223 protein-coding genes, 20 tRNA genes, 3 rRNA genes, 4 pseudogenes, 5 riboswitches and 4 other annotated features (2 of these 259 cut by a window edge) are annotated in these 230,686 nt (G+C 36.8%); of the genes and pseudogenes, 190 read left to right on the forward strand and 60 right to left on the reverse strand.

What is annotated here, in order from left to right; genetic code table 11:
- On the forward strand, positions 1–261 hold the 3' portion of the coding sequence (locus D0S48_RS18700) for a YutD family protein (RefSeq protein ID WP_144538640.1). The gene continues 81 nt to the left of window position 1, outside the view; only the last 261 of its 342 coding nucleotides appear in the window; the start codon falls outside the window, past its left edge; the stop codon is at positions 259–261.
- Positions 262–308: 47 nt separating this feature from the next.
- On the opposite strand, the gene D0S48_RS18705 is transcribed toward D0S48_RS18700, so the two are convergent.
- Positions 309–575, reverse strand: coding sequence for a DUF3055 domain-containing protein (locus D0S48_RS18705; protein WP_144538639.1), 267 nt, complete (start codon positions 573–575; stop codon positions 309–311).
- Positions 576–660: 85 nt separating this feature from the next.
- Between D0S48_RS18705 and D0S48_RS18710 the strand changes: the two genes are divergently transcribed.
- Positions 661–1,122, forward strand: coding sequence for a DUF86 domain-containing protein (locus tag D0S48_RS18710; RefSeq protein ID WP_151113323.1), 462 nt, complete (start codon positions 661–663; stop codon positions 1,120–1,122).
- Entirely contained in the window at positions 1,109–1,873 is a 765-nt protein-coding gene (locus D0S48_RS18715) for a TIGR01457 family HAD-type hydrolase (protein ID WP_151113325.1), read from the forward strand. Before D0S48_RS18710 ends, D0S48_RS18715 begins: the two co-directional genes overlap by 14 nt.
- A 198-nt stretch (positions 1,874–2,071) precedes the next feature.
- On the opposite strand, the gene D0S48_RS18720 is transcribed toward D0S48_RS18715, so the two are convergent.
- Positions 2,072–2,308 carry a YuzB family protein gene (locus D0S48_RS18720; RefSeq protein ID WP_144538636.1) on the reverse strand — a complete coding sequence of 79 codons (237 nt, stop codon included), beginning with the start codon at positions 2,306–2,308 and terminating at the stop codon, positions 2,072–2,074.
- A gap of 128 nt (positions 2,309–2,436) precedes the next feature.
- On the opposite strand from D0S48_RS18720, the gene D0S48_RS18725 reads away from it, so the two are divergent.
- On the forward strand, positions 2,437–3,504 hold the full coding sequence (locus D0S48_RS18725; RefSeq protein WP_144538635.1) for an NAD(P)/FAD-dependent oxidoreductase: 1,068 nt from the start codon (positions 2,437–2,439) through the stop codon (positions 3,502–3,504).
- Positions 3,505–3,635: 131 nt separating this feature from the next.
- On the opposite strand, the gene D0S48_RS18730 is transcribed toward D0S48_RS18725, so the two are convergent.
- Entirely contained in the window at positions 3,636–3,962 is a 327-nt protein-coding gene (locus D0S48_RS18730) for a YuzD family protein (protein WP_144538634.1), read from the reverse strand.
- A gap of 258 nt (positions 3,963–4,220) precedes the next feature.
- A riboswitch (FMN riboswitch) is annotated at positions 4,221–4,358 on the forward strand.
- Between the two features lie 103 nt (positions 4,359–4,461).
- Positions 4,462–4,599, forward strand: a riboswitch (FMN riboswitch).
- Positions 4,600–4,722: 123 nt separating this feature from the next.
- On the opposite strand from D0S48_RS18730, the gene ribE (D0S48_RS18735) reads away from it, so the two are divergent.
- The 3 genes and pseudogenes from ribE (D0S48_RS18735) to ribE (D0S48_RS18745) all read left to right on the forward strand — a co-directional run bounded on the left by ribE (D0S48_RS18735) (position 4,723) and on the right by ribE (D0S48_RS18745) (position 6,463).
- Complete coding sequence (gene ribE, locus D0S48_RS18735; RefSeq protein WP_151113327.1) at positions 4,723–5,358, forward strand: riboflavin synthase; 636 nt, start codon at positions 4,723–4,725, stop codon at positions 5,356–5,358.
- Positions 5,359–5,372: 14 nt separating this feature from the next.
- Positions 5,373–5,957: pseudogene (gene ribB, locus D0S48_RS18740) on the forward strand (3,4-dihydroxy-2-butanone-4-phosphate synthase); the annotation flags it as partial.
- A 41-nt stretch (positions 5,958–5,998) separates the two neighbouring features.
- Positions 5,999–6,463, forward strand: a complete 465-nt coding sequence (gene ribE / locus D0S48_RS18745) for a 6,7-dimethyl-8-ribityllumazine synthase (RefSeq protein WP_151113331.1) — start codon at positions 5,999–6,001, stop codon at positions 6,461–6,463.
- A 287-nt stretch (positions 6,464–6,750) separates the two neighbouring features.
- Here the strand turns inward: ribE (D0S48_RS18745) and D0S48_RS18750 are convergent, their stop codons facing one another.
- Entirely contained in the window at positions 6,751–7,290 is a 540-nt protein-coding gene (locus D0S48_RS18750) for a hypothetical protein (protein WP_151113333.1), read from the reverse strand.
- A gap of 355 nt (positions 7,291–7,645) precedes the next feature.
- On the opposite strand from D0S48_RS18750, the gene D0S48_RS18755 reads away from it, so the two are divergent.
- Positions 7,646–7,879, forward strand: a complete 234-nt coding sequence (locus D0S48_RS18755) for a NifU family protein (protein WP_144538629.1) — start codon at positions 7,646–7,648, stop codon at positions 7,877–7,879.
- A 44-nt stretch (positions 7,880–7,923) separates the two neighbouring features.
- Here the strand turns inward: D0S48_RS18755 and D0S48_RS18760 are convergent, their stop codons facing one another.
- A complete protein-coding gene (locus D0S48_RS18760) occupies positions 7,924–8,595 on the reverse strand; it encodes a DUF2225 domain-containing protein (protein WP_151113335.1) in 672 nt (223 codons plus the stop codon).
- A 137-nt stretch (positions 8,596–8,732) separates the two neighbouring features.
- Between D0S48_RS18760 and D0S48_RS18765 the strand changes: the two genes are divergently transcribed.
- The 6 genes from D0S48_RS18765 to D0S48_RS18785 all read left to right on the forward strand — a co-directional run bounded on the left by D0S48_RS18765 (position 8,733) and on the right by D0S48_RS18785 (position 12,608).
- Positions 8,733–9,095, forward strand: a complete 363-nt coding sequence (locus D0S48_RS18765) for a HesB/IscA family protein (protein WP_151113337.1) — start codon at positions 8,733–8,735, stop codon at positions 9,093–9,095.
- Positions 9,096–9,434: 339 nt separating this feature from the next.
- Positions 9,435–10,646 (forward strand): NAD(P)/FAD-dependent oxidoreductase, encoded by a 1,212-nt coding sequence (locus D0S48_RS18770; protein WP_144538626.1) that lies wholly within the window; start codon positions 9,435–9,437, stop codon positions 10,644–10,646.
- A gap of 95 nt (positions 10,647–10,741) precedes the next feature.
- Positions 10,742–11,236: an NUDIX domain-containing protein gene (locus D0S48_RS18775; RefSeq protein ID WP_151113339.1), complete on the forward strand. Its 495-nt coding sequence runs from the start codon at positions 10,742–10,744 to the stop codon at positions 11,234–11,236.
- Positions 11,237–11,487: 251 nt separating this feature from the next.
- Complete coding sequence (locus D0S48_RS20760) at positions 11,488–11,625, forward strand: YuiA family protein (protein ID WP_186318169.1); 138 nt, start codon at positions 11,488–11,490, stop codon at positions 11,623–11,625.
- Positions 11,626–11,703: 78 nt separating this feature from the next.
- On the forward strand, positions 11,704–12,033 hold the full coding sequence (locus D0S48_RS18780; protein ID WP_144538624.1) for a YuiB family protein: 330 nt from the start codon (positions 11,704–11,706) through the stop codon (positions 12,031–12,033).
- A gap of 164 nt (positions 12,034–12,197) precedes the next feature.
- A complete protein-coding gene (locus D0S48_RS18785) occupies positions 12,198–12,608 on the forward strand; it encodes a hypothetical protein (protein WP_144538623.1) in 411 nt (136 codons plus the stop codon).
- Between the two features lie 190 nt (positions 12,609–12,798).
- Here the strand turns inward: D0S48_RS18785 and D0S48_RS18790 are convergent, their stop codons facing one another.
- Positions 12,799–13,275 carry a divergent PAP2 family protein gene (locus D0S48_RS18790; protein WP_144539156.1) on the reverse strand — a complete coding sequence of 159 codons (477 nt, stop codon included), beginning with the start codon at positions 13,273–13,275 and terminating at the stop codon, positions 12,799–12,801.
- 123 nt (positions 13,276–13,398) lie between these two features.
- Here D0S48_RS18790 and D0S48_RS18795 point away from each other — a divergent pair, with 123 nt between their 5' ends.
- Together D0S48_RS18795 and D0S48_RS18800 are read left to right on the forward strand one after the other, a co-directional pair.
- The gene (locus D0S48_RS18795) at positions 13,399–14,901 is read left to right on the forward strand and encodes a leucyl aminopeptidase (protein WP_151113341.1); all 1,503 of its coding nucleotides are present in this window, start codon (positions 13,399–13,401) and stop codon (positions 14,899–14,901) included.
- Positions 14,902–14,960: 59 nt separating this feature from the next.
- Complete coding sequence (locus D0S48_RS18800) at positions 14,961–15,200, forward strand: hypothetical protein (RefSeq protein WP_151113343.1); 240 nt, start codon at positions 14,961–14,963, stop codon at positions 15,198–15,200.
- 599 nt (positions 15,201–15,799) lie between these two features.
- Here the strand turns inward: D0S48_RS18800 and mnhG are convergent.
- Genes mnhG through D0S48_RS18835 form a run of 7 tightly spaced genes read right to left on the reverse strand, consistent with a single transcriptional unit; the run spans position 15,800 to position 21,579 of the window.
- Positions 15,800–16,171 (reverse strand): monovalent cation/H(+) antiporter subunit G, encoded by a 372-nt coding sequence (gene mnhG, locus D0S48_RS18805; RefSeq protein WP_151113345.1) that lies wholly within the window; start codon positions 16,169–16,171, stop codon positions 15,800–15,802.
- Positions 16,155–16,436, reverse strand: coding sequence for a Na(+)/H(+) antiporter subunit F1 (locus D0S48_RS18810; RefSeq protein ID WP_144538619.1), 282 nt, complete (start codon positions 16,434–16,436; stop codon positions 16,155–16,157). The genes mnhG and D0S48_RS18810 overlap by 17 nt, the downstream gene beginning before the upstream one ends.
- Positions 16,433–16,912, reverse strand: a complete 480-nt coding sequence (locus D0S48_RS18815) for a Na+/H+ antiporter subunit E (RefSeq protein WP_144538618.1) — start codon at positions 16,910–16,912, stop codon at positions 16,433–16,435. The genes D0S48_RS18810 and D0S48_RS18815 overlap by 4 nt, the downstream gene beginning before the upstream one ends.
- Before the next feature lies 1 nt (position 16,913).
- Positions 16,914–18,374 (reverse strand): Na+/H+ antiporter subunit D, encoded by a 1,461-nt coding sequence (locus tag D0S48_RS18820; RefSeq protein ID WP_370455764.1) that lies wholly within the window; start codon positions 18,372–18,374, stop codon positions 16,914–16,916.
- Positions 18,375–18,396: 22 nt separating this feature from the next.
- On the reverse strand, positions 18,397–18,738 hold the full coding sequence (locus D0S48_RS18825; protein WP_144538616.1) for a Na(+)/H(+) antiporter subunit C: 342 nt from the start codon (positions 18,736–18,738) through the stop codon (positions 18,397–18,399).
- A complete protein-coding gene (locus D0S48_RS18830) occupies positions 18,738–19,160 on the reverse strand; it encodes a Na(+)/H(+) antiporter subunit B (protein ID WP_144538615.1) in 423 nt (140 codons plus the stop codon). The genes D0S48_RS18825 and D0S48_RS18830 overlap by 1 nt, the downstream gene beginning before the upstream one ends.
- On the reverse strand, positions 19,147–21,579 hold the full coding sequence (locus D0S48_RS18835) for a Na+/H+ antiporter subunit A (protein WP_151113349.1): 2,433 nt from the start codon (positions 21,577–21,579) through the stop codon (positions 19,147–19,149). The genes D0S48_RS18830 and D0S48_RS18835 overlap by 14 nt, the downstream gene beginning before the upstream one ends.
- A gap of 300 nt (positions 21,580–21,879) precedes the next feature.
- Between D0S48_RS18835 and D0S48_RS18840 the strand changes: the two genes are divergently transcribed.
- Positions 21,880–22,440 carry a DUF5366 family protein gene (locus D0S48_RS18840; protein WP_151113351.1) on the forward strand — a complete coding sequence of 187 codons (561 nt, stop codon included), beginning with the start codon at positions 21,880–21,882 and terminating at the stop codon, positions 22,438–22,440.
- Positions 22,441–22,574: 134 nt separating this feature from the next.
- Positions 22,575–23,162, forward strand: a complete 588-nt coding sequence (locus D0S48_RS18845; protein ID WP_151113353.1) for a TetR/AcrR family transcriptional regulator — start codon at positions 22,575–22,577, stop codon at positions 23,160–23,162.
- A 172-nt stretch (positions 23,163–23,334) separates the two neighbouring features.
- Here D0S48_RS18845 and D0S48_RS18850 read toward each other — a convergent pair whose 3' ends face one another.
- A complete protein-coding gene (locus D0S48_RS18850) occupies positions 23,335–25,194 on the reverse strand; it encodes a transglycosylase domain-containing protein (protein WP_144538611.1) in 1,860 nt (619 codons plus the stop codon).
- A gap of 154 nt (positions 25,195–25,348) precedes the next feature.
- Positions 25,349–26,584, reverse strand: a complete 1,236-nt coding sequence (locus D0S48_RS18855) for an MFS transporter (RefSeq protein ID WP_151113355.1) — start codon at positions 26,582–26,584, stop codon at positions 25,349–25,351.
- Between the two features lie 135 nt (positions 26,585–26,719).
- On the opposite strand from D0S48_RS18855, the gene D0S48_RS18860 reads away from it, so the two are divergent.
- Complete coding sequence (locus tag D0S48_RS18860; RefSeq protein ID WP_151113357.1) at positions 26,720–27,466, forward strand: peptidylprolyl isomerase; 747 nt, start codon at positions 26,720–26,722, stop codon at positions 27,464–27,466.
- 18 nt (positions 27,467–27,484) lie between these two features.
- The gene (locus D0S48_RS18865; RefSeq protein ID WP_144538608.1) at positions 27,485–27,712 is read left to right on the forward strand and encodes a hypothetical protein; all 228 of its coding nucleotides are present in this window, start codon (positions 27,485–27,487) and stop codon (positions 27,710–27,712) included.
- A 48-nt stretch (positions 27,713–27,760) separates the two neighbouring features.
- Here the strand turns inward: D0S48_RS18865 and D0S48_RS18870 are convergent, their stop codons facing one another.
- A complete protein-coding gene (locus tag D0S48_RS18870) occupies positions 27,761–28,927 on the reverse strand; it encodes a MalY/PatB family protein (RefSeq protein ID WP_225216135.1) in 1,167 nt (388 codons plus the stop codon).
- 76 nt (positions 28,928–29,003) lie between these two features.
- Here D0S48_RS18870 and D0S48_RS18875 point away from each other — a divergent pair, with 76 nt between their 5' ends.
- Positions 29,004–29,264, forward strand: coding sequence for a DUF1871 family protein (locus D0S48_RS18875; RefSeq protein WP_144538606.1), 261 nt, complete (start codon positions 29,004–29,006; stop codon positions 29,262–29,264).
- An 81-nt stretch (positions 29,265–29,345) separates the two neighbouring features.
- Here D0S48_RS18875 and D0S48_RS18880 read toward each other — a convergent pair whose 3' ends face one another.
- Positions 29,346–29,558, reverse strand: a complete 213-nt coding sequence (locus D0S48_RS18880) for a helix-turn-helix domain-containing protein (protein ID WP_144538605.1) — start codon at positions 29,556–29,558, stop codon at positions 29,346–29,348.
- Positions 29,559–29,690: 132 nt separating this feature from the next.
- Complete coding sequence (locus tag D0S48_RS18885; RefSeq protein WP_151113361.1) at positions 29,691–31,028, reverse strand: sodium-dependent transporter; 1,338 nt, start codon at positions 31,026–31,028, stop codon at positions 29,691–29,693.
- 192 nt (positions 31,029–31,220) lie between these two features.
- On the opposite strand from D0S48_RS18885, the gene D0S48_RS18890 reads away from it, so the two are divergent.
- From D0S48_RS18890 to yugI, 3 genes are all read left to right on the forward strand, one after another.
- Positions 31,221–31,778, forward strand: coding sequence for an RNA polymerase sigma factor (locus D0S48_RS18890; protein WP_144538603.1), 558 nt, complete (start codon positions 31,221–31,223; stop codon positions 31,776–31,778).
- Positions 31,768–33,480: a hypothetical protein gene (locus D0S48_RS18895; RefSeq protein ID WP_151113363.1), complete on the forward strand. Its 1,713-nt coding sequence runs from the start codon at positions 31,768–31,770 to the stop codon at positions 33,478–33,480. The genes D0S48_RS18890 and D0S48_RS18895 overlap by 11 nt, the downstream gene beginning before the upstream one ends.
- Before the next feature lie 141 nt (positions 33,481–33,621).
- Positions 33,622–33,996: a S1 domain-containing post-transcriptional regulator GSP13 gene (gene yugI / locus D0S48_RS18900; RefSeq protein ID WP_151113365.1), complete on the forward strand. Its 375-nt coding sequence runs from the start codon at positions 33,622–33,624 to the stop codon at positions 33,994–33,996.
- A 57-nt stretch (positions 33,997–34,053) separates the two neighbouring features.
- Here the strand turns inward: yugI and D0S48_RS18905 are convergent, their stop codons facing one another.
- The gene (locus D0S48_RS18905) at positions 34,054–35,364 is read right to left on the reverse strand and encodes an AAA-type ATPase lid domain-containing protein (protein WP_144538600.1); all 1,311 of its coding nucleotides are present in this window, start codon (positions 35,362–35,364) and stop codon (positions 34,054–34,056) included.
- 136 nt (positions 35,365–35,500) lie between these two features.
- Here D0S48_RS18905 and pruA point away from each other — a divergent pair, with 136 nt between their 5' ends.
- The 4 genes from pruA (at position 35,501) to D0S48_RS18925 (ending at position 40,882) form a co-directional block, all read left to right on the forward strand.
- Positions 35,501–37,045 carry an L-glutamate gamma-semialdehyde dehydrogenase gene (pruA, locus tag D0S48_RS18910; protein ID WP_144538599.1) on the forward strand — a complete coding sequence of 515 codons (1,545 nt, stop codon included), beginning with the start codon at positions 35,501–35,503 and terminating at the stop codon, positions 37,043–37,045.
- Between the two features lie 76 nt (positions 37,046–37,121).
- Positions 37,122–38,315, forward strand: coding sequence for an ornithine--oxo-acid transaminase (locus tag D0S48_RS18915; RefSeq protein WP_144538598.1), 1,194 nt, complete (start codon positions 37,122–37,124; stop codon positions 38,313–38,315).
- A gap of 83 nt (positions 38,316–38,398) precedes the next feature.
- Entirely contained in the window at positions 38,399–39,643 is a 1,245-nt protein-coding gene (locus D0S48_RS18920) for a Glu/Leu/Phe/Val family dehydrogenase (protein WP_151113367.1), read from the forward strand.
- 75 nt (positions 39,644–39,718) lie between these two features.
- Complete coding sequence (locus tag D0S48_RS18925) at positions 39,719–40,882, forward strand: iron-containing alcohol dehydrogenase (protein WP_151113369.1); 1,164 nt, start codon at positions 39,719–39,721, stop codon at positions 40,880–40,882.
- A 152-nt stretch (positions 40,883–41,034) separates the two neighbouring features.
- Here the strand turns inward: D0S48_RS18925 and D0S48_RS18930 are convergent, their stop codons facing one another.
- Both D0S48_RS18930 and D0S48_RS18935 read right to left on the reverse strand, forming a co-directional pair.
- On the reverse strand, positions 41,035–42,030 hold the full coding sequence (locus D0S48_RS18930; protein ID WP_151113371.1) for a cation diffusion facilitator family transporter: 996 nt from the start codon (positions 42,028–42,030) through the stop codon (positions 41,035–41,037).
- 16 nt (positions 42,031–42,046) lie between these two features.
- Complete coding sequence (locus D0S48_RS18935; protein WP_144538594.1) at positions 42,047–42,769, reverse strand: MgtC/SapB family protein; 723 nt, start codon at positions 42,767–42,769, stop codon at positions 42,047–42,049.
- Between the two features lie 609 nt (positions 42,770–43,378).
- Between D0S48_RS18935 and D0S48_RS18940 the strand changes: the two genes are divergently transcribed.
- The 23 genes from D0S48_RS18940 to D0S48_RS19050 all read left to right on the forward strand — a co-directional run bounded on the left by D0S48_RS18940 (position 43,379) and on the right by D0S48_RS19050 (position 50,375).
- A 16S ribosomal RNA gene (locus tag D0S48_RS18940) occupies positions 43,379–44,932 on the forward strand.
- A 235-nt stretch (positions 44,933–45,167) separates the two neighbouring features.
- Positions 45,168–48,094, forward strand: a 23S ribosomal RNA gene (locus D0S48_RS18945).
- Between the two features lie 122 nt (positions 48,095–48,216).
- A 5S ribosomal RNA gene (rrf, locus tag D0S48_RS18950) occupies positions 48,217–48,332 on the forward strand.
- The 16S, 23S and 5S rRNA genes sit together here with 20 tRNA genes alongside, the layout of an rRNA operon.
- Before the next feature lie 38 nt (positions 48,333–48,370).
- Positions 48,371–48,446: transfer RNA gene (locus D0S48_RS18955), tRNA-Val, on the forward strand.
- A 13-nt stretch (positions 48,447–48,459) separates the two neighbouring features.
- A tRNA-Thr gene (locus tag D0S48_RS18960) sits at positions 48,460–48,535 on the forward strand.
- A 6-nt stretch (positions 48,536–48,541) separates the two neighbouring features.
- Positions 48,542–48,614, forward strand: a tRNA-Lys gene (locus D0S48_RS18965).
- A gap of 23 nt (positions 48,615–48,637) precedes the next feature.
- Positions 48,638–48,722: transfer RNA gene (locus tag D0S48_RS18970), tRNA-Leu, on the forward strand.
- A gap of 17 nt (positions 48,723–48,739) precedes the next feature.
- Positions 48,740–48,814: transfer RNA gene (locus D0S48_RS18975), tRNA-Gly, on the forward strand.
- A 15-nt stretch (positions 48,815–48,829) separates the two neighbouring features.
- A tRNA-Leu gene (locus D0S48_RS18980) sits at positions 48,830–48,918 on the forward strand.
- A 16-nt stretch (positions 48,919–48,934) separates the two neighbouring features.
- Positions 48,935–49,011 (forward strand) — tRNA-Arg (locus tag D0S48_RS18985).
- Positions 49,012–49,017: 6 nt separating this feature from the next.
- Positions 49,018–49,094 (forward strand) — tRNA-Pro (locus D0S48_RS18990).
- Between the two features lie 16 nt (positions 49,095–49,110).
- Positions 49,111–49,186 (forward strand) — tRNA-Ala (locus D0S48_RS18995).
- Positions 49,187–49,205: 19 nt separating this feature from the next.
- Positions 49,206–49,279 (forward strand) — tRNA-Met (locus D0S48_RS19000).
- A gap of 6 nt (positions 49,280–49,285) precedes the next feature.
- A tRNA-Ile gene (locus D0S48_RS19005) sits at positions 49,286–49,362 on the forward strand.
- Between the two features lie 12 nt (positions 49,363–49,374).
- A tRNA-Ser gene (locus tag D0S48_RS19010) sits at positions 49,375–49,467 on the forward strand.
- A 111-nt stretch (positions 49,468–49,578) separates the two neighbouring features.
- Positions 49,579–49,655, forward strand: a tRNA-Met gene (locus D0S48_RS19015).
- Positions 49,656–49,658: 3 nt separating this feature from the next.
- Positions 49,659–49,734: transfer RNA gene (locus D0S48_RS19020), tRNA-Asp, on the forward strand.
- Positions 49,735–49,877: 143 nt separating this feature from the next.
- A tRNA-Phe gene (locus tag D0S48_RS19025) sits at positions 49,878–49,953 on the forward strand.
- Between the two features lie 9 nt (positions 49,954–49,962).
- Positions 49,963–50,036, forward strand: a tRNA-Gly gene (locus D0S48_RS19030).
- Between the two features lie 6 nt (positions 50,037–50,042).
- A tRNA-Ile gene (locus tag D0S48_RS19035) sits at positions 50,043–50,119 on the forward strand.
- Positions 50,120–50,123: 4 nt separating this feature from the next.
- Positions 50,124–50,198 (forward strand) — tRNA-Asn (locus tag D0S48_RS19040).
- Positions 50,199–50,205: 7 nt separating this feature from the next.
- A tRNA-Ser gene (locus D0S48_RS19045) sits at positions 50,206–50,296 on the forward strand.
- A gap of 7 nt (positions 50,297–50,303) precedes the next feature.
- A tRNA-Glu gene (locus D0S48_RS19050) sits at positions 50,304–50,375 on the forward strand.
- Between the two features lie 525 nt (positions 50,376–50,900).
- Here D0S48_RS19050 and D0S48_RS19055 read toward each other — a convergent pair.
- The gene (locus D0S48_RS19055) at positions 50,901–51,812 is read right to left on the reverse strand and encodes a 1,4-dihydroxy-2-naphthoate polyprenyltransferase (protein WP_151113373.1); all 912 of its coding nucleotides are present in this window, start codon (positions 51,810–51,812) and stop codon (positions 50,901–50,903) included.
- A 151-nt stretch (positions 51,813–51,963) separates the two neighbouring features.
- Here D0S48_RS19055 and D0S48_RS19060 point away from each other — a divergent pair, with 151 nt between their 5' ends.
- From D0S48_RS19060 to D0S48_RS20765, 8 genes are all read left to right on the forward strand, one after another.
- A complete protein-coding gene (locus D0S48_RS19060) occupies positions 51,964–53,325 on the forward strand; it encodes an isochorismate synthase (RefSeq protein WP_151113375.1) in 1,362 nt (453 codons plus the stop codon).
- Positions 53,318–55,030 (forward strand): 2-succinyl-5-enolpyruvyl-6-hydroxy-3-cyclohexene-1-carboxylic-acid synthase, encoded by a 1,713-nt coding sequence (gene menD, locus D0S48_RS19065; protein ID WP_151113377.1) that lies wholly within the window; start codon positions 53,318–53,320, stop codon positions 55,028–55,030. The genes D0S48_RS19060 and menD overlap by 8 nt, the downstream gene beginning before the upstream one ends.
- A complete protein-coding gene (gene menH / locus D0S48_RS19070) occupies positions 55,018–55,845 on the forward strand; it encodes a 2-succinyl-6-hydroxy-2,4-cyclohexadiene-1-carboxylate synthase (RefSeq protein ID WP_151113379.1) in 828 nt (275 codons plus the stop codon). Before menD ends, menH begins: the two co-directional genes overlap by 13 nt.
- Positions 55,842–56,660, forward strand: coding sequence for a 1,4-dihydroxy-2-naphthoyl-CoA synthase (gene menB / locus D0S48_RS19075; protein ID WP_144535134.1), 819 nt, complete (start codon positions 55,842–55,844; stop codon positions 56,658–56,660). Before menH ends, menB begins: the two co-directional genes overlap by 4 nt.
- A 155-nt stretch (positions 56,661–56,815) precedes the next feature.
- Positions 56,816–58,234, forward strand: a complete 1,419-nt coding sequence (locus tag D0S48_RS19080) for an o-succinylbenzoate--CoA ligase (RefSeq protein ID WP_144535136.1) — start codon at positions 56,816–56,818, stop codon at positions 58,232–58,234.
- A gap of 200 nt (positions 58,235–58,434) precedes the next feature.
- Complete coding sequence (locus tag D0S48_RS19085; protein ID WP_151113381.1) at positions 58,435–58,983, forward strand: AAA family ATPase; 549 nt, start codon at positions 58,435–58,437, stop codon at positions 58,981–58,983.
- A gap of 95 nt (positions 58,984–59,078) precedes the next feature.
- Positions 59,079–59,270, forward strand: a complete 192-nt coding sequence (locus tag D0S48_RS19090; RefSeq protein ID WP_151113383.1) for a hypothetical protein — start codon at positions 59,079–59,081, stop codon at positions 59,268–59,270.
- 87 nt (positions 59,271–59,357) lie between these two features.
- Positions 59,358–59,534 carry a hypothetical protein gene (locus D0S48_RS20765; protein ID WP_186318028.1) on the forward strand — a complete coding sequence of 59 codons (177 nt, stop codon included), beginning with the start codon at positions 59,358–59,360 and terminating at the stop codon, positions 59,532–59,534.
- 108 nt (positions 59,535–59,642) lie between these two features.
- On the opposite strand, the gene D0S48_RS19095 is transcribed toward D0S48_RS20765, so the two are convergent.
- The 3 genes from D0S48_RS19095 to D0S48_RS21160 all read right to left on the reverse strand — a co-directional run bounded on the left by D0S48_RS19095 (position 59,643) and on the right by D0S48_RS21160 (position 61,114).
- Positions 59,643–60,650: a metal ABC transporter solute-binding protein, Zn/Mn family gene (locus tag D0S48_RS19095; protein WP_151113385.1), complete on the reverse strand. Its 1,008-nt coding sequence runs from the start codon at positions 60,648–60,650 to the stop codon at positions 59,643–59,645.
- Positions 60,651–60,753: 103 nt separating this feature from the next.
- Entirely contained in the window at positions 60,754–60,987 is a 234-nt protein-coding gene (gene yidD, locus D0S48_RS19100; protein WP_144535143.1) for a membrane protein insertion efficiency factor YidD, read from the reverse strand.
- Position 60,988: 1 nt separating this feature from the next.
- A complete protein-coding gene (locus tag D0S48_RS21160) occupies positions 60,989–61,114 on the reverse strand; it encodes a hypothetical protein (protein ID WP_255475367.1) in 126 nt (41 codons plus the stop codon).
- A gap of 101 nt (positions 61,115–61,215) precedes the next feature.
- Between D0S48_RS21160 and D0S48_RS19105 the strand changes: the two genes are divergently transcribed.
- From D0S48_RS19105 to D0S48_RS19135, 8 genes are all read left to right on the forward strand, one after another.
- Positions 61,216–61,665, forward strand: a complete 450-nt coding sequence (locus D0S48_RS19105; protein ID WP_144535145.1) for a Dps family protein — start codon at positions 61,216–61,218, stop codon at positions 61,663–61,665.
- Positions 61,666–61,715: 50 nt separating this feature from the next.
- Positions 61,716–61,892, forward strand: coding sequence for a putative motility protein (locus D0S48_RS19110; protein ID WP_151113387.1), 177 nt, complete (start codon positions 61,716–61,718; stop codon positions 61,890–61,892).
- Positions 61,893–61,964: 72 nt separating this feature from the next.
- Positions 61,965–62,288 (forward strand): transposase, encoded by a 324-nt coding sequence (locus tag D0S48_RS19115; protein WP_144535149.1) that lies wholly within the window; start codon positions 61,965–61,967, stop codon positions 62,286–62,288.
- Positions 62,288–62,461: a hypothetical protein gene (locus tag D0S48_RS20770; protein ID WP_154310252.1), complete on the forward strand. Its 174-nt coding sequence runs from the start codon at positions 62,288–62,290 to the stop codon at positions 62,459–62,461. Before D0S48_RS19115 ends, D0S48_RS20770 begins: the two co-directional genes overlap by 1 nt.
- A 60-nt stretch (positions 62,462–62,521) precedes the next feature.
- A complete protein-coding gene (locus D0S48_RS19120; RefSeq protein WP_151113389.1) occupies positions 62,522–63,169 on the forward strand; it encodes a CPBP family intramembrane glutamic endopeptidase in 648 nt (215 codons plus the stop codon).
- A gap of 114 nt (positions 63,170–63,283) precedes the next feature.
- A complete protein-coding gene (locus D0S48_RS19125; RefSeq protein WP_151113391.1) occupies positions 63,284–63,760 on the forward strand; it encodes an NUDIX domain-containing protein in 477 nt (158 codons plus the stop codon).
- Complete coding sequence (locus tag D0S48_RS19130) at positions 63,735–64,526, forward strand: alpha/beta hydrolase family protein (protein ID WP_151113393.1); 792 nt, start codon at positions 63,735–63,737, stop codon at positions 64,524–64,526. Before D0S48_RS19125 ends, D0S48_RS19130 begins: the two co-directional genes overlap by 26 nt.
- 1 nt (position 64,527) lies before the next feature.
- Entirely contained in the window at positions 64,528–64,977 is a 450-nt protein-coding gene (locus D0S48_RS19135) for a hypothetical protein (protein WP_144535157.1), read from the forward strand.
- Positions 64,978–65,253: 276 nt separating this feature from the next.
- Here D0S48_RS19135 and pckA read toward each other — a convergent pair whose 3' ends face one another.
- On the reverse strand, positions 65,254–66,840 hold the full coding sequence (gene pckA, locus D0S48_RS19140) for a phosphoenolpyruvate carboxykinase (ATP) (RefSeq protein WP_151113395.1): 1,587 nt from the start codon (positions 66,838–66,840) through the stop codon (positions 65,254–65,256).
- 218 nt (positions 66,841–67,058) lie between these two features.
- Positions 67,059–67,175: riboswitch (SAM riboswitch) on the forward strand.
- 190 nt (positions 67,176–67,365) lie between these two features.
- Here pckA and metK point away from each other — a divergent pair.
- Positions 67,366–68,562, forward strand: coding sequence for a methionine adenosyltransferase (metK, locus tag D0S48_RS19145; protein WP_151113397.1), 1,197 nt, complete (start codon positions 67,366–67,368; stop codon positions 68,560–68,562).
- A 247-nt stretch (positions 68,563–68,809) separates the two neighbouring features.
- On the opposite strand, the gene D0S48_RS19150 is transcribed toward metK, so the two are convergent.
- Positions 68,810–69,325, reverse strand: a complete 516-nt coding sequence (locus tag D0S48_RS19150) for a gamma carbonic anhydrase (protein WP_151113399.1) — start codon at positions 69,323–69,325, stop codon at positions 68,810–68,812.
- 108 nt (positions 69,326–69,433) lie between these two features.
- On the opposite strand from D0S48_RS19150, the gene D0S48_RS19155 reads away from it, so the two are divergent.
- Together D0S48_RS19155 and D0S48_RS19160 are read left to right on the forward strand one after the other, a co-directional pair.
- The gene (locus D0S48_RS19155; RefSeq protein WP_151113401.1) at positions 69,434–70,225 is read left to right on the forward strand and encodes an alpha/beta hydrolase; all 792 of its coding nucleotides are present in this window, start codon (positions 69,434–69,436) and stop codon (positions 70,223–70,225) included.
- 119 nt (positions 70,226–70,344) lie between these two features.
- The gene (locus D0S48_RS19160; protein WP_151113403.1) at positions 70,345–71,661 is read left to right on the forward strand and encodes an NAD-dependent malic enzyme; all 1,317 of its coding nucleotides are present in this window, start codon (positions 70,345–70,347) and stop codon (positions 71,659–71,661) included.
- A 58-nt stretch (positions 71,662–71,719) separates the two neighbouring features.
- Here D0S48_RS19160 and D0S48_RS19165 read toward each other — a convergent pair whose 3' ends face one another.
- From D0S48_RS19165 to D0S48_RS19180, 4 genes are read right to left on the reverse strand one after another with little or no spacing between them, the layout of a single operon-like run.
- Positions 71,720–72,262 carry an isoprenylcysteine carboxyl methyltransferase family protein gene (locus tag D0S48_RS19165; RefSeq protein ID WP_144535169.1) on the reverse strand — a complete coding sequence of 181 codons (543 nt, stop codon included), beginning with the start codon at positions 72,260–72,262 and terminating at the stop codon, positions 71,720–71,722.
- Between the two features lies 1 nt (position 72,263).
- The gene (locus D0S48_RS19170) at positions 72,264–73,346 is read right to left on the reverse strand and encodes a type III polyketide synthase (protein ID WP_151113405.1); all 1,083 of its coding nucleotides are present in this window, start codon (positions 73,344–73,346) and stop codon (positions 72,264–72,266) included.
- Between the two features lie 46 nt (positions 73,347–73,392).
- Positions 73,393–73,962: a tRNA 5-(aminomethyl)-2-thiouridylate-methyltransferase MnmM gene (locus tag D0S48_RS19175; RefSeq protein WP_151113407.1), complete on the reverse strand. Its 570-nt coding sequence runs from the start codon at positions 73,960–73,962 to the stop codon at positions 73,393–73,395.
- A complete protein-coding gene (locus D0S48_RS19180) occupies positions 73,959–74,915 on the reverse strand; it encodes a tRNA modification radical SAM protein MnmL/YtqA (RefSeq protein WP_151113409.1) in 957 nt (318 codons plus the stop codon). The genes D0S48_RS19175 and D0S48_RS19180 overlap by 4 nt, the downstream gene beginning before the upstream one ends.
- Positions 74,916–75,038: 123 nt before the next feature.
- On the opposite strand from D0S48_RS19180, the gene D0S48_RS19185 reads away from it, so the two are divergent.
- From D0S48_RS19185 to D0S48_RS19220, 8 genes are all read left to right on the forward strand, one after another.
- Positions 75,039–76,217 (forward strand): MDR family MFS transporter, encoded by a 1,179-nt coding sequence (locus D0S48_RS19185; protein ID WP_144535177.1) that lies wholly within the window; start codon positions 75,039–75,041, stop codon positions 76,215–76,217.
- A 372-nt stretch (positions 76,218–76,589) separates the two neighbouring features.
- A complete protein-coding gene (locus D0S48_RS19190; RefSeq protein ID WP_151113411.1) occupies positions 76,590–77,042 on the forward strand; it encodes a GNAT family N-acetyltransferase in 453 nt (150 codons plus the stop codon).
- A 175-nt stretch (positions 77,043–77,217) separates the two neighbouring features.
- Positions 77,218–77,433 (forward strand): DUF6366 family protein, encoded by a 216-nt coding sequence (locus tag D0S48_RS19195; protein WP_151113412.1) that lies wholly within the window; start codon positions 77,218–77,220, stop codon positions 77,431–77,433.
- Positions 77,434–77,655: 222 nt separating this feature from the next.
- Complete coding sequence (locus tag D0S48_RS19200; protein ID WP_151113414.1) at positions 77,656–78,165, forward strand: YfiT family bacillithiol transferase; 510 nt, start codon at positions 77,656–77,658, stop codon at positions 78,163–78,165.
- 121 nt (positions 78,166–78,286) lie between these two features.
- A complete protein-coding gene (locus D0S48_RS19205; protein WP_151113416.1) occupies positions 78,287–78,805 on the forward strand; it encodes a spermidine/spermine N(1)-acetyltransferase in 519 nt (172 codons plus the stop codon).
- A 118-nt stretch (positions 78,806–78,923) separates the two neighbouring features.
- Entirely contained in the window at positions 78,924–79,214 is a 291-nt protein-coding gene (locus D0S48_RS19210) for an RNA polymerase alpha subunit C-terminal domain-containing protein (protein WP_144535182.1), read from the forward strand.
- Positions 79,215–79,321: 107 nt separating this feature from the next.
- Positions 79,322–79,729, forward strand: coding sequence for a DUF6843 domain-containing protein (locus D0S48_RS19215; protein ID WP_151113418.1), 408 nt, complete (start codon positions 79,322–79,324; stop codon positions 79,727–79,729).
- A 100-nt stretch (positions 79,730–79,829) separates the two neighbouring features.
- Entirely contained in the window at positions 79,830–80,270 is a 441-nt protein-coding gene (locus D0S48_RS19220) for a HEAT repeat domain-containing protein (RefSeq protein ID WP_151113420.1), read from the forward strand.
- A 249-nt stretch (positions 80,271–80,519) separates the two neighbouring features.
- Here D0S48_RS19220 and D0S48_RS19225 read toward each other — a convergent pair.
- Positions 80,520–80,961 (reverse strand): annotated as a pseudogene (locus tag D0S48_RS19225) (Lrp/AsnC family transcriptional regulator).
- A 121-nt stretch (positions 80,962–81,082) separates the two neighbouring features.
- On the opposite strand from D0S48_RS19225, the gene D0S48_RS19230 reads away from it, so the two are divergent.
- From D0S48_RS19230 to D0S48_RS19285, 12 genes are all read left to right on the forward strand, one after another.
- Entirely contained in the window at positions 81,083–81,505 is a 423-nt protein-coding gene (locus D0S48_RS19230) for a carboxymuconolactone decarboxylase family protein (RefSeq protein WP_151113422.1), read from the forward strand.
- Between the two features lie 74 nt (positions 81,506–81,579).
- Positions 81,580–82,140, forward strand: coding sequence for a cysteine hydrolase family protein (locus tag D0S48_RS19235; RefSeq protein ID WP_151113424.1), 561 nt, complete (start codon positions 81,580–81,582; stop codon positions 82,138–82,140).
- Between the two features lie 61 nt (positions 82,141–82,201).
- Positions 82,202–82,840 (forward strand): hypothetical protein, encoded by a 639-nt coding sequence (locus D0S48_RS19240; RefSeq protein ID WP_151113426.1) that lies wholly within the window; start codon positions 82,202–82,204, stop codon positions 82,838–82,840.
- Between the two features lie 238 nt (positions 82,841–83,078).
- Positions 83,079–83,585 carry a hypothetical protein gene (locus D0S48_RS19245; RefSeq protein WP_151113427.1) on the forward strand — a complete coding sequence of 169 codons (507 nt, stop codon included), beginning with the start codon at positions 83,079–83,081 and terminating at the stop codon, positions 83,583–83,585.
- Positions 83,586–83,662: 77 nt separating this feature from the next.
- Positions 83,663–84,097, forward strand: a complete 435-nt coding sequence (locus D0S48_RS19250; protein ID WP_151113429.1) for an SMI1/KNR4 family protein — start codon at positions 83,663–83,665, stop codon at positions 84,095–84,097.
- A gap of 113 nt (positions 84,098–84,210) precedes the next feature.
- The gene (locus tag D0S48_RS19255; protein WP_225321651.1) at positions 84,211–84,669 is read left to right on the forward strand and encodes a flavoprotein; all 459 of its coding nucleotides are present in this window, start codon (positions 84,211–84,213) and stop codon (positions 84,667–84,669) included.
- Entirely contained in the window at positions 84,659–85,219 is a 561-nt protein-coding gene (locus D0S48_RS19260; protein WP_151113431.1) for a DUF4256 domain-containing protein, read from the forward strand. Before D0S48_RS19255 ends, D0S48_RS19260 begins: the two co-directional genes overlap by 11 nt.
- 415 nt (positions 85,220–85,634) lie before the next feature.
- The gene (locus D0S48_RS19265) at positions 85,635–87,599 is read left to right on the forward strand and encodes a lipoteichoic acid synthase (protein WP_151113433.1); all 1,965 of its coding nucleotides are present in this window, start codon (positions 85,635–85,637) and stop codon (positions 87,597–87,599) included.
- Between the two features lie 238 nt (positions 87,600–87,837).
- Positions 87,838–88,527, forward strand: coding sequence for a CoA transferase subunit A (locus D0S48_RS19270; protein WP_144535204.1), 690 nt, complete (start codon positions 87,838–87,840; stop codon positions 88,525–88,527).
- A 13-nt stretch (positions 88,528–88,540) separates the two neighbouring features.
- Complete coding sequence (locus tag D0S48_RS19275) at positions 88,541–89,194, forward strand: 3-oxoacid CoA-transferase subunit B (RefSeq protein WP_144535206.1); 654 nt, start codon at positions 88,541–88,543, stop codon at positions 89,192–89,194.
- Positions 89,195–89,279: 85 nt separating this feature from the next.
- Positions 89,280–89,495 (forward strand) — a binding site (T-box leader).
- A 98-nt stretch (positions 89,496–89,593) separates the two neighbouring features.
- On the forward strand, positions 89,594–92,005 hold the full coding sequence (leuS, locus tag D0S48_RS19280; RefSeq protein WP_144535208.1) for a leucine--tRNA ligase: 2,412 nt from the start codon (positions 89,594–89,596) through the stop codon (positions 92,003–92,005).
- Positions 92,006–92,100: 95 nt separating this feature from the next.
- Positions 92,101–92,310, forward strand: a complete 210-nt coding sequence (locus D0S48_RS19285) for a hypothetical protein (protein WP_151113435.1) — start codon at positions 92,101–92,103, stop codon at positions 92,308–92,310.
- A 347-nt stretch (positions 92,311–92,657) separates the two neighbouring features.
- Here the strand turns inward: D0S48_RS19285 and D0S48_RS19290 are convergent, their stop codons facing one another.
- The 3 genes from D0S48_RS19290 to D0S48_RS19300 form a co-directional block, all read right to left on the reverse strand.
- Positions 92,658–93,230 carry an anthranilate synthase component II gene (locus tag D0S48_RS19290; protein WP_151113437.1) on the reverse strand — a complete coding sequence of 191 codons (573 nt, stop codon included), beginning with the start codon at positions 93,228–93,230 and terminating at the stop codon, positions 92,658–92,660.
- Positions 93,227–94,615 (reverse strand): anthranilate synthase component I, encoded by a 1,389-nt coding sequence (trpE, locus tag D0S48_RS19295; protein ID WP_151113439.1) that lies wholly within the window; start codon positions 94,613–94,615, stop codon positions 93,227–93,229. The genes D0S48_RS19290 and trpE overlap by 4 nt, the downstream gene beginning before the upstream one ends.
- A gap of 65 nt (positions 94,616–94,680) precedes the next feature.
- Positions 94,681–94,906, reverse strand: a binding site (T-box leader).
- Positions 94,907–94,975: 69 nt separating this feature from the next.
- Entirely contained in the window at positions 94,976–96,235 is a 1,260-nt protein-coding gene (locus D0S48_RS19300) for a BaiN/RdsA family NAD(P)/FAD-dependent oxidoreductase (RefSeq protein WP_151113441.1), read from the reverse strand.
- A 103-nt stretch (positions 96,236–96,338) separates the two neighbouring features.
- On the opposite strand from D0S48_RS19300, the gene D0S48_RS19305 reads away from it, so the two are divergent.
- Positions 96,339–97,964 (forward strand): putative polysaccharide biosynthesis protein, encoded by a 1,626-nt coding sequence (locus D0S48_RS19305; protein WP_144535218.1) that lies wholly within the window; start codon positions 96,339–96,341, stop codon positions 97,962–97,964.
- The gene (locus tag D0S48_RS19310; RefSeq protein WP_144535220.1) at positions 97,965–98,687 is read left to right on the forward strand and encodes a pseudouridine synthase; all 723 of its coding nucleotides are present in this window, start codon (positions 97,965–97,967) and stop codon (positions 98,685–98,687) included.
- Positions 98,688–98,716: 29 nt separating this feature from the next.
- On the opposite strand, the gene D0S48_RS19315 is transcribed toward D0S48_RS19310, so the two are convergent.
- Positions 98,717–98,938: a DeoR family transcriptional regulator gene (locus D0S48_RS19315; protein ID WP_144537096.1), complete on the reverse strand. Its 222-nt coding sequence runs from the start codon at positions 98,936–98,938 to the stop codon at positions 98,717–98,719.
- A 531-nt stretch (positions 98,939–99,469) separates the two neighbouring features.
- Between D0S48_RS19315 and pepV the strand changes: the two genes are divergently transcribed.
- The 10 genes from pepV to D0S48_RS19365 all read left to right on the forward strand — a co-directional run bounded on the left by pepV (position 99,470) and on the right by D0S48_RS19365 (position 107,747).
- Positions 99,470–100,861: a dipeptidase PepV gene (gene pepV, locus D0S48_RS19320; protein WP_151113443.1), complete on the forward strand. Its 1,392-nt coding sequence runs from the start codon at positions 99,470–99,472 to the stop codon at positions 100,859–100,861.
- 17 nt (positions 100,862–100,878) lie between these two features.
- Positions 100,879–101,730, forward strand: a complete 852-nt coding sequence (gene dat, locus D0S48_RS19325) for a D-amino-acid transaminase (RefSeq protein ID WP_144535223.1) — start codon at positions 100,879–100,881, stop codon at positions 101,728–101,730.
- Entirely contained in the window at positions 101,727–102,260 is a 534-nt protein-coding gene (gene thpR, locus D0S48_RS19330; RefSeq protein WP_144535225.1) for an RNA 2',3'-cyclic phosphodiesterase, read from the forward strand. Before dat ends, thpR begins: the two co-directional genes overlap by 4 nt.
- Positions 102,261–102,275: 15 nt before the next feature.
- Complete coding sequence (locus D0S48_RS19335; protein ID WP_151113445.1) at positions 102,276–103,259, forward strand: nuclease-related domain-containing protein; 984 nt, start codon at positions 102,276–102,278, stop codon at positions 103,257–103,259.
- Positions 103,252–104,190, forward strand: a complete 939-nt coding sequence (locus D0S48_RS19340; RefSeq protein WP_151113447.1) for a diacylglycerol/lipid kinase family protein — start codon at positions 103,252–103,254, stop codon at positions 104,188–104,190. The genes D0S48_RS19335 and D0S48_RS19340 overlap by 8 nt, the downstream gene beginning before the upstream one ends.
- Positions 104,191–104,194: 4 nt before the next feature.
- Positions 104,195–104,845: a tRNA (guanosine(46)-N7)-methyltransferase TrmB gene (gene trmB / locus D0S48_RS19345; protein ID WP_144535231.1), complete on the forward strand. Its 651-nt coding sequence runs from the start codon at positions 104,195–104,197 to the stop codon at positions 104,843–104,845.
- 31 nt (positions 104,846–104,876) lie between these two features.
- Positions 104,877–105,725: a YtnP family quorum-quenching lactonase gene (locus D0S48_RS19350; RefSeq protein ID WP_151113449.1), complete on the forward strand. Its 849-nt coding sequence runs from the start codon at positions 104,877–104,879 to the stop codon at positions 105,723–105,725.
- A 96-nt stretch (positions 105,726–105,821) separates the two neighbouring features.
- A complete protein-coding gene (locus tag D0S48_RS19355; RefSeq protein ID WP_151113451.1) occupies positions 105,822–106,781 on the forward strand; it encodes an alpha/beta fold hydrolase in 960 nt (319 codons plus the stop codon).
- Entirely contained in the window at positions 106,765–107,418 is a 654-nt protein-coding gene (locus D0S48_RS19360; protein WP_151113453.1) for an HAD family hydrolase, read from the forward strand. Before D0S48_RS19355 ends, D0S48_RS19360 begins: the two co-directional genes overlap by 17 nt.
- Positions 107,403–107,747 (forward strand): hypothetical protein, encoded by a 345-nt coding sequence (locus tag D0S48_RS19365; protein WP_151113455.1) that lies wholly within the window; start codon positions 107,403–107,405, stop codon positions 107,745–107,747. The genes D0S48_RS19360 and D0S48_RS19365 overlap by 16 nt, the downstream gene beginning before the upstream one ends.
- 35 nt (positions 107,748–107,782) lie before the next feature.
- Here D0S48_RS19365 and D0S48_RS20775 read toward each other — a convergent pair whose 3' ends face one another.
- Both D0S48_RS20775 and D0S48_RS19370 read right to left on the reverse strand, forming a co-directional pair.
- Positions 107,783–107,953 (reverse strand): hypothetical protein, encoded by a 171-nt coding sequence (locus D0S48_RS20775; protein ID WP_186318030.1) that lies wholly within the window; start codon positions 107,951–107,953, stop codon positions 107,783–107,785.
- Positions 107,954–108,029: 76 nt separating this feature from the next.
- Positions 108,030–108,344, reverse strand: a complete 315-nt coding sequence (locus D0S48_RS19370; RefSeq protein WP_144535237.1) for a hypothetical protein — start codon at positions 108,342–108,344, stop codon at positions 108,030–108,032.
- A gap of 173 nt (positions 108,345–108,517) precedes the next feature.
- Between D0S48_RS19370 and D0S48_RS19375 the strand changes: the two genes are divergently transcribed.
- From D0S48_RS19375 to D0S48_RS19420, 10 genes are all read left to right on the forward strand, one after another.
- Positions 108,518–109,591 (forward strand): M42 family metallopeptidase, encoded by a 1,074-nt coding sequence (locus D0S48_RS19375; protein WP_151113457.1) that lies wholly within the window; start codon positions 108,518–108,520, stop codon positions 109,589–109,591.
- A 187-nt stretch (positions 109,592–109,778) separates the two neighbouring features.
- Positions 109,779–110,321, forward strand: a complete 543-nt coding sequence (locus tag D0S48_RS19380) for a DUF84 family protein (protein ID WP_151113459.1) — start codon at positions 109,779–109,781, stop codon at positions 110,319–110,321.
- Between the two features lie 99 nt (positions 110,322–110,420).
- A complete protein-coding gene (locus D0S48_RS19385) occupies positions 110,421–110,933 on the forward strand; it encodes a hypothetical protein (protein WP_144535243.1) in 513 nt (170 codons plus the stop codon).
- Between the two features lie 11 nt (positions 110,934–110,944).
- Positions 110,945–111,256 (forward strand): thioredoxin family protein, encoded by a 312-nt coding sequence (locus D0S48_RS19390; protein ID WP_144535245.1) that lies wholly within the window; start codon positions 110,945–110,947, stop codon positions 111,254–111,256.
- A gap of 131 nt (positions 111,257–111,387) precedes the next feature.
- Positions 111,388–112,203 (forward strand): DUF1444 family protein, encoded by an 816-nt coding sequence (locus D0S48_RS19395; RefSeq protein ID WP_144535247.1) that lies wholly within the window; start codon positions 111,388–111,390, stop codon positions 112,201–112,203.
- A complete protein-coding gene (gene ytpR / locus D0S48_RS19400) occupies positions 112,200–112,805 on the forward strand; it encodes a YtpR family tRNA-binding protein (RefSeq protein ID WP_151113461.1) in 606 nt (201 codons plus the stop codon). The genes D0S48_RS19395 and ytpR overlap by 4 nt, the downstream gene beginning before the upstream one ends.
- 127 nt (positions 112,806–112,932) lie before the next feature.
- The gene (locus D0S48_RS19405) at positions 112,933–115,698 is read left to right on the forward strand and encodes a DNA translocase FtsK (RefSeq protein WP_151113463.1); all 2,766 of its coding nucleotides are present in this window, start codon (positions 112,933–112,935) and stop codon (positions 115,696–115,698) included.
- Positions 115,699–115,810: 112 nt separating this feature from the next.
- Positions 115,811–117,112, forward strand: a complete 1,302-nt coding sequence (gene murC, locus D0S48_RS19410; protein WP_151113465.1) for a UDP-N-acetylmuramate--L-alanine ligase — start codon at positions 115,811–115,813, stop codon at positions 117,110–117,112.
- Positions 117,113–117,256: 144 nt separating this feature from the next.
- Complete coding sequence (locus tag D0S48_RS19415) at positions 117,257–117,715, forward strand: DUF948 domain-containing protein (RefSeq protein ID WP_144535255.1); 459 nt, start codon at positions 117,257–117,259, stop codon at positions 117,713–117,715.
- Positions 117,716–117,734: 19 nt separating this feature from the next.
- Positions 117,735–118,343, forward strand: a complete 609-nt coding sequence (locus D0S48_RS19420; RefSeq protein WP_151113467.1) for a YtxH domain-containing protein — start codon at positions 117,735–117,737, stop codon at positions 118,341–118,343.
- Positions 118,344–118,832: 489 nt separating this feature from the next.
- On the opposite strand, the gene pilM is transcribed toward D0S48_RS19420, so the two are convergent.
- Positions 118,833–120,968 (reverse strand): pilus assembly protein PilM, encoded by a 2,136-nt coding sequence (pilM, locus tag D0S48_RS19425; protein WP_151113469.1) that lies wholly within the window; start codon positions 120,966–120,968, stop codon positions 118,833–118,835.
- A 166-nt stretch (positions 120,969–121,134) separates the two neighbouring features.
- Here pilM and D0S48_RS19430 point away from each other — a divergent pair, with 166 nt between their 5' ends.
- The 7 genes from D0S48_RS19430 to D0S48_RS19460 all read left to right on the forward strand — a co-directional run bounded on the left by D0S48_RS19430 (position 121,135) and on the right by D0S48_RS19460 (position 133,335).
- On the forward strand, positions 121,135–122,220 hold the full coding sequence (locus D0S48_RS19430) for a bifunctional 3-deoxy-7-phosphoheptulonate synthase/chorismate mutase (RefSeq protein ID WP_144535261.1): 1,086 nt from the start codon (positions 121,135–121,137) through the stop codon (positions 122,218–122,220).
- A gap of 127 nt (positions 122,221–122,347) precedes the next feature.
- Complete coding sequence (ccpA, locus tag D0S48_RS19435; protein ID WP_144535263.1) at positions 122,348–123,346, forward strand: catabolite control protein A; 999 nt, start codon at positions 122,348–122,350, stop codon at positions 123,344–123,346.
- A gap of 587 nt (positions 123,347–123,933) precedes the next feature.
- Complete coding sequence (gene lepB, locus D0S48_RS19440; RefSeq protein WP_225321652.1) at positions 123,934–124,500, forward strand: signal peptidase I; 567 nt, start codon at positions 123,934–123,936, stop codon at positions 124,498–124,500.
- Between the two features lie 141 nt (positions 124,501–124,641).
- The gene (locus tag D0S48_RS19445) at positions 124,642–125,184 is read left to right on the forward strand and encodes a ClbS/DfsB family four-helix bundle protein (RefSeq protein WP_151113473.1); all 543 of its coding nucleotides are present in this window, start codon (positions 124,642–124,644) and stop codon (positions 125,182–125,184) included.
- Positions 125,185–125,328: 144 nt separating this feature from the next.
- A complete protein-coding gene (locus tag D0S48_RS19450) occupies positions 125,329–125,709 on the forward strand; it encodes a VOC family protein (RefSeq protein WP_144535269.1) in 381 nt (126 codons plus the stop codon).
- Between the two features lie 379 nt (positions 125,710–126,088).
- Positions 126,089–126,796, forward strand: coding sequence for a DNA alkylation repair protein (locus tag D0S48_RS19455; protein ID WP_151113475.1), 708 nt, complete (start codon positions 126,089–126,091; stop codon positions 126,794–126,796).
- 749 nt (positions 126,797–127,545) lie between these two features.
- Entirely contained in the window at positions 127,546–133,335 is a 5,790-nt protein-coding gene (locus tag D0S48_RS19460; RefSeq protein ID WP_151113477.1) for an NPCBM/NEW2 domain-containing protein, read from the forward strand.
- Positions 133,336–133,452: 117 nt separating this feature from the next.
- Here D0S48_RS19460 and D0S48_RS19465 read toward each other — a convergent pair whose 3' ends face one another.
- The 3 genes from D0S48_RS19465 to D0S48_RS19475 are packed head-to-tail and all read right to left on the reverse strand — an operon-like array spanning position 133,453 to position 135,944.
- Positions 133,453–134,628, reverse strand: coding sequence for an acetoin utilization protein AcuC (locus tag D0S48_RS19465; protein ID WP_225321653.1), 1,176 nt, complete (start codon positions 134,626–134,628; stop codon positions 133,453–133,455).
- A complete protein-coding gene (locus tag D0S48_RS19470; RefSeq protein WP_144535279.1) occupies positions 134,625–135,272 on the reverse strand; it encodes an acetoin utilization AcuB family protein in 648 nt (215 codons plus the stop codon). The genes D0S48_RS19465 and D0S48_RS19470 overlap by 4 nt, the downstream gene beginning before the upstream one ends.
- A 39-nt stretch (positions 135,273–135,311) precedes the next feature.
- Complete coding sequence (locus tag D0S48_RS19475) at positions 135,312–135,944, reverse strand: GNAT family N-acetyltransferase (protein WP_151113481.1); 633 nt, start codon at positions 135,942–135,944, stop codon at positions 135,312–135,314.
- A gap of 173 nt (positions 135,945–136,117) precedes the next feature.
- Here D0S48_RS19475 and acsA point away from each other — a divergent pair, with 173 nt between their 5' ends.
- Both acsA and D0S48_RS19485 read left to right on the forward strand, forming a co-directional pair.
- A complete protein-coding gene (acsA, locus tag D0S48_RS19480) occupies positions 136,118–137,836 on the forward strand; it encodes an acetate--CoA ligase (protein WP_144535283.1) in 1,719 nt (572 codons plus the stop codon).
- 214 nt (positions 137,837–138,050) lie between these two features.
- The gene (locus D0S48_RS19485; RefSeq protein ID WP_151113483.1) at positions 138,051–138,257 is read left to right on the forward strand and encodes a hypothetical protein; all 207 of its coding nucleotides are present in this window, start codon (positions 138,051–138,053) and stop codon (positions 138,255–138,257) included.
- 331 nt (positions 138,258–138,588) lie between these two features.
- Here D0S48_RS19485 and D0S48_RS19490 read toward each other — a convergent pair whose 3' ends face one another.
- Complete coding sequence (locus D0S48_RS19490) at positions 138,589–139,983, reverse strand: amino acid permease (protein WP_151113485.1); 1,395 nt, start codon at positions 139,981–139,983, stop codon at positions 138,589–138,591.
- An 83-nt stretch (positions 139,984–140,066) separates the two neighbouring features.
- Positions 140,067–140,318: a binding site (T-box leader), on the reverse strand.
- Between the two features lie 395 nt (positions 140,319–140,713).
- On the opposite strand from D0S48_RS19490, the gene D0S48_RS19495 reads away from it, so the two are divergent.
- The 6 genes from D0S48_RS19495 to D0S48_RS19520 all read left to right on the forward strand — a co-directional run bounded on the left by D0S48_RS19495 (position 140,714) and on the right by D0S48_RS19520 (position 147,028).
- Positions 140,714–141,124 (forward strand): VOC family protein, encoded by a 411-nt coding sequence (locus D0S48_RS19495; protein ID WP_151113892.1) that lies wholly within the window; start codon positions 140,714–140,716, stop codon positions 141,122–141,124.
- Positions 141,125–141,331: 207 nt separating this feature from the next.
- Positions 141,332–141,757 carry a hypothetical protein gene (locus D0S48_RS19500; protein WP_151113487.1) on the forward strand — a complete coding sequence of 142 codons (426 nt, stop codon included), beginning with the start codon at positions 141,332–141,334 and terminating at the stop codon, positions 141,755–141,757.
- 526 nt (positions 141,758–142,283) lie between these two features.
- The gene (gene ltrA / locus D0S48_RS19505) at positions 142,284–143,612 is read left to right on the forward strand and encodes a group II intron reverse transcriptase/maturase (protein ID WP_151113488.1); all 1,329 of its coding nucleotides are present in this window, start codon (positions 142,284–142,286) and stop codon (positions 143,610–143,612) included.
- Positions 143,613–144,750: 1,138 nt separating this feature from the next.
- A complete protein-coding gene (locus D0S48_RS19510) occupies positions 144,751–145,581 on the forward strand; it encodes an amino acid ABC transporter substrate-binding protein (protein WP_151113490.1) in 831 nt (276 codons plus the stop codon).
- On the forward strand, positions 145,568–146,257 hold the full coding sequence (locus tag D0S48_RS19515; protein ID WP_144535296.1) for an amino acid ABC transporter permease: 690 nt from the start codon (positions 145,568–145,570) through the stop codon (positions 146,255–146,257). Before D0S48_RS19510 ends, D0S48_RS19515 begins: the two co-directional genes overlap by 14 nt.
- 36 nt (positions 146,258–146,293) lie before the next feature.
- On the forward strand, positions 146,294–147,028 hold the full coding sequence (locus tag D0S48_RS19520) for an amino acid ABC transporter ATP-binding protein (RefSeq protein ID WP_151113492.1): 735 nt from the start codon (positions 146,294–146,296) through the stop codon (positions 147,026–147,028).
- Between the two features lie 374 nt (positions 147,029–147,402).
- On the opposite strand, the gene D0S48_RS19525 is transcribed toward D0S48_RS19520, so the two are convergent.
- The gene (locus D0S48_RS19525; RefSeq protein WP_151113494.1) at positions 147,403–150,321 is read right to left on the reverse strand and encodes a transglycosylase domain-containing protein; all 2,919 of its coding nucleotides are present in this window, start codon (positions 150,319–150,321) and stop codon (positions 147,403–147,405) included.
- A gap of 98 nt (positions 150,322–150,419) precedes the next feature.
- Positions 150,420–150,615 (forward strand) — a binding site (T-box leader).
- A gap of 81 nt (positions 150,616–150,696) precedes the next feature.
- Here D0S48_RS19525 and tyrS point away from each other — a divergent pair.
- From tyrS to D0S48_RS19555, 6 genes are all read left to right on the forward strand, one after another.
- Positions 150,697–151,962, forward strand: a complete 1,266-nt coding sequence (gene tyrS / locus D0S48_RS19530; protein WP_144535302.1) for a tyrosine--tRNA ligase — start codon at positions 150,697–150,699, stop codon at positions 151,960–151,962.
- 311 nt (positions 151,963–152,273) lie between these two features.
- Entirely contained in the window at positions 152,274–152,522 is a 249-nt protein-coding gene (locus D0S48_RS19535; protein WP_144535304.1) for a DUF3006 family protein, read from the forward strand.
- A gap of 170 nt (positions 152,523–152,692) precedes the next feature.
- Positions 152,693–153,070: a VOC family protein gene (locus D0S48_RS19540; protein WP_151113496.1), complete on the forward strand. Its 378-nt coding sequence runs from the start codon at positions 152,693–152,695 to the stop codon at positions 153,068–153,070.
- A 17-nt stretch (positions 153,071–153,087) separates the two neighbouring features.
- Positions 153,088–153,903 (forward strand): alpha/beta fold hydrolase, encoded by an 816-nt coding sequence (locus tag D0S48_RS19545; protein WP_151113498.1) that lies wholly within the window; start codon positions 153,088–153,090, stop codon positions 153,901–153,903.
- A gap of 45 nt (positions 153,904–153,948) precedes the next feature.
- Entirely contained in the window at positions 153,949–154,257 is a 309-nt protein-coding gene (locus tag D0S48_RS19550) for a hypothetical protein (RefSeq protein ID WP_225215930.1), read from the forward strand.
- Positions 154,258–154,353: 96 nt separating this feature from the next.
- Entirely contained in the window at positions 154,354–154,947 is a 594-nt protein-coding gene (locus tag D0S48_RS19555; RefSeq protein ID WP_151113501.1) for a hypothetical protein, read from the forward strand.
- Between the two features lie 106 nt (positions 154,948–155,053).
- On the opposite strand, the gene D0S48_RS19560 is transcribed toward D0S48_RS19555, so the two are convergent.
- The gene (locus tag D0S48_RS19560) at positions 155,054–156,028 is read right to left on the reverse strand and encodes an ABC transporter substrate-binding protein (RefSeq protein WP_191963838.1); all 975 of its coding nucleotides are present in this window, start codon (positions 156,026–156,028) and stop codon (positions 155,054–155,056) included.
- Positions 156,029–156,215: 187 nt separating this feature from the next.
- Here D0S48_RS19560 and D0S48_RS19565 point away from each other — a divergent pair, with 187 nt between their 5' ends.
- Genes D0S48_RS19565 through D0S48_RS19575 form a run of 3 tightly spaced genes read left to right on the forward strand, consistent with a single transcriptional unit; the run spans position 156,216 to position 159,105 of the window.
- Positions 156,216–157,220, forward strand: a complete 1,005-nt coding sequence (locus D0S48_RS19565) for a FecCD family ABC transporter permease (RefSeq protein WP_151113502.1) — start codon at positions 156,216–156,218, stop codon at positions 157,218–157,220.
- Complete coding sequence (locus tag D0S48_RS19570; protein ID WP_151113504.1) at positions 157,217–158,272, forward strand: FecCD family ABC transporter permease; 1,056 nt, start codon at positions 157,217–157,219, stop codon at positions 158,270–158,272. The genes D0S48_RS19565 and D0S48_RS19570 overlap by 4 nt, the downstream gene beginning before the upstream one ends.
- 20 nt (positions 158,273–158,292) lie before the next feature.
- A complete protein-coding gene (locus D0S48_RS19575) occupies positions 158,293–159,105 on the forward strand; it encodes an ABC transporter ATP-binding protein (RefSeq protein ID WP_151113506.1) in 813 nt (270 codons plus the stop codon).
- A 313-nt stretch (positions 159,106–159,418) separates the two neighbouring features.
- Here D0S48_RS19575 and D0S48_RS19580 read toward each other — a convergent pair whose 3' ends face one another.
- The gene (locus D0S48_RS19580) at positions 159,419–159,700 is read right to left on the reverse strand and encodes a hypothetical protein (protein ID WP_151113508.1); all 282 of its coding nucleotides are present in this window, start codon (positions 159,698–159,700) and stop codon (positions 159,419–159,421) included.
- A 220-nt stretch (positions 159,701–159,920) separates the two neighbouring features.
- Here D0S48_RS19580 and D0S48_RS19585 point away from each other — a divergent pair, with 220 nt between their 5' ends.
- The 4 genes from D0S48_RS19585 (at position 159,921) to D0S48_RS19600 (ending at position 163,618) form a co-directional block, all read left to right on the forward strand.
- Entirely contained in the window at positions 159,921–161,045 is a 1,125-nt protein-coding gene (locus D0S48_RS19585; RefSeq protein WP_191963839.1) for a DUF418 domain-containing protein, read from the forward strand.
- Between the two features lie 59 nt (positions 161,046–161,104).
- Positions 161,105–162,145, forward strand: coding sequence for a sensor histidine kinase (locus D0S48_RS19590; protein WP_225321654.1), 1,041 nt, complete (start codon positions 161,105–161,107; stop codon positions 162,143–162,145).
- A 12-nt stretch (positions 162,146–162,157) separates the two neighbouring features.
- Positions 162,158–162,766, forward strand: coding sequence for a response regulator transcription factor (locus tag D0S48_RS19595; protein WP_151113512.1), 609 nt, complete (start codon positions 162,158–162,160; stop codon positions 162,764–162,766).
- Positions 162,767–162,871: 105 nt separating this feature from the next.
- Positions 162,872–163,618 (forward strand): alpha/beta hydrolase, encoded by a 747-nt coding sequence (locus D0S48_RS19600; protein ID WP_151113514.1) that lies wholly within the window; start codon positions 162,872–162,874, stop codon positions 163,616–163,618.
- 266 nt (positions 163,619–163,884) lie between these two features.
- Here D0S48_RS19600 and D0S48_RS19605 read toward each other — a convergent pair whose 3' ends face one another.
- The gene (locus tag D0S48_RS19605) at positions 163,885–164,253 is read right to left on the reverse strand and encodes a Na-translocating system protein MpsC family protein (RefSeq protein WP_151113516.1); all 369 of its coding nucleotides are present in this window, start codon (positions 164,251–164,253) and stop codon (positions 163,885–163,887) included.
- 247 nt (positions 164,254–164,500) lie between these two features.
- Positions 164,501–164,642: riboswitch (cyclic di-AMP (ydaO/yuaA leader) on the reverse strand.
- Positions 164,643–164,894: 252 nt separating this feature from the next.
- A riboswitch (cyclic di-AMP (ydaO/yuaA leader) is annotated at positions 164,895–165,036 on the forward strand.
- Between the two features lie 544 nt (positions 165,037–165,580).
- Between D0S48_RS19605 and D0S48_RS21370 the strand changes: the two genes are divergently transcribed.
- The 5 genes from D0S48_RS21370 (at position 165,581) to D0S48_RS19630 (ending at position 170,546) form a co-directional block, all read left to right on the forward strand.
- Entirely contained in the window at positions 165,581–165,658 is a 78-nt protein-coding gene (locus D0S48_RS21370) for a potassium-transporting ATPase subunit F (protein WP_144537104.1), read from the forward strand.
- 26 nt (positions 165,659–165,684) lie between these two features.
- Positions 165,685–167,355, forward strand: a complete 1,671-nt coding sequence (gene kdpA, locus D0S48_RS19615) for a potassium-transporting ATPase subunit KdpA (RefSeq protein WP_151113518.1) — start codon at positions 165,685–165,687, stop codon at positions 167,353–167,355.
- Positions 167,356–167,391: 36 nt separating this feature from the next.
- The gene (kdpB, locus tag D0S48_RS19620) at positions 167,392–169,431 is read left to right on the forward strand and encodes a potassium-transporting ATPase subunit KdpB (RefSeq protein ID WP_151113520.1); all 2,040 of its coding nucleotides are present in this window, start codon (positions 167,392–167,394) and stop codon (positions 169,429–169,431) included.
- 25 nt (positions 169,432–169,456) lie between these two features.
- Positions 169,457–170,011: a potassium-transporting ATPase subunit KdpC gene (gene kdpC / locus D0S48_RS19625; RefSeq protein ID WP_151113522.1), complete on the forward strand. Its 555-nt coding sequence runs from the start codon at positions 169,457–169,459 to the stop codon at positions 170,009–170,011.
- 304 nt (positions 170,012–170,315) lie between these two features.
- The gene (locus D0S48_RS19630) at positions 170,316–170,546 is read left to right on the forward strand and encodes a hypothetical protein (RefSeq protein ID WP_144535334.1); all 231 of its coding nucleotides are present in this window, start codon (positions 170,316–170,318) and stop codon (positions 170,544–170,546) included.
- Between the two features lie 284 nt (positions 170,547–170,830).
- Here the strand turns inward: D0S48_RS19630 and D0S48_RS19635 are convergent, their stop codons facing one another.
- The 5 genes from D0S48_RS19635 to rpsD form a co-directional block, all read right to left on the reverse strand.
- Positions 170,831–171,505, reverse strand: coding sequence for an ABC transporter ATP-binding protein (locus D0S48_RS19635; protein ID WP_151113524.1), 675 nt, complete (start codon positions 171,503–171,505; stop codon positions 170,831–170,833).
- Position 171,506: 1 nt separating this feature from the next.
- A complete protein-coding gene (locus D0S48_RS19640) occupies positions 171,507–172,541 on the reverse strand; it encodes an ABC transporter permease (protein WP_151113526.1) in 1,035 nt (344 codons plus the stop codon).
- A gap of 283 nt (positions 172,542–172,824) precedes the next feature.
- Positions 172,825–174,195 (reverse strand): sensor histidine kinase, encoded by a 1,371-nt coding sequence (locus D0S48_RS19645; protein WP_151113528.1) that lies wholly within the window; start codon positions 174,193–174,195, stop codon positions 172,825–172,827.
- A complete protein-coding gene (locus D0S48_RS19650) occupies positions 174,192–174,866 on the reverse strand; it encodes a response regulator transcription factor (protein WP_151113530.1) in 675 nt (224 codons plus the stop codon). The genes D0S48_RS19645 and D0S48_RS19650 overlap by 4 nt, the downstream gene beginning before the upstream one ends.
- A 296-nt stretch (positions 174,867–175,162) precedes the next feature.
- Positions 175,163–175,765 carry a 30S ribosomal protein S4 gene (gene rpsD, locus D0S48_RS19655; RefSeq protein ID WP_144535344.1) on the reverse strand — a complete coding sequence of 201 codons (603 nt, stop codon included), beginning with the start codon at positions 175,763–175,765 and terminating at the stop codon, positions 175,163–175,165.
- 146 nt (positions 175,766–175,911) lie between these two features.
- Between rpsD and D0S48_RS20780 the strand changes: the two genes are divergently transcribed.
- The 3 genes from D0S48_RS20780 to megL all read left to right on the forward strand — a co-directional run bounded on the left by D0S48_RS20780 (position 175,912) and on the right by megL (position 179,263).
- Positions 175,912–176,064: a hypothetical protein gene (locus tag D0S48_RS20780; protein ID WP_154310360.1), complete on the forward strand. Its 153-nt coding sequence runs from the start codon at positions 175,912–175,914 to the stop codon at positions 176,062–176,064.
- A gap of 70 nt (positions 176,065–176,134) precedes the next feature.
- A complete protein-coding gene (locus tag D0S48_RS19660) occupies positions 176,135–177,994 on the forward strand; it encodes a sensor domain-containing diguanylate cyclase (protein ID WP_151113531.1) in 1,860 nt (619 codons plus the stop codon).
- 75 nt (positions 177,995–178,069) lie between these two features.
- Complete coding sequence (gene megL / locus D0S48_RS19665; protein ID WP_370455707.1) at positions 178,070–179,263, forward strand: methionine gamma-lyase; 1,194 nt, start codon at positions 178,070–178,072, stop codon at positions 179,261–179,263.
- A gap of 68 nt (positions 179,264–179,331) precedes the next feature.
- Here megL and D0S48_RS19670 read toward each other — a convergent pair whose 3' ends face one another.
- A complete protein-coding gene (locus D0S48_RS19670; protein ID WP_144535348.1) occupies positions 179,332–179,811 on the reverse strand; it encodes a GAF domain-containing protein in 480 nt (159 codons plus the stop codon).
- A gap of 14 nt (positions 179,812–179,825) precedes the next feature.
- Positions 179,826–180,623 (reverse strand): histidinol-phosphatase HisJ, encoded by a 798-nt coding sequence (gene hisJ, locus D0S48_RS19675; RefSeq protein ID WP_151113533.1) that lies wholly within the window; start codon positions 180,621–180,623, stop codon positions 179,826–179,828.
- 147 nt (positions 180,624–180,770) lie between these two features.
- Here hisJ and ezrA point away from each other — a divergent pair, with 147 nt between their 5' ends.
- From ezrA to mbcS, 5 genes are all read left to right on the forward strand, one after another.
- Entirely contained in the window at positions 180,771–182,471 is a 1,701-nt protein-coding gene (gene ezrA / locus D0S48_RS19680) for a septation ring formation regulator EzrA (RefSeq protein WP_151113535.1), read from the forward strand.
- Between the two features lie 107 nt (positions 182,472–182,578).
- Positions 182,579–183,712, forward strand: a complete 1,134-nt coding sequence (locus tag D0S48_RS19685) for a cysteine desulfurase family protein (RefSeq protein WP_151113537.1) — start codon at positions 182,579–182,581, stop codon at positions 183,710–183,712.
- A gap of 5 nt (positions 183,713–183,717) precedes the next feature.
- Positions 183,718–184,920 carry a tRNA uracil 4-sulfurtransferase ThiI gene (thiI, locus tag D0S48_RS19690; protein ID WP_151113539.1) on the forward strand — a complete coding sequence of 401 codons (1,203 nt, stop codon included), beginning with the start codon at positions 183,718–183,720 and terminating at the stop codon, positions 184,918–184,920.
- Between the two features lie 81 nt (positions 184,921–185,001).
- Positions 185,002–185,202: an alpha/beta-type small acid-soluble spore protein gene (locus tag D0S48_RS19695; RefSeq protein WP_144535358.1), complete on the forward strand. Its 201-nt coding sequence runs from the start codon at positions 185,002–185,004 to the stop codon at positions 185,200–185,202.
- A 185-nt stretch (positions 185,203–185,387) separates the two neighbouring features.
- Positions 185,388–186,968: an acyl-CoA synthetase MbcS gene (mbcS, locus tag D0S48_RS19700; protein ID WP_151113541.1), complete on the forward strand. Its 1,581-nt coding sequence runs from the start codon at positions 185,388–185,390 to the stop codon at positions 186,966–186,968.
- Positions 186,969–187,116: 148 nt separating this feature from the next.
- On the opposite strand, the gene D0S48_RS19705 is transcribed toward mbcS, so the two are convergent.
- A complete protein-coding gene (locus tag D0S48_RS19705) occupies positions 187,117–187,704 on the reverse strand; it encodes a hypothetical protein (protein ID WP_151113543.1) in 588 nt (195 codons plus the stop codon).
- Between the two features lie 158 nt (positions 187,705–187,862).
- Here D0S48_RS19705 and rarD point away from each other — a divergent pair, with 158 nt between their 5' ends.
- Positions 187,863–188,771 carry an EamA family transporter RarD gene (gene rarD, locus D0S48_RS19710; RefSeq protein ID WP_225321655.1) on the forward strand — a complete coding sequence of 303 codons (909 nt, stop codon included), beginning with the start codon at positions 187,863–187,865 and terminating at the stop codon, positions 188,769–188,771.
- A gap of 7 nt (positions 188,772–188,778) precedes the next feature.
- Here the strand turns inward: rarD and D0S48_RS19715 are convergent, their stop codons facing one another.
- Positions 188,779–189,579 carry an NAD kinase gene (locus D0S48_RS19715; RefSeq protein WP_144535367.1) on the reverse strand — a complete coding sequence of 267 codons (801 nt, stop codon included), beginning with the start codon at positions 189,577–189,579 and terminating at the stop codon, positions 188,779–188,781.
- Positions 189,580–189,734: 155 nt separating this feature from the next.
- Here D0S48_RS19715 and sppA point away from each other — a divergent pair, with 155 nt between their 5' ends.
- The 5 genes from sppA to D0S48_RS19740 all read left to right on the forward strand — a co-directional run bounded on the left by sppA (position 189,735) and on the right by D0S48_RS19740 (position 194,142).
- Positions 189,735–190,748: a signal peptide peptidase SppA gene (gene sppA, locus D0S48_RS19720; protein WP_144535369.1), complete on the forward strand. Its 1,014-nt coding sequence runs from the start codon at positions 189,735–189,737 to the stop codon at positions 190,746–190,748.
- Positions 190,749–190,760: 12 nt separating this feature from the next.
- Positions 190,761–191,345 carry an RDD family protein gene (locus D0S48_RS19725; RefSeq protein ID WP_151113545.1) on the forward strand — a complete coding sequence of 195 codons (585 nt, stop codon included), beginning with the start codon at positions 190,761–190,763 and terminating at the stop codon, positions 191,343–191,345.
- A 34-nt stretch (positions 191,346–191,379) separates the two neighbouring features.
- Positions 191,380–191,883, forward strand: coding sequence for a thiol peroxidase (tpx, locus tag D0S48_RS19730; protein WP_144535373.1), 504 nt, complete (start codon positions 191,380–191,382; stop codon positions 191,881–191,883).
- A 73-nt stretch (positions 191,884–191,956) separates the two neighbouring features.
- Entirely contained in the window at positions 191,957–192,886 is a 930-nt protein-coding gene (locus D0S48_RS19735) for a class I SAM-dependent methyltransferase (protein WP_151113547.1), read from the forward strand.
- A gap of 65 nt (positions 192,887–192,951) precedes the next feature.
- Entirely contained in the window at positions 192,952–194,142 is a 1,191-nt protein-coding gene (locus D0S48_RS19740) for an acetate kinase (RefSeq protein WP_151113549.1), read from the forward strand.
- A gap of 272 nt (positions 194,143–194,414) precedes the next feature.
- Here D0S48_RS19740 and D0S48_RS19745 read toward each other — a convergent pair whose 3' ends face one another.
- Positions 194,415–194,867: a universal stress protein gene (locus tag D0S48_RS19745; protein WP_144535378.1), complete on the reverse strand. Its 453-nt coding sequence runs from the start codon at positions 194,865–194,867 to the stop codon at positions 194,415–194,417.
- 199 nt (positions 194,868–195,066) lie between these two features.
- Between D0S48_RS19745 and ald the strand changes: the two genes are divergently transcribed.
- The 3 genes from ald to D0S48_RS19760 all read left to right on the forward strand — a co-directional run bounded on the left by ald (position 195,067) and on the right by D0S48_RS19760 (position 196,959).
- Positions 195,067–196,182, forward strand: a complete 1,116-nt coding sequence (gene ald, locus D0S48_RS19750; RefSeq protein ID WP_144535380.1) for an alanine dehydrogenase — start codon at positions 195,067–195,069, stop codon at positions 196,180–196,182.
- Positions 196,183–196,252: 70 nt separating this feature from the next.
- Complete coding sequence (gene crcB / locus D0S48_RS19755) at positions 196,253–196,609, forward strand: fluoride efflux transporter CrcB (RefSeq protein WP_144535382.1); 357 nt, start codon at positions 196,253–196,255, stop codon at positions 196,607–196,609.
- On the forward strand, positions 196,606–196,959 hold the full coding sequence (locus D0S48_RS19760; RefSeq protein WP_144535384.1) for a fluoride efflux transporter FluC: 354 nt from the start codon (positions 196,606–196,608) through the stop codon (positions 196,957–196,959). Before crcB ends, D0S48_RS19760 begins: the two co-directional genes overlap by 4 nt.
- Positions 196,960–197,416: 457 nt before the next feature.
- Here the strand turns inward: D0S48_RS19760 and D0S48_RS19765 are convergent, their stop codons facing one another.
- Complete coding sequence (locus D0S48_RS19765; RefSeq protein WP_144535386.1) at positions 197,417–198,508, reverse strand: M24 family metallopeptidase; 1,092 nt, start codon at positions 198,506–198,508, stop codon at positions 197,417–197,419.
- A gap of 114 nt (positions 198,509–198,622) precedes the next feature.
- Here D0S48_RS19765 and D0S48_RS19770 point away from each other — a divergent pair, with 114 nt between their 5' ends.
- Positions 198,623–199,306: a metal-dependent hydrolase gene (locus tag D0S48_RS19770; RefSeq protein ID WP_144535388.1), complete on the forward strand. Its 684-nt coding sequence runs from the start codon at positions 198,623–198,625 to the stop codon at positions 199,304–199,306.
- Positions 199,307–199,367: 61 nt separating this feature from the next.
- Positions 199,368–200,675, forward strand: a complete 1,308-nt coding sequence (locus tag D0S48_RS19775) for a DRTGG domain-containing protein (RefSeq protein ID WP_144535390.1) — start codon at positions 199,368–199,370, stop codon at positions 200,673–200,675.
- 60 nt (positions 200,676–200,735) lie between these two features.
- On the opposite strand, the gene D0S48_RS19780 is transcribed toward D0S48_RS19775, so the two are convergent.
- Positions 200,736–201,044 (reverse strand): YtpI family protein, encoded by a 309-nt coding sequence (locus tag D0S48_RS19780; RefSeq protein WP_144535392.1) that lies wholly within the window; start codon positions 201,042–201,044, stop codon positions 200,736–200,738.
- Between the two features lie 92 nt (positions 201,045–201,136).
- Between D0S48_RS19780 and D0S48_RS19785 the strand changes: the two genes are divergently transcribed.
- From D0S48_RS19785 to D0S48_RS19820, 8 genes and pseudogenes are all read left to right on the forward strand, one after another.
- Positions 201,137–202,069 carry a DHH family phosphoesterase gene (locus D0S48_RS19785; RefSeq protein WP_144535394.1) on the forward strand — a complete coding sequence of 311 codons (933 nt, stop codon included), beginning with the start codon at positions 201,137–201,139 and terminating at the stop codon, positions 202,067–202,069.
- Positions 202,070–202,079: 10 nt separating this feature from the next.
- Entirely contained in the window at positions 202,080–205,133 is a 3,054-nt protein-coding gene (gene dnaE / locus D0S48_RS19790) for a DNA polymerase III subunit alpha (protein ID WP_144535396.1), read from the forward strand.
- Positions 205,134–205,528: 395 nt separating this feature from the next.
- Positions 205,529–206,173: a FadR/GntR family transcriptional regulator gene (locus D0S48_RS19795; protein WP_144535398.1), complete on the forward strand. Its 645-nt coding sequence runs from the start codon at positions 205,529–205,531 to the stop codon at positions 206,171–206,173.
- Positions 206,174–207,045 (forward strand): annotated as a pseudogene (gene accD / locus D0S48_RS19800) (acetyl-CoA carboxylase, carboxyltransferase subunit beta). It abuts the gene before it with no gap.
- Complete coding sequence (gene accA / locus D0S48_RS19805) at positions 207,039–208,004, forward strand: acetyl-CoA carboxylase carboxyl transferase subunit alpha (RefSeq protein WP_144535402.1); 966 nt, start codon at positions 207,039–207,041, stop codon at positions 208,002–208,004. Before accD ends, accA begins: the two are co-directional and overlap by 7 nt.
- A 67-nt stretch (positions 208,005–208,071) precedes the next feature.
- Entirely contained in the window at positions 208,072–209,031 is a 960-nt protein-coding gene (gene pfkA / locus D0S48_RS19810) for a 6-phosphofructokinase (RefSeq protein WP_144535403.1), read from the forward strand.
- A 38-nt stretch (positions 209,032–209,069) separates the two neighbouring features.
- Positions 209,070–210,830, forward strand: coding sequence for a pyruvate kinase (gene pyk / locus D0S48_RS19815; RefSeq protein WP_151113551.1), 1,761 nt, complete (start codon positions 209,070–209,072; stop codon positions 210,828–210,830).
- Positions 210,831–210,900: 70 nt separating this feature from the next.
- The gene (locus D0S48_RS19820; protein ID WP_144535407.1) at positions 210,901–211,293 is read left to right on the forward strand and encodes an FxsA family protein; all 393 of its coding nucleotides are present in this window, start codon (positions 210,901–210,903) and stop codon (positions 211,291–211,293) included.
- Here the strand turns inward: D0S48_RS19820 and D0S48_RS19825 are convergent.
- Positions 211,271–212,245: an AI-2E family transporter gene (locus tag D0S48_RS19825; RefSeq protein ID WP_151113553.1), complete on the reverse strand. Its 975-nt coding sequence runs from the start codon at positions 212,243–212,245 to the stop codon at positions 211,271–211,273. The genes D0S48_RS19820 and D0S48_RS19825 overlap by 23 nt on opposite strands.
- Positions 212,246–212,437: 192 nt before the next feature.
- Between D0S48_RS19825 and citZ the strand changes: the two genes are divergently transcribed.
- From citZ to D0S48_RS19915, 18 genes and pseudogenes are all read left to right on the forward strand, one after another.
- A complete protein-coding gene (gene citZ, locus D0S48_RS19830; protein ID WP_144535411.1) occupies positions 212,438–213,553 on the forward strand; it encodes a citrate synthase in 1,116 nt (371 codons plus the stop codon).
- A gap of 80 nt (positions 213,554–213,633) precedes the next feature.
- Positions 213,634–214,899: an NADP-dependent isocitrate dehydrogenase gene (gene icd, locus D0S48_RS19835; RefSeq protein WP_144535413.1), complete on the forward strand. Its 1,266-nt coding sequence runs from the start codon at positions 213,634–213,636 to the stop codon at positions 214,897–214,899.
- A gap of 81 nt (positions 214,900–214,980) precedes the next feature.
- Positions 214,981–215,922, forward strand: coding sequence for a malate dehydrogenase (gene mdh / locus D0S48_RS19840; RefSeq protein WP_144535415.1), 942 nt, complete (start codon positions 214,981–214,983; stop codon positions 215,920–215,922).
- A gap of 205 nt (positions 215,923–216,127) precedes the next feature.
- Entirely contained in the window at positions 216,128–216,571 is a 444-nt protein-coding gene (locus D0S48_RS19845) for a MaoC/PaaZ C-terminal domain-containing protein (RefSeq protein WP_225215933.1), read from the forward strand.
- Positions 216,572–216,641: 70 nt separating this feature from the next.
- Positions 216,642–217,352, forward strand: a complete 711-nt coding sequence (locus D0S48_RS19850) for a response regulator transcription factor (protein WP_144537110.1) — start codon at positions 216,642–216,644, stop codon at positions 217,350–217,352.
- A complete protein-coding gene (gene pnpS / locus D0S48_RS19855) occupies positions 217,349–218,881 on the forward strand; it encodes a two-component system histidine kinase PnpS (protein WP_151113555.1) in 1,533 nt (510 codons plus the stop codon). The genes D0S48_RS19850 and pnpS overlap by 4 nt, the downstream gene beginning before the upstream one ends.
- Before the next feature lie 11 nt (positions 218,882–218,892).
- A complete protein-coding gene (locus tag D0S48_RS19860; RefSeq protein ID WP_151113557.1) occupies positions 218,893–220,107 on the forward strand; it encodes a carboxylate--amine ligase in 1,215 nt (404 codons plus the stop codon).
- Between the two features lie 934 nt (positions 220,108–221,041).
- Positions 221,042–221,404, forward strand: a pseudogene (locus D0S48_RS19865) (hypothetical protein).
- Positions 221,405–221,732: 328 nt separating this feature from the next.
- Positions 221,733–222,230, forward strand: coding sequence for an HIT family protein (locus tag D0S48_RS19870; RefSeq protein WP_151113560.1), 498 nt, complete (start codon positions 221,733–221,735; stop codon positions 222,228–222,230).
- A 99-nt stretch (positions 222,231–222,329) separates the two neighbouring features.
- The gene (locus D0S48_RS19875) at positions 222,330–222,536 is read left to right on the forward strand and encodes a hypothetical protein (RefSeq protein WP_144535425.1); all 207 of its coding nucleotides are present in this window, start codon (positions 222,330–222,332) and stop codon (positions 222,534–222,536) included.
- A gap of 38 nt (positions 222,537–222,574) precedes the next feature.
- Positions 222,575–223,390 carry an SDR family NAD(P)-dependent oxidoreductase gene (locus D0S48_RS19880; protein WP_151113562.1) on the forward strand — a complete coding sequence of 272 codons (816 nt, stop codon included), beginning with the start codon at positions 222,575–222,577 and terminating at the stop codon, positions 223,388–223,390.
- Positions 223,391–223,614: 224 nt separating this feature from the next.
- Positions 223,615–223,797, forward strand: a complete 183-nt coding sequence (locus D0S48_RS19885) for a hypothetical protein (RefSeq protein WP_151113564.1) — start codon at positions 223,615–223,617, stop codon at positions 223,795–223,797.
- 202 nt (positions 223,798–223,999) lie between these two features.
- Positions 224,000–224,989, forward strand: coding sequence for an FtsH protease activity modulator HflK (hflK, locus tag D0S48_RS19890; RefSeq protein ID WP_151113566.1), 990 nt, complete (start codon positions 224,000–224,002; stop codon positions 224,987–224,989).
- Positions 224,989–225,960 (forward strand): protease modulator HflC, encoded by a 972-nt coding sequence (gene hflC, locus D0S48_RS19895; protein ID WP_144535434.1) that lies wholly within the window; start codon positions 224,989–224,991, stop codon positions 225,958–225,960. The genes hflK and hflC overlap by 1 nt, the downstream gene beginning before the upstream one ends.
- 148 nt (positions 225,961–226,108) lie before the next feature.
- Positions 226,109–228,736, forward strand: a complete 2,628-nt coding sequence (gene polA, locus D0S48_RS19900) for a DNA polymerase I (protein WP_151113568.1) — start codon at positions 226,109–226,111, stop codon at positions 228,734–228,736.
- A 12-nt stretch (positions 228,737–228,748) separates the two neighbouring features.
- On the forward strand, positions 228,749–229,624 hold the full coding sequence (mutM, locus tag D0S48_RS19905; protein WP_151113570.1) for a bifunctional DNA-formamidopyrimidine glycosylase/DNA-(apurinic or apyrimidinic site) lyase: 876 nt from the start codon (positions 228,749–228,751) through the stop codon (positions 229,622–229,624).
- A gap of 13 nt (positions 229,625–229,637) precedes the next feature.
- Entirely contained in the window at positions 229,638–230,228 is a 591-nt protein-coding gene (gene coaE / locus D0S48_RS19910) for a dephospho-CoA kinase (protein ID WP_151113572.1), read from the forward strand.
- Between the two features lie 121 nt (positions 230,229–230,349).
- A protein-coding gene (locus tag D0S48_RS19915; protein WP_144535441.1) for a glyceraldehyde-3-phosphate dehydrogenase crosses the window boundary here: on the forward strand, positions 230,350–230,686 show its beginning. It continues 668 nt past the right edge of the window; 337 of the gene's 1,005 nt are visible here — the first part of the coding sequence; its start codon is at positions 230,350–230,352; the stop codon falls past the right edge of the window.

A 230,686-nucleotide genomic window follows, 5' to 3' on the forward strand; every position in this document is an offset into this window, starting at 1 on the left:
TATAGTGAGATTTTAACGAAGTATGATTATATAATGGGCGACTGGGGCTACGGTCAGCTTCGTCTAAAGGGCTTTTTCGAGGATCGAAATCATAAAGCAACATTTGATACGAAAATTAGCACTATGAAGGATTACTTATACGAGTATTGTAACTTTGGTTGTGCTTACTTTATTGTTAAAAAAACAGGGGTAGCACCAAAAACAGTTCCACTCGAATTAGTAAAAGATAAGAAAGAAAACCTTGAGCAAGATCAGTTATGATCTGCTCAAGGTTTTTCTTTTTGTAAAAATCTATACACTATTCTACTTTAGCTCAGTAATTCTCTTAGATAATCTCTTAGCTCCGTTGCTTCAGCTTCAGATCTATTAAAAACATGCTCTAAGTAGCCTGGTTCTTCCACATCATCCGACCCAATAATAGCTGATCGATTGTATTGAATGTCCATCACAAGTACCTTACCGAAAAATCGAGAACTCTGGACAATTGCTAAATCATATCGCTGGCTTTCTCCAGTAAATCCAACGAATCTTGTTTTTGTATCTTCGACGTCATCATACAAGAAAAATCGTTCCACCCTTGACACTCCTTCCTTACCTATGAATTATGGTACTATAGAATAGAACTATATATCAACTGACCAAGAATTAGGAGGCTGTACAATGTATTTTGTGGACCGTAAAAGTATTGCAATGACATTGAAGCATATGAGAGAATTGCTTGACTTAATAGATAGTAAAAAAGATTGGAATGAAAATAGTATAACGAAGCTTGCATTAGAGCGAGTGGGACAAAATATGATTGAGTCCATTATAGATGTAGGTAACTCAATGATTGATGGCTTCATCATGAGAGATCCAGGTGGCTATGATGACATAATTGATATTTTGACTGATGAGAAAGTAATTACAGCAGAAATGGATGCGCCTTTAAAAGCTGTTATTGAAATGAGAAAAGAGCTTGTGAGACATTTCTTTTCCGTAGACCATAAGCAATTAGAAAGTGTTCTAGTGAAAAATCTCCCTTATTTACAACAGTTCCCAGAAAGAGTAGAAAATTATTTAATCAATGAGCTTGGGCCAGTTTCAGCATTTTTACCGGAGGACTCCGATGTCCGCCTATAAAGGATACTTTTTAGATTTAGATGGAACTGTATATAAGGGGCTAACGCCAATTCAGGAATCTGTAGATTTTGTACATTATTTGCAAAACAATGGAATCGAACCTTTTTTCGTTACTAACAACTCTTCTATGACTCAAAAGCAGCTACAAGCGAAGCTAGCGAAGATGGACATACATACTACTGAGGAGCAAATTATCTCTTCATCGATTGCAGCTGCTAATTACATTGCCGAGCATTATCCTGCAAAAAGCGTTTTTATGATCGGAGAGAAGGGCTTGGAGGATGCATTATGTTCTGTAGGAATTGAGCCAACGGATGACTTGGCAGAGGTTGTTGTCATGGGAATAGACCATAAAGTCAATTACGAAAAGCTCGCACAAGCTTGTTTGTCAATTAGGGCTGGAGCGGCGTTTATCTCTACAAATAGCGACCACGCTTTCCCAAGTGAAAGAGGCTATCTTCCAGGGAATGGAGCGTTCACCAAATTAGTAGAGCATTCTACAGGTGTTGAACCTATTTTTACTGGAAAGCCGCAACCGTTTATGCTTGAGTTTATTCAAAAAAAGTATGGGTTTAAAAAAGCAGAGATGGTGATGATTGGAGACAATTATCAAACAGACATATTAACCGGGATTCACATGGGAATTGATACTGCTCACGTCAATACTGGAGTTAATAGAACGGAAGAAGTTCAAATGTTCCTTCAAAAACCGACTCATTTTTTAGAAACTTTACATGACTGGATAAAATAAAACACCATTCATTGTTTGGAAGAACAATATAATAACTGTATTAAATAAGGTATTCCTGTTGAGCTTAGAACAGAGAATACCTTATTTCTTTTTCTCACTCATAAATGGAGTAATGCTATTTATGGAATGAATGTATGAAATTGATTTAATAGATTAAAATATATAAAAGGTATCGAGAGAATATCTTCTCGATACCTTTTAAAATAATGGATTTTCTTCAATGTATTTATATATTTTGGCTACAAGATCTTCGGAAGATTCACCCTCTACCACATCACCGTTCACTATGGCGAAAAGTGTTTCGGAACATAGGGAACAATAGCTAAGACAGCCATATTCTAGCACATCTAAATCAGGATCCTGTTCTAATATATCAAAAGCTTCTTGTGAACCATTTGCAAGGTTGCTTATACAAAATTCAACCATTGGATTCATAGCTGTCACCTCACTACATCGTCATGCTACTCTATTTTTTTATAAAGGTCAATTGTGAAGTTTTATTGTGAAATGTGTCACAATCATTTATAATTTGAGGAGACATTGAAACAAAAGGGAGAATATTTATGCGAAAATTAGTATTGTTAGGTGGAGGATATGGGAATATGCGCGTATTACTACGCCTATTACCAAATAATTTGCCAGATGATGTAGAACTCACATTAATAGACCGTACACCATTTCATAGTTTAAAAACAGAATTTTACGCGTTGGCAGCAGGCACATCATCTGATCATGAAATTAGAGTGGCTTTTCCAGAGAGTGACAAGTTAAAAATTACTTATGGAGAAATTGAGAAAATTGATGTAGAAAATAAACAAGTAATTCTACAAGATGAAAAAATAATTCCATACGATGATTTAGTAATTGGACTTGGCTGCGAAGATAAGTATCATAATGTTCCAGGAGCGGATGAATTTACTTATAGCATTCAAACAATTGGGCGCTCTAGAGACACATACAATAAGATTGGTGGATTACCAGCAGGTTCTGTTGTAGGAATCGTGGGGGCAGGTCTAAGTGGAATCGAGCTTGCGAGTGAGCTTCGTGAAAGTAGACCAGATTTAAAAATTAAATTATTTGACCGTAGCCCTCGAGTATTAAGAGACTTTCCAGAACGCTTAAGTAATTTTGTACAAAAATGGTTTGATACAAATGATGTAGACGTGATAAGCAATTCGAATATCACAAAAGTGGAACCAAACAAATTATATAATCATGATGAAATAATTCCGGTAGATGTTGTAGTTTGGACAGCCGGTATTCAGCCAGCTGCTCCTGTTCGTGCTTTACCTGGAGAGAAAGACAAAACTGGTCGCATCATCCTTACTCAATATCATGATCTACCAAGTTACGATAATGTCTTTGTAGTTGGTGATTGTGCATCCTTGCCGTTTGCTCCAAGTGCACAGCTAGCAGAGGAACAGGCAGAGCAGATTGTGAAAGTACTGCAAGCACGCTGGAAGGGTCAGCCACTACCAGAAAAAATGCCAGATATTAAGCTTAAAGGCTTTATGGGATCTCTAGGTAAAAAGCAAGGCTTTGCTTATTTGGCAGATATCTCTGTTACTGGACGTATTGCAAGATTGATGAAATCAGGTTTACTTTGGATGTATAAACGCCATAACGGATAAATTAAAAAAGCTTGGAAACGTGGAGTTAAACGCGTTCCCAAGCTTTTTATTTTTTTATAAAATGCTTTCTCTGGGAAAAAGCATTTTACTTAATAAGCTTATTTGAGTACTTTTTGAAATGATACTTAACGTTATTCTGCTATATAACCGTACTTTTCGAGGGCAGAGAATACAGGCTTTAACTGAATATAACCTTCCCCTATAACTTCCTCGTTTATCATTATTAATGGGTAGAAAAACTCATCATTTGCAATTTGATTGGCAATTGACAGTTGTTTTTCGTCTTCTATTGGCTTTTCTATATCAATATATAAAAATGTTATTTGATGTCCAGGAAATTTTCTGGTAATTGCAGCTTCTAACCATTCATACGTGTCCTTAGAAGAAGGAGCATTCACACAGCTTGCACATACTATATCGGCACCGTAAATTTCAACAGTGAGTTTTTCTTGTGCCATAAAATACTTGTCCCCTTTAACTTATATATTATTTTACCCATCTATATTATAAAGGGGATACGGAAATACTGTCAAAAAGCGAATATCCTTTAAATGATAGAGTTTTAATATGATAGCTTTAGTCATGATTGTTTCATGCACTAACGGTTGTTGATTTAGTTAGTCTGAAAGTCCAGGAATGCAAATCAACTAAAAGGTGGTAATACGAAGAAAGCCTCTACGTCGAATTTTTATGATACAATACTAATCAAATAGAATAATTTCCTTCGGGGTAGGGTGAAATTCCCAATCGACGGTGTTGAGATTATATCTCTAAGCCCGTGAGCCGCTTTTAGTGTGCAGGATTTGGTGCGAGTCCAAAGCCGACAGTTATAGTCTGGATGGGAGAAGGAGTAAGCAAAACATTTTAAAATGGCAATTTTAAAATGTATTTTTTGCTATGCACTTTCATCCCATCACAACCGTGTTGGGAATTTTTTTATTTTATAACAATTTTATATTATTCCTTCGGGGTCGGGTGAAATTCCCAATCGACGGTGTTGAGATTGTATCTCTAAGCCCGTGAGCCACTTTTAGTGTGCAGGATTTGGTGCAAGTCCAAAGCCGACAGTTATAGTCTGGATGGGAGAAGGAAGCAACGCAAGTAGACTTTTGAAAATACATATTCACTAGTCTTATTTGACGAAGCCAAATTTACCTCTCATCGAAACTCCGACAAAAAATGTTCGGGGTTTTTTATTTTGAGAAAGAGGTGACGAAGATGTTTACAGGGATTGTTGAGGAGCTAGGGACAGTTCAGCAGATGAATATGTCTACTCAATCGATGGAAATTTCCATTGGAGCTAGCAAAATTTTAGAAGATGTACAGCTTGGCGATAGCATTGCTGTAAATGGTGTGTGTCTAACTGTTAAAAAGTTTGCGAATGATCTGTTTGTGGCAGATGTGATGCCTGAAACGGTTAAATCGACAAGCTTACAGCAACTTAAAAAAGGTTCAACAGTGAATTTAGAAAGAGCAATATCCGCGAATGGCAGATTCGGAGGTCATATTGTTTCTGGACATGTCGATGGTGTTGCAACGATTCTTCGAAAGAGACCAGCTTCCAATGCAGTATATATAGACTTAGCAATGCCAAAAGAATTGCTTTTTAACTGTTTAATGAAGGGCTCAATCACCATTGATGGTACAAGCCTGACGATTTTTAATGTAACAGATTCTATAATTACTGTTTCTTTAATACCACATACATTCAAGGAAACGGTGCTTGGCTTAAAACAGACTGGAGAAATTGTCAATATTGAAACGGATTTAATTGGCAAGTATGTAGTAAAGCATCTAGCCAATCAAAATACAGGAAAAGTGACTGTTGATTTCTTACAAAAAGCCGGATTCTAAAGGAGTGGAATGAAATGAATACTATAGACGAAGCAATCGTTGCATTAAAGCAAGGTGAAATCATCATTGTAGTCGATGATGAAAATCGAGAAAATGAAGGTGATTTTGTCGTAATAGGTGAGTATGCAACACCTGAAAACATTAATTTTATGGCAGTGCATGGTCGTGGCTTAATATGCACACCCATTTCGAATGAAATTGCAGAAAGATTGTCATTAGACCCAATGGTAAATAAGAGCACGGATTCACATCAAACAGCCTTTACCATTAGTATTGATCATAAATCAACAACAACAGGCATTAGTGCATTTGAACGATCTTATACAATTCTTGCACTATTAAATAATCAAGCTGTAGCAACAGATTTCAACCGTCCAGGACATGTATTCCCTCTTATCGCAAAAAAAGGGGGAGTTATAGAGCGTCGTGGTCATACAGAAGCAGGTGTAGAACTAGCTAAATTATGTGGTTCAAAAGAAGTCGCTGTTATTTGTGAGATTATGAACGAGGACGGTACGATGGCACGCATGCCACAACTTGAAAAAATTGCAGAAAAATTTCAAATGAAGTTTATTACGATAGAAGATTTAGTGAAATACACAGAAGCGAATTATAAAGCTTACGTAAAAGGAGAATGAGCATGGGACAAATTCTTGAGGCACAGCTAGTCGGTACAGATTTAAAAATAGGAATTGTAGTAGGAAGATTTAATGAGTTTATTAATGACAAATTATTAAGCGGTGCACTAGACGGTTTAAAACGTCACGGAGTTGAGGAAGGAAATATTGATATCGCTTGGGTGCCAGGAGCATTTGAAGTACCATTTATCGCAAAGAAAATGGCAAGTACGAAAAACTACGATGCAATAATCGGCTTAGGTACTGTAATACGTGGATCTACTACGCACTATGACTATGTATGTAATGAAGCAGCAAAAGGCATTGCAAAAGCAGGCCTAGATACGGGTATACCTGTTATTTTTGGTATAGTGACAACGGAAAATATTGAACAAGCAATTGAACGTGCAGGAACAAAAGCTGGAAACAAAGGCTATGACAGTGCGGTTTCTGCAATTGAAATGGCGAATTTAAATCGTTTATTTTAAGAAAAGAGAATCGATACACATGACATTGAATATAATATAATTGGTTGGCTGTGAATACTGGCAAAGTGCTATTTATGAAATTAACCGACAAATCTTTAAGCAATTCTTATTGAGAATTACCTATTCTCACTTTTCCAATAGTATATTTAAAGCACCTCTGAAACATGTACTGGTTTATTTGTACATGTACAGAGATGCTTACGTTTTCAGTGAATTAGCCTAAGTTATTTACTAGATTGAGGGAAACTTGTAAATTGTATAGACGCCATCCTTAAGAGGAGCTGCTGTTAAACAGCTATAAGACTACGAACGGTAAGTTGTCCAAGATATCTGCCGGGATTTGCAGAATATCCTATTACTGTTGGGGAAGTAACAGTAGCATTGATGACAATACGACCTGTATTTCCTAATAAACCAACTGCTAAAAGAGCATCTCCTGATGCAATTGCTACGTCCTGAGAGCTACCAGAGTTAGCATCGGTAAATAAAGGAATAGTTGCTATAACAATTCCTAAAAGATTTACTACCTCTAAAGTTGCAGTTACTGAGACAGTCTCGTTACCTGCATACGCATAAAACGTGCTAAGTGGCAAAGCAAGTCCTAGAATTGGTAAAGTTCCAATGTCGAAAATGCTTTGGAATGTAACCGTTTGGTTGGATGCTGTATTCGGTGACCAGATATAAGCGCTGCTGCCATCAATTAAAGGAGACAACATAGCTGGTGCGGTTGGTACTGCTGGTGTTGGAAGAGTACCTGGTAAAGCAGCTGTATCAGCAATGACTTGAGTATTTGCTGGAGTTGTAAATGCTTGTAAGGTTAAAACCATAAAAAAACACCTCCTCGAAGTTTATTGCCAACAAATGGCATACTGTAACATATGAACTTTTAGTAGAGGAAGCTAGTCTAATAGACTAGAATTGAAAATAAATTTATTTTGGAAAGATATATTGGGGAATAAAAGCCTGAAATAACACGATTCTCGCTTTTTATTATTAATATTAAGTAAATAGTCTATATACAAATCATCTTAAAAATGATTTTTATCTTAAAATAAAACAGGGTAAATAATATTTTAGGAATCTTAGGGAATACTCTTATCACGGTGTGTTTTGTGGGGAGTAAACACTTCCATTTAACCAACAATTATTCTATAATGATTATAGCGAAAGGAGTCGACATATATGACTGATACAATTAACGAACAAGTACAAGAAGTTTTAGATAAATTGCGTCCATTCTTACTACGTGACGGCGGAGACTGCGAGCTTGTTGACGTTGAAGATGGTATTGTAAAATTACGCCTTTTAGGAGCATGCGGGAGCTGCCCAAGTTCTACTATCACGTTAAAAGCTGGTATTGAACGCGCTTTATTAGAGGAAGTACCTGGAATAGTAGAAGTAGAACAAGTATTTTAATACTAACAGATATAAAAAAGAAGCCTGAATGAGGCTTCTTTTTTTCACCCTCGCATTTCCTGCCAACGCTCTTTTGCCATTTCAATTAGCTTGGGTTCTATAGAGGTACTTTGTTTTTCGATTACTTTGGAAAAATAACGCGTTGCTAATTCTCGGTCACCTATTCTTCTAGAAAGCTCTGCTATCATATATATAATTCGTGTCTCGGACATTTGAGTTCCATTGTAATCTTCGCTAGAATAGGAGTCTGAGTAACGATCTCTGGCTATTTCTAGAAATCTATTTTCATCTTCTTTGTTTTCCATCATGCGGTAGAGCCAAGCAGTACGAAGTGCTAAGCCAGCAATAGAGACAAATTTTTCTTTTTTTAACGTTCCACACAGTATGCCTAATTTATATGTAGTGATCCCGTCTTGTGTCGTTCGGACGTCGCCATAGGAACGTGGTATCCAATTAGTCGATATTTTCTCTTTAATGATTTCTTTAAGTCCAGGTGCAAAATACTTAGTAAAGTCATCGGTAAAAGAAAAGCCACAATGCTCACATACAAATACATTATATAATAACGGGTTTATTTCTTTATTTTGATATATTGGTTGAAAGTCTGTTTCATGAGATTCGACTTTTATAAATTTTGAACGTATCTTGGTTGATTTAAATTTGTTTTTACAATGTAAGCATTCGATATCTTTTTGGTAATATGGAGGTATTTCCATTTTATCTTCTCCTTATTCTCGTTCTTGGTTTTATTATACTGTAAAAATATTTCGAAAGCGAGGTAACTTAAGTAGTTTTCCTTGTATAGATTGTGATTAAATTGATATTATATAAATAAGGAAGGAATGTGATTCAGATGACAGAAGTAGTTAATTTGTCTGAAGCGGCAGCTTACCGCGTCAAAGAGATGATGGTTCACAACGAGGAAGAAGGTTCACTTCTCCGTGTATCTGTTAACGGTGGCGGATGTAGCGGTCTTTCTTACGGTATGGGATTTGAAAAAGAGAAAAATGAAGACGATATAGTTTTACATCAGCATGATTTAGAAATAATTATATCTAGTGAAGATGCTTCTATTCTCCAAGGTACAGTCATCGATTACAAAGAATCGTTGATGGGTGGAGGCTTTACCATCGATAACCCTAATGCAATTGCATCCTGTGGCTGTGGTTCATCATTTAGAACTGCTAAAAAAGAAGGCACACCGGAAAGCTGCTAAATATTCGAAAGAACATTTTCTTACTTAAGAAAATGTTCTTTTTTAAAGGATAAGAAAGTAAATTACGTTTGGAAGTCAATGAGGATCTAACTGGTTGCTCTCGCTTTCCCCCATTTGCTTGTCGGGACAGATCTAGGCGCTTGCGCTTTTCTCATGGGCTAATTGTCTGTATATTCCCACCTTTGCAATGTTGTTAAATAGTGTTGAAATCCTATTCTAAAAGGTCTAAAATAGGATGTAGTGAAAAATTTGTCGGAAAAATGACAAAGTCCATTTCTAATTGTGAATTATTCGTATCATTAGATTCATAAAAAATATAAAAAGGTGGTTGCGATCTTCGTGAAAAGACCAACAATTCTAGTATTAGGTGCAGGTTATGGTGGATTATCTACTGTAGTGAACCTTCAAAAATTAGTAGGTACCGATGAAGCAGATATTATTTTAGTAAATAAAAATGACTATCACTACGAGTCTACTTGGTTACATGAGGCTTCAGCTGGAACTTTACGTCCAGACCAAGTGCGTTATGATATTCAAGGAGTTATAAATAAAAGCAAGGTACAATTTGTAAAAGCAACTGTCGAAGGCATTGATGTTAATACTAAGAAGGTAGCAACAAGTGCTGGAGAATACACATATGATTATTTAGTAATCGGTTTAGGCTTTGAAGGTGAAACATTTGGAATCACTGGTTTAGATAAATATGCACTATCAATTGCAAATGTAAATGCTGCTCGTCAAATCCGTGATCATATCGAATACCAATTTGCTACATGGTCTACAGAAGAAAACAGAGACGATGCTCGTTTAACTATTGTAGTAGGAGGAGCTGGCTTCTCTGGTATTGAATTTTTAGGTGAATTAGGTAATCGTATTCCTGAGCTTTGTGAAGAATACGATGTACCAAAAGAAAAAGTACGCGTTGTCTGCGTAGAAGCTGCTCCTATGGTATTACCTGGTTTTGATCCTGAGCTAGTTGAATATGCTGTTCGTCAATTAGAAGCAAAAGGAATCGAGTTCTCTATAGGTACACCAGTAGTAGAAGCTACTCCTGAAGGCGTTAAAATTAAAAAAGGCGAAGAAGAATTTGAATTCATCAAAGCTGGTACTGTAGTATGGGCTGCTGGAGTTCGTGGAAACCGCTTAATCGAAACTTCTGGTATCGAAAATATGCGTGCTCGCGTTAAAGTTGAAAAAGATATGCGTGCACCTGGATTCCCAGACGTATTCATCGTTGGTGATTGTGCTCTAATGATTAATGAAGAAACAAATCGTCCATACCCACCTACTGCTCAAATTGCTATGCAACAAGCTGTAACAGTTGCTAAAAATATCGTAGCCCTAATGAAAGGCGAAAATACAAAGGAATTTGTTCCTGAACTAAAAGGAACAGTTTGTTCTCTTGGTGAGCATGATGCAATTGGAGATGTAATGGGTAGAAAACTTACTGGTACTAAAGCATCCATCATGAAAAAGGTTATTGATAACCGTGCTCTTTTCATGATCGGTGGAGTTCCATTAGTGCTTAAAAAAGGTAAATTTAAATTATAAAAGAAAAACAATAAATGGCTCCCACTGTAACTCTCAGTGGGAGCTTTTTTAAAGTATAAAAGGTAAGTATGTTTTTGTTAAAGGAGATGGATTATTTGTCGAAGGATAAACGAGGAAATGTCTGGTTGGGAGCTGCAGGATTAGTTTTAAACAACAAGGGTGAATGGCTAGTTGTTAAAAAACGATATGGTGGCTTAGAAGGAAGATGGTCTTTACCTGCAGGCTTTGTAAATGGTGATGAAACAATTGAACAGGCTGCCGTACGTGAAGTTAAGGAAGAAACTGCGGTAGATTGTACAGTTAAAAATATGATCGGTTTTAGAAGTGGGGTCTTACAGGGAAAAATCAGTGATAATATGGCCATTTTTCTTCTTAAACCAATTGAAGAGGAACCGATTATTCAAGTGCAGCTTTCTGAGCTATATGAGGCCAAATGGATACTTCCAAGTGATTTACTGGAAGATGAGAACGCTTCTGTAATGCTGCATGAATTAGCAGCTGCGTCTTTAGAAATTGGCTTTCCAACTATCGAAGGGATAAATCCTGGAGACATATTTGGGTATACTAGCTATAAATTATTCATAAAATAATCCGAACATAAATAGACTAAATTCATGTCATTAAAAATTCAACTGTGACTAGCTCTACTAATAGTGGTTAGCTTATAGAACTTCGATAAAAAGTCTTATGAAACAAAGCATTTTTCATAAGACAGTCTATTTTTCTATACTTAAGCACTTTTAAAACACGTATCAAATATATTTTGTTTTTTATTTACAAATATATTAATCCGTGATATATTATCTGAATATTAAAATAAATATTCAAGGAGGCGTATTATATGATTAAATTTAAAACAGAAACTGCAAAGTCTTGTCCTTATTGTAAAGGTGAAGGATATTTCCAACTTAGACTTGGTGGATCAGAAACGTGTGGCTGCTGTAATGGCTCTGGAAAAAGTAATAAGAAGATTATTTGACAAAAATGTGAAAAGAAACAAGTACATTGAATCCATGCCTCCGTTAAGGTAAACTATTTAGAGATACTACGGAGGTATATGATTATGAATTTTACAATTACACAGATGATTCTTTCAGTACTAATTTTTCTAGTTATGTTTTTTGGAATCGCCTTCTTATTAAATATGTTACTAAGAATGTCCTGGTTTGTGGCTATTTTATATCCACTAATTGTGGTATTTATCATTGATGAGGTAGGGTTCTTTGATTATTTCACTAACCCGGGTTCTTCATTCTCTGCTCTTGGAGATAAGTTTGTTTCTTTGCATATGGCAGATATCGTAATTTTAACAAGTGGTTTTGTAGGAGCAATTATTGCGGGGATCGTTATTAAAATGCTTCGGAAAAGTGGATATCAAATGTTCTAAAAAGGGATGGCCTTATAGCCATCTTTTTTTTATTGGTAAGAAAAAGCATATGCATAATTCCGAAGTACATACTTAGCCTCACGGTAACTGTATAGAAAGGTATGGGAAAAAGAAACGAATATTAAGTATCAATCGACTAATGTATTAGAAAAGGAGGGGTGGTATTGAAAAAGTATGTGATTATAACAGTAATGATGCTAGGGAATCTATTGTTATGGGGATGCTCGGATGAATCAAGCAACAGTTCAATAGACCAAAACACTACAACAGAAGTAACCATTGGTAATCCTACTGCACAAGAAATTCTGGAAATTGATTCAAAAGCTGATATTTTTCAGTGGGATAGTATAATCTATAGTACGAATATTGAGTGGGTTAACGAACTTGTCTTAACAGAAGGTGATTTAGTAGGGAAAATTGAGTATAACACTTCTAATCCAATGGATTTTAAAGATTCTACAGCAAATATTCTGCCCATTGGTACTGAAATATTTAAAGCTAAAGAACGTAATGATGTACTTATTACTAAGTACAATGATGAATTAAAATACTATTATCAATTAGTTGAAGGATAAACAACAAATAGAGTCCAATTAGGAAAAAACAAGAAGCGCATTCGATTTAAGGCGAATACGCTTCTAGAGATAATAAAATACTAAACAAGTTTAACAGTACCTGTTATTTAGAGAATAATGCACAGTAGTTGTGGGCAAGAGGAATGTATATTTAAACTACATTTGATTTAACTCTTAATTTGTAAAAAAGCTATAAAATCACGGTGTAAATAATGATAGATATCATAATCCCAGTTAGGGCACCCATAAATACCTCTATTGGTTTATGACCAAGCAACGTTTTTAATTCTTCTAGCTTTTCTTCACTTTTCTTTTGTCCCCAACCTTTTGTCTGATCCACAAATGCCTGAAAATCTACACGCATTTGATTGATAATAATGGCTTGCTGGCCAGCCTGGAATCTGACACCAGTTGCATCGAACATCACTATAACTGCAAATACAGTAGCAACTGCAAAGAGAGGTGAGTCTAAACCTGTCTCAAAAGCAATAGCTGTGCAAAGAGAAGTTACAGCCGCAGAGTGGGAACTAGGCATTCCACCAGTAGAAGTAAATAACTTCCAATCAACCTTTTTGGTGACCAAAAAATGAATAGGTATTTTCACGAACTGAGCAAAGAAAATAGAAAATAGAGCAGCTAGTAATGGAGTATTTTGGAGGATTGTCAGAGTAGACACAGCCTTTCAAGGAAAACTTTAGTTACTACTAGTATAACATATTACTACTATTCGAAAAATCAAACTTGTTGCTATATAATGATAATGTATCCAAATTATCTAGGGGGAAAAATAATGATTATAAATACTAATGAAGTATTATTCGAAGAAGTGCAATCAGAAACACTAGTGGTGGGCATTCCAAAGCATCCTGAAAACACAGAGAAGTGGGATGCATTGTTAAATGCTTTTGGAGACCACATCCTAGAATGGGTAAAAAGCGGAGACATTTCATCAGATTTAAAAAAACTAGTAAAAGTACCAGTTGCTAATCAGGAAACTGTAAAAAGAATTCTTTTTGTCGGGCTTGGTGACCGCAAAAAGTTAACTCAAGAGAACATTCGTGAGGCATTTGGCTTAGTAGGCAAAGAACTTCTTTCGAGTAAGCCAGAGTCTTTAGCAGTTTGGATACCATCATTTACATCAGAAACAGCTACAGAAGCCGATGTAGCGTATTTAGCAGCCGAAGGAATTGGAATGGGTGCATTCGTTTATGAAGGCTACAAAACATCCTCTAATGTCCCTGATTACTATTTACCTGCCATCGAGCTATTAACTGACACTGATCCGGACGAAGCTGCTACTTATTTTGAGGTAGGAAGTATTTATGCAGATGCAGTAAATGAAGCAAGAATTTTAGTAAACACACCAGGAAACGTATTAACTTCTACACAGCTAGGTGAGTATGCAAGAGAGCTTGGAGAAACATATGGCTTTGAAACAGAAATTTTAGGTAAGAAAGAAATAGAAGAACTTGGGATGGGAACATTACTTGCAGTAAATCAAGGATCTGTTGAAGAACCGCGATTAATCGCTTTGAAATATCAGGCAACAGAAAACTGGGATGATGTAGTGGCACTTGTTGGTAAAGGAATTACTTTTGATACAGGTGGTTACTCTCTCAAAACGAAGGCAGGTATCGTTGGGATGAAGGGCGATATGGGAGGTGCTGCAGCAGTATTAGGAGCAATGCAAATTATTGGAGAGCTTCGTCCAAATAAAAATGTTATTGCAGTTATACCTTCCACAGACAATATGATTTCTGGTAATGCCTTCAAGCCTGATGACGTCATCACTTCGATGAGTGGAAAAACAATTGAAATTTTAAACACGGATGCAGAAGGCCGTCTTGTTCTAGCAGATGCGGTTACTTATGCAAAACAACAAGGAGCTAACTATATCGTAGACGTTGCTACTTTAACAGGTGGCGTTATTACAGCTCTTGGATATGACAAGACAGGTGCACTTACAAATGACGAGGAGTTTTTTGAAACCTTTATGGAATCCTCTTTAGAAACTGGCGAGTTTGTATGGAGATTGCCTTTAACAGAAAACGATAAAAAACGTATCCGCAAGAGTGATGTGGCTGACTTGAATAATTCTCCTGGAGGAGATGGTCATATGATATTTGGAGGCGGTTTTGTTGGAGAGTTCGTGGAGGAAACACCATGGATTCACTTAGACATAGCTGGAACATCTGACTCTAAATCTGCCTATGATTTTGGACCAAAAGGTGGTACCGGTGTAATGGTACGAACATTGGCTACTCTTATCGAAAGAATGGCTGAAGAAGAGTAGGGTATACGCACAGGACACTTATCCCATATAGCATACACTGTGTTGAAAGGAGGAACATTATGCCTAGATATCAACGCGGTGGTTATGGAGGTAGAGGTCCGGGTGGCCCAGGAGGCTATGGTGGATTTGGTGGAGGTTTCGGTGGTTTTGGAGCGCCATTATTAGGAGGCTTTGTAGGAGGTCTTTTAGGTTCTTCCATTGTTGGCTTTGGTGCCAGACAACCTTATCCTTATCAGCCATATCCATACCAACCGTATCCTTACTACAACAATTTTACACCGTATTACCCGTACTACTAAAAAAGAGCTATTGCCATTCCTTGATATATCAGGGAAGGTAATAGCTTTTTTAAAATTTGGTTCTGTTAAATTTTGATATTGATTTTCCTTCTGAAGAATATCGAATGCATTTTTTTTGGCATTCCCCGTTTGATTTATTCACCGATATTGTATTAATTATCTTATAAGTAAATCTATATATATTTGGCTGTCTAAAACATAATATCCATTCAGCATTTATAATTTCTTTTTCATTGAGTTCTATTTTTACAGCTTTGTTATCTAGCACTTCATTATAAATTTTCGTTATTAATTAAATGGTAAATATCTCTTGATTTTTATATTCGTCAAAATGACTGCTTCTTTTGTAATTTAGAATTTTCACTTTGCGATTATTAATTTTTATATTGAGATGTTTACCTAATTTTTTATTTGACCTAATCGTACTTCATTCCTTTCATTGTAAGTGAAGAAAACTAACCATTTACTTTTGAAAAACGCAATCCTGTCTAATGTGTCAGTTATTTTAAGTACGAATGACATTTGATATTAGTTTTTCCAATAAAAAAGTGTAGACAAAGTGATAAAACACTTTGCCTACACACTAAAGTAAATTAGCATCAAACTTTGATTTTCATGTTCTTTCTTTTTTCTTCCACTACCTCTTCTAAATCATCTCGAACTGTGAGGTCGCAGCATTCCACACCAGAGTAATAGGCAGCTCTTCCCATCATGTGTCCACCTACAGGTCCAGTGATGAAAAGAAACAGAATGCCAAGCAAAATACGAGAATTAAACGTCCCCTCGATTAACCAAAAGTGAAGAAACACACCTATTAAAATGCTCATAACCCCAAGTGTAGCACTCTTGGAAGCTGCATGTGCTCTTGTATAGACGTCTGGTAGTCGGAACAAGCCAATTGCAGTAACCAAGATAAAAATAGTTCCAAAGGAAATAGTACCTACGATAAATATATTAGCTATTACGGTCACGTTGAATGATTTCTCCCTTCTCCGTGAATTTAGAAAACGCTACTGTTCCTATAAAGGAAAGAACAGCTAACAATAGAATGACCTCTAAGAAGAATGGAGTGTCAAACAGAATTGATATTAGACCAATTAAAGAGATTAGACCCACTCCAATTGCATCTAAGGCTATTACGCGATCGGGAGTAGTCGGACCCTTTACAAGTCGGTATAAGAAGCCTAGTAAAGCGGCGCTTATTAACACGACAATCACCCATAAAAAAGTTATCATGATCTACTCACCTCCAAAATTGCTTTCTCAAAAGTATCGCGTATGGAGTTAACCGCTTCGTCAATATTACTAAACTCAATAGAATGAATATATAACGTTTTATTGTCATCCGAAACATCAATAACTACCGTACCAGGTGTTAATGTTATAAGGCTGGATAACAACGTTATTTCCCAGTCCTCGGTTAAAACCGTTTCCAAGGCAAATATGGCAGGACGGATGGGCATTTCAGGCTTTACGATTAACTTTAATACCGAGAAGTTAGAAAGTATTAGCTCCTTTAAAAATAAGACAGCCAATTTTATAACCGCCCATACTCGATCCATATAAAACCGTGATTTAAAGGATTTTCTTAGTATGAAAAGCATTAGTAAGCCTAGCAGATATCCCACGATGAAGGTAGTAGGCTTAAAGGATACCGATAAAAACATCCAGGTCAGGGCAATGAAAACATTTAACAAAATTTGAAACGCCATATTATTTCACCCCTTCAAATACAGCATCGACGTAAATAGAAGGATCTAGCAACAAATCAGAAGCATCCGTCATAAATGGGACTAAGAATTCTGCTCCAACACCATAGAATACTGTTATGGCTACCAAAACGATAGTAGGTGTTAACAGTCGTCGATATGATTTAGGTCCTAAAAGAGTAGATTCACCTTTTGGCTCACCCCAGAAAGCATAGATGAAAATTCGAATTGCCGAAAGTAGGACAATTAGACTCGAAGCTAATATAAAAACACTCTGCCAGAGTAATTCACCTTCAAAGCCCCCTTGTACGATTAGCATTTTACCGATGAAGCCACTTAAGGGTGGAATACCAGCTAATCCAAATGCTGCAATCAAATAACTCCAGGCTAAAACAGGATACTTTTTCATCAGACCTCCCATTTTACGTAAATCGGAGGTGCCTGTAATTTTAATGACAATACCGAGAAGTAAGAACAATGCTCCCTTTATCAAAATATCATGAATCAAATAAAATACAGAACCCATCATTCCATTTTCATTCATTACAGAAGCACCGAATAATATAACTCCTACTGCAATGACGATGTTATAAATAATAATTTGTTTTAAATCAAAGTAAGCCAACGCGCCAATACACCCAACGACGATGGTAATAATCGCGAGAATCATAAGCAACTCATGCGTGAAACCTACATCTGTCGTAAAGAATAACGTGTATGTCCGCATAATCGCATACACTCCAACTTTAGTGAGAAGTGCACCGAACAGGGCTAGTATTGGAACTGGGGGTGCTGCATAAGAACCTGGTAACCAGAAGAAGAGAGGAAAAATACCACCCTTAATACCAAAAACAATTAAAAACAACACAGCAATTACAGTTACAATTCCTACCTCACCAAGCTCGGCCAATTTAACTGAGATATCGGCCATATTTAATGTTCCAACTACTGAATACAAGTATCCTACTGTAATTACAAATAGGGATGAAGAGACAATATTGACTATTATGTATTTAATAGATTCTTTTAATTGTATTCTTTCTCCACCTAAAACAATCAATACATAGGAAGACATTAATAATACTTCAAAAAATACAAATAAGTTAAATATATCTCCCGTTGTAAAAGCACCATTGACTCCTGTTAACATAAATAGAATAGCTGGATAGTAAAATGATTTTTCTCTAGCTTCATCCATGTAAGAAAAGCTATACCATACAACAAATAGAGCAATGATTAGAGATGAAGTTACTAGTAACGCTGAGAACATATCTGAAACCATTGTGATTCCAAATGGAGGTGCCCAGCTCCCGAGTGTAAGGGTTTGTACACCATCTATCTTTACTTTGTACAGCAATGTAAAGGCAGATGCTAGTGCTAACAACAATCCAATAATAGTAACTATTCGCTGTGCTTTTAATTTCTTGGGAAATAATAAAAGAACCGCAGCGAATAAGAAAGGGATGAGGACTGGGAATAATAATAAGTTAATCATTGTCTTCAGTTCCTTTCATAAGTTCCATATTATCTGTACCGACTTCTTTATAGGTACGATAGGCAAGTACAAGTGAAAATGCCGTTACGCCAAAGCTAATAACGATGGCGGTTAAAATTAGAGCCTGTGGTAGTGGATCGACATAATCTGTCACTCCGTCAGCTAATACGGGAGCAGATTTTCCCCCAAGTCCACCCATGGTTAGTAGGAGCAAATGTGTCCCATGACTCAGTAAGCCCGTTCCAATAATAATCCTAAGCAAGCTGCGAGAGAGGATTAAATAGACTGCAGCCATAAATAGAAAGCCGATTAAAATGGACATCATAATTTCCATTATTCATCTCCTCCTATCATTTGAATAATTGTCATTGTTACTCCCACTACAACAAGATATACGCCGGTATCAAAAAACATTGCAGTATGGATAGACGTTTTCCCTAACAAGGGAAGATTGAAATAATCATATACGTGGGTAAAGAAAGGAACATTAAAAAAGATAGACCCGGCTGCAGTTGCTAAAGATATTATAAGCCCGATTGCTGTTACAACCGTATAGTTTATAGGTAGCATATCTTGTACTGTTTTTAAATCGAATGCAAGTAAAAGAAGGACGATTGCACTTGACATTAATAGGCCACCAACAAATCCTCCTCCTGGTGTATAATGACCTGCGAAAAAAATATGAATGGAGAATAGAAAGATGATGAAAAATACTACTTTCGTTGTCGTTTGAATAATTAAATCATTTGTTTTCAACTTTTCTATCTCCTTTCTTTTTAGCAAGTCGTAGTGTGATCATTCCTATGATGCCTAGAGAAGCAATAGTTAGTACACTGATTTCAAATAAAGTATCAAATCCACGATAATCAACTAAGATAACGTTTACAATATTTCCACCGCCAGCTTCTGTGTATACAGTATCTTTATAGTATTGAGAGATAGATGTTACTAATTTTTGAGAGTGGGAGGAAATAGCTATTAATGTAACCATCACTCCAACACCTAGTGCAATGATAAAGTTAGTTAAACGGAATTTACGGTCTTCCTTGCCTTTTTCGTGCTTATTTAGTTTTGGCAGGTGATAAAAAGCTCCAAGGAATAGAGCAACCGAAACTGTTTCTATTACTAACTGAGTTAAAGCTAGATCAGGCGCTTTAAAAATGATGTAGAACAAAGCCACAGTATATCCTACAGCTCCTAAAGCAATGATTGCTGTAAGGCGGGATTTTGTAACTAGGATCGTAATCGTCCCAATAATAACAATGAGTGATAAAAGTATTTCAAAGAACTTGATAGGTGCTAAATTATCAAAGTCTATTACAAAGGCATCCTTAACCCACATGGTGCTAGCAAGCAGGAAGATAATAGCTGAGAACATGTAGATTAAGTAAGAACGAATAGAACCCTTCATGTAAAGAGAAGAAACGCTATTAGCTCCACCTTCTGAAAGCATCATTAACCAATCATAAATACCGTTCAATGAAACTTTAGCTGGCATCTTCTCATAACCTACACTCCATTTTGGCAATGTTTTATATAGAAGATAGCCGACTAGGAAAATTCCTAACGTCATATATAGAGCGGGCGAATCAAATCCATGCCATGCTTTTATCTTGACTCCTATCTCAGAAGGAAGTGCATAGGCTCCTGGATGAATAGCAGCTACTGCCGGCTTTATAAAAGTACTACCAAAAACATTTGGTATAAAGAAAATAACTATGACTAATGTTGCTAATATACCTGGTGAAACGAGCATTCCAATTGGAGCTTCATGTGCTTTTTTAGGAAGCAGCTCGGGTTTGTGCTTTCCTCGGAATGTATGTAAGACAAAGTACAAGCTATATACAAATGTAAATACGCTTGCAATCCATGCAACTACTGGTATTAAAATCCACCAAGTATCCATTGCATAGAGGTTAAAATGCTGTAAGGAAAGTGTGGCTTCTAAAAACATTTCTTTGCTCAAAAAGCCATTGAATAGCGGTACGCCAGCCATCGATAAACTGCCGATCATTGCGATTGTAAAGCTAATAGGCATTAAACTCATTAACCCACCGAGCTTGCGGATATCTCGTGTACCAGTTTCATGATCAACTATCCCAGCAATCATAAACAAACTACCTTTAAAGGTTGCATGGTTTAGGAGATGGAATATTGCCGCAAAAGTTGCAATTGTATATGTTGACACTAAATCGCCTGTAACATGATAGGCGATAGAACCAATTCCAAGCAGTGACATGATCAAACCAAGCTGGCTGACCGTTGAAAAGGCTAAAATTGCTTTCAAATCTGTTTGTTTTACTGCGAAGAAAGATCCCCAGAACAAAGTGAGAATACCGACTCCTGTTACTAGCCACACCCAGACCTCGGATAATGCAAAGATTGGTGTAAATCTTGCGACTAAATATAGGCCTGCTTTAACCATAGTTGCTGAATGTAAATATGCGCTAACAGGTGTTGGAGCTTCCATCGCATCGGGTAGCCAAATGTAGAAGGGAAACTGAGCAGATTTTGTAAAGGCTCCTAGAAGTACCAATACTAACGCCCATATGAACAAGTCGTGCTCTGCAATAGAGGATGCTTGTGCGATTAACTCACGAATGGAGAAGCTTTCCCCCATAATTCCTAATAATAAGAATCCACCAAGCATCATTAAGCCACCAAAGACGGTAATCATCATTGACTTCAATGCACCAAAACGCGAACGATCTCGCGTATACCAGTAACCAATGAGCAAGAATGATGAAATGGAAGTTAACTCCCAAAAGAAATACAGTCCGATTAAGTGGTCAGATTGTACAACTCCCAACATGGCAGTCATAAAAATTAATAAGTATACGTAAAAGTTACCTAGCTTTTCTTTATCCTTATCTAAATAGAAGATAGAGTAAAGAACGACTAGAGATCCTATCCCGGTTATTAATAACGAAAAAAGTAAGCTAAGGCCATCTATGTACGAGACGAGTGAAATATCAAGTGATGGAATCCAAGGCATTTCGTTAATAAAAGTTTCTCCATCCATTACCGATGGGATATACATTGCATAAAAGATTACCAAAAGAACAGGGGCAATCAAGACAAACCATCCAGTATGGATACTTTTTGCTCTTTTATACAAAAAAGGTATAAAAACAGCTAAAATAATAGGCAAGAATATTGCAAAAACCATGGACATAGGGATCCTCCTTCCGACAATATATTTAAGTATATAATAAAATTATACCCCAAATAATATGTGTTTGCATGGCTTATCACTTCCTTCCTATATATAAGTAAATGTATTTTTAATCAAATAAAGGGGTGCTTAAATTTGTCCTCCAAAAAGTAAAAGTTAGGCTTATTTATGCCAAGATTTATAAATCAATTATTAGTAACTAGCGTTAAAAGTTAAATCTATATGATAGACTCTTGTAAAAGGCCAATTTACTCCGATATGAACTATAGAATCAAATTTATCAAGATTAGAGGAACGATCATGAAAAACCCTTATGTATTTGGCTTTTTGCCATTGATAACCATTATTTTATTTAGCTTGAGCTTTTCCACGTATACAATGTTTAAAGCAATCGATCTGTTTAAAGTCATTGGCGTGTATAGCGGGATGAAAGAGTTTCTTTCTGATTTTGAGATAAGATTATTTGTGCTAATTATTTTTGCCCTTATTTATTTCATGCTCTTTTCTGCATTAAAATTGATTGCAGAAACTATTCACGAATTAGGAATGCTATTCTTTTCTAAGGATTTTGAAGGAAAAACAATGGCACAAGCGCGCGGTGGGTATGTCATTTTTTTTGCAGGTGCTATCATTTCAGCAGTAGGCTTCCAATCAATTAAAATTCTTCTTCTTATATTTTTAGCTACTGCTTTTATTTATTTTATTTATGTTGTATTCAAACTAAGCAACTCTATGTCCATGATAGGAACATTAGGACTAATCATGTTTGAAATTATCGTATGGAGCTTATTCTTAGCTTTAGTCATATATGTAGTCATCAAACTGTATAACGGAATTATCGCGAGTCTGCCTTTCCTATAGCCTATTAACTCACAGGAGATTACAAGATGTGCAAGCTATAGACAGTCATTTAGCTAGTAGAAGCTTAATATTAGCTTTCGGGGTGCAGTATATTAGAGAAATCCTAGAAAATATATGAGAGGGGTGAATGGAAGGTGGGAAACGTTTTTGATGAGATGAATTCTCGTACAAAGAAGAAAATTCAAGATGTATTTCTCAAGTTACTTAAAGAGAAAGAATTTGTGAAAATATCGATTAAAGACATAACAGTTAATGCTTCCATTAACCGTGGAACCTTCTATCTACATTATCTCGATAAATATGATTTATTAGAAAAAGTCGAGATTGAGCTTCTTGATGGGCTTCGAGTACATATTGCGAATATTAATAAAAAAGACAGCCTGGAGAAGGAACAACTAATAGAGGTCGCTGGTTTTTCTATGGAGGTATTTAGATACATTGAAATGTACAAAGAACAATTTATTGTTCTATTATCTAAAAACAATACGTCGGGCTTTCATCTTCGCTTAAAAAGCTTCTTTATCGAACAGTTTGAAGATAACTATTACGCTACTGATTTATCCTCCATAGATTCTTCTATTCCAACAGATTATCTTTCGGCGTTTGCTTCATCATCCATTTTAGGACTGGTTGAGCATTGGCTCTCTCAAAACGAACGTGAAACGCCTGAAGAACTCGCACATTTATACAGGAAAATATTGAAGTTTATCAAAATGATCTGACTAGGCAGGGACAACAAAACTCCCTTAGAGAATTCAAGGCTTCGTTTTTCGTAAGCTATTTCCTAGCCGTTGTACGGAGCGATGGCGATGAATTCAAAAATAACACGCAAAAAGTGAAATTGCATGTCGCAATTTTTCTTTTTACGTGTTACGAAACTACTTAAATCCCAGCTCAATCTGTTTTCATAATTTGATTAAAAATACGATGATGGATTTTGTTAGACTCTATAGATTTCATGTTTTTAGGTTTATCGTATCCAATCCATACTGCAGAGGTATAAGTGTCTGTAAGGCCGGCTAGCCAATAATCATAATATTCATTTGTAGTGCCTGTCTTAGCTCCCACGTACGAAGAGTTAATATGAATTCCTTTTCCAGTCCCGTTTGTGACCACCTGTTGAAGTAAACCTCTCATCGTTTGGGCTGTCTTATACGACCAAGCTTCTTGAAAATCCTCATCCCATCGATACAGAACATTTCCTTGCTTGTCTTCAACTTTTCTTATTGAATGCACTGGTTTATATGTTCCGTTGATGAAGCTTGTATAAGCATCTGCCATTTCTGCTATCGTAACGCCATGTGTTAATCCTCCTAGTGCGGCAGAATACGTATAATCCTCTTTTTGTATATATTCAAATTGAAAAGGAGATAACCTTGCAAAAGCATTTTCAATACCGACCTTATCCAATAATCTTACAGCAGGGGTATTATGGCTTAAACGAAATGCATCTTGAATCGTCACATCTCCATATACTACTCCTCCGTAATTTTGTGGGCAATAGGATCCAATACATAACTTACCTGCATTAACAGAGTTGGCAGGAGTATAAGTAGTTGTCTCAAATAATGGAGCGTATACTAGCAAGGGCTTAAAGGCAGAGCCAGGTTGTCGAACTGCCTGATAGGCGCGATGAAAATCCATTTTCCTATAATCCTTACCTCCATATACACTTACAATTTCTCTAGATTCATTGTTAATCACTACAGACGCAGCTTGTAATTCTGGAGTTTTGCTTAAAAGGCTATTAATGTAACGTTCATCATAATCTTGTTTAGATTGATCCAAAGCTGTAGAGATAGTTATCCCTCCAGCGATTACTTCATTGACACGGGTTTTTAATTCACTTTCTAGGAATTGCCTTTGCTGTTCATTTTGTGAGTTAGCGATTCTTTCTTTAAATCCCTCGTTGTGTGCTATAAGGTTTTCAAGCTCATGTAAAACAAACGTGCTATAGGCAGGGTATAGTTGTTTTTTTAACTTCGTCGAAAGAACAATTGATTCCTTCTTTATTTTTTCTCCATTCTCGGCAGTGAGCCGTCCATTTTTGACCATGACATCTATTAGAAGCTCTTGTCTCTTTTTAGTAGCTTCAAAGTTAGTGAGTGGATTATAAATGGTTGGATTATTCGGGATAGCACTGATAAAGGCAAGCTCTGATTCCCTCAATTCTTCTATTGGGCGGCCGAAGTAGAAGGTGGCAGCTGCCCCAATTCCATATACCTGGTTGCTGAAGTAAATCTCATTTAAATAATTAGTTAGTATTTCTTCTTTAGTAGTTTGTTTTTCCATTTCATGTGCATATAGCAACTCTGTTAGCTTTCTTTCATATGTTTTTTCAGTAGACAAGTAGCGTAGGCGGACTAGCTGCTGAGTGATGGTGCTAGCTCCTTGTTCTCGTTCCTGAGAAGAAGCATTTGCAAAAACTGCTCGGAAGATTGCGGTAAAATTAAAGCCAATATGATTATAAAATTCTACATCCTCACTCTGTATAAATAGCTCCTGAACAAATAGAGGAATAGTTTCTAACTCTATCGGTTCTCTCCATTCCACATAGTCCTCAGAAAATATTTCACCTTGTTTATCTAAGAGGACAACTGGAGAAGTTATTGTAGGGTTAGAAAGCTGAATAGAATGTTCTAAGTCATCATTAAAAGAAGCAGCTGAAAGCACCTCAGTATGGATAAAGGAATATAAAATCCAAAGGAGAGGAAAGCATAATAATATGATAATAAATCCAGTACCTTGTCGCATAATTTGCACTCCAGTTCAAGTTATCTCCATAAAAGAATAGCACATATCTCGCTGGAAAAGTGTGCTAATTTTTCTAAGTAAACACCTAGTGAATATCTACAGGAAGCTACAAAAAAAGACTTTCGAATCGATTAATTCGAAAGTCTTTTGGTAATCAGTGTGCTTTTGCATGGAGTTCCTCTTCATGGAGCACTTCTTCAAAATCTTGAACTGGTTTCTTACTTGCGAAATAGATGATGAAGAATGCCAATAGGAAGAGGGCACCAGTAACGTAAAATACCGAAGAAATACCGATAAAACCACTAATAAAGCCCCCAAACATTGGACCAATGATATTACCGAGGAATCGGAAGCTTGTATTGTAGCCCATTAACTCGCCTTGTACTTCAATTGGCGCCTCCCGACGTATTAAGGCAGTGGTAATCGGTATTAGACCACCGGATGCAATACCAAATAGGAAGCGGAGCACCATCAGTTGCCACAGCTCTGTAACAAAAGCTTGTGGAACGATAAATATAAAAGCAATTAGTAAGAGAGTAGACAAAACTTTTTCGTATCCAATGGAATCTCCTAGCTTACCCCATATTCTCGCAAATAACAGACTTCCTACACCTGTCGCACTGAAGGTAATTCCTGCCAATAATGCAACTTCATTTGAATCGGTTAAGTGAGAGACGTATAAAGAAAGAAGAGGCTGAATACTAAAAAGCCCAATTTGAATAAGGGAACTAATCATCAGCACGTTCAACATCAATCGGTGATGAAAAATCCCGGATACAACAATCTTTCTTGAATATTCATGCTCATCCTTGGGTTTTACTCGTCGCATCTCTCTAATTCCTAAAATAACCATGAATGCGGCTATAGATACAGCAGTTGCTGTAATGACGAACGTATATTGAAATCCAAACGTATCAGCCATAAACCCACCTATTACAGGACCGAATAACGTACCAGACACACTTCCCATTTGTAACGTCCCCATTGTTTTACCAGCAACTTCTTTTGGTGTTTGAGAGCTGATAAATGCTAAAGAGGTAGGGATAAAGCCGGTAACTACTCCCATGAATAAACGTAGGACAAAAAATGCCTCGACTGAGTTGATAAAGCCCATTAAAAAGACACTTATGGCAATACCAAAACCATTTATGACAAGGATTGGTTTGTAGCCATACTTGTCTGCGATTCTTCCCCAAATAGGCGACATAATAAGTGCTGATACAAAGGTTGCTCCAAAAACAAGGCCTGCCCATTTTTGGACATAGGCGTCTGTAAAGTCACCCATTGTATTAATATACAATGAAAGGAAAGGCATGATCATTGTCATCGTACTGGATACAAGAAAAATAGAAAACCACATGATTATAAAATTTCTTTTTTGTATGCTCATCGGAATCCCTTCTTTCTCTTGTCGCATACTACTGTCTTTTAGTATAAAACATTTCGGGTGACTAAGAAAGTTGATTGTTAGAAACTTTGTCACTGAAAACTACTTTTAGTTATGTTAAACTGTTTTAGGGTGATTATGTTGAAAAAAATAATTTTATTGAATTTATTTACACTACTTTTTATAACAGCTTGTGGAAGCGACTCATCCGATAAAGAAAAAGACGCTACTAAAGAGACAGCAGAACAAGAAACTGCTGTTACTACTGATACCCAACAAGAGGGAGAAATAATCACATATCCGCAACTTTCAACAGAAGTGGCTGAAAATGAAGCTTTAGTCCAAATGAACACTTCTTTAGGAACGATAAAAATCAAACTATTCCCAGAAGAAGCACCAAAAACAGTGGAAAACTTTTTAACTAAAGCAGAAGAAGGATATTATGAAGGCGTTATTTTCCATCGGGTCATCGAAAACTTTATGATTCAAACCGGAGATCCTACTGGGACAGGAGCAGGAGGAGAAAGCATTTATGGTGAATCATTCGAGGATGAATTTGCTAATAATCTATTCAATTTAAAAGGTGCACTTTCTATGGCGAACACGGGTCAGCCGAACACTAACGGAAGTCAGTTTTTTATCGTCCAAGCTCCTCTACAAGAAGGAATCGTTGAACAGCTTAGAAAAGGCGGATGGCCGGAGGAAATTATTAAGGCTTACGAACAAAATGGCGGAACACCGCATTTAGATCAAAAACATACGGTGTTTGGACAGGTTATTGAAGGTATGGATGTAGTCGATGAAATAGCTAAAGTAGAAACTGGTGCAAACGATAAACCAGTAGAAGATGTCCTTATTCAGTCTATAGAAGTTATCCAAAAATAAAGTTAGGAAGTGTAGACTATGTTAAACTTTCTTTCATTAGGCTTTTTGTATTTATACTTTCCAGAGGATAAAACCGAATATATACCAGTAGTATTAGAGTTTATAATAGTATTTATTCTATGTGTGCTATTATTCCGTTGGTTTAAAAAGAAATCCGCTAGAGACGCTGCAAAAGCGAAAGAAATAGAAGAACGAGTATTACAAGCAAGAAAAGAAGAAATGGAAAAGAAGGTACCTTCTGAGTGAAGGCACCTTCTTTTTATATATTAGTACATAGCTTATTTTGCTCTAGTGCTAGGACAATGCATGTTTGAATCTCGAAACTCCTTCTTCTACTGTTGCTCTAGGACATGCCACGTTCATTCGAAGGAATCCATCTCCGCCTTCTCCATATTTAGTTCCAGGCTCTAATGCAAGTTTTCCCTTAGTTAATAATAGATTCATCATATCTTTCTCATTCAAGCCTGTCCCACGATAATCAATCCATAGTAAATAACTACCTTCTGGTTTAGAAATCTTAATGCCTTCTATAATTGATAATTGTTTAATGACATACTCCATATTACCTTCTATAACATCTATTAACTCTTCAAGCCATGGAGCTCCGTGTTCATATGCCGCTTGCATAGCAGTTAAGGAGAAGACATTCAGTCCCATGTCTCCACGTCTTGCAGCACTATTTTCTAATGCTTTTCGCAATTCATCATTAGGTACGATGGTAGCAGCACCTTGAATTCCAGCTAAGTTAAACGTTTTAGTTGGTGCAAAGAAAGTAATAATATGATCGATTTCTTCTGCTGCAACAAGTAGAGGAACATGTTTATTTGGTTTAAAGACAAGATCTGAGTGTATCTCGTCTGAAAGTATTAATACATTATGCATTTTACATAGTGAAGCCATCTTAGTTAAATCTTCCTTGCTCCACACTTTTCCTCCTGGGTTATGTGGGTTGCAAAGTATAAATATTTTTATATCCTGCTGTAAGCATTCTTCAAAAGCATCCCAATCCAATTCAAAGGAGTTACCTTTTTCCTTTAAGCGACAAGTAACAACCTCTCTTTCTAAAGTATTCGGTATACCTTTAAAGGGAGGATAAATTGGAGTGTGTACAAGTACTTTATCTCCTATTTCTGAGAAAGCCTCAACCACTTCGGCCATTCCTGGAATAACCCCATGACGTAAGAGAATCCATTCGTTTTCTATTTCTAGTTGGTGTTTAGTATATACCCAAGAAGATAATGCATCCTTCACTGCTTCAGGGGTAATTGAGTATCCAAAAACAGGATGCTCTAGACGCTTATGTATGGCTTGCTGTATTACTGGTGCTAAACTAAAATCCATATCTGCTACCCACATTGGAAGTACATCCGCATCATCCTCAATAGCATATACTTGTTTTAACATATCCCATTTCACGGAAAAAGTGTTACGACGATTAAAAATAGTAGAAAAATCTGACAAAATAAAATCCCCTTTCATTTTTAACTTATTGTGTTATTATAACCCTAACTAATAAAAGTAGTAAGGTGAAAAAATAATGGATACTATAGAGATGAATAGAAAAGCAGTTTGGTTACTTCAAGAGTGGGATCCTTTCAAGTTCGGAATTGATGCTTACGAAACAGAGATCGCCGATGTTGTAGCTTCTCTGCACGATATCGACCATCCTTCAGAGCTTGCTAGAAAAATTCAAGAAGTTTACGAGCATTCCTTTGAACAATGGATTCCACTAGAAAAATGCGTGGAGATCTCTTACAAACTTATTGCTTTAAAATATGAAATGAAGTGTATTATTTAATTACTCACTTCCTATAATGCTAGATAAAAAGAGTAATAACAAGAAAAAGCTTTCGATTCCAATGAATCGAAAGCTTTTATTTTACACTTCTTGCAGGCCGTCCATTAAGTTGGATGCAGGTACTTCTAATGCGTTAGATAGCTTTAAAATAGTTTGTGTTGAAGGAATTTCACTACCAGACTCGTACGCTTCCAATTTTCCAGCGCCGATTCTTGTTTTTAAGGAAAGTGTTTCTAAAGAAATATTGCGTTCTTCTCTTAGTTGTCGCAACTGCTTATGCAATTCTTTTTTCATGATTTCTGTCCACCTCTTTAAAAATTCTTCACATCTTATATCATATTATAGCACATTTTTTTTTGGAACTTGTTTTAATGTATTGTCAGAAAAAGTACAATTTTTAATTTACTAGCCTAAAGGATATTTGTCCTATTTAAGAACATTCATAACCCCTTGAATAAATACAATTAAAATTGCTACTGGTGCAGCATAGCGTACAATAATTCTCCAACCGTTTAAAAGAACAGCTCTAGAACCAATCTCCTTGGAAATGTCATCTTTAGAGAAGTGGAATCCAGCAAAAATTGATATAAAAAGTGCCCCTAAAGGTAAACCAATGCTACTAGTCAGGAAATCAGTAAAATCAAAAATCGACAAGTCTAGGATTTTAATATCTTGAAGAACACCAAAAGAAAGAGCACTTGGAATTCCAACAAGGAAAATTAAAAAGCCCGAGATCCAAGCAGCACGTTTTCTTCGATCATAATTCGACTTAATACCAATGGACACAACGATCTCTAACATACTGATGGAAGACGTTAACGTGGCAAATAATAACAGGATAAAGAATATTATTAAAAAGAATTGCCCGAAAATAATTTGTTCAAACACTGCTGGTAGAATGATGAATACTAATCCAGGACCAGCGTCTGGAGAAAAACCCAAAGCGAAAACTGCAGGGAATATTACGAGACCTGCCATGATAGAAATACCTATATTCAGTAAGGAAACACTAAGAGCCGAATTTCCTAAATTAGTTCCCTTTGGTAAGTAGGATGCATAGGTAATCATCCCAGAAACACCGACACTGAGAGAAAAGAATGCCTGACCCAATGCAAGCAGGGCAGTTTCCCACGTAAAATAAGACCAATCCGGTATTAATAAAAACTTAACTCCTTCAATAGCTCCATCAAGAGTCAGTGAACGTATGGCTAGAACCACAAAGAAGATGAGAAGCAAGGGCATCATCCACTTACTAGCTTTTTCAATTCCTCCCTTGATGCCTCCTGAAACAATCCACAAAGTTAACAATATAAATACTCCTTGTCCAATTAACACTTCCCAAGGATTTGATATGACCGTATTAAATAAGTCCTCATAGAAATTATCTGCACTCCCGTTTAAGCTAAGAGTAATAGAACGGAACAAGTAAGATAAAATCCAACCACCAACTACACTATAAAATGAGAGTATTATAAACGAAAAGAAGAAGCCAGACCATCCGATTAAAAACCATGGCTTTTTAGGTGCCAATTTTTTAAATCCAGTTACTGCATCTGCCTGTCCCTTTCTTCCTATGATAAATTCAGCTAGTAAAATTGGTAATCCAATAAGAAGTGTACATAGGATGAAGAGCAATACAAAGACGCCACCACCATTAGTTCCTGCCATATAGGGAAACTTCCAAATCGCCCCTAATCCAATGGCACTTCCGGCCGCAGCCAATATAAATCCAATTTTCGACCCGAAGTGATCTCGAGTTTTCATATGTATTCCTCCTTCAACGCTTTAACGCTTTAAAGGGATAGTATACTATTTTGTTAATGAAAAATAAACGCTAAATCTATAAATGTGAATTGTTAATATGTGCAAGTAAGATAAAAGTATACAGATAGATGTAACATTTAGCTGGCATCTTTCGTATCACTTATAGCAAAAGAGAGAGAGCGGGGTGGAGCAATGGTTGAGAACGAATTGATCGAACTTGCACAACAGGGCGATCAGCAAGCATACGGGGAACTCATTCGCTTACATCATCGAACAGTAGAAAAATTTGCCTTTCAATGTGGAGTGCGAGTTCAAGATATACCAGATGTGACACAGGAAGTGTTTGTAAAATTGTATCGTTTCCTTCATCAATTTCAAAAGGAGCGTTTCACAACCTGGTTATATAAAATTACATTAAATGCAACAAGAGACTATTACCGCAAGGAAACGAAGGAAGCGCAAAAAGAGGTAAGGCTTCAAGGAGTATCGCCTGACCACTATATAATGAAGTCTGCCGAGGAAAAGGTCCTTGTTTTTGAGGAGGATCGAGAGCTCCATGTAGCAATACAATTATTAGATGAAAAATATCGCCATCCCATTATACTTTTCTATTTTCATGACATGTCTTATGAACAAATGGCAGATGTACTGAATGTTCCAATGTCTACCATTAAAATTCGATTATTACGAGCAAAGGGACATTTGAAATCGGCTCTACAAATTAGTGGAGGTGAAAACCATGGACGATAAAAAACTGGAAGTACGTTTGGAATTATTGAAAGATTCATATGAAAGAGTGCCTTCTTCAATAAATCCGGATGAAATACTAAAGAAAATGGTGAAAGAAAAAGAAACTAACCTAGATCATTCTAAAAAGAAGAAAACGAATTGGCAACGAATAGCAGTGTGGACTGTTAGCCTAGCAAGTGTTTTTGTTATAGGAATCCTTAGTGCTACACTTTTAAACGATAACCAAACAGGTAGTAAAATAAAAGAAACGACCATACTGGGAGATATTGAAGAATATGAAAAGAAATACGCAGAGGAGCGATTGAAGAGACAGAAAATACTAGAGATGGATGAGGATGATTTTAATGGCCTCGATTTTGTCATTTATGCAGATAATATTTTTGCTACTCAGATTAGTCCAGGCTCCCTCGAAGGTAAGAACGATGATATTACTATTGAAGAAGCTTACCATCAAGCAATACAAGGGTTAAAGCTTCCTTCTGAAATGATAGAAGAGGTTAAAAAAGGAAAAGTAATGAATTCTAACGAAAGCATGAAGTTTGTTGATGAATTCGTGACAAAAGCAAATATACTAATCACTCATTATAACCACATTTTATACAAAGACAGAGAAGCATTGAGATCTGCTGTTTTTGATGGGAAATTAAATAAGAATATGCTTCAGGCTAAAAGAGAAGAAATGCCGAAAAAAATTCAAACAATGTTGAAGGTATTACCTAAACAAGGACTAAATATTGAAGTAAATCAATCTGGTACAGAATTTTTTGTTCTTTATAATAGTTTAGCATTTAATCAGGATTTTAATGAAAAGTTAAATGATTATGCTTCAGGATATATTTTCTTACAAAACGTTATGCTAAATCAATACTCAGACAACAACTCCATGGGGGATGGTAATAATCTAGTAAGTAATTTAGTAAGTAATTTAAGAGGAATAGAGATTGTTCTCTTGAATACTGATCCATCTTTTAGCGTTCATACTAATCTTGAGACATTTTACTTTACTGGAGTAGAGAGCATGCTTTTAGGAGAGTACAATAGTGCACTTTTGGATGAAAACCAAAAAGTTAGGCAGGAATATCAACTAGCTTGGAGTTATTTAGCTGATACACCGGGAGAATCTCCAATTGCTACATTTATGAGAAAATTTTTGGACGTAATGGAGGAGAATAATTGGAAGTATACTTTCAACTATAAGGATTTAAATTTAGGGCAATTTAGAGATCTTTATAACCAAGCCTTAGAGGGTAATTTAGATTATGTGAAGCTGGATTGGGAAGCGATGTTATCTGAGAAAATATCGGCGAGTATGGAAGTGGCAAAAGAAGGAGATGTAGCTTATCTTTATAAAAGGTTTGGGGAAAGCTTCGACACAAAGCATTTACATGGGATTGGGCCTATAGAAATTGCTGTTTTATATGATTACGCTGAGGACCAACACAACCTAGACATGATGTGGAAGCTATTAAGTGATGATGTCAGATTAGAGTCAAGCAAAGGTTCCTTCTTTAAAAGTCCTGTAAGTTTAATTGCGGAATCATCTACTATGCTCTATTATCAGCAGTCAAAAAACCAGGTAGAGAACAGCGTACTAACTACTGTATTAGATCAAGGAGATGAAGAAAAAATAAAATCCAATATACCCATGAGATTAGATGAGGATAACATTTGGCGTATTAATATCCCTCTGAGTGTAAAATAAGAAAGTTCGTGAAAGCTATTATTACACATTGATTTACAAAGGAAGTTGTCTTCATACACCTCAGTGATTTTTGGTCATATACTTTCTGATATGTTATAATTTAACATGACTATATCGTAGATAAGAAAGTAGGACGGCAATATGACAAAAACATTTAAGGTAGGAGATGTGGTTACTGGTAAAGTGACGGGTATTCAACCATATGGTGCGTTCGTTAGTCTGGATGAACAAACACAAGGTCTAGTGCACATATCAGAAATAACATATGGCTATGTTAAGGAAGTAGGAGAGTTTTTGACTGTTGGTCAGGAAGTAGAAGTGAAAATTCTAGAAATTGATGAGGAAGCAAGCAAAATAAGCCTTTCTATTCGAGAACTTCAAGAAAAACCAACCTCTTCGAAACGTGATGATAAGCCACGTAAATCACTTCAAGCTCGTGTCGATGAGCATGATGAAGAAGGCTTTAATACATTGAAGGAAAAGCTAGCAGGGTGGATTAAACAATCCATCCAATAATAAAGGAAAGGTGAAGAAGGATCATATCCTTCTCCACCTTTTTTTATCATGTAAAATTTAAACTTTTCTTATTTTACGTAATCGGTACTGTAGATTCTGCCTACTCATTCCCAATGCCTCCGCAGCTTTAGTGACATTGTTATTGTATTTTTCTAAAGCCTTTTGTAAATAATACGTTTCCGCTTCTCTTAAGTATTCGTCTAGAGGAAGGATATCTCTCTCTGGAGAGATGACAAAGTCCTCGGCATTTTTCATTGATCCATCCATATCCTGAATTTTTAATTTGAAATGGAGTGGCAGCATATCGAAACTTAATGTTCTCTCTGTTGTAATCATAGAAGTGATTTCGTCCAATAAAAGCTCCAATTCCTTTAAGTTACCTGGCCAGTCATAGGTTTTAAAAGCTTTTATTACCTGTGGATCTATGTCTTCAAGAGTAGACGCGTACCGATTCAAATGTCGCTGGAAGTAATCATGTATAAAGGGCATAATATCCTCTGTTCGTTCACGAAGCGGCGGAATATTAATAGTAATAGACGCAAAGTAATAATATAGCTCTTTAACCAACTGGTTATTATAAACTAGGTCAATCGGATCTTCTCCAATACTAGCGATATACAGATTGTGGTTAGAGCTATTTTCTTTTAAAATTTCAAATAATTTATTTTGTAAATCGATGGATAATAAATCTATTCTTTCACAAAATATAGTGCAGTTATGCAGGCTTTTTATTTCTTGTTCGAATTTATAAATTATTTGATCGTCCGCACTATAACAATAAAGCGTTATAAATTGCTCGTTTTGTGGAGAAAGCTGATGATGTATTGCTTCCGCTATTAAATCCTTTCCTGTCCCAGCTTCTCCAATAAGCAGGATAGGCATTCGTACATTGGCTGCTTTTATTGAGCGTTCCTTTACGTCCTTCATGATTTTAGATTCTGCTGTGATAGAGGAAAGTGTGATTGCCTCGTTATATCTCTTTAAAGGCTGAAATAATAGCTTTTCCAGAGCCGTGATATCTCGTGAAAATTCAATCGCCCCTATTAAGACACCATCTTCAAAAACAGGATATGTATCGTTAATAGTGGTGATTTCTTGACCATTCCTACTCCAATAGGTCTGTTTTACTCTTAGGACTGGCTTTTCGCTATGTAGAACTTTTAATAAAGTACTTTCATGTTGTTCGAATTGAAAAAGTTCTAGGATAGAACGATCTTCTACATCCATCGAATTCAAACCTTCGATTTCTTTCATTTTTTCATTGTATATAATCGTTTTTCCCATTAAATCTATTGCATGAATGCCTACAGTGACTTGCTCTGTAGCGAATTTGTAAAAGGGGAGCAACTTACTAAAAGTACTGGTCAAATTAATCACCTCAAAAAAATATTTAACATTTTAGTTAATTATACTTGAAAAACGCAACAATCTTTTGCATTATTATAAGTGAAGTAGTATTAGTAGTGCAAATTTTTTTTGCGCTAACATTTAAAGGAGGATTTACATGATACCTTATAAACACGAAGCATTTACAGATTTTTCAAAAGAAGAAAATAAAAAAGCAATAAAAGAAGGATATAAAATTGTTGACGCATATTTAGGTCAAGATTTCCCATTAATCGTTGGTGGAGAAAGAATTACTACTGAAAGCAAAATTGTTTCTTATAATCCAGCAAAAAAAGAAGAGGTAATTGGTAAAGTATCAAAAGCTTCTCAAGAAATCGCAGAAAAAGCACTTAAAATTGCTGATGAAACATTCAACACATGGAAAAAAGTAAAACCAGAAGTACGCGCAGATGTACTTTTCAAAGCAGCGGCAATCATTCGTCGCCGTAAATTTGAATTCTCCGCTTTATTATCAAGAGAAGCAGGGAAAACATGGGTGGAAGCTGATGTAGAGGTTGCTGAAGGAATTGACTTCTTAGAATATTATGGACGTCAAATGCTACGTCTTAAAGAAGGCCAACCTGTGGAAAGCCGTCCAGGTGAATACAATCGTTATGACTATATTCCATTAGGAGTTTCTGTTGTTATCTCTCCTTGGAACTTCCCATTTGCTATCATGGCTGGTACTACTGTAGCAGCTATGGTTGCTGGTAATACAGTATTATTAAAACCAGCTTCTACTACTCCTGTTGTTGCTTATAAGTTTGTAGAAGTTCTAGAAGAAGCTGGAATGCCAGCGGGCGTTGTTAACTTCATCCCTGGTTCAGGTGCTGAAATTGGTGATTTCTTAGTTGAACACCCACGTACTCGTTTAATCAGCTTTACAGGATCTCGTGACGTTGGTTTAGGAATTGTAGAAAAATCAGCTAAATTAGCTGAAAAGCAAATCTGGATTAAACGTACAATTCTTGAAATGGGCGGTAAAGACACAATCGTTGTAGATAAAGATGCTGATTTAGAATTAGCTGCTCAATCAATCGTACGATCAGCATTTGGTTTTAGCGGACAAAAATGCTCGGCTGGTTCACGTGCTGTAATCCTTGAAGATGTATATGACCAAGTAGTGGATCGTGTAAAAGAGTTAACGAATGAGTTAACTGTAGGTATTCCAGACGAAGATGAGCATTTTGTAGGTCCAGTAATCGATGCTTCTGCATTCAAAAAAATCATGAGCTATATCCCAGTTGGTAAAGAAGAAGGTCGCTTAATCACTGGTGGAGAAGGTGACGATTCAAAAGGTTACTTCATTCAACCTACTGTATTTGCAGATCTATCTCCAACTTCTCGCATTATGCAAGAAGAAATTTTTGGACCAATCCTTGGTATTTCTAAAGCAAAAGATTTTGATGAAGCGATTGAAATTGCTAACAACACGGAATATGGTTTAACGGGTGCCGTTATTACTAATAACCGCATGAACTTAGAAAAAGCGCGTGAAGACTTCCACGTAGGTAACTTATACTTCAACCGTGGATGTACTGGAGCTATCGTTGGATACCAACCATTTGGTGGATTCAACATGTCTGGAACTGACTCTAAAGCTGGTGGACCAGACTACATTCAACTTCATATGCAAGCTAAAACAACTTCTGAAATGCTTTAATATTTTTTAAACAAATCTTATGAAATGGCCAAACAACTGGTTTGTCTGGCCATTTCATTTAATAGGGGGAAAATGAATGTCAGTATCTAGTAAAGTAATTGAACAAACAGAAAAATACGGTGCACACAATTACAATCCACTACCAATCGTTGTGTCTGAAGCTGAAGGTGTTTGGGTAAAGGATCCAGAGGGTAATAAATACATGGATATGCTATCTGCATACTCAGCTGTAAACCAAGGACATCGTCATCCTAAAATTATTCAAGCGTTAAAAGACCAAGCAGATCGTGTTACTTTAACTTCTCGTGCGTTCCATAACGACCAGTTAGGTCCATGGTATGAAAAAGTAAGTCAATTAACGAAAAAAGAAATGGTTTTACCGATGAATACAGGAGCTGAAGCTGTAGAAACAGCATTTAAGGCTGCTCGCAGATGGGCGTATGATGTAAAAGGTGTTGCTGATGATCAAGCAGAAATCATTGCTTGTAACGGTAACTTCCACGGCAGAACTATGGGAGCGGTTTCTTTATCGTCAGACCCAGAATACAAACGTGGATTCGGACCAATGCTTCCAGGGATTAAACTAATTCCTTACGGGGATATTGAAGCACTTAAGCAAGCAATTACTCCAAACACAGCTGCATTCTTAATCGAACCTATCCAAGGCGAAGCTGGAATCATTATTCCTCCAGAAGGATTTATGAAGGCTGCACGTGAATTATGTCGAGAAAATAATGTATTATTTATCGCAGATGAAATTCAAGCTGGATTATGCCGCACAGGTAAAATGTTTGCATGTGAATGGGAAGATATCGATCCGGATATGTACATCTTAGGTAAAGCACTAGGCGGAGGAGTATTCCCTATCTCATGTATAGTAGCTAACCGTGATGTTCTAGAAGTATTTAATCCAGGTTCACATGGCTCTACTTTCGGTGGTAACCCTATGGCTTGTGCTGTTTCTCTTGCTGCACTTGATGTATTGATTGACGAGAAGCTTGCTGATCGTTCATTAGAATTAGGAAATTATTTTATGGATGCTTTAAGAGATATTAATCATCCTTCTATTAAAGAAGTACGTGGTCGTGGTTTGTTTATCGGTATGGAATTGACTGAAGCAGCAAGACCTTATTGTGAAGAACTAAAAGAACTAGGATTATTATGTAAAGAAACTCACGATACAGTTATCCGTTTCGCACCACCTTTAATCATTACAAAAGAGGAACTTGACTGGTCAATTGAGAAAATTAAAAAAGTATTTACAATTTAACTAATTGTTTCCCAATTTGTAAATGAATTGTGTTACAATAATCTCCGATGAAATCATTATGAATTAAAGAGGCGAAATAATAAATGGCTGAAAATCTAAACCTGTTCACATCAACGCAGGCTGTCATTAAAGAGGCTTTGCAAAAATTAGGCTACGACGATGCAATGTATGACTTGTTAAAAGAACCACTTCGTATGTTAGAGGTAAGAATTCCAGTAAGAATGGATGACAATACTGTTAAAGTATTTACTGGTTACCGTTCACAACATAACGATGCAGTCGGACCAACAAAAGGTGGAGTTCGTTTTCACCCAGGCGTAACTCCTGAAGAAATGAAAGCACTTTCTATGTGGATGACATTAAAAGCTGGAATTGTTGACCTTCCGTATGGCGGAGGTAAAGGTGGGGTTGCTTGTGACCCACGTGAGATGTCTATGGGAGAAATCGAACGCCTAAGTCGTGGATATGTTCGTGCAATTAGTCAAATTGTCGGGCCAACAAAAGATATCCCTGCTCCAGACGTTTTCACAAATGCGCAAATTATGGCATGGATGATGGATGAATATAGTCGTATGGACCAATTCAACTCACCAGGATTTATCACGGGTAAACCTTTAGTTCTTGGTGGATCTCAAGGTCGTGACCGTGCAACTGCACAAGGTGTTACTATTATTATTAATGAAGCAGCGAAGAAACGCGGCATTGATATGATGGGTGCTAGAGTGGTTATCCAAGGTTTCGGAAACGCAGGAAGCTTCCTTGCTAAGTTCTTGAGCGATCAAGGTGCAAAAGTAATTGGTATTTCTGATGCTTACGGTGCTTTACATGACCCTAATGGCTTAGATATAGATTATTTATTAGATCGCCGTGATAGCTTTGGAACTGTAACGACTTTGTTTGAAAATACTATTTCTAATGAAGAATTATTAGAATTAGATTGTGATATTTTAGTACCTGCTGCTATCGAAAACCAAATTACTTCTGATAATGCTCACAACATCAAAGCTAATATAGTAGTAGAAGCAGCAAATGGTCCAACTACTACAGAAGCTACTAGAATTCTATATGAAAGAGGAATCCTATTAGTCCCTGACGTATTAGCTAGTGCTGGTGGGGTAACTGTATCTTACTTTGAGTGGGTACAAAATAACCAAGGCTACTACTGGACAGAAGAAGAAGTTAACGACAAGTTAGTGAAGAAAATGGTAGATGCATTTGAGAATATTTATGAAGTAGCTACTACTCGTAATATCGATATGCGTTTAGCTGCATATATGGTTGGTGTACGCAGAACTGCTGAAGCTTCACGCTTCCGTGGATGGGTATAACCGATAAGTTGAACCGCTTGTATTTTACAAGCGGTTTTTTATATGATGAAAAGGTAAAGAAAGGGGATTAAACATATGAATGCATTTTCTTTTTATAATCCGGTCAAACTGATTTTTGGTAAAGGTCAACTAGCAAAGCTTCCAACTGAGCTTTCTGTATTCGGTAAAAAGGTATTGGTAGTATACGGCGGCGGAAGCATTAAAAAAAATGGTTTATACGACGAAGTAATGAATTATTTGAATGAGGCTGGTATGGAAATCTTTGAACTGTCAGGAGTAGAGCCAAATCCAAGACTATCTACTGCAAAACGAGGAGCAGATCTTTGTAAGGCAGAAGGAATTGAAGTAGTACTTGCAGTCGGAGGTGGGTCTGTAATAGACTGCACGAAGCTTATTGTTGCTGCTGCTAAGTATGATGGGGATCCATGGGACTTAGTTACACGTAAAGCCTTCCCTAAAGAAGCACTACCTTTTGGTACTGTTTTAACTTTAGCCGCAACTGGCTCGGAAATGAACTCAGGTTCGGTAATTACAAATGAAGAAACGTTAGAAAAATACGGCTGGGGGAGCCCGCTTGTTTTTCCTAAATTCTCTATATTAGACCCAGTGAACACTTTCACAGTTCCTCTAGACCAAACGGTTTATGGGATTGTTGATATGATGTCTCATATGTTTGAGCAATATTATCATAACGCGACTAACACACCTCTTCAAGATGAAATGATTGAAGGCGCTCTACGTACAGTTATAGATGCTGCTCCTAAACTAATTACCGACCTAGATAACTATGAATTAAGAGAAACTATCTTATTTGCGGGAACTCTAGGCTTAAATGGTTTTCTACAAATGGGTTATAACGGTGATTGGGCGAGCCATAACATTGAACATGCTGTCTCAGCTGTGTATGACATTCCCCATGCAGGCGGATTGGCAATCATTTTCCCGAGATGGATGAGACATAATCTTAAAGTAAATCCAGAGCGTTTTGCTAAGCTTGCTACTAAAGTCTTCCATGTGGATCCTTCAGGTAAGACGCCGGAGGAAATTGGTTTAGAGGGTATTGAAAGATTATCTTCTTTTTGGGCTTCGTTAGGGGCACCTGTGAACCTCTCTGATTATAAAATTGATGACTCACAAATCGACTTAATGGTAGAAAAAGCAATGGCACGTGGCGAGTATGGCAATTTTAATAAGTTAAATGCAGAAGATACAAAAGCTATATTAACAGCTTGTCTGTAAAACTGCGGTTGAGTTTTTATCTTTTTTCATCAATAAAAAAGTGAATTTTAAAGGCAAGAATGCTGTTAACCCAACATTCTTGCCTTTATTATGTTCAGACTATACAACGCCATTCAACCTCTTAATTAAAAGAGTAATTCTTAATGGAGGATTTATTTTTTGTCATTTGTTTTTAAAACTGTTTTTGTATCTTTATGATGATTCCACGTTTTAACTCCGTCGTCCTCGTCAAAGGAGATAGTCACATCGGATACTCCTTGCTGGCTTAGTATTAAATCCTTTAAAACATCATGAATATCATCTACTGTTGCAAAGGATAGCGAAGCGTCTATTTCAGCTACTAGAGTAACATGAAGAAACTCTCCTTCTTTTATTACCTCTAGCTCTTGAATATCTTTTACTTCCGTTACATCAGAAACAAGATGTGCAATATGAACGAGCATTTGTTCATCGGTTTCCCCAAGAGCGCCTCGTGCATTATCTAAGAATACTTTACCTACTACGTAAAACATCATTAGTCCGATAAGGATAGAAGCAATACCTTCTGCTTGTAAAAATCCTGTGAAATGAGAGATTAGAACTGCTACAAAAGCTAAAATACCACCTGAGGTAGCAACTAAATCCTCCATAAATACAAGTTTTGTAGCTGGTTTTGCTCTTTTTAAATGTGCAAAGCTCGTAGTAAGCGGAGCTAAAACAGATCCTTTTATGCCAACTTCATGCAAGATTTCTTTTCCTGCTTTGTATAAAACCGCAAATTCAAGGATTATCGCAATCCCAAGAACGGTTAAACTAATTGCAAGCCCTCCAGATGCTACAGGATGTTGGATATGATGCCATCCTTCTTTGATCGTTTCATATGAGAGGATTCCTACAAGTATTACTGCACCTAAACAAACAAGATTGACCAATCGTCCAAAGCCATTTGGAAACTTAGGAGTTGGCGCCTTTTTAGAAAGTGCTGATCCTATAAACACAAAAAACTGGTTAGCTGCATCCCCGATGGAATGCATCATTTCTGCAAACATAGCTACGTTTCCAGTTAGAAAAAATGCTCCGCCTTTTAATGCTGCTATTATTGTATTTACAATTGCTGCAATCAAGGATGGTTTGTTACCACCCTTTAATAAAGTAAAAAACTGTCCCATATAATTACTCCTTTTGTTAAATAGATTCTAATTCAAGAGTTTCGATAAATTCTAAATTTGCTATCGAATGATAAAATTCTACCGTATTCTTTTTAGTAAGTATAGACAAACGAATATGAAGCTCATGCTTGATTTCATCATTCTCTAATGGAATGTCTTTTATTCGAATGCTATCAATATAAAAGCCTTGGTCTTTTAAGTGATAATACATTTTAGAAATGTTTTCTTGCTCTGAAACAATTACCTTCAATGATAACTCTTTCGATCTTAATCGCTTTGGACCTATTTTAGATAAGAGGGGAGGGATTACTTCTATACCTATTAGTACAATCACAACAGATAAGGATGCCTCCAAATAAAATCCTGCTCCCACAGCAATCCCAATTCCCCCAGCTCCCCAAATCATGGCTGCTGTTGTTAGACCACTTATGCTATCATTTCCTTTACGAAGGATAACCCCGGCCCCTAAAAAACCGATTCCGCTAACAATTTGAGCTGCTAACCGTAAAGGATCCATGGTTATATTGACTCCGTCGTGTCCAGTATGAGCCTTATATGCCGATTCGATAGATATGTATGTGAGCAAGCAACTAAATGTAGCTATAACGATACTTGTTTTTAGACCAATGGGTTTTTTCTTCAGTTCTCTTTCAATCCCAATAACTAAACTTAGGATTGCCGCGAAACTTAATTTTATTAATATCTCGCCATATCCGTTTAAATAGGGAACCCAGTCCAAGGATGTTCCTCCTTTCTATTAAGTTAGTAAAGAATATGTGGAAATTTAAATCTTATACTTACATACCCATTTTTCTATTTAATATCACCCCTGTTCTGAATTAATGAAGAATATTATAGTAAGTAAGGCTAAAGCTATTAAAAACTATCCTTTATTAAATAATTTAATAAAAATCATATTAAAATATAAAAAAGGTATTGCTTTTTATTTCTCAACGTTGTATATTAATACTTGTCCTTCGGAACAAGCGACAAACTACTTGAAAGAAAATAAAAAAAGTGTTTGACAGCAAATCTGAAATGAGTTACACTAATAAAGTCGTCAAAAACAAAACGACGCGATGAACATTGAAAACTGAACATGCAAAACGTTAAGAAATACAGCGTTCAACAAACTTCGGTTTGATTGACGCAAAAACAATTTTGACATCATTTAATGATGATGCCAGCAAAACAAAATGAGCTTTTAAACTAGTTCTATTTTTTCTGGCTGACGAGACGTAGTGCAGTGCTAGGAAGCAAGTGAGCGAAGGAAGGAGCGTACTAACGTACGTGACTGACCGAGTAAGCGAAGCTGACAACGCAATGCGCTGTGTATCGCCAGCCAGCTATTATGGAGAGTTTGATCCTGGCTCAGGACGAACGCTGGCGGCGTGCCTAATACATGCAAGTCGAGCGAATGATGAAGAAGCTTGCTTCTTCTGATTTAGCGGCGGACGGGTGAGTAACACGTGGGCAACCTGCCTTGTAGATTGGGATAACTCCGGGAAACCGGGGCTAATACCGAATAATCCATTACCTCACATGAGGAAATGTTAAAAGACGGTCTTGGCTGTCACTACAGGATGGGCCCGCGGCGCATTAGCTAGTTGGTGAGGTAACGGCTCACCAAGGCGACGATGCGTAGCCGACCTGAGAGGGTGATCGGCCACACTGGGACTGAGACACGGCCCAGACTCCTACGGGAGGCAGCAGTAGGGAATCTTCCACAATGGACGAAAGTCTGATGGAGCAACGCCGCGTGAGTGAAGAAGGTTTTCGGATCGTAAAACTCTGTTGTGAGGGAAGAACAAGTACGAGAGTAACTGCTCGTACCTTGACGGTACCTCATTAGAAAGCCACGGCTAACTACGTGCCAGCAGCCGCGGTAATACGTAGGTGGCAAGCGTTGTCCGGAATTATTGGGCGTAAAGCGCGCGCAGGCGGTCCTTTAAGTCTGATGTGAAAGCCCACGGCTCAACCGTGGAGGGTCATTGGAAACTGGGGGACTTGAGTGCAGAAGAGGAAAGCGGAATTCCAAGTGTAGCGGTGAAATGCGTAGAGATTTGGAGGAACACCAGTGGCGAAGGCGGCTTTCTGGTCTGTAACTGACGCTGAGGCGCGAAAGCGTGGGGAGCAAACAGGATTAGATACCCTGGTAGTCCACGCCGTAAACGATGAGTGCTAAGTGTTAGGGGGTTTCCGCCCCTTAGTGCTGCAGCTAACGCATTAAGCACTCCGCCTGGGGAGTACGGTCGCAAGACTGAAACTCAAAGGAATTGACGGGGGCCCGCACAAGCGGTGGAGCATGTGGTTTAATTCGAAGCAACGCGAAGAACCTTACCAGGTCTTGACATCCCGCTGACCGACCTAGAGATAGGCTTTTCCCTTCGGGGACAGCGGTGACAGGTGGTGCATGGTTGTCGTCAGCTCGTGTCGTGAGATGTTGGGTTAAGTCCCGCAACGAGCGCAACCCTTGATCTTAGTTGCCAGCATTTAGTTGGGCACTCTAAGGTGACTGCCGGTGATAAACCGGAGGAAGGTGGGGATGACGTCAAATCATCATGCCCCTTATGACCTGGGCTACACACGTGCTACAATGGACGGTACAGAGGGTCGCAACCCCGCGAGGGTGAGCTAATCCCATAAAACCGTTCTCAGTTCGGATTGTAGGCTGCAACTCGCCTACATGAAGCCGGAATCGCTAGTAATCGTGGATCAGCATGCCACGGTGAATACGTTCCCGGGCCTTGTACACACCGCCCGTCACACCACGAGAGTTTGTAACACCCGAAGTCGGTGGGGTAACCCTTTTGGGAGCCAGCCGCCGAAGGTGGGACAGATGATTGGGGTGAAGTCGTAACAAGGTAGCCGTATCGGAAGGTGCGGCTGGATCACCTCCTTTCTAAGGATATATTCGGAATACAGATCTTTATCTGTATCTTAACGTTTTGCAGTTCAGTTTTGAGTGTTCATTTTTATGATGAGCATTTATACTTGCTCCTGCGATTACTCGTCGCAAAGGAACAAGCCCTTTGTTCTTTGAAAACTGGATAAAACGACATCAAAAAAGAAACAAACGCAAGATATTCAAATTGTGATCACTTACGTGATTGCAAGTGTAGTACTTTTAACTTTTAGGTTAAGTTAATAAGGGCGCACGGTGGATGCCTTGGCACTAGGAGTCGACGAAGGACGGCACTAACACCGATATGCTTCGGGGAGCTGTAAGTGAGCTTCGATCCGGAGATTTCCGAATGGGGAAACCCACTGCCCGTAATGGGGCAGTACATTTGCGTGAATACATAGCGCATCTGAGACACACCCAGGGAACTGAAACATCTAAGTACCTGGAGGAAGAGAAAGAAAATTCGATTCCCTGAGTAGCGGCGAGCGAAACGGGAAGAGCCCAAACCAAGAGGCTTGCCTCTTGGGGTTGTAGGACACTCTATACGGAGTTACAAAAGAATGAGTTAGATGAAGCGACCTGGAAAGGTCCGCAGGATAGGGTAAAAGCCCCGTAGTCCAAAATTCATTCCCTCCAGAGTGTATCCTGAGTACGGCGGAACACGTGAAATTCCGTCGGAATCCGGGAGGACCATCTCCCAAGGCTAAATACTACCTAGTGACCGATAGTGAACCAGTACCGTGAGGGAAAGGTGAAAAGCACCCCGGAAGGGGAGTGAAATAGACCCTGAAACCGTGTGCCTACAAATAGTCAAAGCCCGTTAACGGGTGATGGCGTGCCTTTTGTAGAATGAACCGGCGAGTTACGATTACATGCGAGGTTAAGTTGAGAAGACGGAGCCGCAGCGAAAGCGAGTCTGAATAGGGCGAATGAGTATGTGGTCGTAGACCCGAAACCAGGTGATCTACCCATGTCCAGGATGAAGGTAAGGTAACACTTACTGGAGGTCCGAACCCACGCACGTTGAAAAGTGCGGGGATGAGGTGTGGGTAGCGGAGAAATTCCAATCGAACCTGGAGATAGCTGGTTCTCTCCGAAATAGCTTTAGGGCTAGCCTCAAACGTTAGAATCTTGGAGGTAGAGCACTGTTTGGACTAGGGGCCCATCCCGGGTTACCGAATTCAGACAAACTCCGAATGCCAATGATTTATGTTTGGGAGTCAGACTGCGAGTGATAAGATCCGTAGTCAAGAGGGAAACAGCCCAGACCACCAGCTAAGGTCCCAAAGTATTTGTTAAGTGGAAAAGGATGTGGCGTTGCTTAGACAACCAGGATGTTGGCTTAGAAGCAGCCATCATTTAAAGAGTGCGTAATAGCTCACTGGTCGAGTGACGCTGCGCCGAAAATGTATCGGGGCTAAACAAATCACCGAAGCTGTGGATTGATACCTTTGGTATCAGTGGTAGGAGAGCGTTCTAAGGGCGTTGAAGTCAGACCGGAAGGACTGGTGGAGCGCTTAGAAGTGAGAATGCCGGTATGAGTAGCGAAAGATGGGTGAGAATCCCATCCACCGTATGACTAAGGTTTCCTGAGGAAGGCTCGTCCGCTCAGGGTTAGTCGGGACCTAAGTCGAGGCCGATAGGCGTAGACGATGGACAACAGGTTGATATTCCTGTACCACCACCCCACCGTTTGAGTGATGGGGGGACGCAGTAGGATAGGGTAAGCGTGCTGTTGGTTATGCACGTCCAAGCAGTGAGGTGTGAGTGTAGGCAAATCCGCACTCTGTAACATTGAGCTGTGATGGCGAGGACTTAGTCCGAAGTTCCTGATTTCACACTGCCAAGAAAAGCCTCTAACGAGGTGGGAGGTGCCCGTACCGCAAACCGACACAGGTAGTCGAGGAGAGAATCCTAAGGTGAGCGAGAGAACTCTCGTTAAGGAACTCGGCAAAATGACCCCGTAACTTCGGGAGAAGGGGTGCTCTTTTGGGTGTATAGCCTAGAAGAGCCGCAGTGAATAGGCCCAGGCGACTGTTTAGCAAAAACACAGGTCTCTGCAAAACCGTAAGGTGAAGTATAGGGGCTGACGCCTGCCCGGTGCTGGAAGGTTAAGAGGAGTGCTTAGCGCAAGCGAAGGTGCGAATTGAAGCCCCAGTAAACGGCGGCCGTAACTATAACGGTCCTAAGGTAGCGAAATTCCTTGTCGGGTAAGTTCCGACCCGCACGAAAGGCGTAACGATCTGGGCACTGTCTCAACGAGAGACTCGGTGAAATTATAGTACCTGTGAAGATGCAGGTTACCCGCGACAGGACGGAAAGACCCCGTGGAGCTTTACTGTAGCTTGATATTGAATTTTGGTGCAACTTGTACAGGATAGGTAGGAGCCTTAGAGCCCGGAGCGCCAGCTTCGGAGGAGGCGTCGGTGGGATACTACCCTGGTTGTATTGAAATTCTAACCCATACCCGTAACCCGGGTAGGAGACAGTGTCAGGCGGGCAGTTTGACTGGGGCGGTCGCCTCCTAAAGTGTAACGGAGGCGCCCAAAGGTTCCCTCAGAATGGTTGGAAATCATTCGAAGAGTGTAAAGGCAGAAGGGAGCTTGACTGCGAGACCTACAAGTCGAGCAGGGTCGAAAGACGGGCTTAGTGATCCGGTGGTTCCGCATGGAAGGGCCATCGCTCAACGGATAAAAGCTACCCCGGGATAACAGGCTTATCTCCCCCAAGAGTCCACATCGACGGGGAGGTTTGGCACCTCGATGTCGGCTCATCGCATCCTGGGGCTGTAGTCGGTCCCAAGGGTTGGGCTGTTCGCCCATTAAAGCGGTACGCGAGCTGGGTTCAGAACGTCGTGAGACAGTTCGGTCCCTATCCGTCGTGGGCGTAGGAAATTTGAGAGGAGCTGTCCTTAGTACGAGAGGACCGGGATGGACACACCGCTGGTGTACCAGTTGTTCTGCCAAGGGCATCGCTGGGTAGCTATGTGTGGACGGGATAAGTGCTGAAAGCATCTAAGCACGAAGCCCCCCTCAAGATGAGATTTCCCATTACGCAAGTAAGTAAGATCCCTCAAAGACGATGAGGTAGATAGGTTCGGGGTGGAAGCGTGGCGACACGTGCAGCTGACGAATACTAATCGATCGAGGACTTAACCAAATTGTTTGTTTCTAAGATGTCAGTTTATTCAGTTTTGAAAGAATAAATTTTTATTAAAAAAACACTTGTAATAATCTACATAGTTGATATAATAGAACTTGTCTTTCAAATAATTATTCAAGTCTAGTGATGATGGCGAAGAGGTCACACCCGTTCCCATACCGAACACGGAAGTTAAGCTCTTCAGCGCCAATGGTAGTTGGGGGTCTCCCCCTGCAAGAGTAGGACGTCGCTGGGCTTGCAATAAAAATACATAGAAATACATTTTAATACCCAGGAGGATTAGCTCAGCTGGGAGAGCATCTGCCTTACAAGCAGAGGGTCGGCGGTTCGAGCCCGTCATCCTCCACCATAACTTTACTCCTGCCGGAGTAGCTCAACTGGTAGAGCAACTGACTTGTAATCAGTAGGTTGAGGGTTCAAGTCCTTTCTCCGGCACCATTTTTTGAGCCATTAGCTCAGTTGGTAGAGCATCTGACTTTTAATCAGAGGGTCGTAGGTTCGAATCCTACATGGCTCATTCACTTTTTGTGATATAAATATGCGGGTGTGGCGGAACTGGCAGACGCACTAGACTTAGGATCTAGCGCCGCAAGGCGTGGGGGTTCGACTCCCTTCACCCGCACCATTTAATTTAATAACCGAGCGGAAGTAGTTCAGTGGTAGAACACCACCTTGCCAAGGTGGGGGTCGCGAGTTCGAACCTCGTCTTCCGCTCCAAAGATTCATCAAAGTGCCGGGGTGGCGGAACTGGCAGACGCACAGGACTTAAAATCCTGCGGTAGGTGACTACCGTACCGGTTCGATTCCGGTCCTCGGCACCACTTTTATGAAACATTAGCGCCCGTAGCTCAATTGGATAGAGCGTCTGACTACGGATCAGAAGGTTGTGGGTTCGACTCCTGCCGGGCGCGCCATATATACGGGAAGTAGCTCAGCTTGGTAGAGCACTTGGTTTGGGACCAAGGGGTCGCAGGTTCGAATCCTGTCTTCCCGACCAGTTAATTAATAAATTTGGGGCCTTAGCTCAGCTGGGAGAGCGCCTGCCTTGCACGCAGGAGGTCAGCGGTTCGATCCCGCTAGGCTCCACCAATTTAAATTTAAATTTCCTGGCGGCGTAGCTCAGCTGGCTAGAGCATTCGGTTCATACCCGAAAGGTCGTGGGTTCGACTCCCTCTGCCGCCATCTTAAGGACCTTTAGCTCAGTTGGTTAGAGCAGACGGCTCATAACCGTCCGGTCGCAGGTTCGAGTCCTGCAAGGTCCACCAACATAATATTTAGGAGGAATACCCAAGTCTGGCTGAAGGGATCGGTCTTGAAAACCGACAGGCGGGTCATACCGCGCGGGGGTTCGAATCCCTCTTCCTCCTCCATCTTATTGTTAGTGGAAAAATATTATACATAACGTCGACGCAAGCGAAGCGTGGAGGACGTAAAACTCACTAAATGCACAGTTGATTTAAATTTCAACACTTTCTTATTGTCGCGGGGTGGAGCAGTTCGGTAGCTCGTCGGGCTCATAACCCGAAGGTCACAGGTTCAAATCCTGTCCCCGCAACCAAATGGTCCCGTGGTGTAGCGGTTAACATGCCTGCCTGTCACGCAGGAGATCGCCGGTTCGATCCCGGTCGGGACCGCCATTTATTTTTCAACAACTTAGAGATTTAGGATAAGCAAGCAAATCTAGGAAGCAATCGAACGAACGAAGGAGCATACTAAAGTATGTGACTTAATGAGTGAGTGAAGCTGACAAAGAGAAGCGCAGCTTAGTGTAAATCGAAGAGGCTCAGTAGCTCAGTCGGTAGAGCAAAGGACTGAAAATCCTTGTGTCGGCGGTTCGATTCCGTCCTGAGCCACCATTTTATCAAGCGGGTGTAGTTTAGTGGTAAAACCTCAGCCTTCCAAGCTGATGATGAGAGTTCGATTCTCTTCACCCGCTCCAATTAATGGGCCTATAGCTCAGCTGGTTAGAGCGCACGCCTGATAAGCGTGAGGTCGATGGTTCGAGTCCATTTAGGCCCACCATTATTCCGAAGTAGCTCAGTGGTAGAGCAATCGGCTGTTAACCGATCGGTCGTAGGTTCGAGTCCTACCTTCGGAGCCATATATATGGGGAAGTACTCAAGTGGCTGAAGAGGCGCCCCTGCTAAGGGTGTAGGTCGGGCAACCGGCGCGAGGGTTCAAATCCCTCCTTCTCCGCCATATATAAGGCCCCTTGGTCAAGCGGTTAAGACACCGCCCTTTCACGGCGGTAACACGGGTTCGAATCCCGTAGGGGTCATAACTTTAAAAAAGACAATCACTTAGGTGGTTGTCTTTTTTGTTTTGAAAAGATAGAGTTGCGCATGTGCTTTTAGAGGATTAATTCTTCCGAGAGTACTTTACCGGTTTGTCCTTTGTACTGTCAATGCTACTTATTAATACGGAGTGAAAGGACCGATTTCATAAAACAATTCCATTTCTAAGTTTTACTTATTGGTATCAAATCATGAGTTATGTATTTATACACTTTCTTCTTTGTTCTTTTGTCCATCTATAATTCCCACTCCTCTATAACCTCATCACACTTTGTTCATTAATATTCACAAGAACATTTCTTAACAGGTTTCTACAAACTGAATTCTGCTTACATTATCCTGCTTCGCTAGGTAACTCTTTTCAAGCCTTAATCATCAAATAAATAGCTAATTCATACTAACCAATTTTAGTGGCTGGCCATGTGTTCCAAATTATAATAAATCATTTTTTCCATTCACATAGCAAAAAATAAAAAAGCCAGGAAGCTTTTAAACTTCCTGACTGACTGTTAAATTATAAAGCCGAGCAATAACCCTATACCTAAAAGAAATACAAAAATCGTGTTGGTGAGTGCAGTATTCTTCATTGCTAATCCAACTTCAAGATGATTTTCTTTTGCTTTAAATAGTTTTATAGCATCTAAAGGTTTCTTAGCACTTAATAGGACTAGTAGTGCCCAAGGGGTGATAATCTGTAGAATTACCAATAGAATGATCCATACATAAGAAACGATGAAAAATAAGGCTAACACATTAATAGCACTTTCTCTACCAATGAGAATGGCCATCGTCTTTCTACCACCTTTTGTATCCTCAACTATATCGCGAATATTATTGGAAAGCATAATAGCAGCAACAAGTAGAGTACTAGGGATGGATAGGAATAAGGCAAAGTTTGGTATTGAACCAACCTGAATGTATGTAGCAATTAATACGATAAACATTCCCATGACAACACCGCTAAATAGTTCACCGAATGGTGTATACGCTATTGGGTAAGGTCCACCAGTATAAAGGTAACCAATAAGCATACAAACAGCTCCAACGATCAATAATAACCAAGACGATTGGGAGCAAATATATATACCTAATATCGCTGCAAGGATATATAATGCTAAGGCTAATTGAAGTACTGTTTTTGGTTTAACCCCATTACGAACAATAGCACCACCGATACCAATTGATTCTTCGCTATCGAGCCCCCTAACAAAGTCATAGTACTCGTTAAACATATTTGTAGCTGCCTGGATAAACAAACATGCAATTAGCATTGCTAAGAATAATAGCCAATCAATATTTACGTAGTAAAGTGCAATCATTGTACCTAAAAATACTGGGGCAAAGGAGGCAGTTAATGTATGTGGTCTTGTCAACTTCCACCATATACGCCAGCCTTTATCAGCTTGTAGTTCCTGTGACATATAAATTTCTCTCCTTTAAAAGACTCAACATCAATTTTAGCATACATTTGTAGCGAAATGTGTGCCGAAACGCGGAGAAAGTTGTATGATAAAGGGTAGAGTAATAAAACAAGAAATTTAACAGCAGGTAATTTATACGGAGGTCATATATATGCCGAACACCACCGGGCAAAATAAAACAACATTACGTTTTTATACGGAAACAATAGAAGTATCTAGAATGTCCGCTCACGCCTTTTTTGAAGCCGGAGAGGATTGCTATAAAGGGAAACGTTTCTTTTGGCAAAACAAAGAGAAAACCTTCACACTGGTTGGACTTGGACATGCTTATGTACTGGCTAATGATTTAGAAAAAAATAGATATCAGGATATAGCACAAAAATGGGAAGAGTTGTGTGCATGCTCTTTAATAGAAAAAGCGGACGTATCTCCAATCCTATTTGGTGGATTCTCATTCGATCCTGCCAACAAGATATCCTCGGAGTGGAATAGCTTTCCTTCCAGTTTTTTTGCTGTGGCTACATTCCAATTAGTCATTCGAGATGACCAGGCGTTTGTGAGCATCCATCTTATTACGGAAGAGCAAGACAGCTCGGCGGCTTTTGAACACTTGAGAATAGAAAGAGATACATTAATTCATACAGCTCAAGTAAAAGAGCTAAAAGTCCATGAAAAGCCACAGCTTCTTCAAAGAGAAGATAGATTAAAGGATGAATACTTATCTGCGGTTGAAGCCGTTACAAACCGTATTCGCAATAAGGAAGTAAATAAGGTGGTCATTGGACGCTCCTTGAAATTGACCTTTGAGAATAGTTTTTCATCTTCTACAGCTATTTATAATGCATCTATGGAACAACCAGAGAGTTATTTGTTTGGCTTAGAAAAAGAAGACAAAATTTTCTTTGGAGCAACACCCGAGAGATTAGTAAAGCTAGAAAAAGGCAAGGTTGAATCTGCAGGGTTAGCTGGATCGGTTCGTAGAGGTACAAATCTAGAGGAAGACAAAAAGCTAGGGGATGCGCTATTAGCGGACAATAAAAACTTAATGGAGCATCAGTACGTAGTTAGTATGATCCGAAAAGTATTTGATCAATATTGTGAACAGGTTAAAATTCCATCTAGACCAAAGCTAATGAAAATAAGAGATATTCAGCATTTGTTTACCCCTATTGAAGGAAAAATTAAAGGAAGCTCTTCTCTTTTCGAATTTGTAGAGGCAATGCACCCAACCCCAGCACTTGGGGGAGAACCTAGACAAGAGGCAATTGAAATTATTAGAGAATCTGAGCAAATGAACCGTGGCTATTACGCAGCACCAATCGGCTGGGTCAATGCCGAGGGAGAGGGAGAGTTTGCCGTAGGAATCCGCTCAGCACTTATAGAGAACCAATACGCTTATCTATATGCCGGAGGCGGACTAGTTTCAGAATCCACTTCGTTAGAAGAGTTTGAAGAAACACGAGTAAAATTCCGACCAATGCTTCGCACACTTGGAGGAAATATGAATGACTAATACAAGCTTTTTGACATCTTATGTAAATCAATTTGTGGAAACAATTAAAAAGGCGGGCATTGAAGATGTTGTTTTATGTCCAGGATCTAGATCTACTCCCTTAGCTTATGGGTTTGCCAAAACAAAAGGATTTAACTTCTATCGTCAAATTGATGAGCGATCTGCAGGGTACTTTGCTTTAGGAATTGCTAAAGCAAAGAAAAATCCTGTAGTTCTTTTATGTACTTCTGGCACTGCTGCAGCTAACTTTTTCCCAGCAATTGTAGAAGCATATTATGCAAGAATCCCTTTGCTTGTTGTTACAGCAGATAGACCTCATGAACTAAGAGAGGTTGGAGCTCCTCAAGCGATTGACCAAATTCATATGTACGGTAAGCATGTGAAGTGGTCTGTTGATTTTCCTTTACCGGAAGCTAGAGAAGAAAGTCTAGCTTTTGTAGAGAGACATATCCACCGTGCAGTATCTTCTTCTAAAGCAGCTCCGATGGGTCCGGTTCATATTAACGTGCCTTTCCGGGAACCACTTTTATTAGAAATGGATAAGCCTTCTACTACACCGCAAATGCATCTTGCTGATTTAGGAAAGCTTGGACCAAGTGAAGAATTTGTAAAATGGTATACGCATTTAATTAGTAACACAGAAAAGGGACTTATCATTGTTGGGGATTCCTTAGCAACAACTGATGGATTTTGGGAATTTGCTAAAACCATTCAATGGCCAGTGTTAGCTGATCCATTATCTAATCTTCGTAGCAATGTCCCAGCAGATTGTATGCATTTGTGTGTAGACCAATACGATGCTATTTTAAAAAGTGAAATTTTTAAAGAGGTAGCTGTCCCAGAAGTAGTTATTCGTTTTGGTGCTCAGCCTGTTTCTAAACCGCTAGTAAAGTTTCTAGAAGCTCACCAGCCTGAGACTTTTATAGCAGTTGACGAAAGCCCATTATTTAGAGACTCTATTCATATTGTGACTCATCATATTCAAGTAGATGCCTCTTCTCTATGGATGCCGATAGAAGAAAAGCAACCATCGGAGTATCTAAAGCATTGGTCGAAGGCTAATGATATAGCAACAGCGCATATTAAATCCTATATTTCCGAGGAATTGGATGAAGGAGCATTAGCCGGAATTTTGTTTGAGAGTTTATCCGAAAATACAGATTTAGTTGCTAGCAGTAGTATGCCTATACGTGATGTAGACACATTTTTCAATAAAACCTCTAAGGATATTCAAGTATATGCAAATAGAGGAACTAACGGGATTGATGGTGTAGTATCTACTGCGTTAGGTATACAAGCAGCTACTAAAAGACCAGGTTTTCTATTAATCGGGGATTTAGCATTTTTACATGATATAAACGGATTAGTAGTTACACGTTTTAATGAGACAGATTTGACGATTGTTATTATGAATAATGATGGGGGAGGCATATTCTCTTACTTGCCTCAATCAACGGAGACTAACTACTTTGAGCATTTGTTTGGTACACCTACAGGTCTTGAATTTTCAGCTATTGCAACTATGTACGATGCTCAGTACGATGTAGTACATACAAAAGAGGATTTTCAAACCGTGTTGAGTAAGAATAAAACTAAAAATATTCGTATAATTGAAGTTCGTACTGATCGAAAAATCAACACTGAAACTCATCGAAAACTTTGGGCCGCTATAACAGAGGAGCTGGATGCTACTTGGAACGCTTAAATATATCTGTTAGAGACATTCAGATGAATGTAAAAAGGTACAATAGTGAAAGCGATAAAAAGGTCGTTTTGCTTCATGGCTTCACTGGCTCCACAAACACATGGGAGGAAGTTATTTCTTCTATAGATCCATCTATTGAAATACTTACTATAGATTTGATCGGGCATGGGGAGACTGATAAACCTAAAGAGGCAAGACGGTACCATGTAGAGGAGCAGGTGGCAGATTTACACGAACTGTTCCAGCAGATTGGGTGGGAACATTTTACGCTTGTAGGGTATTCTATGGGCGGTAGATTAGCACTCGCTTATTCAAGTAAGCATGGAGTGGACCGTTTAATACTAGAAAGCAGCTCTCCAGGCTTGAATGACCAGGATGCTCGTATTGAAAGGAAATTTGCGGATGAGCAGCTTGCTCAAAGAATTATAGAAGAAGGAGTTCCAGCATTCATTGACTACTGGGAACAGATTCCTTTATTTGATTCGCAAAAGAGATTATCTCACAAAAAGAAAAAAATGATTCGAGAAGAACGATTATCCCAAACAGCAGTAGGGCTATCGAATAGTTTGAAGGGCTTTAGTACTGGAGAACAGCCCTCTTTATGGGGGAACCTAAATTCGCTCCACATTCCCGTGACCTTATTAACAGGGGAATTAGATGTAAAGTTCTGTGAAATAGCCAAAAAAATGTTGGCATTATTACCGAATGCTGACTGGAAAATAATAAACAATGTTGGGCATGCAATTCATGTGGAAAATCCTAAATTGTTTGCTACAATAGTAGAGGATATAATTTTAAAGGAGGATATAAGATGACTCGTGAATGGACAACATTACATACATACGAAGACATTAAGTATGAATTTTATAATGGAATTGCGAAAGTAACTATTAATCGCCCTGAAGTGCGAAATGCTTTCCGCCCAAAAACAGTTATGGAAATGATCGATGCATTTTCTCGTGCACGCGATGACAAAAACGTTGGGGCAATCATTTTAACTGGAGAAGGCGAAAAAGCTTTCTGTTCAGGTGGAGACCAAAAAGTTCGCGGACATGGCGGATATGTGGGAGAGGATGAAATTCCTCGTCTAAATGTTTTAGACCTACAACGTTTAATCCGTGTAATTCCTAAACCGGTTGTAGCTATGGTAGCTGGATATGCTATTGGTGGTGGTCATGTATTACATGTAGTTTGTGACTTAACAATTGCTGCTGATAATGCAATCTTTGGACAAACTGGACCTAAGGTAGGTTCATTTGACGCTGGCTACGGTTCCGGCTATTTAGCTCGTATCGTCGGTCATAAGAAAGCACGTGAAATTTGGTTCTTATGCCGCCAATATGATGCACAACAAGCATTGGATATGGGCTTAGTTAACACAGTAGTTCCTTATGAGCAATTAGAGGACGAGACTGTTCAATGGTGTGAGGAAATGTTAGAAATGAGTCCAACAGCTCTTCGTTTCTTAAAAGCTGCTATGAATGCTGATACAGATGGATTAGCTGGTCTTCAACAAATGGCTGGAGATGCAACTCTTCTTTATTACACTACTGATGAAGCAAAAGAAGGTCGCGATGCGTTTAAGGAAAAACGTAAACCAGACTTTGGTCAATTCCCACGTTTCCCGTGATTTAGTAAGATACTTTATGATGTTCTCAGGCTGTCCTAATAAGGGCAGCTTTTTTTAAAGATTAGAAAAGTAATTGTTTAGCTCCAGCTCCAGCGACTTGCCCAATGAGGAAATATAGATCGCTTACACTTTTCTTAAAAAAGGAGTTGTTTTATATGTACCCTAATCTCTTAGTTAAACGAGCAAGTCTTACGCCAAATAGATCGGCTATAATATTTGAAGATCGTCGATGGACATTTTTACAATTAAAGCAAGAGGCAATAGATTTTGCCGAAAAACTGCATATGTTAGGTATTAACAAAGGTATGAGAATTGCTATTTTAGCTTCATCTAATCCTCAGCTGGTGACAGTTTTACACGGATGTATGCAGTTAGGTTGCGAACTTGTCATGCTCAATGAGCGCTTAACTGAGGAAGAATTATTATTTCAATTGAACGATAGTCAGCCTGACGTATTATTGGTAGATAGTTTAAATAGAAGTCTTATGTATGTTAATAGACTTTCCTTCGATGAGATTATAGCAGCTTCCAATAAACAGTTTAAAATAGATTCCGAGTGGCCAAAGGATAGAACCATTACGATAATGTACACGTCAGGTACAACTGGTAATCCAAAGGGAGTGAGACAAACACTTGAGAATCATGTGATGAGTGCTACAGGGTCTGCTTTAAATTTGGGTGTTCATCCTAACGATTGCTGGCTATGTGCAATGCCATTATTTCATATTAGTGGTTTTTCTATTTTGATGCGCTCCGTTTTATATGGCATGACAGTAAGTCTCCATACGAAATTTAATGCTGAAAAGGCAGCAGAGGAAATTTTAAATGGAACGGTTACTAGAATGTCAGTAGTCGCTGTAACATTAGAAAGAATAATAAGCGTGTTAGAAGAACGAAATCTTGCATTTCCCGACACTTTTCAATCTATGTTAGTCGGAGGAGGGCCAGTTCCTCTTAATTACCTTGAAAGGGCGATAGCACGTAATATACCTGTTTTACAGACATATGGTATGACGGAAACTTCCTCTCAAACAACGACTTTGTCTAGTGAGGATGCCATTCGAAAGCTTGGGTCAGCAGGTAAACCGCTTTTCTTCGCAGATATCCGTATTTCAGGGGAAAAGGAAAAAGGGGAAATCTGTATTAAGGGACCCCATGTTACTAAAGGTTATGTTGGAGCAGCATCCTCCAAAAATCCTCAAGTTGATGGATGGCTCCATACTGGAGATATTGGCTATATCGATGATGAAGGTTATTTATACGTAGTTGATCGTAGATCTGATTTAATCATTTCCGGTGGTGAAAATATTTATCCCGCAGAGGTGGAGCAGGCCATTGTTAAGCATAAGGCTGTAAAAGAAGCTGGAGTAACTGGTATAAAGGATGATACATGGGGACAAGTACCAATTGCCTTTGTAGTATTAAAGGGGCAAGTAACAGAAGAAGAATTGAAATCCTTTATGAAAACTCAGCTTGCTACATATAAACAGCCTGTGGATTACTATTTTATCGACGAGCTACCTAGAAATGCTTCAAACAAAATTCTAAGAAGAAAGCTACATGAATATTTGTAGGGTCGAGAGAAACACTTCTCTCGGCTTTTTTTTAAAAGGCGCTTGCGTTTTTAAATTGTCTAGCGCAAGCAGCCTTGCCCTTCGAGGTCAAATGGAAAAAAGCTGCGGTGGCTGAGGAACTGCCTCCTCGCTTTTCTCCATTTGCTTGTCAGGGTAGACATAGGCGCTTGCGCTTTTCTAGCTATAGGAGGGGAAATCTTATGAGAGTACAAATTATTGGTGGTTCTGGAACAGGGAAGAGCACACTAGGTAAATATATTGGTCAGCAAGAGAATATTAAATGGATTGATACGGATTCTTATCTTTGGAAGGACAATTCATTTCTAGAGAATAATCCAATTGAAAAAAGAATAGAAATGTACGAGGAAGATATAATTTCAAATACATCTTATGTAGTTTCAGGCTCTATTTTTTCTTGGCTACCAGAAGGTTTTTCAAATCGAGACCTGTTAATCTTTTTAACTTTAGATGAGGAAGAAAGGATGGAACGCGTAAGAAAAAGAGAAGTATTACGTAAATCTTTAAAAGAGTCATGGCTTGATGAGCATGGAGACTTTACGAATGAATTCATCGAATGGTGCAAAACGTATTTAACCGAGTCGGATAAAAGCCAAGGAGGAACATTTGTGGCTCAGAGCTATGAAATGGAGTTATCCGAGAGTCCTATACTTAGGTTAGATAGCTCAAAAAGTGTAGAAGAGCTGTACAATGAAATCAAACAATACTTAGTAAAAATACATTTAATCTAGACATGGCAAATGACTTTCAATTATCGGAAGGTTTTTTAAACGTACCTAACGAATATTAGGACGAGGAAGAGATAGAGCAAAGGGGGAATATCATCGTGGAAGGTATTTTTAGCTTAATCATTTTATTTATTGGTTTTTATATACTTTATATTGTTATTCATTCAGCAGTTACTAAAGGAATTAACAATTCAATCGTTGGTAAATTACTAGAAGGTGAAAATAGAAGCGCTGATATAAATGAGATACTTGCTAAATACGGAAAAATAGATGAGAACCAAAAGAATTAACACCTCAAATTTTGTCATAATTGGAGTCTAAGGGGCGTACAAATGATTTTCTGTAGTAGATTATTACAAACCAAAGGATGATTTAAAATGCTATGGGTTATATTATTACTTTTATTTATGGTATATGTGATATATACTCTATCATCTATAAAATATCAACTTAAATTGATTTCTAAGCATCTTAAAGTTAATGAAAAAATAGAGACAGTTAAAATTAGCAATGAAGAAATTGAAAAAATTTTAGAAGATGAAGGGAAACAGTAATGATTATAAAGCAAATAAAAACTCAGAGCTTTTATATAGGCTGCTGAGTTTTTTGTGCTTATTTCAAAATGTCCTTCGTTTCCGTATAGGAAAGGAGCTGCATCATTTCTAATTTAATGCAGTTTTTAATGTTTCTAGATTTTTCTTCATTAAAGTAAAGTAGGTTTCTTTATTTTTTATATCCTCTTTGGATAGGACGCCTAGATTATGGAGCACAAGACTTTCAGCACCAATTTCTTTTTGAATGACTTCTGTCAGCTTAGAGCTAACATTTTGTTCAAATAGAATATACTCTACATTTTTCTCTTTTGCCAAATCAATGATTTTTGTTAGCTCTTTTTGAGAGGGCTCTTCCTGAGAATTTAAGCCGGCAATAGCAATTTGTTCTAGATTATATGTGTTTGCAAGATAACCAAATGCAGCATGTGATACAAAAAATGTTTTAGTTGATGCACTATTCGCCATTTCTTCAAAGTCTGTGTCTAGTTGTTGAAGCTCACTGACAAGTGTTTGATAGTTTTCTTCAAATAATTCTTTGTTTTCTGGTGAAGCTTCTACTAGTGAATCTTTAATCTTTAAGGCTAAGCTCTGACTAATTTTTGGAGAAATCCAAACATGTGGATCAGTGTCTCCATGATCATGTCCCTCATGTCCTAATTCCTCAGCTTCTGAACCATGATCATGTTCATCTGCCGCTTCATTATCTTCGTCATGTCCGTCATGATCGTGGTCATGTCCATCGTTAACTTCTAAGGCAGTATCTGGCACCCCATCAATAACGGCTACCATCGAGACGTTTTCTTCTGCTAAAGTCTTTTTAGCATTTTCAACAAAACCCTCTAGACCTAAACCTATGTAAAAAAATAAATCAGCATCAGCAAGTGCAATCATATCCTTTTGAGTAGGCTCAAATGTATGCTCGTTTGCTCCTGGAGGATAAATCGATTGAACGTTAACATGCTCTTCTCCAATTCTCTCCGCAAAATACTGCAATGGATAAACGGTTGTATATACTTCTAATTGGTCGCTATCTGTAGTAGTGGATTCTTTTTCATTTCCACAAGCAGCGATGAATAAAACAAATGATACTATGCATAATAGGAAAAGACGTTTCAAATTTATCAACCTTTCTAAATAGTAATGATTACGCTTTAAATCATAAGAACTTTATTAGCTTACAGTATTTTGTTCAAAAAGGCAAGAAAAAATAGCCTTTGAATTATTTTTTCTTCAAAGGCCATTCTTCTGGCACTGGGTCAAATCCTCCTTCATGAAAGGGATGACACTTAGATATGCGTTTGACAGTTAGGTAGCTACCTTTTATAGCACCATGTTTCTCCACAGCTTCCACCCCGTAGTGAGAGCATGTGGGATAGAAGCGACAGCTAGGGGGAGACAATGGCGATATAAACTTTTGATAAAAGCGGAATATACTTAATATGATTCGTTTCATCTTACAGTTCCGTATCCTTAGGTTTAGGGTCTATAGCTGAAATATTTTCTTTTGTTGCTAATTTATATAGGAAGGTAAATCCAACAATACTAAATATAATTGCTATACCTAAGATCCAAAATACCATGTGAGTTCACTCCAGTTAATTGTCGTTATGTTTATTGTAAGAAAATAAGAGGTATATGAAAAGAGAAAGCAACTATAATTCTAGAGGAGAGTGTCAATATTATGTCAGCAGCATTAAACAAGGAACTAAATAATCTAGTAGCAACCTTTTCGGTAATGTATACAAAATTACATAATTTTCATTGGTATGTAAAGGGACCACAGTTTTTTACATTACACGCTAAATTTGAAGAATTATACAATGAAACAACATTAAACATGGATGAAATCGCAGAACGCTTATTAACTTTAGGCGGAAAACCAACAGCTACCTTAAAAGAGCATTTAGAGCTTTCAGCTGTGAAGGAAGCTACAAATAAAGAAACAGCTGAGGAAATGGTAGAAACAGTAGTGAAGGATTTTGACAAAATTATGAAATCCCTAAAAAAAGGTATGGACGAGGCAGCGAAGGATGAAGATGATATGACAGAAGACATTCTGAATGCCATCTATCAAAAAACAGAGAAACACCAATGGATGTTAAATGCATTCCTAGGAGATTCCAATAAGTAATGAAATAAACAAATTTTATACCGATAATAAGCTTGTAAGGGGGAATTATTTTGGATATTAACTCCATAATGTCTTCTCAGCTAGCGCAGTTACAACAAACAGTTCAAATGAGTGTATTGAAAAATGCACTCAATATGGAAACGGTAGCTGCAGTAACAATGCTAGAAGATATGCCTCAACCTGCTTCGCATCCTTTTAAAGGAACGGTAGTAGACGTACAAGCATAAGAAAAAACATGTACCGTAATTGGTGCATGTTTTTTTGTTTTGAGTACATACTACACAAAAAGGATGTGTGATATGACAGAAATAAAAGCTTACATTTCATTGAGTCAAAGGAGAGTTTATTTATATCCAGATGAATCGCCGTGGGAATATGAAATAACTGCAAGACAGGACATTATACCAGTTTTTGAAACACTTTTTTATCAGCTCTATCACAAAGACATGAATACATTTTGGAGGGCGCATGTACCGATAAAGCTTTATAGTAATGATTTTTCTAATGAGGAATATGATAATCGGATTAAAAAATTGTATGCCCTCATTCACGAGTTTAGTGACAAGGATTCTCAAATGTTTATTGAACAGCTTCCATTTTTTAAAGAAAGTAGGCATCTATAATGACAAAAAATATTAATAATAATGGTAAAGGTAATGACACTACTACCTATCGTAATGCAAGCTCCCTTCTAAATCTTTCTCCTCAAGACAAAGCTAAGATTAACGCTGGTCAAAATAGTCAAGAGGGCGGTAAAAACTTTAAACAACAAGAGCAAGAAAAGTGGGAAAATTAAGACTTGGCACATTGCCAAGTCTTTTACCGTGTGATAAATTAGAAATAATTAGGAGGTTATATGGTTAAACAGCTTGTTTTATTATTCGGACCTACAATTATGATTATTCTGGGTCTTCCTATCTTACAGAATGTCCCGATTACTTTTCTGCTTTTCTATGGTTGGTTGCTTCTAATACCTATTGTAGTCAGCTTTAGAAGAAAAAATCGTAACCGTTTTTTTGTACCACAGCCAAAATCCTCACTGACAGTGGGAATTATAAGTGGAATCATATGTTTAATAGCTATTTATGGCTTTTTCTATTTGTTTCAATCACTGGTTATTGACCGAGAAAACTTGTCTACTCTACTGGTTCAATGGGATTTTACAGGATCAAAAGTAATTCTTCTAGTATTTTTCTTGATTCTTGTTAACCCCATTCTAGAGGAATTTTATTGGAGAAGGTTTATGTATGATCGATTATATCCAAGATTAGGTTCTACTTTTACGATTCTGATTACTTCTTTTTTCTATAGTCTTTATCATTTGGTAGTAGTAATGCCTATTTTTAATTCTCCCTTTCATATTCTAGCAGCTATGATAGTTTTTCTGGCGGGCATTATGTGGGGAATTTTTCGTTCGAAATTTCACACAATCGTACCATCTATTGTTAGCCATAGCTTAGCTGACTTAGGAATTATGCTTGTTTATTTATTCATTATTCTTTAAGCTTAACCAGGTTTAGTATAACTACTAAGCCTTTTTTTGTTGCGTATGCTAAACTTTTAAGTAAATATCTCAAAAGAATCTAAGGCAATAGGGATTAAAAGGGAGAAGACTAATATGATTTCTTTCTATGATTTAAATGGCTATAAGGTGGATCTTTCCTTTGAAAAAGATAGATTTACAATAAAACCACAGCATGTACTCGTTTTAGCAAAAAAAGAACATAAATGGTTATTAACAAACCATCCTAAAAGAGGAATAGAGTTTCCTGGAGGGAAAAAAGAGGTATATGAAACTATAGAGGAGGCTGCCGTACGAGAAACACTAGAAGAGACGAATGTAGTAGTTTCTAACTTAAGATGGCTTGCAGAATATGTAGTTCATGATGTCAGCCCCTTTTGTAAGGCGGTATATATCGCAGAGGTCGAGGATATACATACAGGGTCAACCATATATGAAACAGATGGAGCACTCTGGCTTACTCAGGAGGAGCTGGAAGCTTGTACAAATCTAAGTTTTCATATGAAGGATAAAGGTATGATAGCTATTCTTAAAGAGGTGAGGGTTCATGAAGAAAAATGGAACGATCGATAGGATTCGAGTCTATCCATCTCCAAATCCTAATGTTCATTTAAAGGAAATCACTTACTGGTCTTGTGGATTGCGCATAAAAGGAATGCTAGCATTCCCTGTTAAAAAGGGGAATTATGATGGGATGCTTTATTGTAGGGGTGGTATTCAAGGGATAGGCATGGTTCGTCCTGCACGAATAGCCCAATTTGCTTCGCAGGGCCTTGTTGTCTTTGCTCCCTATTATCGAGGAAATCGTGGTGGAGAGGGGCGTGATGAATTTGGTGGAGAGGATCGATGGGATGCCGTCTATGCAGTGGATGTCTTAAAGCAATTTTGCAATCCTGACAAAATTCATCTATTTGCCTTTTCTAGGGGCGGTATGATGGCATTATGGACAGCCGTCATAAGAGAAGACATAAGTTCTCTTGTTTCCTGGGCAGGAGTAACTGATATTTTTCTTACATATGAGGAAAGACTGGATATGCGGAGAATGATGAAGCGTGTAATTGGTGGCACTCCTTCAAGCCGTGAGGAAGAATATGAGGATAGAAATGTATTAGAGCGAGTAGAAGAAATCAGTGCTCCTATTTTAATAATTCATGGTAGAAAAGACGTCAATGTTTCTATTGAGCATGCAAAAGTATTAGAGCAGGCATTAATAGGGTATAACAAAATTGTAGAGACATGGTATTATCCGGATTACACACATTACTTTCCTTCTAAGGTAAATCGACAAGTAGTGAGAGACGTGTGTATTTGGATGAAAAAACATGGAGGAGGAAAATAATTTGGGTCAGTTAGTTATTCAAGTAGAGTCAATGAGTCTAGAGGAAAAAACGTTATTCCCAATAGATTTAAGCTTTTGGGAAGACTTATGGGATCAGTATACAACACAGTATTCTGAAGTAGTTATACATTGCTGGGCTGAAGAAGAGGATGCAGTCAATGAGCTTTCTGAAAAAAGCTTTGAAGTGATGAATGAGGGATTGATGAAGGTAATTACTGTTAATTTAAACGATGAAAATAGATTGTTTTTCCGGAATTACTCCATTGACCCAGTCGGAGGACTTAAATGGTTCACGATGTTTTTCAATGCAGAGGGCGAAGAAGAGTTAGAAATTGGACATTATGGCTCTGAGATTATTTTTTCTAATGTAGATGAAGAAAAAGCAGAAGAGATAAAAGGAATCTTCCCCATTTCTACTGACATGGAATATCACGACGACTTTGAGGAGTAATATTCTTTTAAATTTATAGGAGAGGAGGTGATAGACTATTGTCTATGGCCTCCTTCTTTTATGCGACGATAGCTGGATGATTATTATTTGTTTTCCACATAAGCGTCATTTGTGGAGGAGAAGTGAACTTTACAATTACTATGGTAACTAAGGAAATATATCCTAGCTTCAATAATTGCTTGTCTGTACAAATAAGACGACTTAGCTATTATTATCACTAAGCAAATAAACAAAAAAGGGCCGTGAAAAGTTTCACGGCCATTTAAAGTATATAGATTAAGCAGTTGGACCGCCTTTAAGAGATATCTCTTCTGATACGGTACCAAACTTTTTGAAGTTCTCATGGAAAGATTGAGCAAGCTCAGCAGCTTTTTTATCATAAGCAGTTTTGTCTGCCCATGCGTTACGAGGAACTAATACCTCAGAAGGAACTCCATCGATGCTTGTAGGAATATCTAAACCGAATACTGCATCTTTTGTTGTTTCCACTTCGTTTAATTTTCCTTCAATCGCTGCACGGACCATTGTACGAGTGTAAGAAAGCTTCATACGACTTCCAACGCCATATTCTCCACCAGTCCAGCCAGTGTTCACTAGGAATACTTGTGCTCCATGCTCGTCAATTTTCTTACCAAGCATTTCTGCATAAACTGTTGCATGCAATGGAAGGAATGGAGACCCGAAGCATGTTGAGAATGCAGGCTGAGGAGAAGTAACTCCACGTTCTGTACCAGCTAATTTAGACGTAAATCCACTTAAGAAGTGATACATTGCTTGCTCTTTAGTAAGTTTGCTGATAGGAGGTAGCACGCCAAATGCATCTGCAGTTAAGAAGATGATTGTATTTGGATGACCCGCTACAGATGGATCTACAATATTATCGATATATTGAATTGGGTAAGCTGCACGTGTATTTTCTGTTAAAGAGTTATCTGCATAATCTGCAACTCGTGTTGTATGGTCAACAACAACGTTTTCTAAAACAGTACCAAATTTAATAGCGTCAAAGATTTGTGGTTCATTTTCTCTTGTTAGGTCGATACATTTTGCGTAGCAGCCACCTTCAATATTAAATACACCGTTATCTGACCAACCATGTTCATCATCACCGATTAGCTTTCTTCCAGCATCAGCAGATAATGTAGTTTTACCTGTACCTGAAAGGCCGAAGAATAATGTTACATCGCCTTTTTCACCAACGTTAGCAGAGCAGTGCATAGGCAAAATATTTTGTTCTGGCAATAAATAGTTCATAATAGAGAAGATAGATTTTTTCATTTCTCCTGCGTATTCTGTTCCACCAATTAAAACAATACGTTTTTCCATAGAAACAATGATAAAAGTCTCTGAATTTGTTCCATCAATAGCAGGATCTGCTTTGAAGTTTGGTGCGCTGATTACAGTAAAGTCTGCTTTATGAGCTACTAATTCTTCTTCAGAAGGACGAATAAATAGTTGGTGAGCAAAAAGATTATGCCAAGCATATTCGTTTATTACTTGAATGCTTAGACGTGAATCCTTATCAGCACCAGCAAATCCTTTGAATACAAATAGTTCATTTTGTTCTTTTAAATAGTTCATAACTTTTGTATATAATGCTTCAAAATGAGAAGATGAGATAGGTTGGTTTACAGAGCCCCAATCGATTTTGTCTTTTGAGATAGGTTCATCAACAATATACTTGTCTTGTGGAGAACGTCCTGTATATTTGCCTGTCTCTGCTTTAACAGCTCCAGTTGAAGTTAGTACTGCTTCTCCTCTAGAAGTAGCTTTTTCCACCAATTGTGGTACTGATAATTGAAGGCTAATGTTGTTACCAGCTAACAATTCGTTCAGTTCGCTCACAGTATCGATTGAATTCATTTAGTATTACCATCCTTTTTTAATTTTTATCTCTTCACGTAAATAGTCAACATAAAGAGGATTTTTCATTGATATGTGAAATAGTATAACACATTACACTAAATAGTCTACACTAATAGAAGCCCATTATTGGAATAATTTTTGTTTTTGAGAAAAAATTACATTTAATCGGTTGACTTATAACTAATTTTTACGTATGATGGTGAATTGAACGGATACTCTTATTCCGAGCTGGTGGAGGGGTCAGGCCCTGTGAAACCCGGCAACCTGTAATTGAAAAATCATTACAAAGGTGCCCAACCTGAGACAAGGTGAAATCCCTTGATTGATAAGAGTGAAAGGTGTTTATGATATTAATCCCTTTCCTCATGTAATTACGTGAGTGAAAGGTTTTTTTATTTTACATCGCCCTAAATCCTTGTGTGCCAAGTCCGAAGCAGCTTCAAGTTTACTATTGGCTTGACATGGGAATGAGTACCGTATCAATTCCTGAGAGAAATCTCGCAGGATATAGGAGGGAATCTTTTGACACAACGTCGATTATTTACATCGGAGTCAGTAACAGAAGGGCATCCAGATAAAATTTGTGACCAAATTTCTGATGCTATATTAGATGCAATTTTAACGGAAGACCCTAATGCACGAGTTGCTTGTGAAACAACCGTTACTACAGGTTTAGTGTTAGTTGCAGGAGAAATAACAACTTCTACATATGTAGACATACCTAAAGTTGTACGTTCGACTATCCAAGAAATTGGTTATACACGTGCTAAATACGGCTTTGACTCTGAAACTTCAGCAGTTTTAACTGCGATTGATGAGCAATCCGCTGATATTGCAATGGGTGTAGACCAAGCGCTAGAGGCTAGAGAAGGTGCGATGACTGATTCAGATATCGAGGCTATTGGAGCAGGAGACCAAGGGTTAATGTTTGGTTACGCATGTAATGAAACTCCAGAGCTAATGCCACTACCAATCAGTCTAGCTCACAAACTTGCCCGTCGCTTAGCACAGGTTCGCAAGGATGAAACTTTAGACTACTTACGACCAGACGGTAAAACACAGGTAACAGTTGAATATGATGAAAATAACAACCCTGTTCATATTGATACGATTGTTATTTCTACACAACATCACCCAGAAATAACTTTAGAACAAATCCAAAGAGATTTAAAAGAGCATGTTATAAAACCGGTAGTACCTACTGATTTAATAACAGAGGAAACGAAATACTTTATTAACCCGACGGGACGATTTGTTATTGGTGGTCCTCAAGGTGATGCTGGACTAACTGGACGTAAAATTATTGTTGATACATACGGAGGTTATGCTCGCCATGGAGGAGGAGCTTTCTCGGGTAAAGATCCAACAAAAGTAGACCGTTCTGCAGCTTATGCCGCTCGTTATGTAGCAAAAAATATTGTTGCTGCTGGTCTTGCAGATCGCTGTGAGGTACAACTAGCGTATGCAATCGGTGTAGCACAACCAGTTTCTATCGCAATCGATACATTTGGTACAGGAAAAGTAGCAGAGTCGGATTTAGTGTCATATATCCGTGATCTATTTGACCTTCGTCCAGCTGGAATTATTAAAATGCTAGACCTTCGTCGCCCAATTTACAAGCAAACGGCAGCTTACGGACATTTCGGACGTACTGACATCGATGCTCCATGGGAAAAAACCGACAAGGCAGAGCAATTAAAGCAAAAAGCGGGTATTTAAGAATTCAGAGACTTCCTTCTATTGGAATGCCTCGCCTAAAGAAAGAAGGTATTAAGAGGCTAGCCTCTTAATACCTTTTGTTTTTTTCAAACAATTATACAGCTTAACGGTAAATAGGCTGACCAAATAAATGGATCTATTTACTCTTAATGGATTATTGTATAAAAATAACCGGAGTCAAATTTATAAAAATTTTAAAATTAGGTGTTTGTTAATTCTAATTTATTCTATTTTAAATTCGATCTTTCTATAAGGGTTTGATGGATTTATAGTACTGTCCTTTTTCAGCATATTCATGAATAATTCGTTGGACATCTTTTTTATCTTCGTCATTCAATTCACGTATAATCTTAGCTGGACTACCGAATGCTAAAGTATTAGGCGGGATTTTTTTCCCTTGAGGGACAAGACTACCAGCTCCAATAAATGCTCCTTCGCCTATTTCTGCACCATCTAAAATAATGGACCCCATGCCTATTAATGCGCCTTTACGTATAGTACAGCTATGTAATGTAACCTGATGGCCAACAGTTACCTCATCTTCAATTATGAGTGGATTATTTGGGCTTTGATGAAGGCAACTTAAATCTTGAATACTAACTCTGCTTCCTATTATAGTAGGGGCAACGTCCCCTCTTATTACCGTATTAAACCAAATTGTAGTCTCTGGACCGATTGTAACATCACCTGTGATTGTGACATAATCAGCAATATAGGCAGATGCATCAATCGAAGGTTTCTTATCTTTGTATGGATAAATCAAAATAGACACGCTCCTTTGTTTTTCGAGTATAATTAATCCTATCAAACAAATCGAAAGAAAGAAATAAATAGGACGTAGAGAGTGTTACAGAAATGAGGTATGTTGAACATGTGGAAGTGGGAGTCAGATGAAAAGGCTAAAGCGGTTGTAATTATTGTTCATAGTGCCTATGAGCATCACAGACGTTATGCTTGGCTAATCGAAAAATTGCGAAGCTCAAATTGCCATATAGTGATGGGAGATTTGCCAGGTCACGGGGAGTTAGTGAGAACCAAGACCATTCACGATGAATCCTTTGATCTTTATAAAGACTACATAAAGCAAGCAGTGCAGGTTGCTGTTTCATATGACCTTCCTATTTTTATAGTAGGACATGGGCTTGGAGCAACCTTAGTTATGAAGATGTTACATAAGATAGAGGTGGAATATGCTGGTGTTATCTTAACATCTCCGTGGCTTTTGTTAAAAAAACTTCCTTCCAAGTGGACAAAGGCATTAGCTAAAATCTCTGTGCAGCAGAAGATCAATCATGACATTGAACTAAAGGAACTAACTAGAAACTACAGCGCCTATCAAGATCTAGTAAACGATCCGTATTATCGAACGATTATTTCACATGATTGGTATAAAGAGCTTGAAAATGAGATGAAAACTGTAAGCCAATATCCCGAATCTATTCCTAATGTCCCTGTTTTATTAATGACGGGAGAAAGAGATAAGATTACGGACACAGCAGCAGCCAAAGCATGGTTGAAAAAACAGGAGCTATCGGATTATCAATTCAAGGAATGGAAGAATTGTTTTCATGATCTGTATTTAGAGCCAGAAAGAGAAGAAATTTTTACATATTCTCACTCCTTCATTAATAATGTACTGAGATCTATCGGTTATATCGTTTAAAATGCATCTTTTTTTCAAACAAACATATTGAGCAACAATTAATCTTCATTTTTATAAATGGGGATTTTTTGTGTTATAATCATATAATTGAAAATAGAGTAAGAGATTAGGAGAGAGATATGGAAAACCAACATATTATTCGTAATATTATCGTCGAAACACCTTCAAAACCTGGTAACTTTGCTAAGGTAGCGACTGCCATAGGCATGGGAGAAGGAGATATAGGAGATATCACTACTTTAAAGAGTGGTGCATTGACAACTATTCGAGATATATCCGTTACGAGCAAGTCTAAAAAAGACTTCGAGCTAATTATAAAAAACATTGAAGCAATTGGAAACGGTGTGAAAATCCAAGCTATCAGTGATGATGTGTTAAAAGCCCATGAAGGTGGGAAAATTGCAATGAAGAGCAGATATGATGTCCGCTCATTAGGAGATTTGCAAAGAATTTATACACCTGGAGTGGCAAGTGTATGTATGGAAATTGTTAACGAACCAGATAAGGCCCAATATTTCACTTCCATCGGAAACTCCGTTGCTATTGTAACCGATGGTACCGCTATTTTGGGTTTAGGTAACATTGGTTCCGTGGCAGGTATGCCAGTAATGGAAGGGAAATCTGTACTATTAGATCAGTTCGTTGGATTGAGCGGAATACCAATTCTATTAGATACTAGTGATCCCGATGAGATTGTAGAAACTATAAAGCATATTCACCAAGGATTTGGTGCAATTCTATTAGAAGATATTGGTTCACCGCATTGCTTTGAAATAGAAGAAAGACTGAAAGCAGAGCTTCCAATACCTGTGATGCATGATGACCAGCACGGCACTGCTGTAGTGGCTTTAGCGGCTATACTTTCTGCTTGCCGAGCTACTGAGGTAGACATAAAAACTGCGAGAATTGGTCAGATTGGCTTAGGAGCAGCGGGATTAGCTATTTGTCGTATGTTAATGGCTTACGGTGTGGAAGAAGTGTATGGCTTGGACCGTCAGGAAGCGGCTAAAGAGCGTCTTCTTCACTATGGAGGAAAAACGATTGATTCATTAGAAGAGATGATGAAGAATTGTGATATTATTGTTGCTACGACAGGTGTCGAGGGATTGATTAAACCTGAGATGGTGCGAAAAGGTCAAATTATTTTAGCACTTTCCAACCCTAATCCAGAAATCCTTCCATCTATTGCTATCGCAGCGGGAGCAGCCTTTGCAGCAGATGGTCGCTCTGTTAATAATGTAATTGGCTTCCCAGGTATTTTTAAGGGTGCTTTAAATGCTGGGGCAAAAGAAATTACGTATCCAATGCTTATTGCAGCAGCTCAGGCAATAGTCGATTATACAAGACCGGGAGAGTTAATACCAAATCCATTAGACCCTGCGGTACATTATATAGTTGCTCGAGCAGTTGAAGAGGCAGTGACTAAAGAAGCTTAATAATCTAGCATGAGTCAGCATTATTTAATATGATATATACAAGAAAAGAAGATATCGCCTAGGAGGCCGATATCTTCTTTTTTAATGCTTCATTATAATCAGTTGCTTCTATTAAAGCCTTTTCTTCCAATGGAATTCGGACTGACAGCATAGCCAAATTCAACAATGTGAAAGCTAATGCAGTAAAGTATGCCTGGAACATTAGAGGCAATAATAATATCTCGGTGCAAACAACAATATAATTCGGATGTCTGAAGTAAAGATATGGTCCTTTCGTAACCACATTTGCCCCAGGAAGAACAATTATTTTTGTATTCCAGAACTTTCCGAGAGAAGTTAAACACCAAACGCGAAGAATTTGAACTAACAAGAATACGAAAAAAAATACAGGAAATAATGGAGAAGTTGTTCGGTTTAAAAAGACGACCTCCGCAACCAAAAAGAGAAAAAAGCTAATATGCAAGGCTAGCATATAAGGATAGTGAGAGGCTCCTACTTCATATGCACCTTGAGCCAGCATATGTTTCTCGTTCCTCTTAGCAATTACTACTTCCACCAACCTTTGAATAATAACTAGTGCAATGATTATGAAAAACAACATACTAATTCCTCCAATTTAATAACACTGCTTCGCCACAAAATCCTGGGCCTAAAGCGACTAGCATGCCATAGTTATTAGGAGTATTTTCTTTAAGCATAAATTGCTCTAATACATAGAGAACGGTTGGTGAAGACATATTCCCATGATTTTTTAATACTTCTCTTGAAATAGCTGTTTGGTTTTCAGACAGACTAAGAGAATCCTCATAAGCTTTCAAAACTTTTTTTCCACCTGGATGAGCAACGAAATTAATGATATCCTCACTAGTGAGATTTTCCTCACTCAAGAATTCGTGCATAAATGGACCAAGCCATTTGGAGATAATTGTTGGAATGCTCTTTGAGAATACAACGTGTAAACCGCTGTTTTTTACTTCCCAGCCCATTACATCCTCAGAGTCGGGCATCCATTTGGATGCTGTTTTGATAATATGAGGTACTGGTCTTTTAGTAGCTATATCAACATCGTCTCCGCAAACTAACACACAAGCTGCTCCGTCTGCAAACAAGGAAGCACCGACTAAATTGCTCTTTGAATAATCATTTGGTTGAAAAGTGAGGCTACATAGCTCTACACAAACTACTAAAGCCTTGTCAGAAGGATGTGCCTTACAATAATCGAACGCTCTACTTATTCCAGCTGCGCCACCTGCACAACCTAGACCCCATAAAGGAATCCGTTTAAGACGATCTGAGAAGGGAAGATGGTTCATCACACGAGCATCAATACTTGGAGTAGAAATGCCAGTACTGCTTACAAAAATAATAGCATCGATTTCCTCTGGTGATATTTTATTCGCTAAAAAAGAACTGTTTTGGAGACAGGCTTGGATGACTTCCACGCTATATTTGGTAGTAAGATCGATATATGTGGAATTTCTTTCTTCAAATGAATGGGTGGTTTTGTGCCACTCTAAAGGAACACAGAAATTTCGGGTATTAATGTCACCATTTTCAAATACTTTTAGTAATCGTTCGAGCTGTGGGATTTTATCGTGAAAAAGCTCTTTCGTTAATTGTTCTATGTTCGATTGTTCTAGGGTGTATGGAGGTTTGTATGTACTAACAGAAGCAATTTTTGGCATGGTAATCTCCTTTTTGTGTTAGTCTCTCCATCCTTCATCCATATATTCACCTTTCTTTCATTTTTTCAATGGCAATTATAAATGGAGGGTCATTTTCTTGGTTTAGAAATTGGTAGCATAATACATGAACGAAAGATTGAGGAAGTCGTTGAACAAAAGAAATGAGTTCATCTTTTTCTTGTTTACCACCCTCATGCCCATGATAAACTACTAATACTATAAGACCCCCGACCTCCAAAAGGTCTAACAAGGAGGAAATAGCCTTAGTAGTAGAATTCCCTGTAGTTACTACTTCATGGTTGCTTCCCGGCAGGTATCCTAGATTGAAGACTGCTGCAGAAATTTTATTCTTTACATATTCTCCTACGTTCTCATGACTATCTAAAATAAGAGAAACACGATCTCTTAGTTCTGCATTGCTGAGTTTCTCAGAGGTCGATTCAATCGCTTCCTTTTGGACATCAAAAGCGAAGACATGACCCTGTGTGCCAACTAAGCTTGCAAGGAATAGTGTGTCATAACCATTCCCTGCAGTTGCGTCTACAACTGTGTCACCTTCTTTTACAATCCCTTGAAGAAGCTCTTTTGCATATGGAAGAATTCTTTTTAACTTCATATTAATTCACCAGTTTTCGTATAAAATTTTCCTTGATAACTTTCTCTTCTAGCTAGCTCAGCATCAATTCCATTTAACACTTCCCATTTGTTGGAACTCCACATAGGACCAATCATTAAATCGATAGGCCCGTCTCCAGTAATACGATGAATTATCATTTCTGGCGGGAGGATTTCTAATTGATCGGCTACTAGCTGGATATATTCATCACGACCCATAAACTCTAGCATCCCTTTTTCATATTGCTTCACCATAGGAGTTCCTTTTAATAGATGAAGAAGGTGAATCTTAATACCTTGGACATCCAGCTTTGCTACCTCTCTAGCTGTTTCCATCATCATATCGCGATTTTCTAATGGTAAGCCGTTTATAATGTGGGTGCATATACGGATCCCGTGTTTTCTTAACTTGGAAACTCCTTCTATATAAGTAGGATAATCATGAGCTCTATTAACTATTTTTGCTGTACTTTCATGGACAGTTTGTAAGCCGAGCTCAACCCACAGATATGTACGTTCATTTAACTCAGCCAAATATTCCACTACATCATCAGGTAAACAGTCTGGTCTAGTGGCGATAGAAATTCCTACTACTCCTTCTAATGCTAATGCGGCTTCAAATTTCTCCTTTAAAACAGGAAGAGGTGCATGCGTATTTGTATAAGCCTGAAAATAAGCGATATATTTTCCTTGCTTCCATTTCTCATGCATCTTATCTCGAATTTTCTCAAATTGCACCGGAATTGGGTCTACTTTATCACCAGCAAAATCCCCGCTGCCTGCAACACTGCAAAATGTGCATCCTCCGTATGCTACTGTGCCATCACGATTTGGACAATCAAAGCCTGCATCAAGCGCAACCTTAAAAATCTTCATATCAAAAATGTCTCGCAAATATCGGTTCCACGTATAGTATCTTTTCCCATCTGTAGGGAAAGGGAAGTTATTAGTCATATTCTTCACTCCTTAACAGGATTATTTTATCATGAATATTTGATTTAAAGATGTAATTATCTTGAAGTGGTGACTAAAAACAGCTACAATATTTTGAGTGTCTAAAGAAATGAGGTATTTAAAATGCCAAAAGCAGTATGGCTCTTAATAATAGGAATGTTCATAAATACGACAGGAAATTCATTTTTATGGCCTTTACATACAATTTATATGCATGATTATTTAGGTCAATCGTTGACCACTGCAGGCTTAGTATTAATGCTTAACGCAGGGACCGGAGTAATAGGTAATTTATTGGGTGGGTATTTGTTTGACCGCATAGGAGGCTATAAGTCTATTATGTTTGGTATTCTCCTGTCTATGTTGTCGTTAGCAGCGTTGACTGTATGGCATGACTGGCCCGAATATATTTGGCTCGTTGCTATACTAGGATTTAGTGGGGGGATTATCTTTCCTAGTATGTATGCAATGGTAGGAAATGTTTGGCCAGAGGGCGGTAGAAGAGCATTCAACTCTATCTATTTAGCCCAGAATTTAGGAGTGGCAATTGGACCTGCCTTAGCGGGTCTTGTAGCGGATAATAATATCAACAATATTTTTGTAGCAAATTTATTTGCGTATGTTTTCTTTTTAGTGATTGCCGGCGTATTTTATAAAAATATGTCAATCGTTTCTAATCATCAAGCTTCTGTTTTAGGAGAAAAGAAGAAAATAAAAAAAATGGCTCCTATTTATGCAATGATGATTGTAACTTTTGGTTATATGCTTACATGGATCATATATGTACAATGGACTTCGACTATTTCAACCTATGTGCTAGATTTAGGGATCACCTTAAAACAATATAGTCTCTTATGGACAGTTAATGGAGCACTAATCTTACTTGCTCAGCCACTTATTAAACCGATTATAAATAAATTAGAGCACAAGATTAAAACGCAAATGGTCTTAGGGCTTGTCATATTTATGATTTCTTTTGTAGTAGTAGCATTTGCTGAAAACTATACGATGTTTGTAGTTGCTATGGTCATACTCACTTTTGGTGAAATGTTCGTTTGGCCAGCTGTTCCCACGTTAGCTAGCCAGTTGGCTCCGAAAGGAAAAGAAGGATTCTATCAAGGTATCGTTAACAGTATGGCTACAATTGGACGGATGATTGGACCATTTATAGGAGGGGTTTTAGTAGAGGCATACGGAACTCCGGCGATGATACTAATCTTAGCTAGTCTAATAATTATATCTATTATTACTAGCTTACTTTACGATATACCTTTAAAAAAAGAAGCAGCTTTAAATGAGTAAAAGTAAATAGATAATTCCTAAACCTAAGTTCAATATTTTGTTGACTTAGGTTTTTTAATAAAAAAAGAAGGAGATATTTTTGTTCCAATCGACAGTGTGAAAAATGGTCGTATTTGAATAAATTAACTCATCTGTATGAATGTAAAAGGTTATTTAGCTCTCAAGTCGAATAAGTCATTTAAAGAAGAATCCAGTTACAAAGGATACGTTTAAAAAAGTGAAGGAAGCGAGTCAAACATAGCAATAGATAATAACAAAAATTTTATTCAATTATTATTAAGGAGGTGCTTGTTACAGTTTATTTCTATTCTTAATTTTAATATCGTTTATAGTTTTTGGATGTTCGTCTAAAATAAAAAGAGGAGGCGTAGGATGAAGCAACATAAAATCAGAATTACTCCGTATAACTCCAAATATGCAGAACAAACAGTGGAAATGTGGCGAGATAGTAAGGAACAGGCTATTGGCCAAAAAGAAATACATGACTTTGAAAATCATGTATATTTTTTAAATAATATATTACCTGAACGGTTTCAAATAGAATTAGCGTTAATTGATGAAGAAGTGGTTGGAATGATTGCATATAATGATAGGGAAATAAACCAATTATATATTCATCTAGAATATCAAGGATTCGGTATAGGGCGGACATTACTAGATAAAGCAAAAGCACAATCTAGTGGGAAATTAATCTTGTACACATTTGAAGTAAATGAAAAGGCACAAAGATTTTATGAAAATAATGAGTTTGAAATCATAAGTAGAGATCATGAAAACGAAGAAAATTTACCAGATATTCAATATGAATGGGTATCTGCAAAATAGTAATTTTTCCAAAGTAGTAACAAGATTGAATATGTATTTTGAGATAGAAAAGCATTGCGATGTTCTATTTTTAGCCCACCATTATAAATTATTACCCTTAAACTATTGAAACAGTTTAGTAAAAGAAGGTGAACCATAAAAAATAGATAATACAGCAATCTAGGAGGTGTTTGGCTTGAAGAATAGACAAGAAACTCCAAAGGAAAAAAGAGAAAGGTTAAGGCAACTAGAACTAAATAAAAATCCTGGCGGTGCATTAAGAGATGGATTTAGTCGAGGTGAAAATGGAAATTATACTGATATAACAGGTGGTATGGGTTGGAAGGGTACAGTAATATTGATTGTTGTTTTAATAGTTGGATTTGTTTTATATAAACTTTTTTTAAAATGATTTTAACTGTGATTCGCTTCGCAGAATTAGAAATTTTTTTAATCCAATACTTACTGGCTCTTAATCAGGTCTTACTGAACTAAAAAGGTAGTTCCCTGCCTTAAAACAAGCAGAGAATAAAAATGAACATATATAGCCAATTGATACGGAAATTTAACAATATGGTAAAATAACTTAAGTAATAATGAAGAGTAAAACAACTAAGAGGGAAGGGGATTGAAAATGGATACAAGATACCCAATTGGAGAATTACAGGTTCCTAAAAAAGTCACATTAGAAAATATTCAAGAATGGCTAAAGAAAATCGAAACTTATACGATTCGTTTAAGAGAAACTGTTGACTCTTTAAGCGATGAGGAATTAAGCAAAACATATCGTGATGGTAGCTGGACAGTTCGTCAACTTGTGCATCATATTGCAGATTCTCAGTTGAATATGTATCAACGTTTGAAGCTAGCTTTAACAGACGAGAATCCAACAGTACCAGCTTTTGATCAAGAAAAGTGGGCTATTCAACCGGATACCAAGCTTCCTATAGAGAGTTCTATTAAAATACTAGAAGGTATAAATGAGCGCATCGTATCTTTAGGATATAGTTTAACTGAAGAGCAATTAGATCGAGCTTTTACTCACCAGGAAAATGGTAAAATAACAGCCGCAACAAAAGTAGCAAAATTAGCTTGGCATGAAGAGCACCACTTAGCCCATATAAAAATCGCATTATCAAAATAATACATTATGTATGGAATTGGCTTATCGAAGTTCGATGGGTCAATTTTTGTTTATATTTTTTCCTAATACACATTTGTAGGGCATAACTTCTTACTTATTATTAAAGGAGCGACGTATTGAAATGACTATAAATTTAAAAAAGTGTACTATTGAGGATTTACCTGTGCTTCAAAAAATTAGTTATGAAACATTTAATGAGACATTTAAGCATCAAAATTCACTTGAGAATATGAATTCCTATTTAGAAAGAGCATTTAACTTAAAACAATTAGAAAAAGAAATTTTAAATATTTCTTCGCAATTCTTTTTTGCTTATTTTAATAATGAAATTGCAGGATACTTAAAGATCAATACCAATGATGCTCAGTCTGAAAAAATGGGTGATGAATCACTCGAAATAGAGAGGATTTATATAAAGAACAAATTTCAAAAACATGGAATTGGTAAATATCTCTTTAATAAAGCCATGGACATTGCGGTGAAAAGTAATAAACAGAAAATCTGGTTAGGCGTTTGGGATAAAAATGAAAATGCTATAGCTTTTTATGAGAAAATGGGGTTTATTCAAACTGGCGCTCACTCCTTTTATATGGGGGACGAGGAACAAATAGACTTTATAATGACCAAAACACTAATATAACTAATTTAGAAAGGAGAATTATTATCTACCATCCTTGCGATTGTTCGGATGGGGCATTGATAAAAAACATCTGAGCAATCGATAAAATTAGTTGCAGACTTTGTGTGGAGGGATTAATTTGACAGTAGAAAAAAGTTTAAGGGTTTGTGAAAAAGGACATAAGTTTTACAAAACTAGTGAGTGTCAAAGTTGCCCTACCTGTGATAAAAAGAATAAACCTAAAAGTGGGTTCCTTTCTAAACTCAGTTCACCCGCAAGAAATGCATTAGTTCACGAAGGAATTGACACTTTGCAAGAACTATCAAGCTATACTGAAAAAGAAATTTTAAAAATTCATGGCATTGGACCAGCTTCATTACCTATTATGAGAACTTCATTAAAAGAAGAAGGGTTAACATTTAAAGAATAAAAAACAAAAATACTTGAAGCTTTTTACTTAACCAATGGGTGCCTAAATTGAACAATAGTTAATCAAAGCGACTACATAAACTGTAAGTAAGTGATTGGAGTAGTGATATGGCGAGGAAGTTATGGATTTTAATTAGTATAGTTCTGATGGTAGGCCTCGTGTGGTGGTTAAGTAAACCAAGCAATAATACTACCGTCGTTTATCATTTACCTGAAGGTTTCAAAGGATGTATTAACATTTATTTCAATCAACCTAATGAGAAAGAGCTGGAAATTAAAGACGATACCTTGCTATTTATAGTACCTGAACATGGAAATATCTTAACTTCATCCCCATCAAAATTTATTATTGATTTGGGGTGGCATAAAGAAAAAGCTTTTTATATAGACAAAGAAGGTAAGATAGTAAATGAAATAAATATGGATTTCTCTGGCGGAGTCCATACTGCGAACGGTAATCCATTATCTGAGAGAATGTCGCGAACGTTTGATCCAAATCAAGAACATTGTTATTGACGTAATATTTAAATCAATTAACAGGATTAACATGTATTTTAGTTTAAAATCTAATTTTAATTAGGGTAAACGACAAGAATAAGGAGTCTGGATAAGTATTATGTACAATAATTCATTAAAATTGGCTATAGAAAATGAAAGGTTTGATGAAACAGAAATCATTTTAGAAGAAATTAGCAAAAGCAAGGACATTCAAGCAATCCCTCTCCTTATTGGATACTTACGAAGTACAGAAAATGCATTATTAAGAAATTCCATTGCTTTAACTTTAAGTGATACTGGGAATGAAGACGTGGTTCAACCGTTAATAGATGTTATTAATGATCCAAAAACTCTTGGTTATAGAGGAACACTATTATATGCTCTAGAACCATTTGATTGTTCAGCACATATAGAAACTCTAGTTTATCATTTGATAAATGGAAACTATGAAGTACAAGCGCAAGCATACCAATTGATAAAATCATTTAAAAAGGAAATACCAAATGAAGTTTTATTGGACTGTATTAGTAATGTAAGAGAAGAATTAAATGAAATATAACGAAAAGTGGATTTAATGTCAGATACATTAGAAACGTTGTGTGCTTTAAAAAAACTAAGTTACCATATTGAAGTTCTATTTTTTAAGTCCACATACCAAGTAGACAATCACTTAGCATTTCTATATTAATAAAGGAAAAAGAGGACCATCATTTTTCGATGGTCTCTTTTTACATTCAAAATACGGCAATCCCTGTCGTAATGTTGCATTTAACGTAACGCAGCTTAGTTAACCAAGTAATAGGAAAGATCAATAAGAATCCATTCGTAATTTCGTTTGGACTTGAGAAAAAATGAAATGTGTTACCGTGTGGGCGTAAGGATTTACATCTTCTATAAATTCCTCTGCTTTCGAAAAAGTCTCGAATTGCATCTTAAGCATATAACAAGCATTTCCTGCTATTCGGTAACAAAATTCCACATTTGGAAGACCTTCAATATATGTTTTAAAAGAATTATAATCTCCATTTTTAACTGTTGCTTCTATAATACATTGGATAGGGAGCCCTAATTTCTCGTAATCGACTTCTAATGTATAACCTCTTTATAATTCCAAATGACTCCATTTGTTTTACCCGTTCTGTTACAGATGGTGAAGATAAATTGATTCTTCTTCCTAGTTCACTCATCGATAATCGACTATTTTGCCTTAATTCATCTATAATTTTCTTATCAGTTGAATCTATTTTCATTTTTAAAGTAAATTCTCCTTTTACGTTAATTTTTTAAAGTAATATCTTTAAAATGATATCACATTTAATGTAAAGCGATAGAATTATTCGGTATGATAAATACTAGAAGGAGGTAATAATTATGGCAAGAATTAATCAGTCAGATTTCGGGGAGACCCCTTTTCAAAAACTTTTAGGGCATAACAAAGATGTATTGAACGGGTGGAATCAATTAGGCGAAGTTTTAGAAAAAGATGGGCATTTATCATCTCAATTAAAAGAACAAGTAAGGAGAACTTTAGCACAAAGTAATGGTTGTGAGTATTGCAAAGTAAAGGGAAAACCTGAACCGCATTTATTTGATGAAAAAACATCCATTGCTGTTGGATTTGTGGAGGTATTTATAAAACAAAAAGAGAATATTTCAGATGCTCAATTTAAAGTTTTGAAAGAAACTCTTTCAGATGCAGAGATTAGTGAGCTTATTGCGTTTATTACGTTAACTACGGCTTCACAGTATTTTGGTGCCATTATGAAATTAGAAGCGATCAATGTTGAAAAATAACGATTCCAGTTGAACTTAATAGAATAGGCACATAAAATGAAATAAATGATAAATTCAAAATTTTAGGAGGAATTATGTTAGATAAAGAAAATAAAGCGTTAATAGTGATAGATGTACAAAAAGCTTTTAATGATAAAAAATGGGGAGAGAGAAATAATTTAAATGCAGAAGAAAACATTAGTAGAATTCTAACGTTGTGGAGAGAGAAAGGGTGGCAAGTAGTGCATATTAAACATATGTCGGATAACCCTAGTTCTGTATTTCATCCAATGAATGAGGGATTTGCTATAAAAGAGTTAGTTGAACCCATTGAAGAGGAAGTAATTATAACAAAGAAAGTTAATAGTAGTTTCATTGGTACAAATTTGGAAGAGTTCTTGAAATTAAATCATATAACAACATTAGTAATTACAGGTTTAACTACGCCGCATTGTGTATCTACGACTACAAGAATGAGTGGGAATCTAGGTTTTAATACATACCTTATATCTGATGCGACAGCAGCGTTTGGTATGAAAGACCAAAATGATAATTACTATGATGCCGAGACTATACATAATACTTCGCTAGCTACTTTAAATGAAGAGTTCGCTACTATACTTACAACAGAACAACTAATAAATCAATTGCATTAAATTTTTAGATGTTATCAAACCTTTAACTGATTTTGGAGTAATGAAAGGAATATGTTGTCGAATGAAAAAAATAACTAAGATTCTTTATTTTAATATTTCTTTATGTATGCTAGTAGGATGCTCTAACAACACAAATGAAGAATACATAAATGATTCTTCAGAAAAAAATTCTGCTTTAGAATCAACAAAAGAAACAGAAAAAAGTATTTTAACGGAGACCGCTGATGATGTAAATGATACATCTACAAAAGAAACGGTAAAAAACAATTCAGATAGTACCAATAGCAGTAGTGATTCAAATGAAGGATCTAAGGGAGATAAAGAAATACTATCTCAGTATTCTAGTGAGCAAATTGAATACGCTCGAGTCTGGCTGAAGCTAGGTGCCAATCAAGAGCTAGATGGTTTATATGTTCAACATATTCCAGCTGGTACTCTAATAAATCCTAATGACGATACAAGTGTTAGCTATCCAGAAGATGTCATCCAATTAGCAGGTTCTCGGTTAGTAGACGGATCAGTAACATATAGTGGTAATGGGGATGGGACGATTAATGTTTATAACGTTCCATTACGTTGGGATGGCAGTTACCCTGCCGGTGAAAAATTCTACACCGATATTATTGAAAATACAAAGCTAGTATACGTAGACCCAGGTAACGATGAAAAAATTCTAGCATTAATCAAATTGTTAAAATGATAAATTCTATTATAAATTGGAAGAGGATAATAGCTATATACTTGCAATATTAAATTTGATAGAACAAAAACTGTTTGAGATGGAATAGATTTAATAGTTGAACAACATAAATAATCATACTATTCTCTCGGGAAACATTTGACAAATCAATGAGCTGCATAGGCAGCTCTTTTTTCTTGTTAAACTAAAGGAAGCAAAATATAAGAAGTTAGCTCGGGAAACAGGGAAGTGGTGAATTGTGTTGAAGAAAAAAAGCGGGAAGATTAATGGAATAATATACAATAATACAGCTTACTATAAGGGGAAATATAGATATTACCCGACCATTACAGATTTAAAAGGTATCCTTGAAGAAATTATTAGTTGTAATTCAACAACTAATTGTCTTAGAGTGACACCATTCTATATCAATGAAGAACTGAATCACCAAATAGAATTTGAGGAATATATGTTTTATATAGAATGCAGAGATTGGTTTGATGAAAAGGACCAAGAGATGCACATCTTAGATTGTCTAGATTCAGTAGATACCCCTAGAGTACTTAATGATATGAATCTAGGTGCCATACTATATCCATTATGCAAACATAACGATATTGTTTCATATCAAAAGGCACTTAAAGTATATAAGGACTCTTTAAGAGAAATTCTACTCAAGATGATGAAAATAGCAAAATCTGAAATGAAATTAAAAGAAAAGCATTTGCCATTTGGATATTTTTGCTTTGAAATTCAAAGTGACTGAGTTGTTTTTTTCTTCAACAAAATAAATAGGTGAAGTTATAGAAGGAAAAATATTAAAAACGACAGGAAGGTTATTTAATGAAAGATGTAATAGGACTAATACATACAAGGAAAACCGGCGTTAATGAATCAGACATAAAGGAAACGGAAGATAAGCTAGGTGCAGTCTTCCCAGAACAATATAAGGAACTTTTCAAGTTAATCAATAATGCAGAAGTAGGTGAATGGACACTTTTTCCTATCAAAGACCAGAGAAACCCTAAAAAGACTTGGGATGATATTGTTAGACAAAACACTGAGGTCAAGGAAGATATGTCAAAAGAGCTTATAGCAATTGGTGATGATGGTTCGGGAGATAAATTATGTTTTAAAATTAATAATGGAAGAATGGAGAATGAGATTTATATATGGTATCACGAAGACGCAGAACTTGAAGAATATGCCTCTAATTTGAAAGAATTTATTATTTTAATTTCAGAAAAAAAGACCAAGGATGACTTTGATGATGCATAAATTTAGACACTTCAATAACTTATTATGTTTCTAATAACAGTTCAGGTTAAAATAAAGGTATGTTCCTTCTTATATAGAATTGTAATTACAAACAATATTAAGGAGGGACCTCAATGCCCAGCTCATTTTCAATGTTTTTAGATTCTTATTTGGATGTTTGGAGAGATTCATCTTTAACAGGCATGAAAAACTTAATATCACAAGAGTATAAAGCTAGAGAAATAACAGATGGAAATATAGTTGACTTTGGTTATGAAGAATCATTAAATGGATGGGAACAAGGTTTTAAATTTGCAAAAGAAAATAATGCAGAGTGGATGATAAATGTAATTACAGTTCTTCCTTTAAGAGATGACGAAACTATGGCTATTTTATCTGCTACTTTGGTTATTCAAGGTAAGAGATTAGACACAGCAAATTTGTTCTTTCAAACGTTCCAAAAAAATAGCAAGAACGAATGGAATTTAGTCAGAAGTTATATAGAAGCAGGAGTTACTAATGTTAGTACATTTATTAACACAAAAACAAATTTGAATAAAAACAATATAGGAGGAAGCTTATATGACAAGTAAGGAGTATTCACCAGAGCAACGTGAGGAACTATTTGAAACTTTGAAAGACCGTTTTGAGAAAAATATGAACCGCCATATGGGACTTGATTGGGTTAAAGTACAAGCTAAGCTTGAAACTAACACTGATAAACTGTGGTCGCTCCACGAAATGGAAATAACTGGCGGTGAACCTGATGTTGTTGGATATGATAAAACGACAGCCGAATTCATTTTTTATGATTGTTCAGCGGAAACTCCTAAGGGTCGCAGAAGCGTTTGTTATGACCGTGAAGCACTTGAGTCAAGGAAAAAACACAAACCAGAGAATAGCGTTCTTGATATGGCAACTGATATGGGTATTGAGCTTTTAACGGAGGAACAATACCGAGAACTGCAGAAGCTTGGAGAATTCGATTTGAAAACGTCTAGCTGGGTGCAAACACCTGATAATATTAGAAAATTCGGTGGGGCCATCTTTTGTGATCGTCGCTACGATACTGTATTTATGTACCACAATGGAGCAGATTCTTATTATGCTGCACGGGGCTTCCGTGGCTCGTTAAGAGTTTAAATTTTGACATAAGCAGCTCTTTTTTCTTGTTCAACTATAGTTGATAAATCTCTATTATTCGGCTTGTTAAATATATTACCCCAAAAATCAAAACCTTTTACTCCAATGGACTTTAAAATGGAGTAAGAGGTTTTTGTTAATTAATGCCAATTTAAATGTGGGTCTTCAACTAAGTATCTAATTTTTATAATCCCTTCAAATGTAAAGTCAGCACCATGAAAAGAAGTATCGATACATAATGATAAGTATCTATCTAAAGGCTATGCAAAGATAAATGCAGTAGTTTTTTTACTTGACAAAAGTCGAAGAAAGAGGTAGGTTATATTAGCTTTAGAAATTATATTAAAATTATTTTCCCCTAAATATAATATTTAATTTAAATCTTGAAATACTAGACTTATAGGAAGGTGATCAAATGGAAATTTTAAATAATAACAAGACTACCTTTTTAAACAAGTTTAGTAGTCTGTTTATTTTAGCCGTTTTCATGTTATGGATTAAAACATATATCACGCAAGTAACTCAGTTTAACTTAGGAGTAGAAGGACTCCTTCAACAATTCCTTTTATTTATAAATCCGCTGGGCTCTGCCTTGCTATTTCTTGGATTTTCTTTTGCTTTCAAAGGTCGAGGAAGATACACATTACTTGCTGTTATTTATGCTTTAATGTCCTTTCTTTTATATGCAAATGTAGTTTATTATAGATTTTTTAGTGACTTTATTACATTACCAACGATTACTCAAACGCAGAATTTTGGAGACTTAGGTGGCAGTGTTGTTTCTTTATTAAAACCCTACGATATCATGTTCTTTGTCGATGTATTTTTGTTGATTTACCTATGTGTGTCTAAAAAAATACAAAAAAATAATAGTAGAGTTGGATATAAGAAAGCAATTGCTGGGCTTGCTTTTGTAATAGGAATATTTGCATTAAATTTAGGATTAGCTAACTATGATCGTCCACAGTTATTAACTCGTGGTTTTGATAGAAACTATATTGTTAAGTATTTAGGAATGTATAACTATACTATTTATGACGCTACTGAAACTATAAAGGCATCTTCACAGAGGGCTTTAGCTGATAGCGATGATATGACAGAAGTTATTAACTATACAAAATCTATCTCTGCGGAACCTAACCCAGAATATTTTGGCGCTGCGAAGGACATGAACGTCATCTATATCCATTTGGAGTCATTCCAAAACTTTTTAATGAACTATAAATTAAACGGTGAAGAAGTTACACCATTCTTAAATTCATTAATAAAAGATCCGAATACACTATATTTTGATAATTTCTTCCATGAAACAGCACAAGGTAAAACTTCGGATGCTGAATTCATGCTTGAAAACTCATTATTTGGTTTACCGCAAGGATCTGCATTTATTACAAAAGGTCAGAATACTTATCAATCAGCTCCAGCGATTTTAAAAGAGGATGGTTATACATCTGCTGTATTCCACGGCAATAACGGCACTTTCTGGAATCGTAATGAGATTTATAAATCATTCGGCTATGAGCATTTCTTTGATGCCAATTATTATGACACAACTTCTAAAGAAGATATGGCTGAATATGGATTATTGGACAAGCCATTCTTTGAACAATCATTAGAATATGTAAAAACTTTACCTCAACCTTTCTATGCTAAATTTATTACGGTTGGGAATCATTATCCATATAAAATGAATCAAAACTTAACAACAATTGATAAAGCAGATACTGGTGATGCAAGTGTAGATGATTATTTCCAAACTGCTCGTTATGCTGATGAAGCAATTGAACAGTTCATTGGTGAATTACAAAACTCCGGCTTATATGATAACAGTATGCTTGTTTTTTATGGTGATCATTATGGTATTTCTGAAAATCATAATAAAGCCATGGAACAAATCATTGGAAAAGAAATTACTCCTTACGAAAGTACTAATTTACAACGGGTACCTTTAATTATTCACGTTCCTGGGATGCAGGGTGGAGTCAATCATACTTACGGAGGGCAAATAGACCTTCTTCCAACCTTATTACACTTACTTGGAATTGATTCACAAGATTATGTTCAATTTGGGACAGACATATTATCAAAAGAACATAACGATATAGTTCCATTCAGAAATGGTGATTATGTCAGCCCTACTATCTATTCAATTGATGAAAAATTTTATGATGCAACAACTGGTTTACCACTTGTTGATGATAATCAAATTCAAAAAGCGAATGAGTATAAGAAAAGAGTAGAAAACAGGTTGCATTTATCTGATAAAGTTGTAAATGGTGACTTATTGAGATTTTACACACCGGCAGGCTTTACTAAGGTTAATCCTTCCCAATATAATTATAATAAGGACGTAACAGAAAAAGCTGACAACGAAAAATAATAGATTTATTTAATATAATTTAATCCGATTAAAGAACAAATTCTCCAAGTGGAATTTGTTCTTTTTTTTATTCTAAAAAAATGTAATAAGAATTTTGTTACCAAAAGAAGCATTTTTAAGATTTGATATACTGTCTCGAGATGAATATATACCGTAAATAATCAAAAAGGTTTGCGGAGTAGTCCGATATTTGAGAATATAATAGGGTAGGCTGTATTTTTTGAAAGGGGATAGGGATATGAAACCGATTTATAGTTCAGCAAAAGAAGCTGTCGCAGGTATTGAAGACGGCATGACGTTAATGGTAGGCGGATTTGGATTAGTAGGTATTCCAGAGCAGCTAATTTTAGCGTTAGTTGATAAAGGGGTAAAGGATTTAACCGTAATTTCCAATAACTGTGGCGTAGATGACTGGGGCCTAGGCCTTTTACTAAAAAATAAACAGATTAAAAAAATGATAGGCTCCTATGTAGGTGAAAATAAAGAGTTTGAAAGACAAGTAATTTCAGGAGAGATTGAAGTTGAGCTCACTCCACAAGGTACTTTAGCGGAAAAAATTCGTGCCGGAGGGGCAGGAATTCCTGCATTTTTTACTCCAGCAGGTGTAGGTACAGTAGTTGCAGAGGGTAAAGAGGTACGTATTTATGACGGTAAGGAATATGTTCTTGAAGAAGCCCTTAGAGCAGATTATGCCTTGATTCGGGCGGCTAAGGCAGATAAGTTTGGTAACCTAATATACAACAAAACAGCTCAAAACTTCAATCCAATGATGGCTGCTGCTGGTTTGGTGACGATAGCAGAAGTAGAGGAAATCGTAGAGACAGGCGATTTAGATCCAGCCCAAATACATACACCAAGTATTTATGTCCAAGGTCTGTTCCAAGCAGAGCAGGAAAAAAGAATCGAACGTCTAACGACACGTTCATAAGGGGGAGATTCGGATGAATACACGTGAAAAAATTGCGAGAAGAGCAGAAAAAGAAATTGAAAATGGGAACTATGTAAATCTAGGGATTGGAATTCCTACCTTGGTTGCCAACTTTATATCTCCAGATAAGACAGTGGTGCTTCAATCAGAGAATGGACTTTTAGGCATAGGGCCATATCCAACGGAGCAAGAAGTGGATCCAGACCTTATCAATGCTGGTAAGGAAACAGTTACTACAATACCAGGGTCATCCTTCTTCTCAAGTGCTGAATCCTTTGCGATGATACGCGGAGGACATGTAGATGTTGCTATTTTAGGGGCAATGGAGGTATCCGAAAAGGGAGATTTAGCTAACTGGATGATCCCAGGTAAGATGATTAAAGGAATGGGAGGAGCGATGGATCTTGTACATGGTGCCAAGAAAATAATTGTTATTATGGACCATTGTGCGAAGGACGGCTCCGCAAAGATTAAAAAAGAATGTGCCTTGCCTCTAACTGGTAAGGCAGTTGTGAATAAAATAATAACAGAACGGGCAATGATTGAAGTAACTGAAGATGGCCTAGAGTTAAAAGAGGTATTTGAAGGGTATTCTGTTCAAGATATTATCGATGCTACTGAAGCTGGTTTAATCATCAAAGATGTAAAAGAGAATGTAGCGATTTAATTTCTCATAATATAAAATTTTTGATGAGAGTACATCTTGTGTTTTCCTTCAATATCCATTAGAATAAATGCATTACATTGAATAACAATCGACTAAGAAAAGGAATAGTAAATAACACTCGTTTCTGAAGAGAGCTAACATCTGGTGCAAGTTAGTGTAACGAATTATTGAACTCGCCTTTGAGTCTGTATAAGTGAACGATTAGTAGCTTATACCGTTTTCCGCGTTAAGGAAACAAGTTGAGTGATAATTTTTTCACTAATTTGGGTGGTACCGCGTGAGTATATCTCTCGTCCCTTAGTTTTTTAAGGGGCGAGTTTTTTTATTTGGCGCTGTTATCTTTTGGGGTTTTAAACCAATGATAGTTAGAAAGCGCCATTAACTGAAGGAGGAAGAAAGATGAGCTTTAATCATGAAGCAATTGAGCAAAAGTGGCAAAGTTATTGGAAAGAAAACAAGACATATAAAATGATTGATGATCCTTCCAAACCAAAATTTTATGCATTAGATATGTTCCCATATCCATCAGGAGTAGGTCTACACGTGGGCCATCCACTTGGATATATTGCAACAGATATTCTAAGTGCATTTAAACGTAAACAAGGCTACAATGTACTTCACCCAATGGGATGGGATGCATTCGGTCTTCCTGCAGAGCAGTATGCAATTGATACAGGTAATGATCCTGCAGAATTTACTGCAAAAAATATTGCGACGTTCAAACGTCAAATGATGGATCTTGGCTTTTCTTATGATTGGGATAGAGAAATCAATACAACCGATCCTTCCTATTACAAATGGACACAATGGATCTTCATCCAGCTTTATAAAAAGGGCTTAGCTTACGTGGATGAAGTGCCAGTAAATTGGTGTCCAGCATTAGGTACAGTTCTAGCGAATGAAGAGGTAATTGATGGCTTATCGGAACGTGGTGGGCATCCAGTAGAGCGTAGACCAATGCGTCAATGGGTTCTTCGCATTACGGCTTATGCAGATAGATTGTTGGAGGATTTAGATGATTTAGATTGGCCAGAGAGCTTGAAAGAAATGCAACGTAACTGGATTGGCCGTTCTGAAGGAGCAGAGCTAACGTTTGAAGTTGCAGGAACAAAGGAATCCTTCCAAGCATTTACGACTCGTCCAGATACTATTTTTGGCGCAACATATGCAGTATTGGCACCAGAGCATAAATTAGTGGATGCTATTACAACTCCAGAGCAGCAGGAAGCAGTTCAAGCTTATAAAGATCAAGTAAAATTGAAAAGTGATTTAGAGCGTACAGATCTTGCCAAACATAAAACTGGAGTGTTTACAGGAGCCTATGCCATCAATCCAGTTAGTGGTGAAAAAATGCCAATCTGGATCGCAGACTATGTTTTAGCAACATATGGAACAGGTGCTATCATGGCAGTTCCTGCACATGATGAGCGTGACTATGAGTTTGCTAAGCAATTCGATCTTCCGATTGTAGAAGTTGTTTCGGGTGGAAGCATTGAAGAAGCTGCTTACACAGAGGATGGCATACTTGTTAATTCGGATTTCTTAAATGGTCTTAACAAAGAAGAAGCAATCGCTAAAGCAATTGAATGGTTTGAAGCGAATGGAAAAGGCGAGAAGAAAATTACTTATCGTTTACGTGACTGGTTGTTCAGCCGTCAGCGTTATTGGGGAGAACCAATTCCGATTATCCATTGGGAAGATGGAACTTCAACACCTGTAGATGAATCAGAGCTTCCACTTATGCTACCTGTTACTACTGATATCAAGCCAAGTGGTACAGGTGAATCTCCATTAGCTAATATTGAGGAATGGGTAAATGTAGTGGACCCAGTGACTGGTAAAAAAGGACGTCGTGAAACAAATACAATGCCTCAGTGGGCAGGAAGCTGCTGGTATTATATACGCTATATCGATCCACATAATGATGAAGCACTAATTGATCCAGAGCTAGTAAAACGCTGGTTGCCAGTAGATCTTTACGTAGGTGGGGCAGAGCATGCTGTACTTCACTTGCTATATGCACGTTTCTGGCATAAATTCCTATATGATATCGGTGTTGTGACAACGAAAGAGCCATTCCAAAAATTATTTAACCAAGGAATGATCTTAGGTGAAAATCACGAGAAAATGTCTAAATCAAAAGGGAATGTAGTTAATCCTGATGATATCGTGAAGAGCCACGGAGCTGATTCACTTCGTTTATATGAAATGTTCATGGGACCTCTAGACTCTTCTAAACCATGGTCAACGAATGGTCTAGACGGCTCTCGTAGATTCTTGGATCGTATTTGGAGATTATTTGTAACAGAAGAGGGCACTCTAAGCCCGAAAGTTAGCGACACATCATCTGACAATATGGAAAAAGCGTACCACCAAACGGTTAAGAAGGTCACAGAGGATTACGAGGCAATGCACTATAACACGGCTATCTCTCAAATGATGGTATTTATTAATGAAGGATATAAAGCTGAGAAAATTTCTAAGGAATATGTAGAGGGCTTCGTGAAGCTTATTTCTCCTATTGTTCCTCATATCTCAGAGGAGCTTTGGAGCATTTTAGGCCATGATAATTCTATCGCTTATGAATCTTGGCCAACATTCGATGAATCCAAGCTTGTGGACAACGAGGTTGAAATTCCAGTACAGATCAAAGGGAAAGTTCGTGCAAAACTTGTCGTGTCTAAAGATGCAACAAAAGATGAGCTAGAAGCATTGGCATTAGCTTCTGAACAAGTTCAACAATGGATTGAAGGCAACGAAGTCAAAAAAATCATTGCAATCCCTGGTAAAATGGTAAACATCGTTATTTAATAAATAATAAAGCTGCTTAGTCTCTTATGAGAGTTAAGCAGCTTTATTTTTTTAGAAAAAACACAAACATGATGAGAGCTGAGGCGACTTGAGGGATGATTGAGACAAAACAAGAAGAGCATCACAAACGGGGTGATGGCTTATTACTATCCCACAAAAACTTCTATCTGTTTGTGCAACTTTTAACGTCGTCTCCGCAACATTTCAAGCGTTTTGTGCAAGGTTTTGCTCCATCACTGCAATGTTCCACTTCATCTGTGCAAGGTTTTGGCTCATCACCGCAAGGTTCTCGCAAATCTTCATAATTTCATTTTAACCGCAACACTTTCATCCATTGAAACGTCGTCCACTTTCTCTCAACTACACCCCACATGATTGCAGCGACAGGCGGGGACTCCTGTGGGATGAGTGAGACAGATAAGACATCACAAACGACGCGTAAGCGACGGAGATGGCTTATCGCTCACCCCACGGAAAGCGACCGCCGAAAGCGAAAATCTGCAACCTATTAATTAAACTTTTCCTGCAAACCATTTGCACTTTTCATGAAGCAATATCTTCTTTTGGAAACATGAACTTTAACAAAAGCAAACCAACAATATGAACTAAAATAATACCAAGAGCAGCTACCATCAAACTCTCCTTTCAAAGGTTAATTCAACGTATCTACAAATACTTTCATAAGCATAGTACCATGCTCTGTTCCAATAGACTCAGGGTGAAACTGAAGTCCATAAAGTGGATAGTCCCTGTGCTTTATTGCCATAATTTCATGATCATCATCAGCTCTTGCGAGAACCTCGAAACAATCTTGTAAACTATCCTCTTCAATGACAAGAGAGTGATAACGCATGACGGATATAGGGCCTTCAAACCCGTGGAACAATTCATTTTGTGTATGATGTATTGTAGATAGCTTGCCGTGCATAATTGTTTTAGCCTGCACGACATTGGCACCAAAAGCAGCACCAATCGATTGGTGACCAAGACAAATTCCAAGGATAGGGTATTTCTTATAGAATGCTTGAATAACTTCAATTGAAATACCTGCTTCAAGCGGATTACCTGGTCCAGGGGAGATGACAATTGCTTCCGGGCGAAGCTTATCTATAGCTTCAATGGTAATAGCATCATTTCTAACAATCATGACATCCTTACCAAGAATACCTAATTGCTGATAGAGATTATACGTAAAGGAATCATAATTATCTATTAGGAGTATCATCTGTGCACCTCCAAAAGTGCTTTTGCCTTGTTTAACGTTTCCTCATATTCATTTTTAGGAATGGAATCATAAACAATACCCGCACCAGCCTGCACAAATGCCTCATTATCTTTTACAACCATTGTTCTAATTGCGAGAGCGAGATCCATATCTCCTGACACTGAAATATAACCTACTGCACCAGCATAAACCCCGCGTTTCATAGGCTCCAATTCGTTTATAATTTGCATAGCTCGAATTTTTGGTGCTCCGGAAACAGTGCCCGCTGGTAAGCATGTTGCCAATACATCTAATGCGTGAGTATCTTTTGTTAAACGTCCTGTTACCTCTGAAACTATATGCATGACATACTTGTACAATTCTATTTGCATATATTTATTTACCTGAACGGTGCCAATTTCAGAAATTTTGCCTATGTCATTTCTTCCTAAGTCAACAAGCATTCGATGCTCTGCTACTTCTTTTTCATCTATTAATAAACTGGCAGCAATTTGCTTATCTTCTTCTGAGGTTTTCCCTCGCGTCTTTGTTCCTGCAATTGGATTAGTAGTGACAAATCCATTCTTTACTTTTACTAGACTCTCAGGAGAAGTACCTAAAACGATATAATCTTCGAAATCCATGTAAAACATATAAGGTGATGGATTAGAAGTTCTCAGTTGTCGATAAAGAGAGAATGGATTTCCTTTAAAAGGAGAGGAGAAGCGCTGTGAGATCACCACTTGGAATACATCTCCTTTTACAATATGTTGCTTTGCTTTCTCCACCATTTCTTTAAAGTCATCTTCTTTTATCGCTGGCTTAAATGATAGGCTAGCTCCTAACTCTCCTTGCTGTGGAGAACCCGCTTGGAGGTCTTCATAAATTATTTCAATATCCTTTTTCATATGCTCGGGAGAACGCCCACTTAAAAATAAATCAATAGCTGCGATTGTCACCTTTTGTTTTAAATGATCATAAATAAGAAAGGTATCGTAAAATAACACATGTATATCAGGCATATTTAAATCATCGGTAAGATACTCTCCGATTCGTTCGTTATAAAATGCTGTTTCATATCCAAAATAACCCAGCATTCCACCAAAAAAAGAAAAGGGATATTGTTCATTGTGTTCAGGAAGAATGGTTTTAAGTTTATCCATAATGGGTTCATGACCAACTTCTTTGTTTCCTTGTTCGTCTGTAAATACATAATTAAACTGATTGCCTTTAATTTCTGCTACAGGGTTTAGCACTATAAAAGAATAGCGTCCGCTTTCCTCGTGCTTTGCAGAGGATTCAAATAGCATTTTTTTCATTCCACGTAAGGAGTGATAAATGGAGATAGGAGTCATCATATCCCCTTGGATTTCTTTCATTTCATAGCTTCTCGTCTCAACTGTCATTTTCTACACTCTCCTCTTTCTCGACTCGGCTCATCTAAAAAAGAATACAAAAAGGCTCTCCATCCAAAAAGGACGGAGAGCCGTGGTGCCACCTTCATTGATTACTATTGTAATCCACTTGTTTGCAGCTCATAGCTGCTAGTCCTGTAACGTAGACAAACGCCAAGGCCTACTATCATTTCGGCCTTGGAACTCAGAAGCCCATTCATCATATGCTATGCACTGACTTGCACCAACCGTCAGCTCTCTAATGCATCACATATGATTACTACTCTTCGTCATCGCTCATTAAAGACCATTGTATTATAAATAGTTTCAAAATTCAATGGATTCGTATAAAATATTCCAAATTTTATCCATTTAATCTAAAATACTTTTTGCTGCACTCATGCCAGCTAGTTTTCCCGTGACAAGAGCGGAGGTAATGTTATAGCCACCTGTATAGCCGTGTATGTCTAATATTTCCCCACAAAAGTATAGGCCAGCTTTTTTCTTCGATGCCATTGTCTTTGGCTCAATCTCTTTAATAGAAACGCCGCCACCAGTGACAAAGGCTTTTTCAAGGGGCTGAGTACCATGTACCTTAACAACAAACTGCTTTAATAGATGGGCGAGGGATCTGATTTTCTCGTGGGATAGGTTTTGGCCATCTTCACTTTCTTGTATTTTTGCTTGTTCCAACAAAAACAAAAGCCATCTTTCTGGAACTAGTCCTTTCCATACATTTTTAACAGCTTTCTTAGGATCTTCCTTAATAGAAGAGAGGAGCTTTTGGAAAGTTTCTTCTTCATTTATTTCAGGTAGGCTATCAATTCTTACAGAAACTGGTCCGCCATTTTTCTTAATTTCTTTTACAACGAACTGGCTACAACGTAAAATAGCAGGACCACTTAAGCCAAAATGTGTAAAGAGCATGTCCATTTGATGTGTGATGATTGCTTTTCCTTTTTTATTTAGAACTGAAACAGCTACATCTCTAAGTGCTAGCCCTTGAAGCTCCTTAGACTTTATGAATGCCTCACTAGATAATAAAGGAACCTCTGTTGGATATAAATCGGTTACCGTATGCCCAGCTTTTTCAGCCCAAGGGTAGCCATCTCCGGTTGAGCCTGTTTGAGGAACGGCCTTTCCACCGACAGCAACAACTATAGCTCCAGCAGTTATTTCTTCGCCAGTCGCCAATCTAATTCCAATAACTTTTTCTTCATTCATTAACAGTTTAGAAACGGGAGCATTTAGCTTTATATCTACTTTTAATCTTTTTAATTCGTCAAGAAGAGCGTTCACGACATCCATTGCCTTGTTGGAAACAGGGAACATTCTACCATGGTCTTCCTCTTTTAACGGAACACCTAAGTTCTCAAAAAAGGCAATAATATCTTCATTGTTAAAGACGGAGAATGGGCTGAATAGAAATCGACCATTTCCTGGTATGTTTTTTACGATTTCCTCCTGAGGAAGTCTATTCGTGACGTTGCATCGACCTCCACCAGATATAGCAAGCTTTTTCCCTAGCTTATTCCCTTTTTCAATCAATAAAACCTTTTTGTTTTCAGCGCCAGCTGCGGCAGCGGCCATAAGTCCTGAGGGACCCCCACCGATAATAATTACGTCATACATAGTAAATTCACACTTTCATTTTTTCTTTATTATACATGATTGTAGTTTTGATGAGACAGTTGTAAACTGTAATATAGACATTTTAAAGGATTGGGCGGGTTTGATGGCATCGAATTTATTAAAAGGGACAATGATCTTAACGGTCGGTCTCTTGTTATCTAGAATTTTAGGAGTTCTTTATGTAATTCCTTTTTATCAAATTATTGGCGAGGAATACATTGCGCTTTATCAATACGCTTATACTCCTTATTCAATCATGCTGGCAATAGCTGTTTCAGGAGTACCAGTTGCAGTTTCAAAGTTTGTTTCCAAATATAATGCTCTTGGAGATTATGCTACAGGAAGGAAGCTAATGAAATCCAGTATGTTATTAATGAGTATCACTGGTTTCTTAGGATTCCTTATTCTTTTTTTCTTAGCGGATCCTATTGCACATATGATCATTAAGGATGATGAAGCAGCTTTTTCTCTTAATGATGTAGCTAGTGTGATTAAATATGTCAGCTTCGCAGTAATCGTTGTACCGCTTATGAGTTTAATAAGAGGTTTCTTCCAAGGCTATCAGCATATGACACCAACGGCGGTTTCTCAGCTTTGGGAGCAAATAGTACGTATTTTGTTCGTGTTAGCTGGAGGATTCTTTGTTGTATACATATTAAACGGAACGGAGAAGACCGCGATTTCCTTTGCGGTATTTGCTGCCTTTTTAGGAGCATTGGCCAGTCTGGGTGTTCTCTATTGGTATTGGAAAAAGCTAAAGCCAGAATTTGATTTAAAGTTAAATGATTCTGGCAGTCCTAGGTCAGATGTTTCTCTCAAAAATATATATAAAGAAATATTAATTTATACGGTACCATTTGCATTAGTCGGAGTGATTAATCCGCTATTTCAATTTATCGATATGATTACTTTTAATAGAGCGATGTCTAGCATCGGAATAAGCGGAGATATATCTAATACTTTGTTAGGGATGTTAAACTATTCAACTCATAAATTAGTGATGATTCCGGTCATGCTAGCTACCGGATTTAGTATGGCTTTAATACCTTTTATCACGAGTTATTATGCGAAACAAGATTTTGTTCAAGTAAGAAAATCATTAGACCAATCATTTCAAATATTATTATTTCTAACAGTTCCAGCAGCAATGGGAATTGCAGTATTGTCAGGTGATTTTTATCACTTGTTTTATGAGACAAGCAAAACAGGTTCTACAGTTCTTGCACATTATGCACCTGTAGCAATATTATTTGCTTTATATCCAGTAACAACTGCAATTTTGCAGGGGATAGATCGTCAAAAACTAATTATTTTAAATCTATTATTGGGTATACTTACCAAGCTATTATTGAACACACCGCTTATAAAAGCGTTTGAAACAGATGGTGCTATATTGGCAACAGCTTGTGGCTATTTAGTGGCAATAGGGTTGAATATGTTTGCGATTCGAAAAACATTGCATTATAAATCCACTATGGTGATTAGAAGAAGTATACTTATACTCATTGTTAATGCACTTATGTTAACAATAGTATTCGTTATCAAACTAGGCTTAGAGAACCTGTTTGTGATTGATAGTAAAATGGAAGCATTATTGGTCATCATGGTATGTGCTAGTATCGGAGCAGTTTTTTATGGCTACATAACTCTACGTCTTGGCTTAGCACAAAAGTTATTTGGTGAGAAGATTACGCGCTTTACGAAAAAATTAGGTTTTAAGGAGAAATAAATGCGATTAGATAAATTTCTGTCTCACATGGGATACGGTACAAGAAGTGAAGTAAAGGTACTCATCAAGTCAAAGGCAATTGAAATAAACAATACCGTTGCTAAAAATGGGTCCACGCATGTCAATGAATTAGAGGACCAAGTTTCCGTTTATGGGGAAGTGGTGGAATATAGAGAGTTCATCTATTTAATGATGAACAAGCCACCCGGGGTTGTTTCTGCAACAGAAGATTCTAGAGACCAAACTGTAATTGACCTGCTAGACGATGATGTAAGACATTTTGAGCCGTATCCCGTCGGAAGACTAGATAAGGATACAGTTGGGCTGCTTCTCTTAACAAATGACGGTGCGCTTACTCATCGGCTGTTATCTCCTAAAAAGGATGTTCCGAAAGTATATTATGCAAAAGTTGCAGGAAGAGTAACAGAATCAGACGTAGAGGCATTTAAAGAAGGAGTAATTTTAGATGATGGGTATCATACGAAGCCTGGGCATCTTCATATTTTGAAGAGTGATCAAATATCTGAAATTGAGCTGACTATCACCGAAGGAAAGTTCCATCAAGTGAAAAGGATGTTTCAGTCAGTAGATAAGGAAGTAATTTATTTAAAGAGACTTTCGATGGGGGCTTTAAAGCTAGATAATTCTCTAGAAGAAGGGTCTTACCGGGAGTTAACGACTGAGGAATTAATAAGTTTAGAACAAAAGAATGACCATGCATAAGCGTGGTCATTCTTTTTAATATAGTGAATCTAAGATGTCATTTTAACTCGTTTGTTCGTCGTGGTCCATTTGCCTCTTGTTGGACTAATGACTAGGTCATTAAACGCAAGTACATTCAAATCTCGTTGAATTGTTCGAGGAGTGATTCCAAATTCATCGACCAGATCTTGTGTTGTAACAGTTCCGTTGTCTCGGATGAACATATACATATCTTTGATTCGAGTGAGCATCCGATCAGTAGTAGGTTTCAAAAATAACCACTCCTTCATCTTGATATCTCGTGGCAAGACTAGCGGACGACTTGGGCGAAAAGCAACAGATGTATTGCAATTGACAGCCCCTTTACATTTTGGTAGTCAGAATTTTATTATCTGACAATTTAATTATAGTAGAATTACAAAGAAATTTCTATAAAAATAACTGTTTATTTACAAAAAAAACATATGAAGTTCTTCTAAGGAAGTTAAAAGAACCCATTCATGACTGGATTTTCTAATGGATTTGTCTTAATTTAAAATTATAAAAATATTAACCTTAGTACCAGAATACATCTCTAAAATAATATTGATAATCTGATAGAACAATTGAATAGTATGTTGAAATCTTTGCGATATGAAAAGAAACCAAAATTATTTTTTACTTATATGAATAGCTTAAATATGCAGTTACCGCTCTAATAATATTATTTGATAGAGGTTTAAAAAAACCTTCTTTTTGCTGTGTGTTTGAACAAATTAAGTGTAAAATAAGAAATATGCAATATACATAGGAGGATATAATAAATGAACTGGTTAGACCTAGCAGAACAAAAAAAGCCTGAGATCATTAAAGAGTTACAGGCATTAATCCAAATCCCTAGCGTTTTAGACGAAAAGGAAGCTACAGAAGAAGCTCCTTTTGGTATAAAGCCACTTGAGGCGCTTCAACATATGTTAAATGAGGGTAACAAAGAAGGCTTTCTTACGAAAAATATAGACAATATGGCTGGTCACATTGAAATGGGTAGTGGAGAGGAACTAGTAGGAATTCTTTGTCATGTTGATGTAGTTCCGGAAGGACAGGGCTGGACTTACCCACCATTCGAAGGTGTTGTTGCTGATGATCGTATCTATGGTAGAGGAGCAATAGATGATAAAGGTCCAACTATTGCAGCATGGATGGCAATGAAACTAGTTAAGGAAGCTGGTATCGAGCTTTCAAAACGTGTGAGACTAATTATTGGTTCTGATGAAGAAAGCGGATTCCGATGTGTTGATCGCTATTTCGAAAAAGAGGAGATGCCTGACCTAGGCTTTGCTCCAGATGCAGACTTTCCAATTATTAATGCAGAAAAGGGGATTGCTAATTTAATCTTCTCTCAAACGGGTTCTTCCGAAACAGAAACAATTCAATTTTTCCAAGCCGGAAAGCGCACAAATATGGTGCCGGATGAAGCGTTTGCATTTATTTTTGGCGGAGCTCATTCTATTAAAGAAAAATTTAATGCTTTTGCAAGTGAACATGGTATTACTGGAGAGGTATTGCCAGAAGGGCCAGTCGTGAAAGTATTGGTTCGTGGAAAATCTGCTCATGCTATGGAGCCAGATCAAGGAGTGAATGCAGGGGTTTTTCTAGCTAAATTCCTATTAACATTATCTTTAACACCACATTCCAAAGCATTCTGTGAATTTCTTGTAATGGCTTTTGGTGACGAAAGCAGAGGTCGTGCATTGGGCTTAGACTATGCGGATGAAGTTTCTGGTGAAACTACATTAAATGCTGGGGTTATTCATTATGCACCTGCTCAAGGCTCATGCACACAAGTAAGCCTACGCTATTCTGTTAGCTACCCGTTTGAGGAAAAAGTAGGAGCTTGTAGAGAAAAGCTACAAAATAGTGGTGTTACATTAGATTTAAGCTCTAACTCTACACCACATTTTGTCGATAATGAGGATGTACTGATTCAATCTCTTCAAAAGGTATACGAGCGTCAAACGGGAGAAAAAGCAGAACTATTATCTATTGGTGGAGGAACATACGCACGAGTACTGAAAAAAGGTGTAGCATTTGGAATGTTATTCCCTGGTAGACCAGATGTAGCACATCAAGTGGATGAATATGTAGATATTGAAGATTTAATAAAAGCAACGGCCATTTATGCAGATGCAATTGTAGAGCTTGCTGGGAAAAAATAAGGAGAGGATGATAGAACATGACTAAAATTTTATGGAATGATCAAATCGTAGAGGAAAAAGAGGTAAAAATCGGCTTTGAGGATCGTGGTTATCAATTCGGAGATGGAATTTATGAAGTGATTAAAATTTATAATGGTGATTTGTTTACAGCAACAGAGCATATCGATCGTCTTTACGCAAGTGCAGACAAAATTCAATTAGTCATGCCTTATACAAAAGATAAATTACATCAATTGATGCACGAACTAATTGAAACGAATGAGCTTCAAAATGGTCAAATTTATCTTCAAGTAACACGTGGAAATAGTCCTCGTATTCATAACTTTCCTAACCCAGCAGTAAGCTCTGTACTGACTGCTTATACAAAAGAAACGACTCGTCCTCTTGCTCAACTAGAAAGTGGCGTAAAGGCTTGTTTTGTAGAGGATATCCGTTGGTTGAGATGTGATATTAAGTCATTGAATCTACTTGGGAATGTACTTGCTAAACAAGAGGCTGTTACAAAAGATTGTTTTGAAGCAATTTTACATCGCGGAGAGACGGTGACAGAAGGATCATCGTCTAATATGTATGGAATAAAAGATGGTGTCTTGTATACACATCCAGTTAGCAACCTGATTTTAAATGGTATAACAAGAAAAGTTATATTAGATTGCTGTGAAGAAATTGGATTACCGATAGTGGAAAAAGCAATGACTAAAGAGGAAACATTGCAAATGGATGAATTTATCATGTCATCTACTAACGCTGAGGTTATGCCGATTATTTCGATTGATGATAAAGCTATCGGCGATGGAAAACCTGGAGAATTTACAAGAAAACTTCAGAAGGCTTTTGAACAAAAGATTCCCTCCACTCTACAAGTATGAACACACATTATTTCATAGGAATCAAAGTACCTGAGATGGTTGGAAGATCTCTCATAAAGGCAAGGGCGACAACAAATATGCATAGAACACATAAAACGTTGCCCCTTGCAGAGGATCTCCATATCACATTAGCTTACTTGGCTGCTGTCGATGAAAATGTATTAAAGGACTTAATAGCATCTTTGAATCAAATTAAGTGGGATGCCTTTTCTTTAACTACAGATGGACTAGCTCATTTTGGTAACGATGAAACTCCTAGAGTTGTATTCGTTGCCTTAGAAGAAAAAGATGAGTTAATGAAACTGCAGCAGGCAATTGTTCAAAAGGTTTTGAATTTTTTAGAGTTAAATATTTCTAAGGACTTCCATGCACATATAACACTGGCTAAAAAGTGGATGTCAAAAGAAAAATGTGTCTATGATTCATTTGATCTGGAAAAACAGTCTTTTGAAGTCCGTGATTTTATCATCTACAAAATAAATCCAGCGAGTACTCCACGTTACGAACATTTTGCAAGAATAAACGTGTGATAGGGAGGCAACGGAATGGCTCAGTTAGTCAAACTGCAAGATTATATATCCAGATATCAGATTGATTTAAAGCGCTATCCTACACAATTTGTTCGTTTGAAAAAACAACAATGGGAGCGTATTAACGCTTCTTGGGAAAACGGAGCTTTAGATACATCGTGGATTGAAAATGAGCAGGAGGAAGATATAGAGGTAGAGGAAAAGAAATCCTTTATCTCTAAACTATTTTCCCGAAATAAAGAAGAAACCTCTGCAGAATTACTGGAAGAGGAAAAAGAAGAGATTGGACATGATGTACCAGAAGAATCTACAACTCTCTTTTTTGAGCCTAATATTGTTTATAATCCAAATTCTAAAGAAGAGCTACGAAGAATGTATTTGGATCAATTATTCCATTTTCAATTAAAATGGGCTAGCTCTACCTTAATGGAAAAATCATATGTGGACCCCAAGTATATGAGAGATAGTTTGCTGAGGCAATTAACACTACAATTGCCTGATAATTATTTTCTGTTTTATTATCCGATTCTTAAATTGAAAAAAGCTCCTGTAGAACTAGATATCATTATTGTTTTACCTACAGAAATTATATGCTTAGTAGTTTTAGAGGGTAGAGATTCAGACGCTTTTATCGGTAGCGGGGATCGATTCTGGGTGAAAAAAAGTGGGAAAGCAGAGAGTAAAACATTAAGTCCGATGATTAGCTTAAATAGAATGGAATCTATTCTTTTACAAGTGTTTAAAAAGGAAGAGATTGACTTGCCGATAAGAAAGGTAGTCTTGTCTAGGAATGGGTATATCGATTATCCAGGTTCCACCTATCAGACTCAATTAGTGGATACAAGAAGTTTTTCTGCTTGGTTTCAATCCTTAAAATCATCTCCTTCACCTATGAAGCATATGCAGTTTAAGGCAGCGCAAGCATTACTTAATCTTGTTCAAACCACCTCCTACTCTCGAGCAGGCTGGGAGTTAGAGAGTGAGATAGAAAATGAATAATGTAATGATAATTGTAAATGAGGTAGCAGGTCAGGGAAGAGCTAAAAAGCTATGGGAGTCATGGAAGGACCGGCTCCCGTTCTCCTTTACACTCTTTAAAACTGAATACAGTGGGCATGCAACTGCTATATCGAAGGAATATGCTGACGCTAGCCAAGAACCTCTTCTTATTATTGCAATAGGTGGAGATGGTACCATACACGAAATACTCTCAGGTTTGATAGGATACAATCATGTTCGAGTTGGAGTTGTTTCTGCAGGAAGTGGAAACGATTTTGGTCGAACTTTTTTTGTGTTTAAAACAATAGAACAATTAAATGAATATGTTTTGGAATTTCAATCATCAGAATATATGGACATGGGAACATTAAAAACCAATTCAGAGAAATTTCATTTTGTAAATAATGCGGGCTTTGGTTTTGACGCTCATGTTGTGTATGCAGCCAATAATTCTAGCTGGAAAAAGTGGTTAAATAGATTAGGCTTAGGTAAACTAGTATACATACTTTATCTAGTGAAGGAGTTATTTTGTTTTCAAAAATTTTCTTTTTCTTTACTAAATAAAGAAGATGAGATAAAGTTTGAGGATGTTTGGTTTATCACTGTATGTAATCAGCCTTATTTTGGAGGAGGTATGAAAATTTCTCCGTCCTCCTTACCGAACGATTCATTAATCGAACTAACCATAGTACACCATTTAAAAAGAACAAAGCTATTATTTATATTTGGTACTGTGTTTTTTGGAAAACATACTGCTTATAAAGAAATTAAACAAATTCAAGCAAAAGAGTTCACCATTCAAATGAACGATGAAGTATATGGGCATGTAGATGGAGAATTTTCCTGTATGACTACTCCTGGTAGTACTTATACGTTTAAGGTGGAGTCCGATGCTTGGAATTTAGCAAAACCACCAAGTAAAAGGAGTTAAAGTAATGAGATTAAGAAACAAACCATGGGCAGAGGATTTTATAAACGCTCATCCAGAAATAGTAATTCCAAATCCAGAAGAACAAAAAGGAAAATGGAATTCAGTGTTCAATAACGAGAATCCACTTCACATTGAAGTAGGTACAGGTAAAGGCCAATTTATCACAGGAATGGCAAAACAAAATCCTGATATCAATTATATAGGAATTGAGCTTTATGATAGTGTCATTGTATCTGCTTTAGAAAACGCATTAGAAGCACAGCCTTTACCAAATTTACGTTTGCTTAAGGTGAATGGTGCTGACTTAGCAAAATATTTTCAAAAAAATGATGTACACCGTGTGTATTTAAACTTCTCAGATCCATGGCCAAAAATTAGACATGCAAAGAGACGCTTAACTCACGAAGGGTTTTTAAAGCTGTATGAATCTATTTTAGTAGACAATGCAGAAGTTCATTTTAAAACAGATAATAGAGGGTTATTTGAATATTCTTTAACAAGTATGTCGGCTTATGGGATGCTGTTGACTTATGTATCGCTTGATTTACATGCGAATATGCCAGAAGATAATATTATGACGGAATATGAGGAGAAATTCTCAGCAAAAGGTCAGCCGATTTATAGACTAGAGGCTAGGTTTTTGAGCAACAAGTAAAAGGTCAATACTATTCAAAGGGGATGAAAGTATGGATACGTATAAGTTTCAAGAGATGACATTAACATGGTTAAAGGGTGGTACGACACATATGGACGGGGGAGCCATGTTTGGAGTAGTGCCAAAGCCTTTATGGGAAAAAAAATATCCTGTTAACGAAAAAAATCAAATAGAGCTTCCTTCCGATCCAATTCTTATCCAATATCAAGGTAAAAACATTTTGCTAGAGGCGGGCATAGGATTTGGTAAGTTTTCAGAAAAGCAAATAAGAAACTATGGGATTACAGACGAATCGATGGTAGATGATAATCTTGTCGAGCTAGGTCTACTAGCTGAGGATATCGATATCATTTTAATGACACATTTACATTTTGATCACGCTTGTGGATTAACTAAGTGGGTAAATGGAGAGTTAATTTCTAGTTTCCCGAATGCTACTATCTATGTTTCAGATGTAGAGTGGAATGAAATGAAGAATCCTAATATTCGATCTAGCAATACTTATTGGAAGGAAAACTGGGAACCAATTCAATCTCAGGTCACAACATTCAAGGATTCTATTACTATATTAGAAGATATTCAGATGGTTCACACAGGTGGGCATAGCGATGGGCACAGCATTGTACTATTAAGACAATCTGGCGAAATGATCATTCATATGGCCGATCTAATGCCAACGAATGCTCACCAAAATCCTTTATGGGTTTTAGCTTATGATGATTATCCAATGACTTCTGTGTTTGCTAAGCAAAAATGGGTGAATGAGGCATTACAAAACAATTATTGGTTTAGTTTTTATCATGATGCTTACCATCGAATGATTAAATGGTCTACAGATGGCAAGGAAATTATAGAGAAGCTAGAGAGAACGAGAAAATGATGTAAACAGTTATAAGTGTCTAAGGACATTTATAGCTGTTTTTTTGTTGTGTATTCACATAATTATAGAAGGTTATTGGTAAATTATAGAGAATTAATGAAGGATAAACTACTAAAGTTTGAGGTGAGTATAATCAGGACTTTTTTAAATATAGACGAACAGAACATGGAGATTTTATTTAAAGGAAGTGAAGGTACTCCAGTAATTATTGTTTCGGGTATGGGCTCCTCATTTGATGAGTGGTATGAAATAACCGAAACATTAAGTAAAACGAATCGTGTGATAATGTTTCATAGACCTGGACTTGGTGAAAGTGAATTGCTAAAGGAATTACGAAATACAGAAACTGTCAGAAATGAAATATCAGAGATTATTCGTCACCTTGAAATAGATGAACCATTTATTTTGGTTGGGCATTCTTATGGAGGATTATGTGTCCAGCATTTTATGAAGAAGCACGAAGAGAAGGTGCTGGGAGTAGTATTAGTAGATTCCACATCTGTGAACTTTAAAGCTCTCGATCAATTGGATTTACCGATGATCAATGAAGATTCCACGGATGAAGCTTGGTTAGAAAAATGCCTTTTTTATTCCTCTATGAATGAAGAAAGACTGCGGGTTCACCTAAAACCAACGCTGACAAAACAGCAACTACAATTTCCTATTAACATTCAAAAAAGACTACTAGAATTTCAAGTAAAGCCAAATTTATATAAGGCAATGTATATGGAGATAAGTCACTGGGAAAGAGATGCTGAGAAAATAAAAAATTTAAATACTTCTCTCAATCTCCCTTTGATAGTCATTGGCAGAGATAAAGCTCATTGTATAACATTAGCAGTGGAAGAAGGATTGCCTGAAAAAGAAGCTGCACTTCTAGAAAATAAATGGGAGGAGCTTATTGAGGGTCAAGCTTATATAACAAAAAATAGTAGGTTAATCTTTGCAAAAGGCTCAAGTCACTCGATTCATTTAGATCGGCCAGATATCATTCTAGAAGCTATAAGAATACTAAAAGGAATGGAGCTAGAAGAAAAGAATGAACATATTAAATAAGGATGTGAACGTGATCTTCTTTGACGCGGGCGGGGTTCTTTTTGACACCTTAGTAAAAGGGGAGCAACGAGTCACTAATTTGATGATGCAACGAGGATTCACACAATCCGAAATTGTAGCCGCTATACATAAAGCCAGTCAGCTTGACCTGCCATTTATAACTAATTGGAAGGAAGAGGAACAATATTACAAGAATTATTACGGAGCAATTGCTGAGCACCTTGGTGAAAAGAAATTAGAAGATGAATTGATGTTCTTTGCTCTTTACGCTGTTAACTGTGAATTGTTTCCGGAGGTTAAGGAAGTTCTAGAAACGTTAAGTAAAACTTATCGACTAGCAGTTATTTCTAATGCAATGCCAAGTATGGATTGGATTTTTGATCGTTTAGGAATACGACATTATTTTGAAGCCATTATATTATCGTCCACCGTCCTTCTAGAAAAGCCAAATGAAGCTGTTTATTATCTTGCCCTGAAGGAGTTATCTGCTAGTAAAGAAGAAAGTGTTTTTATTGACGATAAAATGGAAAATATTGATGGCTCGGAGCGAGCTGGGATAAAAGGTCTTTACTTGAATAGGAGCAAGAGTGATTTAATGGAGCTATTAAAGGACCACAAATTATGGCCTGCAGTGTGAAGCAGTTAACTAAGAAAAATAAAATTTTTTCTTCAATAAGCGGAGTTCCCGTCGCACTTTTCGAAACTGCAACGCTTAGCAACTTTTCATCAGCACTTCATACCGTTTCCGCAACACTTCACTTATTTCCCGCAACGGTAAGCCAATTTCCCGCAACACTTAGAGACGTTTGCGCAACACTTTTTGTACTTGCAACACTTGCTACCGATTACGCAACACTTCACTTATTTCCCGCAACGGTAAGCCAATTTCCCGCAACACTTGGAGACGTTTGCGCAACACTTTTTGTACTTGCAACATTTCAGACGGTATCTGCAACACTCCACTAAAAAGAAAAAAGGTGAGCTTTTAACTCACCTTTGCTTTATTTTTTGTTATTCGATTCTTTAGTAATATGTTTCGTAACCTTATTTTTGGAGACTTCAGCAAAGTCAATTCCCATTTCTGTATCTGGGTTTACGGTAGGATTTTTGTATAATTCTTGGCTGTTGTGCGTTCGCTCGTTCATGGTTTTTTTACTGTTCTTGCTACTCATGGAATATCACCTCCTAAAGATAATTTACACTTAAGAGGTGGATTTATGCTCCATGACTGAAAGCAACATCATTGTATTATACTCTTGTAAGGTCTACGACAGTTCCAGACTTCGAATCAGCTGCAAACTCAAATTGTTCAAGCTCTCCATTTTTAACTCTTGATATTCCGCCTTTATATACTTCCAAACGGATTGCTTCTTTTTGGAAAGGTTCTGGACTCATATAAATCCATGAGCCATCGATTGGTCCCTCTTCTTTAAAAGAGTTCTTTATATTATTAAGCACTAGATCTGCTGGTTTGTTTGGATTTATTTTATTTGCAGCCTGACTTGCAACAATACCTAAAACGACTCCTGTACCTAATCCCATCATATAGTCTCTTAATTTCATTCCAATTCCTCCCTCTTGTTTATTTTAGTTTATCATATAACTCGATTTCGTAAAATTTTTCGATTGTCGAAATTTATTAGTAGTAAACAATTCAAACTTTTATTACAATAGATAGGAAATGTATTTAAAAAGGCAAAATTAACTTTTCTATGCTTTAGGAGGCATCTACTGAGATGAATGAAGAAACACGCGGGTTGTTTAAAACATTAACCGAGTTACCTGGGGCTCCAGGAAATGAGCATGCTGTTCGAGCATTTATGCGAACCGAGTTAACAAAATATGCAGACGAAATAGTACAAGACAATTTAGGTGGAATTTTCGGATTGAAAAAGGGCGATGAAAATGGTCCTAAAATATTAGTTGCTGGGCATATGGACGAGGTCGGATTTATGGTTTCTGGCATCACGGATAATGGAATGCTACGTTTTCAGCCACTAGGTGGATGGTGGAACCAAGTTCTACTCGCTCAACGTGTAGAAATTGTTACAGGTTACAAAACAATTCCAGGTGTAATCGGATCTATTCCTCCTCATTTGTTGAGTGATGAGGTTCGTAATAAACCAATGGATATTAAAAATATGTTAATCGATGTTGGTGCTGATGATAAAGAGGATGTACTTAGAATGGGTATTAAACCTGGCGATCAAATTGTCCCTGTTTGTCCGTTTACTCCAATGGCAAATGATAAAAAAATTATGGCTAAGGCTTGGGACAACCGTTATGGTTGTGGGCTTGCGATTGAATTATTAAAAGAAGTTCAAAATGAACAGTTACCAAATATGTTGTACTCTGGAGCAAATGTTATGGAAGAGGTAGGTCTTCGCGGGGCACAAGCCTCCACTAATATGATCAAGCCTGATTTGTTCTTCGCTTTAGATGCTAGCCCCGCAAATGATGCTTCTGGCAATAAAAATGAGTTTGGTCAATTGGGGAAAGGTACTCTACTACGTATATTTGACCGCTCCATGATCACTCATCGAGGGATGAGAGAATTTGTATTAGATACTGCTGAGACTAATAATATTCCATATCAATATTTTATCTCACAAGGTGGAACAGATGCAGGAAGAGTTCATACTTCGTTAGAAGGTGTACCTAGTGCAGTAGTTGGTATATGTTCACGTTATATTCATACCTCTTCGTCTATCATTCATACAGATGATTACGCAGCAGCGAAGGAATTAATTGTGAAGCTTGTAAAGGCATGCGATCGTTCAACACTTGAGACTATTAAAGCAAACGTCTAAAAAGGATGCCCATAGTGGCATCTTTTTTTAAAATTAAAGATATAAATTATACATATTCAAAACATAAATACATTTACTTGGAATAAAAGATTGCAACAGACAGTCCAAAAATCATATCTTTTTCAGCCGATGAAATTGAACTGTCTTATTGTTTTCATTGGCTTGTTTCAAAGAAGGAGATTAAACGATGCATAAAATACTAATTGGAACTCATAATAGGGCTAAAACAAAGGCAGTTGAAGTGGTAGCAGGCAAATTTTATCCTGATGCTATTTTTGTAAATCAGGAGGTTTCCTCACAAGTGTCGAATCAGCCGATGAGCAACGAGGAAACTAGGCAGGGAGCTATTAACCGAGCAAAACTATTAATGCAAGACTTTGATGGTACCTTTGGCATCGGCTTAGAAGGCGGTGTACAGGAGATTGCTGATACTATGTATGTTTGTAACTGGGGTGCTCTTGCAACCAAAACAGGAGAAGTGTTTACTGCTACAGGAGCAGGTGTAGCCTTACCAAAGGAAATAGCAGATAGTTTAAAAGAGGGTGCGGAACTTGGACCCATAATGGACGTCTATACTAACAAGAAAGGTATACGTCATCACGAAGGAGCAATAGGAGTATTTACAAACGGTTTTGTAAAACGAAGTGATATGTTCGAGCATATTATGTTATTGCTAATTGGTCAGTATGAACTTTCTTTAAAGACTCAAAATGCGAAATTAGATTTATAGGAATGAAAAACCAACTAGCTTAATAAGATATACTAGTTGCAAGTAAATAAAATCATAGTTAAAATATATAGCAGTTATGCATTGAATGGAGGAAAGAATTTGACGAGAATTTGGATGCGGGTTATTCTCGCGTCGCTAGCTGTCATTTTAATAGCAGGGTGCGCATCTATAGATGAACAAGCTGTAGACGGCCTTGAACAAGCTGAAAAAGCCTTTCAAGGGGATGCTGAAGATCCTAACGAAGAAATTAACAGTATAAAACTTTTCTTACCAAGTGGATATTCTATTGAAGATGATTCCGATGAAACTAATATTCTTCTCAACAAAGGGAAAAATTCTTTTATTTTATTTATCAATCCCAATGAATCATCTTCGAGTAAATTATACTATGATTTAATGATGGCAAATAAAAATGTGAAAATCATTAAGGAAGCAACCTTTGAAAAAGATGATCGGTTTGGTTTTGTTGCCATTTTAGAAAATAGCGAAGATAGATATGAGTTAATAACCAGTATTGGCGGTATCAAATTAACAACTATTACTAAAGAGAAAGATGTTGCTAATAATCTTGAACAGATGATGATGATAGTCAGATCTATTCAAACGAAATAGGGGGAATTCACGTGGAAAACTTACAATCCATTGATCAGTTCGAACAATTAAAGAATACTGGGAAGGTTGTATTTAAATTTACAGCCGATTGGTGTCCAGATTGTCATTTTATCGACCCGTTTATGGGAGAGGTGGAAGAGCAGTTTTCTGAATTCCAATTTATCTCCGTAGATAGAGATAAGTTTATAGATTTATGTGTTGAGTTAAACATTTTAGGTATTCCGAGTTTTGTCGCTTTTGAAAATGGAAACGAGATAGGTCGTTTCGTAAGTAAAGATCGTAAAACAAGAGAAGAAATTGAATTATTTCTTCAATCTATCTAAGAGACTAAACGGTTCACAAATTGTGAGCCGTTTTTATTTGGGATTCCATACATAATATTTGTTTTTAACTGCTATATAGCGATAGAATTCACATAGGCAAGTCTTTTGTGAATAAGAAAGGAAGGGATACTTTGAAAGCACTTGAATTGATAAGATTATTTAAAACTAAAATGACAGAAGAAATATATATGTATGATTACAATCGTGAAACAAATAAGCTTCGTTTAACCCATAAGCAACTAGGAAAAGGTATGGATATTTCGATTCCTCCTATATTAGCGAAATATGAAACAAAAAAAGAGGAAGCAATTAACGAGGTAGTATACACAATACAAGAGACATTTTCAGCTATGGAGAAGGAAATGGCAGGAGAAATTGATCCAACGTTAGCGGTTTATCCTGTAATTCGTTCTACTTCCTTTCCTCTTAAATCTAACGAGGGAAACCGATTTGTTACGAAAGACCATACTGCTGAAACTAGAGTTTACTATGCTTTAGATTTAGGAAATACTTATCGTTTGCTAGATGAGAAGATGTTAGCGAGCTGGAATGTGCGGGAAACTGAGATAAGGGAGAGAGCTCTATTCCAGGTTAGAAATCTAAAAACAAATTATAAAACGGATGAAGTTGCTGGCAATATCTTTTACTTTTTTAACAATAATGACGGATATGATGCAAGCAGAATCTTAAACGAATCTCTATTAAAAGAAATGAAAAAACAGATTTCTGGAGATATGACTGTTTCTGTACCCCATCAAGATGTTATGATTATTGGTGATATAAGAAATGAGACAGGTTACGATGTTCTTGCTCAAATGACTATGCATTTCTTTACAGTAGGGACAGTGCCAATTACCTCATTATCTTTTATATATGACAAAGGAGATTTAGAGCCAATCTTTATCCTGGCTAAAAATCGAGTAACAAAGGAGAACGAAGACAAATGAATATATTTTACAATGCAGCCGGTATAGGTGACGTGTTATTAGTCCAATTAACACCAGAAAAAACAGAAAAAGTTATAACTGAAACTATAGGCGATGTAACGCTTGTTAAGGATCAGCAATCAGCTGAGATTCTTGCAATCAATATATTTGGATTTAGTAAATATGCACAACTAGAAGCAAACGGACAAGTTACTTTAAATGAGGAGCTTGTGACAAAAATTCAAGCAGTATTAAATTCAAATGAAGTAGATTACCAATTAGAGGTGGACCTGTCTCCTAAATTCGTAGTTGGTTATGTGGAATCTTTAGAGCAGCATCCAAATGCGGACAAGTTAAAGGTGTGCCAAGTAAACGTAGGAACTGAAACCTTACAAATTGTTTGTGGCGCTCCAAACGTGGACGCTGGCCAAAAGGTAGTGGTAGCTAAAGTTGGAGCTGTTATGCCTTCTGGAATGGTTATTAAAGATGCAGAACTTCGAGGAATTGCTTCAAGTGGAATGCTTTGCTCTGCCAGAGAGCTTGCTTTACCAAATGCTCCTGAGGTGAAAGGTATTCTTGTTTTGGAAGATAACAATGAAATAGGAAGTGCCTTTGTTTCATAAAAGTATGAAGAAGTTCTTAAAGCATGCCTAATAGGTGTGCTTTTTTTCTACTATCTTTTAATTTTTAACAGACGTATACCGTAATTATTGGTAAAATAGATGGTATCGAGTAGAAAGAGTGATGTAAATGAACTGGTTTAAAAAATTATTTTCAAATAATGAGGAAGAAAATATAGAAGAATTTGAAGCTGAGGAGTTATCTCCAAAAGAAACGAAAACTCCTTTCCGCTTTCCATTAATATCGGATAATGAAAAAAACGAATTCCTGTATGGAGTAAAGGAAGAAAAAATAATTAACGAGCCGATTGTAAATGAGAAAAAAGTATATGAAGCTCCTCCTATCTATGAAGGCTGGCAACAAAGAAAAATACAGCCAGTAGTCAAAAAAGTGGAAAAAGAAATAGTTGAAGAAGCAGCTATCGTAAAGAAAAAGAGACCCTTCACTCCAACTCAAGTTCCTTCTCCAGTATATGGCTATAATAAGCCGAAGGAAAAATATGGGACAACCCACAAGGAACCAATTATAGAGAGAGAGCCTATTATAAGTAAAGAAAAAATTGTGAGTCCTTTCCCCATGCCAAAGGAGGCAAAGGCAGAGCAATCAGTGGAAATCAAAGAAAATGCCATAGAGGATCCAGTACTTGTAGTAAGTGAAGAAACATCGGAGGTTCTCGATAAAGCTCCAAATATCAATACTTCTTTAGAGGAATCGCCAAACGAGATAGTAGAAGTAAAACAAGAATTGGAACAAATTTCTAAGGTGGAAAAGCCAGAATTAGAGCATGTTGAAGTAAAAGAGGAATCACAAGTAGCAGAGGAATCAGTAGTAAATAATCTTGAAGTTAAAGAAGAGCAACCAATGGTAACTGAGCTCCTTAAAGTAGAAGAACAGCCATTAGTCGAGCAATTTGAAAGAAAAGAAGAACAGATGGTAATAGAACCGCTTGAAGTCAAAGAAGAATCAGTAGTAAATGTTCTTGAAGTAAACGAAGAGCAACCAATGGTAGCTGAGCTCCTTAAAGTAGAAGAACAGTCATTATTCGAGCAACTTGAAAGAAAAGAAGAACATGAAGTCGAAGAAGAAGCAGTAGTTAATGCTCTTGAAGTAAACGAAGAGCAACAAACGGTAACAGAGCTACTTGAAACTAAAGAAATACCGCTAGTCGAACAACTTGAAAGAAAAGAAGAACAGCAAGTAGTAGAACCCCTTGAAGTCAAAGGGGAATCAGTAGTAGAACCGATTAAGACGCCTGAAGCAACTCGAACAGAGAAAATCAGACCCTTTAACGTTTTAATGCTAAAGTCAGATAAGGATAAGTTGAATAAACTAGGAAATAAAATAATACCTAACCAACAGAGCTTTTCATCCATGCCGCCTGTTTCTGTAGCTGAGCCGACACAAGCCCGACATAAAGAAGAAGTAAGGGTGGAAGAAAACTCTGTAACAGAACCAATTGAGGAAATGCAGGAAGAATACACTTCTAGCTATCAAAAACCTTCCTTTAGTTATCTTTTACCTCCAGAGATGAAGGATGAGGATAAAGAGTGGATGGAGGATCAAGCTGCCACTTTAGTGGAAGCCCTTTCGTATTTTCAAGTGAGCGGGGAAATTGTTCAAATGTTTCAAGGACCAGCAGTTACTCAATTTGAAATTACAGTAGGACATGGTACGAAGGTAAGTAAAATTCGCAACCTAGCAGATGATCTTAAGCTTGCTCTAGCAGCGAAGGACATTCGTATACAAGCTCCTATACCAGGAAAAAGCTCAATAGGTATTGAAATTCCTAATAGAAAATCACGTGCTGTACGTATATCGGAGGTTCTTAACACGAATGTATTTATTGAATCTGACTCTCCTTTAGAAGCAGCCCTTGGTTTAGATTTAACTGGTAAACCTGTGACAATCGATTTGAGAAAGATGCCACATGGGCTAATTGCAGGAGCAACAGGCTCGGGGAAATCTGTGTTTATCAATTCTTTGCTTGTTAGTCTGTTATATAAGTCAACTCCAGATGAATTGAAATTATTGTTAATCGATCCTAAGATGGTGGAGCTTGCTCCTTTTAACCATATTCCTCATTTAGTAAGTCCAGTAATCACAGATGTGAAAGCTGCAACAGCAGCTCTCAAGTGGGCAGTTGAAGAAATGGAACGTCGTTATCAATTGTTTGCTCATATCGGAGTGCGTGATATTAGCAGATATAACACATTGGCCACGGAAAAAAGACAGTTTGCTCAAAAACTACCTTACCTTGTTATTGTAATTGATGAGTTAGCTGACTTAATGATGATGGCTCCAACCGAGGTGGAGGATGCTATTTGTCGTATTGCACAAAAAGCAAGAGCTTGTGGAATACATCTTGTTTTAGCAACACAACGTCCTTCTGTTGATGTAATTACAGGCCTCATAAAGGCAAATATTCCTACACGAATTGCTTTTTCTGTATCATCCCAAATAGATTCACGGACTATTTTAGACCAGCAAGGTGCTGAGAGATTGCTTGGTCGCGGAGATATGCTTTATCAAGGCAATGGTATGTCGAGTCCAGTAAGGATTCAGGGTACTTATGTGACAGACGATGAAATAGAAAGTGTTATTGACTATGCAAGAAGCCAAGGAACTCCCAATTATATGTTTGAACAGGATGAGCTAATACAAAAAACAGAGACAGCCTCCGAACAAGACGAATTATTTGAGGAAGCTTGTCGATTTGTAGTTGAACAGGGCAGTGCATCCACATCATTATTGCAACGGAAATTCCACTTAGGATATAATCGGGCAGCTAGGCTGATTGATGCTATGTATGAGAGTGGTTATATTTCTGATCAACGAGGAAGTAAGGCTAGAGAAGTGTTATTGACAAATGATAGCATTGACCAAATTTTTAGTTAAATATATTTATTAATATAACGTACTAAAAAGTGATATAATGGGGAATACGTCTAATAGGCGAACGCATAATCAATGTATATAAGTGGGACTAATCCCAGGAGGTTTACAATGTATGACAAAGTATCATTTTACAGGGATTAAGGGATCGGGTATGAGCCCGTTAGCTCAAATCCTTCATGATGAAGGTCATGAAGTTCAAGGATCCGATATTGAAAAATATTTTTTTACAGAAAAACCATTACATGATCGCCAGATAAATGTTCTATTGTTCGATGAAGATAATGTAAAAGAAGGAATGACAGTGATTGCAGGAAATGCATTTCCTGACACTCATCCTGAAATAGTGAAGGCTAAGGAACTAGGGTTGGAAGTTATTCGTTATCATAAGTTTTTAGGTGATTATATGAACCAGTTTACTTCAATTGCAGTAACTGGAGCTCATGGGAAAACGTCAACTACAGGTCTACTCGCTCACGTTTTAAGCGGTTATAACGCTACTTCTTATCTAATTGGTGATGGCACTGGTAAAGGGGTTAAAAACGCCTCTAATTTCGTTTTTGAAGCATGTGAATATCGCAGACACTTTTTGGCATATAGTCCAGATTATGCGATTATGACTAATATCGATTTTGACCATCCAGATTATTTTACAGATATTGAGGATGTATTTAACGCGTTTCAGGAAATGGCGATGCAAGTTAAAAAGGGCATTATAGCTTGTGGAGATGACTCTCATCTTCAACGCATTAAAGCGTCTGTGCCTGTTGTCTATTATGGTTTCGGGGAGCATAATGATTTTGCTGCTCGTAATATAGAAAAGACAACAGAGGGGACTTCCTTTGACGTATTTGTAAGAAATGAGTTTTATCATCGGTTTACGATACCAATGTACGGTGATCATGTCATTTTGAATTCTTTATCGGTTATATCTTTATGTCATTATGAGGGTGTGCCTGTAGAGGTTATCCAGGATGGTTTAGAATCCTTTGAGGGTGTTAAAAGACGTTTTACGGAAACAGTTATAGGAGAACGTGTAATTATTGATGATTACGCTCATCACCCGACAGAAATTGCTGTAACAATTGAAGGCGCACGTCAAAAGTATCCAGATAGAAAGCTTGTTGTGATATTCCAACCACACACATTTACTAGAACTCAAAAGTTCTTAAATGAGTTTAAAGAAAGCCTTAGCTTGGCTGACGAAGTGTACTTATGCGACATATTTGGATCAGCTAGAGAAAACGCAGGCGCTTTAACTATCGAAACACTAGGTGATCTTATAGAGGGCAGTCATATCCTTCAAGAGGAGTCGGTGGAACAATTACTAACTCATGAAAATGCTGTGTTTATGTTTATGGGTGCAGGAGATGTCCAAAAATATCAAAAGGCATTTGAAAAAAAACTAAATAATTAATAAAAATGCTTAATCTCTTATGTAGATTAAGCATTTTTTAGAGGAGTTTTCAAAAAAAAGTAGTATAGTATATAGAGTAAGAAGTTTAGTTTGGTTCAATTAGGGTAAAAATACTACATAACAAAAATGATGGGGAGTGTCCAAATGGAAAATCTATTATACATAGCTGCAATTGTAGCGGCCATAGCATTTCTAATATTATGTATAAGCTTGGCGGTAACTTTGTCTTCCGTTAAAAAGACCTTGAACAATGTGGCAGATACATTAGATGGGTTAGAGGCTCATTTACAAAACGTAACAAAAGAAACTGCTGAACTTTTGCATAAAACAAACGAATTGGCAGTGGATATTCAAGATAAATCCGAGAAGCTTAATACGGTTGTAGAAGCAGTGAAAAATGTTGGAACATCGGTGAATGGATTCAATAACTCAATACAACGCCTGTCAACTTCTGTCACTTCAGAAGTGGAAAAAAATGAAGATAAAATTGCACAGGTTGTTCAGTGGAGCAGCATTTTCCTTGGCATACGTGACAAGTGGAAAGAACGCAAAGCAATGGAACAAGCTGGCTTTTATACATTTGAAAAAGACAATATAAAATAAGCTAACTGGAGGAATTGAAATGACTAATTACGAATCAAACAAACCAAATTACAATGATGCAAAATTTGACCACGAGTACTATGCAAACCAATCATCTTATGATCGACAAGGGCAGCCTAGCTATCCACCAATGCCTTCTTATAAGGAAAGCCGCCACAATATCTATAAGGATGAAGAAGTAAACGGTAAGGACTTCATCATGGGAGTAATTATCGGTGGTATCATAGGCGCTACGACAGCACTATTATTAGCCCCAAAAACAGGGACAGAGCTTCGTGACTCCTTAACATCTCAAGCAGGCCAGCTAAAAGAAAAAACAATCGACCTTTCTTCAACTGCTAAAGAAAAAACAACTCAAATTTCTAAACAGCTGCAAGAGCAATCTGGCCAGCTAGTAGACAAAGTGAAAAACATTAAAGGTTCACCTGCTTCACCATTAGATGATGGTACTGCTTCATCTGAAGGAGAAGAACCAATGGATTTCATGGAGACTATTTCTCAAACGACAGAAGAGTTAACAGAAGAAGAGGAAAATGCTACTGCAGTTGCTGAAGCTATTAAAGAAGCTATTACAGAAGAAAACGATTCAAACTCAAACTCTAAAAAGACTACCACTACAAAAAAATAAAAAAAGAACAAGCAGAGATGCTTGTTCTCAAACTGTAGAAAAAGTACCCCCAGAGTTTTTCTCTTGGGTACTTTTTCTATTTAGAAGGTATTTAAGTTCAAATTTCCACCCTGAATTTTATGGTGAGTCGTCTATATGAGACGTTTTAAACTCACATTAGGCAGCTTGCCAAGTCATTTAAAAGATGTGATAAAAGATGTCTTAGAAGATTTATAAACTCCACACATTTTAAATAGTTAACATTAGTCGATTGGAATGGAAGGCGCGAAGACTCCTACGGGAACAGCACGAGCCGAAGCACTCGGACTGAGCGTAGCGAGGGAGAAGGCTGAGGCCGTGCCCGTGGAAAGCGTAGCGCCTGAAATAGAAATCGACGATTTCTTACTATAGTACCGTTAATAAAAAAAAGACTATAAGACAATTCCAATACCTTTGGGTTTGTCTACAGTCTGATAGAACAAGCAGAGATGCTTGTTCTTTTTTATTTTTCTACCCTACTCGAATTTCCAGTTGGTCTCCTCCGAAAATTTCTTCATCAAATCGAGAAGGTTGACCATTTCTCAAAATTTGAAAAGAGGTGGCATTCTCTGGAAGAGTCCACTCTGTGAAGCGAAACACATCTTGAAAAATCCAGGAGGAGTCATTTGCTTCTTCCCATACAATCTTGGCATTGTTTGGTATGGCATCACTTCCTTGAAGAGTTAATTCTCCCATAGAAACTACCGCTAGCTCTTTAAAAAGTTCAACTTTTTCACTTTGAAAGGTGACTACTGTTCTAATAGATAATTTTTTGTTTAATATCTCAGCCAATTTTTCTAACGTAGGGTACTCTAAAGTATTGATTACTATTACGTCATTATCTTGAATGGAACTCTGTAATTTGCCTTTCATCCCGTTGATGAGTAGGTTAGGAGAAAGAACGGGCATATAGTGGTTTTTATCGTTAATGGTAACTGTGTAAGGGTTTAGCTTCTCTATATAGCTTTCCTTGTTGATGATATGTAGGAACTGTTCTACTGTCTGAACTGTTTCCACAGTAACCTTGTCTCTTTCCTTTAAAGGAGTGTCTATTGTAGAAGAAGCACCGTTGATATAAATCTTTGGTTCTACAATATACATAACTCCTTGGAAGGTGACTGTTTGAACAGATGCCTCATCCAACAAGTCTCGAACAGTAGCTACTCCTGGGTTTCCATCTTTTCCTTCTAGAAGCTCAATTGTATCTTTATTTTTTATGATGGTTTTCGTATTAGCCTCCATTCCATTTACCATTATCAAAGCCGCTTGACCATGTTCTCCAGGGATATGAAGAGTTTGATTATTAAGTTGGATAGATAGAGCAGCACCAGGTTTCCCGTATAATTTTCGGGTTGATATATTCGCAGCTAATAACGCATCACCAACTGTCATTTCCTTAAGTTCAAATAAACGAACAACCTGCCCATTCACCTTTACAGACATATACTGAATAGGAGACTTTTTCGCTGCAATTGCAATACCAATCGGTGTGACAAGCTCCGGTGTGATTGGAATATGTTCTTCCTTTGTTAAATCTTGTATTGCATCGATACCTCTAACAGCAACTCTATTAGCTGGCAAATTTAATGCTTGTTCTAAAGAGGTGGTGATGGTAGGTGTTAGGCTACCACCTCCTACAAGCATGACAGCTTTAGGAGAGCGATTATTATTTAAACGTAGTATCTCTTTTGAAATTTCAGTTGCTAGTTCTGTAATTGTTGGTTTTAGAGTTTCTATAACTTCTTCCTTTGGTATGTCCTGTTCAAAACCAAGGATATCCTGCACTTGAATGTAATCATTAGTATTGATAGCTCTCTTTGCTTTTTCAGCAAGAGGAAAGTCCAATAAATAATGATCGCTTAATGCTTCGGTAATTTCATCTCCCGCATATGGAACCATACCATAGGCGACTACTGTACCAAAGTCAGTGATTGCTATATCTGATGTTCCTGCTCCAATATCAACGAGGGCAACATTTAAACGACGCATTGATGTGGGAATCAATACATTAATAGCTGCGATTGGCTCTAATGTAAGAGCCTCCATTTCTAAATTAGCTCGCTTTAAAGCAGAAATCAGAGATTCAACCACAACTCGCGGAAGAAAGGTAGCTATTACTTCTATTGAGGCTTCCTCACCTTGTTGGTCAACCAAGCTCCCAATTTCTTCTCCATCCAATTTGTAGTATAAAACACTATATCCAACACAATAATAGTGACTAGACTGATTTCCATTGTCGGGCTGAACAAGAGCATTTTGAGCCTGCTGAACTGCTGAAAGCTCTAGTCTACTGACGTCTTCCTCGGAAAAAATCGGTCTATTTTTTATATTCATTTTTATCTCGGCTTGCTCAGTTTTTAAAGCTCTTCCTGCTGCAGCAACGCTTACTTTTTCTAAAGGACCATGCTTAGCTTCTAGTTTTTCCTTTATCGATTGTATTACCTCTGCTACTTTGAGCACGTTATGTATTTGACCATCCATCATTGCTCGGTCCTTATGTTCTTCCACAAGTATGTCAACTACATGAAACGTTTCATTTCGTTGTTCTAGAATTATTCCTACGACAGATCGTGTACCGATATCTAATGCAAATAGGGTAGATGACAAGTTCTCACTTCCTTTTTAATATGAGACACTTTAGCGAGTTGAATCGCTAAAATAAAAAGCGTGACATTTCTCAAATGATTGATTATAATATGAATTATATCCTAAAATGTATCATAATTTTCAGGCGATAGAAAGAGTCGTAGCTGAGACGAAAGGAGAAATATCTATGAATCAAGTGGATTTAGAGGCTTTACGAAGCCGTGTAGACGAGATTAATGTAGAAATTCTACGTTTAATCAATGAAAGATCGGAAGTAGTGCAAGAGATAGGTAGAGTTAAAGAAAAGCAAGGTGTAAATAGATATGATCCTCTTCGTGAAAGACATATGCTAGATCATCTTAAAGAAAACAATGACGGTCCAATGCCACAATCAACTGTGGAGCATATATTTAAAGAAATCTTTAAAACAGCTCTAGAATTACAAGTGGATGACCAGAAAAAAGCACTTCTCGTTTCTCGCAAAAAGAAATCAGAAGATACAATTGTAACAATTAATGGAGAACAAATTGGTACAGGAACGCCATCGTTTGTATTTGGCCCTTGTGCTGTTGAATCATATACGCAAGTTGCAGAAGTTGCTGCTGCGATCCAATCTAAAGGATTAAAGCTAATTCGCGGAGGAGCATACAAACCACGTACGTCTCCTTATGATTTCCAAGGACTTGGCTTAGAAGGATTGAAAATTTTAAAACAAATTTCTCAAGAATTCGGTTTAGCGGTTGTTTCGGAGATCGTAACACCTAGTCACTTAGAGGAAGCACTTGACTATGTAGATGTTGTACAGGTCGGTGCCCGAAATATGCAAAACTTTGAACTATTGAAAGCAGTAGGTCAAATAAATAAACCTATCCTATTAAAACGTGGGATTGCAGCTACTTTAGATGAATTTATCCATGCTGCTGAATATATTATCTCTCAAGGTAATGACCAAATCATTTTATGTGAGCGTGGTATCCGCACATATGAAAGAGCTACAAGAAACACTTTAGATATTTCGGCAGTGCCTATTTTAAAACAAGAGACTCACTTGCCTGTATTTGTTGATGTGACGCATTCAACTGGTCGTCGTGATATTTTACTACCTGCTGCTAAGGCTGCAATTGCTATTGGAGCTGACGGAGTAATGGCAGAGGTTCACCCAGATCCTGCAGTGGCATTGTCTGATGCTGCTCAGCAAATGAACTTAAAGCAATTTGATGAGTTCTATGATTCCATTCAAAAATTCATGAAAAATCATGAAGTTCACGCATAAAATATAGTATTGTCACAAAACCGACTCTAAATAAGAGTCGGTTTTATTATTTAATTGAAAGTTGTTGAGGATATAAAGTATTATTTTAATATATACTGTAAATTAGATAAGAAAAGGAGGGTATGCAATGACTATCACTATTTATGATGTAGCAAGAGAAGCTAATGTATCTATGGCTACTGTGTCACGTGTAGTTAATGGCAATCAAAACGTAAAACCAGCAACTCGCCAAAAGGTGTTGGCCGTGATCGAACGACTAGATTACCGTCCTAATGCTGTGGCAAGAGGTTTAGCAAGTAAAAAGACAAAAACCGTAGGGGTTATTATCCCGGACATATCAAATGTTTTTTATGCGGAATTAGTTCGCGGTATTGAAGATATTGCAACTATGTATCGCTATAATATTATTTTAACGAATTCCGATCAACAGGAAGAAAAAGAAGTTCAGTTATTGTCGACCCTCTTAAGTAAACAAGTAGATGGTATAGTCATGATGAGTGACTATGTTTCAGAGGAAATGTTACATGAGATGAACCGGGCAAATGCACCGGTTGTTTTAGCAGGAACAGTGGAGCATTCTAATTCGTTCCCTTCTGTGAATATTGAATATCGTGAGGCTGCTATTGATGCAGTGAATCGACTTATTCAAAACGGTCACAAGCGAATCGCCTTTATATCAGGTTCCATTTCATCTCCGATTAATCGTGACTTTAAGCTTGCGGGCTATGAGGAAGCGTTGGAAAATGCGGATATCGAAGTGGATGAGGATTTAATAGTAGGCGTCGATAATACATACGACGACGGTTTAGCGGCATGGGAACAGCTTTGTAAACTGGACAATCCACCAACTGCATTTTTTGCAGGAAGTGATGAAATCGCAATCGGACTTATTCACGGAGCACAGGATAGTGGCTTAAATGTCCCTAATGATATTGAAATTATAAGCTTTGAGAATTCCAAACTTGCTCGAATGGTACGACCGCAATTAACTAGCGTAGTGCTTCCTTTATATGATATTGGAGCGGTTTCCATGAGATTGCTGACTAAGTTTATGAATAAAGAAAAGATTGAGGAACAAAATGTAGTGCTTCCTTATCGTATTGAGGAAAGAAATACAGTTAAATAACATTGTTGAGGGAGAGTCATGATGCATTCATGACTCTTCTTTTTTATGGAGAGAACCATTTGCATATTAGTACCTATCCATTTAATCACATAATTGCTATTTTATAAGATACGGGAGAATGAACAAAGAATAGTCGATTTCAGCTTTATGCGGACGCTTTCCGTGGGGGAATGATAAGCCATCACCGTCGCTTACGCGTCTCATCTGTCGCACTGATCCCATTGGAGTCGCCGTATGCTGCTCCAATCATAAGTTGTGTGGAAGTTAGATTGCCGGATGGATAAAACAAAATCAACTATTAAAGTTAAATTCAATTTATATAAAAAGTAGGATCAATAGATGGCAAACTTCCGCTTTCGACTGACGGTTTTCGTGGGGGGAACGATATTTGAACGACTACTCTGTAACATTTCTTAATTAAACCAGCTCATAATCTCGATGATCTACTTTACAATTTCGTTGATTCAGTGAGAAAATATTTTGCTTAAACTAACAATGCTGTTTAGTTTAAAAAAGCAGGTATTACTAAACGGATGTCGAAGGTGTTAATTAAAGGAATTATTCTATTAGAGAAAGAGGTATTAAAAGTGAGAAAAACTAAAGATAAAAATGAATTATTGGAATGGGTAAAAGCAATAGGCATTGCTATCTTATTTGCCTGGGGAGTTCGAGTATTTATATTAACACCTATTGTCGTTGATGGTGCTTCTATGATGCCCACCTTTGAAGACGGTGACAAAGTAGTAGTGAATAAAATTGGTCCAAGATTGACGGAGTACAAGCGATTTGATGTGATTGTATTTGAAGCAAAAGAAGATACAAATTATATCAAGCGTATTATAGGTATTCCTGGTGACCGTATTGCTTATGAAAACGATGAACTTTTTATTAACGGTGAGAAGTACGAAGAACCCTACTTGGATGAATATAAAAAAGCTTTGCTAGGCAATGATACACTCACTCAAGACTTTACATTAGACCAAAAATTAGGTGAAATTGCTGTGCCAGAGGGACACTATTTTGTACTGGGAGATAATCGTCTTAATAGTATAGATAGTAGAGACCCTAGTGTTGGTTTTATACCGATGGACAAATTTTTAGGGTCTGCAGAAATTGTTTTTCTTCCTTTAGATAATTTAAAGTTAATAAAATGATTCTGTTATTGTTATTCAACAAAATTGGAAAGTAGTAAAAGTAGGATAGAAATTATTGTATGGAATATTTAATGATATAAACTATTTTTGCGGAAGACCATTTGATAATAAAAGCTTATAGTAAAAAAGGATGGAATGATTATGATGGTAGTAAGTGAAAAAGAAGTTCTTATACTGAATAGCGACAGAAATTTTAAATCACTTCTTGAAATAATTGAGTCTGTACCAAGCAGAAAAAGAAGTGTTTCTATTGAGACTCTAGAAAGAGATAAGAATTTCCGTGATGTAATAATGCATCTGTATGAGTGGCATGTAATGCTTGAAAGGTGGTATAGAGAAGGGATGGATGGAGATATCCCTTTTATGCCGGCACCCGGTTATAAATGGAGTACTATCAAGCTACTTAATATGCAGATTTGGAAAAACTATCAAGATGTAACATTAAATCAAGCTATAAAAAAATTTAAGTTAAGCCATGAGAGAGTAATGAATTTAATAAAGGCACATACGAATGAAGAAATTATGACAAAGAAATACTATAAGTGGACTAAGACAAGTAATTTATACAGCTATTTTGCAGCAAATACCTCCAATCATTACATATGGGCTATAAAAAAATGTGAAGTTATTGCAAATTATATTAATGACGGAGAAAAGGACAAGCTTGTGAAACAAAGTACCTAAAGTAATGTGATAAGTTCAAAATGACCATCATTTCCAGGGTTTATTTTAAACTAAGCAGTAAAATTAAGAAGGATTCTTTCTCCCAAACAAAGAATATTAGTTAAGATAGTAAATCAGTCTTTTTAAAAGGGAGTGACGGAGAAGATGTTAAGTAAAATCGGTCAAATTATGTTGTATGTAAATAACCAAGATAATGCTGTGAAATTCTGGACAGAAAATTTAGGTTTTACTGTAATAGCTGAAGAGAACAATGATCAGGGTTTTAGATGGATTGAAATTGCTCCGATAAATGGTGCAGAAACAAGTCTCATTCTGCATAATAAAGATTTTGTCTCTAAAATGTCTCCTGGATTAAATCTTGATACTCCTTCATTAATGTTTTTCACAGAGGATATCGAACAATTATACAATGACTTATTAAATAAAAAAATTACAGTCGGAGAGATAGTAAATATGCCGACTGGTAGAGTATTTAACTTTGCAGACAATGAAGAGAACTATTTTGCAGTAATGGAAAAAAAGTAATTTCCTAAATAATAGTTGATAAGTACAGGTAAGGCTACTTAATCTAGGTAGCTTTTTTATTATGTAAGGATAGATATTAACTTTAAAGAAAACATTTGTAATAGGTTTGCAGAACTTGGCACTTCATAATGAAGTAATAAATGCCTTGTTAAAAAATATTTTTGTTTTTTATTATTAATTTTAAGCTTGTGATATAGTACAACAAAAATCTCATTTCGGTAGATAAGCATGCAAATCAGATATGAGCGAACACTTTCATTCGTTTTATATTAGTGAGCAGAATACGCGCATAGTGACTCCTTTGTATAGGATAATAGTGATGAATTGGATAGGTATAAATATTAGGTTGAAGAATTCTTAAAAAGGGAAGTGTGAAACAATGAACTTAGAAACGGTAATGCAGGAGCTTGAAGCACTAGGCAAGGAAAGAACTAAAAAGATATATCTTTCTAACGGAGCACATGAACCGCTATTTGGCGTTGCAACAGGTGCAATGAAACCAATCGTAAAGAAGATAAAAATAAATCAGCATTTAGCTGAGGAACTATATGCCACTGGGAATTATGATGCGATGTACTTTGCGGGTATTATTGCAGATCCAAATGCAATGAGTGTGTCCGATTATGATCGATGGATGGATGCTGCTTATTTTTATATGCTGTCTGATTTTGTAGTAGCAGTTACTTTATCTGAGTCAGATATTGCACAGGAAGTTGCTGACAAATGGATTGCAAGCGGGGAAGAGCTAAGAATGTCTGCTGGATGGAGCTGCTATTGCTGGCTTTTAGGAAATCGAAAAGACGATGAATTTTCAGATGAGAAAATTTCCAATATGCTTGATATGGTAAAAAATACGATACATGAATCGCCAGAACGAGCGAAATCCTCTATGAATAACTTTATTTACACAGTAGGGCTTTCCTATTTACCGCTCCATAAGAAAGCATTAGAAACTGCTAAGGCTATAGGTACTGTGGAAATAAAACGTGAGAAGAAAAAAAACAGTTTTCTTAATGCTTACGAAAATATTCAAAAAGAGATTGAAAAAGAAAGGCTTGGTTTTAAACGTAAACATGTAAGATGTTAATTTGTTAGAGGGATACTTAAAAACATCCATCTATAAAATTCTCTTTTTATAGCATGTGCGTAATTGAATAAAATTGTATTCCATTGTCTGCTTTTAATTCCTAACTAATTAGGAAATAGAAGCAGCTTTTTTGTATTCTCGTTAATTTCCATTTTATATTCACTACTGGGGAATATTATCAATAGGATGGCGTCCTTTTATTCACTGTAGCTTCTAAGCTACAAGTCCAAAAGTATTATTAAGAATTGTACTAAAATAGCTTACATATTAATTTTTACTTCTATAAAAATTAGGCTTCTTCACCTTTTAAAATACCCGCTATTATTTTACATTATTTTCTTTATTTTTATTCGAAAAGGATACTTTATAAACTTATAAATACCATTTAGGTGCAACTTAAAACCCTCTAAAAATTTTTGAAAACAAGAGGTAATTAGTAATATTATTGTGTCTAAAATGGTACATATAAACCGTTCTAAAGTATTGAACATCAAAAAAATAGCATTTTAGAGTTCATAAAATGTTGACACACTATTGTGAACGTTATAATAATAAAATTGTGAATAAATGGATAGGTAACTTTTAGAAGAGTAGGAAGAGATAGCTAAAGAATCTAATAGTTTATCATGAACTCATTATTTGAAAATAACTTATCTTACATTTTATTTAGTAAGTCTTTGGGGAAAATAGTTTCTTACCCGGCAGAGTTCTTTTTCCATGTTTCACAAAAAAACATTAGGAGGTAATGTATGAAGAAGGCTAAGAAAACTATGTCAAATATGATTGTAGTTGCAACCTCGGCTGCCTTAATTGCTAGTTATTCGGGAAGTGCCGTAAACGTTTTGGCGGCATCGAGTACTGATGCAATAAAAACGGCTGTAGAGCTCGAAGTAAAGGAAGCGAAAGAGGCAACTGTTAGTAAGTTTGACTTGTACGAAAATAGTTATTTAAACGCGTATAACGAAGTGTTTAAAGTAGCGAGAGAGGATATTACATCCGTCACAACCAACGGCGGAAATTATTCTGGCTCTCCTGTTGAATATGCGATAGATGGAAATTTAAATACCCATTGGGAAACTGGAAAACCAAATAGTACTGCATTTACTAATGAGTTGATATTCACCTTCAAGGATTCAACTGAATTAAACAGAATAGTTTATGCTGCAAGACAGTCAAGTGCGCAAGGAAAAGGTTTCGCCCAAGAGTTTGAGGTATATAGTTCTTCTACTGACACAGGTGATGACTTTGCATTAGTATCTCCAGGAGAATATAAAAGAACAACAGGAGATATAATTGAGATCGAATTTGATTCAACAGAGTTTAAGAGAATCAAATTTGTATTCAAAAAGGCAAATCAAGATTGGGCAAGTGCTGCTGAATTTGGCTTTTATAAAGAAGACCATGTAAGAGCTAGTATGAAATCATTATTTACAGATAGCACTTTTACTAAAGTAAGTGCTGAATTTAGTAGTGTCGAGGCTTTAAATAACTTAGATAAAGAAGCGCAAAATCATCCTTTATATGAACAATATAAAGAAGATATTGAGAATGCTAGAGTTTTAATTACGGAAGAAAAAATAGAATCTACAATAGCGACCACGAAGCAATTTAAATATTATTCGGATAACGAGTATTCAAAACTATTTAGAATGGATAACGATAATATTCTTAGCATTAGAAACAATGGAGGTCACTATAGCAGTTCTGTGATTGGAAATGCTGTGGATGGTAATATAAGTACATATTGGGAAACAAATAGAGCTAACACGACTAGTTTTTCTAACGAAGTAGAAGTGACCTTTAAAGAAGCAATTACTCTAGATAGAATTATGTACGGAGCAAGACCTGACAATAAAGGCTTTGCAGAGGAATTTGATATTTATGCCTCTCAAACATCAACAGGTGATACTTATCAGCTTGTAGCAAATGGACAACATAATCTAGTTACTGGATTAGTGGAAGCTAAGTTTGAACCTACAAATTTTAAGCGAATAAAATTTGTGTTCAAAAAGTCAAATCAAAACTGGGCAACGCTATCAGAATTAGCATTTTATAAAGAAGATGTTTCATCTAACAAAATGGCAAAGTTGTTTACGGATAGCAATAAAAATAGAGTAGCAGCTGAGTTTAATACGGTAGAAAAATTAAAAATCTTAGAAGATAGCGTCAAGGAACATCCTTTATATGATGTCGAGTTCAAAGAAGATCTTACCAATGCCTATGTATTAATAAATCAAGAAGATGTAGAGACAACCACAGCGGTAACAAGAGCTTTTGGTTACTATGATAACGTAGCATATACAGAGCTATTTAAAATGAATAATGAGAACATAAAAAGCATTCGTAATAATGGTGGGCATTATAGCAGTGCTGTCCTCGCGAATGCTATTGATGGGAACATAAGCACATACTGGGAAACAAATAGAACGAATACAGCTAGTTTTTCAAATGAGGTAGAATTAGAGTTTAATGAATTGATAACGTTAAATAGAATCGTGTATGGGGCAAGATCTGACCGTAAAGGCTTTGCAGAGAACTTCGATATCTATGCTTCTCAAACGTCTAAAGGTGATACATATCAATTAGTGTCTACCGGTAAACACAATGTAATTAGCGGCTTAGTGGAAGCCAAATTTGTGCCTACACAATTTAAACGTGTGAAATTTGTATTCAGAAAATCAAATCAAAATTGGGCAACATTGTCAGAAATAGCATTCTATAAAGAAGATCCTATAGAAGATAAAATAAACAATATTTTCACTGATGATACAATGAGTGAGCTTACATCTGAATATAATGAGGTAGCTAAAATTAATGCGTTAGAAAACGAAGCAAAGGCACATCCATTATATAGTATTTTAAAATACCGTTTAGATTTAGCCAAACAGCTACTAAAAGGTGAAATCGTTACGGATGGAAGAATCATTCAAGTAGAGCAGCATGGGAATATGATGAGTCATGCTAACCAAAATTTAAAGTTTGGTTTCGGGAATAATTATCAACCAACAGGAATTGCTGCACTGCCAGGAGATAAAGTAACTGTTTATGTAGAGGCGGATTCAGATGGGCCACTACCACAAATTGTATTCGCTCAACAGGAAGGAAGTTTTGCTAACTGGGCTAGAACAGTAAATTTACAACCGGGAAAAAATGAAATTACTGTACCCGCAGTGCCTCAGGATAGCTGGTATAAACAAGAAGTTACAAAGGGCGGGTCAATCTACATTCATAATCCATATACGCCAGAACAACAACAGACTTCACCAATCATTCGTATTGAGGGTGGAGAAAGAATACCTTTTGTAACGAAAGATACAAATCCAGAGGAGTTTAAAGCTTTTTTAATCGATTATAAAAATCGTTTGGATTTGGACAAACAGAATCATCCAAATGTGGAAGATAGAAAGCTGATCGATGTGGTGGAGGTAGTGAGTGACCACCTCGTATTCACTGGGACAGCAACTGGCGCCTATCAAACTTATTCCGTGAATGGTTACAACCCTTTAGACACTGTAAAATCCTATAATAATTATATGGATGAAATTTTTAAATTTTATGGGTTAGACGGAAGTAATGAAAAGAACGATCCGAAATATATTCGTGAGAATATAAGGTTAGCACAGCCATTTGGTTATATGTATGCATATACGAATCATATAGGTGTTCAAGGTGACGTTATGGAAAGTATGTTAGTGCCAGACAGCTATGGCTGGGGAGTATCACATGAAATAGGGCACAGAATGGATGTTAACGCTCGACTTTATGGGGAAACAACAAACAATATGATTGCAATGCAAATGTCAGTATATTATGGAAAAACAGATCAACGAATTCCTTATGAAGATGATATCTATAAAACGATCTTCGATGATAATCCTAGTCCATATGAGCCACAAGGGTACTTCAAAAGACTGGGTGTATTCTGGCAATTGGAAATGTATCATAAGGATTATTGGGGAGAATTAAATAAGCTATACAGAGAAAGAGATATCTCAGCTGCTACGGAAGATGCTAAACAGCAGTATCTAGTCGAACTTTCATCTGAAGTAGTCGGTCAAGATTTAAGTGAACACTTTGCTAGACATGGCTTCACAGTGAACCAGGAAACAAAAGAAAAAGTTAGTAAATATCCAAAGCCTAAGAAAGTATGGTATTTAAATAATAGTGTACTAGGATATGAGGGTGTTGGATTTTCTAAAGGTGCTTCAGTAGATGTAAACATTGTTCGTGATACTGAAAAGAAAACTAATACAATTCATTTCGTTATGGACAAAGCTAATAAAGACGACTTACTTGGATATGAAATTAGTCGAAATGGTAAAATGATTGGATTTACTTCTACAGCATCATTTGTCGATCAAAATATTAGTTCGAACGAAAATTATACGTATCAAATAGTAGCCTATGATAAGAAATTAAATACCTCAGAGCCATTAGAAATTAAGGTATTTAAACCTACGCTATCAGTTGAAGACCATCTGACACTTAAACTAAATCAAAGCTTCGATCCAATGTCTTATGTGAAGGCATCTGACTATCAAGGCATAGATATTACAGAAGATGTTGTCGTTAAATCAAATAATGTAAATACAACCCAAAAAGGGAACTATGAGATTGTTTACGAAGTAATCAATAAAGATATTAAAGTAACGAAAACGACACAAGTGACAGTAGTAAGTGACTTCGAATACGCTTCTGATATGAATCCTGTATCTTCTAACATAGCATGGGGTGGATATAAAAAAGATAAATCACCATCTGGGGGAACAATTGGTCTTGTTAGACAGGGACTAGAGGCAACGTACGCTAAAGGCATCGGCGCACATGCTATTTCAGAAATCGTGTATAACATTGATGGTAAGGGATTTGATTTCTTTGAAAGCTATATAGGAATTGATCAAGCCATGAGAGGAAAAGGTTCATCTGCAGCATTTGAAGTATGGGTAGATGGCGAAAAGAAATATATAAGCAATAATTTCAATTCAAACACAGACAGTGAATTTATAAGAGTTCCTTTAACTGAAGCTAAAGAAATAAAACTAGTAACGACCGATGCTGGAAATAATGGATCTGACCATACAGTGTGGGCGGATGCAAAGTTTACAAAAAACTCTAGTAAACCAGTTATTACTGTTAAATCAGAAGCAACTAAGGTTGGACAGCCTATCGATATCAAAGGACAATATTCAGCTGTAGATGCGGAAGATGGTGATTTGACTGATCGAGTAGAAGTTACAGGAGTTGATAAAGTTAACTTCAATAAAACTGGTAAATATGAGATTAAATATACTGTAACAGATAATGATAATATTACGGTAACAGAAATGAGAACAATTTCAGTAGTAAACATGGAAGACTACAAGTATCTTTCAGATTTCGATTGGAAGTCCACACAAAATAGCTATACCGCTCCTAAGAAAGATAAAGCAGTAAGTGATAACATTTTAAGATTAACAAATGAGAGTGGTAGTCAAGTCTCCTATGAAAAAGGGATTGGAGCACATTCAAATTCAACAATTGTATATGATTTAACAAATAAGGATGTAGATTACTTTACTTCATTTGTTGGGGTAGACCGTCAAATGTATGGCACTGTGGGCTCTGTTATATTCCAAGTATTTGTCGATGGTGAGAAGCGATTCGACAGTGGGCTCATGAATTCTAGAGATGCTCAAAAGTTTGTTGAAGTTAATTTAGCTGGAGCAAAAGAAATAAAATTAGTCGTAACTGACGGTGGGAATGGAAATGGATCTGACCATGCAACATGGGGTAATGCTAAATTACATTTCGCTAATAGTGAGAGAATTTATATGCAGGATTTAATGGTGATTATTAAAACTGCAAAAGCTATTAATGCAGAAGACTATACGAAAGAAAGCATGAATGCTCTAATAGCTAGCCTTGCAAAAGCAGAAGAAGTTCTAGCTAATACAAATGCTACTCAAACAGAAGTCGATGAAGCGGTAAATGCATTAGAAACAGCAAAAGCAGGATTAGTTGAAGTAATATTAACACAAGTAATTACGATTAAAGACGATTATTTACGAGAATCTATTAAAAGTACATTAGGCTTAAAAGAGGAAATTACGCTTAATGATATGCGTAAGCTCACATCACTAACAAGTGAATCGAAAAGAGTACGTTCTCTTGAAGGTATAGAGTACGCACAAAATTTAGAGACGCTAGATATTTCTGGGAATGAAATAACAGATTTTTCTCCATTAAATGAGTTAAAAAATTTAAAAACGTTAATTGCTGACCCTCAATTTGTTGATGTGGGAGAATTAAAAGGTCCCCTAGTAGAAGTAGAAAACCTTGTTACAGGGTTCGATGGTAAAAAAGTAAGACCTGATGTAGCTGGACTTAACAAAACTATTACAAATAAAGAGATACAGTTAGATGTAAATGCATGGGAGAATAACCCGGAAAGGTTTACAATAGATCTTTCTGAGGAAGAGAAAGGACTTTATTGGTTAGGTCTTTCTTATAAAGTCGGAGAAAATACTGTAATCTTACGCTACCTAATCAACAATAAATAAAAATCATAGTTACAGAGGCAAAACTTTAGAAGCCCAGCTACCTTTTGGTAGCTGGGCTTCTTTTATTATCCTAAATATTTATAAATCCGGATCAACGACTTTCAAGTGCAAGAGCAGCTAGTCTATATCCTTGTATGATTTTTGACTTCGCAATTGATATAATGCTTTATCGAGCATTTGTTTATTCTTTTCCATAATTTCTATTTTTCTAGGTATAGGCTCGTAGAGAGGATGAGGATCCATCCAAGTTGGGATAAAGGGAACCGGTGATTCTGGACTCCATTTTTCTATCCAAGTTTTTGGTAGATCTCCTGTTGGAGATTGGATATCATTCATCTCCATCCAAAGCAAAGACCAGGCTCTTGGGACAACTCTCCAAATGTCATATCCGCCTCCACCTACAGCAATCCATCGACCATCACAATATTTATGTGCTAATTCATGAGCAAGCTTAGGTATTTCCCGATAAATATTCATCGTTCCATACAGATGGGTAAGAGGGTCAAAATAATGGGCATCTGCACCATTTTGACTTAGAATGACATCTGGCTTAAACCACTCTACAATCTCAGTAAAGCTAGTACGATATATATCTAGAAACGACTCATCCTCTGTGAAGGCATCAATAGGAAAGTTAAAAGAAGTACCATAACCTTCTGCTGTCCCTCTTTCAGTAATATTACCTGTTCCGGGGAAGAGATATCTTCCAGTTTCATGAATGGAAATAGTGCAAACATTTGGATCGTCGTAGAAGCTCCATTGTACTCCATCACCGTGGTGAGCATCCGTATCTATGTAAAGAACACGAGCATTAAATTTTTCTTGCATATACTTGATAGCAACAGAACTATCATTATACACACAAAACCCAGATGCTCTGCCTTTGAAGCCATGGTGTAACCCACCACCTAAATTTATTGCATGCGTCGATTTTCCCTCCATAACATAATCAACGGCAGTTAAGGTGCCCCCAACTAAACTAGCGCTTGCCTCATGCATATGAGGGAAAATGGGAGTGTCTTCCGTACCTATCCCATAACTCTCGTATTTAGAGGTATCACCAGTTTCGAGGCTAGCTTTTTTTACTATATCAATATAGCTAGGGTCGTGCACTAGACTCAGTTCTTCGTCAGTGGCTATGCGAGGTGCAACGATCTCTGAAGTTGATAATGCATTCATTTCCTTTAGAAGGTCTACAGTAAGTGTCAGACGTTTTTGGTTAAAGGGATGTGTATCGGAAAATTTATAACCAAGCTGATTCTCTGAAAAGATAAAGACGGCATTCTTTTTCATACAATCAATCCCGGTTGACTTGGCCATAAAACTTCAAACCCAGCATCTTTTACTGCCTGCACTAATTTAAGAGTATTCATCGTTTTAACGCGTAGTACTAAAATTTTATACTCACTATCGTTTTTATCAGGATATACCAATACACTAAGTAAATTCATTTTTTGCTCATAAAATACCTTGGATATTTCAAATAAGACGCCAGGTCGGTTGGGCACTCTTATTTCCATTTGGGATCCCGGCTGGTGGACACCAGTTAACTCTATAAATTTATAAAGAAGATCAGATTCTGTAATCATGCCGACTAACTTTCCTTGGCTTGTGATAGGCAGGCAGCCAATTCGATTGTCGTAAAAAATACATGCGGTTTCTTCCACGAAATCTAGCGGATGTCCTGTTATAGGATTCTTAGTCATAATTTTTTCTAATGGCATATTTAAAACATCCGCATCTTGTATAACTTGAAGGGAGGAGGGGGTTGCTTCCTTTAAGTCACGATCAGTTACCACCCCTAGTACTTCACGTTCCTCGTTAATAATTGGTATATGCCTAATACGTTGTTCTTTTAAAACTTTTAAAGCATCATTTATTGTATGTGATGGTGTTAAAGTAGGTACTGATGTATTCATGATTTCTTCTACAAGCATAAAACCAAACCCCTTTATAAGAAATTTAAAACATCTTTGTTAGTACATAAAACGGTTCATAAAGCGCAGCTGATCAAATTGCTGAATGGATTCATTGTCAACTCGACTTCCAATTTTGGCCATCAAGCAATTGGCAGGATGTGAGCTAATCTCTGGATCGTCAGTAGCGTAATATTCAAGCCCTCCGGCCATCATCATTTTCTCCATCATCTTTCGATACTCCCATACATTTAAACCAGTTCCCTTTAAGTCCCAATGCCAGTAATACTCAGTCGTGATCGTAATGTAATCCTCCATTGCGTCATCCATCATTGACACACGAAGTAATTCTTTTCCAACTCCGGTTCCACGAAATTTTGGAATGACTTCAATAGCACCTAATTCTATCAAATTTTCCATATTCCCTTGGGACCATCTTTCTAATGGATCTGGATGGAGGAACGTACAGTATCCGACAATCATATTCTTATCTCTGACAATGATAATCCTGCCTTCGGGTAATTTTGCAATTTCGATAATTGCCTTATGCTGTTGTACAGGATTACGGAACGCTATTAACTCTTCATGGAAAGTCAGATTTGCTAAATCTTCAAATGGTACCGGTCCTTCAATAACGATAGTGCCATGTTTCGTTTCTTTCTCTATCGAATTAAAAACTTTTTTGTGTTCCACATATTCACCACCTATAATTTAGTAACAGTTGCCACTATTATACATGATTTTTTATGAAGAAAGGGAATTCTATAAAACTGTAACAAAAGATTCTAAAAAGTAAAAACATTAGCATTATTTAATGAGAGTATTGTAGAATATAAGAGTGTATATTTATAGAAAGGGTGAATGGGATGAAAATAGAAGCGCTACCTGTAGTACAAGAGGAGTATCAATTAAAGGACTATGATGCTACTGCACGAGATTTCCAATGGGAAGAAGCCGAAAAGACTTTTACTTGGTATGAAACAGGTAAGGTGAATATGGCATACGAAGCGATTGATCGTCACGCAAAATCAGATAAAAAGGACAAAGTTGCCCTTTACTATCAAGATGCTGATCGTAAAGAGTCGTATACTTTCGGTGATATGAAAACTTGGACAGATAAAGCTGCAAACGTTTACAAAGAGCACTCTAACCTAGCAAAAGGAGATCGTCTTTTCATCTTTATGCCAAGATCTCCGGAGTTATATTTTGCGTTGTTAGGAGCAGTAAAAATGGGAACAATCGTTGGCCCATTGTTTGAAGCCTTTATGGAGGGGGCAGTATATGATCGTCTTCTTGATAGTGAGGCAAAGGCCATTGTAACCACACCTGACTTGCTAGGAAGAATACCATTGGATCGCCTACCAGATTTAGAAACTGTTTTCTTAGTAGGAGACAATATTAAAGAAGATGATAAGTTTATAGATTTTAATAAGGCTCTAAAAAATGCATCTGATGCTTTTGAAATCGAGTGGGTAGATAAGGAAGACGGACTAATTTTACATTATACTTCTGGCTCCACCGGGAAGCCAAAAGGAATTTTACACGTTCATTATGCGATGGTACAACAATACCAATCCATGAAATGGGTTATGGATATAAGAGATGATGATATATATTGGTGTACAGCTGACCCGGGGTGGGTTACTGGAACATCCTATGGAATTTTTGGCCCATGGCTAGCAGGAACAACTTCACTTATTTTAGGTGGACGTTTTTCACCAGATGCTTGGTATAAAGCAATAGAAGAATATAAGATTACTGTTTGGTACAGTGCTCCAACTGCATTTCGTATGTTAATGGGGGCAGGGGATGGTATCGTGAAGAAGTATGATCTTACCTCCCTGCGCCATGTATTATCGGTTGGTGAGCCACTAAACCCTGAAGTTATTAAGTGGGGCATGCAGGTGTTCAATAAGCGAATTCATGATACTTGGTGGATGACAGAAACAGGTGCTCAAATGATTTGTAACTATGGCTGCCTTCCTATTAAGCCGGGCTCTATGGGTAAACCATTACCAGGTGTAAAAGCTGCTATTATTGATAACAATGGCGTGGAAGTTCCGCCATTTACAATGGGTAACTTGGCTATCAAAAAAGGCTGGCCATCTATGATGCGTCAGGTTTGGAAAAACCAAGAAAAATTTGAATCCTACTTTATTAATGATGAGTGGTACTTCTCAGGTGATTCTGCCTATATGGATGACGATGGCTACTTCTGGTTCCAAGGAAGAGTGGATGATGTAATCATGACTTCTGGTGAGCGAGTTGGGCCATTTGAAGTGGAAAGTAAATTATTAGAGCATCCTGCTATTCTAGAAGCAGGTGTAATAGGCAAGCCAGATCCAGTGCGTGGAGAGATTATAAAAGCGTTTGTTGCTTTAAATGAAGGGTATGAGCCTTCTGATGAACTGATTGAAGAAATTCAACAATTTGTGAAGAAGGGTCTTGCTGCTCATGCGGCTCCAAGAGAAATTGAGTTTAAGGATAAGCTTCCTAAAACTAGAAGTGGTAAGATTATGCGCCGCGTCTTAAAGGCTTGGGAATTACAACTTCCGACTGGCGACTTATCTACGATGGAAGATTGATATTAAAGGTCGTAGCATTGAAAAAATGCTACGGCTTTTTTTTATGAATGATATAAATAAAATTTACATAAAAATGGCTATGTTAAAGGTCAGGATTGATTTTTCGTGGGGTGGTATAGTTTGTAAAATGTTACACTGAAATTAACGCAAGTTTAGTTGAATGGCTTAGGTTCAATATCTAATAAATATATTTATTTGGAAGGTATTTTCAGTTATGGAGTTAATTATGTTTTCCCTAGGTGGATTTTCGATACTTTATTTTGTAATTCAGGCAGCAGTTATAAAAGGAATTAACAGTTCAATAATTGGGAAATTACTTGAAAAAGAATACGGGGAAAGGGTAAATGAAAGAGTAAATGAAAGTTTAATAATTGATGATGTGCTTGAGAAATATAAAAAGAGAGATGATAAAAACAAGTGAATTATACGAGAACAAAACCTGTTGCTTTGTAATAAAGTTTAATCAAAAATACCCACAAAACCATATTTTACTGTAAACAAGAAGAATCCATTTTGAAAGAAAGTTTGATCAAAATAGATTCTTCTCTTGCATATTTAAATATCGGTATTATAAGTAAAGTTTAATCATTTTCTAAATGTGTTGCTCAACAATCGCCAATTAGTGGAATAACCAAAATATGATCTAAGCCCTAATAAAATCAGTTACTTCTTGTTGAACTAATGCATCCGTTTGTTTATGTATATTTAGTCACATACGGGTGTTATTGGGTTTTGAATTCTAGAAAAGAGGTTTATTCAACAATCTCCTTTTCAATGGAACCTTCTGTAAAATCCTTTTTTTTGATTTTATATCCTATATATAAAATCAAAAACCATATAGGTGCTACAACTAATGCTATTCGCATGTCCTCAATAAATCCAATTAAGACAATGACAAGCGCTAAAAATGTTAATGCTAGATAGGTTGAAATTGGATATAACGGCATTTTAAATGCTAGTTTTTCTATTTCTTTTTTTGTTTTTGATTGTCTGAATTTTAGTTGGGCAATCAGGATAATCGTCCAGCTGGTAATAACGGCAACCGTTGCAACAGCAGAAATATACAAAAATACTTTTTCAGGAACAATATAATTCAAAACTACTGCGACTAATAAAAACAATGAAGAGAACAAGATTCCACGTCTTGGACTACCATTTTTGCTAAGCTTTCCGAAATATTTCGGACCGTTATTTTGCAATGATAAATTGTGTAACATTCTGCCTGAAGCGAATAACCCACTATTAAAAGCAGATAATGCTGCTGTTATGACAACAAAATTAATTATATGCGCAGCACCAGGAATTCCTACCTTTTCAAAAATTAAAACAAATGGGCTCCCATTAGTGCCTACCTCATTCCAGGGATATATAGCCATCATGACTCCTAATGCACCAATATAAAAAATTAATATCCTCCAGATAACATTGTTGATGGCCAACGGAATTGATTTTTGAGGATTTTTCGCTTCCCCTGCCGTAATTCCAACTAATTCTACCCCTCCAAATGAAAACATCACGAGGACCAAGGACATTACAATACCGTTGATTCCATTTGGCATGAATCCTCCGTGAATCCAAAGATTGTCAAAACCGATCGGCTGTCCTCCGTTCCCGATTCCCAGGAAGATGATTCCTAGTCCAAGGAGAATCATTCCGATGATGGCTACAACTTTAATCAGTGCGAACCAGAATTCAAACTCTCCATATGCTTTTACATTAGCAAGGTTTATCAGTGTAATTACGATAAGTACAGCCAGTGCTACCAGCCACTGTGGAATATCAGGAAACCAGTAATTCACATAAACACCAGCCACCGTTATTTCTGCCATCCCAACGACAACCCACATAAACCAATAGGTCCAGCCAGTTAAGTAACCTGCAAACGCCCCTAAATATCGATGTGCATATGAACTAAATGAACCAGAAACCGGTTCGTCCACAGCCATTTCCCCAAGTGCTCTCATAATGGTAAAAATAACTAAGCCTCCGACTAAATATGAGAACAAAATGGATGGACCAGCCATTTGAATGGTTGCACTCGAACCATAGAACAATCCAACTCCAATTGCACCTCCAAGTGCAATTAACTGGATATGCCTATTATCTAAACCCCGCTGAAGTCTCTGATTTTGATTACCTTTACTCAATCATTATTCCTCCTTAAAATATTATTTCTAATATTGCAAGGATATAAAAAACAAAGTATAAAAAAACGCCCTTTTGGATTAACCAAAAGGACGATTCAACTCGTGTTACCACCTTTAATGCATAAGCAACTCATATTGCTTACCTTTGTAAGTACAGTCATCTGACGATACTTTAGCACATGATTACGGGTGCTAAGCCGGTGTAGCCTACTAAGGAATCCTATTCAGTACACTGCTCCAAGATGAATTCACAATCGTTCAACATGCACCTCTCATCAACCGGTAACTTTCTGTCTGTTTGCATGATTGCTACTATTTCTTATCATAGCCTTTATTCTTATATCCCGAAATGTTTTAAACAAATCTTCGTTATGCAAATATTAATTATATATTATATTATAGATTAATTTAACTTTGTCAATATAAAATGTTCTGCTTCAACGCCCTCAGTTTAATACGATTTTCTTTAAATATGTTATTCAAGAATAGGGCCCTGATATAGATATTAACTACCATCAGACTGTTAGCCCTGATAGGCAAGTTTATTTCTTTTATTCCTTTAAAGATACAAAAAGAATTTAGAGTTAGATATGCAATCAGTTGAATAAAGAAATCCAGCTTCATATGTTGCATAACGGATTCTGTATAATAATTTTATTCTTTGAAGGAATTTATTTATGAAATAGAGAACTATAGTGTGAATGACAATACTATAGTAGAGGTGAGTAACATGGGGTTTCAGGCGGATAAGATATTCGTAAATTTAGCAGTAAAAGATTTAAATAAGACTAAGGAATTTTTCTCTAAATTGGGGTTTGAATTCAATTCCCAGTTTACCAATGAATTTGCAGCAAGCATGATTATTAGTGATAACATATTTGCTATGTTGTTAGTTGAAGAACATTTTAAGACTTTTACGAAAAAAGAAATCGCCGATTCTACAAGAAGTAATGAAGCAATCTTGGCACTATCTGTTGATAGTAAAGAAAAAGTCGTTGCGATTGTAAACAAGGCATTAGAAGCAGGCGGGAAAATTTCAATGGAACCACAAGACCATGGATTTATGTATGGATGGAGTTTTGAGGATATTGACGGTCATCTTTGGGAGCTTTTTTACATGGATGAAAGTGCAATAAAATAATTTATTCTAAACATTAAGTAACTCACAATAAACCGAATGAGGAAGCTGGCACATGGTGTTGGCTTTTTTGTCGTACATAATGAAGATTATGTAGAACAGAGTTACAGTTGCTTATTAAACTATTGGGAGCTTTACTTTAAGAAGAGGCTATTGCCTTTAACATTCAGGTTTTTATGGTAATGTGGAGGAATTTAAGGTGGTTGATCAATGAATATTAAAAAAATTTTAGCATTTTTATTAATTGCAAGTACTCTTTTTTATGTTTCCTATCTTATGGTGTATAAATTTTCATTTTTACCAAATGGATATGATATTGAAGAAATAAAAAAAGATTATGTTTCGCTAAAATCATTCAATTTCTTAGGAGTTGAAAAACATATAATAACTCTGCCCTTTTCTGCGGATGACACTTGGAAAATTGATGAAATTGAATATGCAGTAAATAGACAAAAGGAATTTTTATGGCTGTTGTTTTCTTTTGTTACTATTTCAGGATTTTTGTTGATTTATAAGGTTCTAAATGGATTAAAATTATGGAAAGCAGTCTTAGAAAGTAATATTGTTTTTGCTGTTTTGTTACCTCTTCTTCCTGTTCTAAACTCATTGAATAGGTTATTTGACTTAATCTCCTGATTACTCAACTACCGATTGCTTGTGCGGCCGAGCATAGGTCGTATCATATAGCGGGTGGGATTCCCGCCGAGAAAGAACTAGCCATTCACTCGTAGCGAGTCTTGGAGGGCTAATGGTAACATTAGCCTTTAAGCGTAGACAGTTAGGTGGCGGGCCGAAAGCCAACTGGTTGAAGGGATTGAGCTCCATAATGTTAGTAAATCGAGAGGGCTGATGCTTTAAGCACGGCAGAAAGCTACATTTTATCCATCGTTAAAGGCAAGAAGGATAAAGCCTCTCTGGGGTCAGAGACCTTGGCACGTCACACATGGATATGATACGGCAACTCGGGAGACCCTAGCGGTCTCTTCTTAGTGAAGAGTATGGTGTACAAGTGATAATAAGCAAGGAAACCAAATGCCGTTTAGGGAGTCGGATAGCAGCGTAGTACCAATGAAGTTGGGTAATGCCGATGGAGGAAAGGCTGCTACCAAGTTATCACCCTTACTAGGGACACATTTACTACACTCGGAGGTAGGAATACTAAATGGAAACAAAACTATTAAGGATAGCAGAATTAGCAAAATCTGATCCGAAAATGAAATTTACATCTATTGTACATTTACTAAATAAGCAATCTCTAGTTCAATGTCATCTTGAATTACCTAATAAGAAGGCAACGGGGATTAATGGCACAACTAAAGAGCAATACGGTGAAACACTAGAGGAAAATATAGAAGATTTAGTAAGTAGGCTTAAAAGTAAAAGTTATCATCCAGTTCCCGTAAGGAGAATGTATATTCCTAAGGTTAACTCCAACAAGAAAAGACCGTTGGGGATACCGGAACATGAAGATAAGATTGTACAGAGAGGCATTACTAAAATACTAAATGCCATCTATGAAAACGATTTTCTAGACTGCTCTTTTGGGTTCCGCCCAAATCGTAACTGCCACGATGCTTTGAAAATATTAAATCATTACATTGAAAAGAAATCAGTAAATTATATAGTAGATGTAGATATTAAAGGGTTCTTTGACAACGTTGACCACATATGGATGATGGAGTTCTTAAAACTGCGAATTACTGACCCTAACTTACTAAGATTAATTGGTAGGTTTCTTAAAGGTGGATACATGGAGGAAGGAAAGAAATACAAGACAGATAAAGGCACACCGCAAGGTGGAGTCATCTCTCCGGTTCTAGCCAATCTATACCTTCATTATGTTCTGGACCTGTGGTTTGAGAAGGAAGTTAAAAAACAGTGTAAAGGACATGCATACATAGTTAGATATGCAGATGATTTTGTGTGTTGCGTCCAATATAAGAGCGAAGCTCAGGAATTCTTTCAATCATTGAAGCTGAGATTACAGAAGTTTAACTTAGAAATAGCAGAGGATAAAACCAAAATCATTCCCTTCGGGAGGTTTGCGGAGAAAGATGCAAAACTAAAGGGAAATGGAAAACCTGACACCTTTGATTTCCTAGGTTTTACACACTACTGTGGAAAGAGTAAAACTGGACACTTTCGTGTGAAACGGAAATCAAGTAGGAAAAAGCTACAAGCTAAACTAAAGGAATCTAAAGAATGGATAAAGAAGAACCGAAATAATGATATTCATATGATTATGGATAGATTTAAACGCTCACTTGTAGGTTATTACAACTACTATTGCATTACGGATAACACTCCAAGTGTTCACCAATTCAAAGACAAAATCCAATACTTACTATTTAAATGGCTCAACAGAAGAAGTCAAAGGAAATCCTTTACTTGGGATAAATTCAATCTCTTTCTTCATAAATATCCGTTACCTTCACCAAGAATTAAGGTGAATATATACGACTTAAGAAAAGAGATTAGCTATATTTTGTGAATGATGACTAGGAGGAGCCGTGTGCGTAAATAGCGCAAGCACGGTTCTGTGAGGGGGGAGGAACACAATCTACCGTAGGTAGAGAGGTTCCCTTCTACTCGACTACTTTAAGAAATGTAAAGCCTTTTTTCTTATTGTACTAACAGTCAGTATTGTTCAATAATCAAAGAGAAACATTTATTAAAAAAAGGTGAAGAGTAGATGAATAGCCCCAGTTGATACTGTTGGGGAGATGAGTAAGAATATAAAATTAATTTAATGCAAAATTAGTGAAATGATTCTTTTTATAACGGGCAATTCTAGTATCTTACTATTTTAATCATCCCTTTGTTAATACTAGAATTTCAATACAGGATAATGCAAAATAACATGAATTTAGGAGGCATTAAATTTGAAAATCCAAAAAATGCCGATGGAGGAAAGGCTGCTACCAAATGATCACCCTCACTAGGGACACATTTACTACACACAGCGGTAGAAATAATAAATGTAAACTAAACTATTGAGGATAGCGGAATCACCATTTTGTGTGATGATTTGGAGGAGCCGTGTGCGTAAATAGCGCAAGCACGGTTCTGTGAGGGGGGTGGAACACAATCTACCGTAAGGTAGAGAGGTTCCCTTCTACTCGACTAGCAAAACAAGATCATCATTTTATGAGGGTCTATTTTTTATCCAATCATCCAGTGGACCTCAGAAGAAATCCATTGTGAAATGTTACACTTAAACTAAAGCGATAGTTTAGTTGAAGAAGTTTTTTTCGATTGTGATAAATAATATTTGTAAATTATTAAACAAAAATTTTTATTTTGTGCTCTCATCGCGAAATCAAAAAACAATCTCTTGAAATTACCCAACTAAAGAAAATAAGGGTGTACTCTGCTACACTACACTACATCTGGTAGGAAAGCTTAGTATTAAACGTTCAGAAATTAGTGGTCTTGGTTATAATAACAATGTTTTCAAATTTATTGCGATAATTAGACCTTCTACTATATTAGAAACGATTGAAATATATGTGATAATTCTTAATGATTTGGGTATTAATACTTGGAGATAATTGTTTTGACTCGTGGGTATCCATGTATTAAGATAATGATTACCAAGTATGTTTATCTGAATTAGGAGGAATCATGACATGAAAAAATTTAGCTATTTGCTATTATTGATTATTTCTGCTGTGCTAGTGTTAGCGGCATGCAGCGGCAAAGAGAACGGAAACGAAGGCGGAAATGGAAATCAAAACGAATCGGGCAATGCTGATGGGGATCTGCTAGCGAAGGTAAAAAACAGCAGTGAGCTATTGGTCGGTACTGAAGGAACATACGCACCTTTCACATTCCATGATGAGTCTGGTAAGTTGACTGGGTTTGACGTTGAGATTGTAGAAGAAATTGCTTCACGCCTTGGCGTAAAGGCAAAATTCATGGAAACACAGTGGGATGCAATGTTCCCGGGTCTAGATTCAGAACGTTTCGATATGATTGCCAACCAAGTGGGAATTAAACCAGAACGCCAAGAAAAATATGATTTCTCTGACCCATATATTTCATCATCTGCAGTATTGGTAACACAAGCAGACAACAATGACGTTAAAGCATTTGAAGATATTAAAGGCTTGAAATCTGCTCAATCCCTTACAAGCAACTACGGTGAAATAGCTAAGTCATATGGGGCTGAATTAGTTGGCATTGACGGGTTCATTCAAGCAATTGAATTGTTGAATTCAAACCGTGTAGATGTAACCATCAACGATAAATTAACTGTACTTGATTACCAAAAACAAAAACCTGAAGCAAATATCAAGATTGTAGCAGAAGCTGACGATGCTGCACAAAGTGGTTTGATGTTCCGTAAAGGAAGCGAAACACTAGTGGAAGCTGTAAACAAAGCATTGAACGAAATGATCGAAGATGGCACGTACAACGAAATTTCTGAGAAATGGTTCGGCGAAAATGTTTTGGAATGATCCTGATAAAGTGGAGCGCTATATAGATATTGCTCAATCTTCTCTCCTCCCTTTGCTGGAGGGTGCTGTTGTATATACGCTCCCATTGACGCTAATTACATTCGTTTGTGGACTTGTACTAGCAATTCTTACAGCGTTGGCTAGAATATCAACCATCAAACCGTTCCAATGGATTGCACGCATTTATGTCTCCGCCATTCGGGGAACGCCTTTATTGGTACAGTTGTTTATTCTATTTTATGGTTTGGGATCAGTTGGGGTTGTCATTGACCCGTTCCCAGCCGCTGTTATTGGGTTTTCGTTGAATGTGGGGGCATACGCTTCTGAAGTGATCCGTGCGGCTATCCTATCTATCCCTAAAGGGCAGTGGGAAGCTGCACAAATGATAGGGATGACTTATTCCCAGACATTGCGCCGAGTGATTTTGCCTCAGGCTACACGAGTATCCATCCCGCCTCTTTCGAATACATTCATCGGCCTGGTGAAAGATACTTCTTTGGCATCTGCTATTCTAGTAACCGAAATGTTTAGAAGAGCGCAAGAGATTGCGGCATTCAACTATGAGGTCCTATTACTTTATACTGAGGTTGCTATCCTGTATTGGATCATCTGTTTCTTGCTTTCGCTTGTCCAAGGTCGATTGGAAAATCGATTCGATCGCTACGTAATGAAATAAATCTATTTAACGGATGAAGTAGAAAGGAGAATAGGATTGATAAAAATTAATGGACTGCACAAACGATTTGGCGACCTTGAAGTTTTGAAGGGAATCGACCTGGAAATCGATCAAGGTAAAGTGGTCGTTGTCATCGGACCTTCAGGTTCTGGAAAAACGACTTTGCTTCGCTGTCTGAATATACTGGAAGTCCCTTCGGCTGGAAGCATTTCCATTGACGGCCAAACGATTGATTTTTCCAAACCTGTACCTAAGAAAGAAGTTGATTTTTTCAGAAGAAAATCAGCAATGGTTTTCCAACACTACAATCTTTTCCCTCATATGACGGCACTTCAGAACGTCATGGAAGGACCGATGATCGTGCAGCAGAAATCAAAAGAAGAAGCCCGCCAAAAAGCAACACAACTATTGACTAAAGTAGGGCTTGGAGACAAGCTTGACTATTATCCTCATCAGCTTTCTGGCGGACAGCAGCAGCGTGTAGGGATTGCCAGAGCTCTTGCGTTGGAGCCAAAAGTAATGCTTTTCGATGAACCGACTTCTGCACTGGATCCCGAGCTCGTAGGGGAAGTACTGCAGGTCATGAAAGATCTCGCAGGGACGGGCATTACCATGGTCGTAGTTACCCATGAAATGCGGTTTGCAAACGATGTAGCATCTGAAGTTATCTTTATGGATCAAGGGAAGGTCGTCGAACGAAGCCAGCCGTCCGAGATGTTCACAAATCCTAAAGAAGAGCGGACACGACAGTTCCTGAATTTGATTCAATAATGAAAAGCCCTTTCCTCAATTCAGTGATTTATTGAGGTAGGGCTTTTATTATGATTAGGTGATGGGAAGTCTATTTTCCTGTTCTGTTCTTTCTACAGAGCGATCGAGCATCAACTGGTTCTTGCGTTGAGTAGTTATATGGTTAATTTTGAACTGGTGAACTTTTATTAGACCAAATTATTGGGGTTTCGATTGGTATTATACTACTTAATGCAACATTGATTTGGAGAAAAATAAAAAAGTAATGTTAATAAGAGTTTTTAAGAGGGGGAGAGATAGAAATTCCCCATCCTCACACGTTGTTTTTAACGTTCTAAAGATGTGAGTATATAAAGAAGGCGGTGACTTTTAGTCACCGCCTTTTTCTTTATTAGTTACGGAGTAGTCTCTTCCTCTGGTGTAGTTGGCTCTACTGGAGGAGTGATAATTACATCACTTCCGCCACCATTACCATCACCAGGGGCAGGCTGCTCAGGCTCTTCTCCCACTGGCTCCTCGGGAGGAAGAACTGGGATTACTGGGTCTGGCGCATTCAAAGTACTTATATTAGAAGCGCCAGACTGTAGACCAGTGATATCTACTGTTACTACCACATATTGTCCAGGAGAAGTAATTTGATGGCTATAGTTTTCCGCCTCGAGCTTAGTCGTTATAAGAACTCTGTTTCCATTCACCACTTGATATACACGATAACCAATTACATCATTAGAAGCTGATTTCGTCCAAGTCATTGTGTTTCCTGAAAGAGAGGTGACAACTGGAGCTGGTGGAGCACCGTCTGCCTCAAATACTTTTTCTGATACGACATTGCTAGCAAATGATGAGTCGTTCGGGAATAGCTTACTAGCGTCCCCACCAAAGCGACCAAGCATTCGTTTTATAAAGCTCTCACTTACTCCATGTCCACCTGCAACAACAAATTCACTTGGAGTAGAGTCCAATGAACGGTACTTACTACCGTTTATGACTACGTAAGACGATGATACTAAACTATCATCAGCCTGAGTAGGCAACATCACCTTTGCATTAAATAAGTCAGATTTCACAAGACCTGCTTGTTCACATGCAGTAGAAGGTGCTAGACCAGAAATACCACAGAATGACCTAGATACCACACCATCAGGTGCTTTGAAAGCGTTTGGTGCATCCACAAGCTCCGGGTTGATATCGTACATTGCATTCATCATATTGGACCAAAGTGTATTAATACGAACGCTTGGGTGTCCATAACGGTTGTTCATATGGAATAGCGTAAGCTTTTGCTCGTCATAACCTAGCCAGACACCTAAGGAAACATTAGGGTTATAGCCTATTAGCCACGAATCACTGTGTCCTTGTGTTGTACCAGTTTTTGCTCCAAAATCTGATTGGAATTTTAGACGAGAATTTGCTAATTTAGCTGTACCTTGTGTCATAACATCTCTTAAAATATCAGTCATAATGTAAGCTGTCTGTGGACTAAAAACATCGACAGGCTCTACTTTGTGCTGGTAAATAAGATTCCCTTCAACATCTTCTATCTTTTCAATCATATATGCATCAATGAACTGACCATTATTAGCAAAAGTTCCATATGCATTTGTAGTTTCTTCTATAGAAGCTCCTTTTTTCATACCACCAATAGAAAGTGCAAGGTTAGCATATTCATCTTCTTCAATGCTTTTGAAGCCCATTTTCATCATGAAATCAGTTGGCTTTTTATCCTTTATTTGATCGTAAAGTCTAATGGTCGATAAGTTTTGGGAGGTAGTAACTGCTTGTCGAGCTGAAATAATTCCTAACTCCTGAGCAGTTGTATAGTTAGTTGGTGCCCATTTGTTTCCGTTATCATTAATATTAAATTTAACATCTGCAAGGGGGCTTCCGGCTCCGATAACACCGTATTCAAGAGCAGGTGCATATACTACCAATGGTTTAATAGTAGAACCCATTGAGCGCACAGCCTGAGTAGCATGATTATATTGCTCTACATTATAATCACGTCCACCTAGGAAGGAAAGAATCCTACCGGTTCCGTTTTCAATCAGCATACTGCCGACTTGGACAGGAAAATCTTTTGTAATTGTTTCTCCAGTAGTAGGGTCCTTCACACTAATATTAGTATAAGTATGACCATAGGATTCAAATTCGTCCCTTACTTGAAGCATTTTCTCATACATATCTTTGTTGATAGTAGTATGAATACGATATCCACCAGTGCTTGCAGCACGTTGAGCCATAATATTGTACTTCTCGATTAGAGGATCACCGTTTTCCAAGGCCTCTAAATCGACTCCATCCTTTTCAGCTAGCTGAACGCTTAAAATATCTCGTACTCTCTTTTCAATCTCAAAGGTTAGCCAAGGATATTTTTCTTCTGGAAGAGCTTCCTTACTTCTAAAATCTTTTGTAATATCATAGTTAACAGAAGCTTCATATTCAGCTTCAGTTATGTAACCTGTTTCTTTCATACGATATAAAACAACCTTCATACGGTCAATTCCATGCTGTAACGATTCTCCTTCTTTTAAAACACCACCATTACTAAAAGGCGTATATTTGAATGGGGCTTGGGGAATCCCAGCAATGTATGCAGCTTGAGGAAGTGTAAGGTCTTTCGCCTTCACATTAAAAATTCCCTGTGCGGCAGTTTCAATACCAGCAATATTACGACCGTTAGCGTTTCTTCCATAAGGGATGATATTTAGATAGGCTTCTAATATTTCATCCTTAGACATAAATTCCTCTAATCGCATGGCTAAGAGAATTTCTTTTGCTTTTCTTTCATAAGAAACTTCGTTTGTTAAAATTTGATTTTTAATCAGCTGTTGAGTAAGTGTTGAACCACCTGTTTGCGTATCTGAGTTTGTCATGTCTTGTAATAGACCACGGATGATTGCTTTAGGAACTATTCCATTATGAACTTTAAAATATTCATCCTCTGTAGCTAGGACAGCATCAATGACATATGGGGAGACATTCGATAATTTTGTTTCAGTTCTTTCTAAATCTGTTCTAAGTTTCCCTAAGTAGACATCTCCAGCGAAGTATATTTCTGAGGTTTCTTCATAATTAAACACAGCAGCTCGCATTTTTTCTTTTTCTCGTAAAGGTTCATCCTTTATTAAAGAAGTAAAATAACCTGCACCAACAGAAGCGGCAAATATTCCAAGTGTTAGACCAACTACTAAAAATATTAAGCATAAGTTCCACACTACACTTGAAGATATACGCAATCTTCTTGCCCATTTGGTTGATTGCCAGGCATCTACTTTCTCTTTATATAAGTGGAATTTCTCCATCCATTTATTCATTAATTTCTCGACCTCCAAATCAACAATATTATATCATAGTCCTATATTATAGACGATAGTTATTGACATACGATTCAAATTAGGTAAAATAGGTATAACATTTAACGAAGAAAAGTCCGAAGTAGTGCTTATACATACTGTTTAGAGAGCTAACGGTTGGTGAAAGTTAGTCGGTGGTTAAGATGCGAATTACAGGCTTGGAGTTATACGTCGTCACAACGTTACATGTGAAAAAGCGGAAGGATTGTTCCTTCAAGCTGGGTGGTACCGCGCTAACTAATAAGCGTCCCTGCATGATTTTTATCATGCAGGGACTTTTTGTTTTTTGGCAATTAAATCAGTACTGCCTTTTCCAATAATAAGGAGGAGACAAAAATGACAAACTCATTAATTGAAGACCTGCAATGGAGAGGACTTTTGTATCAGCAAACTGATGCAGAAGGAATGGATGAGCTTCTATCCACTGAAAAAGTATCCTTATATTGTGGAGTTGACCCAACTGCAGACAGTATGCATATTGGTCACATTGTTCCGTTATTAACACTTCGCAGATTTCAAATGCATGGTCATCGTCCAATTCTTTTAGTCGGCGGAGCTACTGGAATGATTGGTGACCCGTCTGGTCGTTCAGAAGAAAGACAACTACAAACTACCGAACAAATTGATTTAAATGTTCAAGGGATTAAAAAGCAAATGGAACGTATTTTTGATTTCCAATCTGAAAATGGAGCACAGATGGTAAACAATCGCGAATGGATTGGGCCTATGTCTGTTATCGAATTTTTAAGAGATTATGGAAAGCTTATTAATATCAATTATATGCTAGGGAAGGATTCTATTGCTTCACGCTTAGACTCAGGACTTTCCTTTACAGAGTTTGCCTATACATTAATTCAAGGAATCGATTTTAATCACTTATTCAATCATTATGGCTGCCGAGTTCAAGTCGGTGGATCAGATCAATGGGGCAATATTACGACTGGTTTAGAAATAATTCGTAAAACACATGAGGAAGAAACAAAGGCATTTGGTATTACGATTCCTTTAGTGACTAAAGCAGATGGTACTAAATTTGGTAAATCAGCTTCAGGTTCAGTATGGTTAGATGCACAAAAAACATCTCCATATGAGTTCTACCAATTTTGGATAAATACAGCCGATTCAGATGTTATTAAATACTTGAAAATTTTTACTTTCCTTGAGAGAGAGGAAATCGAAGGATTAGAAGTAACTGTACAAAATGAGCCACATTTACGTAAAGCTCAAATGACTTTAGCAGAAGAAATGACTCGCTTGATACATGGTCAAGAGGCGTTGGATCAAGCGGTGAGAATTTCTCAAGCATTGTTTAGTGGAAACCTAAAGGCGCTTACAGCGGACGAAATGAAGGATGCTTTTAAGGATGTTCCATCGGTAGAAATGACAAAGGATGAAAAAAATATAGTTGATTTCATTGTAGAAGCAACTGTATCTCCCTCTAAAAGACAAGCACGTGAAGATGTAACTAATGGTGCTATTTCTATAAATGGTGAAAAAATTACAGAAGTTGGATATGTTGTAGGGCAAGTGGACAGATTAGAAGATGAATTTATGATTATTAGAAGAGGTAAGAAAAACTATAAAATGATTAAATTTGTATAATATTTAAGTTGCTTCTCATACTAATGGGAAGCAATTTTTTTTGTTAAAAAGTAGCCTTTTATACGATTTTTATTCAACTTTTTTAAAAACATGCCAAATATTTATGTTATATAGAAAAAGTTTCATGCTTTTCATTAAAAAGGTTAAATTTTGAACGTTTTAAAAAGTTTATATAAATAGTGGACAAAATAGGTGAAAATAAGTAACTATATAGTATAGAATAAGATTTAGGAACACTTCACCTAAAATAATTAAAATAAATTCTTATTATTTTTGAATATATTAGCTTTTAAAAAAGGGGGTTAGTAAACATGGAAGCGAAAAAATATATACTAAATCATTTCGATGATTTTTTTGTTATTCTTTTTGGGAAAAATGATAAAGCTGATAAGCTAGTTATTTTAAAAGAGAAGTTTACAATCGACGCAAAAGAAGGAGATCTTTTAGAGATTTCTATTAACGAAGATAAGACAGGATATGATTTTAAAATTATTCATGAGGAAGCCGATGATAAAAGACAAAGATTATTGGACTTAATCGAGAATATGGAAAAGAACTAAAAACCTTGAAGCTGATTTAGCTTCAAGGTTTTCTTTTTGAAAATAATCTTTGGGGAAATAGATGAAAATAGTAATTTAGTTTGTTAATGGGAAATTATTAATTATTAAAGGAAAATCTGGAAAGACATCGAATAGTAAATACATAATATATAAAGGTAGGAGGACACATATTGGGAACATCGTTATTAAATGGAGTAGAGGGAATTTTTATTCCTGTGAAGAATCCAGCTGTTTCAGCACAATGGTATGAAACCGTTCTAGGATTTAAGTTAAATTATATTGAAGAAGAAGCAGCTGTCATGAAAATATCGAATAATTCACCGACTGTCGTTTGTTTAGTTAAAGTAGAAAATTATACGCCTATGAAATTTCCTTCCAATAATTTTGGAGTGGGGAAATATGTTAACTTTATACCAAAAAATATTGAGAAACTTTACGATGAGCTAAAAAACAAAGGAATTGCAGTAAAACCCCTTGGAGGTGATGAGGAAAAGAAATACTTTACGTTTTTTGATCCGGATGGTAATCCACTTGGTGCTTGTCAGTAAAAGAGGAGGACAATTAAATGTATACAACTGTAAATGATGTAGAAGTTTACTATGAAATATACGGAGAAGGCACTCCTATTTTAATGCTTCATGGATTTTCACCAGATATGGAGCTGATGAAGGGTTGCATGGAGCCGTTTTTTCAAAAAACTAGAAGATCTTATAAAAGAATATACATAGATTTACCAGGGATGGGAAAATCAAAACAATTTGCTCATCTAAATAATACAGATGATTTAATGGAAGTAGTTATTGGTTTTATAGAGAAGGAAATGCAAAATGAGCCATTTTTAATTGCAGGGGAGTCATACGGTGGCTATTTAGCTCGTGGAGTTATTGCCAAAAATAGGTTTCCTATTCTAGGTGCTTTCTTTATTTGTCCTGTTATTAATACAAACCATGATCAAAGGACACTTCCTGTTAAAAATATAGCAGAAAGAGACGAATGTTTCTTTAAAAAATTGTCTAGTAATATACAAAAAGAGTTCGAGAATAACTGTGTAGTATTAAACGAACTAACATTTAATCGATGGACTGAAGAGGTTGTTGCAGGAATGAAGCGAGGGGATGTAGCGTTTTTACAGAAAATCGCCGGTAACTATGCCTTTAGTAATTGGTTTGAAGAGCCACAATTTAATAATCCTGCTGTGTTTTTACTTGGAAGGCAGGATGACGTGGTAGGTTATCAGGATGCACTAGACTTAAAAGAAAATTTTCCTAGCGCATCCTTTGCAATTTTAAGTGGGGCTGGTCATAATTTACAAATTGAAAGGCCTGTTCTATTTAATGCTTATTTAACCGATTGGTTGAATCGTTGTGAACAAAATAAATGATCTTTTGTTACATAAGTACGCTACAGAAAGATGTGACTGACTTATATGCATGAATTATTAAAAGGTTTTATAGATGACCCATGGTGGTTAATGCCAAAAAGTATGTCGGAAAATTTAAATAAGGAGTTAACAAAAGAACTTTCGCCAAGCCACCAACTCTATGGAAAATTTGCTGTAGCAGTAGCTCGAAGAACCGATAATGATGATGTGATATTTTGGATAGATGAGCTAAATAAGTATGCGGTAATTCATTTAACGTATTCAAAAGAAACTTCAAGTGAATTCCCAATTACTACACTATACACGTTGAGTGAGCTGGAAAAACACTGTAGAAATATATCGTCCATTTATTAAAGAAAGGGCAACTTTATATTGTGAGCTATTATATATTGCTCTTTTTTATAACTTAACTAAAGAGGTTACAGCAAATTAAGGAGTTTAAGTTTAAGAATGAATAATGAATTTAATATACAAAAGCAGTTTTATAGGATCTATAAAGGATATATTACTGTATCTGAATTTGAAGAATGGCTTTATAAAACAAAAGAAATAGAAAGTATTTATGGCTCTAATTTTTACTTTAATTTACTTGATTTGAATTATAGAAAGAAATACATAAAAAATGAATTAATGAATCTTATCGAGACGAAAATTCCGTTTTATGCATTTGAACAGGAACGAATCATGTCACTCTTGGAAAGCATAATAAAAGAAAAGAATGACTTAGTAGATATTTTAGAACAATTATATGAGGATTATTGTAGTGGATACACATTTCTACGATATTTAGGTCTTACCTATATTACTGGAATTGATGCCATTCCCAAGGTAGAACATAAAGATGAATGGGATAAAAATGAATTTGACCGTAAAAGAGAACTACTTAATAGTATTAAGCCCAAGGTTATTAATGAAGCTATGCGTTTATTATCTTTTTTTCAAAAAGGTTTGATAAAGATAACGGAGGAAAATGATTATAGCGATTATCGAAGGGAGGAAGATCGAATAGAGCTTAATAATATTGAAGGGATGTTTAAAGAATAAATTTAGGACACTAGGACACTAACACAAGAATAGCTACTAAAGTGGTAAAGCTTTGTAAAAAAAACTAGACAACCAAGATTGTCTAGTTTTTTACATTTATATTCTTTTATTTATTAAAAATCTCTTCGATTTCATCTAACATAATATTAGCTGCTAAAACTCCACCTGCTGTATTCCAAATAGCATCACTTACTTCATGAACATTTCCGCTTTTAACAGCATTTAAATTTTTCCAAAGGGGATCGTTCGTCCATTCCTTTGCGGTATCTAGGGCAGCTTTATCACCTTGTGGTGCATATGTGAAGTAGAATAATACGTCCCCATCCATTTTAGGAATAACTTCTTTGCCTACTTCTATAGCTAAATTCCCAAGCTTGTTATCAGTAGTAAAAAGTTCGGTTTGCTGGGAAGCACGTTTAAATCCTAAATCTTCAAAAATTACGCCGGAGAAAGAATCAGTATAATAAATTCTAGATTGGCCAGCCATGAAGCGTACAATAGAAATTTCTTGATCAGTTTTATCCCCAAGACTCTGTTTTACTTCATCTAGATGTGCGTCAAATTGACTTAATACTTCATTTCCTTTTTCTTCAAGGTTTAACGCTTTAGCATATAATTTAAAGTTTTCTTTCCAATCGCCTCGTAATGTATCAGAAAATACAGTTGGGGCAATTGCACTTAGTTGATCGTATACAGCTTCTTGACGAACTTTGGTACCTATAATTAAATCAGGTTTTAATGCTGCTATCTTTTCTAAATTTACCTCTTGCTCTACTCCTACAACTTCTACGTCTTTCATCTCGTCACTGATGTGGTCGTACCAAGGATCTCCAAGCCAAGATTGAACAGCGCCAACTGGTTTCACTCCTAAAGAGAGCAGGGCTTCTGTGCCTTCGTTAGTAAGAATTACAATCTTTTCAGGTGTTTTTTTGAGTGTAGTACTACCCATTGCATGTTCTACTGTGTAGCTAGTGTCGTCTTGTTTTTCACCTGTTGTAGTATCTTCTTTTTGTCCACAAGCTGCTAATAGCAATAAAGAAAATATAGAAATAATAGCGAAAAAAGGTTTTATTTTATTCAATTAGCTTACCTCCTAAAGTTAAATATTAATGATAATCATTTTCAATACAAACCTTATAATAGTTCTCTTGTAAACTTATGTCAATATGAAAATGAAAATGATTCTCAAACTCATTGACACTCTATATAACATGCAATAGACTAGAGGTAAATAGTGTAAATTTACGGATAATAGAAAGGTTACTTTTATGTTATTAAAAACGAACGGACAAAGACTAGTGGGACTAATTATTGTCATTTCTATACTAGTCTTCTTAATGTGTGCAAGTGTTATTTATGGATATACACAGACATCTTGGAAAATGGTGCTAGATGCTTTTCAAAATAATAATGGTTCAAACGAACATATTGTAATTGAAACAGTTAGACTCCCAAGAGCTCTAATCGCTGCAGCTGTTGGAAGTAGCTTAGCTATTTCTGGCGTTTTAATGCAAACTCTAACGAAAAATCCGCTTGCATCGCCTGGGATTTTTGGCATTAACGCTGGAGCAGGGTTTGCAGTAGTTTTAGCAGTAACTCTTTTCTCAGTAACTAATCTTCAAGCATTCGCTTGGATTTCTTTTTCAGGAGCTGCTGTGGCAGCAATTGCAGTATATACAATCGGTTCTGCAGGAAGAGAAGGACTTACACCAATGAAGTTAACTTTAGCTGGAGCAGCTATGTCAGCTATGTTTGCTTCTTTTACCCAAGGATTTCTTGTCATTAATGAGGCTGCTTTTGAGCAGGTGTTATTTTGGTTAGCTGGATCAGTTGAAGGTAGAAAGATGGAAATTTTATTAAATGTTTTTCCATATTTACTGTTAGGTTGGATAGGATCTTTTATTATAGCTTCTAAAATGAATGTTTTATCTATGGGAGAAGATGTTGCCAAAGGTCTAGGAGTAAACACTGGATTTTTAAAAATAATAGTTGCTATTATCGTTATACTCTTAGCTGGAGGAGCTGTAGCTATCGCTGGACCAATTGGCTTTATTGGAATTGTTATTCCCCATCTAACTAGATATATCGTTGGTATCGATCATCGTTGGCTTATACCTTTTTCAGGTCTTCTAGGAGGAATTTTGTTGTTGGTTGCAGATATATTCGCCAGATATATCATCATGCCTCAAGAAGTTCCAGTAGGAGTTATGACTGCTATCATAGGGACTCCATTCTTCATTTACATTGCAAGAAAGGGGCTTAATGCACGATGAATCAATATAAAAATTTTAGAGTGTTTAAAGGAAAAGTATCCTTTCTATTAGATAAAAAAGCTATATTCATATTAATGAGTCTCCTAGTAATTACAGGAATTGTTTTTATCGTAAGCACAGGTTTAGGTGATATGAAATTAAGCCCCTTAACCGTTCTGAGTGTTTTTTTTGGTGGTGGAAGCGATTTGGAACAACTTGTAGTTCAATCCTTTCGTTTGCCTAGAATTATTGTCGCATTAATGGTGGGGATTGCTTTAGCGGTAGCTGGTGGCATCCTTCAAGGGATGATTCGAAATCCTTTGGCATCGCCTGATATTTTAGGGATAACAGGCGGTGCATCTGTGGCCGTTGTTAGTTTTTTAACTTTATTCAGTGATACAAATAATTCTCTGACAGTAAGTATTAAATGGTTACCTCTCGCAGCGTTTGTTGGCGCAGTGGTCATTGCACTACTTGTATATTTTCTTGCGTGGAAAAATGGCGTATCACCTATAAGAATAGTACTTATCGGTATAGGGATATCTGCGCTCATGCAAGCATTAACTACATTGATGATGATTATGGGACCGATTTATAGAGCAAGTCAGGCGAATATATGGATAACTGGCACAGTTTATGGTTCTAGTTGGAATAATGTTGCTATATTAGTTCCATGGACGATTATTTTTATAGCTATTGCTTTTTTTATGGTTAAAAATATAAATATTTTAGAGCTTGGAGATGACATAGCTACTGGAGTAGGGGGACGCATTCAACGCCACCGTTTCGTTCTATTATTAATAAGTACTGCTCTTGTAGGAGGGGCTGTAGCTTTTGCAGGTGGTATTGGTTTCGTCGGTTTGATGGCTCCACATATGGCAAGAAGGTTAGTAGGCTCTTCATTTGGAGCACTTTTGCCTGTATCTGCTTTAATAGGTGGAATCCTAGTCATGCTGGCTGATCTGATTGGAAGAACGATGTTTTCTCCCTTGGAAATTCCTGCAGGTGTATTTACGGCAGGAATAGGAGCACCTTATTTTATTTACTTATTGTTTAAAACTAGGAATGCTTAAATGTGAAGGAGTGTATTGAAATGAAACAAGTGATTGAGACACAAAATTTAACCCTTTCTTATGGGGAAAGTATTATTATAGATGATTTAAATCTTCAAATAGCAAAAGGGGAAATTACTGTTTTCATCGGTGGAAACGGGTGTGGGAAATCAACACTTCTTCGTTCAATTGCTCGTTTGTTAAAGCCAAAAAATGGCGCAGTATTGCTTGAAGGTAGTGCAATATCTAAAATGTCCACTAAGGATGTTGCTAAACAAATGTCTATTCTTCCACAATCGCCAATTGCGCCTGAGGGATTAACGGTTCTACAGTTAGTGAAGCAAGGAAGATATCCTTACCAAACATGGTTAAAACAATGGACAGAGGAAGATGAAGAAAAAGTAAAAAATGCTTTAAAAGCAACTGGTATTGAAGACCTCAAAGATCGACCGGTGGATTCTTTATCCGGGGGACAACGGCAAAGAGCATGGATTGCCATGACTTTAGCTCAAGATACAGATATTATCCTACTGGATGAGCCAACTACTTATCTTGATATGACACATCAAATTGAAATTCTTGATTTGCTTTATGAACTAAATGAAAACGAGAAACGAACGATTGTAATGGTACTACATGATATCAATTTGGCATGCAGATATGCGGATAATATAGTAGCGATTAAGGACCGGGAAATATATGCTCAGGGTAAACCAGAGCATATTATAAGCTGTCCTTTAGTAAAAAATGTGTTTGGTATGGATTGTCAGATTACAAAAGATCCGCTGTTTGGTACGCCATTATGTATTCCATTTGGTAAGGGAAGATGCATTCTACAGGAAGTAGAAGTCTAATCGGATCTGAGTCTCGATATCGATAAACTTCAGAACAATGTTTTCTTATCTTTTTATATGAAACATTTGACTCCCTAAAACTAAAGATAACAACTAACGTTGACTTCCTTACTTCTTCCCTCCCGTGGAAACTTACAGGTATAGCTGGGAGGTTGTTTAGCAGTCCAAGGGTAAGGTTACTGTTGATATAACTATTTATCGGTGAATTCGTTAGAAATTGGTGAAGTCTGACCATTCGATATTGGAGCATTAGACATATCTTCAGCTACAGGGAGTCTTTCAATTTTAGTTTTAGGTAGACTAGATTTCTCGTCTACAGTATTGTTTTTAACAAAGCAAGTTTAAGTTTGGATGGAGTTTCATACTTAAGAACTCTAAACTCTTCCCCTTTATATAAAGGCCTATTACTGTGTCTCAGTATGCCTTCATTATCCTTCTGATAAAGCTGTGTTGTACATAACACAGTCACTTTACCAATTTGTCCATTTCGTAATTCAGTTTTTCCCCACATCACTTTTGTTGATGCTTCTGCTAATGTCGCAGTTGTTATTAACAAAGCTGGAAATATTAAAGCAGCTATTATTAGATTTTTCATAAGTATTCACTTACTTCTAAGATAAATCAATAATTATATCGGTATAATATGTTAATTTTGTTACTAAAAATAAATAGTGTAACCAACACTTCATGTAAAACCTCTTCATGACATGTGTCATCTTATACTCCTGACTGTTGTGAATGTTAGTGACTGTCGTTTTTCTTTATATTTTATCTAGGGGCATGAGCTCATACTTAAAATGAAAGAGGGATTTCTGATGACAAGTGAAAGACTGCGCTTAATCGATATTCTCCGAGGCTTTGCAGTGCTTGGAACGCTGGGAACTAATATTTGGATTTTTGCTTATTTGGGAGACCTATCTTATATAACGACTGCTAACTTTACCGAATGGTGGGTATTAGAGGACTTTTTACGAATGGTAGTGCTCTTTATTGTTAATGGGAAACTTCTCGGATTACTTACGATTATGTTTGGAGTAGGATTAGAGATGAAATATCAGCAGGCAATCAGGAAGGGTAATGCCTGGCCTGGTGTATATATATGGACTTTATTGTTTTTACTCTTAGAAGGGTTTATTCATTTTACTCTAGTAATGGAATATGACATTTTGATGAGCTATGCCGTAACTGGATTAATCGTTGCTCTTGTTCTAAAAAGAGGAGATACCTTTATAAAAAAAATAATGATTGGAGTTGGTAGTTTTCATGCGATAATTGTTCTATTGATCTTAGTGGGAGCACTAGTAGGGGTCGTAAACATGTCCTTAGGTTCATATGAAGGAGCTGCACTCTATGAAAGTGGTACATGGCTAAAACAGGTTGAAAATCGTTTATTTAATTTTGTTTATTATAGATTAGAAGCTATTTTGATAGTACCGATGAACATATGCTTGTTTTTGTTAGGAGTATTCCTTATGCGTTCAGGAGTATTTTCAAAAACAGAGAAGGGCAAAAGTCAGCGTAAAAAACTGTTTCAAATAGGGATGTATATAGGTGTTCCGTTAAATCTTCTTATTTTTATACCAGGAGGAGCATTTGATTTACCTGTTCGTTATTTATTCGCACCAATTATGTCTCTTGGCTATATAGGATTATTTGGTATATTAATAGAATATAGAAAGTTTGAGTGGCTTTGGTCTCGATTTGAAGAGGTTGGGAAAATGTCACTAAGCTGCTATGTATCACAGAATCTCATAGCTTCTATTGTATTTTATGGCTGGGGTCTAGGATTAGGCGGGAAATTAGGAAGTTTATCTATCATTACAATTTGGCTCAGTATTACTCTATTTCAATTTCTATTTGCCTATTTTTGTATAAGGAAGCTACACACTGGACCGTTAGAGTGGATGAGAAGAAAAGCGGTAGCGATAGTCTCTAAATAACTTAAATAATTGAGGTGATCAATATAAAATTTTATCCAAAGGATCAAGCTGCCAAATACTTGATCATAGATGTGGCCTCAATAGTTTTTCTTTTTACCGTAGTAATGCTATCTGATTCATACTTGCATAACGGGGTGAAGCTAATCCTTCTCCTATCGATTATTTGTTCCTATTATATTGCATTGTGGAATAAGGATTGGCGCCTTCTATGTGCTGTGCTAGCAGGTTACTTCCTCCTTATAATATTAAGCCTTTACGAAGGCTCAGTAATTATTACTTTTGGTTTTTTGTTTGCAGATTTGTTAGGGAGAGCTAAGTCTAAACTTCACATAGGGCTTGGAATAGTAGGAGTTGCCTCCCTGTTTCTTCTTATTCTCTGGAAGGAGCAGCTCAGTGGTATAGATTTCGCTGTATTAGTGGCATTCATGATTATTCAGCTTGCCTTGCCAATACTTCGATATTTTCTTTTAAAAACAACGAATCTACAAACAAAATTAAATGAAGTAAATAAACAACTCGTTCAACAAGAAGAAAGGCAACGAATTGCAAGAGATCTTCATGATACAATCGGCCATACTTTGACGATGATCAAGCTGAAGACTGAGCTTGCTTCGAAATTAGTAGAGCCGGAACAAACCAAGGTAAAGGGAGAGCTAAACGACATCTTAGCAACAACAAGGACTGCTATGAAGCAAGTGAGAGAATTAGTGACGGATATGAAATTTGTATCTCTAGAAAGTGAGCTAGAACATACACAGGAATTGCTAAAATCCGCTGGTATTATCGTTCACTATAATAATAATTTCCAGCAGTTGTTATCGAGTGTAGAAGAAACTATGATATCTCTTTGTTTAAGAGAAGCGACAACTAATATTCTTAGACATAGTCAAGCGAAACGTTGTGAGATACATACAAGCATAAATGATAGGTTATTCTGCGTACACATAAAGGACGATGGAATAGGAATAGAGATGAAGAAATTTGGCAATGGTCTAGTATCGATGAAGGAACGTATGAATTCTTTACAGGGGGACGTGTTTATAGATGGTGCTCCCTCGGGAGGCACTTTGGTAACGATCACATTACCTATTCATTTGTAAGGGGGATACATAGTGATAAGAGTGGTAATTGCAGAGGATCAAAAAATGCTCCTAGGAGCCTTTTCTTCATTAATAGCATTTGAAACTGATATAGAGGTCGTTGGAGAAGCTCAAGATGGTCAGAAAGCCTGGGAATTGATCGTGGAGAAAATACCTGATGTATGTATTTTGGATATTGAAATGCCACATATGACAGGTCTGGAGCTTGCGCGAAAAATTAAAGAGGAACAAATTCCGAGCAAAGTAATGATTGTGACAACTTTTTCACGAGTTGGATATTTGCAAAAAGCTATTGATAGTGATGTTACAGGATATCTATTGAAGGATGAGCCAATCGATTATTTAATAGATTCAATCCGGAAGGTGGCAGCTGGTGAGAAAGTTGTGAGCAGAGACTTAGCTGCTACACTTTTCATGAAAGTAGAGAATCCGCTTAATGATCGAGAAAGAGACGTATTACGCCTTGTAAGAGAAGGTCTAACTACATCAGAAATCACGAGGAGATTATTTTTAACAAAGGGCACCGTCCGTAATTATTTGTCCTCCTCTATCCAAAAGCTACAGGTGGAAAGCAGGCAGCAGGCTGTTAACAAAGCAAATGAAAACGGGTGGCTTGAATGAAAGACCCCTTTCTTTTTATAGTTTATAGTATATACAAATGTGGTAGAGGAATAATGGCATAAAACATAGTTTTGTAAATATGATAATTTAAAAGGGGATGGGAAAGTGAATTATGAAGTGTTGAAGGATGCAGAGGAATTTTACTTCGAGGGAAATCACGTTGGAGTTTTAGTTATTCATGGCTTTACAGGTACAACTCAAAGTATGCGTTTTTTAGGAGAAAGGTTTGCGGAAGCTGGCTTTACTGTTGTTGGACCAAGGCTCACTGGCCATGGTACGGCTCCTGAGGATATGGAACAAGCAAGCTATGAGGATTGGATAAAAGATGTGGAAAGAGGATTGAACAAGCTGAAAGAAACTTGTACTGATATCTTTGTTTGTGGATTATCTATGGGTGGTACTCTTACATTATACCTGGCAGAAAATCACAAGGAAATCAAAGGGATTATGCCTGTTAATGCTGCAATCTATATGCCGGAAATGATAGAAAATTATGAAGTCCTTTCAAAAGAGGAAACTAGGTTTGTTGATGGAATTGGGTCGGATATTAAGCAAGAGGGAATACAAGAACTAGCGTATTCGAAGACACCAGTGAAGTCAATGTCTGATATCATTTTGCTGTCTAGATTAGTAAGAGATAATCTTTCTAAAATTACAGCACCAGCTTTGATATTTAAGTCTACAGTAGATCATGTCGTGCCACCTGAAAACTCGCATCAAATATTCGAGGCAATATCCTCTGTTGGAAAAGAAATAGTGGAATTAGAAAATAGCTATCATGTTGCTACGCTTGATACTGATAAAGAGCTGATAGCAGATAGAAGCATACAGTTTATAAATGCACGAATATAAAGATGAACGTCTCGGAACCACTGGTTTCGAGGCTTTTTTTGAAATACAATCGTCCCATTAATCTCCGTCATTAAACTTTATTGCAGTTGGAGGAAGGTGACGTCCAAGTAAAAGTCATAAGATAATATAAAAAGGAGAATGGTCGCAACGTGAATAACGACCATCTCTCTAAAGTTTTCAGGTAATGAACTGTTCCAAATCGTATCATAAAAGTAGAGAATTAGTACCTATACGCAATGTTGCTTATTCACTTGGATAGGTTGTTCTCATGCATTTACCAAGAGGAATTGCTCTAAATCTTTTTCAAGGATAAATACCTCGATTCTTTCACCAGTCTTAGTGCTTATATCCGAATGAGAGGAAAGAACCTTGCAGCCAGTATACTCTTCTACAATTTTTTCATATTCCTTACTATACTGTTCGCGAAGTAATGTACGCATTTGTTTGACAAGACGTCTTCCAGTAGTATGATTGACGAGGTGTTTTTCCTCTACTGTTAGAACTCCTTTAAAACGGGTGATTAACATATCATTAATAATATATGTTTTAGCCTCTTGAGGTCCCTTTCCAATCAAATCAAGCTGTAGCTTAATGAATGCTGAACTGATATCAGCCTCTAGTTTCTTTTTTGACATAATGCCTCCAAATGGAATTGTAAGATTTAATATCTAACTAAAAGAGAATAAGTATCTCAGTTATTAAACTTGAAAAAATCTCTGCTAATTCCACAAAATTTATTAATTTTAATATAGCTTAAGAGATAGCTTCAGTTTTTTTGTCGGGCTATTTAAAATAGTAAAAAGTGAAAATATTAACAGTTTAGCCTTTTCATAGTTGGAAGTAAGTGTTTCTTTCAGGTCTTCTAAGAACTTTCTATTCACCTTCTCTCTCCAACAACGCTTACGGGGTTAGCTGTCGGATTCGGATGGTCAGAGTCACCCTACCCATTGAAAGGATTCACCCCAGTTTTAGATAATAGCAGGTGGTTCCCCCGATTCAATAATGAATTCAGCGATTTAGGTTGAAATTGAACCTATCATACTACTTGGAAAAATTTCTGTAAAGAGGATAAATAAGTTAAGAAAATTTTTTAATCCTCTTTATCGAACTGATATTTTCCTAAAGCCATACACTAAACCAATTTACTGTTGAGATAGCAATGATATGAGTTGTTAAACTAGATTAAACTTTTTTATTTTTGAAAAGAATAATATAAATAGTACTTAAGGATTATTTACTTCGGAAAAATAACGTCGTAAAATCCAAACATAACCAATTTGAATATCGGTCTAATCCTGAGCAATCAGGAACGGAGGAACCAATTTTTTGGGGTTAATTCTACAAGTTGTAGAAAGGATGAGATACTCTTTCGCCATCCTACCCGTCAGCTAACTTCGTCGGCTAAAGCGAAGGAGGTCAATGAGACCACCTTATTAATTCACGGGGCTTTTTTGTAGGATTTTAAAGCAGAAAAGCAGCTTGATAAATAGTAGGTCTTTTTATAATGCCTATAATAACTGAAAAGGTTTCATGGAAGACAGAACGCAGAGAGGGCTTTTTGCTTGCTAGGCGCTAAGTAGACCAGTGATACTTTTTCTCCATTAAAAATGTATACTGCTGCAAACTTTTCTAAGTCAGAATATGTGATTGTACTTCACTATTTTGTCTGAAGAATATTTGCACAGTAGCATGTCGGGGAAAAAGTAGTCATTGGTTTTTTTTTGTCTTTATTTTTCGACAATGGCATTATATCTAAAGGAAATTTCTTGATTCCGTTAAGGGGGAAATTTAAAGATGTGATTTTTAAGAAGGTTAGTTAAAGGATGGGCTACAAGCAATTATAGAAAGGAAGAATTATATGGATGTCGTATCTATTTTGCTAATAATATTCTCATTTTCTCTTTTTTTTGGATTTACAGCATTTTGCAACAAAGTAATTGAAGAGAAAGGAAGGGAAAAGCGATGATTATTTTACTTGTTTTTTCTATTGCAACTTCAATTTATTTGCTGGATGCATTGATTCGTCCTGAGAGATATTAAATTTTCAAGTATATGGAGGTAATGAAATGGATTTATTTCAAATCGCATTAGTCTTGGCTATTGCGTTATTAATCGCAATACCGATGGGTAAATATATTGCTTTAAGCTTTTCACTTGAAAGAACAAGACTGGATCGAGTGTTCAATCCTATAGAAAACTTTATATATAAATTATCTGGTATTAGTCAATCACATATGAATTGGAAGCAATACGCAACAGCTTTACTTATTAGTAACTTTGTAATGTTTGGTCTCTGTTACTTGATTGTGAGGCTACAGGGGATTCTGCCCTTTAACCCAAGTGAAATAGAGGGGATGGAAGCATTATTATCATTCAATACGATTTCTAGTTTTCTAACAAATACTAATCTGCAGCACTATAGTGGTGAAAGTGGGCTATCATACTTTTCTCAAATGACAGTGATTACTTTCTTAATGATGACGACACCGGCAACAGGTCTTGCCCTATGTATCGCGTTCATCAGAGGAATTTCAGGTCATAAGAGCTTAGGAAACTTTTACGTGGATTTAGTTCGTTCGCTTACCCGTATTTTCATACCAAGTGCAATAGTAGTAGGTCTCTTATTGGTAGGCCAAGGAGTTCCACAAACCTTGGATCCAACTGCAATTGCAACAACTCTTGAAGGGGGACAACAGCAAATATCTCGAGGACCAGTTGCATCCTTAGAATCTATTAAACATTTGGGAACTAATGGTGGCGGATTCTTTGGTGTTAACGCTGCTCACCCATTTGAAAATCCGACACCATTTTCAAATGTAATACACATGCTTTCGATGTTATTAATACCTATGGCGATTCCTTTTACCTTTGGATATATGACAAAAAAACGGAAGCTAAGCTGGATGCTTACTGGTGCTATGAGTATTATTTTCTTAGCAATGCTAGTAACAATTTATGTTCAAGAGTCTAATGGAAACCAAGATTTAGCTAATATAGGTCTGTCGCAAGATGCAGGAAGTATGGAAGGTAAAGAAGTCAGATTTGGAATTGCCCAAAGTGTTTTATTTACAACTGTAACAACAGCTGCCACTACAGGGTCTGTAAATAATATGCATGATACATTAACGCCTCTCGGTGGCTTTGTGCCACTAGTGTTAATGATGTTAAACAATATCTTCGGGGGAGATGGAGTGGGCTTTGTAAACATTATTATGTATGCAATTTTAGCTGTCTTTATTGCTGGTTTAATGGTAGGCAGGACTCCAGAATTTTTGGGAAGAAAGATTGATGCAAAAGAAATGAAACTAATTGCAATTACCATTCTTATTCATCCTTTAATCATTCTAGTCCCATCTGCGATTGCGCTAACAACTGAAATGGGCAATTCAGCGATCTCGAATGCTAGTTTTCATGGAATATCTCAAGTGATATATGAATTTACATCATCTGCAGCAAACAACGGATCGGGTTTTGAAGGTTTAGGAGATAACACAGATTTTTGGAATATCTCAACAGGTTTGGTAATGTTATTCGGTCGCTACTTTTCTATGATTGCTATGCTTGCTGTTGCTGCGTCTCTAATGGTTAAAAAGCCTGTGCCTGAAACAATAGGAACTATTAGGACTGACAATAGCACGTTTTTAGTTTTCCTAATAGCTACTGTATTGGTTGTTGGAGCATTAACATTCTTCCCAGTACTAGCATTAGGACCAATTGCCGAAGCTCTAACCATGTGAAATTGAAATGAAAAAAGAGATTAAAGGAGTATCATTATGAATTCAGAACGGAACACGGCGCTCACAAACGAGATGATTAAACTGGCTTTTGTCGAATCACTTAGAAAGTTGAATCCAAAAACAATGAGGAAAAACCCTGTCATGTTTGTTGTAGAGATAGGATTTTTAGTGACAATAATAATGACGTTCTTTCCATCTTTCTTTGGAGCAGAATCAGATTTTTATTATAACGGATTTGTAAGTATTATATTGCTTATTACAATTTTATTTGCAAACTTTGCGGAAAGTATAGCGGAGGGGAGAGGTAAGGCACAAGCCGAAAGTCTAAAGAAAACCCAAAAAGATTTACAAGCAAGAGTTTTGTTAGAAGACGGAAGCTATAGTTATGTCTGCTCTAAGGATTTAAAAAAAGGAGACATAATTTTTGTAGAAGCTGGTGAGTTGATTCCAAGTGATGGGGAAGTTATAAAGGGTTTAGCATCTGTCGATGAGTCAGCTATTACAGGTGAATCAGCTACCATTATTAAAGAGTCTGGAGGAGATTTTAGTTCTGTTACTGGAGGAACTAAGGTTATTAGTGATCAACTTACAATACGCATAACCTCTAATCCAGGTGAATCATTTCTAGACCGAATGATTAGTTTAGTAGAAGGTGCTAAGCGACAAAAAACTCCTAATGAAATTGCTCTTAATATAATTTTGGTGAGCTTAACATTAATATTTTTAATCGTTTGTGTTACCTTAGTGCCTATCTCAGGCTATGTAGGGGTTACTATTCCAATCGCTACTTTGGTAGCGTTGCTTGTTTGTTTAATTCCTACCACGATAGGTGGACTCTTGTCTGCAATAGGGATTGCAGGAATGGATCGGGTAACTAAATTCAATGTGATAGCTAAATCAGGAAAAGCGGTGGAAGCTGCTGGGGACATTAATACAATTATTTTGGATAAAACCGGAACAATTACTTATGGGAATAGAATGGCTTCCGAATTTATAACCGTTGAAGATGTTAGATCAGTTGAACTAACAAAAGCGGCATTGCTTAGCTCTTTATATGATGAGACACCTGAAGGACGTTCGATTGTTGAACTAACTAAAGAATTGGGTCTTATCGAGATAGAGCAAAATATGAAAGAATCTTTCGGGGTTGAATTTAATGCACAAGCTCGAATGAGCGGAACAGACTTTCAAAATGGACTTAAAGTACGTAAAGGTGCTGTAGATGCAGTAAAAGAATATGTAATCATGCAAGGTGGCGTTATTCCATCTGATTTAGATGATAAAACAAAATTGATAGCATCCAAAGGTGGAACACCACTTGCTGTAGTAGTAGACAATAAAATAATGGGTTTAATATACCTAAAGGATACTGTTAAGGTTGGATTGAAGGAGCGCTTTGATCAACTACGAAAAATGGGGATTAAAACAATTATGTGTACAGGAGATAACCCATTGACTGCTGCAACCATAGCTAAAGAGGCTGGAGTTGATGAATTTATCGCAGAGGCAAAGCCTGAAGATAAAATTGCTGTTATAAAACGGGAACAAGCAGAAGGGAAGCTTGTAGCAATGACTGGAGACGGAACAAATGACGCGCCGGCACTAGCACAAGCGGATGTAGGAATGGCTATGAATAGCGGTACTATAGCTGCTAAAGATGCTGCTAATATGGTGGACTTAGATTCAGATCCTACCAAAATAATTGAAATTGTAGGTATTGGTAAGCAATTATTAATGACTAGGGGGGCACTGACGACATTCAGTATAGCTAATGATATCGCGAAATACTTCGCAATTATCCCTGCTATGTTTATGTTAACTATCCCTCAAATGAGTACTCTTAACATTATGAATTTAGCTACACCACAAAGTGCCATTCTGTCAGCATTAATTTTTAATGCAGTAATCATTCCGCTACTCATACCACTAGCAATGAGAGGTGTAAAATATTTGCCGATGAAATCTACAAAACTCTTAAGTCGTAACTTATTGATATATGGAATGGGAGGAGTCATTACTCCATTTATTGGAGTTAAGCTAATCGATATATTGTTAGTTTCTATTAATCTTGTTTAAGTAATATAAAAGAAAGGTGATATAAATGTTAAAAAATTTACGTATTAGTATTATGCTACTCTTAATATGTGGATTGGCATATCCTTTAGTAATGACTGGAATTTCACAATTATTAATGCCCGAGAAGGCTGCAGGAAGTATCATTACTAATGCAGAGGGTAATATTATTGGATCTGAACTGATAGGCCAAAAATTTACTGAACCACATTATTTTAATGGGCGAGTATCATCTATAGAATATAATGCTTCCGGATCGGGCTCTATGAATTATGCACCAACAAATAAAGATATGGTTGAACGAACGAAAACCGATTTAAAACTGTTTTTAAAGAACAATCCCGAAGTAAGACAAGAAGATATTCCCAATGATCTATTAACTAACTCTGGCTCGGGACTTGACCAACATATAACCAAGCTTGCTGCACAAATTCAAGTACCTAGAATTGCACAAGAGCGTGGATTAAGTGAAGCTAAACTAATGAATTTAATAGAAGATAATACAGAAAGTCGTCAATTTAATTTTATTGGTGAGCAGAGAATAAATGTCTTGAAATTGAATATTGCACTAGATCAATTGTAAGCATAAGGATAGAATTATGACTTCTTTTCTAAGATGAAGGAGGCAACCTTTAGGAAGCGAAATTTTAATTGGCTTACTTGAAACCCATTGGCGTAAAGAAACAATAGAGCAGTGGAGGAACTAGTAGAGGGCCCTGTAGAAAGGTTCCTTCAGAGTGGCATTTCGATGTGTTAGTTGTAGCAGAACAAAAGCATGCCAAGATAACATAGATACTATCAAAGCTTGGAACTAGTAATGACCTCATTTTAGGTATAAAAATCCATTTATTGGACAATAATTTATCTAAACTGGAGGGGAACTATAAATGCTTTTAGATGAAAAAGAAATCTACTGCTACAGTTGCCGTAGAAAAACCTTATTTACTTGTAGGGATCTGAATAATAATAAAGGTGTAGATAGCCATTGCAGCGAGTGTATAAATTTTTGGTTTGAATGGCAAAACAAAGCGGTAGAGCGAGAAATGAAAAAATGGTTAGATTATAATGAAGGAGTTTTACTTAAGGAGTTTAGCAAAGAGTCAAATTTTTATAGCTAACAAGTAGCAATATAAAATGTAGGTAATAAATAAACTGATAGTCGTACTTAACTATACTATTGACTTCCTAACAACAAAGCATATCCAAGATTTTTCTTAGATATGCTTTTTTTATGCTTGTTAACCCTTTTTTATTCAATGATTTAATAGTAGCAAAAGATTCATAAAATCAAGATTAAAGTGCGTAATTAACCAAGTCAAAGTAGTTATTCCTTTCTCATCTATTTTTTTGCATAAAAAACTCGCCCCTAAATAGGAACGAGTTTGTACTAATGTTATTCTCATTATTTGATTAAGCCATCTTTCATCGTAATGATATGATCAGCATATGCAAGCATTTCCTCGTCATGAGTCACCATCAAGGTTGTAATATTAAGTGTTTTAGTTAAATTGCGAATTAGCTCCATAACATCTTTTGAGCGTTTTGAATCCAAGCTGGCAGTTGGTTCGTCTGCAAAAAGTATTTTGGGTTTATGAATGATGGCACGGGCAATCGCTACCCTTTGTCTCTCCCCACCAGACAAAGATGCTGGGTAGGCATTTTTTCGGTGTTCCATATCAATCAGTTTTAAAATATGGGCAATTTCTTTTTTTTGTTGTTCTTTTTTTAATTTTGATTCCGACACCTCGAGCATTAGAATCAACTGTTCTTCTACTGTAAGGAAAGGTACAAGATGCGCAGACTGAAAGACAAAGCCAAACTCACTAGCCCGGACTTTTCGTATTTGTTCTTGGTCCATGTCTGTCATGTTGTTTCCATTGAACATAATTTGGCCGTCCGATGCCGGTTGGAGCCCTGCTGCAATTGTCAGTAGAGTACTTTTACCAGAACCTGAGGCCCCTACTAGCGCAGTAATCTCGCCTTGTTGAAGAGAAAGGTCGATTCCCTTTAATATTTCTTCTACTACTTCGCCATTTGTAAATTTTTTTCTCACATCATTTATTGTGAAAATTGCCATATTAAACCTCTCCTTGTTGAATCGCTTGCAGCGGTTCGACTTTTTTTATTTGGATACCTGAAAGTGTTGCACCAACAAATCCAATAATGAGGAAAACGATAGACAATTGGACCGTAGTGGCAGCAGTTAAACTAAAAGGCATTCCTTCAGGTGCGATGTAGTTAAAACTCTGGCTAAGTGCAATTGACAGTCCGAGGGCAATGACTGTGATGAAGAGCATCTGAGCCCACATCATTTTAAACAGTGTACTCGTCTTTACACCGATTGCTTTTAAGATCCCATACAATCCGATTTTTTGTACATTCATCATATAGAAGAAGATGGCGAACAACAGCCCGCTGATGACGACTAAAAACCAGACAATCATGTTAAGTGACAATTGTTCCGCACTGTAACTGGGAATAGTATTGAGGAATTCGGTGTTTGAAAAAGATTGTAGCCCTTCGATTGCTAGTAAACTCTCTTCACCAGGTATAAAAATCAATTGCATTTCATTTACCCGATACATCTCTTTGTAGTTTTCCATATTGATAAATGCGACAGGAGCGTGACTGTACTTTTGTTGATCTACAAATCCTTTAACAATGAATTCGCCACTGAATTGGTTGTTGGTCAGTGTATCACCGACTTTTAATCCCTCTTCCTCCAGAGAGCGATCCAGGACAATTTCGCCTTCTTTGACGTTTTCAAACAACTTCGATTCAGTTGATGTGACAAATGCTACACTGCGTTGCTTGTCTTTTTCATCATTCAAAAACCCCATTTGAATGGATAATGCAGCAGCCTCTTCTTTTTCACTTAAAACAGTATCTTGGACACTGGTATCTATCAGCGAAAGATTATAGGTTTCTTCCGCGTCTGTATTCATATAAAATTGTCCATCCGGCAACTCTTTAATCAGAGCTGCGTTGTCTTGGGACAAACCATTAGCGAGACCAGAAATAATGAAGGTCAACAAACTGACCAGAAACACAATCGAACCCAAAATCATAAATCTTATTTTATTTTTTTTAATTTCTTTCCATGCAATGTTCATTTGAATGCCTCCGATTTTGTTTATAGTCTCAGTTTATATCCGTTAGATGAATGGAAGATGAACAAGAGATTACAGTTCGAGATGGAAGTCCCAAAATAACGTTTCACATTTTGAACCCAAAGAAATAAGTAGAAGCCAATCACCCTGTTCCGCGGTGAATGGCTTCTACTTATTTCTCATCTTTTTAGCATATCCAGAACGTTGTCAGCAACATCAAAAGCACAGATTAAACGGAACACTGCAAAGCAAAAAACTCCATTACATTTGTTATTTCAACATTCATTTATAAAAGAGGCAGTTTTATTTGTACTGTCGTGCCTATATTAGGAGTACTTTTTATTTCAACAGTCCCTTTATGCAATTCGACAATCTCTTTTACAATAGCCAATCCTAAACCAGATCCTTTCAATGAACGTATTCGTGCATGATCCGCCCGATAAAAGCGATCAAATGCACGACTGGCTTCTTCAGCTGTCATACCGATCCCTTCATCCAAAACTTCTAACACCATATTAGTAGAAGTAACGCTTAGTTGGACTTCAATGGAATCTCCAGGCTCACTATATTTAATTGCATTGGTCAACAGATTCTCCCAAACAGTTCGAAGGAGTACTGCGTTTCCTTTCACTTTAACAGCTACCAATTTAGCTGAAATTCCAATCTCTTTTTCATCAAATGCGTACCGCAAATGAGACAGTATGTCGCGTATCTGTTGGTCAATGAAAATCTCCTCTACTAAATCTGTCGCTTCTACATCAAATGACGCTAAAGTGAGTAATTGTTTAGTTAAAAGAGATAGGCGAGTCGTTTCTTCTTGGATAATGGCAGCGTATTGTTTTTTTTCCTCCTCGCTGCTTTCTTTCTTTTGAAGAAGAGACAAATAACTTTGTATTGTATGAAGCGGTGATTGTATATCATGGGACACATTGTGAACGAATTCTTTACGTTTTAAGGTGGATTGTTCAATACTATTACGCATCTTGATAAATTGATCGGCCAAACGGCCAATCTCATCTTTTCGATCAATGGAAAGAGGTACGTCAAAGGTTTCCGTACCCATTTTTTCTGTCGCTTCCGTTAATTTCGTAATCGGTTGAATCAATAAGCGTGCGACCAGTAGCATTCCGATAAAACTCAATAAAATGATACCTGCTGCCATTCCACCAAATAATAAGTGAAGTTCTTGGAAAAGAAGCTTAATATTCGGCCGTAGGAAGAGTGCGTGGTTTTCACCATTAAGTTCCAGAGGAACACCCACTGTATTTTCTAGCTCGTTGGCAAAAAAACCGGTAACGAAGGTTTCTCGCGGAAAATCTCGTATACCATTAAAAACTTCCCCGTCCAGAACTTGTTGAACGTTCTCATCATCAATAGATTCGTCCCGGAACTTTCCGCCAAAGCGATTTACAGTCTTTCCATCTGTGACATACAGCTGATAACCGGCATCTCCTAGCAAACTAAAAGCATTTTCAATTTGATCTGAGGGGAGGTTATCCATGAATTCGATAATAGATGTGGCAACGTCCAGATTTTTGTCGTTATTTTCTTCTTTTAAATATTGATGATAATAGGTGTTCATCGCGAAAAAGGAGACAACGCTGCTGAAGAGCATTGTTGCAAAGGTGAACCAAATAAATTTGACATAAAGGCTCATGTGTTCACCTCAAGTTTATAGCCTACTCCTCTTACAGTTATGATCCGAACATCTGGAGCGAAACGCTCTAAACGTTGGCGTAGACGTTTAATATGAACATTCACCGTCTGTTCATTGCCTTGAAAGTCAATTCCCCATATTAGTTCTATTATTAAATCTCGACTCAGCACTTGTCTAGGTCTCGAGGCAAGAAGTGTCAGCAATTCAAATTCTTTAAGGGGAATGAGCAATATTCCTTGTTGCGAGCTTACTTCGTAGCTTTTGAAATCAATGGTCAAGGAACCGATAGTCAACGTGTCATTCTCGGGATAATTATATCTTCGCAAAATAGCCTTAACCCGGTATAACAACTCCTTAGACTCGAAAGGTTTAACTAGATAATCGTCAGAGCCGGCTAAGAATCCACGCTCTTTGTCTTCAATATGATGTCGAGCAGTAAGCAGGATGACTGGAAGATCATAATCTTTACGCAATATTTTTGTAAGTTCAAACCCATCCATACCTGGCATCATTACATCAACTACTGCTAAATCCATTGCCTTAGAATTTAAGCACATTAAAGCTTGTTCGCCTGAAGTCGCTTCAATTACTTCATAGCCATTTTGTCGAAGTTCGGCTGAAACAAAATTCAGCATATGTATATCGTCATCTACTGCAAGTATGCGAATCACTTAAATCCTCCTTCCAATGCATTGTAAAATAACAATAATTAGACTATAAGGCTTAATAAACGAAGAAGCAATTAATGAGAAGAAAAAGGAAAAAGTAATTTATAGAGGCGCCTAAAGAAGATTATTAATGTTTCAATTGGTTTCACGGAGGCCTAGTTTAGGAAGTAGGGTAAAAGGGAGGATTACTTTCTATTACTTGTTTTATCTTTCATTATAGACAAAATAAAAAAGCCTCCAAACCCTGTATTAACAAGGTTATGAAGGCTTTTATCATTACTCTTTGCAGAGCAATAAGATTAACGAGAGTAGAACTCAACGATAAGAGCTTCGTTGATTTCAGCTGATAATTCGCTGCGTTCTGGAAGGCGAACGAAAGTACCAACTTTGTTGTCTGCGTCAAATGTAAGGTATTCTGGTACGAAGTTGTTTACTTCGATTGATTCGTTTACAACGTCCAAGTTTTGAGATTTTTCACGAAGTGAAATTTCTTGACCTGGTTTTAAGCGGTAAGAAGGAATATCAACACGTTTACCATCAACCATAACATGACCGTGGTTAACTAATTGACGAGCTCCACGACGAGTGCGAGCAAGACCTAAACGGTATACAATGTTATCAAGGCGAGTTTCAAGAAGAATCATGAAGTTTTCACCATGTTTACCTTGCATTTTACCAGCTTTATCAAACAAAGTACGGAATTGACGTTCGTTTACACCGTAAGTGTGACGAAGTTTTTGTTTTTCTTGTAATTGAAGACCGTACTCAGTTAATTTTTTACGTTGGTTAGGACCGTGTTGTCCTGGTGCGTATGGGCGTTTTTCTAATTCTTTACCAGTGCCACTTAGTGAGATACCAAGACGACGTGATAATTTCCATGCTGGACCTGTATAGCGAGCCATGAAAGACTCCTCCTTTGTATTGGTTTTATTTTGTTGTAAAATAAGAACCAGATGCATTCAGAAAAGCAGCCATTTCGTTTTCATGTATCATCGCCCTAGCAGCCGAGGGTTACGGGATACACCATCTATATACATAGAGGAACAAAATGAACAATCTAATCCATACAACTGCTGCATTTATTTTACACAAAGATTATTGTATCTTGCAGGAAACAGAAAGTCAATCATATTCGTTTGAACTCATCATATTTAAATTGTTTTTGGAGATAGAATATATTGACAATCAGGTAGTTTTATAGTCAAATTGAATTATAAGTGTTTTGGGCTAAAAGTATCATGTTTTCTCTTAGAAAGCTGAGAGGTGTATAAATGGACAATCAAATAGACTTAACGAAGTTTAAAGGTAAAGTGTTTGACATATGGACAGAATTTGCGTTTAGCCATGAGTCTAGTGCTAAATGGTTCGAGGATTTTAAAATTTTATTAGCCGAATTTTTTGATGTGAAGTATGCCGGCTATTATATACAAGATGCACATACATTTATTCAATTGAAATGGAATCATTCACTCTCCAAGAAAAGAGAAGCCATTAGATGGCATGAGATAGAGGGTTTTTTCTACGAAAAAGATTTTGCAGAAATTCCTTTTATAAGAAAAGAGGAAAAACTGAACAGAGAGGTTTCTATTCTCTTAAGAGATGAAGAAAACGTTATACTCGGAATGCTTATGATGGACCTAACTGAAAAATGGGAGAGATTTTCTCAAACACCAGATGTAAATGAATTTATTGCCATTGTAAGTAAACTAATCAAGGTTATTCGAAAGTCAGTTTATCTCACTCAACAAGAGCACCAATATCGAAATCTATTTAATGTTACAAAGATGTTCCACTCGACTCTAGAAATTGACCAAATTTTACAAGGGACATTATTTGCCATTCATGATGCGTTTCCTGACTTTGGCACGACTCTAATACTATCGAATGATCAAGATCGTAAAACTTCTGTTCCTTATAAGTTGTTTGATTATACAGCGGAAAGACCTGCTACAGTAGAAGCATATGTGTCAGGGGAGATAACTTCCGATTTAGTAGAAGACCTAGAAATGAGACAGCTAAACGTACCGATTAAAGGAAAGCAGGGGAACTATGGGATTTTACAAGTTTCCACCCCTCTAGATTATTTGTTTTCTTATAGACAGAAGGAGTTTATCACGATGCTTGCTGCCACGGCGGGAAATGCATTGGAAAATGCGAAGTTATTTATCCAATCTCACCGTCTAGTAGGTGACTTACAATTAATAAATGAAACTACGCATAAGTTAAATATGAATTTATCGCAGGGTGAAATGGTTATTTTTTTAAGAAATCAACTGATGAAATCCTTTCAACCAGAGCATGTGTGCTTTGTATTTATAGAGGATGAAGAATATTCTATAAATGCAGCAAGTTCGGATTATTTTTATACAATAGAAGGTCAAATGTATATCCAGCACGTGGGCAACCAATTTAAAAAAATGAAGGATTCTCTGTTTATAGCTGACTTCAATCGGATTAGCAATGCAAATGTTGCATATCGATCTCTAGTGGCAATTCCTTTGAGAGAACAAGATACTATTACTGGATTTAGCATTGTATTGCATAGTGAGCCTTACTATTTTTCCTTTGATAGTTTCAAATTAATGCAATCATTAATACAGCATTCCTCTTTAGCACTTAGTAACTCAGCGCTTCGTCATAAGCTTCAAGAAATGGTTGATCGAGATCATTTGACGAATCTCTACGCTAGAAGCTATTTAGATAGGTATGTAGAGGAATCTATGGAGAAGGATACAAGCGGGACATTTGTATTAATGGATATTGATAACTTCAAACAAATAAATGACACACATGGTCATCAAATAGGGGACAGCATTCTTAGGCAAATTGCTACCGTTATTGAGAAGCAAGTTGAAAAATTAGGGATTGGTGCACGTTGGGGTGGGGAGGAGCTTGCTCTATATTTTTCCGAAATGACTCTTGAAGAAGGGAAAAAAATATGTAAATCTCTTTTAGAAATAATTCCTATATATACAAATCCAAGTGTAACTGTGTCTATCGGTGTTTCGTTATGGTGTGAGGACGGCGAAATGAACTTCCACAATTTGTTTCATCATGCTGATACCGCGTTATATGAGGCAAAAAATAATGGTAAAAACCAGCTCTGTGTTTATAAGGCAGACCACTTCTAAGAGTAGCTGCCTTTTCTTTTTTTTAATAAATGTGTACACTATTGTTGTAAGCGTTTACAAAAGGGGTGCACTATTTTGGGAAAATCATCAATGGAAAAAGAAACATTATTAATTCATCAAGGGTATACGACAGAAAATCATCACGATAGTTTAGCTGTTCCGTTGTATCAAACTTCTACTTTTGCATTTGAGAATGCTGAGCAGGGTGCAAGACGATTTGCAGGTGAGGAAGCAGGCGGAATATACTCTCGCTTAGGGAATCCAACTGTTAATGTACTGGAACAAAGAATGGCTGCAATTGAAAATGGAGAGGGAGCGCTTGCCTTTGGGTCGGGGATGGCCGCAGTGAGCACAATCCTAGTACATTTAACAAAGGCAGGTGACCATATTCTATGTACTAGAGGTATTTATGGTTGTACATTCGGCTTACTCAACATTATGAAAGAAAAATACAATATTACACATAGTTTAGAAAAATTAACGACAGAAGAAGAGATTGAAGCTTCTATTAAACCGAATACAAGTTGTATTTATATCGAAACACCGATTAATCCAACAATGGAAATTGTAGACATTGCTTTAATCACGAACATTGCTAGGAAGCATAATATTCCAGTAGTAGTAGATAACACCTTCTGCTCTCCATATATACAAAATCCTTTGGACATAGGAGCGGACTTTGTACTGCATAGTGCAACGAAATACATTAATGGACATGGTGACGTAATAGCTGGACTTCTGGTTGGAAAGAATAAAGAAGAGATGGATAAAATCCGCTCAACAGTTCAAAAGGATTTTGGTGGAATCATTTCTCCGTTTGATGCTTGGCTATTAATTAGAGGGTTAAAAACTTTGCATGTAAGAATGGATAGACATTCAAAAAATGCAGAAGAGGTGTTCTCATTTTTAGCATCGCACCCTTCAGTAGAATCCATTTATTATCCTTTCGATGAGAAAAATCCTCAGTATGAGGTAGCAAAGAAACAGATGAAAAGTGGGGGGGGACTTATTTCTTTTGCAGTTAAAGGAGGCAAAGAAAAAGCCCAACAGCTGATGGATGCTCTTTCCCTTATAAAGATTGCTGTTAGTCTTGGTGATGCAGAAACGCTAATACAGCATCCGGCAACAATGACACATTCTGTTGTACCGGAAAAAGAAAGAGTTGCAATGGGGATCACTGATGGATTACTCCGACTGTCTGTCGGTCTAGAAAACTCCGAAGATATAATAGAGGATTTAAAGCAAGCCTTTGATAATTTGAAGCTATAAAAAAGAGAGGATGGCCGTGACATAAGTCAGGGGCATCCTCTCCTAATATTAAAAAACAAAGTACTATCTTATATATGCTTAATAAGCACCTCTATAAATTTTTCTAAACCCTCTGCATCCTCGGAAGAAAAACGTTCTTTTATAGGGCTATCAATATCTAAAACTCCAACTAGTTTACTATCTTTTACTATAGGTACAACTATCTCCGATTGAGAGGCAGCGTCACAAGCAATATGACCAGGGAATGCGTGAACATCTGGAACGATAATCGTTTCCTGTGTTTCTGCCGCAGTACCACAAACGCCTTTACCCAGCTGTATTCTTACACAAGCAGGTAATCCTTGGAATGGTCCTAGTACAAGACCGCCGTCTTCTACTAAATAAAATCCAACCCAATTGATTTGGTCAAAAAATTGGTTTAAAAGTGCTGCAGCATTACTTAAGTTAGCGATCACATTTTTTTCGCCTTCTAATAGAGCATCTAGCTGCTTAGATAATAATGAATAATTAGCTGATAAGTCAGTTGAATAGTTGGTTGTTTGAAACATATTGATTCTCCATTCTACAATATATTACTTATAAGATTATAATGCTGATGTAAATCTTTTGCTTGATGTGCATCTGATCCGAACACTAAAGGTATTCCTAATTTTTTTGCTAGTGACACGTATGGAAGTGGCGGATAACTCTCTTTACAAAAGGGCTTAGCAAAGCCAGCACTATTTACATCTAACTCCATATTTCTATTCTTTATTTCTACTAGTATAGCTAAAATGTCCTCATGATCGTCAAGCGTTTTGGGAAGGGCGTGCTGAAACTTATGAGCAAGCGTAATATGCCCAATTCGTTTTGGCTTAAATATTCCTAAGTCGCTCGTTATTGAATCCATCACCGTTTTGTAATACAATTTATAGACAGACATAGGATTACCTAGTTTTTGAACAAATTTTAGAAAAACTTCTTTAGAATAATCGATACATACATAGTCATCATGATCGAGTAAGAAATGTACGGATAAAATCGAATCATCTAAATATTTGCCATAAATGTTTAGAAAACTAGTAGTTTCAAGTTCGAAGCCTGTAATATAGTCAATTTCCAAACCTGTAGATATAACAATATCTTGTTTGTATTCTTTTTTCAACTGATCTAGATCAAACAGATATGCCTCAAGTAGTTTTAAGTCCATGCCACTATCTTTGTCTGGAGTAGGGTCTTTAAAATTAGAAGGCAACGGAGCATGCTCGGTAAAGGAGATTTCGCTAGTTCCAGCTTGTATAGCCTTCTCAATATATTGATGAAAGCTATCTAGAGATCCATGTGGGCAGTATGGTGTATGTATATGTCCATCTTTTATCATTATTACTAGCTCCTTTTGACAAAAGTAAAATATTTTTAACATTTCCTAGGTTTATTCTTCTTTTATGAAACAATAACATAAAAAGCATGGTAATATATAGAGTAAGATAAGATTAGAACTTTTTGATTTTGGAACAGGGGGCTTACGATGAGGTATATCATCCCAGCAGTCATTGTACTTTTAGTAATAGCAATCATTGCATTTATCATACGAAAAAAACATCATACAGAAATTGCTCGATTGGAGCATGAAAAGCACCAAATTCAAAACAAGCCTATTTTAGAAGAAATGACGAAAGTTAAACAACTGAATATGAATGGGCAGACAGAGGAAATGTTCGAAAGATGGCGCAATACCTGGACAGAGGTTATGGATGTACATATGCCTAAGATAGACGTTCTTCTTTTTGATGCAGAAGAATATGTAGATAAGTTCCTATTTATGAAAGCCACCAAAATCGAAAAAGAACTTCAAATTTTAATATCCTCTTGTGATGAAAAAATGTCAGGCATCATTAAGGAACTCGAAGAACTGATCGGTAGTGAAGAAAAGAATAGAATTGAAATAGAACAACTGAAAGAGCAGCACCGAGCGGCAAGAAAAACATTACTTGCTCATCAATATTCCTTCGGAGAAGCGGCTCCTGCTCTAGAAGCAAAGTTAGAATCCTTTCTTCCACTTTTCGAGGAATTCGATCATCTAACTGATACTGGTAACTATTTGAGTGCTAGAGAAATAGTGATTAATATTCAAGACGAAGGACAAAAATTCTTTCATAAAATACATGAGATTCCAACATTACTGAGCGAAATTCAACATAAGATTCCAGCTACTATTCATGAATTACGAAATGGTCAAAAAGAAATGGAAGCAAGCTCTTACTACTTGCAACATTTAGAAATGACAAAGAAGTTAGATGGATTAGAAGCGGAGCTTGAAGAATTGAAAGCCTCTATTGTGGAACTCGAGGTTAGTAAGCCATTGACTCGTGTAGAAGAGATTAAAGAAGAAATAGAAACTTTCTATGATTTATTGGAAAAAGAAGTATTGGCTAAAAAGTATGTGGATAATTATAAGGATCAAACCGCTATACGATTAAAAGAAGTAACGAGTGCTACTAAAGCGATAAACGAAGAAGCGACATACGTTCAACAAAGCTATCGTTTACCTGAAAAAGAAGCTGAAATCCCTCAAAGCTGTCTAAAAGAGCTGGAGGAACTTAATAAGAAGTTTAGCCTTCTAGCTCAAAGAGTTGAAGAAGAAAAATCTGCTTATTCTAGCCTTCAAGAGGAGTTAAATGATATTGCTGAAGAAATCGATCGTTTATATGAAGAACAGGATCGTTTTGCAAATCGCTTAAAAAATCTTCGTATTGATGAAAATAAAGCTCGTGAAAAGCTAGATGATTTAAAAGTATTACTACATGATACAGACCGAATGATTCAAAAGGCTAATATTCCAGGAATTCCAGAAGAAATGGACGTCCGTCTAGAAGAAGCAGAAGAGCATATTTATGTTGCTATGCAAAGCCTACAGGAAGTTCCATTGAATATGACGTTAGTAGATGGCTATCTTGAAAAGGCTGAAGCTTGCATGGAAGAAGTACACCAAAAAGCTAAAGAAATGCTAGAGAATGTAGAGTTAACCGAAAAAATTATTCAATATGGTAACCGTTATCGTGCGACACATCCAAATGTCCATGCACGTTTACTCGAAGCAGAGGAAGCATTCAGACAGTTGCGCTATGCTAAGGCGTTAGAGGATGCGGCAACTGCTGTGGAAGAGGTGGAACCGGGAGCTTTAAAGAAAATCGAAATGATGATTAAAGAAGCAGCTTGGCGTACATAACAAATATCTGGCATTAGCTATTAATTACTTTATAAAATCAGATAGAAATGTAGACCACCTCACTACTTGTGAAGGTGGTCTTTTTCCTAAAAAGGAGAGAGAATACTTTGATTTATTTGGACAATAGTGCAACAACCAAGGTTCTGCCTGAAATAATGGATACCTTTATTGCAGTGAATGAAAAATATTGGGCAAATCCATCCTCCATACATGAATTTGGTCATAACACAAATGAGCTGTTACAAACAGCGCGCGAGCAGGTTGCAGAAATATTGCATACGTCAAGCTCGAAGATATATTTTACATCAGGAGGTACTGAATCAAACAATTTAGCTATTTTTGGGCTGGCTAACAAGTACAAATTCCGAGGGAAGCATATACTTGTCTCACAAATAGAACATCCATCTGTTTTAGAGGCAGCTAAACAGCTAAATACATTGGGTTTTGAAGTAGAATTCATTCCCGTTGATTCTACAGGAATCATTGATTTAGTTGAACTACAAAAGCTACTAAGGAAAGAAACATCTCTAGTTAGTGTCATGCATGTGAATAATGAAATAGGTACTATTCAACCAATAGAAGCTATTAGTAAAATGGTTAGAAGCAATAGTAAGGCTGTTATTCACATCGATGCCGTTCAGAGCTTTGGCAAATTACCGATAGATTTCATGCGTTATGATATAGATGCGATTACTATTTCATCTCATAAAATTCATGGCCTAAAAGGTTCAGGTTTACTTGCACTTTCTAAAACACGTGAAGTGGAGCCAATGATCCTCGGTGGCGGACAGGAAGCTGGAATACGTAGTGGCACTACACCTGTTCCTTTAGCAGTATGCACTGCTAAAGCAATTAGAATTGCTAGTGCCAGCTTAGAAAAAAATACAACGGAAATGAAGAGGTTAACAGAGGAGCTTGTTCCTTTTCTTCGTGGTTTCGAAAATATTAAGATTATTTCTCCAGATACTCGTGCTCCCCATATCGTTACTTTTTCTGTGCGTAAAGTTAAGGGAGAGGTTATAATCAATGCGTTGCAAAAAAGAAATGTGATTGTGTCGACAAGCAGTGCTTGCTCGTCTAGACAAACGAAGACAAGCCATGTGTTGCAGGCAATGCATATTTCAGATGATTATATTAAGGGAGTTATTCGGTTAAGTATTAGTACCTTAACAACAGAACAGGAAATAGATGCGTTTAAAAAAATATTCACCGAAGTGATAAATGTTATTAAAGGAGATTAAATGTTATGAAGTGGGAAAAAATATTAGTTAGGTACGGAGAGTTATCAACAAAAGGAAAAAATAGAAAGCAGTTTATCAATCATTTACGTAATAATATAAAATTTTCATTTGTGGATTTGCCTAATATAAAGGTTCATGCAGAAAGAGACCGTATGTTCTTAACTTCTTCTGATGATGAGGAAATTCAAGAGCTTATTAAACGTCTGCCTAAAATTTTTGGTATTCAATCCTTTAGTCCGGTTGCTTCTTGTACACAAGACATAGAAGATATTCAAAAAACTGCATTAGAGATTATGGAAAGTTTAGATACAGAGGATAAAACCTTCAGAGTTACGGTCAAGCGGACCGATAAACGATTCTCTATGGATACGTATGAATTGCAAACAACTGTTGCAAGTAATGTACTAAGAAATTATCCTTCTCTAAAAGTTCAAATGAAAAAGCCAGAAATTGATTTGCGAATTGAAGTTCTAGCAGATGCTGTTTATATGATGGCACAAGTAATTCCAGGAGCAGGAGGAATGCCATTAGGATCTAATGGTCGTTCATTATTGATGCTTTCAGGTGGAATTGACAGCCCTGTAGCAGGATACATGCTAATGAAGCGTGGGGTAAGATTAGACGCTATCCATTTTCATAGTCCCCCTTTTACAAGTGAGCGCTCAAAAGAAAAGGTTATGGATCTTGCCAATCAGTTGAGTCATTTCGGGGCAACTGTACGCCTTCATGTCATACCTTTTACAGAAATACAGCAAAGTATTCAAGCTCAAATTCCTGATAATGTTTCAATGACAACGACGCGCAGAATTATGATGAAAATTGCAGATCAAGTTCGTCTTGAAATTGGTGCATTGGGTATTGTAACTGGAGAAAGCTTAGGACAAGTGGCTAGTCAAACGCTTGAAAGTCTAACTGCAATCAATGCAGTAACTTCTACACCTATTTTTAGACCTTTAATATCAATGGACAAATTAGACATTATTGATATTGCCCGGGAAATAGGGACTTATGACACATCTATTCTTCCGTACGAGGACTGTTGTACTATTTTTACTCCATCATGCCCTAAAACAAAGCCGAAGCTAGAAAAAGTGGAATTCTACGAAAGCTTTAAGGATTTTGATGAACTAATAAAAGAAGCGGTTGAAAATAGAGAAGTTATTTCGTTTCCAAAGAAAAAAGAAAATGTTTTTGAAGAACTCTTGTAAAAATAACAAAATATACCTCATTTCTTGTGTACATAAAAAGAATGAAATCGACCATTCTAATTTCACAAGGAGGTGATTACAATGTCTTCAAACAACAGCAACCAACTTTTAGTTCCTGGTGTAAAACAAGCTCTTGATCAAATGAAATATGAAATCGCTCAAGAATTTGGTGTGAATCTTGGAGCAGATGCAACTGCGCGTGCCAACGGATCCGTAGGCGGAGAAATTACTAAGCGTTTAGTGCAAAAAGCTCAACAACAAATGAACGGTTTTAACAGCTAATAATATAAAAAGGAAGTCGGCAGTGAAAACTGTTGGCTTCCTTTTTATATTTTAAGTAAGCCAAGATAAAGCCCCCTCAACGAATAAACTCATGCCATTATATTTTTTGAAAAATAAAATTATTATTTGAAAATTGAGAAGAATCCCCTATACTTTATAGTAGAACAAGAAGGGGGAAATGATTCATGAACAAAGAAGATTTAATCGCACCATCACACTATAATTTAGTCAGCGAGTTTGAGAAGTATGGTTCAGATGAAAATAGGTTAGCTCTTATTTGGGAATCAGATAAAGGTGAAAAGAAACAAATCACCTATAAAAATTTAATCCTTCGAGCAAACAAAATTGCAAATGTATTTACTAACAAGGGCCTTAAAAAAGGCGATGTAGTGCTTATTATGGTACCTCGACTAATTGAAGCATATGAAGTTTATATTGCCGCTTTAAAAGCAGGTTTAGTCGTAATACCAAGCTCCGAAATGTTAAGAGCAAAAGATATTGAATATCGTTTATCACATAGTGAAGCAAAAGCGATTATATCTTACGAACCCTTCCTGTCTCAATATGAAGAGGTAAGGGATTTAGAGAGTAGGCTATTATTTGTTATAGGCCAAGGTCAAGAGCAATGGATTTCTTTAACAGATGAGATGGAGAAGGAAGAAGATAGTTTTCCTACAATAGATACATTAAAAGAAGATATAGCTTTCTTATCTTATACGAGTGGAACTACAGGTAATCCTAAAGGTGTTGTTCATACACATGGCTGGGCTTTTGCACATTTGCGTACTTCAGCTCCTAATTGGCTAGGTATTGAGGATGGGGACATTGTATGGGCAACTGCTAGTCCAGGATGGCAAAAATGGATTTGGAGTCCTTTCTTAGCTACTCTTGGTAGTGGTGCAACAGGATATGTATATAACGGTAAATTCGAACCGAAAGTATATTTGAAGAACATTCAGCAACATAAAGTCAACGTTCTTTGCTGTACACCTACAGAATATAGAATTATGGCAAAGGTAGAAGGGCTTGCAGATTATAATCTTTCTAGCCTTCACAGTGCAGTATCTGCAGGAGAGCCATTGAATAGAGAGGTTATTGAAACCTTTGGGAAATTATTTAACCTCGAAGTAAGAGACGGATATGGGCAAACTGAAAATACTTTGCTAGTTGGTACTATGAAGGGGATGGATGCTAAGCCTGGTTCTATGGGCAAACCTACTCCAGGGAATACTGTAGAGGTTATAAACGACCAGGGTGAACCTTGTGCTGCAGAAGAAGTAGGCGACATTGCTGTTCATATAGAAACTCCAGCTCTTTTTAAGGAATATTTAAAGGATCCAGAAAGAACCTCAATGCAATTTAGAGGAGAATACTATATAACAGGAGACAGAGCTAGAAAGGATGAAGACGGCTATTTCTGGTTTGAGGGAAGAGGAGATGACATCATCATTAGCTCTGGGTATACTATCGGACCTTTTGAAGTAGAGGATGCATTAACTAAACACACATTAGTACAAGAATGCGCAGTTGTTGGAAGCCCAGATGAAGTACGCGGTACGATTGTTAAGGCATATGTCGTGTTAAGAGATTCTTCCGTGGTGCCAACTGAGGAGCTAGTGAAGGAGCTTCAAGACCACGTAAAATCTCTTACTGCACCATACAAGTATCCTAGAGAAATAGAATTTATATCTGAATTACCTAAGACGACTTCAGGGAAGATCAGAAGAATCGAGCTTAGACAAAAGGAATTATTAAAGACTAAGTAAAAATTATAAACTTAGTTACTGCTAGGACTGTAAACAGCATGGATATTCTATGCTTGTTTACAGTTCCCCTAGTATGGATCAAGGCTATATAGGTCTATATAATTGCTATCAGCTAAAGGCTAAATAACTCCACATAACTAATCACATGTTAATCCTCCCAATAAAAAATTGCATCCATTATCAAATAGTCACTAGGTTTACGATAAATCGTTGGAATTTTGGCCTGAAAAGGCAAAGGTTTATTTATATGTTCTGCTTCCAAAAGTGTATAATCGTACTTACTTAATACGGCTTTCAATTTCCTTACCATTGGACTAAATTTTTCACTAGTTTTTAATTGATTAGGATGCTCTAACATGCTATAACTGCCCCCAACGACTTCGTTTGTTATGATATGGATTGTCTTATCTCTTTCATCTTCTCCTAATATTGCCACAGGGGCTAAGCGACATATATTGATAACAACTCCTTCTATCCTTTCTGTTTTATGCTCTTTATTTTCTTTTATAACTATAATATCTTCCTTTCGAAAACAAAATAATTCCACAAATGAGGCAAATCCGCTACCAAAATGATCCCACTCTGCCACACAAGTTAAGTTGGGAATACGATTTATTTGATAAAATAGTCGTCGAATATGGGCTTCGATTTCAAGATGATCATTTGTATTATATGGAAAGCTATTGCCTATTACTTTACCTGCAATTAAATATTTTAATTGTTTTTCAGTAAACATAAACATTCTCCTAGGTAATTTCACATTATATGATTGCCTTCAAGGTAACCCTTGTTTATTTCGCTTATCAACTACTCTGCGTATTTACTTTAGTTAGATAAAGAACTATAATAATGCTATTATTTCGTGTGCCAAAGTATGTAAAGAAGGTGTTTGTTTTGAGTGCAGAAGAAAAGCAAGGAATTGTTGTAGTTGTGCTGGCATATGCTTGGTGGGGATTTATGCCAATCTATTGGAAGCTGTTGGACCATGTTGCTAGTGGTGAAATATTATCTGGACGAGTTATATGGTCATTCGTCTTCACATTGATAGTAGTCCTACTAGGTCGAAGGTTTTCTGTTTTAATAGAAGACCTAAAAAATTTATGGAAGGACAAAAAGTCTTTTTGGAGTCTTGTTTTAGCCTCATATTTAGTCACAGGAAATTGGTTTTTGTACATATTTGCAGTAAACGAGGGCTATATAGTGCAAGCGAGTCTCGGATATTACATCAATCCATTACTATCCGTATTGCTTGGCATTGTCTTTTTGAAGGAAAAGCTTTCTTGGGCACAAAAGTTATCCGTCCTAATAGCAGCGACAGGTGTGCTTTTACTTACTATTTCCTATGGTGAAATACCATGGATCGCCATGTTATTAGCAAGTACATTTGCATTTTACGGGCTGATTAAGAAAAGAATCACCATTGATCCGTTAAGAGGGCTGACTATTGAGACATTATTTGTGCTTCCAGTTGCATTAGCTTACTTTAGTTACATGGTTGTAGCAGATCAAGCGGTATTTTTCTCGAGCGATTTTACGACAACCATACTTCTAGTATTTACGGGTGTAGCTACTGCAGTTCCACTTGTCCTATTTGCAAAAGGTACAAAAACAATGCCTCTTTATATGTCAGGATTTATTCAGTACATTGCGCCAACTCTGATGTTAGTTATAGGTATTTTTGTATATGGTGAAAAATTTAGTAAAATAGAGTTCATCTCTTTTTCTTTCATTTGGGTTGCGCTTTTATTATTTACTTTTTCAAAAATTCTAGAATTAAGAAGAAAGAAAATGCTAATAGTATAAGTGTGATTTATAGAAAAGAACGTTTTACCTTATCCCAATAGCTATTGTCTTTTAGCTTAACGGTTTTCACTACTCTATCGCTCAAGGAAAGGGTAACAGTGTCCACATGCTGAATGCTTAGTGCCTCATTGTCTGTGCTCATGGATGGATAGTCGTTCCAATCCTGCTGCAAGCGAAGCTCTAGAGTTCTTTCACTGCTTAATACAAAAGGGGAACCTAGTGTTCGATATTCATTGCTATTCATAGATGCAATTTCAGCAACCTGAATGCATTGAAGGAGCGGATCCACTACAGCGCCGTTTAATGATTTGTTGTATGCGGAGCTACCGGTAGGGGTAGAAATGACCATCCCGTCTCCTCGAAAGGTTTCAAAATGCTTTTGATCAATAAAAATATCTAAAACAAAAGATTTGATGACATTGGAACGAATAGTAAATTCATTTAGACAAAAGAACTTTGGGTTCTTATTTACAGAGACCTCTAAAATAGGATATTTGCGAACTTCAATTTTATCTTTTTGTACAGCATCTGCCATCTTCTCTATGTCATCTGCGAAAAAATCGCAATACATGTTTAAAGAATCAGTTATAGAGATTCCTGCGTAAAGAGTGTCCTGACGAAACCCGGTTTTTCTAACTGCCTGTAAAAAAGTAGCGTCAGAACCGATGCTAACAATAATAGAAGCTTCTTCAAAATTATCAACAGCTTTAAATCCATGCTGATGAATAACTTTTTGCAACAATTCTTTTCGTCGTAGTGAGTCTGTGTCATTTTTAGTGTATAAGTAGATATTATTTCTGGAAGTCATATGCATGCTCCTTTTTTATGCTAATACTTTAATGTACGAAATCTATTATTTAAAATTGTACTTTTAGTCTATGTACTTTTATTTTATCATTTAGTGAAACATTTAGACATTTATAACGTATGTAAAAGGGATAGAAAAAGGAGGAAAATAGAAATATGAATACGAAACGTTGGTTGGCTATAGTCGGAGCTTCTATTTTGTTAGCCATATCTTTGGTTGTCAATACAGCTTCATCAATCTTTTCAACAAATTGGTCAACATTAATGGAAGAGGTTACTTCCACCGCAAATACAGAATTCTTTGAAACAGTTCTAGAACCAGGCAGCATAGATGAACGAGTTGCCATTTTAACAGTAGATGGAACTATTCAAGACACTGGTGGTACTACAAGCTTGTTTGGTACAGAAGGTTATAATCATCAATTTTTCCTAGAGCAATTAGATCAGGTGAGATATGATGACTCAGTAAAAGCAGTTGTTCTTCAAGTTAACTCACCTGGTGGAGGAGTTGTGGAATCTGCTCAAATCTACAAGGAAATTAGAGAAATCCAAGAGGAAACAGGAAAACCTTTTTACGTTTCAATGGGAAGTATGGCAGCCTCAGGAGGATATTACATATCTGCACCAGCCGAAAAAATATTTGTTAATAAAGAAACAATGACAGGATCCATTGGGGTTATTATGCAGAGTATTAACTATGGTGGCCTAGCTGAAAAATACGGAGTAGAATTTGTTACGATTAAATCTGGTCCTTATAAAGATATTATGAGTCCTACAAGAGACATGACAGAGGAAGAGCGTAATATGCTTCAAGAAATGCTGAATGATTCCTATGAAGATTTTGTAGATATTATAGAACAAGGTCGTAACATGACCGAGGCAGAAGTGAAAAAAGTAGCAGATGGAAGAATCTTAAATGGAAGACAGGCAGTCGAAGCTGGTCTAGCAGATGAGCTTGGTTTCTTAGAAGATGCAGTTGCCGCAGTTCAGGCAGACTATGATTTAGAGGGTGCAGAAGTATTCGAGTACGGATATTCACCTAGCTTCTCTTCGTTATTTGCGATGAAAGCACAATCATTTTTAGGAGTAGATATTGAATCTAAACTAATCGCTAAACTAATTGCGGACAATTCAGCACCAAAAATGATGTACTTATATGGAAATGAATAAGGAGGGTTCTAGATGAGTGAGTTTGTACAAAACGATGGGGAGAATGTGCAAGAAAGCCCATCGTCAACCCAACAACGAATAGTTGTACAGCAAACGGAAAGTTATGTACAAAAGGCGGCCGGTTTTTGGATTCGTTTTTGGGCTTACACCGTGGATCTGCTCGTATTATCATCCATTGGTATGTTGCTGGTCAAACCGATTTTCCGATTATTTTCAATCGACATTAACAATCCGAGCTGGTATGCACCAATTTCGATAGTAACGGCTATCATTTTTTATCTTTACTTCGTTCTTATGACTAAGTTCTTTGCTCAGACAATTGGTAAAATGATTTTTGGTATTCGAGTGATTCCCAAAAATAAAGGAAAGTTAACATGGGGGAATGTTATTTTTAGAGAGTGGATAGGTCGATTAATCTCAATTATTCCATTTAACCTTCCGTATATAGTAGCTGCGTTTACACCAAAAAAACAAGCGATTCATGATTATATTGCGGACACACTAGTTGTTCACGAGAATACGTACGATAAAAAGGAAAAAGTATCGTATAAGCAAGTTCCCGTTGCAAATGAGTTGCAAGAGACGAACGAATTCTAGTAAGATGAAAGTATTGAAAAGGAGGCTACATATTATGACACAAGTAACTTTTAAAAATAATCCTGTAACTTTAGGTGGTAAAGAGGTCGAGGTTGGAGAAAAAGCTCCGAATTTTACAGTATTAGCTAATGACTTATCCCCAGTAACTCTTGAGGATTCAGCTGGCAAAACTCGATTAATTAGTGTAGTACCTTCCCTTGATACTGGAGTTTGTTCTGCACAAACTAACAAATTTAATGAGAGTGCAGCAAGTCTAGGTGATGATGTTGTTATTTTAACAATCTCTGTAGATTTACCTTTTGCACAATCTCGTTGGTGTGGAGCAAATGCAGCTGATGCAATTCAAACATTATCTGATCACCGAGATCTTTCCTTTGGTAAAGCATTCGGAGTAGTAATGGAAGAATTACGCTTACTTGCACGGTCTGTATTCGTAGTAGACAAAAATGGTGTAGTGACTTACAAGGAGATTGTAAGTGAAGGAACGAACCATCCGGACTACGAAAAAGCTCTTGAGGCTGTAAAAGCAGCACAATAACTATTAGTCTAAAAATTATAAAAAATAAGTAAACCCACTCTTTCTCGAGTGGGTTTTCATTTGAGGGATCATCATGCAAACAAACGTAGAAAAAATCTTTTCATTTATCGATCAAGAAGCCACTTTTATAGAAGAGCAAGAATCCGCTCCTTATCTTGAAGGAATCGTCTATGCGCTTGAGCTATGGCTCGAAGAAAAGAAAAAACCTGATCTTGTAAATCCTAAAAAAGAAGAGATTCGCAAAGCAATACAACTAGGAATTTTAAAAGGGATGAATAGATCAACACAAGTAAATCACCAAATGACACCTGACGCCATTGGATTACTTTTAAGCTATTTCGTAAAAGAAATGAATAAGGATAAAAAGGAGCTATCCTTTTTAGACCCTGCGCTAGGTACTGGAAACCTACTGTATACATTAATGAATGTTCTACCAAATTCCTCCCATGCTTTCGGAGTAGAAATTGACGAGTTGCTTATCCAGCTTGCGGCACAGGTAGGAGAGTTATTAGAGCAGGACATCCAGCTATTTAGACAGGATGCAATACGTCCATTAATGATCGATCCGGTTGATATAGTAGTAAGCGATTTACCTGTGGGTTATTATCCAGATGTGGAAACTTCCAAAGACTATTTCTTGCACACTGAGGATGAGATGCCTTATGCACATCATCTGTTCATGGAACAAGCAATGAAGCATGTAAAACCAGGTGGATACCTTTACTTCCTAGTTCCGGCAAGTATTTTTGAATCAAAACAAGCCGCACAGCTGCATAAATTTATTAAAGAAAATGGTTGGATTCAGGCAGTTATTCAACTACCAGGCTCTATTTTTAAGAACAAAGCCCAAGAAAAGAGCCTGCTCATTTTACAAAAGAAGGGTGAAAATTTACAGGCTCCACGTGAGGTATTGCTTGCTAAGGTTCCAAGTATGACGAATCGAGAAGCAATGGAACTTTTCTTTCAAAAAATTGACATATGGCAAGAACAAAATAATAGGTAAAATTTGCCCGCCCCTTTTATGCAAGGTACAATTATTGTATCAGTATAAAGAAGGGGCGTTTTCTTATGCCAAATATTTTAGCAGTGAATGCAGGTAGTTCTTCTTTAAAATTTCAATTATACAAAATGCCAGAAGAAAAAGTGATAGCAAAAGGATTAATCGAAAGAATTGGATTAGTTAACCCTGTATTTACGATGAACTTTGACGATGAGCGAATACACCTGATAGAGCAAGTAGAAAACCATGAACAGGCGGTTAAATTGCTTATTAAAATGCTGATTGATCATAAGGTGATAGATTCGTTAGAGAATATCCAAGGGATTGGTCACCGTGTAGTTCATGGTGGAGAAACGTACAGTGATTCTGTTTTAATAGACGAAGAAGTTATTCAGAATATCGAAAGACTAGCAGAATTTGCACCTTTACATAATCCTGCTAATGTTACTGGTATAAGAGAATTCCAAAAGGTATTACCGGACATTCCTGCTGTTGCAGTTTTTGACACTGCATTCCATCAAACTATGCCAGAAAGCTCTTATTTATATTCTATTCCCTATGATTACTATGAAAAATACAGTATTCGAAAATACGGCTTCCATGGAACCTCTCATAAATATGTAGCGCATCGAGCAGCGGAACTGTTAAATAGACCGTTAGAGATTACTCGTCTGATTTCATGTCACCTTGGTAATGGGGCAAGTATTGCAGCCATTCATAAGGGCAAATCCATCGATACCTCAATGGGCTTTACCCCACTAGCTGGAGTTACAATGGGGACAAGGTCTGGAAACATAGACCCGGCATTAATACCTTACTTAATGGAGAAGACCGGAAAGAGTGCAGAGGGTATTTTAGGCATTTTAAACAAGAAATCCGGTATGCTCGGCGTATCTGGCTTCTCAAGTGATTTAAGAGACATTGTTACAGAGGCGACCAAAGGTAATGATCGTGCCCAATTAGCACTAGATGTCTTTGCCAACAGAATACACAAATACATCGGATCATACGCTGCTAGAATGAATGGTGTAGACGCAATCATCTTTACAGCGGGCATTGGCGAAAATAGCGAGGTCATCCGTGAAAAAGTACTCTCAGGGCTTCAATTCATGGGAATCTACATGGACCCAGATCTAAACAAGCTACACGGCAAAGAAGGTTTTATCAACTATCCACATTCTCCTGTAAAAGTTATCGTAATTCCGACAAATGAAGAGATCATGATCGCTAAAGATGTTATGAGGATTTCTGGGATGTAAGAGTACGAGAGAACCTAAGCTAATAATGATTATTTTCTTACATGCAATCATTGCTGATATAATGGAGAATAAAGCATAATAATTGAAGAAAAAACTATTGTTGATTTCCACTGTAGGTGATGGCTTATCGCTCACCCCACGGAAAGCGAAAATCAACTTCTACTTTCTTATTTATTCCTGCTTTATTCATCCTCCACATTTTTATAACTTTTCAAAATAAAAAAAGAGAACCAAGGCATAAGCCAGAGGTCTCTTTTAATTATATTAATAGATTAAGCTTGCACTTCATCAGTACGAACAACAAGAACATCACAAGTAGAAGAACGAACAATATATTCAGACACACTACCAATTAAGAATCGCTCCATTGCATTTAGACCAGTTGCTCCACAAATGATTAAATCTGCTTGTACTTTGTTTGCAAGATCTTTGGAAATCATTGTCTTTGGTGAACCGTATTCAACGATAATATTTACATTTTCAACACCTGCAGCAAGTGCCTCTTTTTTATAACCATCTAGTAAATCCTCTGCAAAATTTTGTGCTCTTTCAGCGATAGAACGGTCATAAGCTTCAATTGCAGCAAAAGATCTAGTATCAATTATATTAACAAGATTTAATGTTGCGTTATTTCTTTCAGCAATAGAAACAGATTTTTTAAATGCAAATTCAGCTTCCTTCGATCCGTCTACAGCTACTAAGATTTGATTGTATTTTAATGTCATTATAAATCCCTCCTGGGTTTGTTATACTATTATATTTCTATACTTATCCTCTTATTCCTGCTATTTTTTAATAGTTATTTAGTCTAATTTGTGAACAAAGACGGATTAAAAAAAGAAATTGATGAGCAATTTGGAATTATTAATGCTAAAATATACTTGTTTCACTAATCTATTTAATCTTGTTAAAGGGGATATAGGTATGCGTATAGGAGTTCCAAAGGAAATTAAAAACCACGAAAATCGTGTCGCAATGACACCAGCGGGAGTTGTTAGCTTAACTCTACATAACCATCAAGTGTTCATCGAAACAGGAGCAGGATTAGGTTCTAGCTTTACCGATGAAGATTATGTAGCTGCAGGAGCAACCATTGTTCAAACTGCTCAGGAAGCATGGAACCAAGAAATGGTGATGAAAGTAAAAGAACCAACTCATGACGAATTTGATTTAATTCAAGAAGAGTCAATCTTGTTCACTTATTTACATCTGGCTCCTGAAGAAGCTTTAACAAAAGTTTTGTTAGAAAAGAAAGTGACAGCAATTGCTTACGAAACAGTTCAATTACCAAACAATTCCTTACCACTTCTTTCTCCTATGAGTGAGGTTGCAGGACGTATGGCAACTCAAATTGGTGCGCAATTCTTAGAGCAAATTCATGGAGGTAAAGGGATTTTACTTGGTGGAGTTCCAGGGGTTCCACGTGCCAATGTTGCAATTATCGGTGGAGGTATTGCAGGAACAAATGCTGCACGAGTAGCAATCGGCATGGGAGCGAAAGTTACAATTATTGATTTAAATGTAGATCGTCTTCGTCAATTAGAAGATATTTTTGGAAGCAATGTTCAAACACTAATCTCTAACCCATATAATATTGGAGAGGCTGTGAAAGAAGCAGACTTAGTAGTAGGCGCCGTATTAATACCAGGTGCTAAAGCTCCGAAACTAGTAACAGAGGATATGATTAAATCTATGACTCCTGGATCGGTTGTAATTGATATTGCCATCGACCAAGGTGGAATTTTTGAAACTTCTGATAGAATAACAACTCATGACAACCCAACCTATGAGAAGCATGGCGTTGTGCATTATGCAGTTGCAAATATGCCTGGAGCTGTTCCAAGAACATCTACTATGGCATTAACGAATGCAACTGTACCTTATGCGGTGCAAATCGCAAACAAAGGGTACAAGCAAGCGTGCTTAGATAATCTAGCGCTTCAAAAAGGGATTAATACATTAGATGGTCACGTTACTTTTGCAGCAGTTGCAGAAGCACAAGGTCTGCCTTATACAGACGTTACATCACTATTAAAATAAGAATGACAAATCACCCAGCTCCTTTGAGTCTGGGTGATTTCTAACTTTTTAGGACAGAGAGGTGGAGGAAATGAACTATTTATATATTGGTGTTGCTGGGGGATTAGGGGCAATTTGCCGGTATATAATCGGTATTTATTTAGCTCCTCAATCTACTTTTCCTTTTTCCACTTTACTTGTGAATTGGATAGGTTGTTTTGTCCTGTCCTTTATTCTGTCTCGTACAGAGAGATTCTCCTTGAAATTACGTTTAGCTCTAGGGACGGGATTCCTTGGTTCTTTTACAACTTTTTCTGCTTTTAGTATGGAAACTATTCAGTTGATAGAACAAGCTCATATCCTTCTTGCTATGCTCTATTTGGCAAGTAGTATCATAGGCAGCATTCTTTTGACTAATCTCGCGTGGAAAAAAGAGGTGGACGAATGACTCTTATTTCTTTAATAGCAGTAGGGGGAGCGGGTTTCCTTGGAGCAATTATAAGATACTATACATCGGAAAAATTAAATAAGCACACTAAGATTCCACTGGGTACACTTTTCGTGAATATAATAGGTTCTTTTATGCTTGGCTTACTATGTGGACTGCATGTGGAAGGAATTTATTATTTGATGATTGGCATCGGGCTATTAGGAGCACTAACAACATTTTCTACTTTAAATGTGGAGTTAATTAAATTACAGAAATATAGAAGGTTATACTATTTCTATTTTACGGCCACCTATGTCGGTGGCTTATTTGTGGCATTCATAGGATACATGCTAGGTAAAGTATTTTAACTTTGATAGAAACAATTTAATTATTATTGATTGAAGCGATAAGCGGCGACTCCTGCGGTAGGAGGGAGACAGATAAGCCATCACGTACGACGCGTCAGCGACGGTGATGGCTTATCGCTCCCCCCACGGAAAGCGTCCGCTTAGGAGCGTAAATCAAAAATCTCTCGTTCATGCTATTTCAGTAAACTGTTTTTATTCGTTTCATATACTTTCTGACCGCTTCTCTCTATATGTGATTGAAGCGATAAGCGGCGACTCCTGCGGGAGGAGGGAGACAAATAAGCCATCATGTACGGCGCGTTAGCGACGGTGATGGCTTATCGCTCCCCCCGCGGAAAGCGTCCGCTTAGGAGCGTAAATCAAAAATCTCTCTCTATACTTTTAAAGTAAATGGTTTCTATTCGATGGTTATATGAAAAAAGAGTCTAATCCAATAGAGGATTAAACTCTTTTTTGTTTAAAGAATTTGTAATTCTTTAGGGAATTTAGTTAAGACTTCTACTCCATCCGAAGTTACGACTACATCATCTTCAATTCGAACGCCTGTAATATCTGGGTGGTAGATTCCTGGTTCAATTGTAAATACCATGCCTTCTTCTAATACCATTTCATTTACACCTGTAATTGAAGGGAATTCATGAACAGATATTCCTAAGCCATGACCTAAACGATGTGTAAAGTAATCCCCGTAACCAGCGTCTGTGATTACATCGCGAGCAGTTTTGTCTAACTCCATAGCAGTTACACCAGGCTTCACTGCATGGACAGCTGCTAGTTCTGCTTTCAGCACTGTTTCATAGATTTCTCTTTTGTCAGGAGATGGCTCACCGAATGCTACAGTTCGTGTAATATCAGAACAGTAGCCGTTATATACAACGCCAAGGTCAAATAGGATAAAGTCACCTTTTTGGATTTTACGATCACCTGGAGTTCCATGTGGAGAAGCGGTTTTCGGACCACTTAATACCATCGTATCAAATGACATTTGAGCTGCGCCTTTTTCTTTTACAGCTAGCTCTATCGCATTTAGAATTTCTAATTCTGTTTTGCCTTCAGCAATTTCTTTACAACCCACTTCAATAGCGTAGTCGGCTAACTCAGCTGCTTTACGCATATTAATTAATTCTTCTTCAGATTTAATTACACGAAGCTCGTTAATCTTCTCGTCTAAACGATTAATCTGTAGGGATGAAAATCTTTTTGTTATTGCTTCTAATCTTTCTACAGTCATATGAGACTTTTCGATAGCAAGATTTTGAATAGACTGTCCATTGTCTTTTACTGCCGATGCTAAAATGTCCCAAGCATTTTCTGTATCCTGATGACCAATAATTTTACCTGCCCACCCAGCCGCTTTGGCATCTGGCATCTCCATTTTTGGGCAAATAATGAATGGGTCAGCATTTTTAAAAATCATTACGCCGAGTAAACGTTCGTGCGGATTGCTTCTAAATCCAGTAAAATAGAAGACGTTATCAGGAGTAGTTACAAACGCCGCATCTATGTTATTAGTTTGTAGGTAAGATTGTATTTTTTCAATAGTTTTCAAATGTAGCACCTCTTTTTAGTTTATAAGATAAGGATAGCAGAATAAAGGAATTCTCGCATCTACGTTGAATGAACAATAAGTGAACCTAATACTATTTGAAGGAGAGATATCAAAATGAAAATTAGTTATCACGGACACTCAGTAGTAAAAATAAAAACAAAATCTCACACTATATTAATCGATCCCTTTATCACAGGTAATGAGATTACGGACTTGAAGGCATCAGAACAACAGGTGGATGCTATTCTTTTAACACACGGTCATGATGATCACGTGGGGGATACTGTTGAAATTGCTAAAAAGTGCAATGCGATTGTCATCGCTCCTTTTGAGCTAGCAAATTACATACAATCTAAAGGAGTAGAAGTACATCCGATGGGTATTGGCGGAGAGTGTGAATTTGAGTTTGGTAAAGTGAAATTTACACAAGCTTTTCATAGCTCTTCTACGACCACGGAGAATGGAAATATAATTTACTTAGGTATGCCTACTGGAATTATTTTCAGTGCTGAGGGAACTACTCTCTATCATGCGGGAGATACGGGTTTATTTGGTGATATGAAGCTTATAGGAGAGCGACACGATATTGATATTGCCTTTCTACCAATAGGTAGCAATTTTACAATGGGGCCAGAGGACGCTGCCTATGCGACGGAGCTAATCCAACCAAAAATAGTAGTTCCAATTCACTATAATACGTTTCCGCCTATTAAACAGGATCCAGAGTACTTTAAAGGCTTAGTTAAAAAAGCAGATGTACAAGTACTTTCAGCTGGAGAATTTGTTACACTCTCATAGGATTAGAAAATTATTAATATGTGTTACAATAAGCGTATAACTAACGTTTGGATGTGACTACATGACAACAAAACATGAGCAGATTTTAGCTTACATTGAAAACCTTCCCGTTGGTGATAAAATATCGGTTAGGCAAATTGCTAAGGATTTATCGGTAAGCGAGGGAACAGCTTATAGAGCGATAAAGGAAGCAGAAAATAGAAGAATAGTTAGTACCATTGAACGAGTTGGTACGATTCGTATAGAGCTTAAGAAAAAGGAGCATTTTGAACGTCTGACTTTTGCTGAGGTTGTGAATATAGTCGATGGACAGGTGCTTGGTGGAAAAGCAGGATTATATAAAACGTTGAACAAATTTGTAATTGGCGCAATGCAGCTAGAGGATATGATGCGTTATGTAGAGCCTAGCAATTTATTGATTGTTGGTAATCGTTTGAAGGTGCATGAAACTGCTTTAAAAGCAGGAGCTGCAGTACTAATCACAGGGGGCTTTGATGTTCTAGACCACACAAAAAAGTTGGCTGATGAACTAGAGCTACCGGTGATTTCTACTAGCTATGATACCTTTACAGTAGCAACTATGATAAATCGTGCTATTGACGACCAGTTGATAAAAAAAGATGTTCTGCTTATAGAGGATATATATGTTCCTTTAGAAGATACCTATTATTTATATGCAACCGACCAGGTGAAGCAATACCGAGACTTAAATAATATAACAACTCATGGCGGATTCCCGGTAGTAGATAGAGCTAATAAGCTTGTCGGAATTGTTACGGCTAGAGATGTCATAGGGAAAAATAGCAATGAGATAATTGAAAAGGTAATGACGAAGAATCCTATTTCGATAACTATGAAAACAAGTGTAGCCTCTGCTAGTCATCGGATGATATGGGAGGGCATTGATCTGCTGCCGGTAGTTAAGGATAGCAATTACTTAGTAGGTGTCATTAGTAGACAGGATGTTTTAAAGGCATTACAAGCAGCTTCTAGACAACCTCAAAACGGTGAAACGATTGACGATATAGTAAAACAACAGATTAAAGTAGTTTCATCAGAAGAATTTATATTTGAATTTGTTGTTACTCCACAAATGACCGATCATTATGGAGCGATGTCTTATGGAGCCTTTACTATTCTTTTAACGGAGACAGGAGCTCAAACGTTGAAAATTCGAAAACGTGGAGAATCCGTAGTAGAAAATATGACAATCTATTTTACAAAACCAATACAATTAGAAAGTATACTTCGTATACAAGCAAGGCTATTAGAAATGAGCAGGAAAGTAGCAAAAATGGATATCGAAGTTTTCAATGACAAGCAGTTAGTAGGGAAGGCAATGGTCACTTATCAATTACTAGAGAGATAGCATTTGCTAACTAGTTTTTGTTAGTAAAAGGACAAAAAAATGATGCGGCTCAATGCCGCATCATTGATTTAAATTAAGTTCTTCTTGGACAAACTGACCATAGTGTTTGGCTGCTTTATAATTATGGTACATAAAATAACCGCCGATTAATATAAATAGTATCGAAACCACATAAGTGATGGCTGATTGATAAATCACTAAAAAGTTGATACCAAAAAATAAAATAAAAGCTCCAAGACAAACGGAAGCTTTCGCAGTATACCATTTTTTGCGAATCGGAAGTGTTGCGCGAAGCTGTTTTGTTTTAAAATAAAAATACCATACAAAAGAGACTATTATACCTAACACTAATATACCGTTTATAAACATAATGTACCTCCAATAAAAGTAATGCTACTTTTATTGTATAGGTAAATTTAAAAAAAGGCGAATAGTAGTTACGTCTCTACGGAGGAAAAATAATGAAAAGACAAATCATCGACACAATCGAAAGCTATGACAAAATTATTATACATCGTCATGTTAGACCCGATCCGGATGCATATGGCTCTCAAATTGGTTTAAAGGAACTTATCGCATTAAATTATCCAGACAAAAAAGTTTGGGCAACGGGTACTCATGAAAGTACTTTAGATTTTCTAGCAAAACCAGATTCTGTTTCAGACGAGGATTTTAAGGATGCACTAGTTATTGTGACCGATACGGCAAATACAGAGAGAATCGATGATAGTCGTTATAAACTAGGTAGTTTTTTAATCAAGATAGACCATCACCCTAACGAGGATGCTTATGGAGACCTATTGTGGGTAAACACAGAGGCTAGTTCTGTAAGTGAAATGATTTGTGAGCTTTATGAAGAAGCGAAGGAATATAAGGGTTGGGAGTTAGATGCTTCTATTGCTCGATTGTTATACGCAGGTATTGTAGGCGATACTGGTCGATTTATGTTCCAGAGCACTACCGAGCAAACAATGTTTTATGCTGGTAAGCTTCTGTCTTATGGGTTTGACCGAACTACTTTGTTCAATGAAATGTATGAGGTAGAGAGTAACATGCTTCAGCTAAAAGGTTATATCTATGCCAATTTCGAAATGGAAAATGGTGTAGGGCATATGAAACTTACAAAAGAGTTGCTGAATAAATATCAAGTAGCAGAATCTGAGGCTTCCTTATTGGTAAGTGCCTTGTCAGACGTGAAAGGTATGAAATGCTGGGTATTTTTCATCGAGGACGAGAAGGAAATTCGGGTACGATTACGTTCCAAGGGACCGATTATCAATGAAGTAGCGAAGAAGTATGGTGGTGGAGGACATCCTTTAGCCGCGGGTGCAACAGCTTATTCATGGGAAGAAGCAGATCGGGTAATAGAAGATTTAAAAAAAGCTGTAAATTGAGGTGGTTTGAATGCAAACAGTATATCCCCAAATTGTAACATCAGCGGATATGCTGAAAAGTACAATTCAATTGGAGCAGCTCGTTGAAAAGCTGAAAAAGAATAATACAAAGGTAGCAGCCATTACAAACAGTAAGTTGTATGGTGTGTTGCCTTTTTGGCATACGCTCATAAAAAATCAAATCCAACCCGTGATCGGACTAACTTTAAAAGTCCAGTTAGACTACAGTCCGGTATCAATAGTTCTATATGCGGAAAATAACAAAGGGTATGAGAATATCTTGAAAATTTCAAGTGGTATGGAAACAAGAGAGCTAGATTTACTTCCAAAAAAGTGGCTTCATGCCTATAAAGAAGGAATCATAGCAGTTTATAAAGCAGATTTGTTATTTTCCAAGGATTCTCTTGAGGAACTGAAATCTATATTTACTCCAACCTATTTGTTTGTTGGCGTAGAACGACCAAGCGGCATTGAAACAGAGGAAGAGAAAGCGATTAGAAAAACCTGTGGAGAGGAAAATATTAAGCTTACTGCTTATCATGAATGTCGCTATGTTGAGAAGGATGATGCCTTTGCATTTGAAGTTTTAAATGCTATGGATCAGTCCGTAAAAATGTCTGATTTTCAAAGAAAAAAACCTCAGCCTGATTCACATTTGCTTTCCCATGAGGAGTGGCAGGAATGGTTTACAGACGTGCCTGAATGGCTATCGAACACAAAATTAATGCTAGAACGATGTATGGTTGTTTTTGATAAAAAGAAGCATATAATGCCGAAGTATCCATTGCCGGCCGAGATTACAGCTAAGGATTACTTAACTCTCCAATGTGAGGAGGGACTGAAGGCTCGTATTCCTCATTACACCCATGACTATACAGTAAGACTACACTATGAGTTAGACGTCATTAGTCAAATGCAATATGAGGATTATTTTTTAATCGTTCAAGATTTTATGAAATTTGCAAGGCAGTCAAATATTCTAACCGGACCGGGAAGGGGCTCCTCCGCCAGCTCTCTTGTAGCTTACACATTGTATATTACGGATGTAGATCCTCTTCCATATGGACTTCTGTTTGAACGCTTTTTAAACCCAGAACGTATTACTATGCCTGATATTGACATTGACTTTGCTGACTCGAAAAGAATGGACGTTGTACGCTATGTAGCAGAAAAGTATGGTCAAAACTATGTTTCTCAAATTATTACATTTGGTACGTTATCCGCCAAAGCAGCTGCTCGTGAAGTAGCGAGAGTGTTTGGCTTTGAATCCAGTACATTAGAGGCAATCTCCTCGTTTATCCCTTCAAAGCTAGGAATCACCTTAAAAGAGGCTTATGATCAATCATCAAAATTACGTGAGTTCATCCAAACAGAAGATATACGAAAAAAATGGTTTGATGTTGCATTGAAATTAGAAGGATTACCTAGAAACGCTTCCACCCATGCAGCTGGAGTTGTGTTGTCACCAGTTCCTCTTGTGGACATTGTTCCTATACAAAAAGGGCATGAGGATATCTACCTTACTCAATGGCCAATGAAGGAAGTAGAGGAAAAGGGTCTGTTAAAAATGGACTTTTTAGGTTTAAGAAATTTGACCATTATGGAGCGAATACTAAATTCCATTCATTATAAAAAACAGAGCTTTTCTTTGAAGGAAATACCGTTCAATGATGAGCAAACGTTTCGCTTATTGCAAAAAGGAGATACAACAGGAGTGTTCCAATTGGAATCGAGTGGTATGAGGAGTGCACTAAAGCAAATTAAACCAACTAGATTTGAGGATATTGTGGCAGTGAATGCCTTATACCGTCCAGGCCCAATGGAAAGTATTCCTCTGTATGCTAAGCGTAAGCTTGGGCATGTGCCAGTCACTTATGAGCACCCTGTTTTAGAGCCAATACTGAAAGAAACATATGGTATTATTGTTTATCAAGAGCAAATTATGCAGATTGCCTCTCAAATGGCAGGTTTTACATTCGGTGAAGCTGATTTGCTTCGTAGGGCAGTTAGTAAAAAAAATCGTGAAGTATTGGAAAAGGAGCGCAGCCACTTTGTTCATAAGGCAAAACAGCTTGGACATCAAGAGCAGGCTGCCACCTCTGTTTATGATTTAATCGTCCGTTTTGCAGATTATGGCTTTCCTAAAAGTCACGCAGTTGCTTATAGTGTAATCTCTTATCAAATGGCCTATTTAAAGGCCCACTACCCTTTAGAATTTTATGGTGCTTTATTAAGTACTGCTATAGGCAATCAGGATAAGATCAATCAGTTAGTTCTAGAAATGAAGCAAAAGCAAATTTCGGTATTACCACCATCAATTTTTAAAAGTCAATCAACCTTTACGGTGGAGCAAAATGGTATTCGTTTTGGCTTACAGGCAGTAAAGGGAATATCTTATCCTTTCACCCAAAAGCTACTACAGCAAAGACAAAGAAGATCTGCTAAGTGGGAAGATATTTTTGACTTAGCTACTGATTTATCAGCCGTTTTTTTTACACGTAAAAATATAGAGCCACTTGTGAAGGCTGGAGCATTGGATGATTTCGGAGTAGAGCGTTCCACATTATTGGCTACTATTGATGCCGCAGTAAAATATGCAGAGCTTGTCAGTCCTACTGAGGAAACAGATTTATTTGAAGGAGACTCATCACCTTTTGGCAAATCTAAATATATTAAAACGGATCCATTACCAGTAATGCTAAAGCTTCAGTTTGAGAAGGAAGTACTTGGCCAATATTTCTCAGAGCATCCTACGGTCTCCAAGAAAAAAACAAACGACAAGGTGCAGCATATATGGGATATAATGCAATCCTCTAAGGACTCATTTGTACATGCTATTGGAATGATACAAGAAATTAGAAGAATTCGGACTAAAAAAGGAGAGGCAATGGCCTTTGTCACAATTCAGGATGACACTGGAAACATTTCAGTAACTCTTTTTCCGGAGGAATACGCTAAGTTTAATGCAATATTAAAAGAACAAGCCATCATTTTAGTGGAGGGCAAGAAAGAGAGCAGAAATAATAGAATTCAGGTTATCGCTAAAAATATTACACTCTACTAAACGAACCAACAGTCTGTATGCATTATTACAAACTATCGACAAAGATAATGAGAGTACAATCTCTCGATTATCTTTGTCTTTTCTATTTAAGGGAATCATTAGCTAGCATTTATGATTATTTTTTAATGTTACGCTACTAAACTTATGTGGAAAATTACAAAGCAGGATATGGCTTAAAAACTTGAATACTTATACGTCACAAATTAAGCAAAATTTATAAAAAAAGTTGGAATAGCTTCTAATTCAGAAAATTCCAGAAGAAATGACTTTCTTATAAAAAATAGACAGTACATTGTTACATATGCAATTTTTCCTTTACGTTTAAGAAAAATTTATGTATCCTATTATTTATAAGTGGTCAGACCACTTTGTAATTAATGGAAGAGTGATGGTGGATGAATTCAAATAATAACTCTAGAAAAATGTTTTCAGAAATTGTAAAACAGTTGAGGCAGTTAATCCACGATGAAAAAATTCCTGTAGGTGGTAAATTGCCATCTGAACGAGAATTAGCAGAAAGGCTTCAAGTTGGTAGGTCTTCAGTAAGAGAAGCATTAAGAAGCCTAGAGCTACTTGGTTTAATAGAAACGAGAAGAGGCGAAGGGACCTTTCTTTCAGATTATCGAAAGCATCAATTAGTTGAGTTGTTATCCACTTTCATCTTGCCAGAATCCAAATCAAAGGAAGATGTACACACAACTAGAGCATCGCTCGAAAAAGATGCTATCAGACAGGTCTGCCATTCGGATAAACTTCATAAGCTATTAATTTGGGATGCATTTATCGAAAAGTTACTAAAGGAAGAAGTGCTTAGGGAAGATATTATTAGAGAAATTTTAATCATTTCGAATAATCGCCTTGGCTTAAAAATATGGTTTTTATTGAAACAATACGGTGGAGAGCCTTATCGTAGCTACATGACTTTAGAAGAGAAAGGAATATGGACTCTACTGCTAGAATGTATAAAGCTAGGAGATGAGCAAAAAGGAATTTCTCTTTTTGAGGATTGGCTATTGTTACTAAACAGGGGAGATGTTTAAATGAGCATTCGAGATATATTTAGAAAGAATCAGAAAAGAAAATATGCCACGATACCATCGGAGAAGGCAAAAAATGATGTTCCAGAAGGAATAATGGTTAAATGTCCTGAGTGTAGAAAGAATGTGTTTACAAAGGACTTGATGAAAAATCTAAAAGTTTGTCCTTCCTGTGATCATCATATGAAAATGACAGCTCAAGAACGAATTGAAATTTTTCTAGATGAAGACACATTTGTATCAATGGATGACCATCTAGAAACGGTTAACCCTTTAAATTTTCCAGGCTACACAGAAAAGGTAAAATCAGATTCCAATAAGACGGGACTAAACGAGGCTGTCTTAACCGGTGTCGGAAAGCTACAAGGACAAACGATAGTTGTTGCTGTGATGGACTCTCACTTTAGAATGGGCTCTATGGGGTCAGTGGTAGGAGAAAAGATTACAAGAGCTGTTGAAAAAGCTACAGAGCTAAAAGTTCCTTTCATTATTTACACAGCAAGCGGTGGAGCAAGAATGCAGGAAGGTGTACTATCCTTAATGCAAATGGCGAAGACGTCTGTCGCTTTGCGTAGACATAGTGATCATGGATTATTATATATATCTATCTTAACTCATCCAACTACCGGGGGGTTTCAGCGAGCTTTGCTTCAGTAGGAGATATAAACTTGGCTGAACCAAAAGCTTTGATAGGCTTTGCTGGAAGAAGAGTAATTGAACAAACAGTTAGAGAAAAGCTTCCGGAAGATTTCCAAACTGCCGAATTTTTAATGGATCATGGTCAGCTTGATGCAGTAGTCCATCGAAAGCAAATGAGAGATACAGTAGCGAATTTAGTTAATCTACACGTGCAGAAGGAGGTTATCACATGGTAAAGGTACTTCCGTTTGAGGAGCCAATTGTTCAGTTAAAAAGTAAAATCGAAGAGATTAAAGATTATACTGCGACTGCAGAGGTAGATATGTCTACTGAGATAGAAAATCTTGAAGAACGTCTTAGAAAGCTGGAAATAGAGATTTATGAGAACATGGAGCCTTGGGACAGAGTACAGGTTGCTCGTCACCCAAGCCGACCTACTACAAGTGATTATATTCAGCAAATATTTACGGATTTCATCGAGCTGCATGGTGATCGCTCATACGGTGATGATGCGGCCATTATTGGTGGCATTGCGTTATTAAATGGGAATCCCATCACAGTTATTGGACACCAACGTGGCCATGATACGAAAGAAAATATTAAAAGAAATTTTGGAATGCCCCATCCGGAAGGATATCGAAAAGCTTTACGTTTAATGAAGCAAGCGGAAAAATTTAATCGACCTATCATTTGCCTTATTGATACAAAAGGTGCCTATCCAGGCAAGGCGGCAGAAGAAAGAGGTCAAAGTGAAGCCATTGCAAGAAACTTAGTAGAAATGGCTGGTTTAAAAGTGCCGGTTATTAGCATCGTTATTGGTGAAGGTGGTAGCGGCGGAGCATTGGCTTTAGGCGTTGCGAATCATATCCATATGCTTGAAAACTCTACGTATTCAGTTATATCTCCTGAGGGAGCAGCATCAATTCTTTGGAAAGATTCTTCACTTTCCAAGCAGGCTGCAGAGGCTATGAAAATTACTGCCCCGGATTTAAAACAAATGAACATCATTGACACAATCATAAAAGAAATACATGGTGGTGCTCACAAGGATTTAGAGACACAAGCTCAGTACATGAAGGAAGCTATTATTCAATCTCTTCGAGAACTTTCGAAGCTATCTCCAACTGAATTAGTGGATGCAAGGTACAATAAATTTAAACAAATTGGTAAGTATAAAGAAAATGCGTCTAACTAGACGCATTTTTTTTGAAAGCATTTCGTGTTAAGCTTATAGTAAATATAGCTAGGTTGGAGGGATTAATGTGAAGCGTATAGGTGTATTGACAAGTGGTGGAGATGCTCCGGGCATGAATGCTGCTATTCGTGCGGTAGTAAGAAAAGCTATTTATGAAGGGGTAGAAGTTGTTGGTATTTTACATGGATACCAAGGATTGATCGAGGGGAAGATGGAAAAGCTTGATTTAGGCTCCGTAGGTGATATTATCCAACGTGGAGGAACAAAACTGTATTCTGCTAGGTGTCCAGAATTTCGTACAGAGGAAGGACAAAAAAAAGCTATTGAACAGCTAAAGGCAAATAATATCGATGGCCTTGTTATTATTGGAGGAGATGGCTCATATAGAGGTTCGATGACCTTGACTAAGAACGGTTTCCCATGTGTCGGAATTCCAGGGACAATTGATAATGATATTCCTGGCACAGATTATACATTAGGTTTTGATACTGCCCTTAACACAGTCATTGAATGTATAGATAAAATTCGAGATACCGCAACTTCTCACGATCGTACTTTTATCATTGAAGTTATGGGAAGAGATGCTGGTGATTTAGCTTTATGGGCAGGGCTTGCGGGCGGTGCAGAAACTATAATTGTGCCCGAAGTAGAGATGAAAATAGAAGAAGTAGTGGAACGTTTAGAAAGCGGAACTGCACGTGGGAAAAAACACAGTATTATCGTAGTAGCAGAAGGAGTCATGAGTGGACAAGATTTTGCTCTAAAACTTAAGGAACATGCTAATATTGAGACGAGAGTTTCTGTTCTCGGTCATATTCAACGTGGAGGTTCTCCTACGGGAAGAGACCGTGTCCTTGCGAGTTTATTTGGAGCGAAGGCCGTTGAGGTTTTAATGGCAGGTCATGGAGGACGTGCAATTGGAATCCAAAATCATCAAGTGGTAGACTATGATATGACGGAAGCATTTGAAAAGACAGAGGTATTTGATCAAAAGATGTATCAATTATCTAAAGAGTTATCTATCTAAACAGACTACATAATTTCAGCAATAGGAAGGATAAGATTATGAGAAAAACTAAAATAGTGTGTACTATCGGTCCCGCAAGTGAATCAGAGGAAACTTTAGAAAAATTAATTGAGGCAGGAATGAACGTTGCCCGTTTAAACTTTTCTCATGGTAGTCATGAAGAACATGCCGGAAGAATCGAACGCATCAAAAAAGTATCTAAAAAGCTAGGCAAAATAGTTGGGATATTATTGGATACAAAAGGTCCAGAAATTAGAACTCATAAGATGGAAGGTGACGCCATCGAATTAGTCACTGGTCAGTCTATTGATATATCTATGACGGAAGTGTTAGGTAACACAGAGCGTTTTTCTATTTCCTACGAAAAGTTAATAGAAGATGTACAGGAAGGCTCTATTATATTATTGGATGATGGGCTAATCGAGCTAGTTGTTCAGGGAATTGATTCGGAAAATGGAATCATTCATACGTATGTTCAAAATGCTGGAACATTGAAAAACAATAAAGGTGTGAATGTACCAGGTGTCTCTGTCCAATTACCAGGTATTACAGAAAAAGACGCAAAAGATATTCTTTTTGGTATCGAGCAGGATGTAGATTTCATCGCCGCTTCTTTTGTTAGAAGAGCAAAAGATGTACTGGAAATCAGAGAATTATTAGAGAATAACAATGGATCTCACATTCAAATCATCCCTAAAATTGAAAACCAAGAAGGCGTAGATAATATTGATGAGATTATTGAAGTATCTGATGGGTTAATGGTTGCAAGGGGAGACCTTGGAGTAGAAATTCCTGCTGAGGAAGTTCCTTTAGTTCAAAAATCTCTTATCCAAAAATGTAATGAAGCAGGAAAACCAGTTATTACGGCGACTCAAATGTTGGACTCTATGCAAAGAAACCCGAGACCAACTCGTGCAGAAGCAAGTGACGTAGCAAATGCGATTTTAGATGGAACAGATGCCATCATGCTTTCTGGTGAGACTGCAGCAGGCCTTTACCCACTAGAGGCGGTTCAAACAATGGACAAAATTGCAAGACATACAGAAAATGCAGTAGATTATAGAGCGAATGTTACTAAGTTGAGTAAGGCTCGCGATGTAAACCTAACGGATGCCATAGGCCAAGCAGTTGCTCATACTGCTATCAATTTAAAGGTGAAGGCAGTTATAGCTCCTACAGAAAGTGGGCATACTGCTAAAATGATCTCTAAATTTAGACCAGGGGTTCCTATTATAGCTGTAACTTCAACAGTGAAACCTTCTAGAATGCTTACACTAGTATGGGGAGTTTATCCTATTGTTGGTAAAAAAGCTTTCTCAACAGATGAAGTGTTAGAGATTGCTGTGGAAGAAAGTATTCTGCAACATTATGTAACTCATGGTGACCTAGTTGTTATCACTGCTGGTGTTCCAGTAGGACAAGCTGGAACTACTAATTTAATGAAAGTTCATGTTATTGGTGATATGGTCGCTAAAGGTCAAGGTATTGGTAAGAAAACTGCCTTTGGTAAAGCAATTGTTGTTCAAAATGCAAAAGAACTAGAAGGCCAAGATACGAGCGAAAGTATTATCGTAACGATAGGTTCTGATAAGGATATGGTTCCTGCTATCGAAAATTGTAGAGGATTAATCACAGAAGAGGGCGGCTTAACTAGCCATGCTGCTGTGGTTGGCTTAAGCTTTGGAATCCCTGTAGTTGTTGGTGTTGCCGACGCGACTAAACTTATTGAAAATGGTCAAGAACTAACGCTTGATGCTGAAAGTGGAGTTATTTATAACGGTCAAGCAAGTATTATTTAAAACCTAAGCAAGTGCCTCACATAAAGTGGGGCACTTGTTTTATAATTAGTATAGAGAGGAAGGTGACTGTATGAAATGGATTATAGGCTTATTTGTGGTAGTTCCTGCAATTGAGTTATATATATTACTTTTAGCTGGGAAGTCCATTGGAGCATTTAACACCTTACTATTGATCATTGCCACTGGAGTTATTGGTGGTTTTGTAGCCAAAAGACAAGGTATGAAAGCATTCAGGGAGGTTTCTGATAGTGTTAAAAACTATCAAGCACCAGGCGAATCAGCTATAAATGGAATCAGCATTTTTTTAGGAGCAATATTAGTTGTACTTCCAGGGTTTATATCAGATATCCTTGGTTTTTTGCTGCTGTTCTCACCAACAAGAAAATTATTTAAGCCTCTTTTTTATAGATGGATTCGTAAGAAAATGAAAAAAAATCAAATTATCGTGATGAAGTCTTCATAGAACCTCCCCATTTGTTTGCGATTAAATAAATAAAGGGACTAAACAGGATGCCAATAAAGCCGAAAATTAATATTGCCGCTGCACTTAAGAAAAAAACATGAACTGCTTTTATTTGCATGGAGGCCGACCAAAGGAAATTATCTACGATATGTCTAGTCAGCTGAACAAAAATATAAAGCAATAAAATTATACTGCCAAACAGTTTAGCATCCAGTAAAAAGAAGTAAATAGCCATAGGTATTAAAATAATACCTGTCCCTAGAAATGGTATGCTATCGACTAAAGATATTAAAAAAGCATTTTTTATAGGGTTATGTAAGCCAAGTACACTGAAGCCAGTGGCAAGTAGCACAAAAGTTAGAAGTAAAAGCTTCACTTCCACACCTAAAAAGCTATTAACGACTTCCGAAGACTTAATCACTGTTTTATGAAAAAAATCTCTCGTTTTTATTGGAAAATAGATTAGAAACCAAAGTCTGTCCTTCGTGGACTCATATAAAGAAAAAAAAAGCCCGATGCTAAAGAGAAGTATTTCGAAAATATAAGTTGGTAGATGCGTTAGATTAATCAATAAATTATTTAAAATAGTGTCTAGCAACTCTTGAAGCTTATCTTCAAACATAAGAAAAATTGGATGATTTTGTAAATCATCGAATGGTAAGTATAAAAGATGTTCATGAATTAGCGGGATTAGTGTAACTAAAGATTGGAAAATAAAGAATACAAACAACAGAAAACTACTTAATATTATTATCTCTGTTAACAATACACTCATGAAAATTGGAAGTTTAAGTTTTTTATGAAAGAAATTAGATGTTGGAAAAAGCAAGTATCCACACAAAATAGATAACGTTAATGGGTACGCTATAAAAAGGATTAGCAGAATGACTCCTATAGGTATCCAGTAAGATATAATATCTTTCTTGTTCATTTGAAAAGTAACGAGTTTCATCCATTCTTTTATTAGGATAATTTAATTGAAAAGTTATTTTTTAATAATTTTAAGCGTTTTCATTCACAAAATAGCCAAAATTGATTATAATACGAGAGTAAGCATTTTGAAGGTACATATTAAATGCAGGTAAATCTCCATATTACGAGATAAGTAGATGGATAAATTTTACTGTAGAAGGGGAGATAACAAATGACGTCAACTCGTGGTTTAGAAGGAATCGTAGCGACTCAGTCATCGATTAGCTCTATTATAGATGACACACTTACATACGTCGGCTATGATATCGATGATTTAACGAATAATGCAAGTTTTGAAGAGGTTGTATACCTGCTTTGGCACAAACGTCTGCCAAATGCTTCTGAACTAGCAGAATTAAAGCAACAATTGGCTGATAACATGGCAGTTCCTCAAGAAGTTTTGAATCATTTCAAGACTTATCCAATTGATAAAGTTCACCCAATGTCAGCACTAAGAACGGCTGTATCTATGCTAGCATTATATGATGATGCTGCTGAGGATATGTCCGAAGAAGCAAACTACCTAAAAGCTATTCAATTACAAGCTAAAATGTCTACATTAGTAACTGCATTTTCTCGTGTACGTAAAGGATTAGAGCCGGTAGCTCCTAAAACAGATTTAGGCTATGCTGCTAACTTCTTGTACATGCTTTCAGGTGAAATGCCAGAAGAAATTGAAGTTGAAGCTTTCAACAAAGCTTTAGTACTTCATGCAGATCATGAGTTAAATGCTTCTACATTTACTGCACGTGTTTGTGTAGCAACTTTGTCTGATATCTACTCAGGAGTTGTTTCAGCTATCGGAGCTCTTAAAGGGCCACTTCACGGTGGAGCTAATGAGCAAGTGATGAAAATGCTAACTGAAATTGATACTCTAGATAACGTTGATAGCTATATCCAAGATAAATTAGATAACAAAGTTAAAATTATGGGCTTTGGTCACCGTGTATATAGAAAAGGAGATCCACGTGCAAAACACTTACGTGAAATGTCTCAAAAACTTACAACACTTCGTGGTGAATCTAAACTTTATGATATGTCAGTACGTATTGAAGAAATCGTTACTGGTCAAAAGAACTTACCACCAAATGTAGATTTCTATTCTGCATCTGTATACCATTCATTAAATATTGACCATGATTTATTCACACCTATTTTTGCAGTTTCTCGCGTTTCTGGATGGGTAGCTCATATTCTTGAGCAATATTCAGACAACCGATTAATTCGTCCTCGTGCAGAATATGTTGGACCAGGAATGCAAAAATATATTCCAATTGAAGAACGATAATATTAATTGTTTGTAAAAGATTAGGGCTAAACACTCCTGTGTTATTGGCCCTATGATTATGATAGTAGGAGGAAATATACATGACATCTGGTAAAATTACAGTAGAAAACGGTGTACTTAACGTACCAAACACAGCAATCATTCCATTTATTGAAGGTGACGGAACTGGTCCTGATATTTGGGCAGCAGCTTCACGTGTATTAGAATCAGCAGTAGAAAAAGCTTATAACGGAGAAAAGAAAATTGAGTGGAAAGAAGTTCTTGCTGGACAAAAAGCATTTGACCAAACTGGCGAATGGTTACCTCAAGAAACTTTAGACGTTATCAATGAGTACTTAATCGCTATTAAAGGTCCTTTAACTACGCCAATTGGTGGAGGAATCCGTTCATTAAACGTGGCACTTCGCCAAGAACTAGATCTATATACTTGCCTACGCCCAGTTCGTTATTTCACTGGTGTTCCATCTCCAGTTAAACGTCCTGAAGATACAGATATGGTTATTTTCCGTGAAAATACAGAAGATATCTATGCTGGTATCGAATATGCAAAAGGTACAGACAATGCGAAGAAACTAATCGACTTCTTACAAACAGAGTTTGGTGTTAAGAACATCCGTTTCCCAGAAACTTCTGGTATCGGTATTAAACCAATTTCTGAAGAAGGTACTAAACGTTTAGTGCGTGCTGCATTAAATTACATCATTAAAGAAGGTCGCACTTCTTTAACATTAGTACACAAAGGTAACATCATGAAGTTTACTGAAGGAGCTTTCAAAAACTGGGGCTATGAAGTAGCTGAACAAGAGTTTGGTGACAAAGTATTTACTTGGAACCAATACGACAAAATTAAAGAAGAACAAGGTACTGAAGCAGCTGATAAAGCTCAATCTGAAGCACTTGCAGCTGGTAAAATCTTAGTTAAAGATTCAATCGCTGATATCTTCTTACAACAAATTTTAACTCGTCCAAAAGAGTTTGATGTAGTGGCAACTATGAACTTAAATGGGGATTATATCTCTGATGCACTTGCTGCACAAGTTGGTGGTATTGGTATCGCTCCAGGAGCTAACATCAACTACGTAACTGGACATGCTATTTTTGAAGCTACTCATGGTACAGCTCCAAAATATGCAGGTTTAGATAAAGTTAACCCATCTTCAGTAATCCTTTCAGGTGTATTAATGCTTGAGCACCTTGGCTGGAACGAAGCTGCTAAACTTATCATGGACTCAATGGAAAAAACAATTGAATCTAAAGTTGTAACATATGACTTTGCTCGTCTAATGGATGGTGCTAAAGAAGTTAAATGTTCGGAGTTTGCTGACGAATTGATTAAAAATCTTTAATCTGTAGTAATGAAATTTGGTTTAACAAGAGAGAGGATTCTATCCTCTCTTTTCTAATTTGGACAAAAGGAGAGTTACGACATGACAATGAAACGTAATAAAATCTCAGTTATTGGTGCCGGATTCACTGGAGCTACTACAGCATTTTTACTAGCTCAAAAAGAACTAGGAGACATCGTGTTAGTCGATATTCCTCAAGCTGAAAACCCTACTAAAGGAAAAGCGTTGGATATGGCAGAAGCTGGCCCTGTCCAAGGGTTCGACGCTAATATTATTGGAACTTCCAACTATGAGGATACAAAAGACTCAGATCTAGTTATTATTACAGCTGGTATTGCACGTAAACCAGGGATGAGCCGTGACGATTTAGTTCAGACAAACCAAAAAGTAATGAAAGGTGTCACAGGTGAGATTGTTAAATATTCGCCTAACACAACAGTTCTAGTGTTAACTAACCCAGTAGATGCAATGACGTATACTGTTTTCAAAGAATCAGGATTACCTAAAGAAAGAGTTATTGGTCAATCAGGAGTGCTTGATACTGCACGTTTCCGAACTTTTGTTGCTCAGGAGTTGAATCTATCTGTTAAAGATGTGACCGGCTTTGTACTTGGTGGCCACGGAGATGACATGGTTCCTCTTGTAAGATATTCCTATGCTGGAGGTATTCCCTTGGAAAATCTAATCGATGCAGAGCGCTTAGAAGCGATTGTAGATCGCACTCGTAAAGGTGGCGCAGAAATTGTTAACCTTTTAGGAAACGGTTCTGCATACTATGCACCAGCTGCTTCCCTAGTAGAAATGGCAGAGGCTATCTTAAAAGATCAAAAACGTGTTCTTCCTTCTATCGCATATTTAGAGGGCGAGTATGGAATGGAAGGAATATATCTTGGAGTGCCAACTGTACTTGGAGCAGGCGGTATCGAAAAAATTATTGAGTTGGAGTTAACAGAAGAAGAAACGACTTTGTTAAACAAATCTGCTGATACTGTAAAAGCTGTCATGAAGATTTTAAGTGAATAATCATAGTAAAAACGAGCGAGATTAAATTCTCGCTCGTTTTTGTGGCTATAAGATATGCAACATTTAACTCGTCAAAACGTCCATTAAGGGAAATCAATTACATACTTTACTTATGATTATTAAAGTAGGCAGTACAGTGTATTGCGCAAAACTAAGAGTTATTGATAAGATAGAGTTAGACTAAATATAGGGGGATGAATAATAATTGTTAGGTAAAACGTATAAAATTGGAAAGAGTATTGAAGACTTGTCTATAGGAGAAAAATTATCTATAACCGAGAAGATGGAGGATAAGGATTTATTATTATATTTGGGATTGACGAATGATAATAATCCTCTATATATTCAACATGATTTTGCTTCTAAAACAGTATTTGAAAAACCAATTGTACCAACAATTATGTTAACTGGCATTGTGACTTCTGCCATTTCCAAGTATCTTCCTGGTCCGGGTTCTCATGTGAATAAGCAAGAGTTAAATTTTCCTGTACCAACCTATCATTATTCTTTAATAACTTTTACGTTTGTAATAACAGAAGTCAATGTACATAAAAATGAAATTATTATAGAAGTAGAAGGAAAAAATGAGGAAAATGCAATAGTGATGAATGGTATTCTTCATGTGACACCACCTGCTTATCGTTTCTGAAAAACTATAATAACTTCCTATTTAGTTGCAGATTTGGAATGGGGGTTTCAAATCGACTATGGAGGCCAAAATAATGAAAAAAGTATTAGTTGTAGATGATGAGAGTTCAATCGTAACATTATTAAAATATAATTTGGAAGAAGCAGGTTTTCATGTTATAACTGCTTCAGATGGGCAGGAAGGCTTAAACCTTGCCATAGAAGAACAGCCTGATGTCATTTTGTTGGACTGGATGCTACCGCGTTTAGATGGTATGGAAGTGTGTAAGGAGCTACGATTAAAAAAAATCCAGACACCGATTATAATGCTTACAGCAAAAGGAGAAGAGTTTGATAAGGTGCTTGGTCTAGAGCTAGGTGCAGATGACTATATGACAAAACCTTTTAGCCCTAGAGAGGTTACAGCTAGAGTTAAGGCTATGATACGCAGAAGTGTATTAACGTCAGAGCATCAAAAGAAAAATTCCGATGAAAGATATATATTTGGTGGACTGCAAGTATTTCCTGAACGCTTCGAAGTGATCATGAATGATAAGCAGTTGGAATTTACTCCAAAGGAATTCGAACTACTTGTTTACTTAATCGAAAACAAAAATAGAGTGCTTACCCGAGATCAGCTATTAAGCTCTGTTTGGAATTATGATTTTGCTGGAGATACTCGAATCGTAGATGTCCACATTAGTCATTTGAGAGATAAAATAGAAGAAAACAGCCGAAAACCGATTTACATTAAAACTATTAGAGGTCTTGGATATAAATTTGAGGAGCCTAAAAAAGTATGAGCTTTCACAATAGAATATTTCGTACCTATTCTATTTTAATTGGACTTATTCTAGTTGGAATAGGTCTAGCTCTTGCTCAAATCTTTCCTATTTTCATTGAACGTACTACGAGTACAAGCATTGATGGAAAAATAAACGATATTGAAAACTATCTAAGTAGTACGCAGCTTTCTATAGAACAAAGGCAAGAAGTCGTCGAGATACTTGATGCTTCATTGCTAGAAGACAATGTCAATTTTTTTCAAGGTACCTTATGGTTAGTGTTGGCAACAATTTTAATAATTGCATTTCTTATTGCTTTACTTATCGGCTTTAATATCTTAAAGAGGTATGCACAGCCTGTTGAACATTTAACTGAAACAGCTATGGAGCTAGCAAGAGGTAATTATCGTATTAGAGCTTTCGAGGATAACAGTTCAGGTATGTCAAAATTAACGAAATCAATCAATATTCTTGCAAGGAACCTACAGGATATTTCGATAATTCGTGAAACAGAAAAAGAACGACTGAAAACACTGATTGAAAACATGGGGAGCGGTCTAATAATGATCGACCGTAGTGGGATAGTTAGTATTGTTAACCGTTCCTTTCTCAATCAACTCCAGCTTAGCTTTGAACAGGTAAATGGGAAACAATTTCGTAAAATTGGCTTGCCAGAAAAGGTTGAAGCTTTTATAGAAAAGCTATTTTTGACAGAAATGCTCAGTAAAGATCAAATTGCACTGCAACGAAATTTAAGTACTAATCATATGGTAGCATATGGGGCGCCTGTTATAGGGGAGCATGGAAGATGGCTAGGAATAGTTGTTGTGATTCATGATGTCACGGAGTTAGTGAAGCTAGAACAGGTAAGAAAAGACTTCGTTGCTAATGTTTCACACGAATTAAAAACCCCTGTAACATCTATCAAAGGGTTCTCTGAAACACTTTTATACGGTGCATATAAAAAGGAAGATACCTTACTTTCGTTTTTAGAGATAATTTATAAGGAAAGTAATCGTCTACAAATGCTTATTAATGATTTACTGGACTTATCAACTGTCGAGCAAGTTGGATACGAAATTAAGTTAAATAAAGTGAAACTTTATGATGTGCTCATTCAAAGTATTGAAATGACCAATCATTTATTAGAAGAAAAAAATATGGAATTGACCCTCTCTTTGGATGAAAAGGTAGAGGTGCTAGGAGATTCCGATCGAATTATGCAAATCATGATGAACTTATTAACAAATGCAATTACCTATTCTTCTGAGGATACCTTTATCACGATTACTATTGGTAAAGATCATAAATATGGTTACTTTACGATTAAGGATCAAGGAATAGGTATAAAAACTGAAGAAATAGATCGTATTTTTGAACGTTTTTATCGTGTAGATCGAGCTAGGAGTCGCAACTCTGGTGGTACAGGATTAGGTCTGGCAATCGTCAAGCATATAGTTGAAGCTCATCATGGTTTGATAAAAGTTGAAAGTGAGGTAGGAAAAGGTACAGCATTCACTGTGTACATTCCACTCATGAATAGTTAATGGAGGTCATCATGAATAATCAACCCTTTATCCCTATTATAATTGGGACAGATATGAATGCTTACAATATGTCTATTTCCTTCCACGAGGAATACGGTATCAAGCCAATTTTAGTTGGGAAGGAAGAAATGTCCTTCACTAAATTGAGTAGTGTTATAGGTCATATAGAAATACACCCAAACTTATGGGACAAGTCGGAATTCGTGTCCGTTTTAACTGAAGTTGCAAAGAAATATAAAACAGCCGATAAGAAGTTATTATTAATAGGCACAAATGATTTTTATGTGCGTTTGATCATTGAAAATGCAGATGTTTTAAAAGAAATGTTTGTGTTTAATTATATGCCCGAGGATTTAATGAACAACCTTTTAGTAAAGTCTAATTTTTATAAGCTCTGTGAAGAGCATGGTATAGATACACCTAAAACGTATTTTTACTCTTGCGCTAAAAAACAACCATTTACAGAAGATGTCCTTTTCCCATTAATCATCAAGCCTAGTAATGGGGTTGAATATTATAAGCATAAATTTGTAGGGCAACAAAAAGTATATAGAGTTGAAACTCAGCAGGAATTAGATGACGTGATTCGCAAGGTAAATGAAAGTGGCTATGAGGAAGACTTAATCATCCAGGATTATATTCCTGGAGATGACACATATATGTGGGATTCTGTGTTTTATGTTAGCTCGGAGGGCAAGGCACAGCTAAGTACACTTGCTCAAGTTGTTTTACAAGAGCACACGGTTACGGCGATTGGAAACTATACTGCACTTATTACTCGCTATGATGAAGAGTTAATGAAAAAGCTTCAACACTTCCTTGAGGCGATTGGATATGTCGGTTTTGCTAACTTCGATTTAAAATATGATGAGCGAGATGGCAAATATAAAGTATTTGAAGTTAATATTAGACAAGGTCGATCTAGCTACTATGTTACTGCACTCGGACATAACATGGCTCGATATATGGTGGATGATGTGATTTACCATAAAGAAAAACCGCTGACCCTACTAAATGAACATTACTTGTTCACAGTAGTTCCTAAAATAGTTTTAAAGAAATTCGTGGATAATCTTTCTATCCAACAGGAAATTCGTTTGCTATTAGGTGAAGGTAAGTGGGGGAACCCATTGTTTTATAAAGGGGATAAGAATTTGAAACGTAAGTTCTACCTGATGGCCCGTCAGGTGAATTATTATAAAAAATATCAAAATAATAAATGGTAAGTTAAGTTTTACAAGAAATTCACACGCCATTTACAATACTTTGATACATTTTATATAGACCCCTTTTCCAAACGAAATACTTTAAAAGGCTAGCACTAGTTGCTGGCCTTTTATTGTGTAGTATAATTCTAATTAATTCAAGATACATAAAAAGTAGGAACGAGAGATGAGAGATTTCCGCTTTAGTCGGACGCTTTCCGTGGGATGAGCGATAAGCCATCACCGTCGCTTGCGCGTCGTTTGTGATGTCTTATCTGTCTCATTCATCCCACTGGAGTCGCCGCCTTCCGCTTCAATCATCTGTTTAGTATAAATGAGAAAGTCATATGAGCGAATTTAACTATATAAAGTTATCAATGACAGATAATTTACTGGAAGAGTGAGAACAAGAGATGAGAGATTTCCGCTTTCGTCGGACGCTTTCCGTGGGATGAGCGATAAGCCATCACCGTCGCTTGCGCGTCGTTTGTGATGTCTTATCTGTCTCATCCATCCCACTGGAGTCGCCGCCTTCCGCTTCAATCATCTGTTTAGTATTAATGAGAAAGTCATATGAGCGAATTTAACTATATAAAGTTATCAATGACAGATAATTTACTGGAAGAGTGAGAACAAGAGATGAGAGATTTCCGCTTTCGTCGGACGCTTTCAGTGGGGTGAGCGATAAGCCATCACCGTCGCTTACGCGTCGTATGTGATGTCTTATCTGTCTCACTCATCCCACTGGAGTCGCCGCCTGCCGCTTCAATCATCTGTTAAATATTAATGAGAAAGTCATATGAGCGAATCTAACTATATAAAGTTATCAATGACAGATAATTTACTGGAAGAGTGAGAACAAGTGAGGGCAGATTTCCGCTTTCGTCGGATGATGGAGGGATCAATAAGCCATCGCATTCGTCTGCGAGACTTAAATTGAACAGGAGTGAAACTGATGAAAAAATTAGATGAAAAACTGTGTGAAAAAATTAAATATGCATTATCTAATTCCTGGTCTATTGAATCGAGTACTAAATGGAGTAAAGAGAATATAGCCAAAGGTCAATGTGGTGTAACAACTTTAGTTGTTCATGATTTATTGGCAGGAGAAATTTTGAAAACTAAGCTATAAGACGGCTGGCATTTTTATAATAGTATTAATGGCAAACGTTATGATTTTACTGACAGTCAATTTAAGGGAGCAATAGAGTACATGGACACTCCCTCAAACAGAGAAGAAGCTTATTTAGATACTAATGAAACACAATACAGTTATTTGAAACAAAAAGTATTAAATATACTAGAACAACTTTTATAATAGTTATTTAAAGGATTTATGGTAAAATCGGGAAAAGGGAATATATGGGGGATTTTATGGAACTTATCAATATATTGTTAGGATTTATAGTTTGTATTTGTATTGGTTCTGTATTGAATATACTACTTAAGACGACCAAAAAAAGAGATTGGCTTATTACATTTTTAATAAGTCTAGCTTTATCAATAATAATAGTGCCATTGTTAGGATGAGGATTAAGATTATTGGTGGTTTGATTAAGAAATAAAATAAGAAGTGAGCTTGAAACAGCTTTTTTGTTAACATCAGGAACCTAATGCTTATGAATTTATTTAAAGGGGTTATGAGTATGATTCATTATAGTCATATGCCAGAAGGCTATGTTTGTCCATTTTGTCTTTTGGTAAAAGGTATTGAGGATAAAGAAGACAAGCTAATCCAATCTAAACAGCAAGATATTGTGTACAAAGATGATTATGTAACGGCTTTAATCGCAACATTGTGGTGGCCAAATAATAAAGCGCATGTAATCATCGTTCCAAATAAACATTTTGAAAATATTTTCGACTTACCTGTTGAATATGCTACACGAATTCATCAGTTGGCTCAGAAGATATCCTATGCATTAAAGGAGTGCTACAAATGCGATGGTATCTCCACTCGACAACACAACGAACCTGGAGGAAGCCAGGATGTTTGGCATTATCATTTACATGTTTATCCACGCTATAATAATGATGATCTTTATCGAACTGACGGCAAGTTAAGTTCTTCAGAGGAAAGGCTAAGCTATGCTGAACAGCTAAGAACCTGGTTTGAAATAGATAAGTTGAATAATGATAAATGAAATTAACAAAATACATTTTCCCACTTTAACAAAAACGGCATTTTAGTTTAATAAAGGTCTAGATTATTACGGTAAAGTTGGATTGTGGAGGGGGATAATATGTCAAAGTATATTAGTATATTTTTCTTAACTTTAATGGTTAGTGTAATTTTCTTTTTTCTATTTGGAAATGTGTTTGATGGCGGTGATGCTACCGAAACAGCAATCTATATATTCGGTACAATAATTGTTATACTTCTATCATTTATGATTTCACTCATGTACTACTTAATAAATTTGTTGAATTTATTAAAAAGAAAACTTTAACATGACTTTTAACTAACGGGGCAGGGAGTTAGGAAAATATGAAACCATTACAAGGGAAAATTGCTGTTGTTACAGGTGCATCCCGTGGTGCAGGTAGGGGCATTGCTTTTCAACTAGGCAGTGCAGGAGCGACGGTGTATGTGACAGGACGGAGTGTAAAGGGGTCTAGAACCGATAATCGACCAGAAACCATTGAAGAAACTGCCGATGGTGTTACTTCACGAGGAGGTAAAGGCATCGCAATACAGTGTGACCATACAAGTGACAATGATGTAAGGAACTTATTTGAGCAAATTGAAAGGGAACATGGTCGCATTGATATTTTAGTTAATAGTGTATTTGGTGGGTCCGAAAGTTCTCTACCATCAGGAGATGGGCGGCATTTTTGGGAACGACCACTGGAGCATTGGGATGCTATGATGGTTGCTGGACCGCAAGCTTATTTGCTGACTACTCGATATGCTGTACCTCTGATGGCCCAACACCATAAAGGGTTAATTGTAAATATCACATTTTTTATCAAAGACAAAATCTCAAGTAATTTATATTACGATTTAGCTATGAATGCTATCAATCGAATGACAGTAGGAATGGCAAAGGAATTAAAGGAATACAACGTTTCAGCCGTTGCTGTTTGCCCTGGTTGGATGAGAACAGAAAGAGTTATAGACTCGGGTTTTGGACCAGAGGATGGAACAACTGAAACGACGGCGTATGTAGGCCGTGCGGTTGTCGCATTGGCATCAGACACTACGGTATCTAAGTTTTCTGGAGAAACAATAATGGTGGCTGAGCTAGCGAGAAAATATGGCTTTACCGATGTCGATGGAACTCAACCTTTGCCGTATGAATGATAATCAGCTTTCTGTCTATAGAGAGCGAGAGTTGAAAATCATTTAATTATTAATACAAAAGAATGATAGTGAAATATGCACTTAAACTAACGGTGTGCTTTACATCAAGAGGGAGTAAAGCCCTTTTTCTTATTGAGCTAAACAACAGGTTAGTTGAACAGTTTTGTTTAAGTTGTGCTCAACAAACGCGTCATTTAACTGAATAATACAAGGGGGTATTAAATATGTCTAAAGATGTTATTGCCATAGTAGCCATAGTTTCTTTTGTGATATGGATTGCGGTTTCCCAAGAGGCTGCAAAACCTTCAAAAGAGATAAATTGGCGAAAAATGATAACCTTACTGTCCGCAGGATCTTTATCGGCATTAGTTATAACTATTTCGCTTTTTCAAAGCCTGCCGTTTTAGTTACGTTAACGAGGTGCTATAGTAAAAAAATGGTATCAAGATATAATGAGCGTGGAGATACATTTTCCAGCTCATTTTTTATTGCACTTTTAAATCAACCTTAACTTTTAACGTAGCATAAAAAATCTAAATATTTATATTTTTGAAACCATCTACCCTTTCTTTCCGTAAAAGAATTATATAGAGAGAAAGGGGAAAAGATATGAGTACAAAAAGATTATTGACCATTATCGCTGTTTCTATAGTTGGAATTATTCTTTTATCCGCAGTATTTACTTCTTGGTATACAGTAGATGAATCAGAACAGGCGATCGTCATTACGTTTGGTGAGGCGAGTGAGCCAATAACAGAGTCTGGTTTGAAATTTAAACTTCCTTGGCCGATTCAGAAGGTAGAAAAGTTATCAAAAGAAACCTTTAGCCTTCAGTTTGGATACAAGCAGGATGAGAGTGGGGAAATAACCTCATATGACAAGGATACAAAAATGATAACAGGTGACGACAATATCGTATTGACGGACCTAGTAGTACAATACAAAATTACCGATCCAAAATCGTACCTATTTAATTCCGAAAATCCAAAAGAAATGTTGCATGATGCAACCTCAGCATCCATTCGATCAGTTATAGGGAATTCTAAAATTGATGATGCATTAACTTCTGGGAAGGCTCAAATAGAAGCAGATACAAACGACCTTCTAGGGTCATTGATTAAAAAGTATGATATAGGAATTACTGTCTTAACGGTAAAATTACAAGATGTAGAGCTTCCAAATGCAGAGGTCCGTGCAGCTTTCACAGCAGTAACGGATGCGGAGGAAACAAAAAATACAAAGGTAAACCAAGCAGAAAAATATGAAAATGAGAAAATAAGTGTAGCAGAGGGAGAAGTAGATGCAATTATCTCTGAAGCACGTGGTTACCAAACAGCCCGTAAAGAACAGGCCTTAGGGGATGTAGCCTTATTTGATAAGCTTTATGCTGAATATCAAAATAACAAAGAGATAACAAGACAGCGATTAGTAATGGAGACATTAGATTCCGTTTTACCGGGCGCGAAAATTTATATTATGAATGATGATGGTGGAACGATGAAATACTTACCATTACAACCGCTAGAATCTACTAAACAAAATGCACCTGCAGCTACCACAACAAATGAATCGAAGACAGAAGAAGGGAGTGGACAATAATGTCAGATAACAACAACCCTTTTGCAAATTTAGAATCTAAGTTTAAGACTGTTCCGAATAAACCAAAGAAAGAAAAGACACCAATCGATTTTAAAAAGCATACTAAGTCTTTTATTACTATCTTAGTAGTCTTTGTAATAGCAGTAATTGCCCTTGCTAATATTTATGTAGTGAAAGAAGGGGAATATAAGGTTATTCGTCAGTTTGGTGAGATTAAAAGCATTAAGGATTCACCAGGATTGCATATGAAAATCCCATTTGTCCAAAGTGTAACGACCATTCCAAAATATCAAATGAATCATAATCTGTCTGAGGCAGAAATAAATACAATGGATAAACGTCGAATAATTATTGATAATTATGCAATTTGGAGAGTAGTTAATCCTAAAGATATGATTTCTAATGCAGGGAATATTGTTAATGCAAGCTCACGTATGGAAGAATTCATCTATTCTGTCGTTCGTTCAGAGCTTGGTCAATTAAATTATAACGAAATCATTAATGATGAAAACTCATCTCGAGGAAGCCTTAACGATCAAATAACACAAGAAGTTAATGAACTTCTAGCAAAAGATAAATATGGTATTGAAGTAGTAGATGTGCGTATTAAACGAACAGACTTGCCAGAAGAGAATGAGCAATCTGTTTATAACGAAATGATTTCCGATCGTGAAAGTGTTGCTCAAAAGTTTTTATCTACTGGTGATGCTGACAAGAGGAGAATTGAAGCAGAAACGGATAGTAAAGTTATTCAAATGCAGGCTGCTGCAAAAAAAGAAGCTGCACTTCTTGTAGCAGAAGGTGATGCGGAGGCAGCGAGAATTTATAACTCGAGCTTTTCTAAAGATCCTGAATTCTATTCGTTATACAGAACATTAGAATCCTATAAGAAAACCATTGGTGAAGATACAATGATTATTATTCCATCAGATTCACCTTATGCTAATATCCTTTCAGGATACTTAGAATAGTATATGAATCGTCATTCCCCTTACTGTCATGGTAAGATATAGGGAATGACGATTTTATTTTTAGCAAAATGTATTAATACAAAAATACACTTTTAATAATGTGTAGAAGCTAATGTAAAACAATATAAACCAAGGAGTGAATTTATTCATGTCTTCTGAAAAAATTCTATTATTAGATGGGAATAGTTTGGCTTATCGCGCATTCTTTGCTCTTCCTTTATTAACAAATGAACATGGAATACATACGAACGCCGTGTATGGCTTTACGATGATGCTCCAAAAAATAATGGACGAGGAAAAACCAACGCATATGCTTGTGGCATTTGATGCTGGGAAAACAACCTTCAGACATTCTACATTTGGAGAATACAAGGGTGGCAGACAGAAAACTCCACCAGAGCTTTCTGAGCAATTCCCGTATTTACGCAAGCTAATCGATGCTTATGGTATTAAACGCTATGAGTTGGAAATGTATGAGGCAGACGATATTATAGGAACGCTTAGCCGCCAGGCGGAGACTAAGGGTCAGCAAGTAGTCATTGTGTCAGGGGACAAAGATTTAACTCAGCTAGCTACAGACTCCACGACTGTTTACATTACAAGAAAAGGAATAACAGATATAGAGAAATATACACCGGAGCATGTTCAGGGAAAATACGGACTAACCCCGCTTCAAATCATTGATATGAAGGGATTGATGGGAGATGCTTCCGATAATATCCCAGGAGTTCCAGGTGTAGGAGAAAAAACAGCGATTAAACTATTAAAGGAGCATGGCTCTGTCGAAAATCTATATAAGGCACTTGACTCTGTTAGCGGTGCTAAGCTAAAAGAGAAGCTTGTCGCTAATGAAGAACAGGCGAAGATGAGTAAGGTGCTCGCTACCATTGAAACAAATGCTCCTATTGAAGTTTCACTTGAAGATATCACTTATAGCGGACCTAACATGGATGAAGTGATCTCTATATGGAAGGAACTATCCTTTAAAACTTTATTAGAAAAAACGGAATATGTGGAGGAAGAGCAATCTACTACTGAAACGAAATTTGAAATAGTAAAGGAAATAGATTTCACTTTATTAAAGGATGAAATGTCTCTTCACTTAGAATTATATGATGAACAATACCATACAGCGGATTTATTAGGAATCGCTTTATCCGATGGAGAGCAATCCTATTTTGTTCCAGGGGAAGCTGCTTTTCATTCAAAAGAATTTTGTACATGGCTTGAGGATGAGTCGAAGACAAAATATGTAGTGGACTCCAAGGCGACACAAGCGGTAAGTAGAAAGCATGGAGTTAGCATTTCCGGAGTAGAGTTTGACCTAACGCTGGCAGCATATATTGATAATGCCTCATTATCTGCAGACGATGTTGCATCTATTGGAAAAGAGTATGGTTATTATAATGTATTAAGCAACGAGCAGATATATGGAAAGGGAGCAAAAAAATCTGTTCCAGAGCAAGAGAAACTGGCAGAGCATGCTACTAGGAAGGCTTTGGCTATTTGGCATTTAAAGCCTATTTTAGAAAAGAAATTAAAAGAAAATGAACAATTTAAGCTATATAAGGAATTGGAATTGCCACTTGCTTCTATTTTAGGAACGATGGAATCGGATGGAGTAAAGGTAGATAAGCAAGTTCTTGTAGAAATGGGTCATGATTTAGAGATCAAGCTACAACAAATTGAAAAGGACATTCATGCCCTAGCAGGGGAAGCATTTAATATCAATTCTCCTAAGCAGCTTGGAGTGATTCTTTTTGAAAAACTAGGACTACCGCCAATTAAGAAAACTAAGACAGGTTATTCTACAGCAGCCGATGTATTAGAGAAGCTTGCAAATGAGCATGAAATCATAGAGCAAATTCTACAATACCGTCAGTTAGGAAAGTTAAATTCAACCTATATCGAAGGTCTCCTAAAAGAGATCCACACTGATGATGGGAAAATCCACACAAGATATCAGCAGGCGCTTACTACAACAGGACGTTTGAGCTCTGTTAATCCTAACTTACAGAATATACCTATCCGTATCGAGGAAGGAAGAAAGATTCGTAAAGCGTTTGTTCCATCTAACCCAGAATGGGTGATGTTTGCAGCTGACTATTCCCAAATCGAGTTACGTGTACTTGCTCATATGTCGGAGGATGATAATCTAATCGAAGCATTTAACAATAATATGGATATTCATACTAAAACTGCTATGGATGTGTTTCATGTAGGTGCAGACGAGGTTGACTCGAATATGCGCCGTGCTGCGAAGGCTGTAAATTTTGGAATTGTTTATGGAATTAGTGACTATGGTCTTTCTCAAAGCCTAGATATTACACGCAAAGAAGCGGCTGTTTTTATCGACAAGTATTTAAAAAGCTTTCCAGGCGTGAAAGAATATATGGATGAAAGTATACAAACAGCGAAACAAAAAGGTTTTGTTACTACTATTTTAAATAGAAGAAGATATCTACCTGAGATTACAAGCTCTAATTTTAACTTGAGAAGCTTTGCAGAGCGTACGGCGATGAATACGCCTATCCAAGGAAGTGCAGCCGATATCATTAAAAAAGCAATGATTGATATGGCTGAACGATTAGAAAAAGAAAATATGCAAACAAAAATGCTCCTGCAAGTGCATGATGAACTAATCTTTGAGGCTCCTCCAGAGGAGATTGCTCTATTAGAAAAAATTGTCCCGGAAGTAATGGAATCAGCGATTAAATTAAATGTGCCTTTAAAAGTTGAATATGCATATGGATCATCTTGGTACGATACAAAGTAAGGAGTTTTAAGTATGCCGGAATTACCAGAGGTTGAAGGGGTAGTTCGAGGACTTCAGCCAGTTGTTACGGGAAAATTGATTAAATCAGTAGATGTTTCCCCTACTATTATTCATTCAAAGGAAAATGGGAAGGAAGCAATCATTAAGGGGGCAGACGTGGAATCTTTCCAGTCTGCTCTTCCCGGAATGGCGATTGTTCGAATAGAACGCCGCTCTAAATATATTTACTTTCATTTAAAAAATCAAGACGGAGAATCATTTTTGCTTGTCTCCCATCTTGGCATGTCAGGTGCTTGGTTCTATGTACGAAGTCTTGATGACATCATGGAGGAAAAGTTTAAGAAGCATAGTCATGTTACGCTTCATTTTGATGAGGATGATATGCTTGTATATGCCGATATACGTCGGTTTGGTGAACTGCGTCTGTTAGAAACCGAAGCAGATTATCCGCCGTTACTGCTAATGGCTCCTGAACCTTTTAACAAAGGAGCGCTAGACCATTACCTAAATATGAGCCTTCTCCCACGATACGAAAATAAACCGATTAAAGAATTCATCATGGATGGCCATGTAGTCTCAGGTTGTGGCAATATATATGCAACAGAGGCGTTATTTAATCTTAGAATTCATCCTGCTCGAAAAGTAAAAAGAATTAGCAAGGAAAGAAAAATTCAATTGTTCCATGAAATTGTCGCCGTGCTATTAGACAGTATTGAAAATGGGGGAAGTACCATCTCGGATTATCGCTCTATAAATGGGGGAGCAGGAACAATGCAACATAGACTACAAATGTATAGCAAAAAAAATTGCCCAATCTGTGGGAAACCAACCAAGCAGAAAACAATTGCCGGTCGAACATCTACCTATTGTGGTTCGTGCCAAAAATAACGGAGGATTCATCATGATTATTGGTTTAACAGGAAGTATTGCTAGCGGTAAAAGTACTGTATCAAATATGTTAAAGGAAATGAATTATCCAATTATTGATGCTGATCTTGTAGCAAGAGTCGTAGTTGAAAAAGGGACCGAAACCCTACAAGCGATTATAAATGTGTTTGGGGAAGATATACTAACTTCAGATGGAGATCTAAATCGTCCAAAACTTGGAGAAATCATTTTTTCCTCGCCCGCTAAAAGAAAGCAGCTAAATGACATAATGCACCCAGCTATTCGAGCTGAGATGATGAGGCAAAAGGAAGAGCTTTTGGAAGCGGGTTACCCAACTATTATTATGGATATTCCCTTACTGTTTGAAAGTAGACTACAATCCTATGTCGATAAGATTATTGTTGTAACTGTATCAGAAGAAACGCAATTGAATAGGCTAATGTCAAGAAACAATTATTCTATGGAGGAAGCAAAGGCAAGAATCCAATCACAGCTGCCGCTCTCTATAAAGGAAAAGGGTGCAGATGCTGTTATTTATAATAATGGTACTTTAGAGTCTACTCAGGAGCAATTAGAAAAAATTTTAAAATCTTGGAAAAAATAATTATTTGAAAATAATGAATTTTAAAATGGGCTATTTTAAGGCTACATAATTCTAAAAATGTGTTATACTAATGCATGATTATAAAACAAAAAGTATCACACGTTACGGGAGGACTTATTATATGTCAGCTTCAATTGCAATCAATGGTTTTGGACGAATCGGGAGAATGGTATTTCGCCAAGCAATCGTACAAGAGGATTTAAATGTAGTAGCTATCAATGCGAGATACCCATTAGAAACTTTAGCTCATTTAATTAGATATGATTCTACGCATGGCACTTTCACTGGAAAAATTGAAATAGGCGAAAATGCTTTAATCGTTAACGGTAAAAAAGTACAAATCGTAAATGAACGTGAGCCTGAAAAGTTACCATGGAAAGAATTGAACGTGGATATCGTTATTGAATCCACAGGAAAATTTAATGATGGTGAAAAAGCATCTGGTCACTTGAAAGCAG

The sequence above is a fragment of the Psychrobacillus sp. AK 1817 genome, assembly GCF_008807035.1.
Lineage (GTDB): Bacteria > Bacillota > Bacilli > Bacillales_A > Planococcaceae > Psychrobacillus > Psychrobacillus faecigallinarum.

Coding starts and splice junctions, on each gene's coding strand:
- D0S48_RS19270 (WP_144535204.1), top strand. CDS start 87,838: ATGAAACCGATTTATAGTTCAGCAAAAGAAGCTGTCGCAGGTATTGAA.
- D0S48_RS19760 (WP_144535384.1), top strand. CDS start 196,606: ATGACTCTTATTTCTTTAATAGCAGTAGGGGGAGCGGGTTTCCTTGGA.
- D0S48_RS19565 (WP_151113502.1), top strand. CDS start 156,216: ATGTTATTAAAAACGAACGGACAAAGACTAGTGGGACTAATTATTGTC.
- D0S48_RS20770 (WP_154310252.1), top strand. CDS start 62,288: ATGACAAAAAATATTAATAATAATGGTAAAGGTAATGACACTACTACC.
- ald (WP_144535380.1), top strand. CDS start 195,067: ATGCGTATAGGAGTTCCAAAGGAAATTAAAAACCACGAAAATCGTGTC.
- tyrS (WP_144535302.1), top strand. CDS start 150,697: ATGACAAACTCATTAATTGAAGACCTGCAATGGAGAGGACTTTTGTAT.
- kdpB (WP_151113520.1), top strand. CDS start 167,392: ATGAATTCAGAACGGAACACGGCGCTCACAAACGAGATGATTAAACTG.
- D0S48_RS19155 (WP_151113401.1), top strand. CDS start 69,434: ATGTGGAAGTGGGAGTCAGATGAAAAGGCTAAAGCGGTTGTAATTATT.
- D0S48_RS19370 (WP_144535237.1), bottom strand. CDS start 108,344: ATGAAATTAAGAGACTATATGATGGGATTAGGTACAGGAGTCGTTTTA.
- D0S48_RS19500 (WP_151113487.1), top strand. CDS start 141,332: ATGAATATTAAAAAAATTTTAGCATTTTTATTAATTGCAAGTACTCTT.
- D0S48_RS19290 (WP_151113437.1), bottom strand. CDS start 93,230: ATGATACTCCTAATAGATAATTATGATTCCTTTACGTATAATCTCTAT.
- kdpA (WP_151113518.1), top strand. CDS start 165,685: ATGGATTTATTTCAAATCGCATTAGTCTTGGCTATTGCGTTATTAATC.
- D0S48_RS19055 (WP_151113373.1), bottom strand. CDS start 51,812: ATGTCACAGGAACTACAAGCTGATAAAGGCTGGCGTATATGGTGGAAG.
- D0S48_RS18930 (WP_151113371.1), bottom strand. CDS start 42,030: ATGGGACAGTTTTTTACTTTATTAAAGGGTGGTAACAAACCATCCTTG.
- mdh (WP_144535415.1), top strand. CDS start 214,981: ATGACAATGAAACGTAATAAAATCTCAGTTATTGGTGCCGGATTCACT.
- D0S48_RS19085 (WP_151113381.1), top strand. CDS start 58,435: ATGAGAGTACAAATTATTGGTGGTTCTGGAACAGGGAAGAGCACACTA.
- D0S48_RS19445 (WP_151113473.1), top strand. CDS start 124,642: ATGATGGTAGTAAGTGAAAAAGAAGTTCTTATACTGAATAGCGACAGA.
- D0S48_RS19550 (WP_225215930.1), top strand. CDS start 153,949: ATGCATGAATTATTAAAAGGTTTTATAGATGACCCATGGTGGTTAATG.
- D0S48_RS21160 (WP_255475367.1), bottom strand. CDS start 61,114: ATGGTATTTTGGATCTTAGGTATAGCAATTATATTTAGTATTGTTGGA.
- ltrA (WP_151113488.1), top strand. CDS start 142,284: ATGGAAACAAAACTATTAAGGATAGCAGAATTAGCAAAATCTGATCCG.
- D0S48_RS19080 (WP_144535136.1), top strand. CDS start 56,816: ATGTACCCTAATCTCTTAGTTAAACGAGCAAGTCTTACGCCAAATAGA.
- dnaE (WP_144535396.1), top strand. CDS start 202,080: ATGCAAACAGTATATCCCCAAATTGTAACATCAGCGGATATGCTGAAA.
- D0S48_RS18715 (WP_151113325.1), top strand. CDS start 1,109: ATGTCCGCCTATAAAGGATACTTTTTAGATTTAGATGGAACTGTATAT.
- D0S48_RS19240 (WP_151113426.1), top strand. CDS start 82,202: ATGAAAAAAATAACTAAGATTCTTTATTTTAATATTTCTTTATGTATG.
- D0S48_RS18850 (WP_144538611.1), bottom strand. CDS start 25,194: ATGCGACAAGGTACTGGATTTATTATCATATTATTATGCTTTCCTCTC.
- D0S48_RS18855 (WP_151113355.1), bottom strand. CDS start 26,584: ATGAGCATACAAAAAAGAAATTTTATAATCATGTGGTTTTCTATTTTT.
- D0S48_RS19215 (WP_151113418.1), top strand. CDS start 79,322: ATGGCGAGGAAGTTATGGATTTTAATTAGTATAGTTCTGATGGTAGGC.
- coaE (WP_151113572.1), top strand. CDS start 229,638: ATGATTATTGGTTTAACAGGAAGTATTGCTAGCGGTAAAAGTACTGTA.
- D0S48_RS19495 (WP_151113892.1), top strand. CDS start 140,714: ATGGGGTTTCAGGCGGATAAGATATTCGTAAATTTAGCAGTAAAAGAT.
- D0S48_RS19485 (WP_151113483.1), top strand. CDS start 138,051: ATGGAGTTAATTATGTTTTCCCTAGGTGGATTTTCGATACTTTATTTT.
- D0S48_RS19305 (WP_144535218.1), top strand. CDS start 96,339: ATGGCATCGAATTTATTAAAAGGGACAATGATCTTAACGGTCGGTCTC.
- trpE (WP_151113439.1), bottom strand. CDS start 94,615: ATGACAGTTGAGACGAGAAGCTATGAAATGAAAGAAATCCAAGGGGAT.
- D0S48_RS19570 (WP_151113504.1), top strand. CDS start 157,217: ATGAATCAATATAAAAATTTTAGAGTGTTTAAAGGAAAAGTATCCTTT.
- D0S48_RS18800 (WP_151113343.1), top strand. CDS start 14,961: ATGCCTAGATATCAACGCGGTGGTTATGGAGGTAGAGGTCCGGGTGGC.
- D0S48_RS19510 (WP_151113490.1), top strand. CDS start 144,751: ATGAAAAAATTTAGCTATTTGCTATTATTGATTATTTCTGCTGTGCTA.
- D0S48_RS19575 (WP_151113506.1), top strand. CDS start 158,293: ATGAAACAAGTGATTGAGACACAAAATTTAACCCTTTCTTATGGGGAA.
- D0S48_RS18835 (WP_151113349.1), bottom strand. CDS start 21,579: ATGTCCATGGTTTTTGCAATATTCTTGCCTATTATTTTAGCTGTTTTT.
- D0S48_RS19725 (WP_151113545.1), top strand. CDS start 190,761: ATGAGTGAGTTTGTACAAAACGATGGGGAGAATGTGCAAGAAAGCCCA.
- D0S48_RS19605 (WP_151113516.1), bottom strand. CDS start 164,253: ATGTCAAAAAAGAAACTAGAGGCTGATATCAGTTCAGCATTCATTAAG.
- D0S48_RS19770 (WP_144535388.1), top strand. CDS start 198,623: ATGAAAATTAGTTATCACGGACACTCAGTAGTAAAAATAAAAACAAAA.
- D0S48_RS20775 (WP_186318030.1), bottom strand. CDS start 107,953: ATGAGTAGCAAGAACAGTAAAAAAACCATGAACGAGCGAACGCACAAC.
- D0S48_RS19860 (WP_151113557.1), top strand. CDS start 218,893: ATGAATAATCAACCCTTTATCCCTATTATAATTGGGACAGATATGAAT.
- ribE (WP_151113331.1), top strand. CDS start 5,999: ATGGGACAAATTCTTGAGGCACAGCTAGTCGGTACAGATTTAAAAATA.
- D0S48_RS19745 (WP_144535378.1), bottom strand. CDS start 194,867: ATGACATTAAAATACAATCAAATCTTAGTAGCTGTAGACGGATCGAAG.
- D0S48_RS18915 (WP_144538598.1), top strand. CDS start 37,122: ATGTCAGTATCTAGTAAAGTAATTGAACAAACAGAAAAATACGGTGCA.
- D0S48_RS19740 (WP_151113549.1), top strand. CDS start 192,952: ATGCCAAATATTTTAGCAGTGAATGCAGGTAGTTCTTCTTTAAAATTT.
- D0S48_RS19105 (WP_144535145.1), top strand. CDS start 61,216: ATGTCAGCAGCATTAAACAAGGAACTAAATAATCTAGTAGCAACCTTT.
- citZ (WP_144535411.1), top strand. CDS start 212,438: ATGACGTCAACTCGTGGTTTAGAAGGAATCGTAGCGACTCAGTCATCG.
- D0S48_RS19200 (WP_151113414.1), top strand. CDS start 77,656: ATGGATACAAGATACCCAATTGGAGAATTACAGGTTCCTAAAAAAGTC.
- D0S48_RS19635 (WP_151113524.1), bottom strand. CDS start 171,505: ATGGCAATTTTCACAATAAATGATGTGAGAAAAAAATTTACAAATGGC.
- D0S48_RS18860 (WP_151113357.1), top strand. CDS start 26,720: ATGTTGAAAAAAATAATTTTATTGAATTTATTTACACTACTTTTTATA.
- tpx (WP_144535373.1), top strand. CDS start 191,380: ATGACACAAGTAACTTTTAAAAATAATCCTGTAACTTTAGGTGGTAAA.
- pckA (WP_151113395.1), bottom strand. CDS start 66,840: ATGAATTCAATCGATACTGTGAGCGAACTGAACGAATTGTTAGCTGGT.
- D0S48_RS18925 (WP_151113369.1), top strand. CDS start 39,719: ATGAATGCATTTTCTTTTTATAATCCGGTCAAACTGATTTTTGGTAAA.
- D0S48_RS20760 (WP_186318169.1), top strand. CDS start 11,488: ATGATTAAATTTAAAACAGAAACTGCAAAGTCTTGTCCTTATTGTAAA.
- D0S48_RS19275 (WP_144535206.1), top strand. CDS start 88,541: ATGAATACACGTGAAAAAATTGCGAGAAGAGCAGAAAAAGAAATTGAA.
- D0S48_RS19360 (WP_151113453.1), top strand. CDS start 106,765: ATGAACATATTAAATAAGGATGTGAACGTGATCTTCTTTGACGCGGGC.
- D0S48_RS19420 (WP_151113467.1), top strand. CDS start 117,735: ATGACTAATTACGAATCAAACAAACCAAATTACAATGATGCAAAATTT.
- D0S48_RS18725 (WP_144538635.1), top strand. CDS start 2,437: ATGCGAAAATTAGTATTGTTAGGTGGAGGATATGGGAATATGCGCGTA.
- ezrA (WP_151113535.1), top strand. CDS start 180,771: ATGAGGTATATCATCCCAGCAGTCATTGTACTTTTAGTAATAGCAATC.
- D0S48_RS19660 (WP_151113531.1), top strand. CDS start 176,135: ATGGACAATCAAATAGACTTAACGAAGTTTAAAGGTAAAGTGTTTGAC.
- D0S48_RS18730 (WP_144538634.1), bottom strand. CDS start 3,962: ATGGCACAAGAAAAACTCACTGTTGAAATTTACGGTGCCGATATAGTA.
- kdpC (WP_151113522.1), top strand. CDS start 169,457: ATGTTAAAAAATTTACGTATTAGTATTATGCTACTCTTAATATGTGGA.
- D0S48_RS19170 (WP_151113405.1), bottom strand. CDS start 73,346: ATGCCAAAAATTGCTTCTGTTAGTACATACAAACCTCCATACACCCTA.
- D0S48_RS19125 (WP_151113391.1), top strand. CDS start 63,284: ATGATTTCTTTCTATGATTTAAATGGCTATAAGGTGGATCTTTCCTTT.
- icd (WP_144535413.1), top strand. CDS start 213,634: ATGACATCTGGTAAAATTACAGTAGAAAACGGTGTACTTAACGTACCA.
- D0S48_RS19555 (WP_151113501.1), top strand. CDS start 154,354: ATGAATAATGAATTTAATATACAAAAGCAGTTTTATAGGATCTATAAA.
- D0S48_RS18840 (WP_151113351.1), top strand. CDS start 21,880: ATGAAAAACCCTTATGTATTTGGCTTTTTGCCATTGATAACCATTATT.
- D0S48_RS19310 (WP_144535220.1), top strand. CDS start 97,965: ATGCGATTAGATAAATTTCTGTCTCACATGGGATACGGTACAAGAAGT.
- pepV (WP_151113443.1), top strand. CDS start 99,470: ATGAACTGGTTAGACCTAGCAGAACAAAAAAAGCCTGAGATCATTAAA.
- D0S48_RS19205 (WP_151113416.1), top strand. CDS start 78,287: ATGACTATAAATTTAAAAAAGTGTACTATTGAGGATTTACCTGTGCTT.
- D0S48_RS19645 (WP_151113528.1), bottom strand. CDS start 174,195: ATGAGCCTTTATGTCAAATTTATTTGGTTCACCTTTGCAACAATGCTC.
- D0S48_RS19775 (WP_144535390.1), top strand. CDS start 199,368: ATGACAACAAAACATGAGCAGATTTTAGCTTACATTGAAAACCTTCCC.
- D0S48_RS19825 (WP_151113553.1), bottom strand. CDS start 212,245: ATGAAACTCGTTACTTTTCAAATGAACAAGAAAGATATTATATCTTAC.
- D0S48_RS19415 (WP_144535255.1), top strand. CDS start 117,257: ATGGAAAATCTATTATACATAGCTGCAATTGTAGCGGCCATAGCATTT.
- yugI (WP_151113365.1), top strand. CDS start 33,622: ATGACAAAAACATTTAAGGTAGGAGATGTGGTTACTGGTAAAGTGACG.
- D0S48_RS19230 (WP_151113422.1), top strand. CDS start 81,083: ATGGCAAGAATTAATCAGTCAGATTTCGGGGAGACCCCTTTTCAAAAA.
- D0S48_RS19190 (WP_151113411.1), top strand. CDS start 76,590: ATGAAGCAACATAAAATCAGAATTACTCCGTATAACTCCAAATATGCA.
- pnpS (WP_151113555.1), top strand. CDS start 217,349: ATGAGCTTTCACAATAGAATATTTCGTACCTATTCTATTTTAATTGGA.
- ytpR (WP_151113461.1), top strand. CDS start 112,200: ATGAATATATTTTACAATGCAGCCGGTATAGGTGACGTGTTATTAGTC.
- D0S48_RS19795 (WP_144535398.1), top strand. CDS start 205,529: ATGAATTCAAATAATAACTCTAGAAAAATGTTTTCAGAAATTGTAAAA.
- D0S48_RS18710 (WP_151113323.1), top strand. CDS start 661: ATGTATTTTGTGGACCGTAAAAGTATTGCAATGACATTGAAGCATATG.
- D0S48_RS18885 (WP_151113361.1), bottom strand. CDS start 31,028: ATGAAAACTCGAGATCACTTCGGGTCGAAAATTGGATTTATATTGGCT.
- D0S48_RS19870 (WP_151113560.1), top strand. CDS start 221,733: ATGATTCATTATAGTCATATGCCAGAAGGCTATGTTTGTCCATTTTGT.
- yidD (WP_144535143.1), bottom strand. CDS start 60,987: ATGAAACGAATCATATTAAGTATATTCCGCTTTTATCAAAAGTTTATA.
- D0S48_RS19670 (WP_144535348.1), bottom strand. CDS start 179,811: ATGTTTCAAACAACCAACTATTCAACTGACTTATCAGCTAATTATTCA.
- D0S48_RS18865 (WP_144538608.1), top strand. CDS start 27,485: ATGTTAAACTTTCTTTCATTAGGCTTTTTGTATTTATACTTTCCAGAG.
- D0S48_RS18780 (WP_144538624.1), top strand. CDS start 11,704: ATGATTATGAATTTTACAATTACACAGATGATTCTTTCAGTACTAATT.
- pyk (WP_151113551.1), top strand. CDS start 209,070: ATGAGAAAAACTAAAATAGTGTGTACTATCGGTCCCGCAAGTGAATCA.
- D0S48_RS19450 (WP_144535269.1), top strand. CDS start 125,329: ATGTTAAGTAAAATCGGTCAAATTATGTTGTATGTAAATAACCAAGAT.
- D0S48_RS19820 (WP_144535407.1), top strand. CDS start 210,901: ATGAAATGGATTATAGGCTTATTTGTGGTAGTTCCTGCAATTGAGTTA.
- D0S48_RS18825 (WP_144538616.1), bottom strand. CDS start 18,738: ATGGAAATTATGATGTCCATTTTAATCGGCTTTCTATTTATGGCTGCA.
- D0S48_RS20765 (WP_186318028.1), top strand. CDS start 59,358: ATGCTATGGGTTATATTATTACTTTTATTTATGGTATATGTGATATAT.
- D0S48_RS19285 (WP_151113435.1), top strand. CDS start 92,101: ATGATTGAGACAAAACAAGAAGAGCATCACAAACGGGGTGATGGCTTA.
- D0S48_RS19175 (WP_151113407.1), bottom strand. CDS start 73,962: ATGAAGTTAAAAAGAATTCTTCCATATGCAAAAGAGCTTCTTCAAGGG.
- menB (WP_144535134.1), top strand. CDS start 55,842: ATGACTCGTGAATGGACAACATTACATACATACGAAGACATTAAGTAT.
- D0S48_RS19180 (WP_151113409.1), bottom strand. CDS start 74,915: ATGACTAATAACTTCCCTTTCCCTACAGATGGGAAAAGATACTATACG.
- sppA (WP_144535369.1), top strand. CDS start 189,735: ATGAATACGAAACGTTGGTTGGCTATAGTCGGAGCTTCTATTTTGTTA.
- D0S48_RS19875 (WP_144535425.1), top strand. CDS start 222,330: ATGTCAAAGTATATTAGTATATTTTTCTTAACTTTAATGGTTAGTGTA.
- D0S48_RS19515 (WP_144535296.1), top strand. CDS start 145,568: ATGTTTTGGAATGATCCTGATAAAGTGGAGCGCTATATAGATATTGCT.
- D0S48_RS19780 (WP_144535392.1), bottom strand. CDS start 201,044: ATGTTTATAAACGGTATATTAGTGTTAGGTATAATAGTCTCTTTTGTA.
- leuS (WP_144535208.1), top strand. CDS start 89,594: ATGAGCTTTAATCATGAAGCAATTGAGCAAAAGTGGCAAAGTTATTGG.
- murC (WP_151113465.1), top strand. CDS start 115,811: ATGACAAAGTATCATTTTACAGGGATTAAGGGATCGGGTATGAGCCCG.
- D0S48_RS19880 (WP_151113562.1), top strand. CDS start 222,575: ATGAAACCATTACAAGGGAAAATTGCTGTTGTTACAGGTGCATCCCGT.
- hisJ (WP_151113533.1), bottom strand. CDS start 180,623: ATGATAAAAGATGGACATATACATACACCATACTGCCCACATGGATCT.
- D0S48_RS19545 (WP_151113498.1), top strand. CDS start 153,088: ATGTATACAACTGTAAATGATGTAGAAGTTTACTATGAAATATACGGA.
- D0S48_RS19300 (WP_151113441.1), bottom strand. CDS start 96,235: ATGTATGACGTAATTATTATCGGTGGGGGTCCCTCAGGACTTATGGCC.
- thpR (WP_144535225.1), top strand. CDS start 101,727: ATGAACACACATTATTTCATAGGAATCAAAGTACCTGAGATGGTTGGA.
- D0S48_RS19250 (WP_151113429.1), top strand. CDS start 83,663: ATGAAAGATGTAATAGGACTAATACATACAAGGAAAACCGGCGTTAAT.
- D0S48_RS19380 (WP_151113459.1), top strand. CDS start 109,779: ATGCATAAAATACTAATTGGAACTCATAATAGGGCTAAAACAAAGGCA.
- D0S48_RS18880 (WP_144538605.1), bottom strand. CDS start 29,558: ATGAAAAAAGAATTGCATAAGCAGTTGCGACAACTAAGAGAAGAACGC.
- D0S48_RS19640 (WP_151113526.1), bottom strand. CDS start 172,541: ATGAACATTGCATGGAAAGAAATTAAAAAAAATAAAATAAGATTTATG.
- D0S48_RS19470 (WP_144535279.1), bottom strand. CDS start 135,272: ATGCTTGTAGAAGAAATCATGAATACATCAGTACCTACTTTAACACCA.
- ccpA (WP_144535263.1), top strand. CDS start 122,348: ATGACTATCACTATTTATGATGTAGCAAGAGAAGCTAATGTATCTATG.
- menD (WP_151113377.1), top strand. CDS start 53,318: ATGACTAATACAAGCTTTTTGACATCTTATGTAAATCAATTTGTGGAA.
- D0S48_RS18760 (WP_151113335.1), bottom strand. CDS start 8,595: ATGGAAATACCTCCATATTACCAAAAAGATATCGAATGCTTACATTGT.
- acsA (WP_144535283.1), top strand. CDS start 136,118: ATGAAAATAGAAGCGCTACCTGTAGTACAAGAGGAGTATCAATTAAAG.
- D0S48_RS18920 (WP_151113367.1), top strand. CDS start 38,399: ATGGCTGAAAATCTAAACCTGTTCACATCAACGCAGGCTGTCATTAAA.
- D0S48_RS19430 (WP_144535261.1), top strand. CDS start 121,135: ATGAATCAAGTGGATTTAGAGGCTTTACGAAGCCGTGTAGACGAGATT.
- hflK (WP_151113566.1), top strand. CDS start 224,000: ATGAGTACAAAAAGATTATTGACCATTATCGCTGTTTCTATAGTTGGA.
- D0S48_RS18720 (WP_144538636.1), bottom strand. CDS start 2,308: ATGAATCCAATGGTTGAATTTTGTATAAGCAACCTTGCAAATGGTTCA.
- D0S48_RS19715 (WP_144535367.1), bottom strand. CDS start 189,579: ATGACTTCCAGAAATAATATCTACTTATACACTAAAAATGACACAGAC.
- D0S48_RS19255 (WP_225321651.1), top strand. CDS start 84,211: ATGCCCAGCTCATTTTCAATGTTTTTAGATTCTTATTTGGATGTTTGG.
- D0S48_RS19060 (WP_151113375.1), top strand. CDS start 51,964: ATGCCGAACACCACCGGGCAAAATAAAACAACATTACGTTTTTATACG.
- D0S48_RS19340 (WP_151113447.1), top strand. CDS start 103,252: ATGAATAATGTAATGATAATTGTAAATGAGGTAGCAGGTCAGGGAAGA.
- D0S48_RS18815 (WP_144538618.1), bottom strand. CDS start 16,912: ATGGCGTTTCAAATTTTGTTAAATGTTTTCATTGCCCTGACCTGGATG.
- D0S48_RS19130 (WP_151113393.1), top strand. CDS start 63,735: ATGAAGAAAAATGGAACGATCGATAGGATTCGAGTCTATCCATCTCCA.
- D0S48_RS19335 (WP_151113445.1), top strand. CDS start 102,276: ATGGCTCAGTTAGTCAAACTGCAAGATTATATATCCAGATATCAGATT.
- mutM (WP_151113570.1), top strand. CDS start 228,749: ATGCCGGAATTACCAGAGGTTGAAGGGGTAGTTCGAGGACTTCAGCCA.
- D0S48_RS19460 (WP_151113477.1), top strand. CDS start 127,546: ATGAAGAAGGCTAAGAAAACTATGTCAAATATGATTGTAGTTGCAACC.
- D0S48_RS18755 (WP_144538629.1), top strand. CDS start 7,646: ATGACTGATACAATTAACGAACAAGTACAAGAAGTTTTAGATAAATTG.
- D0S48_RS19705 (WP_151113543.1), bottom strand. CDS start 187,704: ATGTTTACTGAAAAACAATTAAAATATTTAATTGCAGGTAAAGTAATA.
- D0S48_RS19260 (WP_151113431.1), top strand. CDS start 84,659: ATGACAAGTAAGGAGTATTCACCAGAGCAACGTGAGGAACTATTTGAA.
- D0S48_RS19375 (WP_151113457.1), top strand. CDS start 108,518: ATGAATGAAGAAACACGCGGGTTGTTTAAAACATTAACCGAGTTACCT.
- D0S48_RS19580 (WP_151113508.1), bottom strand. CDS start 159,700: ATGAAAAATCTAATAATAGCTGCTTTAATATTTCCAGCTTTGTTAATA.
- trmB (WP_144535231.1), top strand. CDS start 104,195: ATGAGATTAAGAAACAAACCATGGGCAGAGGATTTTATAAACGCTCAT.
- D0S48_RS18895 (WP_151113363.1), top strand. CDS start 31,768: ATGGACGATAAAAAACTGGAAGTACGTTTGGAATTATTGAAAGATTCA.
- mbcS (WP_151113541.1), top strand. CDS start 185,388: ATGAACAAAGAAGATTTAATCGCACCATCACACTATAATTTAGTCAGC.
- D0S48_RS19525 (WP_151113494.1), bottom strand. CDS start 150,321: ATGAATAAATGGATGGAGAAATTCCACTTATATAAAGAGAAAGTAGAT.
- D0S48_RS18890 (WP_144538603.1), top strand. CDS start 31,221: ATGGTTGAGAACGAATTGATCGAACTTGCACAACAGGGCGATCAGCAA.
- D0S48_RS19235 (WP_151113424.1), top strand. CDS start 81,580: ATGTTAGATAAAGAAAATAAAGCGTTAATAGTGATAGATGTACAAAAA.
- crcB (WP_144535382.1), top strand. CDS start 196,253: ATGAACTATTTATATATTGGTGTTGCTGGGGGATTAGGGGCAATTTGC.
- hflC (WP_144535434.1), top strand. CDS start 224,989: ATGTCAGATAACAACAACCCTTTTGCAAATTTAGAATCTAAGTTTAAG.
- D0S48_RS19455 (WP_151113475.1), top strand. CDS start 126,089: ATGAACTTAGAAACGGTAATGCAGGAGCTTGAAGCACTAGGCAAGGAA.
- D0S48_RS18810 (WP_144538619.1), bottom strand. CDS start 16,436: ATGATAACTTTTTTATGGGTGATTGTCGTGTTAATAAGCGCCGCTTTA.
- D0S48_RS21370 (WP_144537104.1), top strand. CDS start 165,581: ATGATTATTTTACTTGTTTTTTCTATTGCAACTTCAATTTATTTGCTG.
- D0S48_RS19350 (WP_151113449.1), top strand. CDS start 104,877: ATGGATACGTATAAGTTTCAAGAGATGACATTAACATGGTTAAAGGGT.
- thiI (WP_151113539.1), top strand. CDS start 183,718: ATGAAGTGGGAAAAAATATTAGTTAGGTACGGAGAGTTATCAACAAAA.
- D0S48_RS19785 (WP_144535394.1), top strand. CDS start 201,137: ATGAAAAGACAAATCATCGACACAATCGAAAGCTATGACAAAATTATT.
- D0S48_RS19465 (WP_225321653.1), bottom strand. CDS start 134,628: ATGAAAAAGAATGCCGTCTTTATCTTTTCAGAGAATCAGCTTGGTTAT.
- rpsD (WP_144535344.1), bottom strand. CDS start 175,765: ATGGCTCGCTATACAGGTCCAGCATGGAAATTATCACGTCGTCTTGGT.
- D0S48_RS19160 (WP_151113403.1), top strand. CDS start 70,345: ATGGAAAACCAACATATTATTCGTAATATTATCGTCGAAACACCTTCA.
- D0S48_RS19120 (WP_151113389.1), top strand. CDS start 62,522: ATGGTTAAACAGCTTGTTTTATTATTCGGACCTACAATTATGATTATT.
- D0S48_RS19365 (WP_151113455.1), top strand. CDS start 107,403: ATGGCCTGCAGTGTGAAGCAGTTAACTAAGAAAAATAAAATTTTTTCT.
- D0S48_RS19115 (WP_144535149.1), top strand. CDS start 61,965: ATGACAGAAATAAAAGCTTACATTTCATTGAGTCAAAGGAGAGTTTAT.
- D0S48_RS19630 (WP_144535334.1), top strand. CDS start 170,316: ATGCTTTTAGATGAAAAAGAAATCTACTGCTACAGTTGCCGTAGAAAA.
- D0S48_RS19220 (WP_151113420.1), top strand. CDS start 79,830: ATGTACAATAATTCATTAAAATTGGCTATAGAAAATGAAAGGTTTGAT.
- D0S48_RS19735 (WP_151113547.1), top strand. CDS start 191,957: ATGCAAACAAACGTAGAAAAAATCTTTTCATTTATCGATCAAGAAGCC.
- ribE (WP_151113327.1), top strand. CDS start 4,723: ATGTTTACAGGGATTGTTGAGGAGCTAGGGACAGTTCAGCAGATGAAT.
- D0S48_RS19405 (WP_151113463.1), top strand. CDS start 112,933: ATGAACTGGTTTAAAAAATTATTTTCAAATAATGAGGAAGAAAATATA.
- D0S48_RS19185 (WP_144535177.1), top strand. CDS start 75,039: ATGCCAAAAGCAGTATGGCTCTTAATAATAGGAATGTTCATAAATACG.
- D0S48_RS19885 (WP_151113564.1), top strand. CDS start 223,615: ATGTCTAAAGATGTTATTGCCATAGTAGCCATAGTTTCTTTTGTGATA.
- D0S48_RS19265 (WP_151113433.1), top strand. CDS start 85,635: ATGGAAATTTTAAATAATAACAAGACTACCTTTTTAAACAAGTTTAGT.
- pruA (WP_144538599.1), top strand. CDS start 35,501: ATGATACCTTATAAACACGAAGCATTTACAGATTTTTCAAAAGAAGAA.
- D0S48_RS19535 (WP_144535304.1), top strand. CDS start 152,274: ATGGAAGCGAAAAAATATATACTAAATCATTTCGATGATTTTTTTGTT.
- D0S48_RS19695 (WP_144535358.1), top strand. CDS start 185,002: ATGTCTTCAAACAACAGCAACCAACTTTTAGTTCCTGGTGTAAAACAA.
- D0S48_RS19585 (WP_191963839.1), top strand. CDS start 159,921: ATGACAAGTGAAAGACTGCGCTTAATCGATATTCTCCGAGGCTTTGCA.
- polA (WP_151113568.1), top strand. CDS start 226,109: ATGTCTTCTGAAAAAATTCTATTATTAGATGGGAATAGTTTGGCTTAT.
- D0S48_RS18750 (WP_151113333.1), bottom strand. CDS start 7,290: ATGGTTTTAACCTTACAAGCATTTACAACTCCAGCAAATACTCAAGTC.
- D0S48_RS18765 (WP_151113337.1), top strand. CDS start 8,733: ATGACAGAAGTAGTTAATTTGTCTGAAGCGGCAGCTTACCGCGTCAAA.
- D0S48_RS19355 (WP_151113451.1), top strand. CDS start 105,822: ATGAAGGATAAACTACTAAAGTTTGAGGTGAGTATAATCAGGACTTTT.
- accA (WP_144535402.1), top strand. CDS start 207,039: ATGGTAAAGGTACTTCCGTTTGAGGAGCCAATTGTTCAGTTAAAAAGT.
- D0S48_RS20780 (WP_154310360.1), top strand. CDS start 175,912: ATGAACAATCTAATCCATACAACTGCTGCATTTATTTTACACAAAGAT.
- D0S48_RS18875 (WP_144538606.1), top strand. CDS start 29,004: ATGGATACTATAGAGATGAATAGAAAAGCAGTTTGGTTACTTCAAGAG.
- D0S48_RS18795 (WP_151113341.1), top strand. CDS start 13,399: ATGATTATAAATACTAATGAAGTATTATTCGAAGAAGTGCAATCAGAA.
- dat (WP_144535223.1), top strand. CDS start 100,879: ATGACTAAAATTTTATGGAATGATCAAATCGTAGAGGAAAAAGAGGTA.
- D0S48_RS19165 (WP_144535169.1), bottom strand. CDS start 72,262: ATGTTGTTTTTCATAATCATTGCACTAGTTATTATTCAAAGGTTGGTG.